Annotated in this window: 212 protein-coding genes and 2 pseudogenes (2 of these 214 running past the window's edge); 101 read left to right on the forward strand and 113 right to left on the reverse strand. The window is 71.3% G+C overall.

Translation table 11 applies throughout. The annotated features are described in order from the left end of the window. The 3 genes from ACQHII_RS04535 to ACQHII_RS04545 form a co-directional block, all read left to right on the forward strand. Window positions 1–109: the 3' end of an RNA polymerase sigma factor gene (locus tag ACQHII_RS04535; protein ID WP_427917974.1), read on the forward strand. The gene continues 1,037 nt to the left of window position 1, outside the view; the window shows 109 of its 1,146 coding nt (coding positions 1,038–1,146); its start codon lies beyond the left edge, outside the window; its stop codon occupies window positions 107–109. 287 nt (window positions 110–396) lie between these two features. Further along, window positions 397–1,926 (forward strand): MFS transporter, encoded by a 1,530-nt coding sequence (locus tag ACQHII_RS04540; RefSeq protein ID WP_427917975.1) that lies wholly within the window; start codon window positions 397–399, stop codon window positions 1,924–1,926. 77 nt (window positions 1,927–2,003) lie between these two features. Then, window positions 2,004–2,390, forward strand: coding sequence for a winged helix-turn-helix transcriptional regulator (locus ACQHII_RS04545; RefSeq protein ID WP_427917976.1), 387 nt, complete (start codon window positions 2,004–2,006; stop codon window positions 2,388–2,390). On the opposite strand, the gene cynS is transcribed toward ACQHII_RS04545, so the two are convergent. Next, window positions 2,350–2,796, reverse strand: a complete 447-nt coding sequence (gene cynS / locus ACQHII_RS04550) for a cyanase (protein ID WP_427917977.1) — start codon at window positions 2,794–2,796, stop codon at window positions 2,350–2,352. The genes ACQHII_RS04545 and cynS overlap by 41 nt on opposite strands. Before the next feature lie 143 nt (window positions 2,797–2,939). On the opposite strand from cynS, the gene ACQHII_RS04555 reads away from it, so the two are divergent. Together ACQHII_RS04555 and ACQHII_RS04560 are read left to right on the forward strand one after the other, a co-directional pair. Further along, window positions 2,940–3,773 carry an alpha/beta hydrolase gene (locus ACQHII_RS04555; RefSeq protein WP_427917978.1) on the forward strand — a complete coding sequence of 278 codons (834 nt, stop codon included), beginning with the start codon at window positions 2,940–2,942 and terminating at the stop codon, window positions 3,771–3,773. A gap of 40 nt (window positions 3,774–3,813) precedes the next feature. Then, a complete protein-coding gene (locus ACQHII_RS04560) occupies window positions 3,814–4,626 on the forward strand; it encodes an alpha/beta fold hydrolase (protein ID WP_427917979.1) in 813 nt (270 codons plus the stop codon). A 15-nt stretch (window positions 4,627–4,641) separates the two neighbouring features. On the opposite strand, the gene ACQHII_RS04565 is transcribed toward ACQHII_RS04560, so the two are convergent. Together ACQHII_RS04565 and ACQHII_RS04570 are read right to left on the reverse strand one after the other, a co-directional pair. Further along, complete coding sequence (locus tag ACQHII_RS04565) at window positions 4,642–5,367, reverse strand: class I SAM-dependent methyltransferase (RefSeq protein WP_427917980.1); 726 nt, start codon at window positions 5,365–5,367, stop codon at window positions 4,642–4,644. 5 nt (window positions 5,368–5,372) lie between these two features. Continuing rightward, window positions 5,373–5,936: a PadR family transcriptional regulator gene (locus ACQHII_RS04570; protein WP_427917981.1), complete on the reverse strand. Its 564-nt coding sequence runs from the start codon at window positions 5,934–5,936 to the stop codon at window positions 5,373–5,375. A gap of 70 nt (window positions 5,937–6,006) precedes the next feature. Between ACQHII_RS04570 and ACQHII_RS04575 the strand changes: the two genes are divergently transcribed. Beyond that, the gene (locus ACQHII_RS04575) at window positions 6,007–6,405 is read left to right on the forward strand and encodes a nuclear transport factor 2 family protein (RefSeq protein ID WP_427917982.1); all 399 of its coding nucleotides are present in this window, start codon (window positions 6,007–6,009) and stop codon (window positions 6,403–6,405) included. Between the two features lie 21 nt (window positions 6,406–6,426). Here the strand turns inward: ACQHII_RS04575 and ACQHII_RS04580 are convergent, their stop codons facing one another. From ACQHII_RS04580 to ACQHII_RS04600, 5 genes are all read right to left on the reverse strand, one after another. Then, window positions 6,427–8,337 (reverse strand): hypothetical protein, encoded by a 1,911-nt coding sequence (locus ACQHII_RS04580; RefSeq protein ID WP_427917983.1) that lies wholly within the window; start codon window positions 8,335–8,337, stop codon window positions 6,427–6,429. 297 nt (window positions 8,338–8,634) lie between these two features. Next, on the reverse strand, window positions 8,635–9,405 hold the full coding sequence (locus ACQHII_RS04585; RefSeq protein ID WP_427917984.1) for an SDR family NAD(P)-dependent oxidoreductase: 771 nt from the start codon (window positions 9,403–9,405) through the stop codon (window positions 8,635–8,637). Beyond that, a complete protein-coding gene (gene hisD, locus ACQHII_RS04590; protein ID WP_427917985.1) occupies window positions 9,402–10,703 on the reverse strand; it encodes a histidinol dehydrogenase in 1,302 nt (433 codons plus the stop codon). The genes ACQHII_RS04585 and hisD overlap by 4 nt, the downstream gene beginning before the upstream one ends. A gap of 36 nt (window positions 10,704–10,739) precedes the next feature. Continuing rightward, the gene (locus tag ACQHII_RS04595; RefSeq protein WP_427917986.1) at window positions 10,740–11,675 is read right to left on the reverse strand and encodes a VOC family protein; all 936 of its coding nucleotides are present in this window, start codon (window positions 11,673–11,675) and stop codon (window positions 10,740–10,742) included. Further along, window positions 11,672–12,637, reverse strand: a complete 966-nt coding sequence (locus ACQHII_RS04600; RefSeq protein ID WP_427917987.1) for a fumarylacetoacetate hydrolase family protein — start codon at window positions 12,635–12,637, stop codon at window positions 11,672–11,674. The genes ACQHII_RS04595 and ACQHII_RS04600 overlap by 4 nt, the downstream gene beginning before the upstream one ends. A gap of 228 nt (window positions 12,638–12,865) precedes the next feature. Between ACQHII_RS04600 and ACQHII_RS04605 the strand changes: the two genes are divergently transcribed. The 8 genes from ACQHII_RS04605 (at window position 12,866) to ACQHII_RS04640 (ending at window position 20,617) form a co-directional block, all read left to right on the forward strand. Next, a complete protein-coding gene (locus ACQHII_RS04605) occupies window positions 12,866–13,171 on the forward strand; it encodes an antibiotic biosynthesis monooxygenase family protein (RefSeq protein ID WP_427917988.1) in 306 nt (101 codons plus the stop codon). Window positions 13,172–13,209: 38 nt separating this feature from the next. Then, window positions 13,210–14,334: an FAD-dependent monooxygenase gene (locus tag ACQHII_RS04610; protein WP_427917989.1), complete on the forward strand. Its 1,125-nt coding sequence runs from the start codon at window positions 13,210–13,212 to the stop codon at window positions 14,332–14,334. Continuing rightward, a complete protein-coding gene (locus tag ACQHII_RS04615) occupies window positions 14,331–15,338 on the forward strand; it encodes an amidohydrolase family protein (protein WP_427917990.1) in 1,008 nt (335 codons plus the stop codon). The genes ACQHII_RS04610 and ACQHII_RS04615 overlap by 4 nt, the downstream gene beginning before the upstream one ends. After that, window positions 15,335–16,315, forward strand: coding sequence for a cyclase family protein (locus tag ACQHII_RS04620; protein ID WP_427917991.1), 981 nt, complete (start codon window positions 15,335–15,337; stop codon window positions 16,313–16,315). Before ACQHII_RS04615 ends, ACQHII_RS04620 begins: the two co-directional genes overlap by 4 nt. 8 nt (window positions 16,316–16,323) lie before the next feature. Continuing rightward, window positions 16,324–17,694, forward strand: coding sequence for an FAD-binding oxidoreductase (locus tag ACQHII_RS04625; protein WP_427917992.1), 1,371 nt, complete (start codon window positions 16,324–16,326; stop codon window positions 17,692–17,694). A 3-nt stretch (window positions 17,695–17,697) separates the two neighbouring features. Further along, window positions 17,698–18,654 (forward strand): fumarylacetoacetate hydrolase family protein, encoded by a 957-nt coding sequence (locus tag ACQHII_RS04630; RefSeq protein WP_427917993.1) that lies wholly within the window; start codon window positions 17,698–17,700, stop codon window positions 18,652–18,654. Window positions 18,655–18,813: 159 nt separating this feature from the next. Continuing rightward, on the forward strand, window positions 18,814–19,806 hold the full coding sequence (locus ACQHII_RS04635) for a LysR family transcriptional regulator (protein WP_427917994.1): 993 nt from the start codon (window positions 18,814–18,816) through the stop codon (window positions 19,804–19,806). A gap of 37 nt (window positions 19,807–19,843) precedes the next feature. Further along, on the forward strand, window positions 19,844–20,617 hold the full coding sequence (locus tag ACQHII_RS04640) for an SDR family NAD(P)-dependent oxidoreductase (RefSeq protein ID WP_427917995.1): 774 nt from the start codon (window positions 19,844–19,846) through the stop codon (window positions 20,615–20,617). Window positions 20,618–20,633: 16 nt separating this feature from the next. Here the strand turns inward: ACQHII_RS04640 and ACQHII_RS04645 are convergent, their stop codons facing one another. Next, window positions 20,634–21,599, reverse strand: a complete 966-nt coding sequence (locus ACQHII_RS04645) for a zinc-binding dehydrogenase (protein ID WP_427917996.1) — start codon at window positions 21,597–21,599, stop codon at window positions 20,634–20,636. Between the two features lie 123 nt (window positions 21,600–21,722). Between ACQHII_RS04645 and ACQHII_RS04650 the strand changes: the two genes are divergently transcribed. Beyond that, window positions 21,723–22,205 carry a MarR family winged helix-turn-helix transcriptional regulator gene (locus tag ACQHII_RS04650; protein WP_427917997.1) on the forward strand — a complete coding sequence of 161 codons (483 nt, stop codon included), beginning with the start codon at window positions 21,723–21,725 and terminating at the stop codon, window positions 22,203–22,205. Here ACQHII_RS04650 and ACQHII_RS04655 read toward each other — a convergent pair. From ACQHII_RS04655 to ACQHII_RS04685, 7 genes are all read right to left on the reverse strand, one after another. Then, on the reverse strand, window positions 22,202–23,452 hold the full coding sequence (locus ACQHII_RS04655) for an RNA polymerase sigma factor (protein ID WP_427917998.1): 1,251 nt from the start codon (window positions 23,450–23,452) through the stop codon (window positions 22,202–22,204). The two genes, ACQHII_RS04650 and ACQHII_RS04655, sit on opposite strands and share 4 nt — an antisense overlap. Continuing rightward, complete coding sequence (locus tag ACQHII_RS04660; RefSeq protein ID WP_427917999.1) at window positions 23,449–23,790, reverse strand: YciI family protein; 342 nt, start codon at window positions 23,788–23,790, stop codon at window positions 23,449–23,451. The genes ACQHII_RS04655 and ACQHII_RS04660 overlap by 4 nt, the downstream gene beginning before the upstream one ends. Next, on the reverse strand, window positions 23,787–24,431 hold the full coding sequence (locus tag ACQHII_RS04665; protein WP_427918000.1) for a YciI family protein: 645 nt from the start codon (window positions 24,429–24,431) through the stop codon (window positions 23,787–23,789). Before ACQHII_RS04665 ends, ACQHII_RS04660 begins: the two co-directional genes overlap by 4 nt. A gap of 142 nt (window positions 24,432–24,573) precedes the next feature. Continuing rightward, window positions 24,574–26,106 (reverse strand): MFS transporter, encoded by a 1,533-nt coding sequence (locus tag ACQHII_RS04670; protein WP_427918001.1) that lies wholly within the window; start codon window positions 26,104–26,106, stop codon window positions 24,574–24,576. A gap of 11 nt (window positions 26,107–26,117) precedes the next feature. Next, window positions 26,118–26,531 (reverse strand): VOC family protein, encoded by a 414-nt coding sequence (locus tag ACQHII_RS04675; RefSeq protein ID WP_427918002.1) that lies wholly within the window; start codon window positions 26,529–26,531, stop codon window positions 26,118–26,120. Window positions 26,532–26,537: 6 nt separating this feature from the next. Then, on the reverse strand, window positions 26,538–27,308 hold the full coding sequence (locus ACQHII_RS04680; protein ID WP_427918003.1) for an SDR family NAD(P)-dependent oxidoreductase: 771 nt from the start codon (window positions 27,306–27,308) through the stop codon (window positions 26,538–26,540). 162 nt (window positions 27,309–27,470) lie between these two features. After that, the gene (locus tag ACQHII_RS04685) at window positions 27,471–28,391 is read right to left on the reverse strand and encodes a zinc-binding dehydrogenase (protein ID WP_427918004.1); all 921 of its coding nucleotides are present in this window, start codon (window positions 28,389–28,391) and stop codon (window positions 27,471–27,473) included. A gap of 99 nt (window positions 28,392–28,490) precedes the next feature. Between ACQHII_RS04685 and ACQHII_RS04690 the strand changes: the two genes are divergently transcribed. The 3 genes and pseudogenes from ACQHII_RS04690 to ACQHII_RS04700 all read left to right on the forward strand — a co-directional run. Further along, the gene (locus ACQHII_RS04690; RefSeq protein WP_427918005.1) at window positions 28,491–29,318 is read left to right on the forward strand and encodes a class I SAM-dependent methyltransferase; all 828 of its coding nucleotides are present in this window, start codon (window positions 28,491–28,493) and stop codon (window positions 29,316–29,318) included. 287 nt (window positions 29,319–29,605) lie between these two features. Beyond that, window positions 29,606–30,745, forward strand: a complete 1,140-nt coding sequence (gene rho, locus ACQHII_RS04695; protein WP_427918006.1) for a transcription termination factor Rho — start codon at window positions 29,606–29,608, stop codon at window positions 30,743–30,745. 179 nt (window positions 30,746–30,924) lie between these two features. Then, window positions 30,925–31,671 (forward strand): annotated as a pseudogene (locus tag ACQHII_RS04700) (D-alanyl-D-alanine carboxypeptidase family protein); the annotation flags it as partial. 59 nt (window positions 31,672–31,730) lie between these two features. On the opposite strand, the gene ACQHII_RS04705 reads toward ACQHII_RS04700, so the two are convergent. The 12 genes from ACQHII_RS04705 to ACQHII_RS04760 form a co-directional block, all read right to left on the reverse strand. Next, on the reverse strand, window positions 31,731–33,110 hold the full coding sequence (locus tag ACQHII_RS04705; RefSeq protein WP_427918007.1) for a glycosyltransferase 87 family protein: 1,380 nt from the start codon (window positions 33,108–33,110) through the stop codon (window positions 31,731–31,733). Further along, window positions 33,107–34,501, reverse strand: coding sequence for a polyprenol phosphomannose-dependent alpha 1,6 mannosyltransferase MptB (gene mptB / locus ACQHII_RS04710; protein WP_427918008.1), 1,395 nt, complete (start codon window positions 34,499–34,501; stop codon window positions 33,107–33,109). The genes ACQHII_RS04705 and mptB overlap by 4 nt, the downstream gene beginning before the upstream one ends. Before the next feature lie 124 nt (window positions 34,502–34,625). Further along, entirely contained in the window at window positions 34,626–35,558 is a 933-nt protein-coding gene (locus ACQHII_RS04715; RefSeq protein ID WP_427918009.1) for a glutaminase, read from the reverse strand. Between the two features lie 35 nt (window positions 35,559–35,593). After that, window positions 35,594–36,994: an aspartate ammonia-lyase gene (gene aspA / locus ACQHII_RS04720; protein WP_427918010.1), complete on the reverse strand. Its 1,401-nt coding sequence runs from the start codon at window positions 36,992–36,994 to the stop codon at window positions 35,594–35,596. Window positions 36,995–37,120: 126 nt separating this feature from the next. Then, complete coding sequence (locus ACQHII_RS04725; RefSeq protein WP_427918011.1) at window positions 37,121–38,140, reverse strand: asparaginase; 1,020 nt, start codon at window positions 38,138–38,140, stop codon at window positions 37,121–37,123. 31 nt (window positions 38,141–38,171) lie between these two features. Continuing rightward, a complete protein-coding gene (locus ACQHII_RS04730; RefSeq protein ID WP_427918012.1) occupies window positions 38,172–39,656 on the reverse strand; it encodes an amino acid permease in 1,485 nt (494 codons plus the stop codon). Next, on the reverse strand, window positions 39,653–40,330 hold the full coding sequence (locus ACQHII_RS04735) for a FadR/GntR family transcriptional regulator (RefSeq protein WP_019068931.1): 678 nt from the start codon (window positions 40,328–40,330) through the stop codon (window positions 39,653–39,655). The genes ACQHII_RS04730 and ACQHII_RS04735 overlap by 4 nt, the downstream gene beginning before the upstream one ends. Before the next feature lie 172 nt (window positions 40,331–40,502). Next, window positions 40,503–41,339 (reverse strand): undecaprenyl-diphosphate phosphatase, encoded by an 837-nt coding sequence (locus tag ACQHII_RS04740; RefSeq protein ID WP_427918013.1) that lies wholly within the window; start codon window positions 41,337–41,339, stop codon window positions 40,503–40,505. Window positions 41,340–41,427: 88 nt separating this feature from the next. Continuing rightward, window positions 41,428–41,802 (reverse strand): fluoride efflux transporter CrcB, encoded by a 375-nt coding sequence (gene crcB / locus ACQHII_RS04745; protein ID WP_200708777.1) that lies wholly within the window; start codon window positions 41,800–41,802, stop codon window positions 41,428–41,430. Further along, entirely contained in the window at window positions 41,799–42,179 is a 381-nt protein-coding gene (locus ACQHII_RS04750; protein ID WP_427918014.1) for a DUF190 domain-containing protein, read from the reverse strand. The genes crcB (ACQHII_RS04745) and ACQHII_RS04750 overlap by 4 nt, the downstream gene beginning before the upstream one ends. Then, window positions 42,176–42,637 (reverse strand): fluoride efflux transporter CrcB, encoded by a 462-nt coding sequence (crcB, locus tag ACQHII_RS04755; RefSeq protein ID WP_200708779.1) that lies wholly within the window; start codon window positions 42,635–42,637, stop codon window positions 42,176–42,178. Before crcB (ACQHII_RS04755) ends, ACQHII_RS04750 begins: the two co-directional genes overlap by 4 nt. Before the next feature lie 164 nt (window positions 42,638–42,801). Then, entirely contained in the window at window positions 42,802–43,764 is a 963-nt protein-coding gene (locus tag ACQHII_RS04760) for an SMP-30/gluconolactonase/LRE family protein (protein WP_427918015.1), read from the reverse strand. Between the two features lie 179 nt (window positions 43,765–43,943). Here ACQHII_RS04760 and ACQHII_RS04765 point away from each other — a divergent pair, with 179 nt between their 5' ends. After that, window positions 43,944–44,774: a ribonuclease BN gene (locus ACQHII_RS04765; protein ID WP_427918016.1), complete on the forward strand. Its 831-nt coding sequence runs from the start codon at window positions 43,944–43,946 to the stop codon at window positions 44,772–44,774. Between the two features lie 21 nt (window positions 44,775–44,795). Here the strand turns inward: ACQHII_RS04765 and ACQHII_RS04770 are convergent, their stop codons facing one another. Beyond that, on the reverse strand, window positions 44,796–45,077 hold the full coding sequence (locus ACQHII_RS04770; protein WP_427918017.1) for an ArsR family transcriptional regulator: 282 nt from the start codon (window positions 45,075–45,077) through the stop codon (window positions 44,796–44,798). A 482-nt stretch (window positions 45,078–45,559) separates the two neighbouring features. After that, window positions 45,560–47,581, reverse strand: a complete 2,022-nt coding sequence (locus ACQHII_RS04775) for a beta-galactosidase (protein WP_427918018.1) — start codon at window positions 47,579–47,581, stop codon at window positions 45,560–45,562. A 177-nt stretch (window positions 47,582–47,758) separates the two neighbouring features. Here ACQHII_RS04775 and ACQHII_RS04780 point away from each other — a divergent pair, with 177 nt between their 5' ends. Next, window positions 47,759–48,790 (forward strand): LacI family DNA-binding transcriptional regulator, encoded by a 1,032-nt coding sequence (locus ACQHII_RS04780; RefSeq protein WP_427918019.1) that lies wholly within the window; start codon window positions 47,759–47,761, stop codon window positions 48,788–48,790. 39 nt (window positions 48,791–48,829) lie between these two features. On the opposite strand, the gene ACQHII_RS04785 is transcribed toward ACQHII_RS04780, so the two are convergent. Together ACQHII_RS04785 and ACQHII_RS04790 are read right to left on the reverse strand one after the other, a co-directional pair. Further along, window positions 48,830–50,122, reverse strand: a complete 1,293-nt coding sequence (locus ACQHII_RS04785; RefSeq protein WP_427918020.1) for a hypothetical protein — start codon at window positions 50,120–50,122, stop codon at window positions 48,830–48,832. Between the two features lie 345 nt (window positions 50,123–50,467). Further along, the gene (locus tag ACQHII_RS04790) at window positions 50,468–52,048 is read right to left on the reverse strand and encodes a nitrilase-related carbon-nitrogen hydrolase (RefSeq protein ID WP_427918021.1); all 1,581 of its coding nucleotides are present in this window, start codon (window positions 52,046–52,048) and stop codon (window positions 50,468–50,470) included. A 236-nt stretch (window positions 52,049–52,284) separates the two neighbouring features. Between ACQHII_RS04790 and ACQHII_RS04795 the strand changes: the two genes are divergently transcribed. The 3 genes from ACQHII_RS04795 to ACQHII_RS04805 all read left to right on the forward strand — a co-directional run bounded on the left by ACQHII_RS04795 (window position 52,285) and on the right by ACQHII_RS04805 (window position 55,253). Beyond that, window positions 52,285–53,496: a sensor histidine kinase gene (locus ACQHII_RS04795; protein WP_427918022.1), complete on the forward strand. Its 1,212-nt coding sequence runs from the start codon at window positions 52,285–52,287 to the stop codon at window positions 53,494–53,496. After that, on the forward strand, window positions 53,493–54,179 hold the full coding sequence (locus ACQHII_RS04800) for a response regulator (protein ID WP_427918023.1): 687 nt from the start codon (window positions 53,493–53,495) through the stop codon (window positions 54,177–54,179). Before ACQHII_RS04795 ends, ACQHII_RS04800 begins: the two co-directional genes overlap by 4 nt. Before the next feature lie 75 nt (window positions 54,180–54,254). Beyond that, window positions 54,255–55,253 (forward strand): NAD-dependent epimerase/dehydratase family protein, encoded by a 999-nt coding sequence (locus ACQHII_RS04805; RefSeq protein ID WP_427918024.1) that lies wholly within the window; start codon window positions 54,255–54,257, stop codon window positions 55,251–55,253. 411 nt (window positions 55,254–55,664) lie between these two features. On the opposite strand, the gene ACQHII_RS04810 is transcribed toward ACQHII_RS04805, so the two are convergent. Both ACQHII_RS04810 and ACQHII_RS04815 read right to left on the reverse strand, forming a co-directional pair. Next, on the reverse strand, window positions 55,665–56,777 hold the full coding sequence (locus tag ACQHII_RS04810) for a sensor histidine kinase (RefSeq protein WP_427918025.1): 1,113 nt from the start codon (window positions 56,775–56,777) through the stop codon (window positions 55,665–55,667). A 2-nt stretch (window positions 56,778–56,779) separates the two neighbouring features. Continuing rightward, the gene (locus tag ACQHII_RS04815) at window positions 56,780–57,535 is read right to left on the reverse strand and encodes a response regulator transcription factor (RefSeq protein WP_427918026.1); all 756 of its coding nucleotides are present in this window, start codon (window positions 57,533–57,535) and stop codon (window positions 56,780–56,782) included. A gap of 105 nt (window positions 57,536–57,640) precedes the next feature. On the opposite strand from ACQHII_RS04815, the gene ACQHII_RS04820 reads away from it, so the two are divergent. The 3 genes from ACQHII_RS04820 to ACQHII_RS04830 are packed head-to-tail and all read left to right on the forward strand — an operon-like array spanning window position 57,641 to window position 59,819. Then, complete coding sequence (locus ACQHII_RS04820) at window positions 57,641–58,384, forward strand: glycosyltransferase family 2 protein (RefSeq protein ID WP_427918027.1); 744 nt, start codon at window positions 57,641–57,643, stop codon at window positions 58,382–58,384. After that, window positions 58,381–58,998 carry a TIGR04282 family arsenosugar biosynthesis glycosyltransferase gene (locus tag ACQHII_RS04825; protein WP_427918028.1) on the forward strand — a complete coding sequence of 206 codons (618 nt, stop codon included), beginning with the start codon at window positions 58,381–58,383 and terminating at the stop codon, window positions 58,996–58,998. Before ACQHII_RS04820 ends, ACQHII_RS04825 begins: the two co-directional genes overlap by 4 nt. A gap of 41 nt (window positions 58,999–59,039) precedes the next feature. Further along, window positions 59,040–59,819, forward strand: a complete 780-nt coding sequence (locus ACQHII_RS04830) for a class I SAM-dependent methyltransferase (RefSeq protein WP_427925228.1) — start codon at window positions 59,040–59,042, stop codon at window positions 59,817–59,819. 322 nt (window positions 59,820–60,141) lie between these two features. Here the strand turns inward: ACQHII_RS04830 and ACQHII_RS04835 are convergent, their stop codons facing one another. Beyond that, window positions 60,142–61,371 (reverse strand): molybdopterin-dependent oxidoreductase, encoded by a 1,230-nt coding sequence (locus ACQHII_RS04835; RefSeq protein ID WP_427918029.1) that lies wholly within the window; start codon window positions 61,369–61,371, stop codon window positions 60,142–60,144. A gap of 113 nt (window positions 61,372–61,484) precedes the next feature. On the opposite strand from ACQHII_RS04835, the gene ACQHII_RS04840 reads away from it, so the two are divergent. Next, a complete protein-coding gene (locus tag ACQHII_RS04840; protein ID WP_427918030.1) occupies window positions 61,485–62,897 on the forward strand; it encodes a hypothetical protein in 1,413 nt (470 codons plus the stop codon). A 15-nt stretch (window positions 62,898–62,912) separates the two neighbouring features. Here ACQHII_RS04840 and ACQHII_RS04845 read toward each other — a convergent pair whose 3' ends face one another. Together ACQHII_RS04845 and ACQHII_RS04850 are read right to left on the reverse strand one after the other, a co-directional pair. Continuing rightward, on the reverse strand, window positions 62,913–64,136 hold the full coding sequence (locus tag ACQHII_RS04845; RefSeq protein WP_427918031.1) for a cation:proton antiporter: 1,224 nt from the start codon (window positions 64,134–64,136) through the stop codon (window positions 62,913–62,915). A gap of 5 nt (window positions 64,137–64,141) precedes the next feature. Continuing rightward, the gene (locus ACQHII_RS04850; protein WP_051106210.1) at window positions 64,142–64,627 is read right to left on the reverse strand and encodes a cation:proton antiporter regulatory subunit; all 486 of its coding nucleotides are present in this window, start codon (window positions 64,625–64,627) and stop codon (window positions 64,142–64,144) included. Between the two features lie 150 nt (window positions 64,628–64,777). Between ACQHII_RS04850 and ACQHII_RS04855 the strand changes: the two genes are divergently transcribed. Further along, on the forward strand, window positions 64,778–65,692 hold the full coding sequence (locus ACQHII_RS04855; protein ID WP_427918032.1) for a YihY/virulence factor BrkB family protein: 915 nt from the start codon (window positions 64,778–64,780) through the stop codon (window positions 65,690–65,692). On the opposite strand, the gene ACQHII_RS04860 is transcribed toward ACQHII_RS04855, so the two are convergent. Then, on the reverse strand, window positions 65,662–66,315 hold the full coding sequence (locus ACQHII_RS04860; protein ID WP_427925229.1) for an alpha/beta hydrolase: 654 nt from the start codon (window positions 66,313–66,315) through the stop codon (window positions 65,662–65,664). The genes ACQHII_RS04855 and ACQHII_RS04860 overlap by 31 nt on opposite strands. Before the next feature lie 233 nt (window positions 66,316–66,548). Here ACQHII_RS04860 and ACQHII_RS04865 point away from each other — a divergent pair, with 233 nt between their 5' ends. Together ACQHII_RS04865 and ACQHII_RS04870 are read left to right on the forward strand one after the other, a co-directional pair. Next, entirely contained in the window at window positions 66,549–66,899 is a 351-nt protein-coding gene (locus tag ACQHII_RS04865) for a VOC family protein (RefSeq protein WP_019075909.1), read from the forward strand. A 97-nt stretch (window positions 66,900–66,996) separates the two neighbouring features. Then, window positions 66,997–67,398 carry a MarR family winged helix-turn-helix transcriptional regulator gene (locus ACQHII_RS04870; protein ID WP_427918033.1) on the forward strand — a complete coding sequence of 134 codons (402 nt, stop codon included), beginning with the start codon at window positions 66,997–66,999 and terminating at the stop codon, window positions 67,396–67,398. Window positions 67,399–67,418: 20 nt separating this feature from the next. On the opposite strand, the gene pqqB is transcribed toward ACQHII_RS04870, so the two are convergent. Further along, on the reverse strand, window positions 67,419–68,306 hold the full coding sequence (gene pqqB / locus ACQHII_RS04875) for a pyrroloquinoline quinone biosynthesis protein PqqB (protein WP_427918034.1): 888 nt from the start codon (window positions 68,304–68,306) through the stop codon (window positions 67,419–67,421). Between the two features lie 141 nt (window positions 68,307–68,447). Next, complete coding sequence (locus tag ACQHII_RS04880; RefSeq protein WP_043260479.1) at window positions 68,448–69,296, reverse strand: LysR family transcriptional regulator; 849 nt, start codon at window positions 69,294–69,296, stop codon at window positions 68,448–68,450. Between the two features lie 337 nt (window positions 69,297–69,633). Between ACQHII_RS04880 and ACQHII_RS04885 the strand changes: the two genes are divergently transcribed. From ACQHII_RS04885 to ACQHII_RS04920, 8 genes are all read left to right on the forward strand, one after another. Beyond that, on the forward strand, window positions 69,634–70,344 hold the full coding sequence (locus ACQHII_RS04885; protein ID WP_427918035.1) for an alpha/beta hydrolase: 711 nt from the start codon (window positions 69,634–69,636) through the stop codon (window positions 70,342–70,344). Next, on the forward strand, window positions 70,341–71,186 hold the full coding sequence (locus ACQHII_RS04890) for a sulfurtransferase (RefSeq protein WP_427918036.1): 846 nt from the start codon (window positions 70,341–70,343) through the stop codon (window positions 71,184–71,186). The genes ACQHII_RS04885 and ACQHII_RS04890 overlap by 4 nt, the downstream gene beginning before the upstream one ends. Beyond that, window positions 71,183–72,058, forward strand: a complete 876-nt coding sequence (locus ACQHII_RS04895; RefSeq protein WP_427918037.1) for an ABC transporter permease — start codon at window positions 71,183–71,185, stop codon at window positions 72,056–72,058. Before ACQHII_RS04890 ends, ACQHII_RS04895 begins: the two co-directional genes overlap by 4 nt. A gap of 2 nt (window positions 72,059–72,060) precedes the next feature. Next, window positions 72,061–72,777: an ABC transporter ATP-binding protein gene (locus ACQHII_RS04900; RefSeq protein ID WP_427918038.1), complete on the forward strand. Its 717-nt coding sequence runs from the start codon at window positions 72,061–72,063 to the stop codon at window positions 72,775–72,777. After that, window positions 72,774–73,742 (forward strand): ABC transporter substrate-binding protein, encoded by a 969-nt coding sequence (locus tag ACQHII_RS04905; RefSeq protein WP_427918039.1) that lies wholly within the window; start codon window positions 72,774–72,776, stop codon window positions 73,740–73,742. Before ACQHII_RS04900 ends, ACQHII_RS04905 begins: the two co-directional genes overlap by 4 nt. 23 nt (window positions 73,743–73,765) lie before the next feature. Continuing rightward, window positions 73,766–74,866, forward strand: a complete 1,101-nt coding sequence (locus ACQHII_RS04910; protein ID WP_427918040.1) for an LLM class flavin-dependent oxidoreductase — start codon at window positions 73,766–73,768, stop codon at window positions 74,864–74,866. 47 nt (window positions 74,867–74,913) lie between these two features. After that, window positions 74,914–76,296 (forward strand): FAD-binding oxidoreductase, encoded by a 1,383-nt coding sequence (locus tag ACQHII_RS04915; protein ID WP_427925230.1) that lies wholly within the window; start codon window positions 74,914–74,916, stop codon window positions 76,294–76,296. A gap of 194 nt (window positions 76,297–76,490) precedes the next feature. Next, on the forward strand, window positions 76,491–77,912 hold the full coding sequence (locus ACQHII_RS04920; protein WP_427918041.1) for a family 2B encapsulin nanocompartment shell protein: 1,422 nt from the start codon (window positions 76,491–76,493) through the stop codon (window positions 77,910–77,912). A gap of 13 nt (window positions 77,913–77,925) precedes the next feature. Here the strand turns inward: ACQHII_RS04920 and ACQHII_RS04925 are convergent, their stop codons facing one another. The 5 genes from ACQHII_RS04925 to ACQHII_RS04945 form a co-directional block, all read right to left on the reverse strand. Beyond that, complete coding sequence (locus tag ACQHII_RS04925; RefSeq protein ID WP_427918042.1) at window positions 77,926–78,846, reverse strand: PfkB family carbohydrate kinase; 921 nt, start codon at window positions 78,844–78,846, stop codon at window positions 77,926–77,928. A gap of 235 nt (window positions 78,847–79,081) precedes the next feature. Continuing rightward, entirely contained in the window at window positions 79,082–80,086 is a 1,005-nt protein-coding gene (locus tag ACQHII_RS04930; RefSeq protein ID WP_427918043.1) for an ADP-ribosylglycohydrolase family protein, read from the reverse strand. 44 nt (window positions 80,087–80,130) lie between these two features. Continuing rightward, a complete protein-coding gene (locus ACQHII_RS04935) occupies window positions 80,131–80,838 on the reverse strand; it encodes a GntR family transcriptional regulator (protein WP_427918044.1) in 708 nt (235 codons plus the stop codon). Next, complete coding sequence (locus tag ACQHII_RS04940; protein ID WP_427918045.1) at window positions 80,835–81,389, reverse strand: cysteine hydrolase family protein; 555 nt, start codon at window positions 81,387–81,389, stop codon at window positions 80,835–80,837. Before ACQHII_RS04940 ends, ACQHII_RS04935 begins: the two co-directional genes overlap by 4 nt. Further along, window positions 81,386–82,867, reverse strand: a complete 1,482-nt coding sequence (locus ACQHII_RS04945) for a purine-cytosine permease family protein (protein WP_427918046.1) — start codon at window positions 82,865–82,867, stop codon at window positions 81,386–81,388. Before ACQHII_RS04945 ends, ACQHII_RS04940 begins: the two co-directional genes overlap by 4 nt. Before the next feature lie 218 nt (window positions 82,868–83,085). Here ACQHII_RS04945 and ACQHII_RS04950 point away from each other — a divergent pair, with 218 nt between their 5' ends. The 4 genes from ACQHII_RS04950 to ACQHII_RS04965 all read left to right on the forward strand — a co-directional run bounded on the left by ACQHII_RS04950 (window position 83,086) and on the right by ACQHII_RS04965 (window position 87,427). Next, window positions 83,086–84,282 carry a cytochrome P450 gene (locus tag ACQHII_RS04950; RefSeq protein WP_427918047.1) on the forward strand — a complete coding sequence of 399 codons (1,197 nt, stop codon included), beginning with the start codon at window positions 83,086–83,088 and terminating at the stop codon, window positions 84,280–84,282. Window positions 84,283–84,438: 156 nt separating this feature from the next. After that, the gene (locus ACQHII_RS04955; RefSeq protein ID WP_427918048.1) at window positions 84,439–85,668 is read left to right on the forward strand and encodes a cytochrome P450; all 1,230 of its coding nucleotides are present in this window, start codon (window positions 84,439–84,441) and stop codon (window positions 85,666–85,668) included. Between the two features lie 127 nt (window positions 85,669–85,795). After that, entirely contained in the window at window positions 85,796–86,575 is a 780-nt protein-coding gene (locus ACQHII_RS04960) for a polysaccharide deacetylase family protein (protein WP_427918049.1), read from the forward strand. Between the two features lie 192 nt (window positions 86,576–86,767). Continuing rightward, window positions 86,768–87,427 (forward strand): YceI family protein, encoded by a 660-nt coding sequence (locus ACQHII_RS04965; protein WP_427918050.1) that lies wholly within the window; start codon window positions 86,768–86,770, stop codon window positions 87,425–87,427. On the opposite strand, the gene ACQHII_RS04970 is transcribed toward ACQHII_RS04965, so the two are convergent. After that, window positions 87,405–89,024 carry an amidohydrolase gene (locus tag ACQHII_RS04970; RefSeq protein ID WP_427918051.1) on the reverse strand — a complete coding sequence of 540 codons (1,620 nt, stop codon included), beginning with the start codon at window positions 89,022–89,024 and terminating at the stop codon, window positions 87,405–87,407. The genes ACQHII_RS04965 and ACQHII_RS04970 overlap by 23 nt on opposite strands. Window positions 89,025–89,294: 270 nt before the next feature. Here ACQHII_RS04970 and ACQHII_RS04975 point away from each other — a divergent pair, with 270 nt between their 5' ends. Next, window positions 89,295–92,180, forward strand: a complete 2,886-nt coding sequence (locus ACQHII_RS04975) for a helix-turn-helix transcriptional regulator (RefSeq protein WP_427918052.1) — start codon at window positions 89,295–89,297, stop codon at window positions 92,178–92,180. 142 nt (window positions 92,181–92,322) lie between these two features. Further along, window positions 92,323–93,945, forward strand: a complete 1,623-nt coding sequence (locus tag ACQHII_RS04980; RefSeq protein ID WP_427918053.1) for a S53 family peptidase — start codon at window positions 92,323–92,325, stop codon at window positions 93,943–93,945. Between the two features lie 48 nt (window positions 93,946–93,993). On the opposite strand, the gene paaE is transcribed toward ACQHII_RS04980, so the two are convergent. The 8 genes from paaE to ACQHII_RS05020 form a co-directional block, all read right to left on the reverse strand. After that, entirely contained in the window at window positions 93,994–95,097 is a 1,104-nt protein-coding gene (gene paaE, locus ACQHII_RS04985; RefSeq protein ID WP_427918054.1) for a 1,2-phenylacetyl-CoA epoxidase subunit PaaE, read from the reverse strand. A 43-nt stretch (window positions 95,098–95,140) separates the two neighbouring features. Continuing rightward, a complete protein-coding gene (gene paaD / locus ACQHII_RS04990) occupies window positions 95,141–95,647 on the reverse strand; it encodes a 1,2-phenylacetyl-CoA epoxidase subunit PaaD (protein WP_427918055.1) in 507 nt (168 codons plus the stop codon). Beyond that, window positions 95,641–96,477 carry a 1,2-phenylacetyl-CoA epoxidase subunit PaaC gene (paaC, locus tag ACQHII_RS04995; protein WP_427918056.1) on the reverse strand — a complete coding sequence of 279 codons (837 nt, stop codon included), beginning with the start codon at window positions 96,475–96,477 and terminating at the stop codon, window positions 95,641–95,643. The genes paaD and paaC overlap by 7 nt, the downstream gene beginning before the upstream one ends. Before the next feature lie 9 nt (window positions 96,478–96,486). Then, complete coding sequence (paaB, locus tag ACQHII_RS05000; protein ID WP_019075091.1) at window positions 96,487–96,771, reverse strand: 1,2-phenylacetyl-CoA epoxidase subunit PaaB; 285 nt, start codon at window positions 96,769–96,771, stop codon at window positions 96,487–96,489. Beyond that, window positions 96,768–97,760, reverse strand: a complete 993-nt coding sequence (paaA, locus tag ACQHII_RS05005) for a 1,2-phenylacetyl-CoA epoxidase subunit PaaA (RefSeq protein ID WP_427918057.1) — start codon at window positions 97,758–97,760, stop codon at window positions 96,768–96,770. Before paaA ends, paaB begins: the two co-directional genes overlap by 4 nt. Before the next feature lie 127 nt (window positions 97,761–97,887). Next, window positions 97,888–98,754, reverse strand: a complete 867-nt coding sequence (locus tag ACQHII_RS05010; protein WP_427918058.1) for a 3-hydroxyacyl-CoA dehydrogenase family protein — start codon at window positions 98,752–98,754, stop codon at window positions 97,888–97,890. After that, a complete protein-coding gene (locus ACQHII_RS05015; protein ID WP_427918059.1) occupies window positions 98,751–99,521 on the reverse strand; it encodes an enoyl-CoA hydratase/isomerase family protein in 771 nt (256 codons plus the stop codon). Before ACQHII_RS05015 ends, ACQHII_RS05010 begins: the two co-directional genes overlap by 4 nt. Further along, window positions 99,518–100,723, reverse strand: a complete 1,206-nt coding sequence (locus ACQHII_RS05020) for a thiolase family protein (RefSeq protein ID WP_427918060.1) — start codon at window positions 100,721–100,723, stop codon at window positions 99,518–99,520. Before ACQHII_RS05020 ends, ACQHII_RS05015 begins: the two co-directional genes overlap by 4 nt. A gap of 94 nt (window positions 100,724–100,817) precedes the next feature. Here ACQHII_RS05020 and paaI point away from each other — a divergent pair, with 94 nt between their 5' ends. The 3 genes from paaI (at window position 100,818) to ACQHII_RS05035 (ending at window position 103,512) form a co-directional block, all read left to right on the forward strand. Beyond that, window positions 100,818–101,249 carry a hydroxyphenylacetyl-CoA thioesterase PaaI gene (paaI, locus tag ACQHII_RS05025; RefSeq protein ID WP_427918061.1) on the forward strand — a complete coding sequence of 144 codons (432 nt, stop codon included), beginning with the start codon at window positions 100,818–100,820 and terminating at the stop codon, window positions 101,247–101,249. Then, window positions 101,246–102,592 (forward strand): phenylacetate--CoA ligase PaaK, encoded by a 1,347-nt coding sequence (gene paaK, locus ACQHII_RS05030; protein WP_427918062.1) that lies wholly within the window; start codon window positions 101,246–101,248, stop codon window positions 102,590–102,592. Before paaI ends, paaK begins: the two co-directional genes overlap by 4 nt. A 131-nt stretch (window positions 102,593–102,723) precedes the next feature. After that, complete coding sequence (locus ACQHII_RS05035) at window positions 102,724–103,512, forward strand: SAM-dependent methyltransferase (RefSeq protein ID WP_427918063.1); 789 nt, start codon at window positions 102,724–102,726, stop codon at window positions 103,510–103,512. Between the two features lie 21 nt (window positions 103,513–103,533). Here ACQHII_RS05035 and ACQHII_RS05040 read toward each other — a convergent pair whose 3' ends face one another. Then, window positions 103,534–105,147, reverse strand: coding sequence for a protein kinase domain-containing protein (locus ACQHII_RS05040; RefSeq protein WP_427918064.1), 1,614 nt, complete (start codon window positions 105,145–105,147; stop codon window positions 103,534–103,536). Between the two features lie 31 nt (window positions 105,148–105,178). After that, on the reverse strand, window positions 105,179–105,766 hold the full coding sequence (locus tag ACQHII_RS05045) for a hypothetical protein (RefSeq protein ID WP_427918065.1): 588 nt from the start codon (window positions 105,764–105,766) through the stop codon (window positions 105,179–105,181). Between the two features lie 97 nt (window positions 105,767–105,863). On the opposite strand from ACQHII_RS05045, the gene ACQHII_RS05050 reads away from it, so the two are divergent. The 6 genes from ACQHII_RS05050 (at window position 105,864) to ACQHII_RS05075 (ending at window position 113,346) form a co-directional block, all read left to right on the forward strand. Next, a complete protein-coding gene (locus ACQHII_RS05050) occupies window positions 105,864–106,058 on the forward strand; it encodes a hypothetical protein (RefSeq protein WP_427918066.1) in 195 nt (64 codons plus the stop codon). A 280-nt stretch (window positions 106,059–106,338) separates the two neighbouring features. Then, window positions 106,339–108,459 carry an NAD-dependent DNA ligase LigA gene (gene ligA / locus ACQHII_RS05055; protein ID WP_427918067.1) on the forward strand — a complete coding sequence of 707 codons (2,121 nt, stop codon included), beginning with the start codon at window positions 106,339–106,341 and terminating at the stop codon, window positions 108,457–108,459. A gap of 160 nt (window positions 108,460–108,619) precedes the next feature. Next, on the forward strand, window positions 108,620–109,168 hold the full coding sequence (locus tag ACQHII_RS05060) for a hypothetical protein (protein ID WP_427918068.1): 549 nt from the start codon (window positions 108,620–108,622) through the stop codon (window positions 109,166–109,168). A gap of 107 nt (window positions 109,169–109,275) precedes the next feature. Next, on the forward strand, window positions 109,276–110,136 hold the full coding sequence (locus tag ACQHII_RS05065; protein WP_427918069.1) for a PaaX family transcriptional regulator: 861 nt from the start codon (window positions 109,276–109,278) through the stop codon (window positions 110,134–110,136). A 229-nt stretch (window positions 110,137–110,365) separates the two neighbouring features. Beyond that, window positions 110,366–111,715: an alpha/beta hydrolase gene (locus ACQHII_RS05070; RefSeq protein ID WP_427918070.1), complete on the forward strand. Its 1,350-nt coding sequence runs from the start codon at window positions 110,366–110,368 to the stop codon at window positions 111,713–111,715. A gap of 71 nt (window positions 111,716–111,786) precedes the next feature. Then, window positions 111,787–113,346, forward strand: a complete 1,560-nt coding sequence (locus tag ACQHII_RS05075; RefSeq protein WP_427918071.1) for an MFS transporter — start codon at window positions 111,787–111,789, stop codon at window positions 113,344–113,346. Here ACQHII_RS05075 and ACQHII_RS05080 read toward each other — a convergent pair. The 4 genes from ACQHII_RS05080 to lnt all read right to left on the reverse strand — a co-directional run bounded on the left by ACQHII_RS05080 (window position 113,250) and on the right by lnt (window position 118,403). Then, on the reverse strand, window positions 113,250–115,301 hold the full coding sequence (locus tag ACQHII_RS05080) for a helix-turn-helix domain-containing protein (protein WP_427918072.1): 2,052 nt from the start codon (window positions 115,299–115,301) through the stop codon (window positions 113,250–113,252). The two genes, ACQHII_RS05075 and ACQHII_RS05080, sit on opposite strands and share 97 nt — an antisense overlap. A 76-nt stretch (window positions 115,302–115,377) precedes the next feature. Continuing rightward, entirely contained in the window at window positions 115,378–116,181 is an 804-nt protein-coding gene (locus ACQHII_RS05085; RefSeq protein ID WP_427918073.1) for a 3-hydroxybutyrate dehydrogenase, read from the reverse strand. A 54-nt stretch (window positions 116,182–116,235) separates the two neighbouring features. Next, the gene (locus ACQHII_RS05090) at window positions 116,236–116,715 is read right to left on the reverse strand and encodes an NUDIX hydrolase (RefSeq protein WP_427918074.1); all 480 of its coding nucleotides are present in this window, start codon (window positions 116,713–116,715) and stop codon (window positions 116,236–116,238) included. A 77-nt stretch (window positions 116,716–116,792) separates the two neighbouring features. After that, a complete protein-coding gene (gene lnt / locus ACQHII_RS05095; RefSeq protein ID WP_427918075.1) occupies window positions 116,793–118,403 on the reverse strand; it encodes an apolipoprotein N-acyltransferase in 1,611 nt (536 codons plus the stop codon). Window positions 118,404–118,635: 232 nt separating this feature from the next. On the opposite strand from lnt, the gene ACQHII_RS05100 reads away from it, so the two are divergent. Then, window positions 118,636–119,703 carry an O-antigen ligase family protein gene (locus ACQHII_RS05100; RefSeq protein ID WP_427925231.1) on the forward strand — a complete coding sequence of 356 codons (1,068 nt, stop codon included), beginning with the start codon at window positions 118,636–118,638 and terminating at the stop codon, window positions 119,701–119,703. 15 nt (window positions 119,704–119,718) lie between these two features. Here the strand turns inward: ACQHII_RS05100 and ACQHII_RS05105 are convergent, their stop codons facing one another. Together ACQHII_RS05105 and ACQHII_RS05110 are read right to left on the reverse strand one after the other, a co-directional pair. Continuing rightward, window positions 119,719–120,264, reverse strand: coding sequence for a hypothetical protein (locus ACQHII_RS05105; protein ID WP_427918076.1), 546 nt, complete (start codon window positions 120,262–120,264; stop codon window positions 119,719–119,721). A gap of 105 nt (window positions 120,265–120,369) precedes the next feature. Then, window positions 120,370–121,155, reverse strand: a complete 786-nt coding sequence (locus ACQHII_RS05110) for a glutamate racemase (protein ID WP_427918077.1) — start codon at window positions 121,153–121,155, stop codon at window positions 120,370–120,372. 57 nt (window positions 121,156–121,212) lie between these two features. Here ACQHII_RS05110 and ACQHII_RS05115 point away from each other — a divergent pair, with 57 nt between their 5' ends. Continuing rightward, complete coding sequence (locus ACQHII_RS05115; RefSeq protein ID WP_427918078.1) at window positions 121,213–122,391, forward strand: glycosyltransferase; 1,179 nt, start codon at window positions 121,213–121,215, stop codon at window positions 122,389–122,391. A 4-nt stretch (window positions 122,392–122,395) separates the two neighbouring features. Here the strand turns inward: ACQHII_RS05115 and ACQHII_RS05120 are convergent, their stop codons facing one another. Beyond that, on the reverse strand, window positions 122,396–123,691 hold the full coding sequence (locus ACQHII_RS05120; protein ID WP_427918079.1) for a TerD family protein: 1,296 nt from the start codon (window positions 123,689–123,691) through the stop codon (window positions 122,396–122,398). Window positions 123,692–123,991: 300 nt separating this feature from the next. Between ACQHII_RS05120 and ACQHII_RS05125 the strand changes: the two genes are divergently transcribed. From ACQHII_RS05125 to ACQHII_RS05140, 4 genes are all read left to right on the forward strand, one after another. After that, complete coding sequence (locus ACQHII_RS05125; protein WP_019075119.1) at window positions 123,992–124,423, forward strand: DUF6643 family protein; 432 nt, start codon at window positions 123,992–123,994, stop codon at window positions 124,421–124,423. Window positions 124,424–124,465: 42 nt separating this feature from the next. Beyond that, on the forward strand, window positions 124,466–125,290 hold the full coding sequence (locus ACQHII_RS05130) for an MOSC domain-containing protein (RefSeq protein WP_427918080.1): 825 nt from the start codon (window positions 124,466–124,468) through the stop codon (window positions 125,288–125,290). Window positions 125,291–125,469: 179 nt separating this feature from the next. After that, complete coding sequence (locus ACQHII_RS05135; RefSeq protein WP_427918081.1) at window positions 125,470–126,075, forward strand: Rv1733c family protein; 606 nt, start codon at window positions 125,470–125,472, stop codon at window positions 126,073–126,075. Between the two features lie 106 nt (window positions 126,076–126,181). Further along, a complete protein-coding gene (locus ACQHII_RS05140; protein ID WP_427918082.1) occupies window positions 126,182–128,617 on the forward strand; it encodes a right-handed parallel beta-helix repeat-containing protein in 2,436 nt (811 codons plus the stop codon). Here the strand turns inward: ACQHII_RS05140 and ACQHII_RS05145 are convergent. Next, window positions 128,587–130,962: a hypothetical protein gene (locus ACQHII_RS05145; RefSeq protein ID WP_427918083.1), complete on the reverse strand. Its 2,376-nt coding sequence runs from the start codon at window positions 130,960–130,962 to the stop codon at window positions 128,587–128,589. The two genes, ACQHII_RS05140 and ACQHII_RS05145, sit on opposite strands and share 31 nt — an antisense overlap. A 290-nt stretch (window positions 130,963–131,252) precedes the next feature. Here ACQHII_RS05145 and ACQHII_RS05150 point away from each other — a divergent pair, with 290 nt between their 5' ends. Together ACQHII_RS05150 and ACQHII_RS05155 are read left to right on the forward strand one after the other, a co-directional pair. Next, window positions 131,253–132,083 (forward strand): DeoR/GlpR family DNA-binding transcription regulator, encoded by an 831-nt coding sequence (locus tag ACQHII_RS05150; RefSeq protein ID WP_427918084.1) that lies wholly within the window; start codon window positions 131,253–131,255, stop codon window positions 132,081–132,083. 70 nt (window positions 132,084–132,153) lie between these two features. Beyond that, the gene (locus ACQHII_RS05155; RefSeq protein WP_427918085.1) at window positions 132,154–132,627 is read left to right on the forward strand and encodes an SRPBCC family protein; all 474 of its coding nucleotides are present in this window, start codon (window positions 132,154–132,156) and stop codon (window positions 132,625–132,627) included. A 6-nt stretch (window positions 132,628–132,633) separates the two neighbouring features. Here ACQHII_RS05155 and ACQHII_RS05160 read toward each other — a convergent pair whose 3' ends face one another. Then, window positions 132,634–133,764, reverse strand: a complete 1,131-nt coding sequence (locus ACQHII_RS05160) for a PLP-dependent cysteine synthase family protein (RefSeq protein WP_427918086.1) — start codon at window positions 133,762–133,764, stop codon at window positions 132,634–132,636. 307 nt (window positions 133,765–134,071) lie between these two features. Between ACQHII_RS05160 and ACQHII_RS05165 the strand changes: the two genes are divergently transcribed. Together ACQHII_RS05165 and ACQHII_RS05170 are read left to right on the forward strand one after the other, a co-directional pair. Further along, window positions 134,072–134,398, forward strand: coding sequence for a hypothetical protein (locus tag ACQHII_RS05165; protein ID WP_019075127.1), 327 nt, complete (start codon window positions 134,072–134,074; stop codon window positions 134,396–134,398). A gap of 496 nt (window positions 134,399–134,894) precedes the next feature. Then, entirely contained in the window at window positions 134,895–135,476 is a 582-nt protein-coding gene (locus tag ACQHII_RS05170; protein WP_427918087.1) for an ATP-binding protein, read from the forward strand. Window positions 135,477–135,857: 381 nt separating this feature from the next. Here the strand turns inward: ACQHII_RS05170 and ACQHII_RS05175 are convergent, their stop codons facing one another. From ACQHII_RS05175 to ACQHII_RS05185, 3 genes are read right to left on the reverse strand one after another with little or no spacing between them, the layout of a single operon-like run. Then, window positions 135,858–138,419 (reverse strand): ABC transporter permease, encoded by a 2,562-nt coding sequence (locus ACQHII_RS05175; protein ID WP_427918088.1) that lies wholly within the window; start codon window positions 138,417–138,419, stop codon window positions 135,858–135,860. After that, window positions 138,416–139,165, reverse strand: a complete 750-nt coding sequence (locus ACQHII_RS05180) for an ABC transporter ATP-binding protein (RefSeq protein WP_427918089.1) — start codon at window positions 139,163–139,165, stop codon at window positions 138,416–138,418. Before ACQHII_RS05180 ends, ACQHII_RS05175 begins: the two co-directional genes overlap by 4 nt. Further along, window positions 139,162–139,458 (reverse strand): SHOCT domain-containing protein, encoded by a 297-nt coding sequence (locus tag ACQHII_RS05185; protein WP_427918090.1) that lies wholly within the window; start codon window positions 139,456–139,458, stop codon window positions 139,162–139,164. Before ACQHII_RS05185 ends, ACQHII_RS05180 begins: the two co-directional genes overlap by 4 nt. A gap of 191 nt (window positions 139,459–139,649) precedes the next feature. On the opposite strand from ACQHII_RS05185, the gene ACQHII_RS05190 reads away from it, so the two are divergent. The 6 genes from ACQHII_RS05190 (at window position 139,650) to ACQHII_RS05215 (ending at window position 144,022) form a co-directional block, all read left to right on the forward strand. After that, complete coding sequence (locus tag ACQHII_RS05190; RefSeq protein ID WP_427918091.1) at window positions 139,650–140,219, forward strand: TetR/AcrR family transcriptional regulator; 570 nt, start codon at window positions 139,650–139,652, stop codon at window positions 140,217–140,219. A gap of 16 nt (window positions 140,220–140,235) precedes the next feature. After that, window positions 140,236–140,631: a (R)-mandelonitrile lyase gene (locus ACQHII_RS05195; protein WP_427918092.1), complete on the forward strand. Its 396-nt coding sequence runs from the start codon at window positions 140,236–140,238 to the stop codon at window positions 140,629–140,631. 11 nt (window positions 140,632–140,642) lie between these two features. After that, complete coding sequence (locus ACQHII_RS05200; RefSeq protein WP_427918093.1) at window positions 140,643–141,230, forward strand: DUF4865 family protein; 588 nt, start codon at window positions 140,643–140,645, stop codon at window positions 141,228–141,230. Then, complete coding sequence (locus ACQHII_RS05205) at window positions 141,224–142,150, forward strand: phosphotriesterase family protein (RefSeq protein WP_427918094.1); 927 nt, start codon at window positions 141,224–141,226, stop codon at window positions 142,148–142,150. The genes ACQHII_RS05200 and ACQHII_RS05205 overlap by 7 nt, the downstream gene beginning before the upstream one ends. Before the next feature lie 97 nt (window positions 142,151–142,247). Beyond that, window positions 142,248–143,261, forward strand: a complete 1,014-nt coding sequence (locus ACQHII_RS05210; protein ID WP_427918095.1) for a permease — start codon at window positions 142,248–142,250, stop codon at window positions 143,259–143,261. Next, entirely contained in the window at window positions 143,258–144,022 is a 765-nt protein-coding gene (locus ACQHII_RS05215; protein ID WP_427918096.1) for a TIGR03943 family putative permease subunit, read from the forward strand. Before ACQHII_RS05210 ends, ACQHII_RS05215 begins: the two co-directional genes overlap by 4 nt. A gap of 7 nt (window positions 144,023–144,029) precedes the next feature. Here the strand turns inward: ACQHII_RS05215 and ACQHII_RS05220 are convergent, their stop codons facing one another. Next, a complete protein-coding gene (locus ACQHII_RS05220) occupies window positions 144,030–145,499 on the reverse strand; it encodes a ketol-acid reductoisomerase (RefSeq protein ID WP_427918097.1) in 1,470 nt (489 codons plus the stop codon). A gap of 88 nt (window positions 145,500–145,587) precedes the next feature. Between ACQHII_RS05220 and ilvY the strand changes: the two genes are divergently transcribed. Further along, window positions 145,588–146,439 carry an HTH-type transcriptional activator IlvY gene (gene ilvY / locus ACQHII_RS05225; RefSeq protein ID WP_427918098.1) on the forward strand — a complete coding sequence of 284 codons (852 nt, stop codon included), beginning with the start codon at window positions 145,588–145,590 and terminating at the stop codon, window positions 146,437–146,439. 27 nt (window positions 146,440–146,466) lie between these two features. On the opposite strand, the gene ACQHII_RS05230 is transcribed toward ilvY, so the two are convergent. From ACQHII_RS05230 to ACQHII_RS05245, 4 genes are all read right to left on the reverse strand, one after another. Next, window positions 146,467–147,648, reverse strand: coding sequence for an SPFH domain-containing protein (locus ACQHII_RS05230; protein ID WP_427918099.1), 1,182 nt, complete (start codon window positions 147,646–147,648; stop codon window positions 146,467–146,469). A gap of 9 nt (window positions 147,649–147,657) precedes the next feature. Next, the gene (locus ACQHII_RS05235) at window positions 147,658–147,909 is read right to left on the reverse strand and encodes a hypothetical protein (protein ID WP_427918100.1); all 252 of its coding nucleotides are present in this window, start codon (window positions 147,907–147,909) and stop codon (window positions 147,658–147,660) included. Between the two features lie 106 nt (window positions 147,910–148,015). Further along, a complete protein-coding gene (locus tag ACQHII_RS05240) occupies window positions 148,016–149,230 on the reverse strand; it encodes an ROK family protein (RefSeq protein WP_427918101.1) in 1,215 nt (404 codons plus the stop codon). Window positions 149,231–149,344: 114 nt separating this feature from the next. Further along, window positions 149,345–149,986: an alpha-ketoglutarate-dependent dioxygenase AlkB family protein gene (locus ACQHII_RS05245; RefSeq protein WP_427918102.1), complete on the reverse strand. Its 642-nt coding sequence runs from the start codon at window positions 149,984–149,986 to the stop codon at window positions 149,345–149,347. 78 nt (window positions 149,987–150,064) lie between these two features. On the opposite strand from ACQHII_RS05245, the gene ACQHII_RS05250 reads away from it, so the two are divergent. Continuing rightward, window positions 150,065–151,198 carry a methyltransferase gene (locus ACQHII_RS05250; protein ID WP_427925232.1) on the forward strand — a complete coding sequence of 378 codons (1,134 nt, stop codon included), beginning with the start codon at window positions 150,065–150,067 and terminating at the stop codon, window positions 151,196–151,198. Here the strand turns inward: ACQHII_RS05250 and ACQHII_RS05255 are convergent. After that, complete coding sequence (locus tag ACQHII_RS05255) at window positions 151,188–152,054, reverse strand: class II fructose-bisphosphate aldolase (RefSeq protein WP_427918103.1); 867 nt, start codon at window positions 152,052–152,054, stop codon at window positions 151,188–151,190. The two genes, ACQHII_RS05250 and ACQHII_RS05255, sit on opposite strands and share 11 nt — an antisense overlap. 17 nt (window positions 152,055–152,071) lie before the next feature. Beyond that, a complete protein-coding gene (locus ACQHII_RS05260; protein WP_427918104.1) occupies window positions 152,072–152,953 on the reverse strand; it encodes an SIS domain-containing protein in 882 nt (293 codons plus the stop codon). Between the two features lie 122 nt (window positions 152,954–153,075). Here ACQHII_RS05260 and ACQHII_RS05265 point away from each other — a divergent pair, with 122 nt between their 5' ends. After that, window positions 153,076–153,873 (forward strand): DeoR/GlpR family DNA-binding transcription regulator, encoded by a 798-nt coding sequence (locus ACQHII_RS05265; protein WP_427918105.1) that lies wholly within the window; start codon window positions 153,076–153,078, stop codon window positions 153,871–153,873. Window positions 153,874–153,948: 75 nt separating this feature from the next. Here the strand turns inward: ACQHII_RS05265 and ACQHII_RS05270 are convergent, their stop codons facing one another. Next, the gene (locus tag ACQHII_RS05270; protein ID WP_427918106.1) at window positions 153,949–154,401 is read right to left on the reverse strand and encodes a phospholipase; all 453 of its coding nucleotides are present in this window, start codon (window positions 154,399–154,401) and stop codon (window positions 153,949–153,951) included. Window positions 154,402–154,642: 241 nt separating this feature from the next. On the opposite strand from ACQHII_RS05270, the gene ACQHII_RS05275 reads away from it, so the two are divergent. Both ACQHII_RS05275 and ACQHII_RS05280 read left to right on the forward strand, forming a co-directional pair. Then, the gene (locus tag ACQHII_RS05275; RefSeq protein WP_427918107.1) at window positions 154,643–155,614 is read left to right on the forward strand and encodes an ATP-binding cassette domain-containing protein; all 972 of its coding nucleotides are present in this window, start codon (window positions 154,643–154,645) and stop codon (window positions 155,612–155,614) included. Continuing rightward, window positions 155,611–156,402, forward strand: coding sequence for an ABC transporter permease (locus ACQHII_RS05280; protein ID WP_427918108.1), 792 nt, complete (start codon window positions 155,611–155,613; stop codon window positions 156,400–156,402). Before ACQHII_RS05275 ends, ACQHII_RS05280 begins: the two co-directional genes overlap by 4 nt. On the opposite strand, the gene ACQHII_RS05285 is transcribed toward ACQHII_RS05280, so the two are convergent. The 3 genes from ACQHII_RS05285 to ACQHII_RS05295 form a co-directional block, all read right to left on the reverse strand. Next, on the reverse strand, window positions 156,383–159,505 hold the full coding sequence (locus tag ACQHII_RS05285) for an ATP-binding protein (RefSeq protein WP_427918109.1): 3,123 nt from the start codon (window positions 159,503–159,505) through the stop codon (window positions 156,383–156,385). The two genes, ACQHII_RS05280 and ACQHII_RS05285, sit on opposite strands and share 20 nt — an antisense overlap. Window positions 159,506–159,580: 75 nt before the next feature. Then, window positions 159,581–160,315: a TIGR03943 family putative permease subunit gene (locus ACQHII_RS05290; protein WP_427918110.1), complete on the reverse strand. Its 735-nt coding sequence runs from the start codon at window positions 160,313–160,315 to the stop codon at window positions 159,581–159,583. Then, entirely contained in the window at window positions 160,312–161,358 is a 1,047-nt protein-coding gene (locus ACQHII_RS05295; protein ID WP_427918111.1) for a permease, read from the reverse strand. The genes ACQHII_RS05290 and ACQHII_RS05295 overlap by 4 nt, the downstream gene beginning before the upstream one ends. A 49-nt stretch (window positions 161,359–161,407) precedes the next feature. Here ACQHII_RS05295 and ACQHII_RS05300 point away from each other — a divergent pair, with 49 nt between their 5' ends. Next, the gene (locus ACQHII_RS05300) at window positions 161,408–162,250 is read left to right on the forward strand and encodes a PhzF family phenazine biosynthesis protein (protein ID WP_427918112.1); all 843 of its coding nucleotides are present in this window, start codon (window positions 161,408–161,410) and stop codon (window positions 162,248–162,250) included. Between the two features lie 122 nt (window positions 162,251–162,372). Here the strand turns inward: ACQHII_RS05300 and ACQHII_RS05305 are convergent, their stop codons facing one another. Then, the gene (locus ACQHII_RS05305; protein WP_427918113.1) at window positions 162,373–163,053 is read right to left on the reverse strand and encodes a FadR/GntR family transcriptional regulator; all 681 of its coding nucleotides are present in this window, start codon (window positions 163,051–163,053) and stop codon (window positions 162,373–162,375) included. A gap of 332 nt (window positions 163,054–163,385) precedes the next feature. Here ACQHII_RS05305 and ACQHII_RS05310 point away from each other — a divergent pair, with 332 nt between their 5' ends. Genes ACQHII_RS05310 through ACQHII_RS05340 form a run of 7 tightly spaced genes read left to right on the forward strand, consistent with a single transcriptional unit; the run spans window position 163,386 to window position 170,681 of the window. Further along, window positions 163,386–164,282: a proline iminopeptidase-family hydrolase gene (locus tag ACQHII_RS05310; protein WP_427918114.1), complete on the forward strand. Its 897-nt coding sequence runs from the start codon at window positions 163,386–163,388 to the stop codon at window positions 164,280–164,282. A gap of 56 nt (window positions 164,283–164,338) precedes the next feature. Further along, a complete protein-coding gene (locus ACQHII_RS05315; RefSeq protein WP_427918115.1) occupies window positions 164,339–166,063 on the forward strand; it encodes an ABC transporter substrate-binding protein in 1,725 nt (574 codons plus the stop codon). Then, window positions 166,051–167,088 (forward strand): ABC transporter permease, encoded by a 1,038-nt coding sequence (locus tag ACQHII_RS05320; protein WP_427918116.1) that lies wholly within the window; start codon window positions 166,051–166,053, stop codon window positions 167,086–167,088. The genes ACQHII_RS05315 and ACQHII_RS05320 overlap by 13 nt, the downstream gene beginning before the upstream one ends. A 7-nt stretch (window positions 167,089–167,095) precedes the next feature. Next, window positions 167,096–168,061, forward strand: a complete 966-nt coding sequence (locus ACQHII_RS05325) for an ABC transporter permease (RefSeq protein WP_427918117.1) — start codon at window positions 167,096–167,098, stop codon at window positions 168,059–168,061. After that, window positions 168,054–169,100 (forward strand): ABC transporter ATP-binding protein, encoded by a 1,047-nt coding sequence (locus ACQHII_RS05330; protein WP_427918118.1) that lies wholly within the window; start codon window positions 168,054–168,056, stop codon window positions 169,098–169,100. Before ACQHII_RS05325 ends, ACQHII_RS05330 begins: the two co-directional genes overlap by 8 nt. 23 nt (window positions 169,101–169,123) lie before the next feature. Next, window positions 169,124–170,104, forward strand: coding sequence for an ABC transporter ATP-binding protein (locus ACQHII_RS05335; protein ID WP_427925233.1), 981 nt, complete (start codon window positions 169,124–169,126; stop codon window positions 170,102–170,104). A gap of 22 nt (window positions 170,105–170,126) precedes the next feature. Beyond that, window positions 170,127–170,681: a DUF5990 family protein gene (locus ACQHII_RS05340; RefSeq protein ID WP_427918119.1), complete on the forward strand. Its 555-nt coding sequence runs from the start codon at window positions 170,127–170,129 to the stop codon at window positions 170,679–170,681. Here the strand turns inward: ACQHII_RS05340 and ACQHII_RS05345 are convergent. The 8 genes from ACQHII_RS05345 to ACQHII_RS05380 all read right to left on the reverse strand — a co-directional run bounded on the left by ACQHII_RS05345 (window position 170,611) and on the right by ACQHII_RS05380 (window position 181,262). Then, a complete protein-coding gene (locus tag ACQHII_RS05345; RefSeq protein WP_427918120.1) occupies window positions 170,611–172,338 on the reverse strand; it encodes an LCP family protein in 1,728 nt (575 codons plus the stop codon). The two genes, ACQHII_RS05340 and ACQHII_RS05345, sit on opposite strands and share 71 nt — an antisense overlap. Window positions 172,339–172,528: 190 nt before the next feature. After that, on the reverse strand, window positions 172,529–174,283 hold the full coding sequence (locus tag ACQHII_RS05350; RefSeq protein WP_427918121.1) for a hypothetical protein: 1,755 nt from the start codon (window positions 174,281–174,283) through the stop codon (window positions 172,529–172,531). Window positions 174,284–174,443: 160 nt separating this feature from the next. Beyond that, window positions 174,444–176,096, reverse strand: a complete 1,653-nt coding sequence (locus tag ACQHII_RS05355; protein WP_427925234.1) for a serine/threonine-protein kinase — start codon at window positions 176,094–176,096, stop codon at window positions 174,444–174,446. 123 nt (window positions 176,097–176,219) lie between these two features. Further along, the gene (locus tag ACQHII_RS05360; RefSeq protein ID WP_427918122.1) at window positions 176,220–177,101 is read right to left on the reverse strand and encodes a PhzF family phenazine biosynthesis protein; all 882 of its coding nucleotides are present in this window, start codon (window positions 177,099–177,101) and stop codon (window positions 176,220–176,222) included. Between the two features lie 71 nt (window positions 177,102–177,172). After that, the gene (locus ACQHII_RS05365) at window positions 177,173–177,613 is read right to left on the reverse strand and encodes a VOC family protein (RefSeq protein ID WP_427918123.1); all 441 of its coding nucleotides are present in this window, start codon (window positions 177,611–177,613) and stop codon (window positions 177,173–177,175) included. A 124-nt stretch (window positions 177,614–177,737) separates the two neighbouring features. After that, window positions 177,738–178,208: a VOC family protein gene (locus ACQHII_RS05370; protein WP_427918124.1), complete on the reverse strand. Its 471-nt coding sequence runs from the start codon at window positions 178,206–178,208 to the stop codon at window positions 177,738–177,740. A 139-nt stretch (window positions 178,209–178,347) separates the two neighbouring features. Further along, on the reverse strand, window positions 178,348–180,093 hold the full coding sequence (locus ACQHII_RS05375; protein ID WP_427918125.1) for an esterase: 1,746 nt from the start codon (window positions 180,091–180,093) through the stop codon (window positions 178,348–178,350). Between the two features lie 185 nt (window positions 180,094–180,278). After that, the gene (locus ACQHII_RS05380) at window positions 180,279–181,262 is read right to left on the reverse strand and encodes a hypothetical protein (protein WP_427918126.1); all 984 of its coding nucleotides are present in this window, start codon (window positions 181,260–181,262) and stop codon (window positions 180,279–180,281) included. A gap of 156 nt (window positions 181,263–181,418) precedes the next feature. Between ACQHII_RS05380 and ACQHII_RS05385 the strand changes: the two genes are divergently transcribed. Both ACQHII_RS05385 and ACQHII_RS05390 read left to right on the forward strand, forming a co-directional pair. Further along, window positions 181,419–182,222 carry an SDR family NAD(P)-dependent oxidoreductase gene (locus ACQHII_RS05385; protein WP_427918127.1) on the forward strand — a complete coding sequence of 268 codons (804 nt, stop codon included), beginning with the start codon at window positions 181,419–181,421 and terminating at the stop codon, window positions 182,220–182,222. A 50-nt stretch (window positions 182,223–182,272) separates the two neighbouring features. Continuing rightward, window positions 182,273–183,022, forward strand: a complete 750-nt coding sequence (locus ACQHII_RS05390) for an SDR family NAD(P)-dependent oxidoreductase (RefSeq protein WP_427918128.1) — start codon at window positions 182,273–182,275, stop codon at window positions 183,020–183,022. A 6-nt stretch (window positions 183,023–183,028) separates the two neighbouring features. On the opposite strand, the gene ACQHII_RS05395 is transcribed toward ACQHII_RS05390, so the two are convergent. From ACQHII_RS05395 to ACQHII_RS05475, 17 genes are all read right to left on the reverse strand, one after another. Further along, window positions 183,029–184,081, reverse strand: a complete 1,053-nt coding sequence (locus ACQHII_RS05395; protein ID WP_427918129.1) for an MBL fold metallo-hydrolase — start codon at window positions 184,079–184,081, stop codon at window positions 183,029–183,031. After that, on the reverse strand, window positions 184,078–185,610 hold the full coding sequence (locus ACQHII_RS05400; protein WP_427918130.1) for a class I adenylate-forming enzyme family protein: 1,533 nt from the start codon (window positions 185,608–185,610) through the stop codon (window positions 184,078–184,080). The genes ACQHII_RS05395 and ACQHII_RS05400 overlap by 4 nt, the downstream gene beginning before the upstream one ends. Before the next feature lie 48 nt (window positions 185,611–185,658). Further along, window positions 185,659–186,009 (reverse strand): EthD family reductase, encoded by a 351-nt coding sequence (locus tag ACQHII_RS05405; protein ID WP_427918131.1) that lies wholly within the window; start codon window positions 186,007–186,009, stop codon window positions 185,659–185,661. A gap of 40 nt (window positions 186,010–186,049) precedes the next feature. Then, the gene (locus ACQHII_RS05410; RefSeq protein WP_427918132.1) at window positions 186,050–186,430 is read right to left on the reverse strand and encodes a nuclear transport factor 2 family protein; all 381 of its coding nucleotides are present in this window, start codon (window positions 186,428–186,430) and stop codon (window positions 186,050–186,052) included. After that, on the reverse strand, window positions 186,427–186,777 hold the full coding sequence (locus ACQHII_RS05415) for a nuclear transport factor 2 family protein (protein ID WP_427918133.1): 351 nt from the start codon (window positions 186,775–186,777) through the stop codon (window positions 186,427–186,429). The genes ACQHII_RS05410 and ACQHII_RS05415 overlap by 4 nt, the downstream gene beginning before the upstream one ends. A gap of 86 nt (window positions 186,778–186,863) precedes the next feature. Further along, window positions 186,864–187,490 carry a TetR/AcrR family transcriptional regulator gene (locus ACQHII_RS05420; protein ID WP_427918134.1) on the reverse strand — a complete coding sequence of 209 codons (627 nt, stop codon included), beginning with the start codon at window positions 187,488–187,490 and terminating at the stop codon, window positions 186,864–186,866. 123 nt (window positions 187,491–187,613) lie between these two features. Beyond that, window positions 187,614–188,429, reverse strand: a complete 816-nt coding sequence (locus ACQHII_RS05425) for an enoyl-CoA hydratase/isomerase family protein (protein ID WP_427918135.1) — start codon at window positions 188,427–188,429, stop codon at window positions 187,614–187,616. Continuing rightward, window positions 188,426–189,202 carry an SDR family NAD(P)-dependent oxidoreductase gene (locus ACQHII_RS05430; protein ID WP_427918136.1) on the reverse strand — a complete coding sequence of 259 codons (777 nt, stop codon included), beginning with the start codon at window positions 189,200–189,202 and terminating at the stop codon, window positions 188,426–188,428. The genes ACQHII_RS05425 and ACQHII_RS05430 overlap by 4 nt, the downstream gene beginning before the upstream one ends. Further along, complete coding sequence (locus ACQHII_RS05435; protein WP_427918137.1) at window positions 189,199–189,975, reverse strand: SDR family oxidoreductase; 777 nt, start codon at window positions 189,973–189,975, stop codon at window positions 189,199–189,201. Before ACQHII_RS05435 ends, ACQHII_RS05430 begins: the two co-directional genes overlap by 4 nt. Continuing rightward, window positions 189,972–191,186, reverse strand: coding sequence for an acyl-CoA dehydrogenase family protein (locus ACQHII_RS05440; protein WP_427918138.1), 1,215 nt, complete (start codon window positions 191,184–191,186; stop codon window positions 189,972–189,974). Before ACQHII_RS05440 ends, ACQHII_RS05435 begins: the two co-directional genes overlap by 4 nt. Window positions 191,187–191,198: 12 nt before the next feature. Continuing rightward, window positions 191,199–192,089 (reverse strand): phosphotransferase family protein, encoded by an 891-nt coding sequence (locus ACQHII_RS05445; protein WP_427918139.1) that lies wholly within the window; start codon window positions 192,087–192,089, stop codon window positions 191,199–191,201. Window positions 192,090–192,166: 77 nt separating this feature from the next. Then, window positions 192,167–193,378 carry an acyl-CoA dehydrogenase family protein gene (locus ACQHII_RS05450; protein WP_427918140.1) on the reverse strand — a complete coding sequence of 404 codons (1,212 nt, stop codon included), beginning with the start codon at window positions 193,376–193,378 and terminating at the stop codon, window positions 192,167–192,169. Window positions 193,379–193,413: 35 nt separating this feature from the next. Further along, window positions 193,414–194,562, reverse strand: coding sequence for a thiolase family protein (locus ACQHII_RS05455; RefSeq protein WP_427918141.1), 1,149 nt, complete (start codon window positions 194,560–194,562; stop codon window positions 193,414–193,416). Next, the gene (locus ACQHII_RS05460) at window positions 194,559–194,933 is read right to left on the reverse strand and encodes a Zn-ribbon domain-containing OB-fold protein (RefSeq protein WP_427918142.1); all 375 of its coding nucleotides are present in this window, start codon (window positions 194,931–194,933) and stop codon (window positions 194,559–194,561) included. The genes ACQHII_RS05455 and ACQHII_RS05460 overlap by 4 nt, the downstream gene beginning before the upstream one ends. Next, a complete protein-coding gene (locus ACQHII_RS05465; protein ID WP_019069529.1) occupies window positions 194,918–195,706 on the reverse strand; it encodes an enoyl-CoA hydratase/isomerase family protein in 789 nt (262 codons plus the stop codon). Before ACQHII_RS05465 ends, ACQHII_RS05460 begins: the two co-directional genes overlap by 16 nt. A gap of 113 nt (window positions 195,707–195,819) precedes the next feature. Then, window positions 195,820–196,905 (reverse strand): acyl-CoA dehydrogenase family protein, encoded by a 1,086-nt coding sequence (locus tag ACQHII_RS05470; protein WP_427918143.1) that lies wholly within the window; start codon window positions 196,903–196,905, stop codon window positions 195,820–195,822. A gap of 117 nt (window positions 196,906–197,022) precedes the next feature. Beyond that, window positions 197,023–197,817 (reverse strand): SDR family NAD(P)-dependent oxidoreductase, encoded by a 795-nt coding sequence (locus ACQHII_RS05475; RefSeq protein ID WP_427918144.1) that lies wholly within the window; start codon window positions 197,815–197,817, stop codon window positions 197,023–197,025. A gap of 61 nt (window positions 197,818–197,878) precedes the next feature. On the opposite strand from ACQHII_RS05475, the gene ACQHII_RS05480 reads away from it, so the two are divergent. From ACQHII_RS05480 to ACQHII_RS05515, 8 genes are all read left to right on the forward strand, one after another. After that, the gene (locus ACQHII_RS05480; RefSeq protein ID WP_427918145.1) at window positions 197,879–198,952 is read left to right on the forward strand and encodes an NAD(P)-dependent alcohol dehydrogenase; all 1,074 of its coding nucleotides are present in this window, start codon (window positions 197,879–197,881) and stop codon (window positions 198,950–198,952) included. 142 nt (window positions 198,953–199,094) lie between these two features. Continuing rightward, window positions 199,095–200,456 carry an FAD-dependent oxidoreductase gene (locus ACQHII_RS05485; RefSeq protein WP_427918146.1) on the forward strand — a complete coding sequence of 454 codons (1,362 nt, stop codon included), beginning with the start codon at window positions 199,095–199,097 and terminating at the stop codon, window positions 200,454–200,456. A 159-nt stretch (window positions 200,457–200,615) separates the two neighbouring features. Continuing rightward, window positions 200,616–201,485: a branched-chain amino acid ABC transporter permease gene (locus ACQHII_RS05490; protein ID WP_427918147.1), complete on the forward strand. Its 870-nt coding sequence runs from the start codon at window positions 200,616–200,618 to the stop codon at window positions 201,483–201,485. 12 nt (window positions 201,486–201,497) lie between these two features. Next, window positions 201,498–204,020, forward strand: coding sequence for an ATP-binding cassette domain-containing protein (locus tag ACQHII_RS05495; protein ID WP_427918148.1), 2,523 nt, complete (start codon window positions 201,498–201,500; stop codon window positions 204,018–204,020). Between the two features lie 48 nt (window positions 204,021–204,068). Continuing rightward, window positions 204,069–205,277: an ABC transporter substrate-binding protein gene (locus tag ACQHII_RS05500; RefSeq protein ID WP_427918149.1), complete on the forward strand. Its 1,209-nt coding sequence runs from the start codon at window positions 204,069–204,071 to the stop codon at window positions 205,275–205,277. A 215-nt stretch (window positions 205,278–205,492) separates the two neighbouring features. Further along, window positions 205,493–207,250: a protein kinase domain-containing protein gene (locus ACQHII_RS05505; RefSeq protein WP_427918150.1), complete on the forward strand. Its 1,758-nt coding sequence runs from the start codon at window positions 205,493–205,495 to the stop codon at window positions 207,248–207,250. A 545-nt stretch (window positions 207,251–207,795) separates the two neighbouring features. Next, window positions 207,796–208,965 carry an MFS transporter gene (locus tag ACQHII_RS05510; protein WP_427925235.1) on the forward strand — a complete coding sequence of 390 codons (1,170 nt, stop codon included), beginning with the start codon at window positions 207,796–207,798 and terminating at the stop codon, window positions 208,963–208,965. Window positions 208,966–209,155: 190 nt separating this feature from the next. Then, entirely contained in the window at window positions 209,156–209,971 is an 816-nt protein-coding gene (locus ACQHII_RS05515; RefSeq protein ID WP_427918151.1) for an SAM-dependent methyltransferase, read from the forward strand. Between the two features lie 28 nt (window positions 209,972–209,999). On the opposite strand, the gene ACQHII_RS05520 is transcribed toward ACQHII_RS05515, so the two are convergent. Further along, window positions 210,000–210,905, reverse strand: a complete 906-nt coding sequence (locus tag ACQHII_RS05520) for a helix-turn-helix domain-containing protein (protein WP_427918152.1) — start codon at window positions 210,903–210,905, stop codon at window positions 210,000–210,002. Between the two features lie 556 nt (window positions 210,906–211,461). Between ACQHII_RS05520 and ACQHII_RS05525 the strand changes: the two genes are divergently transcribed. From ACQHII_RS05525 to ACQHII_RS05540, 4 genes and pseudogenes are all read left to right on the forward strand, one after another. Next, window positions 211,462–211,677, forward strand: a complete 216-nt coding sequence (locus ACQHII_RS05525; protein WP_427918153.1) for a hypothetical protein — start codon at window positions 211,462–211,464, stop codon at window positions 211,675–211,677. A 39-nt stretch (window positions 211,678–211,716) separates the two neighbouring features. Beyond that, the gene (locus ACQHII_RS05530) at window positions 211,717–212,805 is read left to right on the forward strand and encodes a mandelate racemase/muconate lactonizing enzyme family protein (protein ID WP_427918154.1); all 1,089 of its coding nucleotides are present in this window, start codon (window positions 211,717–211,719) and stop codon (window positions 212,803–212,805) included. 329 nt (window positions 212,806–213,134) lie between these two features. Beyond that, window positions 213,135–213,335 (forward strand): annotated as a pseudogene (locus ACQHII_RS05535) (sugar ABC transporter ATP-binding protein); the annotation flags it as partial. Between the two features lie 14 nt (window positions 213,336–213,349). Further along, complete coding sequence (locus tag ACQHII_RS05540; protein WP_427918155.1) at window positions 213,350–213,550, forward strand: L-rhamnose mutarotase; 201 nt, start codon at window positions 213,350–213,352, stop codon at window positions 213,548–213,550. Between the two features lie 39 nt (window positions 213,551–213,589). On the opposite strand, the gene ACQHII_RS05545 is transcribed toward ACQHII_RS05540, so the two are convergent. The 4 genes from ACQHII_RS05545 to ACQHII_RS05560 all read right to left on the reverse strand — a co-directional run bounded on the left by ACQHII_RS05545 (window position 213,590) and on the right by ACQHII_RS05560 (window position 218,108). After that, complete coding sequence (locus ACQHII_RS05545; RefSeq protein ID WP_427918156.1) at window positions 213,590–214,312, reverse strand: GntR family transcriptional regulator; 723 nt, start codon at window positions 214,310–214,312, stop codon at window positions 213,590–213,592. 81 nt (window positions 214,313–214,393) lie between these two features. Then, entirely contained in the window at window positions 214,394–215,953 is a 1,560-nt protein-coding gene (locus tag ACQHII_RS05550) for an MFS transporter (RefSeq protein WP_427918157.1), read from the reverse strand. 82 nt (window positions 215,954–216,035) lie between these two features. Further along, window positions 216,036–216,809, reverse strand: coding sequence for an SDR family NAD(P)-dependent oxidoreductase (locus ACQHII_RS05555; RefSeq protein ID WP_427918158.1), 774 nt, complete (start codon window positions 216,807–216,809; stop codon window positions 216,036–216,038). A gap of 15 nt (window positions 216,810–216,824) precedes the next feature. Further along, entirely contained in the window at window positions 216,825–218,108 is a 1,284-nt protein-coding gene (locus ACQHII_RS05560) for a cytochrome P450 (protein WP_427918159.1), read from the reverse strand. A gap of 141 nt (window positions 218,109–218,249) precedes the next feature. On the opposite strand from ACQHII_RS05560, the gene ACQHII_RS05565 reads away from it, so the two are divergent. Beyond that, the gene (locus ACQHII_RS05565; RefSeq protein ID WP_427918160.1) at window positions 218,250–218,849 is read left to right on the forward strand and encodes a TetR/AcrR family transcriptional regulator; all 600 of its coding nucleotides are present in this window, start codon (window positions 218,250–218,252) and stop codon (window positions 218,847–218,849) included. Window positions 218,850–219,058: 209 nt separating this feature from the next. On the opposite strand, the gene ACQHII_RS05570 is transcribed toward ACQHII_RS05565, so the two are convergent. Further along, entirely contained in the window at window positions 219,059–219,385 is a 327-nt protein-coding gene (locus ACQHII_RS05570; RefSeq protein WP_427918161.1) for an LD-carboxypeptidase, read from the reverse strand. A gap of 305 nt (window positions 219,386–219,690) precedes the next feature. On the opposite strand from ACQHII_RS05570, the gene ACQHII_RS05575 reads away from it, so the two are divergent. The 3 genes from ACQHII_RS05575 to ACQHII_RS05585 all read left to right on the forward strand — a co-directional run bounded on the left by ACQHII_RS05575 (window position 219,691) and on the right by ACQHII_RS05585 (window position 221,818). Next, window positions 219,691–220,533 carry an isocitrate lyase/PEP mutase family protein gene (locus tag ACQHII_RS05575; RefSeq protein ID WP_427918162.1) on the forward strand — a complete coding sequence of 281 codons (843 nt, stop codon included), beginning with the start codon at window positions 219,691–219,693 and terminating at the stop codon, window positions 220,531–220,533. A gap of 299 nt (window positions 220,534–220,832) precedes the next feature. Then, entirely contained in the window at window positions 220,833–221,087 is a 255-nt protein-coding gene (locus ACQHII_RS05580; protein ID WP_427918163.1) for a hypothetical protein, read from the forward strand. Window positions 221,088–221,164: 77 nt separating this feature from the next. Further along, window positions 221,165–221,818: a TetR/AcrR family transcriptional regulator gene (locus ACQHII_RS05585; protein WP_427918164.1), complete on the forward strand. Its 654-nt coding sequence runs from the start codon at window positions 221,165–221,167 to the stop codon at window positions 221,816–221,818. A gap of 77 nt (window positions 221,819–221,895) precedes the next feature. On the opposite strand, the gene ACQHII_RS05590 is transcribed toward ACQHII_RS05585, so the two are convergent. Together ACQHII_RS05590 and ACQHII_RS05595 are read right to left on the reverse strand one after the other, a co-directional pair. Then, a complete protein-coding gene (locus tag ACQHII_RS05590; protein ID WP_427918165.1) occupies window positions 221,896–223,533 on the reverse strand; it encodes an MFS transporter in 1,638 nt (545 codons plus the stop codon). Between the two features lie 299 nt (window positions 223,534–223,832). After that, entirely contained in the window at window positions 223,833–224,288 is a 456-nt protein-coding gene (locus ACQHII_RS05595; RefSeq protein WP_427918166.1) for a MarR family winged helix-turn-helix transcriptional regulator, read from the reverse strand. Between the two features lie 194 nt (window positions 224,289–224,482). Between ACQHII_RS05595 and ACQHII_RS05600 the strand changes: the two genes are divergently transcribed. Further along, window positions 224,483–225,087: the 5' portion of an alpha/beta hydrolase gene (locus ACQHII_RS05600; protein ID WP_427918167.1), read on the forward strand. It continues 364 nt past the right edge of the window; 605 of the gene's 969 nt are visible here — the first part of the coding sequence; the start codon lies at window positions 224,483–224,485; its stop codon lies off the right edge, out of view.

Below are 225,087 nucleotides of genomic sequence, written 5' to 3' on the forward strand. Positions count from 1 at the left end.
GACGGCGGCACGGCTCTACGCGGAGGCGGCACACAAGGCCCCCAATCTCGCCGAACGCGACCATCTGACCCGCCAGGCCGCCCGGCTCAATACCCTCCGGTCCGCCTGAGCGGTTTGCCTTTTCTCGGAAAGTGTGGGCAATTCTCAGGCCGTCTCGAATTCTCCTTGCCCACACCATCACAGAGCTCGTCAAGGGCGATATTGGCAACACCGCAAAGGGAGTTGTCGGGTCACGAACGACGGTGAATCGCTGCTACGGTGAGCACTCGCCCCGAGGTCGAGCGATGCGCCGTGTCGGCGCCCCGACCTCGGATTGCACAGCGAGTGTTCCGCTTCTCACCGGATTCCGTTCACTCACCTTTCCCTGTTCGCGGCACTCCCTGGAGTTCTTGAACCATGTCTGCCGACAGCGTGGCCACCGCCACTTCCACGGCACCGGAGCATTCCGGTCCCGCCCCCAGGGACCGGCATCTCGGTCTCGCCCTTTTCGTCATCGCGGCGGCCCAGTTGATGGTCATCCTCGATGCCACCATCACGAATATCGCCCTGCCCGCCATCCAGACCGACCTCGGCGTCTCCGACGCGAATCTGGCGTGGATCGTCAACTCGTACGCGCTGGCCTTCGGCGGTCTGCTGCTCCTCGGCGGAAAGGCCGGGGACCTGTTCGGCCGCCGCCGGATCTTCCAGGTGGGCATCGCCGTCTTCACCCTCGCGTCCCTGCTCGGTGGACTCGCCCCGAACGAGGGCCTGTTGATCGGCGCGCGGATCCTCCAGGGCGTCGGCGCGGCCCTCGCCGCACCGAGCGCGCTGGCGCTGATCACCACGACGTTCCCGGCGGGCAAGCCGCGCAACCGGGCGATGGGCGTGTACGCCGCGATGGGCGGCCTCGGTGCCACGGTCGGTCTGCTGCTCGGCGGGCTGCTCACCGATGTGCTGGACTGGCGCTGGGTGTTCTTCGTCAACATCCCCATCGGCCTCGCCGTCCTACCCGGCACCCGCAGCCTCGTCGAGGCGGAGCGCCACCCCGGCCGCCTCGACGTCCCGGGCGCCGTCACCGGGACCGGCGGTCTGATCTCCCTGGTCTACGGCATCACGCGCGGCGGCGAGCACGGCTGGACCGACGGCCTCACGCTGGGCTGCTTCGCGGTCGCCGCCGTCCTGTTGGCGGCGTTCCTGTTCCTCCAGGCCCGTACGCCCGACCCGATGATGCCGCTGCGCCTGTTCAACGACCGCAATCGGTGGGGCAGTTACGTCACCATGCTGTTCATCGGCTCGGGCATGTTCGCGTTCTTCTACTTCCTGACCCTCTATATGCAGCTGATCCTCGGCTACAGCCCCATCAAGACCGGCTTCGCGTATCTGCCGTTCAGTTTCGGCATGGCCGCGGCGGCGGGCATCAGCTCCAAGCTCGTCGCCCACATCGCGCCCCGGCTCATCGCCGCACCTGGCCTACTGGTCGCGGCGGTCGGCATGTTCTGGTTCGCCACCCTGAAGCCGGACTCGTCCTACGCCGGACACCTGATGCCCGCCATGTTCGTCACCGCTCTCGGTCTGGGCATGAGCTTCGTCCCGATGACGCTCGGCGCGGTGAGCGGTGTCGCCCACCAGGACACCGGCATCGCCTCGGCCCTGCTCAACACGGCCCAGCAGATCGGCGGCGCCCTGGGCCTCGCCGTCCTGTCGACGATCTCGAACTCGGCGGCCGACGACAGGCTGCCCCACGCGGCCTCCGCGCTCTACCGGGGCCTGGCCACAAAGGACTTGGGGCTCGTATCGAAGGCGGGGGACGCGCTGACACACGGCTACACAATGGCCTTCGTCGCCGCCGGGGTGGTGTTCGTCGCCGGCGCCGCCGTGACCGTGTTCGCCGTGAACGCCGGCCGGCAGCAACACACCGAAGGCGCCGCTCCGGTCCACATGGGCTGAACCCACCCAGTCAGGCACCACGACATCGAACCGGCGCGAGGACCGCGGACGCGGTCTTCGCGCCGCCGGAGCCCAGCATGCCGAACCAGCCCACCTCAGCGGCGCCTCAGCGCCCCCAACTCCCGCCGCCCGTCGACGCGTTGACCAACGCCTTCGCCCTGCTCGGCAAACGCTGGAGCGGCCTGGTCCTCGCCGCGCTGGCCAAGGGCCCCGCAGGCTTCGGCGAGGTGCGCGAGCGGGTGCCCGGCATCAGCGACCGTATGCTCGCCGACCGCCTTCACGAACTGGCCGTCGCCGGCCTCCTCACCCGCACCGTGGACCACGGTCCGCCGCTGCGTTCCTCCTACGCCCTCACCCCGCATGGGAACGCCTTCCTGATCCCGCTCGCCGCGCTGGCCGTCTGGGCGGAGGAGCACCTCGTGGTCACTCCCACTGGTACTGGAGGTACTTCCCGTCGAGGGTGATGACGACCCGGTCACCCGCCGGGTCGGGCACGCGGCTGACGTCGAGGCGGAAGTTGATGGCGCTCATGATGCCGTCGCCGCACTGCTCGTGGATCAGTTCCTTGATGGTCGGGCCGTAGACCTGGATGACCTCGTGGAGCCGGTAGATGGTGGGGTCCACGGGGACGGCCGCGTCCAACGCACCACGGGTCGGCTGGAGTTGGAAGGCGAGGGCGGCGTCCTCGCCGAGTTCGAGGAGGGCGGCGGCGGTCGCCGCCTCGTCCTTGTTCATGGGGTGCTGGCCCAGCAGGGCCGCGGTGGTCCAGGCGAGCGGTCGGCCCACGGCCTCCGCCAACTGGGCCCATGTGACACCGGTCTTGACCTTGGCCTGCCGGACCGCTTCGGCGGCTTCACCCTTGCTGAGCATGCACAACTCCGTTCCCGGACAGCGTGCTTGACCACACGCCGCTCAGCGTAGGAGATCACCCGCAACGCGACAATGGCGTCGCCCTCCACCCGGTGCTGTCATATGCCGGACTCCGGCACACCCGTGGACGCATACTTCCGAACATGACCCACATCGACGTACAACAGATCGAAAAGGCGAACGCCGTCGAACGTACGCCGGTCGTCTTCGTCCACGGTCTGTGGCTGCTGCCCAGCAGTTGGGACCGCTGGGCAGCCCACTTCGAGCAGGCCGGGTACGCGCCGGTCTCCCTGTCCTGGCCCGACGACCCGGAGACGGTCGCCGAGGCCAACGAGCACCCCGAGGTCATGGCGGGCAAGACGGTCGGCCAAGTCGCCGACCATCTGGCGCAGTTGATCGGCACGCTGACGCGGAAACCGGCGATCGTCGGCCACTCCTTCGGCGGACTGCTCACGCAGATCCTCGCCGGGCGTGGGCTGTCCGCCGTGTCCGTGGCCATCGACCCGGCGCCCTTCCGGGGCGTGCTGCCGCTGCCGGTGTCCGCGCTGCGCTCCTCCGCACCGGTCCTCAGCAACCCCGCCAACCGCAATCGCGCGGTCCCTCTGACCTACGACCAGTTCCGCTACGGATTCGCCAACGCCGTCAGCGAGGAGGAGGCACGGGAGCTGTACGAGACGTTCGCGGTGCCCGCGCCCGGCACCCCGCTGTTCCAGGCGGCGACCGCCAATCTCAACCCGTGGACCGAGGCCAAGGTCGACACGGAGAACCCCGAGCGCGGCCCGCTCCTGATCATCTCGGGCGAGAAGGACCACACCGTGCCCTGGTCGATCGCCAACGCCTCGTACAAGAAGCAGCAGCACAACAAGGGCGTCACCGAGATCATCGAGATCAAGGGCCGGGGCCACGCGCTGACCATCGACAGCGGCTGGCGGGAAGTGGCGGACACCGCCCTGTCGTTCGTTCGCCGCTACGCCTGAACTCCGTACCGCCTTCCTCGACTTCACCCGGAGCTGACCCATGTCGATTTCCCGCAGGCCCTTACTTCTCGGGGCGGCTGCCGCGGCCGGCGCCCTCGCGGCCGGCGCTCTCCCCGCCTCTGCGGCACCCGCCACGGGAGGCAAGCACCCCGCACCGAAGCCGACCGTGGTCCTGGTGCACGGCGCGTTCGCCGACGCGTCCAGCTGGTCGGCCGTGACCTCCCGCCTCCAGAAGGCCGGCTACGCCGTCGTGGCTCCCGCCAATCCGCTGCGCGGACTCACCTCGGACGCCGCCTACCTCTCCGCGCTCCTCAAGACAATCGACGGCTCGAAGGTCGTCGTAGGGCACTCCTACGGCGGCGCGGTGATCACCCAGGCGACCGCGGGCGACGCGAGTGTGAAGGCGCTCGTGTACGTCGCGGCCTTCGTGCCCGACAAGGGCGAGCAACTCGGCGAACTCGCCGCGCGGTTCCCCGGGTCGCAGCTGAACGACGCGTTGCAGCCGCTGCCCGACGGCTCGGGCGGTACCGATCTGGCCATCCAGACGGCGAAGTTCCACGCGGTGTTCACCGCGGACCTCCCGGCGTCCACGTCCGCACTGCTGGGGGCCTCTCAACGCCCCATCAGCGCGGCGGCGTTCACGGACGTCACCACGGCGGCGGCCTGGCACGACATTCCGTCGTGGGCGGTCGTGGCGGCGCAGGACCGGGCGATCGCGCCCGACCTGGAACGCTTCGAGGCCAAGCGGGCCGGGTCGCACACGGTCGTGGTGGACGCCTCGCACGTGGTGATGATCTCCCATCCCGACCTGGTCACGAAGGTCATCAAGTCGGCGGCGTCCGCGACGAGTTGACGCCAACGCCGGCCGCTACGGCAGCCGTCGCGCCGCGACCATGCGGACGCGGGGGCTGCCGTCGCCGCGGTCCCCGAACTCAGGCAGGGCGTAGAGGTCGACGCCAAAGCCGATCCGCTCCAACTCCCGCCGCACGAAACCGAGTTGGAAGTCCCGGTAGTACATGACGAAGGGCGGCCGCCAGACGGCGTTGCGGACCTTCATCACCGCGTCGAAGCCGGCCAGCATCCAGTACGCGGGCGAGGTGGGGCGCGGCGGCGCGAGGAGGGGGAACGCGAAGCAGCCGCCGGGCCGCAGCACGGAGTGAACCTGGCCGAACAGGCCCGGCAGTTCGCGGGGCAGGAAGTGGCCGAACGCGCCGAAGCTGACCACCAGATCGAAGTCGGCCCCGAACGGCAGGGCCCGCGCGTCACCGCGCACCCACGAGACGGCGGGATCGTCGCTCTTCACACGCTCACGCGCGACCGCGAGCATGCCCGCGCTGAAGTCGACGCCGGTGACGCTCTTCCGGCACACCGTCGTCAGCGCTTCGGCGCCCGCGCCGGTGCCGCAGCACAGGTCGAGCCCGTCGTCGAAGGGCCCGATGCGCCGCAGCGTCGAGGCGACCGCGTCGAGCACCGGGGCCGGTGTCCGGAAGGGGGTGTGGTCGAACTTGGGCGCGAGGAGGTCGTAGCCGTGCTCGACGGACGACAGCGCCTGGACGGCGAGTTCGCGCAGACTGGGACCTTCGGGGCTGAACATCCGGGTCAGCCTAGGGCAACCCGCTGCTTCAGGATCGCGAGAACGCGTTCGCACCAGCGCAGGTTCTCCTCCTCGAAGGTGATCCCGGCCATCAGGGTGAGGTACGGGCCGACGCGCTCGGCGTCCCGGAGGTACTCCTCCTCGGTCCGCCCGTCGAGGAGCCGGTCACGTACCCGCTCGTAGCGGTCGAGCTTGCCGCGGGCCCACGACCTGCGCTCCTCGACCAGCTCGCGGATCACGGCCGGGTCGGTGCCGTCCATGGCCTGGATCTTGATGAGGAACTCGTCGCGGATGGCGGTGGGGCGCCTGGGCGGCTCGGCGGCGAAGGTGTCGAGGTCGCGCCGGCCGGCCTCGGTGAGCGTGAACATCCTTTTGTTGGGCCTGCGTTCCTGCTGTACGACCCGTGCCTCGATCAGTCCGTCCTGGGCGAGGCGCTCCAGTTCGCGGTAGAGCTGCTGCGGGGTCGCGGGCCAGAAGTTCGCCAGCGACACGTCGAAGGTCTTGGCCAGTTCGTAGCCCGAGGCCTCGCCTTCCAGGAGGGCCGCGAGGACCGCGTACTTGAGGGACATGTGGACACGCTAACAGCGGTTGATTAGTCTCATCCACACCTACTCAACAAATTGACTATGAGGTGAGCCGATGCGTGCGTTCCGTGAGGCGGTCGAGGCGCAGGACATGGACGCCGTCGAGGCGCTGCTGGCGGAGGACGTGGTCTTCACCAGCCCGGTCGTGTTCAAGCCGTATCCCGGGAAGGCGATCACCGCGGCGATCCTGCACGGGGTGGCGCGGGTCTTCGAGGACTTCCGGTACGAGCGGGAGATCGGCGACCCGGACGGCGCCGACCACGCGCTGGTGTTCCGTACGCGGGTCGGCGACCGTGAGCTGACCGGCTGCGACTTCATCCACGTCAACGAGGCAGGTCTGATCGACGAGTTGACGGTCATGGTCCGTCCGCTGTCGGGCGCCCAGGCTCTCCAGGAGGCCATGGCGGCGCAGTTCGAGCAGATCGCCAAGGAGGCGGAGGCGCGGCTCGGGTGAGTACCGCGCCTCCGACGCGGCTTACCCGACGGTCAGCGCGAGCGCGCCGGTGTAGGTCTGGCCGGCCGTGATGGCCGTGGCCGTCCCGTCGACCGTCAGCGTGACCTTCTTTCCCCGGGGCGCCCTGACGGTCGCGTCGGCGGCGAGGGCGAGCCGGGTCAGGTACGAGGTGCCGGTGACCGTCCACGTCGAGCCGCTGTTCAGCTGCACGATCGCGCCGTTGTTCACGGCGGCCTGCGCGGTGTTGGTGACGATGCCCAGCTCGTAGAAGGTCGACGCGTCGATGCTGGACACCCGGTGCTTGGCCGCCGTCGCGGAGATCACGCCCTCGACGCTCGTGTCCTCGAAGGTGAGGACCATGTTCTTGCCCTTGCGCATGCCGTTGTAGAAGTCGCCCTTCAACGCTATGGAGTTGAAGGTGGCGGCTCCGTCGGTGGTGTGCACGGCGGTCGGGTCGAAGGTCGCGTCCTTCGCCGGGTCGCCCGTCGGCTCGGTGTAGACGCCGATGTTCATCATCTTGCCGTTGACCGGGACCGGGCCCGGGTCGTCCAGCTCGATCATCTGGAGGATGATCCCGTCGCGCGGGTTGAGCCGGGCGCCCTGGGAGCCGTCGACGCTGATCGTGGTCTGCTGGCCCTTGTTGAGGAAGGTCGCCCGCTCGGAGTTGATCACCGTGCCGCCGTCGAGGGCGAGTTGGCCGGTCCCGAAGAACATGTAGCCGAAGTGCCCGGAGTTCACGACGGTGTTGCGCACCGGGATCGACGCCAACTCACCCTTGGACAGCCCGAGTTCCAACTCCGTGTTGAGCGCGGAGACGGCCGCCTTGGTGCTGTCGCCGTAGTGCACGATCGCTGCCGGGCCCGCGATGATGGTCGCGTAGCTGCCGACGTCGAGCCGCGACCCGAGCACCCGTACGGTCGCGTCGCCGATGGCATAGGTGCCGTAGCCGTACTCCCCCGTGTTGCCGAAGTGGCTGTTGATCGCGGTCAGTTTGAGTCCGCTGCCGCCCTCGACCGACAGGGCGCCCCACGTCTCCGAGAAGATGGTGGAGTTGAGGTAGGTGGCCTTGCTGTTCGCGCCGATGAGGTTGGTGGCGCGGACGTTGCCGTCGAGGCCGAGCATCCAGGGCACGGACTCCATGTACGGCGTTTCCACGGTGGCTTGGTAGTCGGCGGGGAGTACGCCGTTGCGAGTGCGGAGGACGGAGTCCTTGACGATGACATTGGCGCCGTCGTTGGCGATGACGGCGGTGCGGACGACCCCCTTGTTGTCGATGCGAGCGCCGTCCAGGACCAACGTGGTGGCGGAGCCGTCTCCGACCACTGCGGCACCGTAGCCCGCGAAGTCCGAACGGCCGTTGCCGGTAAGGGAGATGCTGGGCCGGTCGAGCGTGTAGGTGGCGTCCTTGACGTACACGCCGTCGAAGCACTCGCCGGTCGAGGTGATCGACACGTTCCTGGCGTAGGCGTCGGTGAGCTTGCCGCCGAGGACGGCGGCGAGGACGGACTTGTCCTTGACCACGCCGTCGCCGTCGACGTACACCGCCTGCCGGAAGGGGAAGGTGAGCGTCTGGTACGTCACCTCGTTGGCGGCGGCGACGGTCAGGACGACATCGCCCCGGTAGGTGCCGGCCTGGATCAGGGTGGCCGTGGCGCCGGTCGCGGTGAGCAGCTGGCCGGTCTCCACGCCGTCGACGGTCAGGGAGAGGCTGGAGCCGTCCGGGGCGACGATCTTCCCGCCGGACGCGATGGTCAGCTCGCTCACGCGGGTGGTCGCGGAGACCGTGTACGTCTCGCCGGATCCGACCGAGATCCGCGTGCCCGATGCCTTCTTGGCCGTCGGTGCGGCGGTGGCGGAGACCGCCGGCACCAGTACGGCGCCGGCCGTGGCGGTACCGGCGATCAGGACCGAGCGTCGGGTGATCAGCGTCATTGCTTGCCTTCCCAGGGATCGATGCGCCGTTGCGCAGTGTGACCGGCCGACCGTCGAACGCGGGGTGCGGACGGGCCCGGCGGAGGCACCGAAGGTGCGCACGAGGGAGTGAAGCAGCCATGAGAACCAGGCAATAGGCGGTCGGCACACACATATGGGAGCCCGATGCCTCGGATCACGCCGACCATTTCATGGCGGTCACACAGAGTCGTCATAGGAGGTCGGCGCCCGTACGCACGACGGTGAGGCGGGCGGCTCATGGGCCGTCCACCTCACCGTTTCCCGCGCGCTCTTCGGCTATGCCGGGGCGATCATCCCCGCCGACAGGTCGATGTCCGCCCCGCACAGACCGGGCATCGCGAGCATCGCCACCAACGCCTGCGCGACCTCGTGCTCCTCGACGAGCCGGCCGAGGGCGGCCCGGGAGGCGAAGTCGCGTTCGGCCTCGGCGACCGTGCAGCCGGTCAGCTCGGCGGTGAGCCGGAAGTTGCGGTCCATGCGCGGGCCCCGAACCGGGCCAGGAGACAGGGAGTTGACCGCGATCCCCCGCGGCCCGACCTCCCCCGCCAGCGTCCGCGTCAGTCCCAGCAGCGCCATCTTGGAGGCCGTGTACGGGGTGCGGTTGAGCAGCGGGCGTTTGCCGCTGACCGAGGCCACGTTGACGATGTCACCGCGTCCGGCCGCGAGCATCGGCGGCAGGAAGGCCCGGCACATCAGATAGACGCCCCGGACGTTGGCGGCGAACACGTCGTCCCACTCGTCCGGATCGATGTCGACGAGGGGCCGGACAGGGCCCGCGACTCCTGCGTTGTTGACGAGCAACGAGACGTCCTCGTCGGCGAGTTGGGCGGCCAGGGCGCTGACGGCCGACGGGTCGGAGACGTCACAGGAGGCCGTACGGGCCTGTCCGCCGGCCTTGACCACATGTGCCGCCGCCTCCGCGAGCGCCGCCTCGTTGCGCCCGACCAGGAGCACCCGGGCACCGGCGTCCGCGAGGGCGAGCGCGAAGGCACGTCCCAGCGGTCCGCCGCCACCGGTGACGAGCGCGGTACGCCCCTCCAGGGTCACGCGGTGTTCCAGGGCAGCTCGTCGCCCGCGGCCTTCGCGGCGCGTACGTCACCGGAGCGCGCGTGCCCCTCGAACAGCTCGACGCGGGCCGCCCGTCCGCAGAGCCGGCCGAGCAACACCTGGGAGTCGGTGTCGGTGACCTCCTGATAGGTCACCGTCTTGAGGTACTTCCCCACCCACAGGCCGCCGGTGTAGCGCGCGGCACCACGTGTGGGCAGCACATGGTTCGTGCCGATGACCTTGTCGCCGAACGACACACAGGTGCCCTCGCCGAGGAACAGGGCGCCGTACTGGCTCATGCGCTCCAGCGCGAGGCGGGGTTCGGCGGTCAGCACCTCCACGTGCTCGAAGGCGAACTCGTCGGCGAGGGCGTACAGCTCGTCGAGGGTGTCGACGACGTGCACCTGGCCGTGGTCGCGCCAGGCGGGCCCGGCGAAGTCGCGGGTGGGCATGCCGGGCAGGAGGCGTTCCACCTCGGCGATGGTCTGCTCGGCGACCTCGCGGGAGGTGGTGATGAGGACGGCCGGGGAGTCCGGGCCGTGCTCGGCCTGGGAGAGCAGGTCGACGGCGCACACGAACGGGTCGGCCTGCTCGTCGGCGAGGACGAGGATCTCGGTCGGCCCGGCGAACAGGTCGATGCCGATCTCCCCGAAGAGCTGCCGCTTGGCCTCGGCAACATAGGCGTTGCCGGGTCCGGCGATGAGGTTCACCGGCCGCATCGAGTCCGTCCCGACGGCCATGGCGGCCACCGCCTGCACTCCGCCGAGCAGCCAGATCTCGTCCGCGCCCGCGAGATGCATGGCGGCGACGGTAGCGGCCGGGATCTCACCGTGGATGGGCGGCGTACAGGCGACGACCCTGGGCACGCCCGCGACCTTGGCGGTGACGATGGTCATGTGGGCGGAGGCGGTGAGCGGGTAACGGCCACCGGGGATGTAGGCGCCGGCCGCCTGCACCGGGATGTGCTTCTGCCCAAGGCGCACGCCCGGGAGCGTCTCGACCTCGAACTCCCGCAGGGAGTCGAGTTGGTGGCGGGCGAAGGCGCGCACCTGCTCCTGGACGAAGCGGATGTCGTCGATCACCTGCTGCGGCACCGACGCGACGATCTTCTCGACCTCCTCGTCGGACAGCCGGAAGGAATCGGGACTCCACTTGTCGAACTTCTCGGAGTAGGCGCGCACGGCCTCGTCACCGCGCGCACGGATGTCGGCGATGACGCCGGTCACGGTCTCCCGCACCTGGTCGAGGGCGGCGGCGACATCCGCCTTGGGTACGGCGTGCTTCAGGATCGTTGCCACAACTGCGGCCTCTCTCATGCGGGTTGGGTGCTCTGCTCAGACCGGCGGCGCTTCGAAGAGCACGTCCGGGTCGTTGAACTGCTCCTTGGCGACCGACTCGCTCATCGGGTCGGCGGTGCCCCACTGGTCCTGGGTGATCGGGTCGTCTACGTCGTGGCGGCCCGGGTGCCACAAGTCCTCTTCGAGGACCGCGAGTTCGGTCGTGTACTCGACGGTGTTGCCGTGCGGGTCGTGGAAGTAGGAGAAGGTGTTGTCACCGGCGAGATGCCGGCCGGGTCCCCAGGTGAGCCGGGTCCCGGCGCGCAGCGCCCGGCCGGTGCCGCGCATGTACTCCTCGACCCCGCGCATCTCGAACGAGGCGTGGTGCAGGGAGACATGGGGCCCCCGGGCGATGGCGAAGGAGTGGTGGAGCGGGCTGCACCGCAGGAAGTACATGAGGTCGCCCATGTGCGCCGAGTACAGGGTGTCGGTGAGACGGAACCCGAGGTGCTGGACGTAGAAGTCGCGGAGCCCTTCGGGATCCTGGGAGTTGACCACGCAGTGTGAGAGCCGGACAGGGATCGCCTCGCGTTCCTCGATCTTCCGGTGGGTACGGGTGGCGACATCCGCGGAGACCTCGACGACCCGCCCGTCCGGGTCGAAGAACCGGAAGCCGTAGCCACCGCCCGGGGTGTCCAACGCGCTTGGCTCACCGAGGAGTTGGACACCGGACCGGCCCAGTCGCCCGTGCAGCTCGTCGACAGCCTCCGGTGAGACGGCCCCGAAGGCGACCAGGTCCATCCGCTTCCGCTCGTCCTCGCGGATGCGGACGATGTACTGCTCGGGGCTGCCCTCGGCGGCGAAGAAGGCGACACGGCTGTCGTTGGCGACCTCGGTCAGGCCCCAGGTGGTGCCGTAGAAGGCACGCTGCCGGGCGAAGTCCGGTACGGCCAGGTCGACATGGCGCAGATGGGTGATGGGCTGGAAGGTCACTGTCCGCTCCTGACGGTGTTGCGCTGGTGGCCGAGGCCCGTGATCTCCGACTCGACGACGTCGCCGGGCTTCAGGAAGACGCCCCAGTGCGCGCCGTTGCCGGCCGGGGAGCCGGTGAGCAGCAGGTCGCCGGGGCGCAGGGTGGTGGTCGTGGAGATGTAGGCGATGAGCCGTGGGATGTCGAAGATCATGTCCTTCGTCGACTCGTCCTGGCGGACAACTCCGTTGTGGCGCAGGGTGATCCGCAGGTCCCCGGGGTCTCCGACGAAGGCCGCCGGTACGAGGAAGGGGCCGGTCGGCAGGAAGGTGTCGGCATTCTTGGCGGTGAACCAGTCGGTGCCGATGGCCTTGAGGTCGGGCCGGTAGAGGCGGTCGCGGGTGGTGAGGTCGTTCGAGATCGTGTATCCGGCGACGTACTCCATCGCCTCCTCGGCCGGGATGTTCTTGCCCGACTTCCCGATGACCAGGGCGAGTTCGAGTTCCCAGTCGTGCTGTTCGCCGAGCGCGGGGAGCACGATGTCGTCGTAGGGGCCGCTGAGCGCGCGCGGGGAGCCGAGGAAGACGTACGGAACGCCGTTGCGGGCGCGCTCGTCCATCATCGACTCGGCGTCGGCGCGGGCCTCTTCGGGGGTGGCGCCGTGCACGCTCTCCTTCTCGGCGGCGACCAGATCGACCACGTGCTTGCGGTAGTTGGCGCCGCTCTGGAGGATCTGGCCGGGCTCGACCGGGGTCAGGACGCGCAGTGCGGCCAGTTCGTGCCAGGTGCCGTCGGACGACCGGGCGAGGTCAGCCAGCCGGGGAAGCCAGGTCCCCCAGTCCTCGACCAGCGCCCGCACGGACGCCACGAGGTCGGAGAGGTCGCGCACCCGTGAACCGGTGACGAGGCCGGGGAACGCATCCCCTCGATCGGCGAACGTGCCGAGCGCGAAGGGTCCGGCATGGGTGGGCTGTGGATCGGGCACGGCGCTCTCCTCGTACGGGTGGGGGCTCGCCCTCGACGCTAGGCAGCCCGGGCACCCGGCGGAAATGGCGATCCGCGATGCCTGCCATCACCGGCCCGCCGCCCTTTGAACTGCGCCTCCATCGCCGTACGGGATGCATGACGTCCCCCTTGCCGATGCCTCGATCCGTTGACCGTGGATCGACCGCCCACGCAGGCTCGGAGCACCCACTTTCCCGAGGAGAAGAACGTGATAGTCGAGCATGCCGAGCTGACCGTCGAGGCGGGTCGGGAGCGGGAGTTCGCGGAGGTGTTCGGCAAGGCGCGCGAGGTGCTGGCCGAGGCCGACGGGTTCCGCTGGGCCGAGCTGCTGCAAGGCGTCGAACGGCCGGGAGTCTTCCTGCTGTTGGTCGGCTGGGACTCGGTCGAGGCACACATGGTCGGCTTCCGTGAGTCCGAGCCCTTCGCGCGCTGGCGGGCCCTGGTCGGACCGTTCTTCGCCGAGCCGCCGGCCGTCGAGCACTTCCATGAACTCGGCGCCCGCTTCTCCGGCTGACACCCCCACTCCGCTGTCTACGTTCGCAAGGATCGCCCATGCCCGTACAGAAGGTGCTCGTCGTCGGCGGCGGCATCACCGGTAGCGTGCTGTGTCTCGCGCTCGCCCAGCGGGGCGCCGAGGTGGAGCTCGTCGAGATCTCTCCGCAGTGGTTCGGTGTGGGCCATGGCATCACCGTCCAGGGCAACGCGCTCAAGGCGCTGCGTTCCGTGGGCGTGCTCGACCGGGTGCTGGCCCGGGCGGTGCCGTTCGACATCATGCGGCTGCGCACAGCCGACGGCGGGCTCATCACCGAGTTGAACACCCCGCACACCGGCGGGCCCGAACTGCCGTCCACGGCGGGCGCGTTGCGGTCTGATCTACAGGACGCGCTGTGCGACGCGGTGCGCGGGCACGGGGTGCGGGTGCGCCTCGGACTGAGCGTGGTGCGGCTCGACCAGTCGCCCGACCACGTGGACGTCGCTTTCACGGACGGTTCGACCGGCCGCTACGACCTCGTCGTGGGCGCCGACGGCATCAACTCGGCGATGCGCGCACTGATCGGCATCGACGCCAAGCCCCGTCCCGTCGGCATGTCGATCTTCCGGGTCGTCGCGGAGCGCCCGGCCGAGATGGACTGCGCCGAGGTGTACTACGGCGGCCCCCGCTTCAAGGCCGGCTACAGCCCGATCTCGCCGGACCAGTGCTACGCCTATCTCCTCGACGAGAACCTCGACGCCTCGCTCATCGGCCCGCGCGCCCCGCTCTCCCTGCTGCGCGAGCGCGGCGCCGGATACGGCGGGACCTGGGGGAAGATCCTCGCCTCGCTGCCCGACGACACGGCGGTCGACTACCGCTGGATCGAAGCGATCCTCGTCGACGAGCCCTGGCACCGGGGCCGTGCGATGGTCATCGGGGACGCCGCTCACGCCTGTCCCCCGCTGATCGCGCAAGGCGCGGCGATGTGCATGGAGGACGCGGTACTGCTGGCGGAACTGGTGACGGCGGACGAGCCGACGGAGAAGGCCCTGGACCGCTTCATGGCCAGGCGGCTCCCCCGGGTGCGGATGGTTCTGGAGAACTCGCTACGGCTCGCCGACTGGGAAATCCACCCCGGCACGCCCGGCGCCGACCCCGCCCGCATCATGTCGGAGACGCTCGACAATCTGACGGCGGCGGCGTGACCGCCTCGCCCGTGGTCGACTTCCACGGCCACCTCGCCGTCCCCGCCGCCGACGCCCTGGTCGCCGGAACCCCGGGTCTCACCGCCGAGCTGGCCGCCGAGCAGCGCGCCCACTCCCCCGCGTCCCTGGCCGCCAACCGCGCCCAACTCCAGCGCCTGGCAGCCCAGTTGACCGACGTGACAACCCGACTCGGGGACCTCGACGCGATGGGCGTCGACATCCAGGTGGTCGGCCCGATGCCGATGCACCACTACTGGGCGGACCCGGACCTCGCGATCGACCTCGCCCGTACGGTCAACGCGGCCGTGGCCGCCCACTGCTCCACGGCACCGGACCGGCTGTTCGGCCTGGGCACCGTCCCGCTCCAACACCCGGACCTGGCGGTCGCGTTGCTGGACCAGGCGGTCAACGACCATGGCCTGTACGGCATCAGCGTCTCCACGACGGTCGACGGCCGCGAACTGGCCGACCCCGCACACGACACGGTGTGGCAGCGGGCCGAGGACCTGGGCGCGGTCGTGTTCGTCCACCCCTGGGGCTGCTCCCTCGGCGAACGCCTGGCGACCAACTACCTGGGAAACACGGTCGGTCAGCCGGTGGAGACGACGGTCGCTCTCTCCCATCTCATCTTCACCGGTGTTCTCGACCGTTTCCCGCGCCTGAAGCTGGTGGCGGCGCACGGCGGCGGCTATCTGCCGACGTACGTCGGCCGCTCGGACCACGCCTGGCGGGTACGCGAAGACGCGCGCGGCTGCGCCGAGTTGCCCAGTTCCTATCTGCGGCGGATGTGGTTCGACGCCCTGGTGTACACCCCGCGCGGACTGCGCCGGCTCGTCGAGGAGGTGGGTGCGGACCGGGTCGTCCTCGGCACGGACCACCCCTTCGACATGGGGGTCGACGACCCGGTGGCCCGCCTGGACGCGGCCGGTCTGGACCCCGCCGACCGGGCCGCGATCGCCGGGGGCAACGCCCTCGACCTGCTGTTGAAAGGACACACCCGATGACGACCCGCCCCGCTCTCGGCCCGATCGAGGAAGAGCTCGCCAAGGCCCGTTCCGCCTACCGCAATTGGGGCCGCTGGGGTGAGGACGACGTGCTCGGCACCCTGAACTTCATCGATGACGCGATCCGCGCCCACGCGGTCGGCCTGGTGCGGCGCGGGCGGTCCTTCTCGCTCGCCCAGGAGTTCAACGAGTCGGGCCCGCAGCGCGGTTTCCGCGGTCGTATCAACCCGGTCCACTACATGAAGGACACCGGTTCCGACGCGGCGGCCGGCACCCAGGGTTTCCCGCACGGCTTCGGCGGCGCCGACGACCACGTAGTCATGCCCTTGCAGGCCTCCACCCAGTGGGACGGTCTCGGCCACATCTACGACAACAAGCAGGCGTGGAACGGCCGTCCGTGCACCATCGTCAACGGCGACGGCGACTCGGTCACCGGCATCGAGCACATGAAGGACGCCTTCACCAGCCGCGGGGTCCTGCTCGACGTGGGCCGTGCGGTCGGCGACGAGAACGGTGAACTCCCCGACGGATTCCCCATCCTGGAGGAACACCTGCGCGCCACCATCGAGGCCCAGGGCGCGACGAGTTCGGTCCGACGCGGCGACCTCGTCCTGATCCGCACCGGCCAACTCGGCCGCGTACGACGGCTCGGCGCATGGGGCGGCTACGCCGCCGGTGACGCCCCCGGCCTCTCCTTCACCACCCTCGGCTGGCTGCACCGCACCGAGATCGCGGCAATCGCCTCCGACACCTGGGGACTTGAGGTACGGCCCTACGAGTTCCCGCAACCCGCGATGTCCCCGCTGCACCAGATAGCGATCCCCAACATGGGCCTCCCGCTGGGCGAGATGTGGGACCTGGAGGCTCTGGCCGAGGACTGCGCGGCCGACGGCGTCTTCGAGTTCCTGCTGGTCGCCGCGCCCCTGCCGGTCACCGGTGCGGTGGGCGCCCCCGTCAACCCGATCGCGATCAAGTGAGTACGCACGTGAACCTGAACCGATTCTCCGGCACCCTCCACCTCCCGGACGACGAGGACTTCGAGACGGCGTGCTTCGGCCGGGTCTTCAACGCCCGCCGCCCGCCCGACCGTTCACCGGCCGCCGTCCTGATGGCCGAGTCGGAGCAGGACGTCGTAGAGGGGGTACGGCTGGCCCTGGAGCGGGGCTGGCAGGTCGCCGTCCGTTCCGGCGGGCACAGTTGGGCCGCCTGGTCGGTGCGCGAGGACGCGCTGCTGATCGACCTCGGAGGCTTCCGCGAGATGGCGTACGACCCGGAGACCCGCATCGTGACGGCAACCCCGAGCGTCAAGGGCGGCGACGAACTCAACCCGTATCTCGGCGAGTTCGGCCGCTTCTTCAACGGCGGGCACTGCCCCTCCGTCGGCATCGGCGGCTTTCTGCTCCAGGGCGGGCAGGGCTGGAACGCGCGGGGCTGGGGCTGGGCGGCGGAGAACATCGCGGCGATCGATGTCGTCACCGCCGAGGGCGAGTTGGTGCACGCCGACGAGACCCACCACAGCGACCTGTTCTGGGCGGCACGCGGTGCGGGACCCGGCTTCTTCGGCATCGTCACCCGCTTCCACCTCCGCACCCGCCCGCTGCCGCAGCACCTCGGACACACCGTGCACGCCTACCCGCTGGACCTGTTCGACGAGGTCATGACCTGGCTGCACGGCATGCACCACACGGTCTCGGACCTGGTGGAGATCGTCGCGCTCACGCAGACACCGCCCGACCTGGACGAGCCGGTCCTGCTGGTCACGGGCGTGTCGATGACCGACACAGCCGAGCAGGCCGCGGAGGCGCTGACGCCGCTGCACGCCAACCCGTACGCGGACCGGGCCCTGTTCCGCGTGGAGGCCCAACAGACCACCCTGGCCGAGCAGTTGGCGGGCCAGCGCACCGCCAACCCCGAGGGCCACCGCTACCTGGTCGACAACGCCTGGCTGACCGGCCCGGCCGAGGAGGTCGTACCGGCGATCCGCAAGGCGTTCACCGAGCACCCGACCCGGCAGACCTTCACCATCTGGTTCTCCATGGCGCCGTTGCGCCAACTCCCGGAAATGGCCTTCTCGTTGCAGTCGGAGATCTACTGCGCCACGTACGTCGTCCACGACGACCCCGCGCGGGACGCGGAGCTGCGCACCTGGCTGGACGGGGCGATGGCCGACATGCAGCCGGTGACCGCCGGCCAGTACCTCGGCGACTCCGACTTCACCGTGCGGCAGTTGAGGTTCATGGGCGACGAACAGTGGCTGCGGCTGCGGGAGATCAGGACCGCACGTGACCCCAAGGGGCTCTTCGCCGGCTATCTGAGCGCGGGGACCGTCACCAACACCAACCACTGGGAGCAGTGAGCGATGCGTTTCGCGACATACGAGTACGAGGGCGTGGAGCGCGCCGGAGTCGTCCGGGACGGGACCGTCCATCCGCTGCCCGAAGGTGTCACCGTACTGACCCTGCTGGAGCAGGAGGTGCTGCACGCTGCGGGTACCGAGGCCCTTAGGCAGCCCAGCGACTTGACGGTGGATCAGGTGCGGCTGCTGCCGCCGCTGAAGCCGCCGTCCATCCGGGACTTCGTCGGTTTCGAGGCGCACATCGAGGGGGTGTCGAAGTCACTGGACGGTCTTGAGCACGTTCCCGAGGAGTGGTACCGGGCGCCCAACTTCTACTTCACCAACCCCCATGCCGCGTACGGCGCGCACGACGACGTACCGGTGCCCGCGGGCTGCTCGGTGCTCGACTTCGAGCTGGAGGTCGGGGTCGTCATCGGCCGCGGCGGGCGTGACCTCACGCCGGAGCGGGCACGTGAGCACATCGTCGGCTATCTGGTCTTCAACGACTGGTCGGCGCGCGATCTCCAGAAACCGGAGAAGAACCTCGGGCTCGGCTTCTCCAAGGGCAAGGACTTCGCGAACACGCTCGGTCCCTGCCTGGTCACCGCCGACGAAGTCGAGGACCGGCGCGACCCGGACGGCTTCCTCGACCTGGAGATGACCGTCACCCTCAACGGCGAGCTGATCGGCCGCGACACCCTCGCCAACATCTCCTGGACCTTCGAGGAGATGATCGCCTACGCCTCCCGGGACGCCTGGGTGCGCCCCGGGGACATCCTCGGCTCGGGCACCTGCGGCTGGGGCGCGCTGGCGGAGTTCTGGGGCCGGGTCGGCGAGCGCAACCCTCCGCCGCTCCAGCCCGGCGACGAGGTGACCCTCGCGGTGGAGCGCCTCGGCACCCTCTCCAACCGTGTGGTGCCCGGCCGTACGGACGTGTACCTGCCGCGGGCCCGCAAGCGCGGCCGGACCCCGAGGCCGTAAGACCGGACGGTCGAACCCTTCCGACCTGCACACATCCGGGGATCCGATGGCAGCTATCGGATCCCTGTGACTTGTCTCCCGGACTCTTCCTCGGCGGGAGGGCGGTCGTTACGCTCCGGTTTCACCGAGCTTCAACGACGCGGCCGGAAGGACAGGCGCATGGGTCTGGGAGCAATCGACCTGAATCTTCTGGTGGCTCTGGAAGCCCTCCTGGAGGAGAAGAACGTCACCCACGCGGGGGTGCGGCTGTCCACCAGCCAGTCCGCGATGAGCGGTTCCCTGGCCCGGCTGCGGCGGCACTTCAACGACGAGCTGCTGGTGCGGGTGGGCCGCGAGTACGAGCTGACCCCGCTCGCGGAGCGGCTGCTGCCGGTCGTCCAGTCCTCCCTGCACAAGGCGGAGGAGGCGCTGTCGCTGACCAGGCACTTCGATCCCTCGCGCAGCCGGCAGCGGTTCTCGGTCGTGATGTCCGACTACGTGATGACGGTGTTCGTGGAACCGCTGCTGCGGGCCCTCGCGCAGGAGGCGCCCGGCATCCGGATCGACTTCCACCCGATCGTCATCGGGCAGCTGGAGACGGAGACGCATCTGCGCTGTCACGACCTGATGATCGTGCCGCTCGGCTACCAGCTGCCGGGCGTGAGCGAGGCCGTGATGCACGACCGGTTCGTGTGTCTCGTCGATCCGGACAACCCGCGTCTGGTGGACGGGCGGCTCTCGCTGCGCGACCTCGCCGAGATGCCGCACGCGGCCTGCGCCGTCGGCAAACTCACGCCCGCCGACCGGCAGTTGGAGACCCTGGGCATCACACCCCGGGTGCAGGTGAGCACGCCCGGCTTCAACGTGCTGCCGTTCCTGGTCAGCGGTACCGACCTGGTCGCCGTGGTGCCCGAGCGGCTCGCCCGGCGCTACGAGGGCTTCGCGCGCTGCGCCGTCGTACCGACGCCCTTCCCCGACGTACCCCTGGTGGAGGCCATGTACTGGCACCACAACCGGCACGCGGACCCGGCGCACCGCTGGCTGCGGGAGACGGTCCGCAAGGTGGGCGCGTCGCTGGACGACCCGGTGGTGCGCGAGATCACCGACGAGATCGCCGGCGCGGATGCCACCCATGCCGATCGTGCGTTTCCGGAGCTGACCGCGGCTTCCTAGCGTGGACGGGGACAGCCCGCACCCCTTGGAGGCAACCGTGAGCCGCACGCGTCTGGCCGGTCGTACCGTCGTCGTCACCGGGGCCGCGCAGGGCCAGGGAGCCGCCGAGGTGGAGGCTGCGGCCCGCGAGGGGGCGACGGTGGTCGCGACCGACGTCCTCGACGAGGCGGGCGAGAAGCTCGCCGCGTCCCTGCGTGCGGACGGCCTGGACGTCACCTACCGGCACCTGGACGTGTCGTCGGAGAACGACTGGGCGGACCTCGCGGCTTCCCTCACCGAAGTACACGGACTGGTCAACAACGCGGGCATTCCCATGCGGGCGCGGCTCGGTGACGTCCAACTCGCCGACTGGAACCGGGCGTTCGCGGTGAACACCACGGGCGCCCTGCTCGGCATCCAGGCGCTCACCCCACTGATGCCGCCCGGTTCGTCCATCGTGAACGTCGGCTCGGTCGCGGGTCTCACCGCGCATCACGCGGTCGCGTACACGACCAGCAAGTGGGCGTTGCGCGGCCTGTCGAAGGTCGCCGCGCTGGAACTGGCGCCGCGCGGCATCCGTACGAACCTGATCCACCCCGGCTACATCGAGACCCCGCTGATGGCGTCCGCGAACCCGGTGTTCGTACAGGCCCATCTGTCGCTGACGCCCCAGGGCCGGGCCGGGACGGTGGACGAGGTGGCGCCGCTGGTCGTCTATCTGCTGTCCGACGAGGCGTCCTACGTCAACGGCGCGGAGATCACCGTGGACGGCGGATACGCGGCGCACGGCGGGGTGAAGGCGATCACGAACGCGCTCGACGACGCTTCGTGACGACGGCATGGCCCCGTCAGGACACCAGGACGGTGCGTACGCCGGGAGCCTCGGGCGCGTTCCAGGCGCTCTCGACATCGGCGAGGGGTACCGGCGCGGCGGTGACCGCGATGCCACCGTTCTCGATCTCCTCGACGAGGGACGGAAGTTGCTCCAGATACGCCCTGGCGGACACCGCGCCCTGGCCGTTGCCCTGAAGCCGGAAGTTCGCCGAACGCAGTGCCACTGACGGGAGTTCGATGGTCGGGCCCGCCATGGAACCGATCTGGATCCAGTTCAGGGCTCGGCTGCGATCGGCGCGGGCCCGGAGCAGCGCCATGATCGCGTCACCGGCCGGCTTGCCCCACAAGTAGTCGATGACCAGGTCGACTTCGGCGGCCTCCTTGGCCAGTTCCGCCGCGGTGGCGTCGGCGTCGTCGGTGAGCGCGACGGTCGCGTCCGCGCCGATTCCCGGCAGGGCCGCGAGGCGGGTCAGGTCCCGTCCGGCCCCGACGACCCGGCCGGCGCCGAGCCGTTTGGCGACCTGGACGGCCATCTGGCCGGCGTTGCCGGTCGCGCCGAGGATCAGCACCGACTGCCCGGGCTCGATCGGGACGCGGCGGCGCAGCGCCACCCAGGACGACATCGCGGGGTTCATCGCGGCGGCGATCTTCACCACGTCCACGCCGTCGGGGAGCGGAACGCTGCGGCGGCCGTCGATGACGGTCCGGGTGGCCATCGAGCCGGCCAGTCCGTCGTCGGCGACGAAGTACACCAGCCGGCCGTCCGCGCGCCGGCCGACCCCGTCCACTCCGGGCACCATCGGCAGCCTTCCGGTGCTGGTGTAGTGGCTGCCCGAGGCACCGGTGCGCACGCGGGGGTGCAGGCCCACGGCGAGGACGTCGACGAGTTCCTGGTCCTCGTCGGTGGGGGCGGGCAGGTCGAACGGCTCGTAGCGGGGCGGGGCGTCGAACGAGTGGACCACGGCGGCATGGACGTCCATGGGAGTTCTCCTCGGCTTTGGTACACGGTTTGGTACGCGACACAGAAAGTACGTGACAAAGAAAGTACGTCGCACCAATTAAATTAGTAGGTGCCGCGTACCTTTGCAAGTAGAATCCGGTCCATGACCTCACCGCACGACGCGCAGCCCCCGGCGACCGAGGACCTCGGCCTGGTCGACGCCCTCGCCCAGTTGTCGTTCCTGGTGCAGAACGCGCTGGCCGAGATCGCCGGAGAGTACGACCTTTCGCTCACCCAGACCCGGCTGCTCGGGATCCTGCGGGACCGGGAACCGACGATGAACCAGCTCGGCCGCCACCTCGGCCTCGACAAGTCCTCGATCACCGGCCTCGTCGACCGGGCACAGCGCCGAGGGCTGGTCACCCGGACGGTCAGTACCGCCGACCGCCGCTCGTTCCAGGTGTCGATCACCGACGCCGGCCGCGAGCTGGCGACCCAGGTCGCCGAGCGCTTCGCGAAGCAGATCGAGAGATGTGCCGCGCCGCTGCCCGAGGCCGACCGCAGGCGGCTGTCCCGGCTGGCGACCAGGATCGTGACCGCCGACGCCGAGGCCCACGGGGTCGATCTGGGCACGAACCGGGACTAGGACAGGGACCTCAACCGCCGTTCCAGGAAGCGTCGTTCCGCGTCGTTCTCCACCAGCTCCAGCGCCCGCCCGTACGCTTCGGCCGCCTCCGACGTACGACCGCTGCGGCGCAGCAGATCGGCGCGGGTCGCGGGCAGCAGGTGGTAGTCGGCCAGTTCGCCCGAGCGCTCCAGCTCGGCCACCAACTCCAGCCCCACGTCCGGTTGTTGGGCCATGCCGACGGCCACCGCGCGATTGAGGCGCACCACGGCCGAGGGCACGAAGCGCTCCAACTCGCCGTACAGGGCGGCGATATCGGCCCAGTCGGTGTCGGCGGCGGTGGGTGCGGTGGTGTGGCAGGCGGCGATGGCGGCCTGGATCTGGTACGGCCCGGGGCGACCCCGACGCAGCGCGGCCTCCAGGAGGGCGGCGCCCTCATCGATCTCCAACCGGTCCCACGCCGTGCGGTCCTGGTCCTCCAGTGTCACCAACTCGCCGTCCGCGTCCACACGCGTGTCACGGCGGGCGTCGTGCAGCAGCAACAGCGCGAGCAGGCCAAGCACTTCGGGCTCGTCCGGCATCAACCGGGCCAGCACACGGGCCAGTCGGATCGCCTCGGCACAGAGGTTCGTGCGGACCAGGTCGGCGCCGGACGTGGCCGCGTATCCCTCGTTGAAGAGGAGGTAGACCACGCCGAGCACGCCCGTCGTGCGCTCGGGCAGCAGATGCGCGGGCGGCACCCGGTACGGGATACCCGCGTTGCGGATCTTCTTCTTGGCGCGCACCAGCCGCTGCGCCATGGTCGCCTCGGGAACGAGGAAGGCACGGGCGATCTCTGGGGTGGTCAGCCCGGCGAGCGTGCGCAGGGTGAGGGCGACCCGGGCCTCGATGGGCAGTGCGGGATGGCAGCAGGTGAAGAGCAGCCGCAGCCGGTCGTCCTCGACTCCGCTGTCGTCACCGTCGTACTCCGGGTCGTACGGTCCCTCGTCCCGCCCCAGCACCGCGACCTCCCGGAGTTTCGCCGCCCCGACCGCCTCCCGGCGCAGCACGTCGAGGGCGCGGTTGCGGGCGGTGGTGGTCAGCCAGGCGCCGGGGCGGCGCGGGACTCCGTCGCGCCGCCACCGGTCGAGCGCCTGGGCGAAGGCGTCCTGCGCGCACTCCTCGGCGAGGTCCCAGTCGCCGGTCACCCGGATCAGGGTGGCGACGACCTGGCCCCACTCCTCGCGGAAGGCGGCGGCGACCGCCTCCTCGACGTCCGGCACGTTCACTCCCAGACCGGCCGCACCTCGACCGAGCCGCCGGCGAGCGCGGCGGGGTGCCGGGAGGCGAGCGAGATCGCCTCGTCCAGGTCGGCGACCTCGATGATGTCGATGCCGGCGACATACTCCTTCGACTCGACGAACGGGCCGTCGCTGAGCAGGACTTCGTCGCCCTGGACGCGGACGGTGGTGGCGTCGGACGACGGCCGCAGCCGGGCCCCACCGCGCATCAGGTCACGGCTGCGGACCTCCTCGATGTAGGAGGTGAAGCGGGGGTCGTCGGCGATCTCGGCGGGGCCGAGTTCCTCGCCGTCCACGGGGGTGCAGATCAGCAGGACGTACTTCATGGCTGCTCCCCGGTCTTCTCGGTGGCGAGTGAGATGTGCTCGTGGATGATCTCCCAGCGCAGTCCGGTGTCGCGGTAGCCGGTGGTCACGCGCAGTACGTCGTCCAGCGGCCGGCCGTCGGTGCGGGTGCCGCGCAGCCGGACGAGGGCGTGGCCGAAGGCGATGGACTCGTCGACGTGGACGTGGAACTCCAGCACCTCACGCGTCAGTGGCCAGGTCACGCCCCCGAGGACGTCCTCCACGGCCTTGCGGAAGGCGGCGGTCCCGGGCCGTTCGGCGTCGAGCGCGCGGATCTGCGTCTCGCCGTCCTCCTCGCCGTCCATCGGCCAGAAGGGGCGTACCTCCATGGCGCCGATGGTGGCCACGGGGTGCTCGGCGGCGGCCTCGACGGCCTCCTCCAGGGTGTCGCACTCCAGGATGTCGAATCCGGCGACGTACTCCTTGGTCTCGGCGAACGGCCCGTCCGTACGGAGCACCTCGCCGCCGCGCACCCGTACGGTGACGGCGTCGGCGGGCAGGGCGAGCCGGTGGCCGTGCAGCCGTACGCCGCGGTCGCCCAGTTCCTCCACCCAGGGTTCGACGGGTGCCATTCCGGAGGCGTCGGCGGTGTCGTCGCCGCACACGAGCAGCATGTACTTCATGGATCCTCCCGGTCCTCATGAGCTTCCTACACCCCACCGACGAACGCGGCCGTGCCGAATCGACACCCCCTTCGGAAATCTCCTCCGGAAACACGAGGAGGCCGGGGCGACAGGGCCCCGGCCTCCTCCTACGACGTACGGCCTACGCGGTCGCCGCCTGCACCGACGGCTCCCCCGCGTCCACGGTCGAGCGCTCGGTGTTCTTGCGGACCAGCAGCAGGGTGACGACCGCGCCCAGCAGGGAGGCGCAGCCGCAGATCACCACGCCGAGGGCCATGCCGTGGCCGAGGGCGGTCTGCGCGGCGGCCTTGGCCGAGGCGCTGCCCGCGTTGACGACGGCGAGGGGTCCGGCCGCCTTCTCCATGCCCGCGTCGGCACCGCTGAGCTTGCCGACGAGGGCGGAGGAGGCCGCGCTCATCGCGATGGTGCTGATGACAGCCGGGCCGAGGCCCTGGCCGAACTCGCGGACCAGGCTGGTCGCGCCGCTGGCCATGCCGGTCATGTTGATCGGTACGGCGTTCACGGCGGCGGAGGTCAGCGAGGACACCACGCAGATGAAGCCGACGCCGAGCAGCAGCACCGGGCCGAGGAAGGCGGCGAGGGAGGTGGTGGTGATGGGCAGGGCGGCGATCCAGAACTGTCCTGCGGCCATGGGCAGCAGGCCGCCCATGAGGAGCCAGCGGGCGTCGACGCGGGTGAGCATCTTGCTGAGCACCGGCGCGAGCAGCAGCGGGATCAACTGGAGGATCACGAACGGCATTCCGGCCCGCAGCGGGCTCAGGTGCATCACCGCGCCGAGGCGGATCGAGACGCAGTAGGCGGTGCCGATGAAGCCGAACATGCCGGCCAGGGCGACGACGGCCGCCGCCGCGAAGGAGGGGATCTTCAGCAGGCCGAGGTTGAACATCGGGGAGGCCGCGCGGGTCTCCGCGACGACGAATCCGACGAGCGCGACGGCCGCCAGGGTCAGCGAGCCCACGATCGCCGCGCTGCCCCAGCCGCGGTCGCCGCCCTCGATGACGCCCCACAGCAGGGCGGTCAGGCCGATGGCGATGGTGATCTGTCCCGGCCAGTCCAGCGCGCGGCCCTCGGGCGCCTTGGAGTCGGTGACGAGCTTCCAGGAGGTGACCGCGACGATCAGACCGAGGACGACCGGGGGCACGAACGCCCAGCGGAAGTCGGCGACCGTGGCGAGGACCCCGGAGGACAGCGGGCCCAGCGCGGAGGCCAGGGAGATCGACAGCGCCCAGGTGGAGACGGCTTTCGCCCGGTCCTTGCCGTCCGGTGTGGCCGCCGCGATAACCGCGAGGGAGCTGGGGAACAGCGCGGCGGCGCCGATGCCGGCCAGGGCCTGCCCGGTCCACATCATGGTGATGTTCTGCGAGGTGGCGTTGAGGAGTTCACCGAGCGCCAGAACGAGCCCGCCGAGCACCAGCAGCCGCTTGCGGCCGAAGAGATCGCCCACCACACCGAAATTCAGTTCCAGAATCGCGGTGGGGAGAATGAACGCGGAGGTGACCCAGGCGACCTGGGAACCCGAGGCGCCGAATGCGGCCTGGATTTCCCCGTTGATGGGCGAGGGAACGGTAATGCACAACTGTGCCGCCGCGACCGCGAGACAGCACGCTATGAGCGTTCCGGGGTCCAGTCTTTTCAAGGAGATCGAATCCGTCATCGTGCGTGCCCTCACTCTGCGTTTTTCTCTATGAGTTCGATGAGATTTCCCTCGGGGTCGCTGACCCAGGCCATGCGCACTCCGGGCTCGGGGGACGGCCCGGGTGCCATGACCTCGCCCGCGCCACGGGCCACCAACTCCTCGTGGACGGGGTCGAGTTCGGGGGTGGTGACCGCGAAGTGCCCGTATCCCTCGGTGAGTACGGCGGTCATCGGGTCCGGCGCGCGAAGGCCGGGGGCGGAGCCGGGTCTGGCGAGCAGCTCGATGCGCCAGCCCCGCGGATGCTCCAGCACGACGCCTCGGAGACCGGGCCCTTCGAGGTGGAACTCGAAGACGGTCTTGAGGCCGAACGCGCCCTGGTACCAGGCGGTTTGGGCGGTCAGGTCGCGTACGTTGACGCCCACGTGGTCGAGTCGGGTGGTCACGGCGGCTCAGCCCGCCATCGCGGTGTCGCCGCCGTCGACCATGAGGTTGGCGCCGTTGACGAAGGCCGCCTCGTCGGAGCAGAGGAAGGCGGCGGCCCGCGCGATGTCCTCGGGCTGCCCCACCCGCCCGACCGGGATCCGCGCCTCCAACTGGGCCCTGGGGCCGTCCGGATCGTCGAGGAAGGGTGCGGTGGCGGAGGTGCGGGTCATGCCGGGGGCGATGGTGTTGACGCGGATGCGGTGCGGGGCGCCGGCCGCGCACAGATGCATGCTCATCGCCAACACCCCGCCCTTGGCGGCCCCGTGGGGCACCATCGGCATGAACGGCGCCCCGCGCACGGCGGCCACGGAGGCGACGTTGAGCACGGCCCCGCCACCACGGGCGATCAGGTGCGGCCAGGCGGCCTGGGTGCAGAAGTAGGGGATGTCCAGCTCGTTCTTGATGGTGAAGTACCAGTCCTCTGCGGGCATGGTCTCGAACGGGCCGTTCCGCAGCGCGGAGGCGTTGTTGTAGAGGATGTCGATCCCGCCGAAGGCCGCGATCCCGGCCTCGATCCACTCGCGGGCGCCGTCCTGGGTGGACAGGTCCACGGGTGCGAGGGACCGCATGATTCCGCCGGCCTTTTCGACGAGTTCCACGGTTTCCGCGGCACTGTCCTCGTCGATGTCACAGCCGAAAACCTCGGCGCCCTCCGCCGCGAATATCTGCGCCGCGGCCCGCCCTATTCCTGCCCCCGTTCCACTGATGAAAGCGATTTTCCCGGCCAGTCGACCCATGATTGCCAAGTCCCTTGTCCCGTGCCGCCGTGGTGCGGTGGTGGCAGCGTAGGTACGGCCATTGACCAGAACAAGAAATGGGTCAACGAAGGGCCATCGGGGGTTCGTATGGCTGGTATGAGGCGCGGAGCGGAGGACCCGCCCCGGGTTTCACAGGAATCGTCAGCGGACGTCGAGGACGGCCTTCCCGCGCAGGCTGCGACCGCTCAGCGCCTCGACGGCCTCGGTGATCCGGTCCCACGGGCCGCGCCAGCCGACCGGCACCCGCAGCCGGCCGTCGCCGACCAGCGCGAGCAGCCGCCTCAACTGCGGCTGCCGGTCGGTGAGTCCACCGCCGTTGTAGACCGACACGATCGCCTTGGGGGTGCTGCTGCCCAGCGTGACACCCACGGGCAGCACGGCCTCCCGCCCGGCGGCCCAGCCGACGCTCTGCAGACTGCCGCCCGGGGCCAACAGGCCGTAGGCGGAGACCAGTTGGGCCCCGCCCACGGTGTCGATCACGACGTCGAGGGGTTCCTTCACCTCGTCGACCCCGGCCACCACCTCGTGCGCCCCCAGCTCACCGACCCACCGCGCGCCGTCCTCGGAACCGGCCACGCCGATGACGTACGCCCCGCCCAGCGCCGCGAGCTGTACGGCGAACCCGCCGACCCCGCCGGACGCCCCGGTGACCAGGACCCGACGGCCGAGGAGCGGCCCGGCCTGTTCCAGCGCGCGCAGGGCGGTACCGGCCGCGACGGGCAGGGTAGCGGCCTCACCGAGGTCGACCTCGTCCGGCACCACGGCCACATCGGCGACGTCCAGGGCGCGCAGCGCGCCGAATCCACCACTGTCCCCGTAGCCCACGACCCGGCTCCCCACGGCGGGCCCGCTCCCGTCGGCGGCGCCCCGCACGACCACTCCGGCCGAATCGAAGCCGATCACGTCACCGGGCGCGCCCCGCTGCGCGAAGTACAGCTCGGCCGAGTTGAGCGAGGTGTGCCGGACCTCCACCAGCAGCTGCCCCGGACCCGGCGCCGGATCGGCCGCCTCCCCGAGCCGCAGCCCACCGGCGGCCTCCGGATCCACGATCAGTGCGCGCACGACCTGCCCCTCTCGCCTTAGGTCACTCGTCTCGGGACAACCGGCGCGGAACCGGTGTTCTTCCCGCCGTCCGTCGCCCGATCACGGTTGGATGGAACCATGAGCACCGACGAGCACGCACGGCTGATGCGCGCCAACCAGGCCAACTGGGACGCCCGCACCCCCGTCCACCTCGCCAGCCGGTTCTACGGCCTCGACGGGGACCCCGACCCTGACCGCTGGTTCGCCGCCTTCGAGTGGGACGACCTCGGCGAACTCGCGGGCCGTGACGTGCTCCACCTCCAGTGCCACCTCGGCACCGAGACCCTCGCGTTCGCGCGACGCGGGGCACGGGCCGTGGGGCTCGACTTCTCCGAGGCCTCGGTGAAGGCCGCGACGGACATCGCGGCGAAGGCGGGCCTCGACGTCGACTACGTGCGGGCGAATGTGTACGACGCCGTCGAGGCCCTGGGGCAGCGGCAGTTCGACGTCGTGTACACCGGCAAGGGCGCGCTGTGCTACCTGCCCGACCTCCCGCGCTGGGCTGAGGTGATCGCCCAACTCCTGCGCCCCGGCGGCCTGTTGTACATCGTCGAGTTCCACCCCCTGCTCAACTCCCTGGGCCCGAAGCCGAATCCGGGCGAGGGACCGGAACTCCTGCTGCGCCACGACTACCTGGGCGGCGGCGGTCCGGTGCACCGGGACGCGACGTTCACGTACACCGACGGCCCGGCCGTCGCGGACGCGACCGACAGCTATGAGTGGATGCACGGAATAGACGAGGTCATCAACGCGTTGACGACGGCAGGACTGAACATCCGAAGGCTCCGCGAGAGCGACGAGCTCCCGTGGCCGCGCTGGCCCCGGATGGAGCGGACCCCGACCGGCTGGTGGCGCCTGCCAGAGCCGCGGATCCCCCTCCTCTACGGCCTGCTGGCGAGCCGCTGAGCCATACCTCACACCCAGAACCGCACCGGGTGTGCTACGGTGCGGTCAGCACTTGTGTACGCCCCGTTCCGGGCGCCGGTGCCAGCACCACTTCTTCTCCGCCGACCGGCCCGTCGATTCCGACCGGCACACGGCTTCTTCACATCACTTCGTGACCGGCGTTTTTTCCGCCGCACCCGAGGTGATGTTCCCGCCGCCCCGAGGAGCGCTCATGCGCCCTCCCTCCGCGGCTTCTCCCCCTTCCTTCCGCATGACACATGCAACCGTCCTTGAAAGGACCACCCATCATGACCACCACACTCGAACCCCCCGTACAGGAACAGCCCCGCACCCAGACCGCGACCGGTGTCCTCGACATCGACGGCAGCGGGAAGGGGCACCTGCGGGCGCTGAACTGCCAGCCCTCGCCCACCGACCTCCAGGTCTCCCCCGCGCTGATCCGCCGTCACGGCCTGCGCAAGGGCGACCTCGTGGAAGGCGTCCGCGGCGGGCAGCGCGCCCTGACCGAGGTCGCGTTCGTCAACGGGCGGACGCCCGACGAGCTGCGCGGCCGACGCCACTTCCGCGACCTCACCCCGCTGCACCCGCGTGAGCGGCTGCACCTCGAACACCCGGCGGCCGGCCTCACCGGACGCGTCGCCGACCTGATCTCCCCCGTCGGCAAGGGCCAGCGCGGGCTGATCGTGGCCCCGCCCAAGACCGGCAAGACCGTCCTGCTCCAGCAGATCGCGGCAGCCGTCGCCGGCAACCACCCCGAGGCCCGCCTCATGGTGGTCCTGCTCGACGAACGCCCCGAGGAGGTCACCGACATGCGGCGCTCCGTGCGCGGCGAGGTCTACGCCTCCACCTTCGACAAGGCCCCCAAGCAGCACATCGCGCTGGCCGAGCTCGTGATCGAACGGGCCAAGCGGCTCGTCGAGGCGGGCGAGGACGTAGTGATCCTGCTCGACTCCCTGACCCGTCTGTGCCGGGCGCACAACAACGCGGCGGCCTCCGGCGGCCGTACCCTCAGCGGCGGTGTCGACGCGACCGCCCTGATCGGCCCGAAGAAGTTCTTCGGCGCCGCACGCCTCGCCGAGGAGGGCGGCTCGCTCACCATCCTCGCGACGGCCCTGGTGGAGACCGGCTCCCGTGCCGACGACTTCTACTTCGAGGAGCTCAAGAGCACCGGCAACATGGAGCTCCGCCTCAGCCGCGAGCTGGCCTCCCGCCGGGTGTTCCCGGCCGTCGAGATCAACCCGTCCGGCACCCGCCGCGAGGAACTCCTGCTCACTCCCGCCGAGTTGACGGCGGTACGGGGCCTGCGCAGGGCCCTCCAGACGAGGGACGGTCAGGGCAGCACGGAGACTCTGCTGGAGCGCATGCGAGAGACCCCGGACAACGCAACGTTCCTACGCCGCATCCAGCCCACGCTGCCGTCGAACTGACCTGCGCCGTCGTCTTCCAGGGGCGCGGGGAACTGCGCGACCAGCCCCCACCGGGCCCGCAGACGAACCACTAGCGCATCCGGGTACTGACTCACCTCAATCGGCCCGGCCAACGCCCCCTTCGGCCCCTCCGTTCCTACGTTTGCGGTATGACAATCGGATTCTCATCCCGGATCGCCATGTCAGCCTGCGCCCTGTGCCTGACGAGCGTCCTCGCGTTCACCCCCACCGCGGCGACAGCCGACACCGGGCCGGATCCCAGCACCCAGGTCCACACCCACCCGGGCGCCCCCCAACTCCCGGACGTCTCCGCCCTGTCCTGGCTGGTCGCGGACGCCGACACCGGCGACATCCTCGCCGCCCACGACGCCCACCGCAGACTCCCACCCGCCAGCACCCTGAAGACCCTCTTCGCCCTGACCGTCCTGCCCACCCTGCCCGGAGGGCTCCGGCACCGCGTCACCGAGCAGGACCTGGCCGGCATCGGCGAGGGCAGCAGCCTGGTCGGGGTCGAGGCGGGCCACACGTACCGCGTCGCCGACCTGTGGCGCGGGGTCTTCCTCAACTCCGGGAACGACGCCGTGCACGTCCTGGCCGCCCTCGACGGCGGCTGGGACGCCACGGCCGCCCGGATGCAGGCCAAGGCGCGCTCGCTGGGCGCGCTCGACACGCATGTCATCTCGCCGGACGGCTACGACACCGACGGCCAGGTGTCCTCCGCCTTCGACCTCGCGGTGTTCGGCCGGGCAGGACTGCGCAACGCGGACTTCGCGCGGTACTGCTCCACCGCCGAGGCCGAGTTCCCGGGTGACGGATCGTCGTACGCGATCCAGAACACCAACCGGCTGCTGACCGGCAACGACGGTGTCGAGCCATATCCGGGGCTCATCGGTGTGAAGAACGGCTACACCACCCACGCGGGCAACACGCTGGTCGCGGCGGCGCGTCGGGGCGGGCGGTCGCTCGTCGTCACGGTGATGAACCCTCAGGCGGGCGGCGGCTTCACTGTGTACGAGGAGGCGCGCGAGCTGCTCGACTGGGGTTTCGCGGCGGCCGGGCGGGTCGATCCGGTGGGTTCGCTGGACGCGTTGCGGACGAGCCCGAGGCCGGGTCCCGCCGCCGTGCCGGTGGCCGCCGCGGTCGCCGCTGACGACGACGGTCCGGGGTGGGCGGAGACGGCCGCGGTCGCGGGAGCCGCCGTGCTCGGCGCGGGCGCGGTGGTACTGGCGTTGCGGTTGAAGGGCCGACGGCTTCCCGGGGCCTGACCGGTCGGCAGCCACAGCAGCAGGCCGAGCGTGACCCAGGTGTACGTGTTGCTGCCGAGGAAGCCGTCGATGCCCGAGGAGTCGTCGAACCACAGCCATACGACACTCGTGCACATCACCGCGTACAGGGCGCCCGCGATCCGCGCGTGCCCGGCGCGGACCAGCACGGCGAAGGACGGCAGCAGCCACACGAGATGGTGCACCCAGGTGATCGGGCTGATCAGACACGCGGTCAGCCCGGTCAGCGCGAAGGCGGCCGTCCAGTCCCCCGCGACGACCGCACGCCGTACCCGCACCGCCCATACGCACAGCACGAGCAGGACGGCCGCCGCCCACAGCGGGCGGCCGGTCTCGCCGAGGCGGGCCAGGACGCCTTGCAGGGACTGGTTGGAGACGTAGTCGAGGCGGCCCACCCGGGTGGTGTCCCACATGGCCTGGGTCCAGTAGAACTTCGAGGCGCTCGGGACCACCAGGGCCGCGAGTCCGGTCGCCGCGAGCGCCACGGCCGTCGCCACCGCGGCGGCCTTCCAGCGTCTGGCCACCAGCAGCAGGCCGATGAAGAGCGCCGGCGTGAGCTTGATGGCCGCCGCGAGGCCGATGCCGACGCCCGCCCAGCGGCCCCGGCCGGTGGAGAGCAGCCAGCCGTCGCCGAGGACGAGGGCCAGCAGCAGGAGGTTGACCTGCCCGAAGCTGAAGGTGTCGCGCAGCGGCTCGAACAGCGCAAGCCCGCAGGCCACCAGCGCCCACCCGAACCAGCCGTAGCGCCGCCATCCTGGACCGGCCAGGATGCGCAGCACCACGGCGAGGGCCAGCAGGTTGAGGACCAGTGCGGCGGCGATCGCGCCGCCGAGCCCGAGGTAGCCCATCGGGGCCATGCTGACGGCGGCGAACGGCGGGTAGGTGAAGCCGTAGGTCGTGCCGGGCACGTGGTAGTCGTAGATCCGGCCGCCGTGGTGGAGCCAGGTGTGGACGGTGCCGTAGTAGACGCGCAGGTCGAACCAGTCGCGCAGCAGTGGGACGGTCGCGGTGAAGACGGTCACGGTGGTGGCGAGGGCCAGCACCAGGAGGACTCGGCCGCGGTCGGTGGTGGGTGTTCTCATGCCGTACGTCCCAGGGCCGGGGCCTGTGCCGCCTGTTGGGCCTGCCACAGGACGACGATCGCGAGGACACCGCCGGAGACGGCCAGCACGAGTTGTCCGATGTCGGCGGGCCCGCCGCTGGGCAGGACGGCGAGCGCGAGGACGCCGGTCACGGCGGCCACCCGGTGCCGTACGGACGTGCTGGGCGCGGCGGCGGCGATGAGGAAGAGACCCCACAGGGCGTACCAGGGGCGGATCGCCGGGCCGAAGGCGGCCACCACCGCGAGGCTCAGGCCGAGCGCGTAGACCGGGCTGGGCCGCAGGCGGAACCATATGGCGAGGATGGCCGCGCCGGTGACCGCGAGCCCGAGGGCGTGCCAGGCCGGGATCGCGAAGGGTGCCAGACCGCTGCCGAGGTGTTCCAGCAGGGCGCCGGTGGCGCGGCCGAGAAGGCTGGTGAGGGCCCAGTTGTGCGCCGAGACGGGTGTGTCGAGGGCGCCGATCCAGCCGTAGCCCGTGCCCGCGACGGCCGTGGCGGCGACCGTGGTGACCGCGGACGCGACGAGGGTCGTCGTGACGGCCTTGGCCGGGCTGCGGCCCGCGCGGATCTGGAGCAGCACGACCGCGGCGAGCCCCAGCGCGGCGGGCGCCTTGACGAGAGCGGCGAGCGTGACGAGCACGACGCCCAGGATCGGCCACCGGCCACGCGCGGCGACCAGTCCTATGCCGAGCAGTCCGAGCATGATCGCGTCGTTGTGCGCGCCCGCGACCAGGTGGAGCAGCACCAGCGGGTTGAGCGCGCCCAGCCAGAGCGCGGCGGCCGGGTCCGCGCCGCACTGCCGGGCGAGCCGGGGCAGGGCGGCGGCCATCAGACCCACCCCGAGCAGGGCGACGAGCCGCATCCCGAAAAGCCCGGCGGGGAGTTGCCCCCGGGTCAGCCCGGACAGGCCGGAGGCCAGGGCGAGGAACACCGGGCCGTACGGCGCCCCGGTGTGCTGCCACAGGGGGGCGACCTCGTCGGCGAGGGGACCGCCGAGCGCGGCGGGGCCGTGCGCGTAGACGTCCATGTGGGCGTCGACCATGGCGCCCTGCGCGAGATAGCTGTACACGTCCCGGCTGAACAGCGGCGGCGCGAGCAGCAGCGGGGCCGCCCATACCGCGAGCACCAGCAGCAGGGAGCGCGGGCTCGGCGGTTCGGCGCTGCGGATCAGCCTGCCGAGCAGCAGCCAGGCCGCTATCAGCAGGACGACACCGAAGTAGACCCCGACCAGCCCCAGCGCGGCCTGTGCGGAGGCCGGGGAGAAGAGATCGGCGGACGGCAGCGCTCCGGCCGTCTCACCGCCCAGCGCGAGGACGGCGGTACCGGCCAGACCGAGTACCTGGCAGCGGCGGAGATCGACGGGAAAAGCCATGGCCAACACTCGTTCAGCGTGTCAACGCCGGATGGCGGGAAAGCGACGCCCCGCTCTCCGCACGGCGGACTGCGCGTGACCTCCGTGTGATCGGGCCCGGATACCTGTCGGTTCGCCCTGTCCGTCAGAACACCGACACCCCGGTGAGTGTGGTGAAGCGGTCCAGCGCGGCGACGCCCGCCACCGAGTTCCCGCGCTCGTCAAGTCCCGGACTCCACACGGCGATGGTGCAACGACCGGGCACTACGGCGATGATCCCACCGCCCACTCCGCTCTTGCCGGGCAGCCCCACCCGGTAGGCGAACTCGCCCGCCGCGTCGTACGTCCCGCAGGTCAGCATCACCGCGTTGACCTGCTTGGCCTGGGTGAGGGTGAGCAGCCGGGTGCCGTCGGCGCGGCTGCCGTGCCGGGCCAGGAAACCGGCCGCGAGGGCGAGGTCGGCGCAGGACGCCTCGATGGAGCACTGCCGGAAGTACTGGTCCAGGAGGACGGGCACGTCGTTGTCGATGTTCCCGTAGGACTTCATGAAGTGGGCGAGGGCCGCGTTGCGGTCGCCGTGCGCGGACTCGGAGGCGGCGACCTCCTTGTCGAAGTCGAGGCTCGCGTTGCCGCTCTCCGCGCGCAGGAAGGCCAGCAGCTCGCCCGCCGCGTCGCCGGTACGGGTCTGGAGGCGGTCAGTGACGACGAGCGCGCCGGCGTTGATGAACGGGTTGCGAGGGATGCCGTTCTCGTACTCCAGCTGGACAAGGGAGTTGAAGGGGTTGCCGGAGGGCTCGCGGCCCACGTGTTCCCAGAGTTCGTCGCCCTCGCGGGCCAGGTCGAGGGCGAGGGTGAAGGCCTTGGTGATGGACTGCGTGGAGAACGGCTGCCGCCAGTCCCCCACGCCGTAGACCGTGCCGTCCAGTTCCGCGACGGCCATGCCGAAGCTGCGCGGGTCGCAGGCGGCGAGCGCCGGGATGTAGTCGGCGGGCCGGCCGCGGCCGGGGGTCCGCTCGATCTCGCCGGCGATGCGCTCCAGGACCGGCTGGAAGGTCATCGAGGGGGACATGATCACCATTGTGCCTCCGGGCCGGTCCTGGTGCGCGTCCGCCGTCAGCCGGCCACGGGACCGCTGCCGGCCAGGACCTCGGGCCGCAGCAGACCGGCGAGCGTCTCGGCGGGCAACAGGCCCTTCTCCAGGACGAGTTCGGCCACGCCCCGGCCGGAGGCGAGGGCTTCCTTGGCGATGTCGGTGGCGGCCGTGTACCCGATGTGCGGGTTGAGCGCGGTCACCAGGCCGATGGAGTTCTCCACGCTCGCGCGCAGCGCCTCGGTGTTGGCGGTGATGCCGTCCACGCACCGCTCGGCCAGCGTGAGGCACGCGGCCCGCAGATGCGTGATGCTCTCCGACAGCGAGTGCAGGATGATCGGCTCGAACGCGTTGAGCTGGAGCTGTCCTGCCTCGGCGGCCATCGTGATGGTGACGTCGTTGCCGATCACCTCGAAGGCGACCTGGTTGACGACCTCGGGGATCACCGGGTTGACCTTGCCGGGCATGATGCTCGAACCGGCCTGCACGGGCGGCAGGTTGATCTCCCCGAGCCCCGCACGCGGCCCCGAGGACAGCAGCCGCAGATCGTTGCAGCTCTTGGAGAGCTTGACCGCGACCCGCTTCAGCGCACCCGACATCTGCACGAACGCCCCGCAGTCCTGCGTGGCCTCGACCAGGTTGGCTGCCGTCACGAGCGGCAGCCCCGTGATCTCCGAGAGATGCCGTCGAGCCGACTCCGCATACCCGGCCGGCGCATTGAGTCCGGTCCCGATGGCCGTGGCCCCCAGGTTGATCTCATGTATCAACTGGACAGCCTCGTCAAGACGTTGACGATCCTCGTCAATCATGACCGCATACGCGGAGAACTCTTGACCGAGCGTCATCGGTACCGCGTCCTGCAACTGTGTACGGCCCATCTTGAGCACGTCACGGAACTCGACGGCCTTACGGGCGAACGCGTCCTGCAGTACAGACATTGACGCGATCAATCCATGTACGGCAAAGACGGTCGCTATCTTGACCGCGGTCGGATACACGTCATTGGTCGACTGGCCAAGGTTGACGTCCTCATTGGGGTGCAGGTACTGGTACTCGCCCTTGCCGTGCCCCAGCAACTCCAACGCCCGGTTCGCGACCACCTCGTTGGCGTTCATGTTGGTCGAGGTACCGGCCCCACCCTGCACCACGTCCACGACGAACTGGTCGTGCAGCTTCCCGTCCCGGATCTCCCGGCACGCGGCGACAATGGCGGCCGCCTTCTCCGCCGACAACAGCCCCAACTCCTCATTGGCGAGTGCGGCGGCTTCCTTGACGGCGGCAAGAGCGTTGATCAAGTGCGGGTAAGTCGAGATGGGGGTGCCGGTGATGGCGAAGTTCTCGGTGGCCCGCAGGGTGTGAACACCCCAATAGGCATCGGCGGGAACATCACGGTCTCCGAGCAAGTCATGTTCACTGCGGTTCATGAGGGTGCAGATCCTCTTTCATTGGGATGAGTGCAGTCTTTTAGGGGCGCGGGGCAGTATCGATATGCGGCTCTGCCGCGTGGGCGCGACCAGCCACAACGGACCCGCAGCTCCCCGACAACCGCTCTAGGCACACGCAGACAACGGCGACACCGGGTCCAAAGCCCGCACCGGCCGAACACATCCCACCGGCTCCCCACCCCCAAGCAACGACTCCCCCGCGAACTCGGCAAGCAGGGAGCCCGTAACCCCGGCCCGTGCAAGCCCGGCGGCAGCCACCGGCACCCGCGCCCGATCGGCCCCATCCGCGATCTTCACGGCAACGGCCCGCCCATCGGGCAACGCGGCCACCTCAACACCCTCGAACCCGTCCTTGGCCAACAGCCCGGGAACCGCCCGCATCAACGCGGCCACATCCCGCCCGGCCCCGGACGCCAGCTCCGGAAACTCCCGCATCGCATCCGCGACCCGAGCCTCGGGCGTACCGGGCGCGGCGGTAGTAATCCGCGAAACGGCCCGAGCAAGCCCGTGCAACGAGATGGAGAACAGCGGAGCCCCGCACCCGTCCACACTCACCCGGGCGATCCGCTGCCCGGTGAGATCCTCGACGATCTCCGCGATCGCCTGCTGAAGCGGATGCGCGGGGTCGAGATAGTCGTCGAGGGACCAGCCGTTGAGCTTCGACACGTACAGCATGGCCGCGTGCTTCCCGGAACAGTTCTGGGCGAGCCGGGACGGCGACCGTCCCTCGCGCACCCAGGCGTCGCGGACGTCGGGGCCGTAGGGCAGATCGGGGACGTTGCGCAGGTCGTCCTCGGTCAGCCCGGCGAGTTCGAGGATGCGCCGGGTCCCGGCGAGGTGGCGTTCCTCGCCGGAGTGGCTGGCGGCGGCGAGCGAGAGCAGCTCGCCGTCGAGCGGGAGTCCCGCCCGCACCATGGCGACGGCCTGGACGGGCTTGATCGCCGAGCGCGGGTAGAACGCGGCCTCGATGTCGCCGATCTGGAGCTGGACCTGGCCGTCGGTGTCGAGGACGACGACGGAGCCGTAGTGGATGCCCTCGATCATTCCGCCGCGTATGAGGTGGGCGACGGGTGCGTGGAGGGGTTCACGGATGAGGGGTGGGTCCGCGAGGGGACTGCTGTACATCACTGCCTGTCAGGTCAGGACGGCGTGGGTCTCACGCGTCGGGTGCGGTGGTGGACGTGTGCGCGACGCGGCGGCGGACGGCGAACCATCCGGCGACCAGCGCGGCGGCGATCAGCGGGAGGCACAGGACGGTGGTGCGTCCGGCGCCGCCGTCGGCGTACATGAGGACCAGGACGGAGGCGAGGAAAGCCAGCGTCACGAGTTCGGTCCAGGGGGAACCCGGCAACCGGTAGCCGGGCCGCGTCAGTTCGCCCTTCTCCGTCTTCCGCCAGAAGAGGAGGTGACAGAGCATGATCATGCCCCAGGTGGCGAGGATGCCGATCGCGGCGAAGTTGAGGACGATCTCGAACGCGTCCGCCGGGACCACGTAGTTGAGGCCGACGCCGAGGACGCAGATGCCGCTGGTGAGCAGGATGCCGCCGTAGGGGACCTGGCTGCGGCTCATCACCGAGGTGAACTTCGGGGCCGAGCCGGACATGGCCATGGAGCGGAGGATGCGGCCGGTGGAGTACAGGCCGGAGTTGAGCGAGGACATGGCCGCGGTGAGGACGACGAGGTTCATGACGCCGCCGGCCGCCGGGATGCCGATGTTGGAGAGCACGGTCACGAAGGGGCTCTGGCCGGCGCTGTACTTGTTCCAGGGCAGCAGCATCGAGAGCAGGAGCACCGAGCCGACGTAGAAGAGGCCGACGCGCCACATGATCGAGTTGATCGCCTTCGGCATGATCTTCTCGGGGTTCTCGGTCTCGCCCGCGGCGACGCCGACCAGCTCGACGGAGGCGTAGGCGAAGACGACGCCCTGGATGATCAGGAGCATGGGCAGCAGGCCGTTGGGGAAGATGCCGCCGTTGTCGGTGATCAGGGACGGGCCGGGGGTGGTGCCGTCGACCTGGTGCTGGGTGGCCAGCAGGAAGATGCCGATCAGCATGAAGACGACGAGCGCGCTGACCTTGATGATCGCGAACCAGAACTCGAGCTCGCCGAAGAGCCGTACAGAGATCAAGTTGACCGTCAACACGACCGCTAGGGCGATCAATGCGATCAACCATTGAGGGATGTCGGAGAACATGCCCCAGTAGTGGGTGTACACGGCCACGGCGGTGATGTCGGCGATGCCGGTGGTGGCCCAGTTCAGGAAGTACATCCAGCCCGCTACGTAGGCGCCCTTCTCGCCGAGGAACTCCCGGGCGTACGACACGAAGGCGCCGGACGAGGGCCGGTAGAGGACGAGTTCGCCGAGGGCGCGGACGACGAGGAAGGCGAAGAGTCCGCAGACCGCGTACGCGATGAAGAGGGAGGGGCCGGCGTCGGCGAGGCGGCCGCCGGCGCCGAGGAAGAGGCCGGTGCCGATCGCGCCGCCGATGGCGATCATGTTGACGTGCCGGGACTTCAGGGACTTGCTGTAGCCGGCGTCTCCGGCGTCGACATGGCCGGATCGTTTCTGCACGCCGTCGCGGACGGGCCGCTCTCCGTCGCGCAGGGGCTGCTCGCTGTCGTGCAGGGACTGCTCGCTCACGCCTCGGGTCCGCCTTCCGTGGGGGTGTCCGTGCGCGCGGGGCGCACAATGTCGGTGAGGGTCGTCTCGACCCGGTCGAGGTGGTGGGACATGGCCTCGACGGCGTCCGGCTCGCTGCCGTCGATCAGCGCCTCGACGATGGCGCGGTGCTCGCGGTTGGACTGCTCGCGCCGGCCGCCGAGCTCGTTGAGGAACGCGGACTGGCGGGCCAGCGCGTCACGGATCTCCTCGATCACCCGGCGGAACACCGGGTTCTGGGCGGCCTCCGCCACCGCGAGGTGGAAGAGGGTGTCCATCGCGACCCACGCGGTGGTGTCCGTCTCCCGTTCCATGCGGTCCAGGAGGTGGGCCAGGTGGTCCAGGTTCTCCGGGGTGCGGCGCAGTGCCGCGTACCCGGCGACCGGGATCTCGACATGGCGGCGCACTTCCAGCAGGTCGCTGGCCGCGTAGTCGCCGAAGGTGGGGTCCTCCACGGCGTTGGCGACCACGAAGGTGCCCTTGCCGGTCTTGGAGACGGTCAGTCCCATGGTCTGCAGGGCCCGCAGGGCCTCGCGGAGCACGGGTCGGCTGATCTCCAGGGTGCGGCACAGCTCGGCCTCGGAGGGCAGCTTGTCGCCGATGGCGTAGTCGCCGCGCTCGATGGCGCCGCGGAGGTGGACGAGCACCGCTTCCATGGCGCTGACGCGCCGCGGTCCGACTCCACCTGTCTGGCTGTCTGACAGGTTCACGGACGTGATCCTGCGGGTGACGGGACAGTGCTGTCAAGCGGTCGGAAAAGAAAAATACAGAGGGCGTGCAGCCTGAAAATCCGGCTTCACGCCCTCCGTCATGATCGTCCGTGCGGTGTCAGCTGTTGAGCACACCCGCGCCGAGCAGCCCGAACAGCAGGACGCCGATGATGATCCGGTAGATCACGAAGGCGTTGAAGGAGTGCTTCGCGACGAACTTCAGCAGCCAGGCGATGGAGGCGTAGGCCACCACGAAGGACACGATCGTGCCGACGGCGAGCGGGGCGGCGCCGACGCCCGACCCCAGGGCGTCCTTCAGTTCGTAGATGCCGGCGCCGGTCAGGGCCGGGATGCCGAGGAAGAAGGAGAGCCGGGTGGCGGCCAGGCGGTCCAGGTCGAGGATGAGACCGGTGGACATGGTGGCGCCGGAGCGCGAGAAGCCAGGGAAGAGCAGCGCGAGGATCTGTGAACTGCCCACCAGCATCGCATCCTTGAAGGTGGTGTCGTCCTCACCGCGCTTGTGCCGGCCCATCTGGTCGGCGGCCCACATGACACCGCTGCCGACGATCAGCGAGGCGGCGACCACCCACAGCGAGCCGAGCGGCCCGTCGATGAGCGGCTTCGCGGCGAGGCCCACGATCACGATCGGGATGGTCGAGTAGATGACCCACCACGCGAACTTGTAGTCGTGGTGGTAGCGCTCCTCCTTGTTGAACAGACCTCGCCCCCAGGCGCTGACGATCCGCACGATGTCCTTGAAGAAGTACAGGAGCACGGCGGCGATGGCGCCGACCTGGATGACGGCCGAGAACCCGACGACGGAATCGTCGTCCACGGGGATGTTCATCAGCCCCTCGACGATCTTCAAGTGGCCGGTGGAGGAAACGGGCAGGAACTCGGTCACCCCCTCGACGACTCCGAGGACGGCGGCCTGACCGACGCTGATGACGCTCATGAGATCCAGTTCTTCGGGATTGGTCGACAGTGCTGTAGACAATAGCGCTGGAGGCGGTCCTGCACGGGCGCGGGATCCGCCCGATTTCTTACGCCCACAGGGCTTGCGCGATCGACACCCCGACAAATGCCGCACCGAGGCCCGCCATCACGCTGCCGACGACGTTGGCGGCGGCGTAGAGCCCCGCCCCTGTCTCGGTCAGTCGCAGTGTCTCGTACGAGAAGGTCGAGTACGTCGTCAGGGCCCCGCAAAGGCCTGTACCGACGAGGAGTTGGAGATGCGAACCGGCCGCGCCGGCGGACACCGCTCCGGTCAGGGTGCCCAGGATCAGACAGCCGGTGACGTTCACCGCGAAGGTGCCCCAGGGGAAGACGGAGTCGTGTCTTGTCTGCACCGCGCGGTCGGTGAGATAGCGGAGCGGGGCGCCGACGACGGCTCCCGCGACGACCAACAGCCAGTTCACAACGACCTCTTACCCTTCACGCCTGTTTCGTCGGGCTCGTCCGCGCGGCCCACGTACCGGATGACCTCGCAGTCGTCGAGGATCACCAGTCCCTCGGTGACGAGTTCGTCGAGCTGCGGCAGAAAGGCCCGTACGCGCTCCTCGGTGTCCACGATCACGATCGCCACCGGCAGGTCCTCGCTGAGTGACAGCAGCCGGGTGGTGTGGATCAAGGAGGAGGCGCCGAAGCCCTCGATGCCCCGGAAGACGCTGGCGCCGGCCAGTCCGGCGGTGTGCGCGCGGTGGACGATCTCCGTGTAGAGGGGCTTGTGGTGCCAGGTGTCGTTCTCGCCGATGAAGACGGTCACGCGCAGGGCGTTGCCGGTCAGCCTGGTCATCGCTGCCTCCACTTCAGGACGCGCCGGGCCGCCGTCACCGCGAGCCACACCGCCGCGAGAGCCGCGATCAGGGTCGCGGCGAGATAGGCCAGCGCGGTGCGGGGATGGCCCGCGTCGACCAGTTTCTGGATGTCGACGGCGTACGTCGAGAACGTGGTGAAGCCGCCGAGCACTCCGGTGCCGAAGAAGGGCCGGACCAGCCTGTGGGCGGCCCACACATCGGTGATGACCACCATGAACACGCCGATGACGGCGCAGCCGACCACATTGATCCAGAACGTCGTCCAGGGAAACCCGCCGCTCTGCGCGGGCCACCACAGGGAGGCCGCGTACCGTCCTGTGGCCCCGATCGCGCCGCCGAGCGCGACCACCGCGACCACGGGTCCCTGACCGCGCCAGACGGAGGGGCGCGGGGCCTGTGGCCGGGCGCGCACGCTCTCGGCCTCGGGAGCTGTCATGGCCGTACGTCTCCTACTCGTCGGGGGCCCTGGGGGCACACGCCTCTACAAGTAGGGACCGTTGGCGGCACCTCTGCCGCGGTTCGGGTACGGCGGGCCCCACCGCCGCGCCGCGAGGAGTGCTCGCGGCCGGGCATCAGGGTAACGCCGGTGACGTGCCGGGGTCACTTCGGGGCGGGCGGCTCGCACAGCGCGATCCCGCGCTCCCGCACGCTGCCCAGCACCAGGTGCCCGGCCGCCTCGCAGACGCTGGTGGCCATCCGGTAGGGCGAGCCGTGCGCGACGAGATGGTGGACGACGGCTCCGCCGTCGTCGAACGCCATGGCCCCGATCATGCCGGTGGGGCGGAAGGGCACGCGCACGGCGACCCGGGCCGCGGCCTGCCGTACGGCGGGTCGGGCCTGGTGGAGGAGTTCGAGCGGCGGGACGCGCGGGCCGGCCAGCGCCACCCAGATCGGCCCCTCCGGGCCGGCGCGCCAGAGGTTGTCGGGCATCCCGGGGAGGTCCTCGGCGAAGGACTCGCTGTGGCCCTCCTCCGGGCCGGTAAGCCAGTAGCGGGTCAGCCGGCGGGCGCCGGTCTCCGCGACGACCAGGAAGGACTCGTCGGCGCTCGCGGCGAGTCCGTTGGCGAACTGGAGTCCGTCCAGGAGGACTTCGGGGCTGTCGGCGCCGGGCGCAAGCCGCAACAGCCGTCCCGTGCCGGTGTGTTCGACGATGTCGCCGATCCACCGGTCGATCGGGTAACGGAGGCTGAAGACGGTGAAGTACGCGCTGCCGTCCGACAGCGCGACCACGTTGCTGCACCCCACCAGCGGCTCCCCCGCCACCGAGTCGGCGAGGACGCGTACGGTCCCGTCCGCCAGGTCGACGCGCAGCAGCCCGCGTTCCGAGTCGGCCACCAACAGGGCGTCGTCCGGGAGGAGTTCGAGGCCGAGCGGCCGTCCGCCGGTGTCGGCGAGCGTCTCCACCCGCACAGCCTCGGGGTCGAGCAGTCCGTCGAGACGGAGGATGCGGCCGTCCTCGACACCCGTCAGCACCCGGCCGCGGGTGTCGGCGACCACGTCCTCGGGACCCACGCCCCCGATCGCGACATAGCGGCGGGCGAGCAGTGCGCTGGGTCGGTCCACGAACACCTCCACGGTTGGGTCCGGCGCGCGTACGCTTGCTGTTCCTCCCGGTCGTCGCGGCACCCGGGCACGTCTGCCGAGCGTATTCCCGGTGACCCGGATCGCGCTGCCGACAGGCGAGAAGTGAGAAGGGGGCCTCGCATGACGTGGCCGGCCGCCCGCCACGCGGGAACACCCCGGTGAACCGCCTCCGCACCGCGTGGCAGCGCCTCGGTCTGGCCGAACTCAACCGGCGCGGACGGGAGTTGGAGCTGCTGCACCGGGCCATGGGGTTCGCGACCCTCGCACTGGTCACGCTGGCGCCGCTGCTGATCGTGGTGGCCGCCGCCGATCCGATCGGGCACGGCGGGTTCGCGCTGTGGCTGGTCGACGGCATGGACCTGTCCGGTCGCTCGGCCCGCGCGCTCACCGACGTCTTCACCCCGCCCCGCAAGGTCATCGGCACCACCAGCGCCTGGAGCGTGGCGCTGCTCGCGCTGTTCGGACTGTCCTTCGCGTCGAGTGTGCAGAGCGGCTACGAGCATGTGTGGCGCCCGGCCGGCGCGCCCTGGCACCGTATCTGGCGCCAACTCATCTGGCTGGTCATGCTGATGGGCTATCTGTACGCGCAGGTGCAGACCCGCACCGTCCTCGCGAGCACGCCCCGCGTCCTGCTCAGCATGGCGGCCGGCCTGCTGTTCTTCTGGTGGGGCCCGCACTTCCTGCTCAACCGCCAGGTCCACTGGCGGTATCTGCTGCCGGGCGCGCTCGCCACGATGGCGGGCCTGGTCGGCCTGCGCTGGTTCTCGTACCTGGTGTTCACCCCGCTCCTGGTCACCAACGCGGTCAGCTACGGCCCGGTCGGCACGGTGCTGGTGGTGGAGTCCTGGCTGGTCGGCGTGGGCTTCGTGCTCTACGGCGGCGCGCTGGTGGGCAGGCTGCTGTGCGAGCGGTTCGGGGACCCGGACGCGTCGTTCCGCACCGAACCGGAGACACCGGAGGAGGCGGACACAGGGCAGGACACGGTGTGACCCTCCGGCCCTGCGGTCCCGCTACCAGCCCTTCTCGAACATCCGGGCCACCTCGGCGATACGGACCTCGTCGCGCTTGTAGTAGGTGCGCAGCCGGATCCGCCGGGTACGCAACAGGCCCAGGGACGCGAGGAGTTCGAGGTGGTTCTCGGCCACCTGGCGGGGCACGCCCAGCTTGGCCGCCACCGCCTCCGAGCTGACCCCGGCCTCGTCGAGATACCGATGTGCCGGGAAGTGGGCGGCCGGATCTCTCAGCCACTCCAGAATGTCCAGTCGCCGCTGACTTGCCGGAGTCCTCAGCATCGCGTGCCCCTCCGTCCTGCGCGCCGCTTGCCGCGCCCTCCCACTCTCCCGCAGCACGGTCCACCCCGTCCCGGACTCGGTGCCCCTTGTCCGGGACCGACCGTTCCTGTTCGTCACGGCGGTCGCCGCTGGGGCATGGGACAACGGGCGGGACGCGCGGAGACCGTCGGTACCGAACTCCGGTTTCCGCAACCGGAGTTGGCCGAACCACACCGTCGCAGCCGCACAAGAACGCACGCGCGCCGGGCGCCGTCGAACCGCGCACCGACGGCACGTTCACCGGTAAGCAGCTCGGTGCCGGCTGCACTGAGGCGCAGCACAACGGACGGAACGCGGTAACCCGCCAGGGCACGAACTCCCGCCTCCGGAAAGGGAGTTGGCGGACTCACACGGTCGCGTCCGACAGGAACGCACGCGCACCGTTCGTCGGACGTCCCCCTCCGCCCGCGGCTCACGGCTCTCGCGGGCGGAGGGGAGCCGGCTCAGCCGTCGAGTCGTAGGACCCGCACGGCACCGGCGGGAACCGTGAGACCGCCCGCGGCCCGCTCGCCGGTCAGCAGCTCGGTGCCATCGGCGCCCAGCGGCACCTTCACGTCCGAGGCGCTGTGGTTGATCGCGAAGAGGAAACTGCCCGACTCCCCTTCCCTGCGCACGACTTCGACGTCGTACGGCAGCTCGGCGCGCGGCGCGATCCGGGCGTCCTCGGCGGCCCAGCCGAGCAGGGCGTCGAGGCCGTGCGCGTCGAGACGCGTGGACACGTACCAGGCGGTGCCCTCGCCGAGGCGGTGCCGGGTGACGGCCGGGTGGTCGGCGGCGAGGCCCTCGGCGTACGTCCACACGGTCTCGGCGCCGTGCGGGACCACGAACTCGGTCCATACGTCGCCGGTGAGTTCGGAGCCGTCGGGCCCGGTGACCCGCACCCGCTGCCCGGCCAGCAAGGGCGAGAACTCCTCGACGGTCAGGCCGAGTACGTCCCGCAGCGGGCCGGGATACGCGCCCTCGTGGACGGCGTCGTGCTCGTCGACGATGCCGGAGAAGTAGGAGACGACGAGGGTGCCGCCCTGCTCGACGTACCGCTGGAGGTTGCGGCCGGCCGCCTCCGTCGTCAGGTACAGGGCGGGTACGACGACAAGGGGATAGGCCGACAAGTCGGCTTCCGGGTGGGCGAAGTCGACCGTGAGGTGACGGTCGTAGAGGGCCTCGTAGAAGGCGTCCGCGCGCTCGCGGGCGTCGTGGTCCTGGCTGGGGCGCCACTCCAGTTTCTGCGCCCACCACGAGTGCCAGTCCCATACGACGGCCACGTCGGCCTGCGTGCGCGTGCCGCGGATCGGGCTCAACTCCGCGACGGACGCGCCGAGTTCGACGACCTCGCGCCAGACGCGGGTCTCCGTGCCGCCGTGCGGGAGCATCGCGGAGTGGAACTTCTCGGCGCCGCGCCGGGACTGGCGCCACTGGAAGAACATCGCGCCGTCCGAGCCGCGCGCCACGTGGGAGAGGGCGTTGCGGGCCATCTGGCCGGGGGCCTTGGCGGGGTTGCGGGGCTGCCAGTTGACGCCCGAGGTGGAGTGTTCGAGGAGCAGCCAGGGGGCGCCGCCCGCGACAGAGCGGGTGAGGTCGGCGGCCATCGCGAGGTTGACGTGGGTGCGGCGGCCGTCGGTGATCAGGTAGTGGTCGTTGGTGACGAGGTCGACCTCGCGGCCCCAGGCCCAGTAGTCGACGGACTCGCACTGGCTGAGGGCGGCCATGAAGTTGGTGGTGACCGGGATGCCGGGCGCGAGGCGGTGCAGGATGTCCCGTTCCGCGACGAAGTTCTCGCGCATGGTGGCGTCCGCGAAGCGTGTGTAGTCCAGCGCCTGGGCCGGGTTGACGGCGGTCGGGGTGAGGCGGGGTGGATTGATCTGGCTCAGGTCTCCGTAGCGCTGGCCCCAAAAGGCCGTGCCCCAGGCCTCGTTGACGCCGTCGACGCTTCCGTACGTCGTCGTCAGCCAGCGGCGGAAGTGGGCGGCGCAGGAGTCGCAGTAGCAGGCGGAGACGGGGACGCCGTACTCGTTGAAGACGTGCCACAGCGCGAGGGCGGGATGGGTGGCGTAGCGCTCGGCGAGCTGTGTGGTGATGTTCGCGGCGGCGGCGCGGTAGTCGGCGTTGCTGTGGCAGATCGCGCCGCGTGAGCCGAACTCGTACCGGGTGCCGTCGGCGGTGACGGGGAGTGCCTCGGGGTGGGCGCGGTAGAACCAGGCGGGCGGGGCGACCGTGGGGGTGCCGAGGTCGGCGCGGATGCCGCCTGCGTGCAGCAGGTCGAGGAGACGGTCGAGCCAGCCGAAGTCGTAGGCACCGGGTTCGGGTTCCAGCAGGGCCCAGGAGAAGATCCCGACGCTCACCATGGTGACGCCGGCCTCCCGCATCAGCCGGACGTCCTCCTGCCAGACGCTCTCCGGCCACTGCTCGGGGTTGTAGTCCCCACCGAAGGCGAGCCTGGTGAGCCCCTTGGGTGTGGTCTCCGGCATGGATCTCTCCCGTAGTCGATCATTTGGGAACGTGCACACAGCACGCTGTGCGGTGCTGCCTCAACATAACCGCACGTCCGTGACCGCTGACAAGTGTCCCTGATGTTTCTCTGCCATGAATGCTGTGAACGCTCCCATAGCAGTGCTTCAGGCTCCGGGCCCGGGAGCCGTAGAGTCGTGACCATGAGCACTACGGGGGGTCGGCGCAGGCCGCCGACGATCCATGACGTGGCACGCGAGGCGGGTGTCTCGCGGGGCACCGTGTCGCGGGTCCTCAACGGCGGGCACTATGTGAGCCCGGCCGCGCAGGAGGCCGTCAACGCGGCCATCCGCAGGACGGGTTACGTCGTGAACAGGCACGCCCGCTCGCTGATCACCGGGCGCTCGGACTCGGTCGGTTTCCTGCTGACGGAGCCGCAGGAGAAGTTCTTCGAGGATCCGAACTTCAACGTCCTGCTGCGCGGCTGCACCCAGGCGCTGGCCACGCACGACATCCCTCTGCTGCTGATGCTGGCCGGTACCGAGGACGAGCGGCGGCGCATCACGCGGTACATCACCTCGGGGCACGTCGACGGGGTGCTGCTGGTCTCCAGCCACTCCGGGAACCCGGTGGCGGAGGAGCTGAGCGAGGCGGGCGTGCCGCTGGTCGCGTGCGGCAAGCCGATCGGCCTCGGTTCCAAGATCAGTTACGTCGCCGCCGACGACCGGGACGGTGCCCGGGACATGACCAGACATCTGCTCTCGCTCGGCCGCCGCCGCGTCGGTATGGTCACCGGGCCGCTGGACACGCCGGGCGGTGTCGAGCGCCTCGCCGGGTACAAGGAGGTACTCGCCGAGGCGGGCGTCGAGGTGGACGACCGGCTCGTCGTCTCCGGCGACTACAGCCGGCTCAGCGGCGAGCGGGGCGCCGAACGGCTGCTGGCCCAGGTCCCGGACCTGGACGCCGTGTTCGTCGCCTCCGACCTGATGGCGCGGGGCGTGCTGACCACGCTGGAGCGGGCCGGGCGCAGGGTGCCGGAGGACGTGGCGGTCGGCGGCTTCGACGACTCCCCCGCCGCGCTCGCCTCCAGCCCCGAACTCACCACGATGCGGCAGCCGTTCGACCGGATCAGCGCGGAGATGGTGCGCGTGCTGCTGGCGCAGATCGGGGGCGAGGACACGGCGGCGGTGATCCTGCCGACGGAGCTGGTGAAGCGGGAGTCGACGTAGGAGGGGGCGCCCTTTCGGTACGCCCCCTCGTCGTCACCGTCAGGCGGTCGGGTTGACGATCACCTCGGCCGTGTTGTTCGCGGTGTCCGGGTCGAAGGCCGCGGGCCGGTCGGCATGCGGGTGGACGATGACGCGGCCGGTCGCGTCGGGGACGACCTGGTCGATGCGCAGGCGGAACGGGAAGCTCACGTCCGCGCCGGGCCCGGCCCAGATGGGCAGGGAGCAGGCGTAGTGGGCGATGGCCGGGTCGTCGCCCGACGTCCAGGCGCCGTGGCAGTCCGTGGGCACGGTTGTGGCGGTGGTGCCCTCGGGGACGTAGAAGTCGACCGTGGCGACCGGGTCGCCGGAGCCGGCGTTGGCGACCCAGGCAGGGCCGTCGTTGGTGAACCGGATGGCGGCGGTGACGGTGTCGCCGGCCGCGCCGCTCACCTCGGTGCCGTGCGCGGCGAAGTCGGCGGTGTTGTCGGCGTCGATGTTCCAGGCGCGGCTGTTGTCCGAGCTGTCGAGGTCGGTGACGCTGTCGACGGGCTCGATGTCGTAGTCGAACCGCTCGAAGAGCGCGTGGTCGTTGACGGTGAGCCGGAGCGGCGCGGGCAGTTCGACGGTGGCGCCGGGCGCGATGTCGGTGTCGAAGGCACAGGTCGCGTGCGTCATGGGCATGTAGGTGCCGGCGGCGTCCGGCTCGGTGTAGGTGCACTGCGGGTAGCGGGTGACGACGTCGAGGCCGTACGTCGCGTACAGCTGCACGGTGAAGCCGTGGGCGGTCTCGTTGCCGGTGTTGGTGACGGCGAACGGCACGGTGAGGTCGGTGCCGGGCGCGATGCCGGTCGTGTCCTGCTGGGCGGCTACGCCGAGGTCCGGGCCGGAGCGGACGGTGACGGGTGTCTCGTTGCCCTCCGAGGCGGTGAGCGTGCCGTCGGGTCCGCCGGTGGCCTCGGCGGAGTACTCGATCGTGCCCTGCGCCCCCACGGCGGCGCCGGCGACGGCCCGCACCTTGAGCTGCACCTGTGCGCTCCAGCGGGTGGGCACGTCCCCGGTGTCGCAGACCGCGACGGTGCCGGCACCGTTCGGCGTGCAGTTGTCGGGCCAGGCCACCTCGGCGACCCCGGCGAGCCCGGAGGCGTCGACGGTCAGATGGCCGTCCGTCACGGTGAAGTCGTCGTTGTCGTGGTACAGCCCGAGCGTCAGTGTCCGGTACTGGGCCGTGCCGTCGGCCGGGGCGACGGTGACCGACTGGTCGTACGGCGCCTGGATCCACAGCTGGTCGGTCTCGGGCTCGTCGGCGGCGAAGGCGGCCCCGCTGCCGAGACCGGTGAGGACCAGCGCCCCCACGGCTCCGGCGCACGCTCCGCGACGCAAGCGACGCCGGACGGAGACAGATCTCATGACATCCCCCATGTTGGTACGACAGAGACACCGGCAAGTGGTAAGTGCCTGGCGGGAGTTGGACGGTCCACCGATACGAAAGGTTGTAGTGGGAGGCGTGTCTATACCCTTTGGTAGAGACGCCGATCCTCCGTCGCGCCGACGATTCGCCGTGCGGCGGCCGGAATGCTCGTGGCCATGGACATCGCTTCGCTCACCGTCGTACTCAGTGTGATCGTGGTCCTCGCCGCCTCGGTCCTCGTCGTCTCCAACGAACCCCCGCTGTGGGTCTATTTGTTGAGCAGTGCGGGTTCACTCCCCCTGAGCGGTGTCCTGCTCGACACGCCCGCCGTCTCGTCCGTGCTCGTGGACGGTTCCGCCGCCGCCTGGGGTCTGCGGCTCGCCGTCGCCTCGACCGCGACGGTCGTGCTGAGCTTCTTCTCCGGCGGGGACGGTCCCTCGCTCCGGCCGGACCAGGGCGGTGAACGTGAGCGCGAGGACGCAGGCAAGGCAGAGCCAGGCGAAGGTGTCGCCGATCCGGTCGTAGACCGTGGTGACGCCGTGGACGGGCACGTACGCCACCGTGATCTGGCGTTCGGTCGTGAAGTAGTCGCCGGTGGCGAGGACATGGCCCTCGTCGTCGTAGGCGGCGGACACGCCCTCCGCGTCCTGGCGGATCAGTGAGTAGCCGCCCTCGATCGCCCGCAGGCTCGCCTTCTCGGTGTGCGCGGCTCCGTACTCCCGCCAGTCGTGGGAGGGGACGAGCATGATGTCGGCGCGGGTCCGCATCAGGGCGGGGAAGTCGGCGTCGTAGCAGATGACGTTGGCGATCCGGCCGTACGGGGTGTCGGCGACGGGCACCCGGCCGTCGCCCGGCGTGAACTTCTCGGAGCCCGGGATGGGGTGGGCCTTCTGGTAGGTCCACAGCACCTTCCCGCGCGGGTCGATGAGGAGCGCCTCGTCCTTGTCGTGGGCGGGCCCGCTCCTGCTGTAGACGCGGACGCCGATCTCCAGGTAGACGCCGGATCGGCGGGCCTGCTCCTGGGCTGCGGCGACGGCGGCCGACTCGTGCGACTCCTGGACCTTGACGGCCTCTTCGGGCCAGATCACGATCTTCGCTCCGGCGGCGGCCTCCCGCCGGGTGGCGGCCAGCAGGTCGTTCTCGACGGCGGTCATGGCGGGTTCGACCGTCGCGGCGGGGGCGGTGGCGATGTCCGGGACCCGGGCGAAGGCCGCCCGCTGGGCGTCCGTGATGCTCCGGGCGGGACTGATCCCGGCGACACGGACGGTGGGGGCAGTGGAGGGGGCGAGGGCGAGACGGGCGCCGCCGGCGAGTACGACGGTCAGCAGTACGGCCACGTAGACCAGGCCGCCCCGCCAACTGGGCCGTTCCCAGAGGCGGTTGACGGTACTGGCGAAGTAGGCGATCAGGAAACCGATCCCCCACGGGCCGGTGACGGAGACGACCTGGAGGAGCGGAAGGTCGCCGTACTGGGTGACCGCGAGCGAGCCGTAGGCCGTACCGAAAGGGGACACCACGGTGATCAGGAACTCGGTCGCGGCGACGGCGGCCGGGAAGGCGAGGGCCGCCGGGCCGGGGCGCAGCCGGCCGGTCAGCAGTCTGTCGGCCACGAACGGCAGCGTCTGCAAGGCTGCCAGCGCGACGGCTCCCGCGACCACCACCGGGCCGAAGCCGATCGCCGACTCCTGGACCCAGAAGACGGCGGCCACCGCGTGCGCCGCCCAGATCCACAGGGCACCGGACCACGCACGGCTGAGACGCGTGAAGCGCAACAGGAGCACCAGGGAGATCCAGGCGGCGGCCGGGACGTCCCACCGGCCGCCCACCGCGAACAGCGTCGTCCCGGTGCCGAGGAGGAGGGTCCACCTCACGGCCGGACGTGAACTCCCTTTCCTGCCAAGGGACTTGGTCACCACAGCCGTAGCGGGAGAAGGTCGGGGCTGTTCTGTGGAGAGGTTCGTCATGAGGAACGACGCTAGGAGTGCGGCACCCCGTGGCGCCTCCGTCCCGGCGGCGATCTCCTGCCGGACCGCGCAACCTTCGATGCGCGCCCGGCGGAGGATCCCGCCGGACTCCCGCTGCCCTAGCCTGATGAACTGAGATGGTCATGAAGACGAGGGCCCTGCCACGGGCCGCACAGCGCTGGTTCGCCGCCCGGCCGCGACTGACGGACGTCACGCTCGGCGGCGGTCTGACGCTGTTCGACATGGCCACCGTGCTCGGTCGTGGCCCCGCGCCGGGCGGCTGGGCCGTGGCCCTGTGGGGAAGCCAGACCGTCCCACTGCTGTGGCGGCGGACCCGTCCTCGTACCGTGCTGGCCGCGATGACCGTCCTCTACGTCGCCTTCCAGGTGCTCGGCCCGATCCCGGGAAAGATTCCCGGCCCGTTCCTGCTGATGCTCGGGGTGTACGCCCTAGCCCGGTACACACCGGTCACGGCGAGCGTGCCGGGGACTCTGCTGTGCCTCGCCTCCGCCCTGACCGCCGACGCGCTCAGCGGGCACTGGCAGACACCGCATCCGGGGTCGCTCGAGCCGATCAGCGCCACCACGTTCGTCTTCTTCTTCGCCCTCGCCTGGACCCTGGGACACGGCGGACGCAGGATCGGCGCCGACGCCGACCGGCTGCGCGACCTCAACCGGCGGCTGCGGGCCGAGCAGGAGCTCAACGCCCGGCAGGCGGCGGTCGCCGAGCGCGCCCGTATCGCCCGTGACCTGCACGATGTCGTCGCCCATCACGTCAGCGCCATCGCCGTACAGGCACGTGCCGCGCAGGACGTCATGGACGACGATCCACCCCTCGCGGCTCAGGGGGTGGAGCTGATCGCCGTGACCGCCGACACCGCGCTCGTCGAGATGCGGCGCCTGTTGGGGCTGCTGTCGTTCCGGGAGCGGGAACTCGCGCCCGAACCGTCCCTCGACCACCTCGACACCCTCATCGACGCCGCCCGGTCGGCGGGGTGCCGGGTGACGTACGCGCCGCGGATCCGGGCGGGGACGGCGCCGTCGGCGGGGATGCGGGTCTCGGCGTACCGGATCGTCCAGGAGGCGCTGACGAACGTGGTCAGGCACGCGGGGCCCGTGGATGTGCTGGTCAGCGTGCGTGGCGACGACAGCGGTCTGGTCATCGAGGTGCGCAACGACCCGGCCGCGCCGGGCCACCGGTCCGTCGGCGGATCGGGCCGGGGGCTCATCGGCATGCGGGAACGCGTCGCGGCCTTCGACGGTGAACTGGCGGCGGGGCCGCGCCCGGACGGCGGCTGGGGGCTGCGCGCAGTCCTGTGCGGGACGGTGCCACGACCCACGGAGGTGGCCGGATGACCGTACGCGTACTCGTCGTCGACGACCAGGAGATCGTCCGGACCGCGCTGCGGCTGGTCATCGACCGTCGTGCGGGTCTGTCGGTCGTCGGCGAGGCGGCGGACGGGGAGCAGGCCGTGGCCCGGGCGGTCGAACTCCGGCCCGACGTCGTGCTGATGGACGTCCGCATGCCCGGCACGAACGGCGTCGAGGCCACCCGGCGCATCGTCGGCGACTGGCCCGGGCCGGGCCCCGCGCCGCGGGTCGTCGTCCTCACCACGTTCGACCTGGACGAGTACGTGCACGCGGCCCTCCGCGCGGGCGCCGACGGCTTCCTGCTGAAGAACAGCCACCCCGACGACCTCGCCCGCGCCCTGCACGCGGCGGTCGGCGGGGAGCCCGTGCTCGCGCCGAGCGTCACCCGCCGGCTCATGGACGCGGTGACCGCGCTGCCCACCTCGCTCCGCGCCGACCCACCGTCACCGGACGAGCGAGAGCTGACGGAACTGCTCACCGAGCGCGAACTCCAGGTCCTCGTCCTGGTCGCGCGCGGTCTGTCCAACTCCCGGATCGCCTCGGACCTCGGGCTCAGCGAGGCGAACGTGAAGAGCCGCGTCAACCGCATCCTCACCCGCCTCGGCCTCGACAACCGGGTGCAGGCGGCCCTGATCGCGCAGCGCGCGGGCCTCACCGGAACCCCGTGAGCAGGTCTTACGGACCGGTGACACCACGGCCGTGACACTGCCGTGCGCCGGGTCCGCGGCCCTAGCGTCTGACCCATGCGAGTACTGGTCACCGGCGGTGCCGGGTTCATCGGGTCCCATGTCGTCGAGGCGTTGACCGCGCGCGGACACGAGCCGGTCGTGTTCGACCTGCGCGACGGGCCGGACGTGCGCGACGGCGAAGCGGTGGCGCTCGCGCTGCGGGGCGTGGACGCCGTGTGCCATCAGGCGGCGAAGGTCGGCCTGGGCACGGGATTCGGCGACGCGCCCGACTATGTCTCGCACAACGACCTCGGTACGGCGGTGCTGCTCGCCGCGATGGCCGACGCGGGGGTGCGTCGGCTGGTGCTCGCCGGGTCAATGGTCGTCTACGGCGAGGGCGCCTACGCCTGCGAGTGGCACGGGCCGGTGCGGCCGGGGCCCCGGGCCGTGGCAGACCTGGACGCGGGGCGCTTCGAGCCCCGATGTCCGCGCTGCGGCGAGGAGTTGACGCCGGGGCTGGTGGGTGAGGACGCGCCGGTCGACCCCCGCAATGTGTACGCGACGACCAAACTCGCCCAGGAACATCTGGCGGCGAACTGGGCCCGCGCCACGGGTGGTTCGGCCGTCTCGCTGCGCTACCACAACGTGTACGGCCCCAGGATGCCGCGCGACACCCCGTACGCCGGGGTCGCCTCCTTCTTCCGGTCGGCGCTCGCCCGTGGTGAGGCGCCCCGGGTGTTCGAGGACGGCGGGCAGCGGCGGGACTTCGTGCACGTACGGGACGTGGCGGCGGCGAACGCGGCGGCGCTGGAGGCCGAGCCTCGGGAGGGGACGCTGACCGCGTACAACACCGGCAGCGGGGACCCGCACACGGTCGGCGAGATGGCACGGACGCTGGCCGCCGCGTACGGCGGGCCCGAGCCCGTGGTCACCGGGGAGTACCGGCTCGGCGACGTCCGCCACATCACGGCGGACTCGGCACGGCTGCGGGCCGAACTGGGCTGGAAGGCGGAGGTCGCGTTCCCGGAGGGGATGCGCGAGTTCGCGGTGTCGAAGCTGCGCGGGGAGGGGTAACCGGGCGGCCGGGGGGCTCCTTCTGCGTTCGCGGCCCGGGCGGCCGCCCCTCGGCCCGGCCCGGCGGCTGCTTCTCGGCCCGGCCTGGCGGCTGCTTCTCGGCCTGGCCCGGCGGCTGTCCCTCAGTCCGATCCGACGCCTGCTCCCGACCCGACCTGGCGCTGCCCCTCGGCCCGACCAGGCTCCAGCCCCCGGCCCGACCTCGCGCTGCCCCTCGGCCCGACCAGGCTCCAGCCCCCGGCCCGACCTCGCGCTGCCCCTCGGCCCGACCAGGCTCCAGCCCCCGGCCCGACCTCGCGCTGCCCCTCGATCCAACCCGACGCCAGCCCCGACCCGACCTGGCGTTGTCCCTCGATCCGGCCGGGCGGCCCGGCGGCCCAACGGCCCGGCGGCCGAGGAAATTCGCGGTGTTCAGCCCTCGGCCATCGGCAGCGTCACCTCGAAGCGGCAGCCGCCGGACACGTTCCGTACGGCGGCCCGGCCCTGGTGGGCCTCGACGATGCCGCGCACGATCGCCAGGCCCAGGCCCGCCCCCGCCGGAGGCGTCCGCGCGTGGGTGCCGCGCCAACCCGTGTCGAAGACGCGCGGCAGATCCTCCTCCGGGATTCCGCCGCAGCCGTCCGTGACGGACAGGACAACGCCCTCGGCGGACCGCTCGGCGGCGACCGCGACCGTGCCGTCGGCCGGTGTCCGGCGGATCGCGTTGACCAGCAGGTTCCCCAGGACCCGGCTCATCTCGCGGCCGTCCACCTCGACCGGCACCGACACGATCCGGTCGCCCACCAGCCGCACCCCGTGCTCGCGGGCAAGGGGGTCCGCGCCGGCGAGGGCGTCGCCGATCAGGTCGTAGAGGGACATCCGGGACGGGGAGAGCGTGAGGGTCCCGGCGTGTATGCGGGAGAGTTCGAAGAGGTCGCCGACCATGTCGTTGAGGCGTTCGACCTCGGTGCGGATCTGGCGCAGATAGCGGTCGGGATCGGCGGCCACCCCGTCCTCCAGGGCCTCGGACATCGCGCGCAGTCCGGCGAGCGGGGTGCGCAGGTCGTGGGAGATCCAGGCGACGAGCTCGCGGCGCGAGGACTCCAACGCGCGTTCGCGGTCCCGGGATTCGGCGAGCTTGGCACTGGTCGCGGCCAACTCGCGGCTCAGGTCTGCGAGTTCGGCCGTCACGGGGCCCTCGGGCGCGGAGAAGTCGCCGCCGTCGCCGAAGTCCCGCGCGGCGCGGGCGAGTTCACGGCTGCGGGCGACGACCCAGCGGCCGAGCAGCAGTGCCGTGGCCAGGGAGACCACGGCCGCCATGGCGACGACGGTGGTGACGACGGACAGGTCGTGCGAGGAGAGGAACATCGCCTGGGCCACCGCCAGCGTGCCGGCGAACATCGCCGTCACCGCGACCGCGGCGACCACGGACACGGACGCGGTGAGCGACCGCCGGCGCAGCAGCCAGAGCGCGCCCGCGCCGAGCACCCCGGCCCCGGCGGCGCCCAGAAAGGCGAACAGGGCGATGAGCAGCATGTCGCGCATGGTCAGCCCTCCTCGACCGAGCCGGTGCGGGCGGGTTCGAAGCGGTAGCCGACGCCCCACACCGTCTGGATCAGACGGGGCCTGGCGGGATCGTCCTCGACCTTGCCGCGCAGCCGCCGTACGTGCACGGTGACGGTCGACAGGTCGCCGAAGTCCCAGCCCCACACCTCCCGCATCAGGTCCTCCCGGCTGAAGGCGTGCCCGGGGTGCCGCAGGAAGAAGGCGAGGAGGTCGAACTCCCGGAGGGTGAGGGCGAGTTCGGTGCCGTTCTTGGTGGCCCGGCGGGCGGCCGGGTCGGCGGTGAGACCGGCCGCGCGCAGGGGGCGGGTCGTGGCCGGGGGGCCGCTGCGACGCAGCACGGACTCCACGCGGAGGACGAGTTCGCGGGGGCTGAAGGGCTTGGTGACGTAGTCGTCGGCGCCGACCTCCAGGCCGAGGATCCGGTCGTCCTCGTCGCCGCGCGCGGTGAGCATGATGACCGGCACGGGTCCGTGGCCGCGCAGCCGGCGGCACACCTCCAGGCCGTCCATGCCCGGCAGCATCAGGTCGAGGACCACCAGGTCCGGCCAGTGCGCGGCGGCGCGGGCGAGCGCGCCCGGCCCGTCCTCGGCGCGGTCCACTAGGTAGCCGGCGCGGTCGAGGTATCCGGAGACGACCTCGGCGACGGTCGGGTCGTCGTCGACCACGAGGACGCGCAGGGGGTGGGCCTGCCCGCTCTCGACGGGCGCGGCACCTGGGGATTCGTACGGCTGCTGCATGTCATCAAGGGTCCCACCGGCCGCGCCCGCGTTCCGAGTCCGCTGCCCCGACGTCCGTGTTTCGTAAGGAACCGAAGTCCGGTATGCCGGATTCGCGCTCGTAGGGTGAAACCCGTGACGACACCTCCCCCACCAGATCCGGACCCGGCGCCCGTCGACGTGGTCCTCCCCTGTCTGAACGAGGCCGAGGCCCTGCCCTGGGTGCTGGCCCGCATTCCGCGGGGCTGGCGCGCGCTGGTCGTGGACAACGGGTCCACGGACGGTTCCGCGGCACTCGCCCAGGGCCTCGGCGCCACCGTCGTGCGCGAGGAGCGCCGCGGGTTCGGCGCCGCCTGCCATGCCGGGCTGCTGGCCGCCACCGCTGACATCGTGTGCTTCTGCGACTGCGACGCCTCGCTCGACCCGTCCCTGCTGGTGGACTTCGTCCGCGAGGTGCGCGAGGGCGGGGCCGATCTCGTGCTCGGGCGGCGCCGGCCGCGGGGGCGCGGGGCCTGGCCCGCGCACGCCCGGGCGGGCAATCTCGCGCTGGCCCGGATGCTGCGCCGCCGCACCGGACTGCGGCTGCACGACCTCGGCCCGCTGCGGGCCGCCCGCCGTACGGATCTGCTCGCGCTCGGCCTCACGGACCGCCGCAGCGGCTATCCGCTCCAGATGGTGGTGCGTGCCGCCGACACCGGCCTGCGCGTCGCCGAGCGCGACGTGCCGTATCTGCCGCGCACCGGCGCCTCCAAGGTCACCGGGACCTGGCGCGGCACCTGGCAGGCGGTACGGGACATGCGCCGGGTGCTGGCCGAACCCGTGACCGTGCCGACAGTCGTCCCCTCGCCTCAAGGAGCCACTTCCCGGTGACCACCCTTCTCGTCATCGCCAAGGAACCGCGGCCAGGACGGGTGAAGACCCGGCTGACCCCGCCGTTCACGCCCGAGGAGGCCGCCGCGCTCGCCAAGGCCTCGCTCGCCGACACCCTGCACGTGCTGCTGGCGACGCCCGCGCGGCGCCGGGTGCTGGTGCTCGACGGAGCGCCGGGCCCCTGGCTGCCTCCCGGCTTCGACGTCGTACCGCAGTGCGGCGGCGGGCTCGACGAACGACTGGCCGCCGCCTTCGCGGGCTGCGACGGGCCCGCGCTGCTGATCGGCATGGACACCCCGCAGGTGACGCCCGCGCTCCTCACCGTGAACTTCGCCGACTGCGACGCGTACTTCGGCCCGGCCGAGGACGGCGGCTTCTGGGCCCTGGGCCTCGCCGACCCCGACCCGGCGCTCCTGCGCGGCGTGCCGATGTCGACACCGACCACCGGCACCGTACAACGCGCCCGGCTGACCGCCGCGGGCCTGCGCGTCCGCGACCTCCCGTTCCTGCGGGACGTGGACACGGCGTACGACGCCGAACTGGTCGCCGCCGAGGCGCCGGAGGGGCGGTTCGCGAGGGAGCTGGCGCGGCTGAGGACGGGAGTCGGCGGGTGAGTGCGGCGCGTCCGGTGCCGACCGGCGAGGGCACTCGCCCCGTGACCACGCTCATCGACTGCGCGCCCTCGGACTCCCCCGCCCGCCCCTGGTCCGCCGACCCGTACACCGACGCCCTGCGCACCGGTCGCGGCCCGCTCTTCCTCCGCCGTACCGACGGCTGGCTGCTGCCCCTGGAGGTGGAGCGCTGGTGCGCGGAGGCCGACGCGGCGGACCGGGAGGTGCTGCGCCGGTGCGAGGGGGCCGTGCTCGACGTGGGCTGCGGGCCCGGGCGGCTCGTCGCGGCGCTCGCGGCGCAGGGGCGGCCGGTGCTCGGCATCGACGTGAGTGAGGCCGCCGTCGCGCACACCGTCCGGCTGGGCGGTCAGGCACTGCGCCGGTCCGTCTTCGAACCCGTCCCCGGCGAAGGCCGCTGGGACACCGCCCTCCTCATCGACGGCAACGTCGGCATCGGCGGCGACCCGCACGCCCTGCTGCGACGGATGTCCCAACTCCTCTCTCCTGGTGGGCTGTTGGTCGCGGAGACCGCTCCGGCCGACGTCGACGAACGGGTGCGGGTGCGGATCGCGGACGGCCGTGGAGCCTCCGGTACGTCCTTCCCGTGGGCCCGCTTGGGGACCCCGGCCCTGGTGCGCCACGCCGGCTGGGCGGGGTGGCGCACGGAGGGTCAGTGGACGGCCGACGGCCGCTTCTTCCTCGCCCTGCGCAACCGCAGCGACCGCAGGACGAGCAGCACGGCCGAGCCGCCGAACAGCGCCGCCGTGACCAGCAGCCAGCGGGAGAGGAACCCCTCGCCGGAGAGCGTGGTGGCGGACCTGTAGCGGTCCGCGACCTCCCCGCTGATCAGCGGGAACCACACCAGCAGCAGAAGGCCGGAGAGCAGGGCCGGGACCCGGACGTACCCCGTCCCCTCCCGGTGGCCGGCGGCGCCCAGGACCCGGGCGAGTGCCCGGTCCGCGCCCGCGTACAACGGCACCAGCACCAGGTCGTGCAGCACCGCCGCGCCCACGAGCCACAGCGCCACCCCGAACCAGTCGTTCGCGAGCAGCCGTACCCCCGCGTATCCGGCGAGCGCGAACGAGCAGGCCAGCAGCAGGAGTTGGAGTGGGCTGCCGAGGGTCGGCCGCCTGAACCGAACACGCATCAGAGGTCTCCGAAGGTCATGCGGGCCACCCATTTGGTGTTGAGCACGCCGGGCGCCGCCGGGACGATGACGCGTGCCGGGTAGCCGTGGTCGGGGGTGAGGGCCGCGCCGTTGACGAACAGGGCGAGCAGCGAGCGCGGGTCGCGGACCTGGTTGTCGCGCAGGGCGGACCGGCGGAACGCCCCGTGCCGTTGCAGGGATTCGACCAGGACGTCGGGTGCCGCGTCCGGCTCGTAGCCGACGAGTGCCGCGAGATCCCGCAGCCGTACGCCCCGCCACCACTGGTCGGAGGTCGACCAGCCCTCCACGCAGGCAATGGGCAACGCGGCGCTGTGCAGCGGGAGTTGGAGCAGCGCGGCCCGGCCGAGGCGGACCGTGCGGCCGTTGCCCTCGACGACCAGGCGCCACGCGTCCTCGGACGTCTCCCTGGCGTCGATCCCGACCGCCGCAGCCGTCTTGTTGATCTGGAAGGCGCCGGGTCCCGAGCCCGGTTCGGGGCCGCCGTGCGGTGCGAGCAGAGCCGTCTCCCGCAGTGGTCCGTCGAAGCCGCGGCCCACTGTCGTGCCGAACAGCAGCAGCGATCCGCCGCCGACCACACCGAGGGCGCCGCGGCGCGAGACGGTGGGTTCGGCGGGGTTGGGCGACACCAACTCCCCTTTCCTGTCCGGGAGTCCATGGCGCAGGTTGCCCAGGGCCGCCGGTGTCTTCAGGACGGCGTGCGCGAGGAACGCGGCGAAGAAGACCCAGGCGCCGTAGAAGTGCAGGGGGTAGAAGGAGCCGGGGAAGACGTAGTCGAGCTGGACGTTCAGGACGCCCGTGGTGAACTCGAACAGGCCGCCGCCCACGAGGAGCAGCAGCGAGAGCCGTTCCAGCGCGTGGGTGAGGGAGCGGGCCGGCGGCAGGGCGAACAGCTTCGGGACGACCGACCACAGCTTCGCCAGCAGGACGGGGATCAGCGCGATGCCGAGCGTGACGTGCGTGCCCTGGGTGAGGCGGTACAGCCAGGACGGGTCGGTCGGCCAGGCGAAGAGGTAGAAGCCCAGGAGGCCCTTGTCCGGGGTCTGGTCGTTCACCGGCGAGAGGTCCGGGTTGTAGGCCGCGTACGACAGCAGACCCGTCACGAACAGCACGGTGATCCCGACGAGCAGCACGACGCCCAGCACGGAGGTGAACCAGGGGCCGCGCAGCGGGCTGCGCCAGAAGGCGGGCGAGGAGGGGGAGCGTGGCATGCCCCGACCGTAGGCCGGGGACACCCCCCGAACGGGTTCGCAAACCATGACGAAACCCTGACGTCTGCCTCGGCGGCGGCTCCGCCGGACACACCCCGACCTAGCGTGACGGTGTGAACCCCGATCTTCTCGTCGACCGCGAGCGCCGCCACGGCGCCCGCCCCGCCGACCGTCCCCATGACGCTCCTGACGACCGTCCGCGCGACCACGTCCGTGATCTGTCGGCCGCGCTCGCCGCCGCGCTGCTCGTCCTGGCGGCGGTGCTGGTCGGCACCGCGATCCAGGACCGCCACCACTCGCTCTTCGTCGGCTGGCCGCCCGTGTTCGCCCAGTGGGAGCCGCACGTCGGCCCGGGCACCCCGGCGGCGCTCTCCGTCGCGGTCGCTGTGGTGGCGTACGGTCCCGCACTCGCCGCCCAACTGCCTTGGCGCGCGCTGCTGTTCACCGCCTGGGGCACCGCCATGGCGTGGACGTTCTCACTGGCCCTGGTCGACGGCTGGCAGCGGGGCATCGCGGGACGGCTGACGACCACGAACGAGTACCTGACGGTCATCGGCCGCTTCCACGACATCCCCGCGACCCTGCACGACTTCACCCACCACATCCTCAGCCACTCCCCTGCGCCCTGGCCCGCGCACATCGCCGGACATCCCCCGGCGGCCACCGTCACCTTCGTGCTCCTGGACCGGATCGGGCTGGGCGGTGGGGCCTGGGCGGGCGTCTGGTGCATCACCGTCGGGGCGACGGCGGGCGCGGCGGTCCTCGTCGCCGTGCGCGTGCTCGCCGGTGAGCAACTCGCCCGCCGCGCCGCCCCGTTCCTCGTCCTCGCCCCGGCCGCGGTGTGGGTGGGCACCTCGGCGGACGGGTACTTCGCGGCGGTCGCGGCCTGGTCCGTCGCGTTCCTCGCCCTCGCGGTCACCGGACACCGACCGCGCTCGACCGGTTTCGTCGCCGGGCTCCTCTTCGGTCTCACCGCGTATCTGTCGTACGGCCTGACGCTGTTCGCGGTGATCGCGGGCGCCGCCCTCCTGCTCGGCCGGCGGCGGCTCCGCCCGCTCCCGTACATCGTCGCCGGACTCGCCGTCGTACCAGTGGTGTTCACGCTGCTGGGCTTCAACTGGTGGGAGGCGTACCGCCTGTTGATCACCCGCTACTACGAAGGCGTCGGCGGGATCCGGCCGTACGGCTACTGGGTGTGGGCGAATCTGGCCTGCACCGTACTGCTCGTGGGCCCGGCGACGGTGGCGGGGCTGCGGCGGGCGGGCGCCCAACTCCCGCAACTGCGGGGTGGTTTGCGCGCTGCCGTGCCCCAACCCCGGCTCGTCCTGCTGGTGTTCGCCGCGCTGCTCGCCCTGCTCGTCGCGGATCTCTCCGGCATGAGCAAGGCGGAGACGGAGCGCATCTGGCTGCCGTTCGCGATGTGGCTGCTGCCCGCGTGCGCGTTCCTCCCCCGGCCCCGCGCCTGGCTGACCGCGCAGGCCGCGCTGGCCCTGCTCCTCAACCACCTGCTCCTGACGGGCTGGTGAGGCGCCGGTACGGGCCTACGCCACCTCGTGGGGCTCCGGAGCCTTAGTGTTCGCGTCGGCCAGGGGGGCGGCCTTGTCCCGTCGGCGCCCGGTCAGACGCGTGGCCAGCGGCTCGGTGTAGCGGGCGCTGAGCGGGCCGACGACGACCAGGATCAGCACGTACGCCGTCGCCAGCGGGCCGAGCGAGGGTTCGATGCCCGCGGTGACGGCGAGCCCCGCGATGACGATGGAGAACTCGCCGCGGGCGACCAGCGTGCCGCCCGCCCGCCAGCGGCCCTTGGCGGATATGCCCGCGCGGCGGGCCGCCCAGTACCCGGTGGCGATCTTCGTGCCCGCGGTGACGACCGCCAGGGCGAGCGCGGGCAGCAGGACGGGCGGGATGCTCGCCGGGTCGGTGTGCAGGCCGAAGAAGACGAAGAACACGGCGGCGAACAGGTCCCGCAGCGGGGAGAGCAGGCTGTGCGCGCCCTCCGCGGCCTCGCCGGACAGGGCGATGCCGACCAGGAACGCGCCGACGGCGGCGGAGACTTGGAGCTGCTGGGCGAGTCCGGCGACCAGCAGGGTCAGGCCCAGGACGACCAGGAGCAGTTTCTCGGGGTCGTCGCTGGAGACGAAGCGGGAGATGTGGCGGCCGTAGCGGACCGCGACGAGCAGCACCAGGGCCGCGGCGCCGAGGGCGATGACCAGGGTGAGGCTGCCCGAGGCGAGGCCGGTGCCGGCGAGGAGTGCGGTGATGATCGGGAGGTAGACGGCCATCGAGAGGTCTTCGAGGACGAGGATGCTCAGGATGACGGGGGTCTCGCGGTTGCCGAGGCGGCCGAGGTCGCCGAGGACTTTCGCGATGACGCCGGAGGAGGAGATCCAGGTGACCCCGGCCAGCACCACCGCGGCGACCGGTCCCCAGCCGAGCAGCAGGGCCATGGCGGCGCCGGGCAGCGCGTTCAGGGCGGCGTCGACGAGACCCGCGCTGTACTGGGTCTTGAGGTTGGAGACGAGATCGCTGGCCGTGTACTCCAGGCCGAGCATCAACAGCAGCAGGATGACGCCGATCTCGGCGCCGATGGCGACGAACTCCTCGCTGGTGCCCAGCGGCAGCAGCCCGCCCTCGCCGAACGCGAGCCCGGCCAGCAGATAGAGGGGTATCGGGGAGAACTGGAAGCGTGCGGCGAACCGGCCCAGCAGTCCCAGGGCCAGGATGATCGCGCCGAACTCGATCAGGAACCTCGCGGAGGAGTGCATCGCGCTCACTCCCGCCCGAGTATCGCGGCGGCCGACTCGACGCCCTCGCGCGTGCCGATCACGATCAGGGTGTCCCCGCCGGCCAGCCGGAAGTCCGGTGTCGGGGAGGGGACGGCCTCGGCCCGGCGCAGCACGGCCACGATCGAGACACCGGTCTCGGTGCGCATCCTGGTCTCGCCCAGCACCCGGCCGTTCCAGTACGAGAGCGCCGACAGCTGGATGCGCTCGGCGACCAGGCCCAGCTCGGTGGTGGACAGTAGGTTCGGGCTGTGGTGCTCGGGCAGCAGGGCGTCGACGAGCGCTGCCGTCTCCGCCGTGGTGAGCCGTACGGACAGGGCGCAGGCGTCCGGATCGTCCGAGCGGTAGGCGTTCAGGGTCCGCTCGCCGTCCCGGTGTGCGACCACCGACAGGACGCGCTGCTCACGCGTCGTCAGGTCGTAGCGGACTCCGATGCCCGGCAGCGGCGTACTGCTCACGCGTGGAGTGCCCATGACGTGTCCCCCTGTTCCTCGCGGATCTCCGTGAACCTTACACGTTCTTGACCATTCTTTGACAGTTCTTGACTGATCCACCGCTGGACTCGCGTGGAGTAGAGCTGCCCAACACGGGCAGAAGGGGATCCGGGTGAGAGGTGGGTGGGCATGAGCACACCGTTCGCGGGACTGATCGCGGTCCGGCCGCCCGCCGCGTGGTGGCCCGCGCTGCGGCGGACGCCGGTCGCGCTGTGGAACGACGACATCACGGACTACGCGGCGGCGCTGACGTACTACGCGATCCTGACCGTGCTCCCGGCGATGCTGGCGACGGTCCTGGGGTTCGGGATGATCAGCCCGGACACGGCCCAGGAGTTCATCAGCCATGTCGCCGCCTACGCCCCGGCCGACTCGGGCGCCGATCTGCACACCGTCCTGTCCCACGCGCTGGACGCGGACGGCACGGCCTGGCCGCTGCTCGTGACCGGCGCCGGCAGCGCGCTGTGGTCGGCGTCCAGCTATCTCGCCGTGTTCCGCCGCGCCCTGCACCGGATGCACCGCACCGAGGACCGGCGTTCGACCTGGCGCAAGGCGCCCCGCATCGTGCTCACCGCGCTCCTGCTGCTCGGCCTGCTCCTGGTCGGCTCGCTGACCCTCATCCTGACCGGCCCGCTCGCGGAGGTCGTCGGCCGGATGCTCGACATGGGCACCACCGCGGCCTGGGCGTGGAGCCTGCTGCGCTGGCCGGTCCTGCTGTGCCTGGTGGTCCTCCTGGTGGTGGTCGTCTTCCACACCGGCCCGACCCCGGCCCGCCGACGCGGGCACACCCTGCCCGGCGGCGCCCTGGCCGCCGCGCTGTGGCTGGCCGTCTCGGCGGCCTTCTCGTCGTACGCCTCGACACTCGGCGCCTACAGCAGGCTCTACGGCTCGCTCTCCGGCATCGTCGTGTTCCTCGTCTGGCTGTGGCTGTCGAATCTGGCGCTGCTCACGGGAGCCCAGTTCGCGGCGGAGCTGGCCGGGCCGCCGGCTGACGCGGTCCCGCAGTCACCCGGTCACAGCACGGGGAAGTCGGCCGTCCCGTAGCTCTCCTCGGGCAGTGGGTCCGGTGTGCCGGTGGGGTCGAGGAGGTGGGCGACGAGGGCGGCCGCGGTGTCGTGCCAGAGGCGGTGGCGGCGGAGCATGCCGTGGTCGCCGCCGCCAATGAGGGCCATTCCGGTGCGGGCCGCCGTGGTTCGCGCCCTGCGCACGCAGTCCGCCGAGTCGGTGGGTGAGGTGACGCGGTCCTGGTCGCCGTGGAGGCACACGATGTGCCGGCCCGCCGTCTGCTCCACCGGTTCGCCCGGCGGCCACCACGGCGCGAGCGCGACCACTCCGCGCACCTGCGGGTGGCCGGCGGCGCGCAGGGCGGCCCGGCTGCCCATGGAGTGGCCGAGCAGCACGGTCGGTACGGGGCCCGCCAGTTCGGCGAGTTCGTCGAGCGCGCGGTGGGTGTCCCGCACGGGGTCGGCGCGCTCGCCGTTCCAGCCGCGCACGCGGTAGCGGGCCCGGGCGACGAGGACGTCGTCGCCGGACACCGCCCGCACGAACGGATGCATCCGCAGCGCGGCGAGCTGCCAGGGCCGGGCGGGGCGGAGGCTCGTCTCCTGACCGCCGTGCAGGACCAGGACGGCCGCTCGCGGGCGGGCCGGGCGGTGGCGGAGCAGCAGTGCGCCGCCGGGCGCGGGCGACGGAAGGTCGGTCTCGTCCTGCTGCACGTCGGTGTGCCCCCCCCTGTTCCGGTGTGCGGTCACGGAGATGATCCTCCCCCGGCACGCCGACCCGTGACGCACCCACCCCCGCGGCAGCCGGTCAGGATTGGAGAAGCCACCGCCCGCTCCCCCGTCCTAGCCTGAATTCACCGGCGAAATCCGTCGGACCACGCTTCACGGAGGAGCTCGCCATGACCGACGGTCTGAACACGATCATCTACCCCGTCAAGGACCTGGACCGCGCGAAGGCCCTGTTCGGCGCCCTGCTGGGAGTCGAGCCGTACGCGGACGAGCCGTACTACGTCGGCTACAAGGCCGCAGGGCAGGACGTCGGCCTCGACCCGAACGGGCACTCCCGGGGCATGACCGGACCGGTGCCGTACTGGACGGTGGACGACATCCGGACGCGGGTGGCGGCGCTGGTGGAGGCGGGGGCCGAGCTGGTCCAGGACGTCCAGGACGTCGGCGGCGGCAAGCTGATCGCCTTCGTGAAGGACGCGGACGGGAACTTCGTCGGGCTGACCCAGAATCCGGCCGCCTGACACCGCTGCCGCACGGGTCCGGCCACCCGCCTGCGCTACTTGCACACGCACTAGTTGCAGACTCAACGATTGGCCGGATCGGTGTTACCGTGCAGGTATGGCAGTGAAGTCGGCCGGCGCCCGGCAACTAGAGGACCAGTGGCGGGACATCCTGTCCGTGCACGCGCGCACGATGTGCGAGATCGACCGTGTGCTGCACCCGCACGGGCTGGGCGCGAGCGACTTCGAGGTGCTGGACATGCTCGCGTCCGAGGCGCCCCGGGACGGCGACCAGTGCCGGGTGCAGAACCTGGTCGGCCGGGTCCATCTCAGCCAGAGCGCGCTCTCCCGGCTCATCGGCCGGCTGGAGAAGGACGGCCTCGTGGAGCGCTCCGTGTGCGTCGAGGACCGGCGCGGGGTGTGGGTCGCGCTGACCCGCAAGGGCCGCGATCTGCACGCGCGGGTGCTGCCGCTGCAACGGAGCGTGCTGGCAAGGATGTTGGACGGCGGGCAGGAGTAGCCGCCGCCCGGCCGCCCGCCTCACACCACGAACTCGGCTCCGTCCATGAGCACTTCGACGCCCGCGCCGTTCACCTGCGCCCGCGCCGTCGAGCCCGGGTCGAGCAGCGGGTTCGTGTTGCCGAGGTGGGTGTAGATCCGGCGGACACCGGGGTGACGGGCGAGGGCGGTGAGGCTGCCGCCGGGGCCGGTGACGGGCAGTTGCCCGATGCCCACCTCGTCGGCATCGAAGAAGGTGCCGTCCAGCACCGCGCAGTCCGCCGTCTCCAACAGGTCGTCGAGGGCAGCGCTCCAGGCCGCGATGCGCGGTGCGTAGACGAACGCCCCGCCGGTCGCCAGATCCTCGACGCGGTACGCGACCGCCCAGCGGCCGTCCGCCCGGCGGGGCGGCACGTACTCGGGCGGCCTGACGCCCACCGGATGGGCGGTGACGACCAGTCCTCCGGCGAGCACGAACCCGTCCTCGGCGAGGCCGTCGGCCCACTCCCAGGGGGCGTAGCGGTCGAGGAAGGCCCGGGCCGGGGCGAGCACGTTGAGGACGGGCTGCGGGGCGTACACCTTGAGGCCCGCCGCCCCGCGCAGCACGGTCAGGCCGGCCGCGTGGTGGGGCTCGGCGTCGGTGAGGAGCACGCCGCGCACGGGGGTGTCGCGCGGGCCGGGGCCCGGCCAGAGCGCGGAGGTGGCGGCGAGCTGGGTGCGGACGTCGGGTGAGGCGTTGAGCAGCCACCAGTCGCGCGCGTTGCCGGTGACGGCCACGCAGTCCTGGGTGCGCGAGGGAAGTTTCCCGTCGCGGGCGGCGGCGCACAGCGCGCAGGCGCAGTTCCACTGCGGGAAACCGCCACCGGCGGCGGTACCGAGCAGGACGACCCTCACGGCGATCGCGCCCCCTTGCGGAATCGGAATCAGCATCGGATCGGAATCAGCGTCGGATCGGAATCGGCGTCGGAATCGCCTCCCCGAAATCTCCTCGGGGGATCTTTCCTCCGAAACGGGCCGGACTACCCCGTCACAGGGGGCAGTTCCGGCCGATCTGCGTGACCGGGGCGCGCCTCAGCGCAGCAGATCCCGTACGGCGGCGAAGGCCGCGTCGACCGTCGCCGGGTCCGCGCCCGGGCGGGCGAGCGCGCTCATGGGGATCGGGGTGACCGAGGGAAGGCCGTCGTACGGGGTCAGACCGTCCGGGGCCGATCCGACGGCGGCGAGCAGGGCGACGCCCTGTCCGGTGCGGGCGATGTCGAGGACACCGGCGAGATAGCCGGCGTCGCCGACGACCGCGGCCGGCACCCCGTGTGCGGCAAGGGTCGAGATGGCGCGGCGGCGGATCGCGCACGGGTCCTCGATGGCCACGAGCGGGACGGGCGCGGGCGCGGCCGGTGGCCGCCAGCCGGGCGTCGCGTGCCAGGTCAGCGGGAGGCCGCCGACGGGGGTGCCCTCGGTGGCGGCGGCCTCGGTGACGTAGACCGCGACGTCGACGCTGCCGCGTTCCACGGCCTCGACGAGGCGGGCCGAGCGGTCGATGCGGAAGCGGACCCGGCAGCCGGGCCGCACTTCCTGGACGGCCGCGGTCAGCCGTGGCAGAAACTGGTCGGCCGCGTGTTCGGTGGAGCCGATGGTGACGGTGTCGCCGTCCACGTCGAGCAGCGTGCGTACGGCCTCGTCGTGCACGGCGAGGATGCGCCGGGCCTGTTCCAGCAGCAGTCGCCCCTCAGGCGTGAACCGGGTGCCGCGCCCCTCCCGCTCGACGATCGGCAGACCGAGCGTCTTCTCCAGCCTGCGCACATGCTGGCTGACCGCGGACTGGCTCAGGGCGAGGGCCCGGGCCGCGCGATGGAAGCCGCCGCAGTCGGCTATCGCGGTCAGGCTGCGCAGGGCCACGATGTCGAGGACAGGTTGGGGCATGCCGGTGACGGTAGCCGTTCAGGGCATCGATCGCGATGGCTGATCGGTTTCGATGCGGAATCATCGTTGGACGCGATCGGCCGGATCCGGTCATGATGAGCGCATGCTGCACACGACCGCTTTCGCTGCCCTTCTGACGCAGCGCCGAGTCATCGACTTCGGCGTGGCGTGCAGCGCGCGCTGTCGTTGACCAACCGCCTCTCCGCGGCACCCTTCCCGAGTTCTCGCTGATCACGTCCGCCCTGCGCACTGACACGTGACGGCGGCTCCGGCCTGCTCGCTTCCTCCCCCTTGCCGGATTCCCCTCCCCTTTCCCCTCGTTGGGAGTTGCCACCCCATGCCCTCTTTCTCCGTCTCGTCCTGGGACGAACCCGAAGGCCTCGCCGCGCGCGGCACGTTGATCGTGCTGGCCGGACGGGGCGAACACGGCGGTGTCTACGAGCGGTTCGGCCGCCGGCTCGGCTACGACGCCTACCGCGTCCGCGCCCTGGGCGACCCGGCCGCCGATCCCGCCGTACTGGGGCAGGCCGCCAAGCTGCTCGCCGACGAGTCGCTGCCGGGCCCGAAGGTGCTGGTCGGTTCCGACACCGGCACGCGCTACGCCCTCCAGCTCGCCGCCGAGCAGACCGCGGGCATCGACGCGCTGATCCTGGCCGGGCTGCCCACCGACGCCTGGACGGCGGGGAGTTGGGAGGCGGAGGCCGCGGCGCGCACCGCCTGCCCGACCCATCAGGGGCGCCTCACCAACGACCCGGAGTTCCGCCGGGGCGCCATCGACGACAACCCCGAGCTGCCCGAGCCACGCCTCGACCTGGTGCGTGTCCCGGTGCTGGCCCTGCACGGCAGGAACGACACGATCAGCCCGCTCGACCGGGCACTGAACGTCTACGACGGTCATTCGAACGTGCACACCGTGACCTTCGTGGACGGCCGGCACGACGTCCTCAACGACGCCCTGCACCGCACCGTCGCCGCCACGGTGGTCCTCTTCCTCGAACGGTTCCGCCTCTCCCCCGAACTCCCCTTGATCGCCGAGGAGTTGACATGAGCCGCCGCGTCACGACCACCGTCCCCGAACTCGCCGAACTCCTCCGCTCCGAACAGCCCCCGGTGCTCCTCGACGTCCGCTGGGCCCTCGGCGATCCCTACGGCCGCGACCACTACGCCGACGGTCACATCCCCGGCGCGGTCTACGTCGACCTGGACACCGAACTGGCCGCGCCGGCAAGCCCGGAGGGCGGCCGGCATCCGCTGCCGGACCTCGCGGAACTCCAGGAATCGGCGCGCCGTTGGGGCATCGGGAACGGGCGGCCCGTCGTGGTCTACGACGACCTGGGCAACACGGCGGCGGCCCGCGCCTGGTGGCTGCTGCGCTACGCCGGTGTCGGCGAAGTGACGCTGCTGGACGGGGCGTTGGGCGCCTGGCGCACGGCGGGGCTGACGCTGGAGTCCGGGATCCCCGCCGATCCCGAACCGGGTGACGTCGTCCTCCGGGCGGGTGCGCTGCCCATCACTGATGCCGACGGTGCCGCCGAACTCGCCGTGTCCGGGCTGCTGTTGGACGCCCGTGCCGGTGAGCGGTACCGGGGCGAGGTCGAGCCGGTGGACCCGCGCGCGGGACACATTCCGGGGGCGGTGTCCGCGCCGACCGGGGAGAACCTGGCGGCGGACGGGACCTTCCGCTCGCCCGAGGAACTGCGCAAGCGGTTCGAGGAGCGGGGTGCCGGGGCCGCGTCACGCATCGGCGTGTACTGCGGGTCCGGGGTCACCGCCGCCCACCAGATCGCGGCACTGGAGATCGCCGGGTTCGAGGCGACGCTCTTTCCCGGTTCCTGGTCCGCCTGGTCCGCCGACCCCGCCCGCCCGGCGGCGACGGGAGGCAAGCCATGACGACGAAACCACTGGACGCGGCGCTCCTCCCACAGCAGACGGAACGCGCTCCCGAGCAGTCCACCCGCGTCACCATCCGGGGCACGGCGAAGACCGCCCACCGCTTCACGGTCCCCCGTTCCCTGCGGCGGGCGGCGGGCCCGGTCGGCCTCGTGCTGCTCTGGTTCCTGACCTCCGCCACCGGGGTGCTGCCCGAGTCCGTGCTGGCCTCCCCCGTCGACGTCGTCCGGCAGGCCGTCGACCTGACGAAGGACGGCGAACTCCCCCGCGCCATCGCCGCGTCGGGCCGCCGTGCCGCCATCGGGTTCCTCATCGGCGCGAGCGTCGCGCTCGTCCTGTCGCTGACGGCCGGGCTGTTCCGGCTGGGCGAGGACGTCATCGACTCCTCGATGGGCATGTTCCGGGCGATCCCCTGGGTCGGTCTGATCCCGCTGTTCATCGTCTGGTTCGGCATCGAGGAGACCCCGAAGATCGCCCTGGTGGCGCTCGGTGTGACCTACCCGCTCTACTTCAACATCTACGGCGGGATCCGCTCCACCGACGCCCAACTCGTCGAGGCCGCACGGATGATGGGGCTCGGCCGGTTCGGACTGATCAAGTACGTCATCCTGCCGAGCGCGCTGCCCGGGGCACTCGTGGGACTCCGGTACGCGCTGTCCACCGCCTGGCTGGCGCTGGTCTTCGCCGAGCAGATCAACGCGGACGCGGGGCTCGGCTATCTGATGAGCAACGCCCAGCAGTACTTCCGCACGGACGTCATCGTGCTGTGCCTCGTCGTGTACGCACTGCTCGGGCTGGCCTGCGACTTCGCGGTACGGATCCTGTCGCGCCGCCTGCTGACCTGGCGGGCCAACTTCGAGGGCGAGGCGTAGCCATGACCAACTCCGTTGAGATACGGGGCCTTTCGCGGGCCTTCGACGGCAACACCGTGCTGCACGACCTCGATCTGGACATCCGTGAGGGCGAGTTCGTCGCCCTGCTCGGGCACAGCGGCTGCGGCAAGTCGACGCTGCTGCGGATCCTCGCGGGGCTCGACGACGAGATCGGCGGCGAGGTGACCGTGCCGGCCCGGCGCAGCGCGGCCTTCCAATCGCCCCGTCTGCTCCCCTGGTTGAAAGTGTGGCGCAATGTCGTGCTCGGGCTGCCGGGCCACCCGGACCGGGCCCTCGCGCTCAAGGCTCTCGACGAGGTCGGCATCGCGGAGCGCGCGACCGTCTGGCCGAAGACGCTGTCGGGCGGCCAGGCCCAGCGGGTCTCGCTGGCCCGTGCCCTGGTCCGGGAGCCCGAACTCCTGCTCCTGGACGAGCCGTTCGGCGCCCTGGACGCGCTGACCCGGGGCAAGGTGCAGGCGCTCGTCGCCGAGCTGTGGCGGCTGCACGGGTGCGCGATCCTCCTGGTCACCCATGACGTGGAGGAGGCGCTGCTGCTCGCCGACCGTGTGCTGGTGATGGACGAGGGGCGTATCGCCCACGAGTTGACCGTCGACCTGCCCCGCCCCCGTGATCTGACCGCCCCCGAGTTCGTGACCCTGCGCGCCCGCCTCCTGAACTGGCTCGGCGTGACCCGCACCCTGGAAGGAACCCCCTCGTGATCCGCAGACTCGCCGCCGCCTCCCTGAGCCTGACCGCCCTGCTGGCGTTGAGCGCCTGCGGCGCCGACTCCTCGGCGGACACCGCCTCCGGTGGACAGGTCACCCTCACCATCGGCGACCAGGCCAAGACCCTCCAGACGATCATCGCCGCCTCGGACGCGCTCAAGGGCGCCAAGTACAAGGTGAAGTGGGCCGAGTTCCAGGGCGCGGCCCCGCTCTACCAGGCCGTGCAGGCCAACGCCGCCGACACCGGGTTCTCCGCGGACCTGCCCGCGCTCCAGGCGCTCAGCGGCGGCGTCAAGATCAAGAACATCGCCGCTCTCAAGAACGACGGCACGCACGTCGGGATCGTCGTCCGCAAGGACTCCGGGATCGACAGCGTGAAGGACCTCAAGGGCCAGAAGGTCGTGGTGTCCTCGGCGAAGGGCAGCGTCTCGGAGTATCTGCTGGCCAACGTCCTCAAGCAGAACGGGCTCAGCTACAAGGACGTCAAGGTGCAGTACCTGCTGCCGACCGACGCGCAGGCCGCGTTCGCCTCCGGGAAGATCAAGATCTGGGCGACCTTCGGTGTCTACCAGGCCGTCGGTCTGGAGCAGGGCGGCAGGCTGCTCGTCGACGGCGGGGACGGCCGGGTCAGCGGCATCGGCTTCATCAACGCCTCCGAGAAGGCCCTCGCCAACTCCGCGAAGAAGACCGCCCTGAGCGACTTCCTCAACCGCCTGAGCACGGCACTGAAGTGGACCAGCACCCACCAGGACGCGTACGCGAAGGCCATCGAGCAGCGCAACGGCGCCGACGCCTCGGTCGCGAAGACGCTCGCCTCGGCCGCCTACAGCCAGGTCCTGCCGATCACCTCGGACGTGAACACCACCGTCCAGCAGGTCGCCGACCTCATGAACAGCATCGGCGTCCTCGACCCGAACGTGGACGTGGCCAAATCCACCGACGCCTCCCTGATCAAGTGACCCTCACGTCTTAGGAGTTGCTCATGCCTGTCGAGTTCATCAGCGCCGTCCACACCGACTCCGGGGCCTCGGGTCCCGCCGCGTCGAGCCGTACCGGTCTCGACGTCGACCACCTCCGCAAGTACGCCCGTGCGCTGGACGACGGCGGCTTCGACCACACCCTGGTCGCCTACCACTCGGCCTCGCCGGACGCCTTCCAGATCGCCCAGTTCGTCGCCACCCACACCGAGCGGATCCGCCCGATCCTCGCCCACCGGCCCGGCGTGCTCTTCCCGACGCACGCGGCTCGCGCCCTGGCCACCCTGGACCGGATCAGCAACGGACGGCTCACCCTGCACATCATCTCCGGGGGCAGCGACGAGGAGCAGCGCCGGGAGGGCGACTACCTCAACAAGGAGGAGCGGTACGAGCGTTCGGACGAGTACATCCAGATCCTGCGGAAGGTGTGGCGGGCCGAGGGACCCGTCTCGCACGAGGGCAAGTACTTCAGGTTCGAGGGCTACTACTCGGACGTGAAACCGGTGAACGGGCTGGTCCCGATCTCGGTCGGCGGCTCCTCGCAGGACGCGTACCGGGTGGGCGGCCGGCAGGGCGACATCTTCGGGCTGTGGGGCGAGCCGCTGAAGGAGACGGCCGAGCAGATCGCCGCCGTCAACGCGGTCGCGGATGCCGCCGGGCGCCCGCATCCCCGTATCTGGGTGTCGTTCCGCCCGATCATCGCACCCACCGAGGAACTGGCCTGGGAGAAGGCCCACCGCACGCTCGGTGTCCTCAAGGACCAGGCGAGGAACACCGAGTTGCTCCGCCACTACCGCACCACCGGCCGCCCGGCGAACGTCGGCTCGCAGCGTCTCCTCGACATCGCCGAGCGCGGCGAGGTCCAGGACCGCTGCCTGTGGACCGCGCCCGCCGTCGCCACCAACGCGGCCGGCGCCTCAACCGCCCTTGTGGGCACGCCCGAGACGGTCGCGCAGGCACTCCTCGACTACGTCGACATCGGCTGCGACCTGCTCTCGATCCGCGGCTACGACCCGCTCAACGACGCGATCGACTACGCACGTCACGTCCTGCCCCTGGTCCGCCAGGAACTCGCCCACCGGGCGACCGCCTCGCACGCCGCCTGATCCGTCCCTCACCGGCTGATTGCGAACACCCCTATGGAGACTCCGTGTTGTTCCCCCGCGCGCTGCGCGCGTCCACCGCCGACGCCCGGCTCCTCGGTCTGCTCGCCCGGGATCTGCCGCCCGACCAACTGGCCACCGATCCCCGCACGTTGGCCGCGCACGCCACGGACCGTTCGGGTACCCGGCCGGACGGTGTCCCGCTGGCCGTGGTGCACGCCCGGCGCACCGAGGACGTGACCGTCACACTCCGGCACGCGAACGCGCTGCGCGTGCCGGTGGTGCCGCGCGGTGCGGGCACCGGGCTGTCGGGCGGGGCGTCGGCCGGTGAGGGCGCGCTCGTGCTGGACCTGTCCGGGATGAACCGCATCCTGGAACTCTCGGCCGACGACCAGCTCGCCGTGGTCGAACCGGGCGTGATCACCGCCGAGTTGGACCGGGCGGCGGCCGGGCACGGGCTGCGGTACGCGCCCGATCCGGCGAGTGCGGCGATCTCGACGATCGGCGGGAACATCGCGACCAACGCGGGCGGGCTGCGGTGCGCGAAGTACGGGGTGACGCGGGACAGCGTGCTCGGCCTGGAGGCCGTCCTCGCCGACGGGACGGTGGTCACGACCGGCCGCCGTACCGTCAAAGGGGTCACCGGTTACGACCTCACCGCGCTGCTGACCGGCTCCGAGGGCACGCTCGCCGTCATCACCTCGGCGACCTTGCGGCTGCGTCCGGTGCCGGTGGCGACGGCCACGATCGCCGCCTACTTCGACTCGTTCGAGGCGGCGGCCGAGGCGTCGTACGCGATCGGGCGGGCCGGGGTCGTGCCGGCGCTCGCGGAGCTGCTCGACGGGCCGGTGCTGCACGCCGTCGACCCGGCGCTGGGCGCGCGCGGGGCGGCGCTGTTGCTGGTGCAGTGCGACGGGGCGGGCGCGGGCGCCGAGGCGGAGCAGGTCGCGCGGGTGCTCGCGGCGACGGCCACGACCGTGGAGACGACGGCGGACCCGGTGGAGGCGGAGGCGCTGCTCGCGGCCCGCCGGCTCGCCCTGCCCGCGCTGGAGCGGCTGGGCCGGCCGCTGATCGAGGACATCGCGGTGCCGCGCTCCCGGCTCGCGGAGGCGGTCCGCGAGATCCGCGCGATCTCGGCCCGCCACGAGGTACCCGTCTACACGCTCGCGCACGCGGCGGACGGCAACCTGCATCCGATCATCGTGGTCGATCCCGCCCTGGACCGGCTGCCGGACGCGGCCTGGGAGGCGGCCGGCGAGATCTTCGCGCTGGCGCTGCGGCTCGGCGGGACGCTGACCGGCGAGCACGGCGTGGGCGTACTGAAGCGGCAGTGGGTGGCGGACGAACTCGGGCCCACCGCCCACGCGTTGCAGCGGCGGCTGAAGGACGCGTTCGATCCGCACGGGATCCTCAACCCCGGCAAGACGCTCTGATCGGCCCTGGATCGGATACCCCGAAAGGGTGATGCCGGGTCAACCGGGGGTCGTGCGGAGGCACGTGCGATCGGCATGTGCCTCGACCGCCGTCCGGGATCATCACTCGTCGTGACCGATCAGGGGTAGCTGTACGCACGGAACGTGACGGGACGCAGGCATTCCGTCATCCGTGCGACAGGAGAGAAGGCACCATGTCGGTCGAGACCGGTACCGCGCCCGAGGCGGGCGCCGAGGAGCGGGAACAGCAGAGCCTCGGAACCGCGGCGGCACGCACCCTGGCGACCACGACCAAGTCCGAACCCCAGATGCAGGGGATCAGCTCCCGGTGGCTGACGCGCATGCTGCCCTGGGTGAACGTGCCCGGCGGCACCTATCGCGTCAACCGCAGGCTGTCGTACACGCGCGGCGACGGACGGGTGACGTTCGTGCAGACCGGTGCGCAAGTGCGGGTCGTCCCGGCCGAGTTGAGCGAACTCCCGCTGCTGCGCGGCTTCGAGGACGGCGACGCACTCGGCGCGCTGGCCGAGCGGTTCGAGCAACGGGACTATGCGCCGGGGCAGTTGATCGTCCAGTCGGGTCAGCCCGCCGACTCGGTGTACCTCGTCGCGCACGGCAAGGTGGAACGGCTCGGAGAGGGGCCCTACGGCGACGAGGCGGTCGTCGGGCTGCTGGCCGACGGGGACACCTTCGGCGGGCAGGTGCTCGCCGAAACGGACGGTTCCTGGGAGTTCACGGCCCGCGCGGCGACGGCCACCACGGTGCTGGCGCTGCCGCACGCGGCGTACCAGGAGGTCGCGGACCGGCACGCGGAACTGCGCGCGCACGTCGAGGCGCGCGCCACGGACGAACCCGGCCCGCTCAACACCTTCGGCGAGGCGGCGATCGCGCTCAGCGCCGGGCATGTGGGCGAGCCGGACCTGCCGGCCACGTTCGTGGACTATGACCTCGCGCCGCGCGAGTACGAACTGAGCGTCGCCCAGACCGTGTTGAAGGTGCACTCCCGCGTCACCGACCTCTACAACCAGCCGATGAACCAGACCCAGCAGCAACTCCGGCTGACCGTCGAGGCCTTGCGCGAGCGGCAGGAGAACGAACTGGTCAACAACCGGGACTTCGGGCTGCTGCACAACGCCGACTACGACCAGCGGATCTCCACCCACTCCGGGCCGCCGACCCCCGACGACCTGGACGAATTGCTGAGCATGCGGCGCGACACCCGTTTCCTGTTCGCGCATCCACGGGCTATCGCTGCCTTCGGCCGCGAGTGCAACAAGCGGGGCGTCTACTTCAGCGGCATCGACGTCGGCGGCCACCATCTGCCGGCCTGGCGCGGAGTACCACTGTTGCCGTGCGGCAAGATCCCCGTCAGCGCGTCCCGCACGTCGTCCATCATCGCGATGCGCACCGGGGAGGACGACCAGGGCGTGGTCGGCCTCTACCAGACGGGCATCCCCGACGAGCTCGAACCGGGCCTCAACGTACGGTTCATGGGCATCAACGAGCAGGCGGTCATCTCCTACCTCGTGAGCACCTACTTCTCGGCGGCGGTCCTGGTCCCGGACGCGATCGGCATCCTGGAGAACGTCGAGGTCTCCCGCCGGGACGGCAACTGACCTTCATGGACGCCTAGTTCAGGAACGCGTCCAGTCGTGCGGCGTCCGGCGCGGTCGCCGGGCCCGGCGCGGCGACGGCCAGGGCGGCACCCGCGTTGGCCCGGCGGGCGGCGGCCAACGGGTCGAGCCCCCGGGCCAGGGCGGCCATGAAGACACCGGTGTGCGCGTCACCCGCGCCATTGAGATCGACGGCGTCCACGGCGAACCCGGGGACGGGGACGGGACGTCCGCCGCGGTCCACAAGGCAACCGTCGGGGCCGGTACGGACGAGCACCGAGCCGCGCCCCAGACGGGATTGGAGGATGCGGGCGGCTTCGACCACGTCATCGTCCTCGATGCCGGTGAGCAGCGCGGCCTCGCGGGCGTTGCAGCTCCACCAGTCGGCGCGGGCGAGCAGCAACTCCAGGGCGTCGGCCGGGATTTCGGCCGCCAACGGGCCCGGATCGACGACCAACGTGACGGCCGGGTCCAGTCGGGGCAGGAGGTCGAGCAGGGCGGCCCGGTTGCTGTCGTAGAGCAGGCTGTATCCGGTGACGTAGACCAAGTCGCCCGCACCAGGCCGGATTTCGACAAGGTCGGCAGCGACCAGGGTCGCCTCGGCGCCGGGGCTGGTGACGAAGGTGCGCTCGCCGTCCGCATCGACCAGACAGACCACGAAGCCGGTGTCCGGTTCCGGGCGCGGTGCGAGCAAGGCATCGATGCCCTCGGCACGCAGGGCCGCGCGCGCCCGGTCACCGAAGGGCCCGGTGCCGTGCGCTCCGGCGTAGGTCACGGGGAGGCCCTGGCGGGCGGCGGCGGCCATGACGTTGAAGCCGCCGCCGGGGGTGCGTTCGGTGCGGGTGGCGAGGACGTCGCCGCCCCGCTCGGGGAGTGCGGGAACCTCCAGGACCAGATCGACGACGACGTTGCCGAGGTGCCAGAGCCGCGCGCTCATGACCGCTCCCGCAGGCCGAGCGTGGCCATGGCCGAGGCATCCAGGGCGACCATGGCAGTGCCGAGGTGCCGGAGCCCGCCGCTCACGACCGCTCCCGCAGGCCGAGCAGCGCCACCGCCATGGCATCCAGGCCGACGACGGTGCTGAGGGTGCCGCCCCCGCTCACTCATGACCGCACCCGCAGACCGAACAGAACCGCCGCCGACGACATTGCCCAGGCGCCGCACCCACCCACTCACGACCGCTCCCGCAGGCCGAGCAGCGCCACCGCCATGGCATCCAGGTCGAGCCCCGGGTTGACGCGGACCAGCGTCTCCCGCGCGTCCGCCGGAAAGGCGTCCACTCCGTGGCAGGCGCCGCCGACTGCCCCCGTGATCGCGGCGATCGTGTCGCAGTCGCCGCCGACGGATGCCGCGAGCAGTGCGGCCTGCCAGGGGTCGTCGGGGCAGGATGCCAGGACGGCGAAGGCCGCCGGGACCGACTCCTGTGTGGCCAGGCTCGTCCCGACCAACGCGTAGACGCGCTCGCAGACTTGGGCCGGATCGAGGCCCCGCGCCAGGCCCGTCGCCCACACGATCCGTTCGGCGACATCGGCGGCGGCCACCCAGTGGCCCCGCACCGCCGCCAACCGGGCCGCCGACACGGCCACTTCGATCGCCTCGGGAATCGACGCTCCGTCAACTCCCGCGCTCACGGCGGCCGCCACGGCCGCGGCACCGGCGAGGGCGACCCCGGTGTTGTGGGTGAGGCTGCTCGCCTCCACCACCCGGTCCACCAGAGCCGCCGGGTCGGCCACCGGCGTCGCGATGCCCACGGGGGCGATCCGCATCGCCGCGCCGTTGGTCGTGCCGTAGCGGCCCACCTCGTCGACGGGGGTGCCCGCGAGGACCTGCTCCACGGCTCGTTTGGTGGACGGGCCGAGGAGGTCGAGGGAGCCCCGGGCCCGCATGTCGTCCTCCCAGGCGACCAGGCGTCGGGCGAGTTCCGCCGGGTCGATCCGGCCCTTGCCTTCCACCAGCAACTCGGCCAGCAGCAGCGCCTGTTCGGTGTCGTCGGTGACCGCGCCCGCCGGCATGCCCGCGGCCAGCGGATGGTCGGGGTCGGCCGGGTGGAAGCCGGTGAGGAAGGGGCCGTAGCGGGCGGTGATCTGGGGGCGGGACAGCATTTGGGTGGGCATGCCGAGGGCGTCGCCGAGGGCGAGCCCGTACAGGGCTCCAGTAGCGCGGCTCTGGAGGGTCATGGGTGCTTTCCGGGGAGGTTTCAATAGTTCGGCGGCTCGGCGGTTCAGCCGAAGGCGAGGGTGAGTTGGAAGTGGTCGGGGTCCAGGAGGCTCACGACATGTTCGACGAAGGAGCCGTCGGCGGCCCGGCTGGTGCGGCGCGTGTCGAGGAACCAGTCACCCGGTTCGCGGCGCAGCAGCTCCGCCTCCCGGCCGTCGATCCGCCGCCCGCTCATGCGCTGTTCGCCGTGGTCGGGCCGCAGCCCGGCCCGCAGCATCACATCGGTCAGCGACTCCTGCCCAAGGCCGCGCGCCGGCAGGTCCCGCACTCCGGGCACGGGCGGCAGGAAGCTGCGTTCGTACGACACGACGACCGCGTCCGCGACCAGTTCGCGTATCCGCTCCACGCACACGAACTCGGTTGTTTTGAGAGTGAGTTGACTCGCCAGCTCCTCGTCCCGTCGTGCATCCACGGTGAGCGTCCGGACCTGGGTCTCGATGCCCTGGGTGGCGAGCGCGTGGGCCCAGCCGAGGCTGTCGTCGAGCGGGCGGCCGTCGAAGAGGACGTAGGAGCCCTTGCCGGTGCGGGTGGCGATCAGGCCGGCCTCGCTGAGTTCGGCGAGGGCCGCGCGGACGGTCGTACGGCTGACGCCGAAGCGTTGGGCCAGGGCGTGTTCGCCGGGAAGTTGCTCGCCGGCGGGGCGGTGGCCGCTGCGGATCTCCTTGGCGAGGACGTCGGTGATGCGCTGGTGTTTGAGCCGGACGCCGGTCATGACACCTCCCCGACCGCCTCGGCGACCGTGACCACCCGGATCAGGGGGCGGTAGAGGTCCATGACGTGCAGCGCCTTGGCGTGGGAGTCGTCGTCGACGCCCGCGCAGGCGTCGGCGGCCACCAGTACCTCGACTCCCGCGTCGGCTGCGGCCAGTGCCGTGGACAGGACGCAGCAGTCGGTGCTGACGCCCGCGAGGACGAGGCGGCCGGTGGGGGCGACGCGTTCGGCGAGTGCCGGGGTCCACTTGCCGAAGGTGGGCGCGTCCACCAAGTGCCGTGCCCAGGCGGCGAATTCATCGGTCAGCCGCCAGAGCGGGGCGTCCGGCGGCTGGAGGGCGAAGGGCCACTGGTCGTAGTAGGCCTGCCAGGCGCCCTCGGGTTTCTCGGGGGCCAGGAAGCGGGTGAAGGTGACGTCGTCCCCGAAGGCCGGCAGCAGGCGTCGTACACCTGCTGCCGCTTCCTCGAAGCGGGGGGTGGCCCAGGGGCTGTCGGGGTCGGCGAAGACGCGCTGCATATCGATGACGGCGAGGTGGCCGGGTGCGGTGGTCATACGGCGGGCACCGCCTCCGGGCTCGGGGCCTGCTCTTCCTGGCGCTGGACGCGGGCGCGGCCCAGGGCGAGGGTGCCGAGGAAGCCGATCGCGAGGGCGGCCAGGACGCCGAGGTTGGCGTAGGCCCAGGCGCCGGACTTGCCGCCGAGGCCGAGCGGGTCGAGGAGGTAGCCCTGCCAAGTCAGCCAGCTGGCGGCGGTGTTGGTGACCAGGCCCCAGCCGATCGCGGTGGCGGCGAGGGTGAGGAGGAGGGGCGTGAGCGGTACGTCGCCGTAGCGGCCGGTCGGGCGGAAGAGGTCGCCCTCGTCGTAGTCGCGGCGGCGCAGCGCGAGGTCGGCGAGCATGATGCCGCACCAGGCGGCGATGGGGACGCCGAGGGTGGTGAGGAAGCCCATGAACTGGCCGAGGAAGTTGTCGGCGAAGAACACGATGTAGATGGAGCCGGCGATCATCAGGACGCCGTCGACGAGCGCGGCGAGATAGCGCGGCACCGGCAGGCCCGCGGAGAGGAGGGCGAGGCCGGAGGAGTAGATGTCGAGGACCGCGCCGCCGACCAGGCCGAGGACGGCGACGACGGCAAACGGGACCAGGAACCAGGTGGGCAGGATCGTCGTCAGCGCGCCGATCGGGTCGGCGGCGACCGCCTTGTTGAGCGTGCTGGAGGAACCGGCGAGCAGCAGGCCGAAGACCAGCAGGAGCAGCGGGGCGACGGAGGCGCCGAACGTGGTCCAGCCGATCACGCCTCTGCTGGACGAACTCCGGGGCAGATAGCGGGAGTAGTCGGCGGCGGCGTTGACCCAGCCCAGGCCGAAGCCGGTCATCATGAACACCAGCGCGCCGATGAACTCCTGGGCGGAGCCCGCCGGTACGGCACTGACCGTGCTCCAGTGGATGTGGTCGGCGACGAGGGCGATGTAGACGACGGTGAGCACGGCGGTGACCACGGTGATCACCGTCTGGAGCCGCATGATCAGGTCGAAGCCCATGACTCCGCCGACGACGATGAGCGCGCCGACGATGATCAGCGCGACCACCTTGGTCTCGGTGCCGCCGCCCCAGCTGAGCCGGTCGAAGACGGTCGCGGTGGCCATGGTCGCGAGCGCGGTGAGGACGGTCTCCCAGCCGACGGTGAGGATCCAGGAGATCACCGACGGCAGCCGGTTGCCGCGCACTCCGTAGGCGGCGCGGCTGAGCACCATCGTGGGCGCGGAGCCGCGCTTGCCCGCGACCGCGATGAAGCCGCAGAGCAGGAAGGAGAACACGATGCCGATCACACCGGCGATCAGCGCCTGCCAGAAGGAGATCCCGAAGCCGAGCGCGAAGGCGCCGTAGCTGAGTCCCAGGATGGAGACATTGGCCCCGAACCAGGGCCAGAACAGTGTGCGGGGGGTGCCTTTGCGTTCGGCGTCGCCGATCACATCGAGGCCGTGGGTCTCGACCTGAAGCTGCCGGGACTGGGATGTCTGGGAGTCCGCCATCGTCGACCTACCTGTCTAGACGTGTTCAATCGAGGCTAGGTGCGGTGGTGACGGGCGTCAAGAGGAGAGGGCGGTGGAGCGGGGGACGCCCCGCCGTTCCGCTCAACGGCACGGCACGCGACAGGGCGCGGGGCGGTCAGCAGGCTGGTTGCGTCGGTCGGGCGTCGCACGTACCGCACCTGGTGTGCCGCGCTTCCGCGTTCTGCAAGGAGGGCACCATGGAGTCGTCCACGACGCGTCAGGGGCACGGTGAGCCCGCCCGCACTCCCCGCGGCACCGGCCCCCGCGTCCGCGACCCCCTCGCCCTGCTGACGGCGGAGTTCGACGGCGTCCACGACGTGTGGCGCTCGGCCGCGGGCACGGTGTGCGTGGCGGGTCCGGAGCCGGCCCGGGCGGTGCTCGGCAACCGGGACGGTGCCGTCGCCGAGGCGGCCGACTTCTACCGCACCCGGCACGGCGACTTCGGCCCCCGTGCGGCCCAGATCCGGATCGGCCGGGCGGGCCGCGCCCTGATCCGCCGTCATCTGGACGCGCGGCGGCCGGAGTTGCCCGCTCTGGTCGCCGAACACCTCGTCCCCAGCAGCGTCTGGCCGGACGCGGGGAACCTGCTCGTGTTCCGGCATCTGCGGGACGTCCTGCTGCACCGGGACGCCTCGCCCCAACTCCGCGCCACCGTCGGACAGATCGTCCACCGGGCGGTCCTGGCGGGCGCGCGGCGCCGGCACTCGCCGCCGTCGCGGCTGCTCTTCCGGCGGCGCGCGCTGAGCGTGCTGCACGCCGAAATACGGGCCCGGCAACGGGAGTTCTGCAGCCTTCAGGAGCCACGCGATCTCCTCGACGTGGTGGTGCGGGAGAGCGAGCCCGGGTCGGACCCGAAGGACCTCGCCGAGGTCTATCTCTCCTTCCTGTTCGCCGCCGTCGGCTCGGTCGGCTTCGCTCTCGGGTGGGCGGTCCATCTCCTCGGGACCCATCCCGACCGCCTTGCCATGGAGCCGAGTTGGACGGTCCGGGAGGCGCTGCGGCTGTGGCCGGTGGCCTGGCTGTTCGCGCGGACACCGAGCCATGTGCAGGAACTCGGCGGCACGGAGGTCGGCCCGCGTGACCAACTGGCCGTCTGCACCTATCTGGTACACCGGCATCCCGGGTACTGGGAGCGGCCGGACGAGTTCGTACCGGAACGCTGGGCGGCGCCCGTGCCGGACGGGGCGTATCTCCCGTTCGGTCACGGGCCGCACACCTGCGCCGGGGCGACCGTCACCATGCGGCTCCTCGAAGACCTCGTCGGCATCATCACCCGTGACCGGTGGCTGTCGGTCACCCACGACGGCGCCGGTCCCCAGGTGGGCCCGGCGCTCGCTCCACCGCGTTTCACCGCGGTGCTGAGCGACCGCACCGGCTGTCCCGGAAGGAGGTGAACGCGCATGCGCGCCCTGTATCTCAAGGCGAAGTCCGTCCTCAACATCCGAGGCCAGTACGAGTACTTCTGGTACCTGTACCACCACATCTGACCGGCCCGGCGCGGGACGCCGCCGCAGACCGGCGCCCCGCGCCCCACGAGGGGGACGTATCCGATGACCACCCCGCAACACCCCGAGGACTTCCTGCGTTTCATGCGGATGCGCAGCGCGAACGAGGACGGGATCTTCTGGGTCGACGACATCCGGCTCGGTGTGTTCGAGCCGGAGGCGGCGCGCCGGGTCAGTGCCACGAACTGGCGCCGGTTCGTCATGCACGACCGGCTGATCGACATGGTGCGGCGGCGGCACAGCCCCGAGGTGCGGTGGAGCGAGGTCCGTTCGGCGTGGCTCACCCAGCTGCACACGCTGGCCACGGCGGAGCACCACGGCGATCTGATCGACCGCATGCAGCGGATCCTCGACGAGCGGCTCGGTGACGACGTCGACCTGGTGATGCTGACCCAGGACGTGGCACTGCGGTCCATGCTGCCGGTCGCGCTGACGGGGCTCACCTCCGGGGAGGCCGATCTGGTCCGCCGGGACCTGGAGATGAAGCTGCTGCGGCTCATCTCGCCCGATCCGGGCGGCACTTGGCACCATCTGAAGTTCGTCGTCGTACAGCTGCGGTCCGGTCTGGTCGTGCGCCGGGTGCTGCGGCAGCGCGCGCACGGGAAACGGAAACGTGAGCCGGACCTGGCCGATCCCTTCGTCGATCTGCTGCCCCGCATGGGCATGGACCGTGCGCTGGACGTGGTGACCGCCGTCCTGACCGCGATCGGCGGGCCGCCGGGCACCGCGGCGGCGAGTCTGCTGTACGAGTTCGTGCGCAACCCCGAGTGGCAGCGGCGGCTCACCGAGGAACTGTGCGCCGTGGACCCGGTGGAGTTCCGCACGGCACCGACGCACGCGGCCCCGGTGACGCACCGGTTCGTGAAGGAGGTGCTGCGTCTGTGGAGCCCGCCGTTGCTGCTGGTCCGGCGGAACCAGGTCCCCTTCGACTTCGGAAAGACCCGGCTGGAGCCCGGCGACTGGTATCTGCTGAGCCCGCATCTGATCCACCGGGACGAGCGGGTGTGGAAGCAGCCGGACGTCTTCGACCCGGACCGCTTCCTGCCGGGCGCGCCGCACGGACCGGCGGACCGCACCTGCTACGTGCCGTTCGGCTGGGCGCCCAAGAAGTGCGTCGGCGCGAACATCGGCACCGTCCAACTCATGGGCCTGTGCCATCTGTTGTGCACCCGGTACCACCTGAGCGTCGACCGCCCCGAGGACCTCACGATGGCGCTGCGCTTCGCCCCGGTGCCGGAGAACTTCCGCGGCCGACTCGCCCTGCGCCGACCGTGATCGCCCTCCGTCGACCTCGAACTCCCGGAAAATTGTCCGCAATCCGTAACAGCGGGATCCCTTCGCTCGTTTATACCGTCCTGACGAATGCACGGAAGCAGACAACAGGACAGGGAACAGGGCGGACATGGCACGTCATGGCGGGCGGGGTTGGTACGGCCGGGTACTCGCGGCGGCGGTCGGGGTGACGGCGGTGGCGGCGGCCACCTCCGTGTGGACCGCGCAGGCCGGTGTGGTCGACGCACAGCGGGGCGCCAACGCGCGTCCCGGTGCCTCCAGTTCGGCGTCGGCCCGGGTGGCGGCCGTGTCCGCGGAGATCGTGCACGCCTCCGACAAGGGCGCGCGGGGCGTCAACATCACCATCGACGACGGGCCGGACCCGACCTGGACCCCGCAGGTGCTCCAGGTGCTCAAGGAGTACGGGGTGAAGGCCACCTTCTGCATGGTCGGCCCGATGGCCGAGGCCCACCCGGACCTGGTCAAGGCGGTGGTGGCGGCCGGGCACAGGCTGTGCGACCACTCGGTGTCGCACGACACCACCATGGACAAGAAGTCCGAGTCCTACCAGAAGCAGGAGATCCTGAACGCCGCCGCCATGATCACCAAGGCCTCCGGGGGCGTACGGCCGCTGTACTACCGGGCGCCGGGCGGCGCGTTCACGCCGTACAGCCGTCATCTCGCCGCGGCGCAGGGCATGCGCCCGCTGGGGTGGAACGTCGACTCCAAGGACTTCGAACTCCCCGGCACCGGCGCCATCGTCACCACCGTCAAGAGCGAACTGCCCAACGGGCCGACCATCCTGTTCCACGACGCCGGCGGCGACCGCTCCGAGACCGTGGCCGCGCTGCGCGAGATCCTGCCGTGGCTGAAGCAGCAGGGCTATTCGTTCGGTTTCCCGATGCGCTGAACAGTGCGTTGAGCGCGTGTGGAACGACGCGTCGAATTGACGGTCGTCGTTTTTCGGGTGGCGAATATGTGTGGGAAATGTGGAACGGCCGGCGAGGTGGCGGTATTTAACCGTGTCAGTGCCGATTCGCGCTGCTGTCGATTCGCCATGGAGGGTTGCGGCGATATCACCTGTGCAGTAACTACGTGAAGCATGAACCTGTTCAACCGTGCTGCGCCCCTCCGCCGCCCGGCATCCCCCACAGTTCCGCAACGCCCCGCCGCCCCACCGGCGTTCACCCCCTCCGGCCTGCCCGATCCCGCCCTGGCGGCGCTGACCGGAGAGTGGATGATCGACCCCGCGCACAGCCGGATCGGTTTCTCCGTCCGGCACGCCATGGTGACGACCGTGCGCGGGTCGTTCGCCGAATACAAAAGCCGGCTCTACTTCGACGGCCGCAACCCGGCCCGTTCGCGGGCGGAGATCGTGGTGTCCACGGGCAGTGTCGACACCGGCGTGGAACAGCGCGACGCCCACTTGGTCGGCCGGGACTTCCTGGACTCCGCGACCCATCCGCGGATGCGTTTCGCCAGTACCGCGGTGCAGATGTCTGGCAACGATGTCTACCGCATGCTCGGTGACCTCACCATCAAGGACACCACCCGTCCCGTCGTCCTGGAACTCACCTACATCGGACATGTCACCGACCCGTTCGGCGTGGAACGGGTCGGTTTCGACGGCACCACCACCATCGACCGTTCCGACTGGGGCCTGACCTACAACTCCCGGCTGGCCGAGGGCGGTGCGATGGTGAGCGAGAAGGTACGGCTCCAGTTCGACATCGCGGCGATCAGGACGATGCCGGCCGGGTGACGAGACCGCCGCCCACGAACGTGTGCAGCGGGTTCAGGTCGCGCAGGGCGTCGCTCGGGCAGCGGGCGGGGTCCTGCTCCCAGACGGTGAGGTCCGCGAGGCGGCCCGGGCTGAGCGTGCCGCGCAGGTTCTGGTCGCCCATGAGCAGCGCCGCGTTGGCCGTGTGCAGGGTGAGGGCCTCGTCGTAGGTGATGGCGTGCTCGGGGCCCTTGGGGCCCATGACGGTCTGGCGGGTGATCATGCCGTAGACCGACCGCATGGCGCCGAACTGGCCGACGGGGAAGTCCGATCCGGCGCTCACCTGGGCGCCGAGGTCGATCCAGCCGCGGGCGGGGAAGAGGCGGGCGACGCGCTCCGGGCCCCAGAAGCCCTCCTCGACCTCGGCGGTGTCGTGCAGCAGCGGCTGCTGGATGGTGACGGGGATGCCCAACTCCACGGCGCGGGCGCGCTGTTCGGACCCGGCGAGACCGCCGTGCTCCATGACGAGCGCCCCGGCGGGCAGACCGGGGTTGCGGGCCAGGACCCGCTCGTAGACGTCCAGGAGGGTGCGGACCGCGCGGTCGCCGTAGGCGTGGGTGCCGACCCGCCAACCGCGCCGGACCACGGCCTCGACGGCCTCGACCAGGCGGTCGGGCTCCCAGATCAGTGTCCCGGAGAAGGCGTGGTCACAGGCGTACGGCTCCTCGGTCGCCCCGGCCTCCAGGCCGCCGTCGAGCCCGAACTTCACGCCCCACACCCGCAGCCACGGGTCGGAGTCGTCGCGCCACTTCTCCATGGCGTCGAGCAGGTCCTCCACCTGGGCCGCGCCGGTCATGCCGAGCGCGGAGATCAGGGCGCGCACTCGGATGCCGAGCGCCCCCGCCTCACGGGCGGCCAGCAGCACGGCGTAGTCCTCCAGGCCCACCGCGCAGTCGCGGACGGCGCCAATGCCGGTGGCGGCGTACTGGGCGGTGGCCAGCCGCAGCCCGCCAATCCGCTCGGCCCGGTCCTGGGCCGGGACCAGGCGCTCCACCAGACCCAGGGCGTTGTCGATCAGCCGCCCGTCGAGCCGGCCGTCGGCGTCGCGGCCGATGACACCGCCCGGCGGTACCGGAGTGTTCTCGGTGATGCCAGCCAGGCGCAGCGCGTAGCTGTTGACGACGTCATTGTGGCCACCGCGCTTGACCAGGACCGGATGGCGCTCGGTGGCCGTGTCGAGTTCGGCGGCGGTGGGCATGCGCCGCTCGGCCAGGTTCAGCTCCTGCCAGTTGGTGGTGGTACGGATCCACTCCCCCTCAGGAGTCCGCTTCGCCTGCTCCCGGATCAACTCCAGGAACTCGGGGATGTCGCGGGCCTCGTGGACCGGGACGTCGTGCGCGCCGAGCGCCGCGTAGATCAGGTGGGTGTGGGTGTCGTCGAGCGCCGGCAGCACGGTGGCGCCTGGCAGGTCGTGCAGGGTGGTGTGCGGGCGCAGCAGGTGGTCGAGTCCGCCGGGATCGGGCGAGAGGGCCGTGATGCGGTCGCCGCGCACGGCCAGCGCCCGCTGCGGGGCCTGGCCGGGCACCAGTGTGTGGATCGCCCCGGCCCGGATCACCAGATCGGCTCCGTGATCAGTCATCGTTCTCTCCGCTCCTTCTCGGTACTCCGTCGACCAGGCTGTTGTACGAGCGATCAGGTGCTTCATGCGTATTTGTGGGACCCATTCGCAGGAAACACGCCATCACAGGCACAAGAAATGCAGATCATGCGCCAATCCCCGGAGAGGACTCGTCCGCCGCTTCCGATCGTCATTGACAAGGCGATTCCGCAACGGTTGTCATGAACACATGCTGAACTGCCCGGAGATCCGCCGCACACATCGCCCCGCCCGCCCCGCCGTGGCGCGGAAGTGCGGTCGTTGACCGGGCACCGCGAGCTGATCGGCACCGCCCGCACCGAGTTGACGGAACGTCAGGGAGTGCTGCTGCACGGTCCGGCGGGGATCGGCAAGTCCGTGCTGGTGGCCGCCCTGGTGGCGTCCTCGGACGCCCATGTCCGGCCGTCCGGAACGGTGTTGCACTGCTCGCCCGCCGAGGAGGACGCCCGGCTGCCGTTCGCCGGTCTTGTCGATCTCTTCGCACGGGTGCCGGAGAGCTGCCTCGACGCCCTGGCGCCCGAACCCCAATCGGCCCTGCGGGCCGCCCTGTTGCGCGGCGAGGTACCGGCCGGTGACCGTGGACGGCTCGCCGTCCGTGTCGCCGTTCTCGACGTGCTGCGCGTCCTCGCCGCCACCGGCCCGGTGCTGCTGGTCCTCGACGGCCTCCAGTGGCTCGACGAACAGACCGTCGAGGTGCTCGCCTTCGTCGTACGCCGTGTCGAGGGCCTCGACGTGAGGGTGGTGGCAGCCGAGCGGGTGGCGGACGGCGGGCAGCCCGAACGGCCGCGCTGCTGCCCGCCCGGCACCGTCGAACTGCCCGTGCCACCGCTGACGGACGACGAGGTGGCGCGGCTGCTGCCCGCCGACCTGCCGCCGGCGGTGCTGCGGGCCGTCCAGGACACGGCGGCCGGAAACCCTTGGTACGCCCTGGAGTTGGGGCGGGCTGCCCCGCTCGACGCGACCGCCGTCGGCCTCGGCCGGACGCTGCCCGTGCCGCACCGGCTGCGCACCCTGCTGCTGGAGCGGGTGCACACCCTGCCGGAGAGCACGCGGCACACGCTCCTCGTCATGAGCGCCGCCGCCCGCCCGACTCTCACGCTGCTGCGCGCCGCCGGGTTCGACGATCCGGCCGCGGACCTGGCGGAGACCGAACGGCTCGGTGTCGCGACGGCCGACTCCCACGGGACCGTGCGTTTCCGGCATCCGCTGCTCCGGGCCGCCGTCTACGCCGACGCTCCCGAGTACGGCCGCCGCCAGGCGCACACGCTCCTGGCCGACGCGGTCGCCGACCCCGTGGAGCGGGCCCGGCATCTCGCGCTCGCCCGCCCTTACGAGGACGAGACCACCGCCCGCACCCTGCTGGCCGCCGCCGAACACGCCCGCCGCGACGGCGACCCCGACGCGGCCTTCGAACTCGCCGGGCTCGCGGCCCTGCGCACCCCGGGCGACCGCCCGGCCGAGCAAGCCGACCGGCTGCTGGCGGCGGCCGAATACGCCTGTGACGCGGGGCAGTTGGAGGAGGCGGGACAGGCGGCCGAGACCGTCCTCGCCGGTTCGGGCTCGACCCGGCAGCGGGTGCGGGCGCGGCTGGTCCTGCTGCGCAACGCCGGTCAGGCCCTGCACGGTACGCACGCGCTGATCGAGGAAGGGCTGCGGGACGCGGCCGGCGACCCGGAGGCGGAGGCGTGGCTGCACCACTGGGCGGCGGTACGGGGCCTGCTGTGCGGGGAGTTGGCGGACGCCGCCCGGCATGCCCGGCGCGCCGCCCGCCAAGCCGCCGTGGCCGGTGACACCGACACCCGGATCGGGGCGCTCGCGACCCTGGCCCGGGTGCGCTCGCTGGGCGGTGAACCGGTCGCCGCCGACGCCGCGTTGGCGGAGGCGCTCGCGCTGGTCGGCGGCGCCGACGCGGGGCCGGAGAGCTGGGGGCTGATCCGGATGCGGGCGATCCTCGCCCTGGACTCCGACAAGGTCACCGAGGCCCAGCGGCGGGTCACCGAACTCCTCGCGGAAATAGGGGAGTTCGCCGGGGTCGAGGAGGTCATGGCGACCCTGGTCGCGCTGACCCGCATCCAAGTACGGGCCGGGCACTGCCGGGAGGCGCTGCGCACCGCCGCCCGCTGCACCCAGGCCGTTGCCGAGACCGGCGTACAGGCGGCTCCGGCGCTGTACGCGGCGGCGCTCGCGGCGACCGCTGGCGGAAGTGCGGACGAGGCACGGGAGTTGGCCGGACAGGCGGTGCGGGCCTCGGAGGCGGACGGTGACCGGCTGTTCCTGCTGCGGGCCCTCGCGGTGCTGGGACAGGCCGAGTTGCTGACCGGTGATCCGCGCGGGGCCGCCGCGGCGGTCGAGGCACTCCAGCGCGTCAAGGAACTCGGCGAGGCCATGTCGGCCGCCGACCCGCCTCTGCTGCACTGGTACAGCGACCTGGCCGAGGCCCTGGTCGTGCTGGGCGAGACCGACGCGGCCGGGGCGGTGCTCGACGAGGCCCGCGCACGCGTGTCCGGCGACGCGCCCGGCAGCGTACTGGCGGCCCTGGAGCGGGCGGAGGGCCTGCGCGAGGCGGGGCTCGGCCGGGCGAAGGAGGGGGCGGTACGGCTGCGCGCCGCCGTGGAGCGGCTGCGTCAGCTCCCGTTGCCCGTAGAGCTGGTACGCACGCTCATCTCGCTCGGCGCGGTCGAGCGCAGGGCCCGCCACCGCAACGCGGCCCGCACCGCGCTCGGCGAGGCGCTGGATACCGCGACCCGTGTCGGAGCCGCTCCGCTGGCGGCACGGGCGGGCGAGGAACTGGCCCGGCTGGAGGCGGGCGACCGGGACGGCGAAGGGCACCCCGAACTCACCCCCACAGAAGCGCGGGTGGCCGAACTGGTCGGCGGCGGGGCCACCAACAGGGAGGTGGCCGCCGAGCTGTTCATCAGCGTCAAGACGGTCGAGGGCACCCTGTCGCGGGTCTACCGCAAGGTCGGCGTCCGCTCGCGCACCGCGCTCGCCCATGCCATGGCGGTCGCCGTCATCGCGTCCGGGGCGGCCACCGTGAGCATCGGCGACGACGACCAACAGCAGTCCGGCGCACAGGCGGTGACGATCAGTCAGCCGGGCCGGCTGCGGACTCCCCGCACCCTCGACACCCGCCGCTGACCTGTCATCCGCGGTTCATGTGACACCCGCAGTTAACACGTGACGCAAGGGTTCCCCCGCTTATGCGGGTGGGGTTGCTGTTCCTACGGTGAAACCCGTTCCGCTTCCGGGACAGCAACCCCCCACTCCTCGGAGGACTTCCGTGACGTCACGTCTGAAGCTGGTCGGCCTCGTCGCCGTACCGGCCCTGCTCGCCGCCGCCGTCCCCAGCGCCTACGCCGCCGTCCAGCCGCACGCAACTCGCGCCGCCGTGGCGGGAGATGTCCTCAAGGGCCTGAACCACGACGCGTCCCGTACCGGCGCCGTCGCCGCCGGCAAGCGCATATCGGTGGCGATCAGCCTGACGCCCAGAAACGACAAGGCGCTGGACACGTTCGTGGCCAACGTCAGCAATCCGCGGTCGAGTTCGTACGGCCACTATCTGACGAAGGCCCAGTTCGCGGCCCGGTTCGGCCGGACCGACGCCGAGGTGAGGCAGGTCAAGGACTTCCTGCGGGCCCAGGGTCTGACCGTGGGCAAGGTCCACTCGGGGAACCTGCTGGTCGACGCCAGCGGCACCGCCGCCCAGCTGGAGAAGGCGTTCGGCACCAAGCTGTCGACGTGGAAGGACGCCAGGTCGGGCCGCGCGTTCTACGCCAACGAGACCGCGCCGACCCTGCCGACCGGCATCGCGGGCCTCGTCAGCGACGTCACCGGCCTCAACAACCGCGCCCAGCTGCACCACGAGGGGTCCGCCAAGGTCAACCCGCACAACGGCCCCGGCGGCGGCTACACCCCGGCCCAGATCAAGGGCGGCTACAACGTCTCCAGCACGTACACGGGCAGCGGGCAGAAGATCGCGCTGCTGGAGTTCGACGGCTTCCAGCAGTCCAACATCACCAAGTACGACACCAACTACAGCCTCGGCTCCCCCACTCCGACCGTGTCGAAGGTCGACGGCGGCTCCGGCGCGCTCGGTGACGGCCAGGTCGAGGTCGAGCTGGACATCGAGGTCCTGCACGCGATCGCGCCGAAGGCGAACGTCACCGTCTTCGAGGGCCCCAACTCCGACGCCGGTGAGGTCGACACCTACCAGGCCATCGTCGACAGCGGCATCCCGACCACCTCGATCAGCTGGGGTGCCTCCGAGAGCCAGCGCACCACCTCCAACATCAACGCCGTGGACGCCGTCTTCAAGGCGGGCGCGGCCGAGGGCCTCGGCTTCTACGCGGCCTCCGGCGACGACGGCTCCGACGACGCGGGCGACGGCACCACCACCGTCGACTTCCCGGCCAGCGACTCGTACGTCACGGGCGTCGGCGGCACCACGCTGACCGTCACTTCCGCCAACGCGTGGAGCAAGGAGACGGCCTGGTCGGGCGGTGGCGGCGGCAAGTCCTCCGTCTTCAAGATCCCGAGCTGGCAGACCGCGGTGCAGAAGACCGCGGGCGGCGGATACCGCCAGGTGCCCGACGTGTCGGCGCTCGCGAACCCGAGCCCCGGTGTCTCGATCTACTCGCAGGGCAGCTGGGGCTCGGTCGGCGGCACCAGCGCCGCCGCGCCCGAGTGGGCGGCCTTCGGCGCGCTCTACAACCAGCAGGCCGCGGCGGCCGGCAAGGCCAACCTCGGCTTCGCCAACCCCGCGCTCTACACGGCGAAGGGCACCGGCTTCCACGACATCACCAGCGGCAGCAACGGCGCCTACTCCGCCGCCAGCGGCTGGGACTTCACCACCGGCTGGGGTTCGTACAACGCCGCGACCCTGGCGGCCAAGCTGCTCGGCTGACCGTCGGTAACTGAACCAAGAGCGGGCCGGGATCCCTCCCGGCCCGCTTCAGCTGTCGTAGTCGACGGCGAGGGTGTCGGACACCGGGAAGGTCTGGCACGTGAGGACGTAACCCGCGTCGACCTCGGCGGGTTCGAGGGCGTAGTTGCGCCGCATGTCCGCCGTGCCGTCGGTGACCAGCGCCCGGCAGGTGCCGCAGACGCCGCCCTTGCACGCGAAGGGCAGATCGGGCCGGGTCTTCTGGGCGCCGTCGAGGATCGAACTGTCCTTGGGCAGCGCCGAGTTGGTGGTACGACCGTCGAGCGTGACACTCACCTGGCTGACGGGTCCGTCGTAGACCTTGTCGATGTGTTCGTTGGTCCGTACGGGCTCGTCGTCGGCGTAGAACAGCTCCTGGTGGACGCGTTCGGCGGGAACGCCGAGTCCCGACAGCACCTGCTGAGCGTCGCGGACCATGCCGTGCGGGCCGCACAGCCACCAGTCGTCCGCGGTCTCCACGTCCACGAGCGCGCCGACGAGCGTGGTGAGCCGTTCGGCGTCGAGGCGCCCGGAGAGGATCTCCGCCTCGCGCGGCTCGCGGGAGAGGATGTGCGCGAGCTGGAACCGGCCGGGGTGCAGGTCCTTCAGGTCGGCGAGGTCGTCGGCGAACATCACCGTGTCGGAGCGCCGGTTGCCGTAGAAGAGCGTGACGCGGGAGCGGGTGTCGGCGGCGAGGACGGATTCCGCGATGGACAGCATCGGGGTGATGCCCGAGCCGGCGGCGATCAGGACGTGGTGGCCGGGGCGGGTGAGGTCGGGGGTGAAGGCGCCGGTGGGGGCCATCACCTCGACGGTGTCTCCGGGGCGCACCTCGTCGACCAGCCAGGAGGAGAACAGGCCGCCGGGGACGACCCGTACGCCGATGCGCGGGCGCGCTCCCGCCGGTGAGCAGATGGAGTACGAGCGGCGCTCGTCACGTCCCTCGACCTCGCGGCGGAGGGTGAGCGACTGGCCGGGCCGGTACGCGAACTCCTCGGCCAGCTGCTCGGGAATGTCGAAGCTGATCGCGGCGGCGTCCTCGCACAGCGGCTCGACGGCGGCGACCCGCAGGGCATGGAAGGCCGGGCGGCGGCGCGCCGGGCGGGCGGGGGTGGTGGGGGCCGGGGCGGTCACTGGTCCACCGTCCTTTCCGCGAAGGGGAGTTGGGGGCTCGCCATCAGATCTCCTTGACGTACTCGAACGGCTCGCGGCAGGCGCGGCACCGCCACAGGGCTTTGCAGGAGGTCGCGGCGAAGTGCGAGGTCTCCTCGGTGTCCGTCGCCCCGCAGCGGGGGCAGGCCACCGTACGGCGGGTCGGCGACAGCGTGAGCACCAGCGGACCGCGAGGGGCTGGGCCCGGCGGAGCGATGCCGTGTTCGGCGAGCTTGGCGCGGCCGGCCGGGGTGATCCAGTCGCTGCTCCAGGGCGGGGTGAGGACCGTACGGATCTCCACGCGCGCGTACCCGGCGTCCGTGAGCCGCGCGGCCACCTCGGCGCGCATCTCGGCCATGGCCGGGCAGCCGGAGTAGGTCGGCGTGAGGCTCGCGACGACCGTCCCGTCCTCGCGCACCTCGACGTCCCGCAGTACGCCGAGGTCGGCCAGCGTGAGCATGGGCATCTCGGGGTCGGGCACCTGCGCGGCGATGTGCCTTGCGCGCCGCGCGTCGGGCAGGGTGGTCACCATGTCGCCTCCGGGTGGGCGCGGGCCACGCTCTGGAGTTCGGTGAGCAGCGGGGCGAGGTGTTCGGTGTGGTCGCCGTCGCGGCCGTGTCCGGGGACCGGTGCCGCCTCGGGCCAGGCGAGCCCGGCGGCGTCGGTGACCTGGCGGAGCACGGCCAGCACCTCGACCTTCAACTCCCCCTCGCCCGCGAAGAGTTCGTCCACGTAGGGCGCGACGGCTGCCAGCGCGTCCCGCATCCTCCGCTGCGACTCCTCGGTGCCGTCGCCGAGCCGGACGGCCCATTCGGCGGCGTACTGGCGGTGGTACGCCAGCTCCTTGACACCCTTGGCGGCGACGGCGGCGAGCACCGGGTCCGGTGTGGTGACGGCGAGTCGCTCGAAGAGGGCCAGCCGCCAGGAGGACAGCACCAGCAGGCGGGTGATGGAGAACGCGAAGTCCCCGTTGGGGAGTTCGGCCAGCCGTACGTTGCGGAAGGCGTCGGCGTCTCGGAAGTAGGCGTACGCGTCCTCGCCGCGTCCGGTGCCGTCGACCTGGCCGGCACGCGCGTAGAGCAGACGGGTCTGGCCGAGCAGGTCGAGCCCGATGTTGGCCAGCGCGACCTCCTCCTCCAACTCGGGGGCGGCGGTGCACCATTGGGCCAGCCGCTGCGCGCTGACGAGCGCGTCGTCACCAAGTGCCAGGCAGAAGGCGGCCAGTTGAGCGGTGTCCGTCCCCTCCGGCACGCTCTGGTCGACACCGTGCAGCGGGTCCTCGAAGCCGGTGCCGAAGGCCCAGCGGGCATCGCTGTCGTCGTGCCCCTCGGCCAGGGACAGATAGACGTGGTCGTCACTCATTCCCTGCTCCTAGATGTGGGGGACGTCGTCGGGGATGTCGTAGAACGTGGGGTGGCGGTAGACCTTGTCGGCGCTCGGCGCGAAGAACGGGTCCTTCTCGTCGCGGGTCGAGGCGGCGATGTGCTCCGAGCGCACGACCCAGATGGACACGCCCTCGTTGCGCCGCGTGTAGAGGTCGCGGGCGTGGGTGAGGGCCATCGCGTCGTCGGCGGCGTGCAGCGAGCCGACGTGAACGTGGTTCAGGCCGCGCTTGCCACGCACGAACACCTCGTACAGGGGCCAGTCCTGCGTCATGCCGCCGCTCCTTCGGTCTTCTTCGTACGGGCGGCCTGCTTGGCCGCGTGGGCGGTGGCCGCCTCCCGGACCCAGGCGCCCTCCTCGTGGGCGGCCCGGCGGCGGGAGACCCGCTCGGCGTTGCGCGGTCCGTCGCCCTTGATCACGCGCTGCAACTCGGACCAGTCGGGGGTGCCGAAGTCGTGGTGGCCGCGCTCCTCGTTCCACCTCAACTCCGGGTCGGGCAGGGCGACTCCGAGCTTCGCGGCCTGCGGGACGGTCATGTCGACGAAGCGCTGGCGCAGTTCGTCGTTGCTGTACCGCTTGATCTTCCAGGCCATGGAGCGTGCCGAGTTGGGCGAGTCGTCGTCGGGCGGGCCGAACATCATCAGCGACGGCCACCACCAACGGTCCACCGCGTCCTGCACCATGGCCCGCTGCGCGTCCGTGCCGCGCATCATCGTGAGCAGCAGCTCGAAGCCCTGGCGCTGGTGGAAGGACTCCTCCTTGCATACCCGGACCATGGCCCGCGCGTACGGCCCGTACGAGCAGCGGCACAGCGGCACCTGGTTGCAGATGGCCGCGCCGTCCACGAACCAGCCGATCACGCCGACGTCGGCGAAGGTCGGTGTCGGGTAGTTGAAGATCGACGAGTACTTCTGCCGGCCCTCGATCAGCGCCTCGGTCAGCTCGGCGCGGTCCGCGCCCAGGGTCTCGGCGGCCGAGTAGAGATACAGCCCGTGCCCGGCCTCGTCCTGCACCTTCGCGAAGAGGATCGCCTTGCGGCGCAGAGACGGCGCGCGGGTGATCCAGTCGCCCTCCGGCTGCATCCCGATGATCTCGGAGTGCGCGTGCTGCGCGATCTGCCGGATCAGGGTCTTGCGGTAGCCGTCGGGCATCCAGTCGCGGGGCTCGATCCGCTGGTCCTTCGCGATCGTGGCGTCGAACTGCTCCTCGAACCGCGTCTCGTCCCGGTCGGCGGCTGACGCCTCCGTGCCTGTGCTCGTCATCGACACCTCAACTCCCCTACCGACCATTCGTTCGGTTCCCAGTGTGAAGGGTTTCCCCCGGTGAGGCAAGACCTGCCGGGTGAATGGCTGGTCAGCGGCCCGCGAAACGCCATCGGCCTGCCCACGCTCACTCCCACGCGTAGAACCCCTGTCCCGTCTTGCGGCCCAGTTCACCGCGCGCGACCTTGTCGCGCAGCAGCCGCGGCGGGGCGAAGCGCTCGCCAAGGGCGGAGTGCAGGTATTCGGCGATGGCCAGCCGTACGTCGAGGCCGACCAGGTCGGTCAGCCGCAGCGGCCCCATGGGGTGCTTGTAGCCCAGGCTCATCGCGTCGTCGATCGCCTCCGGCTCGGCGACGCCCTCCTCGACCATGCGGATCGCCTCCAGGCCGAGCGCCAGCCCCAGGCGGCTGCTGGCGAAGCCGGGCGAGTCCTTGACGGTCACGTCCTTCTTGCCCAGAGCGTGCGTCCACCCCAGGGCGGCACCGACGGTGGCGGCCTCCGTGCCGGGCGCGACGACGATCTCGACGAGCGCCGACGCGGGCACCGGGTTGAAGAAGTGCATGCCCAGGAAGCGGCCGGGCCGGGTGAGCGCGGCGGCGAGTTCGGTGACCGACAGGGAGCTGGTGTTGGTGGCAAGCACGGTCGTCGCGCCCACCGCCCGCTCGGCCGCGGCGATCACCCGCGCCTTGAGCCCGGCGTCCTCGGGGACGGCCTCGACGACCAGGTCGGCGTCGGCGGGCAGACGGTCGACGGAGTCCGCCATGGCGACCCGAGCAAGAACCTGCTCGGCGGGCTCGCCGAGCAGACCGCGTTCGGCGGCCCGCTTCAGTCCGGTCGCGACCCGGTCCAGCGCGGCGGCCGAGGCCTGCGCACCGCTCTCCACGACGGTCACGGACGACCCGGCGGCGGCGAAGGACTGCGCGATACCGGCGCCCATCCGGCCACCGCCGATGACTCCCACAACTGCGGGCGCGGAACGGGGTGTTGGGCTCATGCGCGGCTACTCCTCTTCTCCGGGCCCCTCTTGTTCAAGAAGAGTGTCATCCGGTCCCTCTTGTCCTGCCCCTCGAAGAGCACGGCTTGCGCAAGGTCGTCGGCGACCGGATGCGCGCCCGGCGAGTCGACCACGAGCTTGGTGAGCCGCAGTGCGGTGGCCGAGGACCGGGCCATCCGGTCGAGCAGCGCGTGCGCCTCGTCCAGCAGCTTCTCCGCCGGTACGACGTCGATGACAAGGCCGGCGGCCAGCGCCGCCGCCGCGTCGAGGTTCCGTCCGGCGAGCAGCACCTGTTTGGCCACTGACTCTCCGACCAACTCGGGCAGCCGCCAGCAGGCACCGGCCGCGGCGAGGATCCCTAGGCCGGGCTCCGGGTTCCCGAAGACGGCGTCCGGACCGGCGATCCTCAGATCACAGGCGTACGACAGCTCCGCGCCGCCGCCCAGCGCCCAGCCGTCCACGGCGGCGAGGGTCGGCATGGGCAGCCGGCGTACCCGCTCGAAGAGCCGACTGTTGATGCCTTGGAGCGCCTCGTCCCGACCGCGTGCCAGCAGCTCCGCGATGTCGGCGCCGCCCGCGAAGACCCCGCCGTGACCGGTGAGCAGCAGCAGCTTCGGATCCCGCTCCAACTGCTCGCAGACGGCGTGCAGTTCGCGGATCATCAGCCCGCTGATGGCGTTGCCGGCGTCGGGTCGGTGCAGGGTGACGACGACCCGGTCCGCGCGCTCTTCTACGAGGAGGGTCTCGTACTCCCCGGGGGCGTTCACACCCGCTCCACGAGCATCGCGACACCCTGGCCGACGCCGACGCACAGCGTGGCCAGCCCCCGGCGGCCGTCCTCGCGCTCCAGTCGGCCGAGCAGCGTGAGCAGGATGCGGGCGCCGGAGCAGCCGAGGGGATGGCCGAGCGCGATGGCGCCGCCGTCGGCGTTGACCTTGTCCTCGTCGAGCTTGAGGCGGCGGGTGACCGCGAGGGCCTGGGCGGCGAAGGCCTCGTTCAGTTCTACGGCGTCCAGGTCGCCGGTCCCCCATCCGGCGCGGGCGAGCGCCTTCTCGGCGGCGGGGACCGGGCCGAGGCCCATGAGGCGGGGCCGCACTCCGGCCGAGGCGGAGGTGACGATGCGGGCCCTGGGGGTGAGCCCGTGGCGCCGGACGGCCGCGCCGCTCGCGACCACCAGGGCGGCGGCACCGTCGGACAGCGGTGAGGAGGAACCGGCGGTGACGATGCCGCCCGCGCGGAAGACGGTGCGCAGGGAGCCGAGCTTCTCCAGCGTGCTGCCGGGGCGCGGACCCTCGTCGCGGGTGACTTCCCCGTCCTTCGCCGCGACCGGCACGATCTCCCGGTCGAAGTGGCCCAATTCCTGTGCCGCGACGGCCCGTTGGTGGCTGCGCAGCGCGAAGGCGTCGGAGTCGGCGCGGGTGATGCCGTCGAGCGCGGCGACCTCCTCGGCCGTCTCGCCCATGGACAGGGTGTCCTGCGCGGCGAACCGCGGGTTGGCGAAGCGCCAGCCGAGCGAGGTGTCGTGCACCTCCCCCGGCTTGGCCCACGGGGTGCCGGGCTTGGCCATCACCCACGGCGCGCGGGTCATCGACTCGACACCGCCGGCGACGACGAGGTCCGCCTCTCCGGCGCGTATCGCCTGGGCGGCCGAGGCCACGGCGGTCAGTCCCGAAGCGCAGAGCCGGTTGACGGTGTAGCCGGGCACGGTGTGCGGCAGCCCGGCCAGCAGGACGGCCATCCGGGCCACGTCGCGGTTGTCCTCGCCGGCCTGGTTGGCGGCGCCGAGGATCACCTCGTCCACCTCGTCGGCCGGAATCCCGGCCCGGCGGACCGCCTCGCCGACAACCAGCGCGGCGAGGTCGTCGGGCCGTACGGAGGCCAGGGCACCGCCGTAGCGGCCCTGCGGGGTGCGCGCCCCGTCGATCAGATAGACCTCGTCGGAGGACGGCTCGGAGCTGGTCCGGGGCATGCGTTCCACCTCTTGACAGGCAGTGGTGATGCTGGATTACTTGGCCGTGCCGCACGCTAACCGAATGTTCGGTCGGTCCACAAGGTGGTGGAAAATGACGCAGGCCATGAACACGGCCTCCGGTCCCACGGAGAAGATGTTCGCCGCGGACGAGGCCTCCCGGGCGCTCGGTATCGAGCTCGTCGAGCACGGCGAGGGGACGGCTGTGCTGCGGATGACCGTGACCCCGGCCATGGTCAACGGATACGGGATGGCTCACGGCGGCTATCTGTTCCTGTTCGCCGACTCCGCCTTCGCGTGTGCCTGCAACAGCCACGGCCCGGTGACCGTGGCCGCCGCGGCCGACATCGACTTCGTGGCCCCGGCGCACGAGGGCGACGTCCTGGTGGCGACCGCGACGGAGCGCACCCGGTTCGGCCGCAGTGGCATCTACGACGTGAGCGTGGTGCGCGGCGACCGGGTGATCGCGGAGTTCCGGGGACGGAGCCGCAGCATCGACAGCACGAGGACGAAGGAGTCTCCATGAGCAGCGACCCGAAGGCCCCGGTGGCCGCGAGCCCGCGCCTGGGCGAACCGCTGCCGGAAGCGCTGCTGGACACCGCCGAGCGCCTCACCCGCGAGGAGCTGCGCGCACACCAACTCGGCCTGCTCCAGGCCACGTTGCGGCACGCCTACGACAACGTGGAGCTGTACCACCGCAAGTTCGACGAGGCCAGGGTCAAACCCGACGACTGCCGCACCCTTGAGGATCTGTCCCGGTTCCCCTTCACCACCAAGGCCGACCTGCGGGAGACGTACCCCTTCGGCATGTTCGCCGTCCCCATGGACCAGGTCCGCCGCGTACACGCCTCCAGCGGCACCACCGGCCGCCCCACGGTCGTCGGCTACACGGAGAACGACCTCTCCATGTGGGCGGACGTGGTGGCCCGTTCGATCCGCGCGGCCGGCGGCCGTCCCGGTCACAAGGTCCATGTGTCGTACGGCTACGGGTTGTTCACCGGCGGTCTGGGCGCCCACTACGGCGCCGAGCGCGCGGGCTGCACGGTGATCCCCGCCTCGGGCGGCATGACCGCCCGCCAGGTGCAGATCATCCAGGACTTCGAGCCCGAGATCATCATGGTCACCCCGTCCTACATGCTGACCCTCCTCGACGAGTTCGAGCGCCAGGGCATCGACCCGCGCACCAGCTCCCTCAAGGTGGGCATCTTCGGCGCCGAGCCGTGGACGGAGGAGATGCGCCGCGAGATCGAGGAGCGCATGGACATCCACGCGGTCGACATCTACGGCCTGTCGGAGGTGATCGGCCCCGGTGTGGCGCAGGAGTGCGTGGAGACCAAGGACGGCCTCCATGTGTGGGAGGACCACTTCTTCCCGGAGGTCGTCGACCCGTTCACCGACGAGGTGCTCCCCGACGGCGACAGCGGCGAGCTCGTCTTCACCTCCCTCACCAAGGAGGCGCTGCCGATCATCCGCTACCGCACCCGCGACCTCACCCGGCTGCTCCCCGGCACCGCCCGCCCTGCGTTCCGGCGGATCGAGAAGATCACCGGCCGCAGCGACGACATGATCATCCTGCGCGGGGTGAACGTCTTCCCCAGCCAGATCGAGGAGATCATCCTGCGCACCCCCGCCGTCGCCCCGCACTTCACGATCCAGCTGACCCGGCGCGGCCGGATGGACCACATGACGGTCCGCGCCGAGGCCCGCCCCGGCGCCGCCCCCGAGCAGCGGACGGCCGCGGCCGCGGCGATCTGCAAGGGCGTCAAGGACGGCGTGGGCGTGACCGTGGACGTGGAGATCGTCGACCCCGAGACGCTGGAGCGCTCGGTGGGCAAGATCCGCCGCGTCAAGGACCTGCGGGAGCGGTGACGTTCGAGGGGCGCCATGCCGGTGACCGGCCCGGCGGGCCCAACTCCCCTCCCCCACAGGCCACATGACCGTCCCGAGTACGATGATCAAGAGCTCGTCCCGATCCGTCCACTCGGCACGATGGAGTCGCCATGACGACCGACCCTCAGTCGGCCCCGCAGATCGACACCGGCAAGGCACACCCCGCGCGGGTCTACGACTGGCTGCTGGGCGGCAAGGACAACTACCCGGTCGACGAGACCGTGGGGGAGAAACTGCCGCCCGAGGCGAAGGACGCGGCCCGGCAGAACCGTCAGTTCATGCACCGCGCGGCGACCTGGCTGGCCGGCCAAGGCATCGACCAGTTCCTGGACATCGGCACCGGCATCCCCACCGCGCCCAACCTGCACCAGATCGTGCAGCGGACCGTACCGGCCGCGAAGGTCGTCTACACCGACAACGATCCGATCGTCCTGCGCCATGCCGAGGCCCTGCTGATCAGCCACCCCGACGGGGTCACCGACTACATCCAGGCCGACGTACGACAGCCCGAGGCGATCGTCGAACACGCCCGCCACGTCCTGGACTTCGACCGCCCGATCGCCCTCTCGCTGATCGCGCTGATGCACTTCATCCCGGACGAGCAGGACGCCCACGGCATCGTCCGCGACCTCGTCGCCACCATGCCGTCCGGCAGCCATCTGGTCCTGTCGCACGCCGCGTCCGACCTCTACCCCGAACTGGCGGCGCAGGTCACCGCCGAGTACGCCAAGGGCGGCATCAAGCTCGGCTTCCGCACCCGCCCGGAGGTCACCCGCTTCTTCGACGGCCTCGACCTGGTGGAGCCCGGCCTGGTGACGGCGACGGAGTGGAATCCTCCGACGCCGGGCGAGACCCCGGAGGGCAGCGGGATCTACGCGGCGGTCGCGCGGATCCCCTGAGCCCTCGGATCAACCGCGCTGTCAATGGGCGGTGTTGGTCTGCCATACGACGCCGCCGTCGGTCGCGATGACCATGTTGCCGTCCTCCAGCACCTTAAGGGTCGCCCCGGCGGTGCCCCCTGTGTTGCTGGCCCACACCGGCTGCGACTGGGCGTTGTAGACCACCAGGTTGCCGTCCGCCTGGAACACCGCCGTGTTCCCCTCGCCCGAGGTCTGACTGGCCCAATGCGCGGTGCCGTCCTGGTCGTAGAGCACCAGATTGCCGTCCGTCTGCATGATCAGCCTGGAGCGGACGGTCTCCACGACCTTCCCGGGGTCGAAGGTGAAGGGCGGCTTCACCACCACGGCGTCGGGCAGGCCGGCCGCACCCGTGCCGGAAGCGGAAGGTGACGCCGACGCTCCGCTCGCCGACGGTGTGGCCGATGCCGATGTGTCGGTGGATCTGCTCGAACTCGCGGACGGTGAGGCGTGACCGGAGGCGGAGTCCTTGTCCTGGAAGGCGTGCGACACCAGCAGTGAGGCGGTGACGGCGACCAGCGAGACCGCGCCGACTGCGGCCCACACCACACGGCGCCCGCGTCGGATCCCGCCACCGTCCGCCTGGGCCGGCGGGTAGGGACCGTAGGTGCCCGGCGCGGGGGTGTCGAGGCCCGCCTCGGGTGCGAGGAGCGTGACGGCGTGGTGCTGCCGGGCACTGTCCAGGGTGGCCGTCAGCGCGTCCGGGGCGACGGAGCCCGCGCCGGCCCCGAGGTCGGCGACGGTCGCGGCACGCTCACGGTCCGTCAACGAGCCGACGGCGAGGGCGCGTTGATAGGCGGGATGGTGGACGAGGTCGGCCTCGGCGCGGGCGAGTTCGATGATGCGCTGCGGGGTGGGGCGCTGCGCGGGATCGCTGCGCACGCAGGCCTCGATCAGTTCGGCGACGCCGGGGTCCACGCCCTTCAGGTCGATCTCCCCGTGCACCGATCGGTAGGACACGGCCGCGAACGGCCCGTCCCCGTAAGGCGGTCGGCCGGTGACGGCGAACGCCAGGGTGGCCCCGAGGGCGAACACGTCCGCCTCCGGACCGGTCCGGCCGCCGGTGAAGGTCTCCGGCGCGATGTAGCCGGGACTGCCCATCGCGCTGCCGGCCTGCGTGAGGTTGGACGCGTCGGTGGACCTGGCGATGCCGAAGTCGATGAGCTGCGGGCCGGTGGCGGAGAGGATGACGTTGTGCGGCTTGAGGTCCCGGTGCCACACACCCCGCACATGGATGGCGTCCAGCCCCTCCGCGAGGGCGGCCAGCATGACCCGGGCCAGGTCCGCGGGGAGCGGTCCGTCGCTCACGACGGCGGCGTGCAGCGTGGGCCCCGGCACGTACTCGGTGGCCAGCCAGTACGGCGGTGTGTCCAGCTCCGCGTCGATGAGCGAGGCGGTGTACGCGCTGCGGACCGTACCCAGGGTCTCCACCTCGCGGCGGAACCGGCTCAGGGCGTGCTCGTCGTGCCGGAGGTGGTCGTTGATCACCTTCACGGCGGTGGGACGGCCACCGGGCGACCGGGCGAGGTACACCTTCCCCATCCCGCCTTCGCCGAGTCTGCCGACCAGACGGTAGCGGCCTATGTGCGAGGGGTCGGAGCCATCGAGCGAAAGCACGGAACATGTCCTCCTTGAGCGGACCCGACGATCACCGCATCCACTGTGAGGTCGACGCGGCCGGGCTCCGACCCGACATCCTAGGGGTGCGATCACCGACGTCAGGCCAACTGGCCGCCATCGGCCGCCAGTTGCCCGTGGATGTCCTCGTGCGGATGCACGAGGAGCCGGCGTCCGTCGGGACCGGTCCGCCGCAGAACCGCGGTGATGCGGGCCAGTTCGTCCGCCGCAGGACCGCCGTGATGCGGGCCATTTCCGGCGGCGGCGCACGGTAGTCGACCCGCAGCCAGTAGCGGGCCAACGCCAAGTCCCCGAAGACGTCAACGACTTGGTCGTAGGCCGTGAGGCCGGTCTCCTCGGGGCCGTCCTCGGAAGTGGGGCGGCCGTCCCGGACCCGGTTCAACTCCGTTCTGCCACGGATGAGTTCGCGGGTCGCCGAGTCCCAGATGGTGGCCTCGGGGTCGAGGAAGGAGTCGATGCGCTCCCGGTCGCCCGCGGTGCAGCCCGCGTACATTCCCCTGAACACCGCCCACACCGCGGCCAGTTCGGCGGGCGCGCCACCCGGGCGGGCACCGCCGTCGGCGGCGGGACGGGCTGAGGGGGGCGGTGGAGCGGGCATGGCGGGTCCTCGGAGTGGGTGGCTGTCGGAGCGGGGCGATCAGGGCAGTACGACCAGGTCGCGCGGTCGGCAGTTGACGGGACCAGCGCGAGAGGAAATGCGTCGGAGAGGCGCGAACCTGGACGAGGTGCTCCGCCGCCCCTACGTCCTGCCGTCCGCGCCCCGCTCCGGCGACACGACGGCCGGCGTGCCCCAGGCCACCTCGGGCACGAGCCAGTTCGGCATGACCCGCTTCATCCGCGCCGCCGAGGGCCGGGCCGACCTCCAGCGCACGTCCGAGCCGGAGGAGTGAGCCGCAATCCGGAGCCCCGGACATCGAAAGGGGGCTTGTCCCGCACACCGTGCGGGACAAGCCCCCTTCTCCTTGAGCGCCGGGCAGGCCTTGCACCTGCATCTCCCCGCAGGAAGCGGGACGTCTTTCCTTGGACCACCAACGCAGCGCCGGACGACCGGAGTTGCGGTGACCAGCTCAAGATCCACCTTAGCCCACCGACCCCCGCCGGGCCAACGCGCGGGCGGCCCGCACGCTCGCGCCCGGGGCATTGTCAGTGGTGGCAGGCAGGATGAACGTCATGACTACACCAGCTGCAGTGATCGTGGATGCCGCCGGCTACGCGCAGGCGGTCGAGGACGCGGTGAAGGCTTCGGCCGCCTACTACACCGGCGGCACCTCGGTGCTGGACGACGACTCCTACGACCGGCTGGTGCGCGGCATCGCCGCGTGGGAGGCCGACCATACCGATCAGGTGCTGCCCGACTCCCCGTCCGGAAAGGTCGCCGGCGGCGCGGTCGAGGGCGACGTCCCGCACACGGTGGCGATGCTGAGCCTGGACAATGTGTTCTCCCCCGAGGAGTTCACCGCGTGGACCGTCTCGCTGGCCCGAAGAACCGACCACGAGGTCACGCGGTTCAGCGTCGAGCCGAAGCTCGACGGCCTGGCGATCGCCGCCCGCTACGTCGACGGCCGCCTCACCAGGCTCATCACGCGCGGCGACGGGACGGCCGGGGAGGACGTGTCCCACGCGATCGGCACCATCGAGGGCCTGCCCGCCGAGCTGACCGAGCCTGTCACCGTCGAGGTGCGCGGCGAAGTCCTCATGACCACCGCCCAGTTCGAGCACGCCAACGAGGTGCGCACGGCGCACGACGGACAGCCGTTCGCCAACCCGCGCGGCGCCTCGGCGGGCACGCTGCGCGCCAAGGAGCGTGCCTACACCGTGCCGATGACGTTCTTCGGCTACGGCCTGCTGCCGCTGGCCGGCACGGAGGCGGGGCTCGCCGAGCGGCTGGGCGAGCTCGCGCACAGCGAACTCATGTCCCGGACGGCCGAGTTGGGCATCAACACCACCGCCACCACCCCCGTGCCCGGCATCACCGCCGACACGGTCGAGGAGGTACTGACCCGGGTGCGGGATATCGCCGCGCTGCGGGCCGGGCTGCCGTTCGGGATCGACGGGATCGTCATCAAGGCCGACCTCGCCGCCGACCAGCGGGCCGCCGGATCGGGCTCGCGGGCCCCGCGCTGGGCGATCGCCTACAAGCTCCCGGCGGTGGAGAAGATCACCCGGCTGCTGGAGGTGGAGTGGAACGTGGGCCGCACCGGCATCATCGCCCCGCGCGCCGTCCTGGAACCGGTGGAGATCGACGGGGCCACCATCACCTACGCCACCCTCCACAACCCCGGCGACATCACCCGCCGCGACCTGCGTCTGGGCGACCACGTCATGGTCCACCGGGCCGGCGATGTCATCCCCCGCGTCGAGGCGCCCGTCGCGCATCTGCGGACCGGTGAGGAACAGCCCATCGTCTTCCCCGAGGTGTGCCCGCGCTGCGGTTCCGGCATCGACACCAGCGAACTGCGCTGGCGCTGCGAACAGGGCCGCAACTGCCATCTGGTCGCCGCCCTGTCCTACGCCGCCGGCCGCGACCAGCTCGACATCGAGGGCCTGGGCCACACCCGCGTGGTCCAGCTCGTCGAAGCGGGCCTGGTAGCCGATCTCGCCGACGTGTTCGCCCTGACCCGCGAGCAACTCCTGGGCCTGGAAAGGATGGGCGAGACCAGCACGGACAACCTCCTCGCCGCGATCGTCACGGCCAAGGGGCAGCCACTGTCCCGGGTGCTGTGCGCGCTCGGGGTGCGCGGCACCGGCCGGTCCATGTCCCGCCGTATCGCCCGGTACTTCGCCACCATGGACAACATCCGCGCCGCCGACGCCGAGTCGATGCAGCGGGTCGAGGGCATCGGCACGGAGAAGGCCCCCTCGATCGTCGCCGAACTCGTCGAACTGGCTCCGCTCATCGACAAGTTGGCCGCCGCCGGGGTCAACATGACCGAACCCGGCGCGACGCCGCCCGCACCCGTGACGGACGATGCCGGGGCCGACGGCGCGCCGGACACTGATGCGGCTGCGGGTACGAGCACGGATGCGGCCACGGCGGACGGTCCGCTGGCCGGGATGGCGGTGGTCGTCACCGGTGCGATGACCGGCCCGCTGGAGAAGCTGAGCCGCAACGAGATGAACGAACTCGTCGAACGTGCCGGTGGCCGCTCCTCCTCCAGCGTCTCCAAGAAGACCACCCTGGTCGTCGCGGGCGCCAACGCGGGGTCGAAGCGCGCCAAGGCCGAATCGCTCGGCATCCGGCTCGCCACCCCCGAGGAGTTCGCGATCCTGATCGCCGACTATCTCGACTGAGGTCGGGAACAACCCGGGCCGGTCGACCGTTCTCCAGGATGTGTGGCCCCGGCTGGTCTCCCCCGTCCAGCCGGGGCCCCTTTCACTCCCAGGAGCGACCTCCCGCACTCCGCGGCAAGGGCAGAATGGACGCCACACAGCCGCTGCGGATGGGGAGTTCATGGACACGCGTACGTTCGACGCGCTGACCAAGTCGATGAAGAGCGCGTACGTCGCGGGTCTCAGTGAGGGTGCCGTGCCCCGCCCGGTCATCATGCCGCTCGTACGGGGCGAGTTGGTCGGGCTGATCTGGCTGCGCCCGGTCGAGCCCGGCCGGGACGCCCTCACCGCGATCGCGTCGCTCTCGAACATCGCTGCGGCGGCCGGCGCCGACGAGATCATCCTCGCCTGGGAGACCCATGACGTGGCGACCGTCTGCGAACTTCCCGCCGACGGCCCGGCGCCCTGCCTCAACATGGTGCACGCCACGAAGGACGGCCACACGCTCCACCAGTTCCCCTACGCCGAGGACCCGGCATCGGCCGCACCGGAGTGGCAGCCGGCCCCGGCTCCCCAACCCGACGCCAAGCTGGTCCCGCCCGTGCAGGCCGCGGTCGACTACGCCTTCACTCCCCTCGATCTGGACCACCCCTCCCCGTTCGGCGTCACGGTGGTCCTGATGGAGGAGGACGGCTACAACCTGCGCCTCACAGAAGCCTTCGCCTTCTGACGGCCTCGGGCCGACAACATCATCGTTCGTCACACCGCAAACTGCCGTTACAGACATGACACAGTTCATGACCCAACGGCACCGCGCACCCACCCCGGGCCTACGCTGTGCCGGTGACCAGTGTCGATGTCGCCGCCGGACCCGCCGCCGAGAGCGGCCCCGAACCGCGCACCCAGTCCCTCATGCTGACCTTCTTCGGCGCCCATGTGCTGGGGCGGCCCGTCGCCGTGTCGTCGGGCAGCGTGATCGCCGCACTCGGCAGGGTCGGCAGCACCGAGGAGGCGGTGCGGACCACCCTGAACCGCATGGTCAAACGCGATCTGCTGGAGCGCAGCCGCCAGGGCCGCAAGACCTATTTCGGACTGACACCGCACGCCGTGCAGGTACTGACGGACGGCCGCGACCGCATCTGGCGCACCGGCGCGGTGAACCGGGACTGGGACGGCCGCTGGACGATGGTCGGTTTCTCGCTGCCCGAGGCGTGGAGCCGCGAACGGCACGATCTGCGCTCCCGGTTGATCTGGGCGGGCTTCGGCCCTCTACAGAACGGCCTGTGGGTGGCCCCGGCGCCCGTCGACGTCCGCGAGATGGTGGCGGGCCTCGGCCTGGAGCCGTATCTGCGGGTGTTCCGGGCGGAGGTGGAGTCGCCGACCGACGTCCGCGAGGTGCTTGAGCAGGCCTTCGACGTGCCCGCCATCGGCGCGCGTTACCGGGCGTTCCTGGAGCGCTGGGACCGCACCGACCCGCTGCCCGCGGCGGCCTCCGGCGACGAACTCGCGGGCCAACTCCTGCTGCACACCGACTGGTTGGACCTCGTACGACGGGACCCGCACCTGCCCGCCGAGCACCTGCCCGCGGACTGGCCGGCCGCCCAGGCGGAGACCGTCTTCCGCGGTCTGGCCAGCCGCTGGGAGCGCCCGGCGGCACGCGCCGCCACGCGTCTGCTGGACACCCTGACGCTGGGCTGATCCCGGCTCGCACGGAATCCGGCGCGTCCCCGTGCGCACCCGTCCGCCTCTTTATTGGTCAGTCTCTTGACGGCAATGAAAAAAGAGCCCTACATTCGCAGCGCTCTTCCCGCTTGGCTCACCCGCCCGCTCCCCCACCAGGTCGTGTCCGCGAAGTCCCGCCGTCCGCCCCAAGGGCGGGCTCCGCGGACACGGCCTGGGTCCCCACTCGACCCGCGGAGCCGCCGTCATGCCCCGACCCCGTTTCTCGACCCTCGCCGCAGCCTGCGCGACCGCCCTCGCAACCGCCCTGATCGGCCCGGTGACCAGCGCCCAGGCCACCACCGCCCACTACTCCGGCACGCTGACCGACGGCGCCACCTGGATCGCGGACACACCCGACCACTGGAACGGCACCCTGCTCCTGTTCAGCCACGGCTTCGGCCCCACGACCGCTGCCGACGCCCCGTCGCCCGCGGTGGCCCAGGCCCTGCTGGCCGCCGGTTACGCCCTCGCCGGCTCCTCCTACGACCCGAACGGCTCGATGTGGGCGCTCGACTCGGCCGAGCGGGACCAGTTCGCCGCGCTCACCGCGTTCCGCCGACAGGTCGGCACCCCGACCCGGGTCATCTCGGTGGGTCAGTCCATGGGCGGCCTGGTCAACGCGGAGATCGCCCGGGACGGCGCCGGACGCGTCGACGGTGCGCTCGGGCTGTGCGGCCTGGTCGCGGGCGGTGTCGACCTGGACAACTACCAGCTGGACGCGGAGTACACCCTGGCCACGTTATTCGACCCGGCCGACGCCGACGCCCTGGTGAACCTGGACAGCCAGGCCGACGGCGGCGCCCTCGCCGACCGGCTCACCGAGGCAGTGGAAGCGGCGCAGCGGACTCCGGCGGGACGCGCCCGGATCGCCCTGGCCGCCGCCTATCTCAACCTGGCCGACTGGGCACCCGGCCAACAGCCGCCCGCGCGCGGGGACTTCGCGGGCCAGGAGCAGCAGCAGTACGCGTGGCTGGCTCAGGGGCTGCTGGGGTTCATCGTCCCGGCGCGCTGGTCGGTGGAGCAGTCGGCCGGCGGCAACACGTCCTGGAACAAGGGCGTCGACTACGCCGGGCTGCTGCGCGGTTCCGCCCACGCGAAGCAGGTCGAGGCGCTCTACCGCGACGCCGGGCTCGACCTGCGCACCGATCTGAACCGCCTCACCCGCGGGGCGGACATCACGGCCGACCCGGTCGCGGTGGCCCGTCTGGAGCGGACCTCGACCGCCGGACAGGGCCTGGCCGTACCGCTGCTGGACATCCACACAACCGCCGACCAACTGGTTCCCGTGGAACAGGAGTCGGCCTTCGCCGGGCGAATCCGCGCGGCCGGTGACTCCGCGCTCCTGCGCCAGGCCTACGTGGCCCGTCAGAGCCACTGCAACTTCACCACCGCCGAATTGGTCGCCGGTCTGCACGCGGTGGAACACCGACTGGACACCGGGCACTGGGACGACGCCGCCTCCGCCGCCCGACTCCAGCGCACCGCCGATGAGTTGGGCCTCGACGGCGCGGCCTTCACCGACTACCGGCCGAGTCGCCTGACCGGCACGCGCTGACACCGAAACCCCCGCCCGCATCTCCCTACCGTCCCCGCCCGTCCTGCACGTATCAGGAGCCCTCCGTGTCAATGACGACCGAACCGACCGAACCCTCCACCAGAACCGCCACCGGCCCCGGCCTGACCACCGGCACCCTGGTCGCCGGTCTCCTCGCCGTCTGCCTCGCGCAGATCGGCCTGGCGATACCGGCCACCCTCAACGGGCTGTTCCAGTCCGACCTGCATCCGGTCGGCTCCCAACTCACCTGGATCTCCGACGCGTTCCTGCTCCCGGTCGCCGTACTGGAACTGACCTTCGGCCTGCTCGGCGACCTCTTCGGCCGCAAGCGGCTGCTGGTCGGCGGCGCCGCGCTGCTGGCCGTGGGCGAGCTGGTCAGCGCCACCTCCTCCGGCGTGCACCAGCTCTGGACCGGACAGGCCCTGGCGGGGCTGGGCGCCGCCGCCCTGTTCCCTACCTCGCTGGCCATCCTGGCCGCCGGCACCACCTCACCCGCGCAACGGGCCCGCGTCATCGCGATGTGGGCGGCCCTGCTCTCCACCGGCGGGTTCATCGCTCCGCTGCTCGGCGGCGTCACGGCGACCTACGGCTCCTGGCGCTGGTCCTTCGTCGTGGTCACCGCCGTCGCCGTGGCGAGCGTCGCGGTCAGCGCCCTGTTCGCCGTCAACTCCAGTGCTCCCGAGGGCCGTTCACTCGACATCGCGGGACAGGTCACCATCGGCCTGGGCCTGTTCGCCCTGCTCTACGCCATCATCCAGGGCCCGACGGACGGTTGGGCCTCGCCCTCGATCGTCATCGCCTTCGTCCTGGCGGCCGTGTTCCTCGCCGCCTTCGTACTGGCCGAGAAGCACGCCAAGTCACCGCTCCTGCGCCTGGACCTGTTCCGCAACCGTGCCTTCGCCGTCGCCTCGGTCGTGGCCGTGGTGGGTATGTTCGCCTTCCTCGGCACCGCCTATTCCGTGAGCATCCGGCTCGGCCCGGTGCAGGACCAGGCACCCATGCGCACGGGCCTGGCGTTCGTCCTCCTCAACGGCATCACCCTGGCGATGCTGCCGCTGACGGAACGCCTGCTGCGAACCGTCGCCCCCGGACTGCTCCTGGGCACCGGGCTGCTGTTGATCGCGGCGGGCGACTACTGGGCAGCCACACTCCCGATCACCGACACCGCCTTCACCTCACTGGTCCTCCCCCTCGGTCTGGTCGGCCTGGGCTTCGCGATCACCGTCTCGTCGATCACGGCGACGGCCGTGAACACCGTGCCGACCCACCTGGCGGGCATGGCGAGCGCCACCACCAACCTGCTGCGCGACTTCGGATTCACCCTCGGCCCGGCCGTCATCGGCGCGGTCGCCCTGAGCCGCGCGGCGAGCAGCTTCACCGACTCCCTCGACAACTCCGCCCTGCCCCAGGCACTGAAGGGCGCGGGCACGGCCGTACTGGAGGAGGGCGGCCCGCTCGCGGTGAACGGCGCCTCGGCGGCTTCCCCGAAACTGGCCGACCTGCACCCCCTCGCCCTGGACGCCCTCGGCCACGGCTACTCGATCGGTTTCGTCGTCTGCGGCAGCGCGGCACTCGTCTCGGCACTGCTGGCCCTCGTCGCGCTCCGGGGCCGCAAGGCCTCCTCCGTGTGACGGTTCCGCCCCGGAGTCGCCGCCAACCGCCTCAGCCTCAGGGCGAGTTGGATCTCCAGGGCGCGGGCGGGGTCCTGCCAGTCCTCGCCGAGCAGTCTGCCCACGCGTTCCAGTCGCTGGGCCACGGTGTTGACGTGGACGTGCAGGTCGTCCTTCGTGCGGGCCGGGCTCATCCCGCAGGCGAAGTACGCGTCGAGGGTGCGCAGCAGATCGGTGCCGCGACGCTCGTCGTACCGCGTGACCGGGCCGATGGTCCGCTCGACGAAGCCGCCGATGTCGCGGTCCCCGGCGAGGAGCAGTCCGAGGAAGCCGAAGTCCTCGGCGGCGGCGCCGTCGCCACAACGGCCCAGGAAACGCAGGGCGTCGAGGCACCGTAGGGCCTCCTGGTAGGCGGCGACCACGGCGTCCGGAGCCGCGGCGGGTTTCTCGACGGGCCCGGAGGCGCCGACGGTGACCTCTTCGTGGACCGCCGCTCCCAGGTGGGCGGCGGTGCGCCGGGCCAGGTCCGTGGCGGTGTCGCCGGAGTCGAGGGGCAGCAGGAGGACGGTGCCGCCGTCGCGTGCGGCGGCCAGGCCGTGCCGGGTTCCGGCGAGATGCGAGGCGGCGGACCACAGCCGTCTGCGGGCGGCGGCCTCCTGGTCGGCGTCGCCCGCCGGGCTGTCGAGGCGGGCGGCGAGAACGACATGGATGGCGTCGAGGTCGGCGCGCAGCCGGGACGCGCGGTCCCGCAGCAGGACCGGGTCGCGGTCCCGGGCGTCGAGCAGGTCGTCCAACAGCTCCCCGCGGACGCGCTGTTCAGCCTCGGCCGCCGACCGCCGGGCGAGCAGGAGCAGGGAGGTGACCATGGCGGCGCGCTCCAGGGTGCGCTGGTCGACGGGGTCGAGTCCAGGGTGGCCGCGCAGCACCAGGGCGCCGAGCAGCTCGTCCCCGGCGGCGACGGCGGCGATCCAGTCGTCCTGGTTCCGGATGGCGTGCCCTTCCGCACGGGATGTCTCCAGTGCTTTCGCGGGCGAGGCGTCGGTTTCGGTGAACTCGACGACCCCGTCGAGGACTTGGGAGACGGCGGCGGCCACGTCGTGGACCCCGCCGCCGCGCAGCACGAGTTCGGCGAGCCGGTCGTGGATGTCCGAGGCGCGCTCGATGACCGCGCTGCGGTCCTGGATGATCTCGTTGGCACGCTCCAGGTCCGCGAGCGCCGAACGGGTCTCCGTGAGGAGGTTCGCGGTGTCGATGGCCGCTGCGGCGAGCGCGGCGAAGGAGCCGAGCAGCGCGATCTGCTCCCGCTCGAAGACCCGCGCCCGCCGGTCCGCCGCGAACAGCACCCCGATCACGCGGTGCCCGAGCATCAGCGGCACGCCGAGGATCGCCACCAGCCCCTCGTCCCGCACTCCCGAGTCGATGGTGAGGGTGTGCTGAAAGCGGTCGTCCTTGAAGTAGTCGTCGGTGACATAGGGCCGTGCCGTCTGGGCCACGAGTCCGCCGAGTCCCTCCCCCATGCCCAGGCGCAGTTGCTGGAAGCGGGCCGCGACCGAACCCTCGGTGACCCGCATGTAGGTGTCGCCCCTGGCCGGGTCGTTCAGGCTGAGGTAGGCGACGTCGGTGCCGAGCAGCGACCGGGCGCGCTGGACGATCGCCCGCAGTACGGCGTCCAGGTCGCGCAGGCCGGCGAGATCGTGGGCGGTCTCGAAGAGCGCGGACAGCTCGGCCTCGCGCCGTCGGCGTCCCTCCAGCTCCGAACGCACGCGCAGCGCGAGGGACTTGGCGTGTTCGAGTCCGGCGATCAGCCCGGCCGGTCTGCCCTCGGCACGGGCGAGCAACACCGGCTGCTCGTAGGCGTCGGCGGACGCGCCCCGGGCCAGCAGCTCCAGGAACGGCGTCTCGGCACTGCTCGGTCGCGCTCCGGCACCGGTGAGGATGGTGGAGCGCTCGGCTGACTGCGCGTGATCGCTGGACATGCTCACAGGATTCCCCATTGCCGGGCCGGCCGGTCGGGCCTGTGGACAACTCGGAATCGCCGGCGCTCCATGCGGTTCAATGCGCGGTCCACCCGCCGTCCAGCACCAGCGAGGTGCCGGTCATGAAGGAGGCCTGGGGGCCGCACAGATGGGCGACGGCCTCGGCGACCTCCTCCGGCTCGATGAGCCGTTTCACCACGCTGTCCCGCAGAAGCACCTCGGTCAGCACCCGCTCCTCGGAGATGCCGTGCGCCTGTGCCTGGTCGGCGAGTTGCCGCTCGACCAGTGGGGTGCGCACATAGGCGGGGTTCACACAGTTGGAGGTGACGCCATGGGGCGCGCCTTCGAGGGCGGCGGTCTTGGAGAGTCCCTCCAGACCGTGTTTGGCGGCCACATACGCGGACTTGAAGGCGGAGGCACGCAGCCCATGAACGGAGGACACATTGACGATCCGGCCCCACCCCTGCGCGTACATGTGGGGCAGGGCCCCACGGATGAGCCGGAAGGGTGCCTCCAGCATCACGGTGAGCACCGTGTGGAAGACGTCGGGCGGGAACTCCTCGATGGGGCGCACCAGTTGCAGCCCCGCGTTGTTCACCAGGACATCCGTGCCGGCTGCGGCAAACTCGGCGGCGTCCAGGTCGGTGAGGTCGAGTACGTGCGGTTCGACGGTGCCCGCCAGGTCCCGCGCCTGCTCGGCGAGGGCCGCGAGTCCCGGGGCGTCCACGTCGACCGCTCTGACCTTCGCCCCGGCGGCGGCCAGCCGCAGGGTGCAGGCACTGCCGATACCGCCGGCGGCACCGGTGACGAGTGCGGTCCGGCCATCGAGGCCGAGGAGCGGCGTGGGGTGGGGCCCCGGGAGGGCACTGGGCGCGGTCATGTGTCGAGCCTAGGCAGCGCCATGGCCCCAACACATATGGGCCGAGCCCATACTTCAGTCAGAAGCCGTGGTGTCGAACCATGTGGGTGCGTCAGCCAGGGTCTGCTTGATCCGGAACAGTTGGTGATCGCTGAGTTCGGGCAGCGCGTCCAGCTCGAACCAGCCGACCTCCAGGGACTCGTCGTCGTTCACGGCCGCCTCGCCGCCGACGGCCCGGCACTGAAGGGTGATGTCCATGAACTGGCAGGCGTCACCGTTCGGGTAACTGATCGGCCCCCCGGCCTTGACCATGACGACCCGCTCGGCCACGCACTCCACGGCCGTCTCCTCGAACACCTCGCGCACCGCGCACACCGCGGGCTGCTCACCGGGCTCGGGAATGCCGGAGGGCAACGCCCACTCGTGGTTGTCCGACCGCTTGCCCAGCAGCACGCGTCCCGCGTCGTCGAAGACCACGGCGCTCACCCCGGGAAGCCACAGCAGTTGGTGCCCGGCGGATTCCCGGATCGTACGAATGAAATCAGGAGTAGCCATGGTCAGACCCTAACGGGACGGTCCATGGCCACTCCACGAACTGCCGCGCGTGCGGCGGATGTACGACAGCCGTACGGCTACGCGTCACCCGTGCGCCGACGGCGCAGACCCGCGCCGATCGCCCAGCCGAGGCCGCCCGCGGCGACGAGGACAAGGGCCATTTCGGGCAGGATGCCGAGCTTGGTGGCCGGTGTCTCCGAGGAGCGCAGCGGCACCTTCTGGACCAGGGAGTCGGCCACGAACATGCCGGTCTTCTGGGTGATCTTCCCGTCCGGCATGATGATCGCGCTGACGCCGCTGGTCACCGGGACCGTGACGGTCCGGCTGTGCTCGACCGCGCGGACCCGGGACATGGCGAGCTGCTGGTAGGTCATCTCGCTGCGGTCGAAGGTCGCGTTGTTGCTGGGCACGGAGATCAGCTGGGCGCCGTCGGTGACCTCGGAGCGCACGGCCCAGTCGAAGGCCGCCTCGTAGCAGGTGACCAGGCCGATCTTGGCGCCGCTCATGGTGAACACGCCCGGCTTGGTGCCCCGGCTGAAGTCCTGGCGGACCATGCTGGTCCAGTTCTTGTTGATGGCCCCGAGGAGCGAGCGCATCGGGAGGTACTCGCCGAACGGCTGGATCTGCCGTTTGTCGTAGGTGCTGGTCGGGCCCTTCACCGGGTCCCAGAGGATCTGCTCGTTGTAGAGCTTGCCGCCCCGTTCGACCACGCCGCCGACCGAGATGGGCGCGCCGATCTCCTTCGCGGCCTCGTCGATGTCGAAATAGGCCTGGGCGTCGGCGAACGGGTCGACGTCGGAGGAGTTCTCCGGCCACAGGACCACGTCGGGCTTCGCGACCTTGCCGGCCTTGACCTTCGCGGCCAGCCGCAGTGTCTCCTTGACGTGGTAGTCGAGGACGGCACGGCGCTGGGCGTTGAACTCCAGTCCCGCGCGCGGGACGTTGCCCTGGATGACCGCGACGGTCGTGGTGCCGTCCTCGGCCTTGTCGCTCACCAGGGACCGCGCGGCCACCGCGCCGACCACCGGTACGGCCACGCTCAGCAGGGCCACGGCCGCGGCGGACCGTCGTACCTCATGGGTGCGCCGGGTCTCCAGGGCCAGCCGCACGATCTCGTACAGGCCGAAGCCGCACAGGACGACGGCGAAGCCGAGGACCGGGGTGCCGCCCACCGCGGCGAGCGGCAGGAAGACGCCGTCCGCCTGGCCGAACGCGATCTTGCCCCAGGGGAAGCCGTGGAAGGGGACACGCGCGCGTACCGCTTCTCCGGCGATCCACAGTGCCGCCGCCCACAGCGGCCAGGCGGGCAGTTTCGACACCGCGGTGATGCCCGCGCCCACCAGCGCGACGAAGATCGCCTCGACCGCGACCAGCGCCAGCCAGGGCCCGGGGCCGACCTCGACGCCGGTCCACACCAGCAGGGGCAGCAGGAATCCGAGGCCGAAGAGGTAGCCGAGGCCGAGGCCCGCCTTCCAGCTGCGGCCTCTCAGCACCCACCCGAAACAGGCGAAGGCGGGCAGCGCCAGCCACCACAGCGTGCGCGGCGGGAAACTGACGTAGAGCAGCACTCCGGAGAGGGCGGCTACGGCGGCCGGGACCAGACGGACGAGCCGGGCGAGGCGCGCTGCGGGCGCGGCCTGGGGCTCCAGCTGGTCCGACTCGTCCACGGAAGTTGCGGTGACGGTCACTCCGGGAGTGTACGGCGGTTGACCTTGGGGCCGACAGCACGGTCCGGATCGCAGCACGGGGCACTGAACAGGCCGGGAGCCGCATCGTTCCTGCGCAACTCGTCCACAAATCGGTCATCAGCCGTTACGGTGTGCCGGAGCCCCTGTCGTGCGGCTGGTCCAGGTCGGCGGCCGGGGTCGGTCACGGGTCGGGGGGCTCGGTTCAGGGGGCGGCGGGGTGGGTTCCACGGGGATGGCGTCGGCGACCGGTCCGGACGCCGACAGCGAAAGACGAAACGTTTCGGACGCGGTGGGTGTCGCGGTACTCGGGGCCTGTGCCGCGTGGTCGCTGATCACCGCCGCGATGCACGACGGCCGGCCCGAGGGGGTACTGCTCGCGGTCCTGGCGGTCTCCGCCGGATACGCGTCCGGGCGGATCTCCGGGGCGCTCGTGCCGGTCGCCGCGCCCTGTGCCGGGGCACTGGCCGGCCTCGGTCTGGCGCTGGCCGAACCGCGTCTCGCCCCTGGCCCCCAGTTCGTCGCCCCGCTCGGCGACGCCGGTGCCACCGCGGCCCTGCTGACCCTGGCCGTCGGCTGCGCGTGCTGCGCTGCCTGGGCAGCCCCGGCCCCGGTCCTGCGGCTCGCGCTGCGGCTGCTGGCCGCCGGGATCACGGTCACCGCGCTCGTCCTGGGCTCGGTCTCGGGGTTCGTCACATGTACGGCGGTGGTGCTGTGCTCGTTCGCCGCAGGCCGGATGCGACTCCGCGGTCTCGGTGTCGTGGGCCTCGGTCTGGCCGCCGCGCTGGCGACCGGAGCGACCTGGGCCATCGCCGGAAACGTACTGCCGGACGGGCTCACCGAGTCCCTGGAGGGCCAGCTGAGCCTCCACCGGGTCCAGCTGTGGCAGGACGCCCTGCACATGGCGCATCAGGATTCCGCCCTGGGGGTGGGCCCGGGGCGCTTCGGGGAGCTGAGCGGCGCGGCGGCCGAGGCCCTGCTGCCGGACGGGAAACCGCACTCGGCGCCGTTCCAGATGGCGGCCGAGCAGGGGGTCGTCGGCGTGCTCCTGCTGGCGGCGGCCTTCTGCTGGGTGCTGCACGCGTTGTGGCGCACTCCGCGCTCCACGCCGATCGCGCTCACCGCGGGCGCCGCGCTGACCGGGCTCGCGATCATCGCCTCGGTGGGCAACGCGCTCAGCTTCACGACGGTCACGGCCGGAGCGGGTTTCCTGGCCGGTCTTGCCACGGCCCACCCGATCACCGACGACGTCTCACGCACCGTCCCGGACGCACGCGCGCGTGGCGACCGCCTTGCCCCGTGAGGGGCGGGGGTGACGTCAGTGCACCGCGCCCGGCGTGGGCGGCACCAGCCGGTCCGTGATGATCCGTACGGCCGCCTCCGCGTTGTCCACGGTGATGGTGAACGTGTGCCCGTCCCACAGCCGCAGCACGATGCCCTCACCCCGCCGTACGACGACGGCGGTGCCCTTCTCGGGCCGCCAGCGGTAGCCCCAGCCGCCCCACTGGCGGGGGGTGACGTGCGGGGCGAACTCGGCGCCCGCGACACTGGCGAGGGGGATGCGGCGGCGCGGCACACCGATGTGACCGCAGCGCACTTCGAGGGTCTCCGTGTCCACCTTCAGGGCGACGTGCACGAAGGCGAGGGTGCCGAACAGCATGAGCAGTCCGGCCGCGATGCACCCGACGACGGACATGGCGAGCGGGGCGATGCCGGACTCCCAGGCGGAGTCCACGGCCAGCTCGATGCCGAGCGCCATGCAGGCGGCACCGGCGAGCGCCAGCAGCCACTGGAACCGGTTGGTCGCGCGTCCGGTCCAGATCTCGGTCTGCGGGAAGGTTTCGTCGCGGGGGTGGTCCCTCATGCCTACGAGACTACTCAGGTTTCGCTGCGCGGGTACCGCGTTGCGGAGGGTGACCGTTTTGCGCGGCGACAGGGTGGACGCAAGCGTCCGCATCTTCGCCGGCGGTCAGTGGGCGGGCGTGACGGCCCGCAGCAGCCGGCCTTCCGCGTAGGCCGCCGCCTCGGCGGGCAGCGCGCCCTCACGGCCGCTCAGCAGCACCGTGAGAGTGCCGTCGGCGGGCGCCTCGGGTGCGGGCTGCGCACCGATCCTGCGCAGCGCCTGGGCGGCGACCGCGTCGGCGGAACCGTGCAGGACGAGCGGCGGGCGGTCCGGGCGCTGGACGGCGGCGCGGATGCGTTCGGCGACCATCTCGTAATGGGTGCAGCCCAGGACGACGGTCGTTACATCGTCGGGGGTGAGCGCGGCGGCCGCGGCGATGGCGGCGTCGATGGCCGTCTCGTCCGCGTGCTCCACGGCCTCGGCCAGTCCCCAGCAGGGGACCTCCGTCACCGGCACTCCTTCGGCGAAGTCCTCGATGAGGCCGCGCTGGTAGGGGCTGCCGGTGGTGGCGGGCGTGGCCCAGATCGCGAAGGGCGTGCCGCCGGCGGCGGCCGGCTTGATCGCCGGGACCGTGCCGATGACCGGGATGCCCGGTTCCAGGAGGTCGCGTAGTGCGGTCAGGGCGTGGACCGTCGCCGTGTTGCAGCCGACGATCAGGGCGTCGGGCCGGTGCGCGGCGGCGGCCTCGGCGACGGCGAGCGCGCGGCGCGTGAGGTCCTCCGGAGTCCTCGGTCCCCAGGGCATGCCGTCGGGGTCCAGGGAGAGCACGAGATCCGCGTCGGGGCGTACGCGTCGTACCGCCGCGGTGGCCGCCAGAAGGCCGATTCCCGAGTCCATGAGCGCGATCTTCACCCGGTCACGATAGACGATGGCCTCTGTGGAGCCGCTCCCTTGGGGCAAACTGCGGCCGTGAGCACCCTCGCGTGGACCGCCGCCGTATCACTCGCCGCCTGGCTGTGGCTGCTGCTCTGTCAGGGCTTCTTCTGGCGCACGGACGTCAGACTGCCGACCCGCAGCGACCCGGAGGACTGGCCGTCGGTCTGCGTGGTCGTCCCGGCCCGCGACGAGGCCGCCGTACTGCCGGAGAGCCTGCCGTCGCTTCTCGCCCAGGAGTATCCGGGGCGGGCGGAGATCTTCCTTGTCGACGACGGGAGTTCGGACGGCACTGGAGAGCTGGCCCGTGAACTCGCGCGGACGCACGGCGGGTTGCCGCTGACCGTGGGCTCCCCCGGTGAACCGCCGGCGAGCTGGACGGGCAAGTTGTGGGCCGTGCGACACGGTGTCGAGCTGGCACGCGCGCGTGGCCCCGAGTATCTGCTGCTGACGGACGCGGACATCGCGCACGCCCCGGACAGTCTGCGGGAGTTGGTGGCGGCGGCGCGCACCGGCGGCTTCGACGCGGTCTCACTGATGGCCCGGCTGCGCGTGGAGAGTCCCTGGGAGCGGCTGGTGGTGCCGGCGTTCGTCTACTTCTTCGCGCAGCTGTATCCGTTCCGCCGGATCGGCCGGAAGGGCGCCCGCACCGCGGCGGCGGCGGGCGGCTGCGTCCTGCTGCGCGCCGATGCGGCGGAGCGGGCGCGGATCCCGGACGCCATCCGGCACGCGGTGATCGACGACGTGGCGCTCGCTCGTGCCGTCAAGGGCGGTGGGGGCCACATCTGGCTGGGGCTAGCCGAGCGGGTGGACAGTGTGCGCCCCTATCCGCGACTGCACGACCTGTGGCGGATGGTCTCGCGCAGCGCGTACGCGCAACTGCGGCACAACCCGCTGCTGCTCCTGGGCACCGTCCTGGGGTTGGCGCTGGTGTATCTCGTGCCCCCGGTGGCCCTGTTCACGGGGCTGGCCGCTGGAAGTGCGGGGGCCGCAGTTCTCGGCGGGCTCGCGTGGGCGGTGATGACGGGCACGTACGTCCCGATGCTCCGCTACTACGGGCAGCCGCTGTGGCTCGCTCCCCTGTTGCCGTTCACCGCGTTTCTGTACCTCCTGATGACGGTCGATTCCGCGGTGCAGCACTACAGGGGGCGCGGTGCGGCCTGGAAGGGCCGCACCTACGCGCGTCCGGATGCCGTCGTCGGCGAGGAGAGCTGAGGGCCTATTTGCGACCTGGGGTCCAGTTCATGCCCCACCCGTAGATACGGTCCACGGTCCGCTGCGGGCTCACCCCTCGGTCCGGGACGAGGTAGCGGGCCTCGCGCTGGACGACGAGGTCGCCCCCGGTGTTGGTGATCAGGGCGAGTGCGCACACCGTGGAGGGGACCGTGCACTCGTCGAGCGAGAAGTCGATCGCGGCGCCGTGCTGCGGCTGGAGGGTGACAGTGGCGTGCAGGTCGGCGAAGGAACGGGCGCCTTCGTAGATGGTCACGAAGACGAGGATGCGCCGGAAGTCCCGGATGTGGTCGAGGTTGATCGTGAGGTTCTCGCCGCTCGCGGAGGCGCCGGTGCGGTCGTCGCCGTCGAGGTGGATGTACGGGGGCTGGTGCAGGGAGCCGTACGCGTTGCCGAGGGCCTGGACGACGCCTTTGCGGCCGTCAGCGAGTTCGTACAGGGCGCACAGGTCGAGGTCGAGGTCCGCATGCATCGCGACCGCGCGGCCGCGTTTGCTGCCCCAGCCCGAGAACTGCTTGCGCACCTCCCAGTTGAGGTTCACGCGCATGGCGCCCGACGTGCCGCCCTGCTTGGTCAGGGAGACCGAGGGGGCCGCCTTGGTGAGCGTCACCTTGGACAGCCGGACGGGGGCGGTGGGCGGCATCGGGGGCGCAGGGGGCGGAGGCGCCATCGGCACGGGCGGAGCCACGGTCACGGGCGGCGGGGGCAGGTTCACCGGCGGCCCCGAGGGCGGCGGCATGGTGACGGCCGGTGCCGCCTGCTGCGGTTCGTCCACGGTGATGCCGAAGTCGGTCGCCAGGCCTTCGAGCCCGGTGCCGTAGCCCTGGCCGACGGCCCGGAACTTCCAGGCGCCCTGGCGGCGGTAGAACTCGCCGAGGACGAAGGCGGTCTCGACCGTCGCGCCCGCGCTGTCGAAGCGGGCGACGACGGTGTTCTGCGCGGCGTCCCGGACCTCGATGTACAGATCGGGGACCTGGCCGAACGTTCCGCCGTCGGCGGAGGCGGCGAGGACGACGCGCTCCACGGCGGGCTCCACGCGCGCGAGGTCGACGAGCAGGGTGTCGGTCATGCGCCCGCCGGCGTTGTTCTTGCCCTCGTGACGGACCGCGCCGGAGGAGTGCGTCGGCTGGTTGTAGAAGACGAAGTCGGCGTCGGTGCGGACCTTCCCGTCGACCAGGAGCAGGGCCGAGGCGTCCGCGTCGGGGACTCCGGGGCCGGGCCGCCACCCCAATTCGACGCGCAGTGCCGTCGTCGGCACCGGAACATTCGATCCTTTCAGCATTGACATGTCCTGCCCCCATCGCGTGTCACCGTGCCAGGACACGCCCCGGCAGCCCATTGGGTGTCTACTCGCACACAACCTATTCCTCAGGGCCGCGAACGCCCATGAGGGGCGCGGCAACACCCGTGGCCAACCGCTGGTAACCCGCCGGGAACTCGGGCTTTACACGATCCGAACACGGATCCATGCCCTTTTTTGACAAGTTCGCTCGCATTGGGGATCCCATGCCACTGCCGACACGGAAAACAACCCTCTAATCGGTCTCCCCAACCACCACATCGTGGGCTTAACTTATGTGCCATGACCTCCCCCCGCTCCACTTATGGCGGCGGCTACTACTCCGCCTCCTTCCCGGACACTCCGATCTACGACTCCCTCGTGGCCGAGCGGGGGACCCCGCAGATCGCCCCGATCCGGGTTCCCGCCGCGTACGACATGCCGGGGAGCAACCTGCCCGCGCTGCCGTCGGCGCTGCCCGCCCTCCCGGCGGGTCCCTCGCAGACCCCCTACGGCTACCCGCAGGCGCAGCAGCCCTCGCCGCTGCAGCAGGCGCCCGCCGCCTACATCCCGCAGCAGGCCCCGCCGCGCGGCTACGGCCAGCAGCAACAGCAGCCGCGTCCGATGGCGGCTCCGGCCGGCTACGAGGCGATGCGCCCGGCGGCTCCCCGCCCGGCCCCCGCTCCTTACCAGCAGGATCCGTACAGCAACAACCAGCAGTACCGCGGTTACTGATCCGCACCCTGCGCTGTCGGTGCCGCCTGGCACGATGGAGTGATGGGGAATGCGGAGCTGCGGTCGATCCACGTTCATCCGGTCAAGGCGCTCCGGGGCTTCTCTCCCCGGGAGGCTCAGGTGGAGCCTTGGGGGCTGGCCGGTGACCGACACTGGGCGCTGATCGACGACGGGGGAAAGGTCGTCACGCAACGCGAGCACCCGCGTCTCGCACTGGCCGCCGCCGAGCTTCTGCCCGGCGGCGGTGTCCGTCTGTCCGCGCCCGGCCTGGACCCGCTGACCGTGCCCGTTCCGGAGCCGGTCACCACCGTGGCGACGGAGATCTTCGGTACCAAGGTGGACGCGGTGCCGGCCCCGGAGGCCGCGCACATGTGGTGCGGCGCGTATCTGGGGTTCGGGGTCCGTCTCGTCCACATGGACGATCCTGCAACGCGCCGCCCCGTCGACCCCGACTACGGACTTCCCGGTGAGACGGTCGGCTTCGCCGACGGCTATCCACTGCTGCTGACCTCCGAGGCTTCTCTCGACGCCCTCAACTCCCTTGTCGCGCAAGGTGATCACCCCGCCGAGGGGCCGCTGCCCATGAACCGGTTCCGGCCCAACGCGGTCGTGGCGGGTACGGCCGCCTGGGCCGAGGACGACTGGTCGCGTCTCGCGATCGGCGAGGTCACTTTCCGGATCGCGAAGCTGTGCGGGCGCTGCGTCGTGACCACCACCGACCAGGACACCGCCGAGCGCGGCAAGGAGCCGCTGCGCACCCTGGCCCGACACCGCCGTATCGGCGGCAGGCTCATCTTCGGGCAGAACCTGGTGCCCCTGTCCACCGGCACGATCCGCGTCGGCGATCCGGTCCGGATTCTCGCGTAGACGAAGATCCACCGTTGGAGGTCCGGGGCGGGAACCCTGCCCGTGGGCCCGGTCGTTGAGATCCCGTGAGAAGTTCATGAGAGGCCCGGGGAGAGGTGATTTCGCTCTCTCTTCGACGCTCCTCTCACGTGAACGGCTCTCCCAGGAGTTATCACGGAGCGGGAAGGGGGTGCGGGACGGTGGGAGCAATCAGGGGCCTGTGGCGCTGGCGGCGCAATCCGCTGCGTCGCGCGACCGATCTGGTCGAGGCCTGGCTGGCCCTCGTGGTCCTGCTGCTGGTCCTGGTCGCCGCGCCCTTGATCGGTTCGCTCGTCGGCGCCGTCGCGCAGGACAGCCTTCAGCGGTCGGTGCGCGAGCAGCGCGCGGACCGGCACGCCGTGACGGCCACGGTGGTCAAGAAGCTCAAGGGTGCCGAGATCGACCCCGACCCCGACTCGGCCACCGCGCGGGACGTCCGCACCCGGGTCCTCGCCGACTGGACCGCGCCGGACGGCACCGTCCAGCACGGCGCGGTGATGGCGAGCCTCAACACCCCGCACACGGGCGACCACTTCAGACTCTGGACGGACCAGCAGGGGCACATAGTGGCCCGCCCGCTGGACTCGGCCACGGCGACGACGCACGCCGTGCTCGCCGGGTTCGGTGCGGCGCTGCTGACCGCCGGGCTCGTCGACAGCGGCCGACGGTTCGTGCTGTGGCGCATGGTCCGCCGCAGGTACGCGCGTTGGGACCGGGCCTGGGAGCGGGCGGGCCCGGACTGGGGCCGGACCGGCACCGGCAGCTGACAGCCTTCCGGCTCTGGTCAACCCACCGCCCGCACGCACGCTACGGTGGACCGGCGAAGGCTTCGGCATCAACCCGCGTACCACGAGGTGGGGGCACAGCAGCGCCATGGCACAGGGCACGGTCCAGGTGACGCACACCGGCACATCGCGGTGGCGGCGCCGCACAGGTGAGTACGCGTCGCTCGCCGCCGCCCTGGAGGCCGCGGCCGAGGGCGACGTACTGACCGTCGCTCCCGGCACCTACCGGGAGAACCTCGTCGTGCAGCGGTCGGTGACCCTGCGCGGCCCTGAGGGTTCCCCCGGCTCGGTGCGCATCGCACCCCTGGACGGCGTGCCGTTGACCGTGCGCGCCTCGGCGATCGTCCAGGACCTGCATGTCGAGGGCCAGGACTCGGCCGCGCCCGCGCTCCTTGTCGAGGACGGGACACCGGAGTTGACGGATCTTCGGATCGTCACGCGCTCCGCGTCCGGCATCGAGGTGCGCGGCGGCGCCCGCCCCACCGTGCGGCGCTGCACGGTCGACAACCCGGCCGGCATCGGGATCGCCGTACTCGACGGCGGTGGCGGGGTGTTCGAGGAGTGCGAGGTCGTCTCGGCCGGCCAGGCGGGCGTCGCGGTCCGCGCCGGCGGCCACCCGCGCCTGGAGCGCTGCCGCGTCCACCACGCCTCGGGAGTGGGGCTGTCCGCCACCGGCGAGAACTCCTCGCTGGAGGCGGTGGGTTGCGAGGTCTACGAGACGCGCGGCAGCGGCGTCCAGATCACCGCCCGCGCCACCGCGCACCTCACCGACTGCGATGTGCACCGTACGGCCGCGGACGGCGTCACGCTCGACACGGACGCGGTGCTGACGCTCGCCGACTGCCGTATCCACGACATCCCGGAGAACGCGGTCGACCTGCGCTCCCGCTCGGTCCTGACGCTGACGCGGACGACGGTGCGTCAGTTCGGGCGCAACGGCCTGTCGGTGTGGGACCCGGGCACGCGCGTGGACGCCAACCAGTGCGAGATCTTCGACAGCACGGGCGACTATCCGGCGGTGTGGGTCAGCGACGGGGCGACGGTGGTCCTCGACTCCTGCCGGGTGCACGACGTGCCGGACGCCCTGTTCGTCCTCGACCGCGGCTCCCGCGCGGACGTCGTCGACAGCGACATCTCCCAGGTCCGCAACACGGCCGTGTCGGTGAGCGACGGCGCGACCGCCCAGCTCGACGACTGCCGGATCCGGGACGCGGCCACCGGCGCGTGGTTCCGCGACCACGGCAGCGGCGGCACCCTGAACAACTGCACGGTGGACGCCACCCAGACCGGCGTCATCGTCACCAAGGGCGCCGACCCCACCATCGAGCGCTGCACGGTCGACTCCCCCGCCGAAGCAGGTTTCTACGTCTCCGCGGGCGGCCGGGGCACCTTCCAGAGCTGCCGGGTGATGAGCAGCGGCGGCTACGGCTTCCACGTCATAGACGGTTGTCGTACGACGCTCAAGAAGTGCCGTACGGAGCGGTGCGCGCGCGGTGGTTACGAGTTCGCGGACGCCGGACCGGACGCGGGGCCCGGCACCGGACCCGTCGTCGAGGACTGCACCAGCGACGAGAGCGGCCTCAAGCAGCCCACCGCCCATGAGACGGCCGTGGAGACGGCGAGTCAGGCGACCAGTGTGCTGGGCGTCATCCCCGGCCAGCGCACCGCCGAGCAGGCACCCCCGGCCACCGCGCCGGAACCCGACAAGGAGTCCCGCACCTCCAAGGCGGTCCTCGGTGAACTCGACGGTCTGGTCGGCCTGGACAGCGTCAAGCGCGAGGTGCGCTCCCTCATCGACATGATCGAGGTGGGGCGCCGTCGCCAGCAGGCCGGCCTCAAGGCGGCCTCCGTCAAACGGCACCTGGTCTTCACCGGCTCTCCCGGCACCGGCAAGACGACGGTCGCCCGGCTCTACGGCGAGATCCTCGCCTCCCTCGGTGTCCTGGAGAAGGGGCATCTCGTCGAGGTGTCCCGGGTCGACCTGGTCGGCGAGCACATCGGCTCGACGGCGATCCGCACCCAGGAGGCCTTCGACAAGGCGCGCGGCGGGGTGCTGTTCATCGACGAGGCGTACGCGCTCTCCCCGGAGGACTCGGGCCGCGACTTCGGTAAAGAAGCCATCGACACGCTGGTGAAACTGATGGAGGACCACCGGGACGCGGTCGTGGTGATCGTCGCGGGCTACACGGCCGAGATGGAGCGGTTCCTGTCCGTCAACCCCGGTGTGGCGTCCCGCTTCTCACGGACCATCACCTTCAGCGACTACAACGCCGAGGAACTGCTGAGGATCGTCGAGCAGCAGGCCGAGGAGCACGAGTACCGGCTGGCCGACGGCGCCTCCGAGGGGCTGACGAAGTACTTCACCGCGATCCCCAAGGGTGCCGCGTTCGGCAACGGCCGTACCGCGCGGCAGACCTTCGAGGCGATGGTGGAGCGGCACGCGAGCCGGGTCGCCCAGGTCGAGGAACCGAGCACGGACGACCTGACCCTGCTCTACGCGGACGACCTGCCCGAGCTGCCCTGAGGCGGCACCTCGGGCCGCAGCCGGGCCAGCAGCCGCTCCCGCTCCACGGCGAACACCGGGTCGGCCTGGTAGTCGGAGTGGCCCAGGATCGGGGCGGGCAGCGGGTGTTGGGCGGTACGGCCGTACTCCAGCGGGTCCTTGAGGGGTCCGTGGTCCACCTCGGGGCCGCAGTCGCCGGTCAGCCGGACCGGGCCGCCGATGGGGTCGGTGAGCCGGTACAGATTGCGCCAGCAGTCGACCTCGTGGTGCAGCCGGCTGAGCGCGGCCGGTCCGAAGTGGGCGGGGAACCAGCGGCCGTAGAGGCGCTCCAGGGGTGAGCCGTAGGTCAGGAGGGCGACTCGTTTGCGCTGGGCCGGTTTGAGCTGCCAGGCCGCGGCTGCCGCCAGGACGCTGCCCTGGGAGTGGCCGGAGAGGACGAGCCGGCCGCCCGTGGCGCGGGTCCAGGTGGCGATGCGCCAGGTCAGGTCGGGGACCGCGCGCTCGGCGTAGCAGGGCGGGGCGAAGGGGTGGGCGGCACGTGGCCAGAAGGTGCCGACGTCCCACAGGATGCCGATCGTGCGCCGCGCGGAGGGGTCCTTGTAGGCGCGCCTGCCCCAGGTGACGAAGAGGATGAAGCCGAGCCCGATCAGCCAGGAGCCGAGGCCCTGTGCGGTCTGGGCTGCGCCGTGCACGAAAGCCTGTCCCTCCTCACCGGCGCGTTCCGGTGTCTTGTCGGTGGTGAAGGCGCCGACGAGCGCTCCGGCGCCCAGGAGGAGGGTCGCGGTGGAGGTGACGGCGACGAGGAGGGGGCCGCGGTCGGTGAGCGCGGCCATCGCGCGCGTGCTCGCGATGCGGGCCGTGCGGGCGTGGTCCCGGCGCTCGCCGGGATAGTCGTGCGTCACCGCGCCCAGTTCGGTGCGGCGCAGCCGCCAGGTGCGGTGGCCGAGTCCGGCGGAGAGGACGAGGACGACGAGGAGCAGCGGCGGGATCACCGAGGCCTGCCAGGTGAGCAGCACGGGCGGGCCCGCGATGGACATGCCGGTGCCGTCCAGCCAGTCGGAGACCCGCTGGGACACCCCGCCGGACATCACACCGCCCAGGGCGCAGGCGAGCATCGCGACGGCCGGGCCGCCCAGGCCCCGCATCGCGGCGCGCGGGTCCGGGTGGGTGCGGTGCAGTTGGTGGGCGACGACCGCGAGGACGATCACCAGCAGGCCCTGGACCAGGGCGATCCCGCCGAAGGCGACGTCTCCGGGCAGCCGCCCCGAGGACTCCCATCCGGGGCGCGGCCAGGCGGCGTACAGCAGGGCGAGGGCGAGCAGCAGGAGTGCGCCCAGCGGCAGCCACCGTACGAGACGGCGGTCGAGTGCCTGGTCGAGGCGGTTCTCGCTGCGGCCCCGGCGGCACACGACATAGACCACGACGAAGCCGAGACCGGCGAGCGCCGTCTCCAGGAGCACTCCGAAGGAGGCGGAGGCGTGGGATCCGTCAGGGCCGCGGTCGAAGGCCGCCGTCGAGACGGTGACGGCCGCGGCGACGGTCAGCAGGCCCGCCGCCGTGTGGGCGGCGCGCAGTCGGGCGACCAGGCGGCGGCCGTACCAGAAGCCGGGGCGGCCCAGCGAGCTCTCGCCGGTCTCGTCGTCGGGCTCGGGTCGGCGCGGAATCGGCCGCTGGGACTCGTACGCGCTCCAGGTGCGGCGGGACAGGTACCAGAGGAGGACGGTCAGCGCGGTCGGCACCAGGGCGGCGAGCGCGAGGCGGCGGCCGGGACGGCTCCACCAGCTGTCGTGCGAGACGGCGGGCGACAGGAAGCCCAGCCAGGAGTGGCGCTCGGCGCACGCGCGCGTGCCCGCGCACTGCCAGGCGGCGAGATCGAGGGCGACCTCGCAGGCCGCCGCCACGAGCAGCACGGTCAGGGTGAGTCCCGCGAGCCGTACCACGAGGCCGTAGAAGCGCACCGTCCGTTTCCGGTCGTGGGCGGTGGGGCGCATCCAGTGCGCGAGGTTGACGACCATGAAGGGCAGCAGCAACAGCCACAGGGCGCGGGTGCCGTTGCCGGAGGTCAGGTTGCACCAGACGTAGGCCTCGCGGATCGCTCCGGTGCGGCCGTCGGCGGTTCTGGACTCGGCGTCGACGTCGGCGGTGCGCCGGAAGACGGCCGCCGTGTCGTCGCCGGTGATCCGCACCGTGCGCGGATCGCCGAGCATCTTCTCCGGTGTGGCGCCGCCGACTCCGTGGACCAGGAGTTCCAGGGCGGGTTCGGTCCGGTCGGGCCGGTCGGTTGGGTCGGTTGGGTTGGTCCGGTCGGGCCGTACGGCGGGCTCGTCGGCCCCGCTCGTGACGGCATGTTCCTGCACACGCTCCACTGTTCGCACATCCCCCGTGACGTACCGTCTGACTGTGTTCGTGTGCACACCAGGATCGCCCCTTTCGGCGCGTCGCACACGCCCTGTCACCGAATCTCCCCGGTCCGTGTGACAACAGGGGGGACATGTGAGGCCCCGATGGCATGTGCGCGTCGGGACAGGCGATGGCGCAGTGCTTGCGGGGGCGTGCGAGGATGGGACGTCCGCGCACCGCAGCCGGGACGAAGGTCCTGCTCCGAGCCGGTGCGCAGGACGGTCGGACGGGTTGAGGCGAAAGGACCGGAGCGTACGTGAGTGAGAATCAGAACCTCCTCGCGGAGCAGCGGCGCGCCCTGATCCTCGACGAGGTCCGGCGCCGCGGTGGCGTCCGCGTCAACGAACTGACCCGCAAGCTCGGCGTGTCCGACATGACCGTCCGCCGCGACCTCGACGCGCTGGCCCGTCAGGGCGTCCTGGAGAAGGTGCACGGCGGTGCGGTGCCGGTCGTCGAGGCGAGCACGCACGAGCCGGGCTTCGAGGCGAAGTCCGGACTTGAGCTCACCGCCAAGGAGGACATCGCGCGGGCCGCGGCGGAACTGGTCGCGCCCGGCACGGCGATCGCGCTCTCTGGCGGTACGACGACGTACGCGCTGGCGCACCATCTCCTCGAGGTCGCCGATCTCACCGTGGTCACCAACTCGGTGCGGGTGGCGGACGTCTTCCACGCGGCGCAGCGCTCCTCGGGGCAGCGGCAGGGCGCGGCGACGGTCGTCCTGACCGGTGGGGTACGGACCCCCTCCGACTCGCTGGTGGGTCCGGTGGCCGACCAGGCGATCGCGGCGCTCCACTTCGACATGCTCTTCCTCGGCGTCCACGGCATATCGGTCGAGGCCGGGCTGTCCACGCCGAACCTCGCCGAGGCCGAGACCAACCGCAGGCTCGTGCAGTCCGCGCGACGGGTCGTGGTGGTCGCCGACCACACCAAGTGGGGGACGGTGGGCCTGAGTTCGTTCGCCGCGCTGGAGCAGGTCGACACACTGGTGACGGACGCGGGGCTGCCGGCCGAGGCGCGTGAGGACATCTCGGAGCATCTGCGGCGGCTCGTGGTGGCGGGCGAACTCGGTGACGAGGAAGACATCTGACGGGTCGTCAGCTATCGTGACGCCGCGCCGCACCCACCTCGAACTACCTTTGCGTAGAGGAGGCTTCACCATGGCTCACGGTCTGCGCCCGGTGGGAATCGACTTCGTCGAGACCGCCCCCGTACGGCTCGTCTTCGCGCGCGAGATCACCGCGGCGCCCGAGGCGGTGTTCCACGCGCTCGCCGAGGACGTGGTCGGCTGGAGCGAGTGGTTCTCGGCGGTGACATCGGCTCGGCCCACCGCGGACGGAACGGGGCGTGAGGTTCGGCTGCTGGGCGGGACGCGGTTCGAGGAGAGCGTGCTGGTGGCCAAGTCGCCGGAGACGTATGCCTATCGCGTCGACGCGACCAATGCGCCGGGCGCTCGCGCGCTGGTCGAGGAGTGGCGGTTGACGCCGGGCGCCGCGGGCGGAACGCGGGTTCAGTGGACGTTCGCCGCGGATGGGAACGCTGTGTTTCGGGGTGGGGTGCGGTTGGCTCGGCCTGGGTTGGGGCGGGCGTTCAAGGGGGCGGTGCTTGCATTGGATCGGCGGTTGGAGAAGTGAGGCTCGTCAGTTGGGGTTGGGCCAAAGTCCCGTCTTCAGCAGCGATGCGATCGCCTCGCTGTACGGCGTGATGTCCAGGCCCTGTTCCGCCAGCCAGGTGTCCGAGTAGTACTTGTCCAGGTAGCGGTCGCCCGGGTCGCACAACAGGGTTACCACACTGCCTTGTCGGCCCGCCGCCACCATCTCGGCGATGATCTTCAGGGCGCTCCAGAGGCCGGTTCCGGTGGAGCCGCCCGCCTTGCGGCCGATGGCTTGTTCCAGGGCTCGTACGGCGGCGACGCTGGCCGCGTCCGGGACCTTCATCATGCGGTCCACGGCGCCCGGCACGAAGCTCGGTTCCATCCGGGGGCGGCCGATGCCCTCGATACGGGAGCCGCAGTCGCAGGTGACGTCCGGATCGCCGGTGGTCCAGCCCTCGAAGAAGCAGGAGTTCTCCGGGTCGGCGACACAGACCAGGGTGTCGCGCTGCGTGTAGTGGACGTAGCGCGCGAGGGTCGCCGACGTGCCGCCGGTGCCGGCCGTGGCGACGATCCACGCGGGTTCCGGGAAACGCTCCAACTCCAGCTGGCGGAAGATGGATTCGGCGATGTTGTTGTTGCCGCGCCAGTCCGTGGCCCGCTCCGCGTAGGTGAACTGGTCCATGTAGTGGCCGCCGGTCTCCACCGCCAGGGCGGCCGACTCCTCGTACATCTTGCGTGAGTCGTCCACAAAGTGGCACCGGCCGCCGTGGAATTCGATGAGGCGGATCTTCTCGGCGCTGGTCGTGCGCGGCATGACCGCGATGAAGGGGACGCCGATCAGCTTGGCGAAGTACGCCTCGGAGACGGCGGTGGAACCGCTGGACGCCTCGATCACCGGACGGGCGGGCCGGATCCAGCCATTGCACAGGCCGTAGAGGAAGAGGGAGCGGGCCAGGCGGTGCTTGAGGCTGCCCGTCGGGTGGGTCGACTCGTCCTTGAGGTAGAGGTCGATGCCCCAGTGTTCGGGCAGCGGGAAACGGAGGAGGTGGGTGTCGGCGGAGCGGTTGGCGTCCGCCTGGACCTTGCGGACGGCTTCTTTCAGCCAGCTCCGGTAGGCGGTGTCGCTGCGGTCGACATCGAGGGTGGCACCGGTCCGGGCCTGTGGGGTGGTGCTCACGGCAGGGCTCCTTACGCTTCGCGCCGACGGCGCGTCGCGCGGCCGACTCCTCGATCATATGCACCTTCCGCACGCTTCTCACCTGCATAAACATCCCTTTGGGGAGGTCAAAGGCTGCCCTGGGGAGCGATCATGGCGGAAGCGGGGGGCGCATTTATGCGAGTGCTCCGGGTACTCACCGTGACCGCGTCGTGCGTACTGGTGCTCGACGCCCGGTGCGGGCAGACTTCACCGGAGCGGGACGAACGTCCTGAACGGGGGCGCACACTGGATCACGAGATGTCCTGGACCAAGGGGGCGGGGAAGCATGGCGGAGCCGGAGTTCACGGCCACGGGCGTGCGGATCGGGAAGCGGCTGCGGTCACTCACCCGGGCCGGACAGGTCCGGATCAATGACGGCAGGCTGGAGTTGCTCACCAGCTACGGCAGCGAGATCGACAGCGCGCCGGTGCAGGCGGTACGCGCGTCGAAGCCCTGGTTCGCCCCGGAGGACCGGGCGCTGGCCGATCTGAACGGGAATCGGTACCTGCTGACGCTCGGCGAGCACGACCCTGCGCCGGGGCAGCCCGGGCCCCCTGCGGCACGGCGGTTCATCGAGGCTGTGCGTAAGGCTGCCGGGCGCGGGGGCGGCTGACTGGCCTGTGCCAGGCGCGGGGGTGGCTGACCGGCCCGTGCTGGGCGCGGGGGTGGCTGACCAGCCCGTGCCGGGCGCGGGGGCATCCAACCGGCCTGTGCCGGGCGCGGGGGCGACCAACCGGCCTGTGCCGGGCGCGGGGGCGACCAACCGGCCTGTGCCGGGCGTGGGGCAGCCGACTGGTCTGTGCCGGGCGACCGGCCCGTGCCGGGCGTCGCGGGCTGGGGGCGTGGGGCACCGAGGGCCGCTGTCGGCCGGTGCAGCGAGCGCGCGACGGAAAGCACCAGCTCATCGGTGCCGCGAGCCGGCGGTGAGCAGCGGCAAGTTGCGGGACCGCCACCCCTGCGTCACTCTGGTCTCACGTCACTCTGGGTTTACCGGCGATAACGCTGCGAACCAGCCGCCGGGCACAACAGCAGGCGGCCTATTTCCCTCGACCAGCCTGCTGGATCCGAACTCCGTGTTCTTCCGGGCCTCTCGTCGGGGAGTCGCAGCCGTGATCACTCACCCAAGCAGGCACTGCGCGGTAGAGCTCCAAGCCCTGCCGTCGCGGATCGGTCAGGTCCGCAGAATCGTATCTGCGCAGTTGCGCTACTGGCATCTCGATCCACTCATAGACCGGGCGGCGCTCGGTGTGACCGAGCTCCTGACCAACGTCCACCGGCACGCCCAGCCCGACAAGACGTGCACCGTCGAGATCGAGCTGCTGCTCGACCACCTCGTCGTCTCCGTGCACGACCACGATCCCCGGCTCCCGGTCGCCGGCGACATCTCCGACGTCGCGGCCACCGCCACTTGTGGGCGGGGGCTTGCGATGGTGGCGGCGGTCAGCGAGAGCTGGGGGGTGCGGGCCGAGGGGGATGCCGGGAAGGTTGTCTGGTTCATGCTTGCCGCGCCTGAGCCTGCGCCTGCGCCTGCGCCGACGGAGGTGGTGGCTATGCCGGCATCGGCTCGGCCCGCGCGTCGGGTGGGGGTTGGATCGGAGAAGCCCGCACACCGGTTCGTCAGCGAGGTCGAACTTCCGGTGGACGAACACCGGTCCCAGCACGCTCCCGCCCGGTCGGCCGTTGCCGGTTGACCGGGCGGTGATTTGGGTTGGGGGGCATCGGGGCTTGAGGGGCTGACTGGGCCGGGGCTGGGGGGGGGCGGGCAGTTGCCCGCGCAGGTGGGCCTGTGTTGGGTAGGCGCCTGCGCGGGTGGGCCGGTGCTGGGTAGGCACCCGCGCAGCTGGACCCGTGCTGGACAGGCACCCCCGCAGCTGGGCCCGTGCCGGACAGGCACCGTGCGCGCACCTCTTTTGGTTCGGTCGCCTTCGGGGCGCCTCAAGCCGGTGTCGAGAGGCCCACCGTGCTCAGCCCTTCGGCCTCCGCGCGCTGGGCCTCTCGACACCGGCGCGCCCCTACGGCTCCCTCTCGGCCGGCGCGTGGGGACAGAACAAGTGGGTGGGCCCTTGCCGGAGTTACTCCGTGGCGATGGCTTGGAGTGGGTCTAGATGTGCGGCTCGGCGGGCTGGGCGGAGGCCTGCCAGGGCTCCTGCTGTCAGGCCCACCAGGGCTACCAGGAGGAGTTGTTGGGGTGGGATGGAGAAGGCGAAGGTGCTGTCGCTTGCGCCGTCCGAGGCCTTGACCAGGACCCAGCCCAGGAAGGCGCCGAGGGTTAGGCCGCCCACCGTACCGAAGGCGGCCACCAGGACCGACTCCCAGCGGATCATGGCCCTCAGTTGGGGGCGGGTCTGGCCCACGGCCCTCAACAGGCCCAGTTCTCGGGTGCGTTCGTGGATCGCCAGGGTCAGGGTGTTGGCGATGCCGAGCAGGGCGATCAGGACTGCGAGGGCGAGCAGGGCGTAGACGAGGGTCAGCATCATGTCTATGCCGCCTGCCGAGGACTGGGCGTATTCGTGGCGGGTCTGGACCTGTGGGGCGCCGTAGTGGTCGGCGACCTTCTGGACGGCGGCCTTGCCCGTCGCCGTGTTCACTCCGTCCTTGAAGGAGACCGCGACGAATGTGTCGGAGTCCTGGGTGCGGTGTGGGGCCCAGGCTGCTCGGGTGATGACGTAGTCGCCCGCGAGTTCGGACTCGCCGTAGACCGCGCGGACCGTGAAGGTCTTCTTCTTGCCGTCGGTGAAGGTGAGTTGGGCCTTGCTGCCGGTGGTGAGGTGTTGGCGGTTCGCTTCTGTACGTGTCATGGCGATGCCGTCGGTGCCCAGGGTCGCCAGGGAGCCCTGGAGCCTTCCCAGGTCGAAGGTGCGGGCCAGGGCCGTGGGATCCGTTACCGTCAACGCCCTTCCCTTGCCGTTGACTTCGGCAACTCCTCGGCCCAGGCCCACTGCTGTGTCCACCTCGGGCAACTTGGCTATGGCTCCGGCCAGTTGAGGGCTCAGTCCGCTGCCGCCCGCGCCGAAGGAGGGGGTGCTGACCGCCACGTCTCCGGCGAAGGACCGGGACACGGTCTGGTCCATCGTGGCCTTCAGTGAGGCGCCGAAGACCGTGAAGAGGGATACGACGGCTACGCCGATCATCAGGGCGCTCGCGGTGGCGGCCGTGCGGCGGGGGTTGCGCAGGGCGTTGCGGCGGGCCAGACCGCCCGTGATGCCACGCAGTCGGTCCAGGGGGGCGCCCAGGACGCGTACCGCCGTGGAGGATGCGACCGGGCCCAGGACCACGAAGGCGATCAGGGCCAGTAGCGCCCCAAGTCCCGCCAGCAGGAGGGACGGTGAGACCAGTACGCCCGTGAGTGTTACTGCTACCGCGAGGGTGGCCAGGGTCATTCCGGTGAGTGCTCGGGTGCGGGATGCGCCGGACTCGTCGACTGCTGTCTCGCGGAGTGCGGCGAGGGGGGCGGTGCGGCCCGCGCGGACGGCCGGCATGAGGGCGGAGGCCAGGCAGACGACTGTGCCTACCAGCAGGGGGAGGGCGAGGGAGAGCGTTCGGATCACCAAGTCGCCGCTCGGGAACGGGAATCCGATTGCCGGGAACAGTGCCTGGAGTCCGGCCGCCATGCCGATGCCACCCGCCAGGCCCGCTGTCGACGCGGCCACGGCTACGGCGCTCGCCTCGGTGACTGTGGCCGCGGTGATCTGGCGGCGGGAGGCGCCCAGGGCTCGCAACAGGGCGTTCTCGCGCGTGCGTTGGGCGATGACGATGGCGAAGGTGTTGTGGATGGAGAAGGTCGCGACCAGGAGGGCTATGCCGGAGAAGACCAGGAGGAACGTGGTGAAGATCGTCAGGAATTGGGAGGAGATCATGTCCGTGTTCTCCTGCGCCGACTCCTGGCCCGTGATGGCCTCAACTCCCTTGGGAAGTACGGGAGTCAGGCGGTCGACCAGTTGGCGCTGGCTTATGCCGGGGCCTGCGCGCACGCTGATGCTGGATGCCTCGCCGGGCTTGGCGGTGAGGTACTTCTCGGCGTCCGACTGGGTCATGCCGGTGAAGGTCACCTGGGCCATGCCGTCCTCGCCTGCGAAGGTCGCGAGGCCGACGATCTTCACCTTGACGGGGTTGGGTGTGCGCAGTGTTGTGGTGTCTCCGATCTTCAAGTGGCCCTTCTCCGCGGCGCCCCGGTTGACCACGACCTCGCCGGTGGCGGTGGGCGTGCGGCCCTCGGCCAGGCGGTACGGGTTGAGTTTCGGGTCGGTGATCCAGTTGCCGGCGAGGGTGGGCGGGCCCTTGCCGCCGATCGGTTTGCCGTTGGCGCCGACCAGTTGACCCGCGCCCTGGATGCTGGGGGCGGCGGCCGCGACGCCGGGTACCCGGGCGAGGGTCTTCGTCAGGGAGGTGCTTACCGGCTGCCGTACGCCCTGACTCTCGCCCGGGGTTGTGATGGCGTCCGCGCTGCGGACCACGGCGTCCGTGCCACTGGTCGCGTCGCCGAACATGGTGTCGAAGTCGGCGCGCAGGGTGTCGCCCATGACGAGGGTCCCGGCGAGGAAGGCGACACCCAGGAACACGGCGAGGAACGTACCTGCGAAGCGCCTCTTGTGGGCCCGCAGGGAGGACATGCTCAGGCGTACGGTCGCGTTCATGACCTCACCTCGAAAGCCTTGAGGCGGTCCAACACCCTGTCGGCCGTGGGGGATTCCATACGGTCCACCAGGCGTCCGTCGGCGAGGAAGACGACCTCGTCGGCGTGGGCGGCGGCGACCGGGTCGTGGGTGACCATGACGACCGTGCGGTCCGTCTGGCGTACGGCGCGGCGGAGCAGGCCGAGGACCTCGCCGCCGGAGCGGGAGTCGAGGTTGCCGGTCGGCTCGTCGGCGAAGACGACCTCGGGGCGGCCCGCGAACGCCCTTGCCACGGCGACGCGTTGCTGCTGGCCGCCGGAGAGTTCGGAGGGGCGGTGGTGGAGGCGGTCGCGCAGGCCCACGACGTCGATGAGCTCGTCGATCCAGTCGCGGTCGCCTCTGGCTCCGGAGAGGTCGAGGGGGAGCGTGATGTTCTCGGCGACGGTCAGGGTCGGGATCAGGTTGAAGGCCTGGAAGACGAAACCGACTCGGTCGCGGCGGAGGAGGGTGAGGCGACGGTCGTCGAGCGCGTCGAGTTGTGTGTCGCCGATGTAGGCGGCTCCGGTGGTGAGTGTGTCGAGTCCGGCGGCGCAGTGCATCAAGGTGGATTTGCCGGAGCCCGAGGGGCCCATGATCGCGGTGAAGCGGCCGGTCGGGAAGTCGACGCTCACCCCGTCCAGGGCACGAACGGCGGTGTCGCCGACGCCGTACACCTTGACGGCGTCGACGACCCGCGCGGCCGTGCGGGTGGTGGTAGCGGTGGTCATGCCGGGCCGCCGCCCTTGCCGACGCGGCCGAACTGCTCGTCCAGGACGGACAGTCGGCGCCAGTACTCGTCCTCGTCGATCTCGCCGGAGGCGAAGCGGCGGCCGAGGACCGCGAGGGGCGAGTCGCCGGTGGGGCGGGGGTCGGACACGGCGCGCCAGGGGGCTCCGCGTCCGCGCCAGGCCGTGCGGCGGAGCACGGTCACCACGCCGATCACCACGGCCGCCCAGATCAGCGGGAAGAACAGGATCCACGGGCCGGGGCCGCCACCGTTCCAGTTCGCCAGAGTCTGCATGTCGATTCATCTCCAAGGAGTCCTGAGCCCTCGACGGGCTTCCTGTGATGCATCGAGACTGGCTCCGGGGAGGGGTCGGGGTCGTCGTACGGCCAGCGGCAGTGTGTGTACCTCCCGGGGAGTACGCGGCTTCGTTCCGGCTGCTTCTTAAGCCCTCGACTTCTGTAACTACTAGTATGTACAGTCCTTGTATGAGCACCCCGGAGCGGTTGATCGAGTCCACCCGCGAGTTGTTGTGGGAGCGCGGCTACGTGGGCACCAGCCCCAAGGCGATCCTGGAGCGCGCGGGCGCCGGGCAGGGCAGCATGTACCACCACTTCAAGGGCAAGCCGGATCTGGCGCTGGCGGCGATCCGGCGGACGGCCGAGGAGTTGCGGGCCACCGCGGCGCGAGTACTCGACGGGCCGGGCACGCCGTACGAGCGGATCGAGGCGTATCTGCGGCGCGAGCGCGATGTGCTGCGCGGGTGTCCGGTCGGGCGGCTGACGATGGACCCGGACGTGATCGCCAGCGCCGAGTTGCGCGAGCCGGTGGACGAGACCCTGGACTGGATCCGTGAGCGGCTCGCCGGAATCGTCGAAGAGGGCAAGGAGCAGGGGCAGTTCGGGGCGGAGCTGGACGGCGAGGAGATCGCCGCGGCGATTCTCGCGACCGTGCAGGGCGGGTATGTCCTGGCCCGTGCGTCCGGTTCGCCTGGCGCGTTCGACGCGGGTGTCCGGGGGCTGCTCTCCCTTCTCGCCCCGCACCGGTCCACTCTCTGAACAGGAGTCCGAGCAAGTGCAGATCACCAGGAAGCGTCCCGACACACGACAGGGTCCGGCGGAGAACTTCACCGGCACGGTGTGGCTCGACGAACTCGCCGCGCCCGAACCGCCGTCCCGGATACGGATGTTCAGCGTTCACTTCACGCCCGGCGCGCACACCGCGTGGCACACCCATCCGCACGGCCAGGTGCTGTACGTGACGGAGGGCGAGGGACTCGTGCAGCGCAGGGGCGGTGCCGTCGAGACGATCCGCGCGGGCGACACCGTATGGATCGAACCGGGCGAATGGCACTGGCACGGTGCCGGACCGCGCACGTTCATGACGCATCTCGCCGTCGTCGAGGCCGCCGAGGACGGCACGACCGCCGACTGGCACGGGCACGTCGACCCCGCGAACTACCCCTCCTGAGGAGGCACTTGATGCACGCCATGCAGTACGAACTCACCCTGCCCGCCGACTACGACATGGGCATCGTCCGGGAGCGGGTGGCGCGGGTCGGGCAGCTGCTCGACGACTGGGACGGGCTCGGCTTCAAGACGTATCTGGTGCGCGAGCGCGGGGTGCACGGTTCGCCGGTCAACCAGTACGCGCCGTTCTATCTGTGGAACACGGTGGAGGGCATGAACCGCTTCCTGTGGGGCGGCGCCTTCCAGCGGCTCGCCGACGATTTCGGGCGGCCGGAGGTTCGGCAGTGGACCGGTCTCGCCTACGAGGAGGGTGGCGCCGCGGGCTCACCCGCCGCCGTCGCCGTGCGCAGCCGGCAGCGGATGGCGGAGGGGGTGGAACTGGCCGCGGCCATGGAGGACGCGGTCGCAGAGACCCGGCGGCTGGCCGAGGAGGACGGCGCCGTGCTCGCTGCGGCGGCCGTCGACCCGCACCGCTGGGAGCTGGTGCACTTCTCGCTCTGGGAGCAGCACGACAGGCCGAAGGCGGAGGGGGACGTGTTCCAGGTGCTGCACGTTTCGGAGCCCGGGCGGAGCGCGTTGCCACGCGGTCGGCAGTGGTAGCGGGGAGCGGCGTCGGCTTCGTCCGTACGGTGCTGGGGGATGTGGACCCCGGGGAGTTGGGGGTGTGCGACGCCCACGACCACCTCTTTCTGCGCAGTCCTCGACTGCCCGGCCAGGAACTGGAGGACGCCTCGGCCGCGCGGGCCGAGTTGGCCGCGTTCCGTTCGGTGGGCGGTGGCGGTGTCGTGCAGTGGACGCCGTACGGGATGGGGCGGCGGGTCGCCGATCTGCCCTCGCTGTCCCGGGACACGGGTGTGCATGTGGTGTGCGCGACCGGGCTGCACCAAGCCGCCCACTACGGCCCGGAGTTGCTGAAGCGCCTGCGCCGCGGACTGGCCGAGGTTTGCGTCGCCGAACTGACGGAGGGCATCGGGCCGTCCGGTGTCCGTGCCGGGATCATCAAGGTCGCGGGCGGATTTCATGGCCTCGACGCGCATGCCCGGTGGACGATGACCGCGGCGGCCGAGGCCCACCGGGCGACGGGTGCGCCGATCGCCGTCCACCTGGAGATGGGCACGGGCGTGCTCGACGTACTCGACCTGCTGTGCGGGGAGTTGGGCGTCGAGCCGCATCGGGTGGTCCTCGGTCATCTCAACCGCTCCCCCGACCTCGTGGTCCAGCGGCAGGCCGCGGAGACGGGAGCGTATCTCGCGTTCGACGGCCCGTCCCGCGCCCATCACGCCACGGACTGGCGGATGCCGGACGCGGTACGGGCGCTGGCCGAGGCCGGTTTCGGTGACCGGCTGCTGCTCGGTGGGGACACGGTGGTCGCGGGCGCCCGCTCGGTGGACGGGGGTCCGGGGATGCCGTATCTGCTGCGGCGAGTCGCGCCGCGACTCGCGCTGGAGCTGGGTGAGGAGCTGGTGGGGCGCGTCCTCCGGGAGAACCCCGCGCAGGCTTTCGCCGTCGACTGGGATTGAGGAGGAGGTTGCGATACGCCTTCGCGCCGGAGGCGGTCGTCGAGGGTTGGCGTGGGCCCGCTATGTTCGACGCGGACATCGAACATGTGGAGCTCGTGTGCAGACGACAGTGGAGCCGCCCAGAGCGGCGGAGGCTGAGGATGTCGCGGCGGCGGGGTGGCCCCGGTCCTGGCCGCTGCTGTTGCTGGGGGCGGCCGTTCTTCCCGGGCTGCTGCTCTTCTCCGTCGGACGGTGGCTGGACTCGCCGGCCGTGCAGGCCTGGCGGACCGTCTGTCTCGCCATCACCACACAGGCGCTGCCCTTCCTGCTGCTGGGCACGGCACTGTCGGGGGCGATCAACGCGTTCGTGCCGGCGCGGGTGTTCACCCGGATCCTGCCGAAGCGGGCCGCGTTCGCGGTGCCGGTCGCCGGGGTCGCGGGGGTCGTCCTGCCAGGGTGCGAGTGCGCGTCGGTGCCGGTCGCGAACAGCCTGATCGGGCGCGGGGTGACCCCGGCCGCCGCGTTCGCGTTCCTGCTGTCGGCGCCCGCGATCAACCCGGTCGTGCTGACCGCCACCGCGATCGCGTTCCCCGCCAGTCCGGTCATGGTGCTGGCCCGGCTGCTCGCCTCGCTCGCCACCGCCGTGGTGATGGGCTGGCTGTGGCTCTGGCTGGGACGGGAGGAGTGGCTGCGGCCGGTCGCGCGGCATACCGGACATCAGCCGGGGCGGAGTCGCTGGACGGAGTTCCGGACCGGGTTCCAGCACGACTTCCTGCACGCGGGTGGGTTCCTGGTCGTCGGGGCCATGGCCGCGGCGACCTTCAATGTCGCCGTACCGCGCTCGGTGCTCGACACCTTCGCCGGTTCGCCCTGGCTGTCGGTGCTGTTCCTGGCCGCGCTCGCGATCATCCTCGCGGTCTGCTCGGAGGCCGACGCGTTCGTGGCGTCCTCGCTCACGGGCTTCTCCCCCACCGCCCGGCTGGCTTTCATGGTGGTCGGCCCCATGGTGGACCTCAAGCTGATCGCCCTCCAGGCCGGCACGTTCGGCCGGGCCTTCGCGGCCCGCTTCTCCGCCGCCACGACGGTCGTCGCGGTCCTGTCCAGCGCGCTGATCGGAGCCGTACTGCTGTGAGACGCCCCCTCCAGGTGGCCCTGCTCGTCCTCAGCGGCCTGGGCCTGCTGCACGCTTCGCTCTTCACCGACCTGTGCCTGCGCTACGTCAAGCCGAGCATGCGCCCGATGCTCGTCGTCTCGGGGTTCCTGCTGATCCTGCTGGGCATCGCGGAGGCGTGGTCACGGCGGAACCCAGACACGGACGGCGACCACACAGGCCACGACCACACCGAACCCGCCGAAGAGCATATGGGCCACAACCACTCCAAGGTGCCCCGCGTCGCCTGGCTGCTCTTCCTCCCCGCGCTCAGCCTGCTCTTCTACGCCCCGCCCGCCCTCGGCGCCTACACGGCCTCCCGCGCCGCACCCAAGGCCGTCCCCCAGCAGGACTCCTTCGATCCGCTGCCCGCGACCTCGCCGCTGCCGATGACGCTCACCGACTTCACCACCCGTGTGCAGCAGGACCGCAAGGGGACCATCAAGGGCCGCACCGTCCAGCTGACCGGCTTCGTCACGCCCGACAGCGGAAGCACCTCCTGGGACCTGACCCGCATCATGATCTCGTGCTGCGCGGCGGACGCCCAGTCCATCAAGGTGCGGGTCTACGGCATCCCGGCCCTGGCCGCCAACACCTGGGTGACGATCACCGGGACCTGGCACGCGGGCGGAACCCTGGGTACGAGTTCCGCCCCGGCCGCGCTCGACGGCGTCACCGTCGAGAAGGTCGCCAAGCCGGTGAACGCCTACCAGGACGCCCTGCCGTTCCCGACCTCCCGGTGACCGGCGCCTAGGCCACGGAGATGTCCACGGACGGCCGCAGTTTCGCCGCCGCGGCCAGTGCCTCGTGCATGGGGTGGGTGTCGAAGGCCGCCAACAGGGCCTCGTTCGGCGGGAGTTCGGACGCCGGGTAGGCGATCTGCTCGTAGGCCGCCTGGAAGCGCGGGCCCCAGCGGCGGGTGCCCAGGCGGGCCGTGCGGGAGCAGTTGTCGACCATGTACGCCACATCGCGGGCGTGCATGTAGGGCAGCAGGGAGTCGACCGCCTCGATGACCGACTCGTTGACGATCTCGGACCAGGGGTGGCCGCGCTCGGCGAACTCGTCGACCTGGGCGGTCATCGTCGCCACGAACACCCCGGCGGTGAACGGCTCGACGGGCAGAGCGCGTTCGGCCCGCCGGGCGCGGACCTCCGGTCCTGCGGCCCACATGGGTGAGCCGCCGATCCCGCTCATCTCCCGTGCGCCGAGCCGCCGTTCGGCGAGGACGACGCTGCGCAGTTCGGTCCCGTCGGCGACCTCGTCGTAGATCTCGGCGACGATCTCGCGGGCGGGGCCGTAGGTCGCCGAGTACGCTCGGTCGAAGACCTCGCGTCCGGCCGGGTCCAACTCCTCGCGGACGGCGCGGAGTCCGGCGTGCGAGATGGTCCGGGCGATGGGTCCGGTGACGTTCTCGCAGGAGCGCTCGTACGCGGTCACCGGGTCGTCGCCGGACAGGCGGTAGCGCGTGTAGAGGCTCTCGACGATGCCGTGGACGGCGCCGAGCAGGATGGCGCGCTCGCCGACGATGTCGGAGCGGTACTCGCTCTCCAGGGTGGTGCGGAAGGTGTACGGCGAGCCGAGCGCGACCGACCAGCCGAGCGCGCGGTCGGTGGCCCTGCCGTCGGGGTCGGCGTGGACGGCGTAACTGCTGTTGATTCCCGCGCCGTTGGTCTCCGCGCCCTGCTCGTAGAGGCGGCGCACGGAGTCGCCCATGCCCTTGGGGCAGACGGCGATGACGCCGTGTCCGGGCGGGAACTCGCCGCCGGTGGCCCGGAGATGGCCGAGGAGGAAGCCGTGGGAGAGGCCGATGGTGGCGCCGGGCTTGAGCGCGGCGAAGATCTCCTCGTGGTGGGCGGCGAGGGCGGCGTCCGCGATGAGGAGGACGACGAGGTCGCTGTCGGCGGTGACGGCGAGCCAGTCGCCGAGTGTGCCGTCCTCCTCGGTGAAGCCGTGGGCGCGGGCGTCGGCGGCCGATGCCGAGCCGGGGCGCAGTCCGACACTCACCCGGATGTCCGTACCGGCGAGGGAGTCGCGCAGGTTGCGGGCCTGGGCGCGGCCCTGCGGGCCCCAGCCGATGACGCCGATGCGGCGGACGCCGGCGAAGGCCTGCGGGAGCACCGGGAAGAGATGCCGGCCGCCGCGCAGGATGGTCTCCGTGCCGCCGGGCACGTCCATCGTTTCGAGGGTGAAGACGGCGGAGGTGTGCGTGGTCGAGGTCATGGTCGAGTTGTAGGCTCCGGGCGAGTGTTGCGGCAAGCGCAATGTGTGCAGCGGACTGTTGCGAGAAGTGAAAGGGACAGGTCACGGCATGCGGGACGAGCGTCGGGAGCTGCGTCTTTTTCTGCATCTGGCGCAGACTCTGAACTTCGGGCGGACGAGTCTCGACTGTCATGTGAGTCCGGCGACGCTGACGCGGACCGTGCAGCGGCTGGAGGCCGACCTCGGGCACCGGTTGTTCGACCGTGGGGCGCGCGGGGTGTCGCTGACGGCGGAGGGGCACCGGTTCCGTGAATACGCCGTCCAGGCACTGGAGTTGTGGCGCGCCTACCGCGAGGAGCATCCCGACCCGGCCGAACTCACGGGCAGCCTCACCCTGTTCGCCACGGTGACCGCCTGCCAGGCCCTGCTGCCTGACCTGTTGGCGCCGTTCCGGGCCGCGCATCCGCAGGTACGGCTGGATCTGCGCACCGGTGACGCGGCGGCGGCGCTGGCCCGCCTCGACGAGGGCGAGGTGGACGTGGCGGTCGCGGGCATCCCGGCGCGGCTGCCGGAGCCGCTGGTGAGCCGGACGGTCGCGGTGACCGAGCTGGTGCTGGTCACCGCGCGGGACCGTGCCGATCCGGATCTCGACGGCCCGTTCGTGCTGCCGTACCGGGGTCTGGTCCGGGAGGCGGCCGACCGCTGGTTCCGGACCCGGGGCACGACACCGGACGTGGCCTGTGAACCGGACGGCCACGAAGGGCTGTTGACGCTGGTCGCGCTGGGCTGCGGAACGGGTGTGGTGCCCCGGCTGGTGCTGGAGTGCAGTGCCGTACGGGAGCGGCTGACGGTCGTCGCGGCGGATCCCGCGCCGGAGCCGCTCCCGATCGGGCTGTGCGTACGGCGGGCGGACCTGCGCCGCCCGCTGGTGGCGACGCTGTGGAGCCTCACGGCTCCCTGACAGGACCGGCCCCGCCTCACGCGTCTGTCAGTCGAGGTCCACCGGACCGTCGTCCTTCTTGTCGTCCTTCTTCGCCGGGAGCTGGAGCAGGTTCTTGACCTCGTCGCCGGGGCGGCGGCCGTCGTTGTCCGCGTTGCCGAGGTTGCCCCGGACCGAGTCGAGGATCGTGAGGCCCTGCGAGACCAGGCCGGCCGCGATCTCGCCGAGGCCGTCGGCGCCGTTGAGGACGTTGACGTTGGCGCCCGCGAGGCCGCCCGCCGCCTCCTTCACGATCTGCGGGAGCTGGTCGATCAGCATGCGGTCGAGCGCGACCCGGTCGTAGGAGGCCGCGGCCTCGGCCTGGATCTTCATGCGGTCGGCCTCGGCGATGGCGAGCAGCTTGATCCGCTGGGCCTCGGCCTCGGCCGGCTTGACGATCTCGGCGACGAGCTGCTGCTGGCGCAACTCGGCCTGGCGCTGGGCCAGTTCGGTCTGCGCGGCGAGCACCTCCTGCTGGGCGTGGGCCTGCGCGAGCGGTCCGGCCTGAGCGGCCTGCGCCTGGGCGCGGTCCACCTCGGCCGAGTACTCGGCCTTGACGATCGCGGTCTGCCGGGCGTACTCGGCCTGGTTGCGGGCCGCCGCCTGCTCCGCCTCGGCCGAGGCCTGGGTGGCCTGGGCCTGGGCGATCTGGGCCTGCCGCTGGATGGCCGCCTTGTGCGGCGCGGACATCGCGTCGATGTAGCCAGTGGCGCCGTCGTCGATCGACTGGATCTGGAGCGAGTCGACGATGAGGCCGATCTTCGCCATCTCGATCTTCGAGGTGTCCAGGACCTCGGCGGCGAGCTTCTGCCGCTCGGTGACGATCTCCTCGACGGTCATCGAGCCGATGATGGCGCGCAGGTGGCCGGCGAAGATGCGGCCGGTCAGCACCGACATCTGGTCCTGGTCGGACAGGAAGCGCTGGCCCGCGTTGATGATGCTCTCGGTGTCGTTGCCGACCTTGAAGGCGATGACGGCGCGGACGTTCAGGGCGATGCCCTGCCGGGTCACGCAGGTCTCGGTGACCTCCGCCTCGCACATCGCCAGGGTGAGGAAACGGGTCTTGCGGAAAACCGGGAGCACGAACTTTCCGTGCCCCGTCACCACTCGGAACGGCGCGCCCCCCAGTCCCCGCCTGCCACCCGAGATCAGCATCGCCTCATCGGGAGCGGGAACGCGGTAACCGAACATTGGTACTCCTCACTCTGCGCCGGCGGGGTCCCCGCCGAGCGCGTCCAATGGATCCACCCATTCGATGACGTGGACCTCACGACCCCCACGCGACTCGATCACGAGCACGGTCGCCCCCGTGGGCAGGGGATCGTCCGACCATGCGAGGAAGGTCTCGGAGCCGCCCCGGACGCGCACCAGGACCTCGCCGGGGCCCGCGTTCCCACGGGTTCCGATGATCACCTGCCCCGTGCATCCGATCACGGGCTCATCCTGCGGCATCACCGGCCGCCTCCATCCTCTGGCCTTAGGTTTCCGACGATAGACCTACTCCGGCCCGGCTCCCAACGGGCTCGTCAATTCCTTGCGTCACGTGCCGTCCACGCGGTCAGGAAAGCGCCGCCAGCGGGTCGTCGAGCACGGGCTGCCACGCCAACTCGGCGGCCCCGACCAGGCTGTTGTGGTCGAGGGTGCAGGCGAGGATCGGCACGCCCCCGCTCTGCCCCCACAGGCTGCGGTCGGCGACGACCGCGCGCAGCCGATCGGGGTCGGCGTCCAGGAGGGTGCGGTGCAGTCCGCCGAGGATGATCCGGTCGGGGTTGAGGATGTTCACCAGCCCGGCGAGCCCCAGGCCGAGCCGGTCGATGAGCGTCTCGGCGGCCCTGCGGACGGACAGGTCGTCGTAGTGCCGGCGGATCAGGTCGTTGGACTGCTGGAGCAGGGACACCTCGGGGCCGGGGTCGCGGCCTGCGGCCGTGAGGAAGGCGAGCGGGTCGGCCTCGACGTCGAGGCAGCCGCGGCTGCCGCAGTAGCAGGGGCGGCCCTCGGGGTTGACGGTGAGGTGTCCGACTTCCAGCGCGAGTCCCGAACTCCCCGTGTGCAGACGCCCGTCGAGCACCAGCGCACCACCTACACCACGGTGCCCGGTCGCCACGCACAGCAGGTCCCGGGCGCCCCGGCCCGCGCCGTGCCGGTGTTCGGCGAGCGCGGCGAGGTTGACGTCGTTGCCCGCGAACGCGGGTCCGGTGAGGCCGGCCGCGCGCACGCACTCGGCGAAGATCCGCCGCACGGGCGCGCCCGCGGGCCAGGCCAGGTGCAGCGGGTTGAGCGCCAGTCCGTCGGGCTCGGCGACGGCGGACGGCACGGCGAGTCCGGCGCCCACGCAGCGTCGGCCCGTCTCGCGCAGCAGCTCCGCACCCGCCTCGACGACCGAGCCGAGCACCTTCGCCGGGTCGGCGTCGACGGCCTCGCAGCCGGGGGCCGTCGCCACGATCTGGCCGCCGAGGCCGACCAGCGCGGCGCGGAAGCCGTCGGCGTGCACCTGGGCGGCGAGCACGACGGGGCCGTCCTCGGCGACCGCGAGCCGGTGCGAGGGGCGGCCCTGCGAGCCTGCCGCCGCGCCGGGCCTCGCGTCGACCCTGATCAGGCCCAGTGCCTCCAGCTCGGCGGCGACCGCGCCGGCCGTCGCGCGGGTCACGCCCAGCTCTGCGGTCAGTACGGCGCGGGTGGGGGCGCGGCCGGTGTGCACGAGCTCCAGTGCGGGGCCGAGGGCTCCGCGTCCTCGGTCCAGCCGCGCTCTTGAGGTTGTCCCTTCGCCGCTCATGAGGGGGAGTCTCCCATGATCCGTATCGAGAGCCGGTGGGGGTTGTGGTCATAGTGCGGGCCGGTGGGGGCTGGTCGCGCAGTTCCCCGCGCCCCTTTCGAAGCGCACCCTCGCCTAGAAGCCACCCACTCTCAGCGTCACGTTAAGCCTTCCCCGTAGCCCCAACTCCCCCGGCCCCGTCCCCTCGTACACCCTCGGCACCCCGTGGTACGCCAGTCTCGACGGGCCGCCGAACACGAACAGGTCGCCGCTCCTCAACTCGACGTCCGTGTACGGCTTCGTACGGGTCTCGGTGTTGCCGAAGCGGAAGACGCAGGTGTCGCCGAGGCTGAGGGAGACGACCGGTGCGTCGGACTTCTCGTCGCTGTCGCGGTGCATGCCCATGCGGGCGTCGCCGTCGTAGAAATTGATCAGTGCGATGTCGTACGAGGCCGTCGGCGCCCCCAGTGTGTCGGCGACCGCGCGCCGCCCCAGTTCGTCGAGCCAGGCGGGGAGCGGCTTCACCGGGGTGCCGTCGCCGTCGACGACCGTCTCGGCGTAGGCATACGGGTACCAGTGCCAGCCCAGGCACACCTGGCGGGCGGTCATCGTGCCGCCGCCGGGGGTGCGGACCGTGCGCAGGCCGGCGGGTGGGCGGGCCCACTCGCGGCAGGCTGTGAGGAGGTCGCGCTGGCGGGCCGGGTCGAGCCAGTCCGGCACGTGCACCGCGCCCGGCGCGATCTCCGTGCGGGCCCGGGGAAACAGCTCGGCGTCCATGCGCTCCATCCTGCCCCGACCGGCCGTGAGCTGGTACTCGGTTAGCCTTGGCGCACGATGGACGACCATATCGACCGCATGACGACTCCGTGGGGCGAGTGCGCCCTGGCCCGCTTCCCCGAGGACCCGCGCGACCGGCTGCGCGCCTGGGACGCCTCCGACGAGTACCTGCTGCGACATCTCGCGGAACAGGACACCCCGCCGTCCGGCACGCTCGTGATCGTGGGCGACCGCTGGGGCGCCCTGGCCACGGCGCTCGCGGAGTACGGCCCGGTGCAGATCACGGACTCGTTCCTCACCCAGGAGGCGACGAAGGCGAACTTCGCGCGCAACGAGGTCGCCGCCGATTCCGTACGGCTGCTCACGACCCAGGATCCGCCGCCCGAGCGCGTCGACGTGCTGCTGGTGCGGGTGCCGAAGAGTCTCGCGCTGCTGGAGGACCAGTTGCTGCGGCTGGCGCCCGGGGTGCACGCCGGCACGGTGGTCGTGGGCACCGGCATGGTCAAGGAGATCCACACCTCGACGCTGAAACTGTTCGAGCGGATCCTCGGGCCGACCCGGACCTCCCTGGCCGAGAAGAAGGCCCGGTTGATCCACTGCTCGCCCCGGTCGTCGGGGGCGCGTGCCATCAATCCGTGGCCGCACAGCTACGCCCTGCCCGACGGCATCGGTGTCGTCTCGGGACGGACCGTGGTCAATCACGCGGGTGTGTTCTGCGCCGAGCGCCTCGACATCGGCACCCGGTTCCTGCTTCAGCACCTGCCCTCAAGTCGCGGGCTGCGCCGGGTCGTTGACCTCGGATGCGGGAACGGTGTCGTCGGTACGGCGGTGTCGCTGGCCGATCCCGAGGCCGAAGTCCTCTTCGTGGACGAGTCGTTCCAGGCGGTCGCGTCGGCGGAGGCCACGTACAAGGCCAACGGGGTGCCGGGGCAGGCCGAGTTCAGGGTCGGGGACGGGCTGACCGGGGTTGCGGCCGAGAGTGTGGACCTCGTGCTGAACAATCCGCCGTTCCACTCCCACCAGGCGACGACCGACGCGACAGCCTGGCGGATGTTCAGCGACGCGAAGCGTGCACTGCGGCCGGGCGGAGAGCTCCACGTGATCGGCAATCGGCATCTCGCCTACCACGTGAAGCTCAAGCGGTTGTTCGGTAACAGTCAACTCGTCGCCAGCGACCCGAAGTTCGTGGTGCTGAAGGCCGTCAAGCGCTAGGGCCCGGTGCGGCGAGCACGCCGATGATGCGGGCCACCGCCCCGGCCATCGCCTGCCGCCCCACGCTCAGGTACTTGCGGGGGTCGACCGCCTCGGGGTGCTCGGCGAGGTAGGCGCGGATCGCGCCGGTCAGCGCGAGGTTGAGGGCCGTGCCCACGTTCACCTTGGTGATGCCGCCGGCGACGGCCGCGGTCAGCTCGTCGTCGGGGACTCCCGAGGAGCCGTGCAGGACGAGGGGGACGTCCAGGGTGGCGGCGAGCCGCTTGAGGAGGTCGTGGTCGAGGGTGGCCGTACGGGTGGTCATGGCGTGCGTGCTGCCGATGGCGACGGCGAGGGCGTCCACACCGGAGTCGGTGACGAAGGCGTGGGCCTGGGCGGGGTCGGTGCGGGTGCCGGGTGCATGGGCGTCGAGCGGCGGCTCGCCGTTCTTGCCGCCGACCTCCCCCAACTCGGCCTCGATCCACAGCCCTTGGGAGTGCGCCCAGTCGGCGGCGGCGCGGGTCGCGGCGAGGTTGTCGGCGTAGGGCAGACGGGCCGCGTCGTACATGACCGAGCTGAAGCCGGCCCCGGGTGCCTGGCGCAGCAGGTCGTCGCTCTGGACGTGGTCAAGGTGCAACGCGACGGGTACGGCGGCCCGTTCGGCGGCGGCGACGGCCGCGCGGGCGAGCGGGAGGAGCTGGCCGTGGCGGAACCTGACGGCGTTCTCGCTGACTTGGAGGACGACGGGCGCCTCGGCGGACTCGGCGCCGGCGATGACGGCCTCGATGTGTTCCAGCGTGATGATGTTGAAGGCGGCCACGGCGGAGCGGGCCTCGGCGGCGCGGGTGACGAGTTCGCCGGTGGTGACGAGGGGCACGGTCTGTCCTGTTCCTTTCAGGGGGCGAGGATCACCGAGCGGGTGAGGTGGCGCGGGCGGTCGGGGTCGAGGTCGCGGTGCCCGGCGACGGCGACCGCGAGGCGCTGGGCGCGGACGAGTTCGGCGAGCGGGTCGAGGCCGCCCTCGATCCACAACCCGCCGGTGGCGCGCACCTGTTGGGCGAGTCCCTCGGGTGCCTCGCCGAGCATCCAGGTGGCGGTGCCGTGGGTGGTGATGCTGATCGGGCCGTGCCGGTACTCCATCGCCGGGTAGGCCTCGGTCCAGGAGAGTGAGGCCTCGCGCATCTTCAGGCCTGCCTCGTTCGCGAGGCCGACCGTCCAGCCGCGACCGAGGAAGGTGAACTGCGTGCAAGCGACGAGCTGCCCGGGCAGTTCGGCGGCGAGCGCGGTGCGGGCGTCGGCGACCACAGCGTCGGTGTGCAGGCCGAGGTGGGCGCGGAGCAGGGTGACCGCGGTGGTCGCGAACCGGGTCTGCACGACGGAGCGTTCGTCGGCGAAATCGAGGACCACGATGTCGTCGGCGGCCGTCATGACGGGGGTGTGCGGGTCGGCGGTGATCGCGGTGGTGCGGGTGCGGCCCTTCAACTGCCCCAGGAGTTCCAGCACTTCGGTGGTCGTGCCGGAGCGGGTGAGGGCCAGGACCCGGTCGTACGGGCGGCCGTACGGGAACTCGGAGGCGGCGAAGGCGTCGGTCTCGCCCTGGCCCGCCCCCTCGCGCAGGGCGGCGACGGCCTGGGCCATGAAGTACGAGGTGCCGCAGCCGACGATCGCGACCCGCTCCCCCGGCACCGGCAGCACGTCCCGGTACCTGGACGCCTCCGACGCGGCGCGTATCCAGCACTCGGGCTGGCTCTTCAGCTCGTCCTCGACATAGGTCATGCCGTACCCCTCCCAGATATGCTCGTTCCTGCAAGATATAGCTAGCTTTCGAGCACAATCAAGCAATTGAACCAAGGGGACGTGCGCTAGGGTCGCGGAGAATCGAGGAACGGAGAGTGCGGATGTCGCGCGACGCCCGCTGGAAGGCGCTGCTGGAGCTGCTCGTGGAGCGCGGGCGGCTCGATGTCGAGGAGGCGGCCGCCGACCTCGCGGTGTCGGCCGCCACGATCCGCCGCGACTTCGACCAGCTCGCCGAGCAGCAGATGCTGGTGCGCACCCGGGGCGGCGCCGTGGTGCACGGGGTGTCGTACGAACTGCCGTTGCGCTACAAGACCGCCCGGCACGCCTCCGAGAAGCAGCGCATCGCCAAGGCGGTCGCCGAACTCGTCGCGCCGGGCGAGGCGGTGGGCCTGACCGGCGGTACGACGACCACGGAGGTGGCCCGCGCCCTGGCCGTGCGCGGCGACCTCACATCCGGAGCCCCCGGAAGCTCCGGATCACCCGCGCTGACCATCGTGACCAACGCGCTCAACATCGCCAACGAGCTTGCCGTAAGGCCCCAGTTCAAGATCGTGCTGACCGGTGGGGTCGCGCGCCCGCAGTCGTACGAACTCGTTGGGCCGCTCGCGGACGGGGTGCTCTCGCAGATCACCGTCGATGTGGCGGTGCTCGGTGTCGTCGCCTTCGACGTAACGCACGGCGCGGCGGCCCACGACGAGGCGGAGGCCGCGATCAACCGGCTGCTGTGCGAGCGCGCCGAGCGTGTCGTTGTCGCGGCCGACTCCAGCAAGCTCGGGCAGCGGGCCTTCGCCCGGATCTGTCCGGCCGAGTCGGTGGACACGCTGGTGACGGACACGGCGGTGTCGCCGGAGACGGCAAGGCGGTTCGAGGAGGCGGGGGTTCGGGTCGTCGCGGTGTGAACCCGCTTGGCGGGAGCCGGAGTTGCGGGACGCCGGACATCGACGTCCCGCACTTTCCGGTCGGTTGACGCTGCGTCAGCCGAACACCTTCACGGCCTGGTAGTACGTCCATGCCGTGCTGTTGCAGGCGGTCGCGGTGGCCCCGCTGTAGGCGGTGCAGACACGCTTGAGGTCCTCGTAGAAGGCGCTGTCGAGCCGCGACTTGTTGGCGTCGAAGCTGCCGGCGGCCTTGTAGTTGCGGTAGCCGAAGTCGTGGCGGGCGCAGGACGTGGCGAAGGGGAAGCCGAAGGGGTTGTCGGGCGAGTCGGAGCAGTAGTCGGTGGACCAGTCGAACTCGTAGGCGGACCAGGCGGTTTGGTTGGCGCGGGCGGCGGCCCAGAGGTTGTAGCTCGACGCGCTGGTCTGCGTCCAGCCGGCGAGGACCTGGGGCTTGTCGGCGGGTACGGCGGTGGCGGCCGTAGCGGTGGCGACGACGGCGACCAGGGCCAGAGTCGAGGCGGCGAGACCGGTGGCGAGTCTGCGGTGCATCCAACACCTCCATGAGACCGCGATCCGCCCGTCGGATCGCAGGTTCATGACAAGATGATTTCCGGCCCGACCCCGCCTTCACACCGCATGTGCCCCAATGACCCGTTAACTCTCGGATGTGCCAGGAGATCGGGACATGAACCCCACGGGAGCGACCGGCGGCGGGCCCGTACGGCCGGTTCCCGGGCAGTGAAACCGTCGTGAAACCGCGTTGAATGCGGCCTGCCGCACGCTCTGCGGCATGACTTCAACGACATCGCACTCACTGGGCATCGCGGCCAAGGGGCTGCGCAAGGCCTACGGGGACAAGACGGTCCTCGACGGCATCGACCTGGCGGTACCGGCCGGCACGGTGTTCGCCCTCCTCGGCCCGAACGGCGCCGGCAAGACCACTGCCGTCAAGATCCTCTCCACCCTCATCGCCGCCGACGCCGGCGAACTGCGCGTCGGCGGCCACGACCTGGCCGCGGACCCGCAGGCCGTACGGGCCGCCATCGGCGTCACCGGGCAGTTCTCCGCCGTCGACGGTCTGATCACCGGCGAGGAGAACATGCTGCTCATGGCCGATCTGCACCACCTGCCCAGGAAGGAGGGACGGCGGGTGGCCGCCGAACTCCTCGCCCGCTTCGACCTCACCGAGGCCGCGAAGAAGCCCGCCTCCACCTACTCCGGCGGCATGAAGCGCCGCCTCGACATCGCCATGACGCTGGTCGGCAGCCCACGGATCATCTTCCTCGACGAGCCGACCACCGGCCTCGACCCGCGCTCCCGCCACACCATGTGGGGCATCATCCGCACGCTGGTCGCCGACGGGGTCACCGTCTTCCTCACCACCCAGTACCTGGACGAGGCCGACGAACTCGCCGACCGCATCGCGGTGTTGAACGACGGCCGGATCGCCGCCGAGGGCAGCGCCGAGGAACTCAAACGGCTCGTCCCCGGCGGACACGTCCGGCTCCGCTTCACCGACCCGGCCGCCTACCAGTCCGCCGCCACCGCCCTGCGCGAGGTCACCCGCGACGACGAGGCGCTGTCGCTCCAGATTCCCAGCGACGGCAGCCAGCGCGAACTGCGCGCCGTACTGGACTGGTTGGACGCCGCCGGTATCGAGGCCGACGAACTGACCGTGCACACCCCCGACCTCGACGACGTGTTCTTCGCCCTCACCGGCGACAGCAAGGTCCCCCACCAGTCGAAGGAGAACGCCCGATGAGCACTCTCGCCCTCGCCGTCCGCGACTCGGCCACGATGCTGCGCCGCAACCTGCTGCACGTCCGGCGCTACCCGTCGATGACCCTGAACCTGCTGCTCACCCCGATCATGCTGCTGCTCCTCTTCGTCTACGTCTTCGGCAACGTGATGAGCGCGGGCATCGGCGGTGGCGGCGCCGACCGCTCCGACTACATCGCCTATCTCGTCCCGGGCCTCCTGGTGATGACCATCGGCAGCACGGTGATCGGCGCCGCGGTCTCCGTCTCCATGGACATGAGCGAGGGGCTCATGGCCCGCTTCCGCACGATGGCGGTCTACCGCGGCTCCGTCCTCATCGGGCACGTCGTCGGCAGTGTGCTCCAGGTCCTCGCCAGTCTGGTCCTCGTCGGTGCCGTCGCGGTGGCCATCGGCTTCCGGTCCACGGACGCCACCGTCCTGGAGTGGCTGGCGGCCTTCGGGCTGCTCGCGCTGTTCGCCCTGGCGCTCACCTGGATCGCGGTCGGGATGGGCATGGCCAGCCCCAACCCCGAGGCGGCAAGCAACATGGCGACCCCGCTGATCCTCCTCCCGCTCATCTCCAGCGCCTTCACCCCGGCCGACACGATGCCGGGCTGGTTCCAGCCGATCGCCGAGTACCAGCCCTTCACCCCGGCCATCGAGACCCTGCGCGGTCTGCTGCTGGGCACCGGGATCGGCAACAACGGGTGGATCGCGCTCGCCTGGTGCGTCGGGCTCACCGTGCTCGGCTACCGCTGGTCGACGGCACAGTTCAACCGCGACCCGAAGTAACCGCCATGACAGCGCGGGCCGCCTCCCGCAGCTCGTCCCGCTCCAGGGCGGCGTACTCCGACACCGCGTCGGCGTACGCCGCCCTGTCGGCGTCCTCGGCCGCCCGGCGGGCACGCTCCGCCGACATGGTCGGCTGGAAGTCGCGCAGCACCCGCAGCCGTTCGGCGAGCGCGATCAGCCGTACGGCGGAGGCGTCGCCGGAGACGATCCCGGCCATGCCGAGGGCGTGCAAACCCGTCCCGAACAAGGGGAGTTCCATGGGCGAGCGGGCGGGCCCCGCGAGCAGGGTGCACAGTCGCTGCCGCATCCGGTCGACCACGTCCGTGACGAGTCCGAGCCGGTCGGCGTGCGCGTGGGCCGTCACCGCCGCCGACTGGACCTGGAGCAGCCACCGGTCGTAGAAGGGGTCGTCGTTCCCCGTCGAGCCGGCCTCGGGGATCGCCTCCACGTTGCGGCGCCACAGGCCGAGTCCGACCTCCGTCAGCCCGCGGGCGAGCGCGATCTCGGCACGGCCGCCGAAGTCGGGGCTGTAGACGTCGTCCTTCTGCGCGGGGTTGCGCTCCTCCGCCTGCCGCAGCCAGTACTCGGCCTCGTCGGGTTCGCCGCGTTGCAGACAGGCGAGGACCAGGCCCCAGCGGACGCCGATCGAGTCGTGCTCGTCACCGAGGCGCGGCAGCGCCGCGAGCGCCGCCCTGAGACTCTCGTACGCGGCCTCGCCCTGTTCTGTCTGGAGGCACAGTTCGCTCAGCCGGGCGTGCCCGAGGACCTGGAGGAAGGGGTGGTCGACCGGTGCCAGTGCCGCGATGCTGCGCCGGGCGGAGGCGAGGGAGCGGTCGATGTCGTGCTCGTACTCCCAGACGTAGGTGGCGACGCACTCGGCGATGCCGGCGAGCAACGGCCGCTCGCTGGCGCAGAGTTCGCGCAGCACGCCGTAGTCCGGGGGCAGCATCTCGGGGACCGCGCCGAGCACGGCCGAGATGGCGCGCAGCAGGGTGTCCGGCGGGGCCGGGGGCAGCCGCCGGAGGGTGACGAGCTGCCGTACGACCTGCGGGCCGAAGCCCATGAACAGGCTCGCCGTGCACAACACCGCGGCGGCGCGGGCGACTTCGACGTATTCGGGCTCCGGGTAGTAGTGCGACAGCGGCGGGCCGGTGTCCGCGGCGAGCGCGGTGAGGCGGGGGTAGCTGGAACCGGTCGACCACAGGGCGGCGAGGACCGCGGTGAGGGCGGCGATGGTGGGGCAGTCCGTACGGGCCAGGGCGTACCGCAGGGCCAGCACGAGGTTGTCCTGCTCACCCCTGATCCGCTCCCAGGCGGCCCGCGGCTCCGAGCCGAAGAACCAGTCGTGGTACGCGACCCCGAAGTCCCGCGCCCAGAGCAGGAATTGGTCTACGGCCGTCTCGTCCTCGCCCGCCTCGGTGCGGCGGGCCGCGCTGAACTCCCGTACGGTCTCCAGCATCCGGAACCGTACGCCCGCCGGGGTGTCGGCGACGGTGAGCAGGGACTGGTCGGCCAGTTGCTCCAGGAGGAACAGCGGGTCCTCGCGGAGGACTTGCTCGGCCGCCTCGGCGAGGAAGCCGCCGGGGAAGACGGAGAGGGTGCGCAGCGCGGCCCGGGCGTCCTCCGCGAGGAGGTTCCAGCTCCACTCCACGACCGCGTGCAGCGTGCGGTGCCGCTCGGGTGCGTCGCGTGCGCCGCCGCGCAGCAGGGCGAACCGGTCGCCGAGGCGCCGGGCGATGTCCGGCACCGAGAGGACCCGCACCCGCGCCGCGGCCAACTCCACTGCGAGCGGCAGCCCGTCGAGGTGGCGGCACAGCTCGGTCACCGCGTCCGACGGCAGTTCGACGCCGGGCCGGGCGGCGCGCGCCCGCTGGGTGAACAGTTCGACGGAGGTGCCGAGGCCCAACTCCGGGAGTGCGTACACCACTTCCGAGGTCAGACCCAGCGGGGCGCGGCTGGTGGCGAGCACCCGCAGGTCCTTCGAGGACGAGACGAGGGCCTGGACGAGGGCTGAAGCACCCCGGACGATCTGTTCGCAGTTGTCGAGGACCAGCAGCGCGGGCCCGCTGCCGAGGATGCCGAGGACGGCGGTCACCGGGTCGCCGGCGGCGGGCCCGCTCATGCCGCCCGCGCCGAGCGCGGCGGCCACCTCGGCGGCCACGTCCGCGTCGGCCGTGACGCCGGCGAGCGGCACGAAGTACACGACGCGCTGTTCGGCCCGGCGGCTCACGGCGTGCGCGAGCCGGGTCTTGCCCAGGCCGCCGGGGCCGACGACGGTGACGGCGCGGGAGGTGTGCAGCGCCCGCTCGACGGCCGCGATGTCCTCGTCCCGGCCGAGAAGGGGGTTCGGCTCGTGCGGCACGCCGTGTCGGACCACGGGTGCCTCGCCGTTCAGCAACTCCTTGTGCACGGCCTTGAGTCCGGCGCCGGGGTCCGTGCCGAGGTCGTCGCGGAGTTCGCGGCGGTACGCCTCGTAGCGCATCAGCGCGGCGGACGGGCCCGCCGACGCGGCCTCGCCGCGCAGGAGTTCGGCGAGCACCTCCTCGTCGCGCGGATGCTCCGCGGCGGCTGCGGCGAGCGGGCCGGCCGCCTCCGCGTGCCGCCCCAGGCGGGCGAGCGCGAGGGCCCGCGCACGGGCGAGCGTGGCGTGGACGGGGGCGCGCTCGGCGCGCAGTACGGCCACCGGGTCGGCGCTGTCGGGGTCGCCGTCGGGGGTGCCCTCCCACAGGGCGAGTCCGGCCTCGGCGGCGGCCAGCGCTCCCGCGTGGTCCCCGGCCCGGGACCGGTCGGCGCTGACCGCCGCGTGCAGGAGCAGGGCGGAGCTGTCGACCTGGTCCTCGGCGAGGGTGAGCCGGTAGCCGGTCGGGGTGCTGGCGATGACGTCGGCGCCCAGCTGGGAACGGGCCCGGGACACCAGGACCTGGACCGCCTTGCCCGGCCGTTCCGGCAGCTCGTCCGGCCACAGCCCCGCCACCAGCCGCTCGGTGCTGCAGCCCGTGCGCAGGTCGCCCGCGAGCAGCGCGAGGAGCCCGCGCAGCCGGGGCGCGGTGACTTCCTGTCCGCGGTGGGCGACACGGGGCAGCAGGGTCAGATCGGTGGTCACCCGTGCAGGTTAACCAAGGTCGGGGCGCCGCGACTCCCGCTGTCCGAACGCCTGTGTCGGCAGCGGCAGTTCGCGTCACCGGGTGGGGGTGAGGGGCAGGTCGTCCGTGAAGGCGTTGACGGGTTGGGCGATGCGCCGGGTGCCATGGACGTCGAGGGCCGCCGCCGCGGATTTCGTACCGAGGGCGCCCTGGGTGTGCCAGGTTCCGGTGACAGCCAGCCAGGTGTTGGCGGGCGGGGCCGGGGTGCCGTACATCCGGATCTTGACGGTCTGGGCGTCCGCCGCGCAGCAGGTGAAGATGATCCGGGTCAGGTCCCAGACACCGCCCTGTCCCGGTGTCACGAAGCCGGTCATCTCGACCGTACGGCCCTTGATGGCCCGTTCCTTGTCCTGCTGGACCCGGGTGGTGAAGTCCGTGAGGGTCATCGGGAGGGGTGAGGTCGCGGGCAGTGCGGCGAACCCCTTCTGCTGTTTGACGGTCTCGCTGCCGGCGTGCGCGGCCGTGTAGGCGCCGAGGGCGGGCGGGGCGTAGAGGAGGAGGCTGAGCGCGGGGAGGAAGAGGAGCCAGGCGATGCGGGGTGCGGTGGAGTGGTCGTGCCCGTGGGCGTGGTCGTGGTCCTTCTTGTCACCGGTGGCGCGGTCGAACGCCCCGTGGGCCAGGCCCAGGAGCAGCAGGAGGACGCCGGAGACGATCAGCAGCGGGTGCAGGCCCTCCTTGACGTAGCGCAGGTAGAGGTCGGTGAAGAGGGCGGTGTGCAGCAGGCCCAGGCCGGTCAGGATCAGGAGGGTGATCTGTGCGGTGCGCTTCACAGCAGGGCGCCTCCGATCAGGACGCTGGCGGCCACGGCCACGACGGTGGTCGCGGTGGAGAAGCGGACCGCGAAGGCCCGGCCGAAGGTGCCGGCCTGAAGGGCGATCAACTTCAGGTCCACCATGGGGCCGACCACCATGAAGGCGAGCCGGGCTGTGGGTGAGAAGCCTGTGAGTGAGGCCGCCACAAAGGCGTCCGCCTCGGAGCAGACCGCGAGGACCACGGCGAGCGCGGCCAGGAACAGCACGGAGAGCCAGGGCGAGCCGGAGAAGGTGTCGAGGACGGAGCGCGGGACGGTCACGTTGAAGGTGGCCGCGGCCATCGCGCCCAGCACGAGGAAGCCGCCCGCGTGCAGGAAGTCGTGCTGGAAGCCGAGCCGGAACTCCGTGAAGCGGCTGTGTCCGTGCTGGTGTCCGGTGTGCCGGACGACCGGGCGCAGCCACTCCGCGCGGCCGAGCCAGAGCCAGAGCCAGCCCATGACGGCGGCGGTGGCGAGCGAGGCGAGCAGCCGGGCCAACACCATGGCGGGGCTGCCGGGGAAGGCGACGGCGGTGGCGGTCAGCACGATCGGGTTGATCGCGGGCGCCGAGAGCAGGAACGCGAAGGCGGCGGCGGGGGTGACGCCCCGGCGGATCAGGCTGTTGGCGACCGGCACGGACGCGCATTCGCAGCCCGGCAGGACGGCTCCGGCGAGGCCTGCCACGGGGACGGCGAGCACGGCACGCTTGGGCAGCACCTTGGTGAACAGGTCCGCCGGCACGAAGGCGTTGATCGCCCCGGACAGGGCGGTGCCGAGGAGGAGGAAGGGCAGTGCCTGCACGGTGATGGCCAGGCAGACGGTGCGCCAGGCGGCCACGGCGGGGCCGTTGAGCCACGGTGTGCCCGACAGCAGGAAGGCGGTGATCGCCAGACCGAGGACGGTGACGACCGCCGTCGTCGGCGGGGGTCTGCGCGGGAGGCGGCGGCGCCGTCGCCCGGGTGGGTGGACGGTGGCCGGGGCCACCGCCTCCGTCACATCAAGCAGCTCATCCGTTTTTGGCATATTTGCTCCGAATGTCTGATGTTGCGACAGAACATAGTACGGTTCTCGCGTGATAAGCCGACTGTCCGTCACGATCGTCCGCGCGTGTCTGCGCGAGGGCGCCGGCGGAAGCCCCACCGCGGTGCTGGACGAGGCGCCGTTGAGCGAGGACGAGCGGCGCCGGGTGCCGGTCCTCGCGGGGACCTCGCACGCCGTCTTCGTCTCGGTGCGCGGGTCCGGGGTGTCGCTCCGCTTCTTCACCGCCGAGGGCGAACTGCCCGCGTGCGGCCACGGTACGGTCGCCGCCCTCGCGTACCTCGCGGCGCGCGCCCGGGGCACGGGGTACCGGGGCGTCCTGCGCACCGCGGGGCGTTCGTTCGCCGGCCGGGCGGTACGGGAGGGGACACGGTTCCGTGCCGTCTTCGAGCCGGGTCCCGTCGAGTTGCGCGAGCCGACCGCCGACGAGCGCGCACTCGTCCTGCCCGCACTGGGCGTCACCTCGGACACACTCGCTCCAGGCGCCCGCGTGGCCTCGGTCGGGCGGGCGCGCCTGCTCGCCCCGGTCGCCTCGCGCACCGAACTCGCCGCGCTGGCACCGGACTTCGAGAGGCTCCGCGCGGCCTGCGACCGGTTCGGACTGCTCGGCTGCTACGTCTACTCGGTGCCGGAGCGCTCCGGGCGGATCGCGGCCCGCATGTTCGCGCCGTCGATCGGCGTCCCGGAGGACATCGCGAACGCCAACAGCACCGCGTGCCTCGCCGCCGACCTGGCCGAACGCGGCATCAACGAGATCGCCGTCGACATGGGCGACTCCCTGGGCAGCCCGGCCACGATCACCGCGAGCGCGCGACCCGTGCTGCGACTGGGCGGCATCGCGGAAGTCGGCGGTTTCGTACGGAAGTTGAGCGTCTGAGCGAACCTGGTGAAGTCGACTACTGGTCGGCAGCGCCGCCAAGGGGCGCGGGGAACTGCGCGACCGGCCACGACGGCGGGGCAGACGAACGACGGCACATCTCGGCATATCCAGCGAAGCGCTTAGCGGGCCCGGACCCGCTCCAGTACGTCACGGATCAGGTCGGCGCTGATGGTGAAGTGGCCGCGGGCGATCTCCTCGGCACGCTCGGGCTCGCCCGCCGCGATGGCCTCGTACAGGGCCTTGTGGTCCTCGCCGCCCTGGTGGAAGTGGGTCTGCTCGCCCCTGCCCCAGGGTTCGACCGGGAAGCCGAGGCTGATGCGGGCCAGCAGGTCCTGGCTGAGCATGACGATCTGGGGGTTGCCCGTGGCGGCGCGGACGGCCTGGTGGAAGGCGCTGTCCGCGGTGTGCGCGTCGCGCGGGGTGCTCGCGGTGAGGTAGGCGGACAGGGCGTCCTTCATGGGGTCGAGGTCCTTGGAGCCCCGGCGCCGGGCGGCCGTCGCGGCGACCATGCCCTCGACCAGGCCGCGCAGGTCGAAGAGCTGCTCGAACTCCTCCCAGCGGGGCAGCAGGGTGTGCCGGACGGCGGCGGCCGTCGCCTCCGTCCAGGTGTCGCGGACGTAGGTGCCACCGTTGCGGCCGCGCCGGATCTCCACCACGCCCACTGCTTGGAGCCGGGCGACGGCCTCGCGCACGGTGGGGCGGCTGACCCGCAGCAGCCCGGTGAGTTCGCGCTCGGCGGGCAGCCGCTCCCCCGGCAGGAAGTCGCCGACGGCGATCGCGGTGAGGAGGCGGTCGGACACCTCGTCGACCGCCGACGCCACCCGGACCGGGCGCAGCGCGGAGGACGGGGAGCCGCCGAGGAGGACACGGTCGAGGACACGTGAGAACTCGTCCCCGGCCTCGGATGCCTCAGGTACGGATGTCAGTTGTCCTCCCCCTTCAATGCCGCTGCTGTAAACGCGGGCGGGCCACGTGAACTCGTCGTTACGTCTTGCCCAGCCCCCGCTAAAAGGTCTTGTGCGCTGACCTTTTACCCAATCACTATCGCAGCCATCCGTCACATCCTTTTCGTTTCAGCCAGAGGCCAGGCCCGAGAACGGCCTGGCGGACGGCCCGCCTGGGAGGCCCTCGCGTGGCGATTCCCGAACCGAATCACACCGGCACCGTCGACTTCAACGGCCACTCCACCTGGTACCGGATCACCGGCACACCCGGCCGGACACCCCTGGTCGTCCTGCACGGCGGCCCCGGCGCCGGTCACAACTACACCCTCAGCATCGCGGGCATCGCCGAGCAGGGACGCCAAGTGGTGCACTACGACCAGCTCGGCACCGGACTGTCCACCCATCTGCCCGACGAGGGCGCCGACTTCTGGACCGTCCAGCTCTTCCTCGACGAACTGGACAATCTCCTCAAGGAGTTGGGCATCGCCGATGCCTATCACCTCCTCGGCCAGTCCTGGGGCGGCATGCTCGCCGCCGAGCACGCGGTACGGCGGCCGGCCGGGCTGCGTGGGCTGGTCATCGCCAACTCCCCCGCCTCCATGGAGCTGTGGCTCGCGGCGGCGGCCGAACTGCGCGGCCAGCTGCCGCCCGAGATCCAGCGCACCCTGCTCGCCCACGAGGCGGCCGGAACCACCGACCACCCCGACTACCTCGCCGCCGAGCAGGTCTTCAACGAACGCCATGTGTGCCGTATGAACCCCAACCCGCCCGAGGTACAGGCCACTTGGGAGAACATCGCGGCCGATCCGACCGTGTACCACACGATGAACGGGCCGAACGAGTTCCATGTCGTCGGCACCATGAAGGACTGGTCCGTGATCGACCGGCTGCATCTGGTCGAGGCACCGACCCTCCTGGTGTCCGGACGGTACGACGAGGCGACCCCCGAGACGCTGCGGCCGTTCGCCGACCACATCCCCGACGTGCGCTGGCACATGTTCGAGCACTCCAGCCACATGCCGCACGTCGAGGAGGAAGAGCTCTACCTCCGGGTCGTGGGCACCTTCCTCGACTCCACCGACTGAGCCTTCGGCCCACCCCGGCCGACCCAACAGCCCTTCCTCCGACGGGAGTTCCCTGGATGTCCCGCACCACGAGACGGAGCGCGTTCGCCGCCGCCACCGTCGCCCTCGCCCTGACGACCGCCGCCTGTTCGTCCTCCGACAGCAGCTCCTCCTCCGACGCGACCACGTCCTCGTCGGCGTCCGGCTCCTCCGCCTTCCTGCCGCAGCACAAGGGCGGCACGCTGAAGCTGGTCGCCCATGCGGCCGCCGGCAGCTTCGATCCGCAGGTCAACTACACGCTCCAGTACTGGCAGTTGTACCAGTCGATGTACGACGGACTGCTGTCGTTCAAGAAGGTCGGCGGCCAGTCGTCGTTCACGGTCGTCCCGGACCTGGCCGCGGCGATGCCGAAGGTCACCAACGGCGGGAAGACGTACACCTTCACGCTCCGCAAGGGCATCACCTTCTCCAACGGCAAGGCGCTGACCACCGACGACGTGGTGGCGTCCTTCCAGCGGATCTTCAAGGTCTCCAGCCCCACCGCGGGCACCTTCTACAACGGCATCGTCGGCGCCACCGCCTGTCTGAAGACACCCGCGTCCTGCACCCTCAAGGGCGGTGTGACCGGCGACGCGACGGCGAACACGGTCACCATCAACCTCACCGCGGCGGACTCGGAGTTCCCGTACAAGCTGGCCGTCCCGCACGCCAGCATCGTGCCGAAGGACTCGCCGACGAAGGACGCGGGCACGAAGCCGCTGCCGACGACCGGCCCGTACATGGCGGCCTCCTACGACCCGAACCGCGAGCTGAAGCTGGTGCGCAACCCGCACTTCAAGGAGTGGTCGCGGGAGGCCGAACCGGAGGGGTACCCGGACGAGATCGACTACACCTTCGGGCAGACCGTCGAGTCCGAGGTCACCGCCGTCGAGAACGGCCAGGCGGACTGGATGTACGACCCGCCGCCCGCCGACCGCCTCAACGAGATCGGCACCAAGTACACCTCGCAGGCGCATGTGAACCCGCTGACCGCGTTCTGGTACGCGACGCTGAACGTCAACATGGCCCCGTTCAACAACAAGTTGGCGCGCCAGGCCATCAACTGGGCCGTCGACCGGTCCGCCGTGGTGCGGCTGTACGGCGGCACCAACCTCGCCTCCCCCGCGTGCACGATCCTGCCGCCAGGCTTCCCCGGGCACGTCGACTCCTGCGACTACACCAAGGGCGGCGGCAAGACGTGGACGGCCGCGGACCTCGCCACGGCCAAGGCGCTGGTGAAGCAGTCCGGTACGGCGGGGCAGGAGGTCGGCATCGTCACCCAGGACGACGACGTCAACAAGTCGATCGGGCAGTACCTCCAGAGCCTGCTCACCCAGCTCGGCTACAAGGCGACGCTCAAGCCGCTGTCGGGGAACATCCAGTTCACCTACATCCAGAACACCAAGAACAAGGTCCAACTCGCCCTGACGTCCTGGTACCAGGACTATCCGGCGGCCTCCGACTTCCTCAACGTGCTGTTCTCCTGTGCCGCGTTCCACCCGGGCAGCGACTCCAGCATCAACATCTCGGGCTTCTGCGACAAGAGCGTCGACGCCAAGATGCAGACCGCGCTGAAGACCGCGCAGACCGATCAGACGGCCGCCAACACCCAGTGGGGCGCGATCGACCAGGCGATCATGCGGCAGTCCCCCGTCGTCCCGCTGATCAACCCGAAGATCATCGACTTCACGTCGAAGCGGCTGGGCAACTACCAGTTCAGCAAGCAGTTCTACATGCTCGTCGGCCAGACATGGGTCAAGTGAGCACCGCCGCACCCGAGTTGGCCACCGCGGAGGCCCGGCGCTCGCCGGGCCCCTGGCGGACCGCCGGCGCCGACCTGCTGCACAACAGGTCGGCGCTGGCCGCGGCCGTCGTCCTCTTCCTCGTCGTCCTGGCGACCCTGTGCGCACCGCTGTACGCGCACCACATCGCCCACACCGACCCCTTCCAGTCCCATGTCTCCGGTACCACGGTCGTCGACGGGAAGACCGTGCCGGTGCTCACCCCGAGCAGCACCGGCCTCGGCCTCGGCGTCACCCCGATCGGCCCGACCTGGGACCCCGCCCATTACTTCCTCGGCGCCGACAACCAGGGCCGCGACGTGATGGCCCGGCTGCTCTACGGCGGCCGGACGAGCCTGTTCATCGGGTTCACGGCGGCGCTCCTCACCTGCGCCCTCGGCACGGTCGTCGGAGTCGTCGCCGGGTACGCGGGCGGTGTCGTCGACGCCGTCATCTCCCGTGTCCTGGACGTCATTTGGGCCTTTCCGGTGTACCTGCTGGCGATCTGCCTCTCGGTCGTCCTGCTCACCGACGGACTGCACCTCGGCCCGCTCACCGTCGAGGCGGGAAGTCTCTGGCTGCCCGTCGCGATCATCGCGGCGATCTATGTCCCGTACATCGCACGCCCGTTGCGCGGCCAGGTGCTGGTGCTGCGCAACAAGGAGTACATCCAGGCGGCCATCGGCTCGGGGGCGCCGACCGTGCGCATCCTGCGCCGCGAGGTGCTGCCGAACGTACTGCCCACGGCCATCGTGTTCGTCCCGCTGATGACCGCGCTCGCGATGCTCACCGAGTCAGCGCTGTCCTTCCTGTCGGTCGGTGTCCAGCCGCCGGACGCCAGTTGGGGCACGATCATCGAGGACGGACTCGGGCTGCTCTACACCCGGCCCGCGGTGACGATCGCGCCCGGCCTGCTCATCGCGCTGACCACGGCGGCGCTCAACGTCCTCGGCGACGGCGTGCGCGACGCGCTCGACCCGGGCGCCCGGCTGCGCGGAGGGGTGTGACGGCGCCATGCTCCAGTTCATCGTCAAGCGCTTGGCGTCCGCCCTGCTCGTGATGTTCGCGATCAGTGTGCTGGTCTTCCTGATCTTCTTCGCCACACCGGGAGTTGATCCCGCGGCGCGTATCGCGGGCCGCAACGCCGACCCGGCGACGCTCGCCCAAGTGCGGCACTCCTTCGGCCTCGACCGGCCCATGCCCGTCCGCTACCTGCTGATGATGCGGCACCTGTTGATCGACCGCGACCTGGAGTCGTTCGTCAACCGCGGCTCGCGCGTGATCCCGCAGATCGTGCAGGCCACCCCGGTGACCCTGTCGCTCGTCGTCGGCGCCGCCCTGATCTGGATGACGGCCGGCATCGTCATGGGCACGGCCGCCGCGGCCCTGCGCGGCAGGGCGGCAGACCCGCTCATCATGCTCGTCGGCGTGGTCGGGGTCTCACTGCCCGCCTACTGGCTCGGCGAGGTCGTCAACCTCATCACCCAGAAGCAGTTGCACGGTTCGGTGTTCTCCTGGGTGCCACCACCGGGCTACGTCGGCCTCGACCACCCCGGCCAGTGGGCCCTGCACCTGCTCTTCCCCTGGCTGACGCTCGCCCTGCTCTACGCCGGGATCTACGCCCGGCTGCTGCGCGGCGAGGTCGTCACCGCCCTGAACGAGGACTACGTCCGCACCGCGCGCGCCAAGGGCCTCTCCGAGCGGCGCATCCTGATCCGCCACGCCCTGCGCTGCTCGCTCATCCCGATCGTGTCGCTGTTCGGCCTGGACTTCGGCGCGCTGGTGGGCGGCGCCGCGCTGCTCACCGAGGTGGTCTTCGGCCTCCCCGGCATCGGCAAGCTCACCTTCGACGCGCTCCAGAACCTGGACCTGCCCGTGATCATGGGCACGGTCCTGTACGCGGCGTTCTTCGTGGTCCTCGCCAACGCGCTGGTGGACATCCTGTACGCCCGACTCGACCCGAGGGCCCGCCATGCCTGACCAACCCCTGCTGGACGTACGCGACTTGAGGGTGTCCTTCCGCACTCGCCGAGGCTCCGTCACCGTCGTCGACGGCTTGTCCTTCTCGGTGGCGCCCGGTGAGATCCTGGGCGTGGTGGGCGAGTCGGGCTCGGGCAAGAGTGTGTCGATGCTGGCCGTGCTCCGCCTGCTGACCAGTCCGAATGTGACCGTCGAGGGCGAAGTCCGCTTCCGTGGGCGGGACTTGCTCACCCTCCCCGACAAGGAGATGCGGGCGGTACGGGGCCGGGAGATCGCCATGGTCTTCCAGGACCCGATGACCGCGCTCACGCCCGTGTACACCGTGGGCTGGCAGATCGCCGAGCAGATCCGGGCGCACGAGAAGGTCTCCCGCAAGGAGGCCCACGCGCGTGCTGTCGGTCTCCTCTCCGACGTGGGCATCCCCGACGCGGCCTCGCGCGCGAACGCCTACCCGCACGAGTTCTCCGGCGGCATGCGGCAGCGCGCGGTCATCGCGATGGCCCTCTCCTGCGGCCCGGCGCTGCTGATCGCCGACGAGCCGACCACAGCGCTGGACGTCACCGTCCAGGCCCAAATACTCGACCTGATGCGGGAGTTGAACACAAAGGGCTCGGCCGTCGTCCTCATCACGCACGACATGGGCGTCATCTCGCAGATCGCCGACCGGGTCCTGGTCATGTACGGCGGCCGGGCGGCCGAGGAGGGCCCGCGCCGCGCGGTGTTCCACGGACCGCGCCACCCGTACACCTGGGGGCTGCTCGACTCGGTGCCCCGCGTGGGCGGGCCCCGGCTGCGGCGGCTGCCCACCATCGCGGGGATGCCGGTGGCGCCCGGGGACCTGCCGGAAGGGTGCGCGTTCGCGCCCCGGTGCCGGTTGCGGCACGAACAGTGCGCGGAGCGACCGGAGTTGAGGGACTTCGGCGACAGCGCGCACCGCGACGCCTGCTGGCTGCCCGACGACGACCGCGGCTCGCTGCGCCTGACCGCACGGGCCGCGGCGACGGACGTACCGGACCTGGAACGAGAGGCGACACCGTGACCGCGCGAACGACACCGTCAGAGGTGCTGCTGCGCGCCTCGGACGTCACCAAGCACTACCCCCTGCGCGCGGACGGGCTCTCCCGGCGCCGCAGGGTGCTGCGGGCCGTGGACGGCGTATCCCTGGAGGTGCGCGGCGGTGAGACGCTCGGCATCGTGGGCGAGTCGGGCTGCGGCAAGTCGACGCTCGGCCGCTGTCTGGTGCGGCTCACCGAACTCACGGGCGGCCGGGTCGAGTTCGACGGCCAGGACATCAGCTCGCTGTCCACGCGGCGGCTGCGTCCCGTACGCCCGGGGATGCAGCTGGTGTTCCAGGACCCGCAGGCCTCCCTCAACCCCCGCCGCCGTGCCGGCGACATCGTGGCGGAGCCACTGCTCGTGCACCGGTACGGCGACACCAGCGCCGTACGTCGTCGGGTCGCCGAGCTCTTCGACGTCGTAGGCCTGGCGGCTGCCCATCTGGACCGCTATCCGCACGAGTTCTCCGGTGGGCAGCGCCAACGCATCGGTATCGCGCGGGCGTTGGCGACCAACCCGAAGCTGATCGTCGCCGACGAGCCGGTGTCCGCGCTCGATGTGTCCATCCAGGCACAGGTGTTGAACCTGTTCGCGGATCTCCAGGAGGAGTTCGCGCTCACCTACGTCTTCATCGCGCACGACCTCGGGGTGGTCCGGCACGTGTCGGACCGGATCGCGGTCATGTATCTCGGGGAGATCGTCGAACTCGGCGAGACGGAGGCCCTGTACAAGGAGCCGGCGCATCCCTACACGCAGGCGTTGTTGTCGGCGGTCCCGGACATCGACGACGGGACGCTCACGGAGTCGGCGCCCCGGGAGCGCATCGTCCTCACCGGCGAGGTGCCCAATCCGGTGGACAAGCCGACGGGGTGCCCGTTCCGTACCCGCTGCCCGTACGCGCGTGAGCTCTGCGCCGCGGAACGGCCCCGGTTGACGGTGGCGGCCTCCGGTCGGCACACCGCCTGCCACTTCCCTCTGATCGACTGAGGGTACGGAGGGCGGGCGCGGCATGATGGCCCGTATGCACCTCCGCATCGACGCCGTCGACCTGCCCGGCCGTACCTTCCCCGCCCCCGCCGACAAGCCCTTCCCGGCGTACGACGACGTCCACGTCGCCGTGCAGCGCCGGGACCGGCCGGCCGAACTCCTCGATCCGCAGCCTGGGGACGCCGCGTCCGCGACCTGGACGCTGGAGTGCGCGGCGGAGGTCACGCCGGACGGCGTCGTGGTCACGGGCCCCTACGTGCAGCACCGGATGGGGCTGCGGTTCGTCTATCTGTCCTGGGGGACGGTCGACGGGGACGGGGTCTTCACGATGTTCCGGCGCGCCAAGCTCATGCTCGACTCCGTGCCCGCCGACGTGCTGGCCGCCGCCGCGCGCGACGGCCTGCTGGTGGGCCGGCTCGGGCTGACCGACGTGAACGGCGGCCCGTTGTGCGCGCGGGTGGATCCCCCGCGCATCACCTGGACCGCCGCCGCGCGCCAGCCGTGGGTCAGGACGCCGAGTCCTTCTTGTTCGTCGCCGCCCGGTAGGCCTGGGTCGGGGTCATCGCGACGCCGTTGAGGCTGACCGTCTTGTAGGTGCTGACCTTGGCGCAGGACTTCGACTCGTCGGCGGTCGAGGCCTGGGCGTTGGAGGTGGCCGCCTTGGTGTCGGCCGGGGCCGGGGACGAGGAGCCGCCAGGGAGCGTCGTGCCGCTGGGCCAGTCCGTGCCGATGACCAGCGTCAGACCGGTGCCGGTGCCCTGCTTGAGGTGCGAGGAGGCCAGGCCGATCGCCTTGGCCACGGTCTGGGCCTCGGCCTTCTGACCGGTGCCGTAGGTGAGGGTGGTCGTGGTCGCGCTGGCAGCGGCGTTGCCGGTGGTGGTGCCGGAGCTGAAGCCGCCGTCTATCAGGCCGGTGGCGACGGTGGAGGCCCGGCCGCTGATGCTGGTGCCGTTCTCCACCGTGACGGCGATCTGCGCGGCCGGTACGGCGGCCGTCGTGGCGGTCGCGGTGGCCGCCGCCGACTTCTTGCCGGACGAGCTGGTCAGCGACTGGTCGTTGGCGATCGTCGCGAACAGGCTCTTCGCGGCGGCTGCGGGGATGACCCGGTTGGCGTTGGCCGGGTCGGCGCCGGTCTGCATCGTGGTGAACGTCATACGCTTCGTCGGCACCTTGTCCAGGTCCGCGGCGAGCCCGATGAGCTTCTTGACGGTGCCGAGGCCCGTGTCGACGGTGAGTGCCTTGGTGGCGGCGTCGGCCAGGTTGTAGACCGCCGAGGGGTTGGTGAGGGTGCCCGCGCTCTTGAACTTGCGGATCATCGCGCTGAGGAACAGGTGCTGGGAGACGGTGCGGCCGAGGTCGCTGCCGTCGCCGAAGCCGTGCCGGGAACGCACGAACTCCAGGGCCGCGGTGCCCTTGAGGGTGTGGGTGCCCTCGGCGAGTTTCAGGTGCGAGTAGGTGTCGTAGACGTCGGCGTCGACGCAGACCGAGACGCCGCCGACCGCGTCGGACATCTTCACCACACCGGAGAAGTCCATCTGCACGAAGTGGTCGATGGTGATGCCGGTGAGCGCGTGCACGGTCTTGACCTGGCATTCCTGCCCGTACTGGAGCGCGCTGTTGATCTGCCCGTAGTAGCCGGACGTCGACTGGCCGCTCTTGGGGTCCTTGCAGGCGGGGACCTGGGTCATGGTGTCGCGCGGGATGCTCATCACGGTGGCGTTGGACCGGTCCGCCGAGATGTGCACCACCATCTCCACGTCCGCGTTGCCGTTCCCCGACTGCACACCGGTCGTCGAACAGCCGCCGCCGAGCTTGCAGTCGGTCGTGCTGGACCGGGCGTCGCTGCCCATCACCAGGAGGTTGATCGGGGTCCGGCCGAAGGCGTCGGCCTTCTCCTTGCCGCCCGCGCCGTCGTCGATCGGGACGCTGTTGATGTTGCCGTTGAGGTGCTCGTAGAACCACCAGCCGGCGCCCGCGGTCACCATGATCAGCACCGACAGGGATATCGCGGTGATCTTCAACACACGCCTGCCGCGCGGAGGCTGCTTGCGGCGCGAGGCGGCACGACCGGCCGCCCGGGATCCACCGCGAGGCGCCTGGCGGGCCGCGGCGCGGGAGGCTGCCCGGCCGCCGGTCGGCAGCGGCTCGTCGGCCTCGCCCGCCCGCGGTCTGGGCACCCCTCGTGTGCGGCTGCGCGTGGCGTGTCCCACGGGGCCGTCCCCGAGGTCGGTCATCTGGCACTCCCACAAAACGGTCGGGCCGTTCAGGCCGTCGGTGCTGCGGCCAGGGGCGCGCGGCCATGTCAGGTCGGACGAGGCGGGGTCCCCGTCTCGCTTGCGTGGTGGTTGCGCAATATAACAATCTCAGATGAGAACACCGCAGGGGCTTTCTCATTTACGGACTTTCATTTTGCGTCAAGGTCGGTCAACTGGTCGGAATGCGGACGGTGGTGATGGTCATCGGAGTACCGGTGACGGCGATGAGATAGAAGCGCGGATGCGAGCCGCCCGGCACCCGCCTCAGACCGCCGGGCGGCGTCACGACGTACGTCGCGGAGGCGTGCGGGGCCAGGGACTGAGGGCCGCCGGAAGCGGTCCACCAGTCGGAGGCGCCCTGTCCGAGGCGGCTGGCGAAGTGGGGGGTGAGCCGGGTGGCGGTCGTGTTGACGACCCGGGCTACGAGCCGCGTGATGTCGCGGTGCCCGGAGCGCTCCACGATGTCCGCCGTGACGTTCATGCGCAGCGGCGGCGGACTGGCCGCGGCGATCGTCACACACACCACGGCGGGCGCGAGGAGCCCCGCGGCGAGCACGACCCGGGCCGGTCGTGCGGTCAGGCGCGGAATGCGGGGCTGCCAGGCGGAGGCCAGCGCGGAGGCGGGGACGGTGGCCGCCGCCGCGAGCCACAGCGGGGTCATCATCAGAAAGTAGCCGTCCTGGGACCTGGTGGCGAGGTAGAAGCTCAGCCAGGGCAGCACGGTGATCGCCGGGCCCAGCCGCCGCGCGAACAGCACCGTGGCGGCGAGCAGACCGAACAGGAGCAGGAGACTGCCGTAGGAGTAGTAGTCGAGGTGCCTGCTGCCCGCGGTGAAGTAGTACGAGATCCCCATCAGGCCCTGGCCGTGCAGGATCGCCTTCTGGGTGAGCGGGAGCAGCAGTCCGTGCAGCCAGCCGGAGAAGTCCTCGGCGGCGAAGTATGCGTTGATCGCGGCCCAGGTCAGTGCGGCGGTGCCCGTGTAGCGGGCGACGACGCCGAGGGCGAGCCGGGGGCCGAGGTCGCCGCGGCGGACGGCGTAGAGGCCGACGAGGAGGAACGGCGTGAGGAACCAGGCGAGCTGCTGGGTGGCGCAGGCCGCGCCGAGGCAGAGGGCCTGGAGCACTCCGGGGAGTCCGAGCCGGCCACCGGCTCCGGTGTCGGGCCACCTGACCACCACCGGAACGAGCAGGACCAGGGCGAGGACCGCCGGGTAGCCGGAGTAGGCGTAGCCGGGGAGGAAGCCGAAGCCGAGGCACACGGCCGTGGCGGCGGACCGCCAGGGGGCCGGGAGCAGCAGCCACAGCAGGACGGCGCCGGCGAGGAGCGCGCCGGTGGTGACGAGGGTGGCGGCGGCCGTCGAGTGGATCACGGCGTGCACGGGGGCGGCGAGCAGCGCGGTCAGCGGCGGGTAGCCGTAGGTGTAGTCGGCGCCGCCCGACATGGTCTTGGTGATGCCGACGGACGAGGAGTCGAAGAGCCAGGGCCAGGGCTGGCCGTAGACGGGGTGGCCGTGCAGGATCTGGTTCGCGGCCTGCGCGGTGAGCACGCCCTCGTCGGTGCCCGCGTGGTTGAGCCAGTAGCCGCAGAGCACCAGGACGACGGCGAGTACCAGCACTCCGGCGTCGACCCTGGTCAGGGCGCGCCGGGTGCGGGTGGTGAGGGCCAGGACTCCGGCGACCAGGATCCCGGCGTAACAGACGGAGATGATCCCGGCGACGGGCGGGCGTGAGGTCATCGCCCTGGTCCAGGCGTCCCGGGTGCCGATGAACAGGCTGATCGTGGCGATCAGCGTCATCCCCCGGTGCAGCTGCTGCGGCGCGGCCGGCCCGGTGGTGAGCGGCCGGGTCAGCGGCGGACCGGCGGTGGCGGGCGCGTCACGGCGCCGCAGTCGCAGACCACCGCCGGCGCGGGGACCGTCATCCATGGCGTCCTTCTCCTCCACGTTCCATCCTCGTCGGCCGGCGGTTCACGCCGGGGCCACCTCTACTACATGTCGTAGAGGTGAAAGGAGCCGTCGAGGTTCATCAAGGGAAGGGAAGAGCTGGGCAAGAACAGCGGATCACATGGGCGGTGACCGGCCCCGGTCAGTTCGTCGGCAGTTCGGACGCGATGAAGCGCTCGAAGCCCGCGTGGAAGGCCGTGCCGCGTGGGTCGGTCGCGCTGTAGTGGAAGGCGGCCAGCCCGCAGCCCCGTGCGTCGAAGGCGACGCCGGTGTAGGAGGCGACCCGGGTGCCGTCGACGGCGAGTTCGACCTTGATCCGGCCCGCGCCGGCCGGGGAACAGGTCATCGACATGTCCACCTCCCGCCCGGTCTCCACCTCCAGGCCCAGGTCCGCGAGGTTGACCTCGACGACCCGATCGTGCTGGAAGGCCCCCTTGTACCTGAACTCGCGCACGATCAGGGCTTCCTGATCCGTCGTCAGATAGGTCGCCCAGCGGGAGCCCTTGCGGAAGTCACCCGACCCGTCGCACCACAGCCCGACCCCGCCCTCGCCGCCGTACCACTCCGTCTGGGTGCTCAGCCGTACCGCGAACGACGACGGCTCGAAGGGCGCCTGCGGCCACACCTCCAGCTCGGACTTGGGATCCACGAGCATGGTCCCGCCCTTGTGGGTGATCGTCGCGAGGGTCGGGTCCTTGTAGGACCAGTCGCCCGAATCGGTCAAGTCGTCGGTGTATGTGAGGGGTTGGGAGCTCGTGGATGCCCCGGAGCCGTGCGTCTGCGGGCCGTTCTCCCGCGCAGATCCTCCCGAGGTGGTGCTGAGCACGATGGCGAGCAGCACGGCCACGGCGGCACTGCCGGCCGCGAAGCCCCAGAGGCGCAGCTGTTTGGCGCTTCGGCCGGGGGCGGGAACGGGGTCGGGCCCGGAGCCGCTGCTTTCGCAGCCGTTTCCGGGCGATGGCGCGCTCGTCTCAGTGCGCGCGCCGTCCGCCCGCTCCACCGCTTCCGCGAGGCGGGTGATGAGTTGGGCGGCGGTGGGGCGTTCCGCCGGGTCCTTGCGGAGGCAGTCGGCGACGGCCGAGCGGACCGGTTCGGGTACGGCCGTGAGATCCGCGTCGCGGGTGGACACGGCGACCAGCACCTCGTAGTCGCTCTCCCCCTCGAAGGGATGTCTCCCCGTGGCGGCGAAGTAGAGCGTGCCGCCGAGGGAGAACACGTCGGTGGCGCTGGTGACGCGGAGCGACTTGACCTGCTCGGGCGACATGTACGCGGGAGAGCCGAGCACACTGCCCGGTGTGGTGAGCGCCGACTCCAGCAGGCGGTCGTCGCGGGCGATGCCGAAGTCGATGATCCGCGGTCCGTCCGGGGAGAGCAGGATGTTGGACGGTTTGATGTCCCGGTGCACGACACCCGCCCGGTGCACCTGTGCCAGCGCGTGGGCGACGGCCAGCGCGAGGGACTGGAGCCGCCCCGAGGACAGCGGGCCGCCCGCGGTCACGTGCTGGTGGATCGTGGGGCCCGGGACGAACTCGCTGACGATGTAAGGGTGTCGGCCGGTGAGGTCCGCGTCGAGGACGCGGGCCGTGGCCAGTTCACCGACCCGGCTCGCGGCGCCGAACTCCCGGCGTACCCGGGCGAGCGCGACCTCGTCGTACTCCTTGCCCGGCAGCAGGAACTTCACCACGACCTGCTGCCCCGCCCGGTCCCGGGCGAGCCACACCACGCCTTGTCCGCCGCGGCCCAACTCGCGCTCGCAGACGTACCCGTCCACCGACAACTGCATCCGCGGATCCATGTCCACGCCCCCAGCCCCGCCCCCGACATGGCTGTCGTTCAGCGTATCGGCTCACCGGTCGCCGAACACCAGGGACGGACGGACACGTGCACCGTCATGGCGGCCGCAGCCGCAGCCGCAGCTTCAGCCGATGTCGATGCGTGCTCCCGCGCCGGCTACGCGGACACGCGGGTCGCCCGCGCGCAGCGTCACGGTGAGTTCGCCGGGGCGGCCCAGGTCCTCGCCCTGGTGCAGGGTGAGGACGGAGTCCTCGGGGACCAGGCCGAGTTCACGCGCGTAGGCACCGAACGCGGCGGCCGCCGCGCCCGTCGCCGGGTCCTCGACGACTCCGCCGACGGGGAAGGGGTCACGCACGTGGAAGACCGTGGCCGACTCCCGCCACACCAACTGGACCGTGGTCAGGTCCAGTTGGTGCATCAGGGCTTCGAGGCGCCCGAAGTCGTAGGCGAGATCCGCGAGTCGGGCGCGGGTCGCCGCCGCGAGCACGAGATGGCGGGCACCGGCGAAGGCGATGCGGGGCGGGAAGGCGGGGTCGAGATCGGCTCGCGGCCAGCCGAGGGCGGCGAGCGCCTCGTCGAGGTCGGCGTCGGCGATCTCCTCGACGTGCGGTGCGACGCTGGTGAGTGTGGCCCTGAGCGTCCCGTTCTCCTCGGTCACCTCCACCGGCACGGTGCCCGCGCGCGTCGCGAACACCAGCTCCCCCGTGCCGATCCGTTCGGCCAGCGCGACGGCGGTCGCGACGGTGGCGTGCCCGCAGAACGGCACCTCGGCCTTGGGGCTGAAGTACCGGATGCGGTACGTCCGCCCGTCCGGACCGGCGAGCCCCTCCGGGGGCGCGGTCAGGAACGCGGACTCCGAGTATCCGAGCTCGGCGGCGACGGCCAGCATGTCGCTGTCGGCCAGAGCGGTGGCGTCCAGCACGACGCCGGCCGGGTTCCCGCCGGACGGATCACTGGAGAAGGCGGTGTAGCGCAACACCTCGGGCCGGGGCACGTTCGTCGTCATGATCGTGGCAACGCGGGGCGGGTTCCCGACCATTCCCGCACACCGCGCCGGTTCACCGTGCGCTCTTCTTCTCAGCCCAGCTGCTCGGCCAGTCCGACGATGACGCCCTCCGGGCCGCGGACGTAGCAGAGGAGGTAGCTGTCCTCGAACCGGGCGATCTCGCCGAGGAGTTCGGCGCCGTGCGGGCGCAGGCGGGCGACGGTGTCCTTGATGTCGTCGACGGCGAACATGACGCGGTGGGTGCCCAGGATGTTGTGCGGCCGGTCGCGCGGCCCGTCGCCGATCGCCTCGGGGCTGCGGTACTTCGCCAGTTCGAGCCGGCTGTGGCCGTCCGGGGTGCGGAGCATCGCGATGTCGCAGTGGACGCCGTCGAGTCCGGTGCACTGGTCCGCGAAGAGGCCCTGGACCTCTCCCCTGCCCTCCAGCTCCATACCGAGTTCCACGAAGAACGCGACGGCCGCGTCCATGTCCTCGACGACGATGCCGACGTTGTCCATCCGCTGAATCGCCATGGCGGTCTCTCCCTCTTCCTCGTCCGGCCGGTGGTGGCCGCTGATGTCCCCGGGACGGAGCCGGTGGCCCGTTCTCGACATCGGCGGACCACCGGACTCCGAAAGAGGGTTACGGCTTCTCGGGTCAGGCCCCGGCGTCGGCGTTCCGCGCGGAGGCCGCGAACTCCTCGGGGCCCTGCTCGACCGCCGCCGGGTCCATCCACATGACCTGCCAGCCGTGGTTGTCGAGGTCGAAGAAGCTGCGTGAGTACATGAAACCGTAGTCCTCGGCACCGTCCGCCTCGGTGGCACCCGCCGCGAGTGCGGCGGCGCTGACCGAGTCGACCTCCTCGCGGGACGACACGCTGAAGGAGTAGAGCGCCAGCGCGTGGGTGGCGGGGTCGGCCAGCGGCAGCTTCGAGAACTCCGCGAACTTCTCGCGGGTGAGCAGCATGACGAAGGCGTGCTCGCCGACCAGCATGCAGGCGGCGGTCTCGTCGGTGAACTTCGGGTTGAAGCCGAACCCGAGCTTGGCGAAGAACGCCTTGCTGCGCTCCAGGTCCACCACGGGGATGTTCACGAACAGCATGCGGCCGGGGTGTGCGGGAGTGGTCATGATGGGTCTCCGGTCAGTGGCTCGATGATGTACGTCCTGGTAGACCGACCCCGTCGGCAGAACTCATCGGCCTGAGCCGAACGGCCGGGTGCCCGGCCGACTCTCGTCGGCCGGGCACCCGGTGTGTCGGAACCGCTCGTCACCTCTTGACTACGGACTCCACCCAGCTGATGAAGTTCGTCGTCGCGTCTCCGGTGCGCTCGGCCATGGTGTGCGCCATGGCCCACACCGTGGCGAAGTCGACATCGCGGATGCCGTAGTTCTTCAGGGCCAGCTGGAGGTTGATCTCGGTCGTGTTGCCCGTGTCGCCCTGCATGATGCCGGTGCGGATGCGCCAGTGCCGCGCCACCTTCGACTGCCGGTAGCCGGCGAAGGCGGGCGAGAGGAAGTACAGCGGGTTGTAGGCGTCGCCCCGCCAGGCCATGTCCTTGCCGACGCTGTCCTTCTTCGCGAAGTCGGTGTCGTACGCGGCGGCGCCGTAGGCGGAGTTCCAGTCGGAGTACGTGGCGTACGTCGTCTCGTTCGCCTTGACGACGTCACGGGTGAGCGGCGCGAAGTGGGACGGGACGCCCAGCCCCATCGCGAAGACGCTGTTCTCGCCCTGCCCGCGGGACACCCCGTCGAACGCGCCGACCGGCTTGTTCGCGTTCTTCTGGCTGTTGACGAAGCCTTCGAGGCCGGACACCGTCGCGGTGTTGGTCGTGGCGTCGTAGGTGACCCATGTGCTGCCGGTGTTGAGGTAGGCGATGTAGTCGTCGACCGTCGCGTACGTCGTCGAGGTCCCCGTCTGGCCCGATCCGGGCGGGCCGCCCTGGGTCGTGATGGTGTACGGGAAGGTGTTGTCCGACAGGAAGTTGTTCAGCGAGGTGGTGATCACCTCGATCAGGTGGTCGTAGTAGCTGCCGGCCAGGTACGTGCCGCTGCCGGACTCGGCCAGCTCCAGGCGCCTGCCGTGCTCGTCGCGCAGCCCGAGGCGGTTGAGGTACTTGGGCCAGGCCTTCGCGAGGTCGGCCGAGTAGGCGCTGGTCCAGGTGGTGGACGCGCGGGTGCCGGTGGAGGCGAACTGGCCCATGTTCCACTCGTAGGACAGGTTGGCCTCGGCCAGGTTGGTGATCGGGCACCAGGCCATGACGCCGGCGACCGCGTCGCTGAGGGGGCGCCCGTGGGCGTCCTCCATCGCCGCGCCGATCGTGCGCAGGTACGGGTGGTACAGGGGGCTGTCGCCGGACGTGCCCGCCACGGTGTCCTGGGCGCCGCCGCCGCTCATGCCGAACAGGACGATGTCGTCCGTGCTGCCGGGCAGGACGCTCTCGTTGTACCGGAGGAACCGGATCGCGGCCTTCAGGTCGGTGACACCCCAGGGCGCCGCGTCGGAGCGGGTGCTGGTCGAGCTGTCCCGGCCGCGCAGGCCCGGCCACACGTAGACGAGCCCGGCCGCGAGGTACTGCGACACGCTGCTGTAGCTGTAGGACGTGGCCGGCGCCTGCTGGGCGTAGCCGGGGGTGTTGACCGGGATCACGATCGGCGCCGTGCCTCCCGAGTACTGGCCGACGGTGCCCTTCCGGTTGAGCTTCGCGGTGTATGTGGTGCCGTCGCTGTTGACGGTGGCCGTCAGATAGGCGCCCGGCACATAGATCGACAGGTTCTCGTAGTCCGTCGCGGCCGGGTTGGCGACGTACACCTTCCCGAGCTGGTAGTACACGTCGTTCGTCGCGTCGTACGACCAGGCGGTGGGATCGAACTCCAGCGAGTACGCCGAGGACGTGGCCGACGAGCTCGTCGACGAACTGCCCGACGACGAAGTGGCGGCGAAGGCCGTGCCCGCCGCGCCCTCGGCGACTCCGAACGCGGTCATGGCCGCGACGCCCGTGGCACTCCGGATCACAGTTCTACGGTTGACGTCCACCCGTGGACCTCCTTGTACAGCTGGTTGCGTGGTCACAGCCGTACGCACCCGGCGCCTCGGCGACATCGCGGGCGGGTCGGACGGCGTGCGGCTCGGTCGCGTCTCAGACTGTCGGTTGGGGCCCAGGATTGTTAACAATTTCGATGATAATTCTGTTAGAAGTGTTACGGCAGTGATTCCTCCGCCTCCGCGACCAGTGCGGTGATCGCCGCGCGCAGGGCGGCCAGTTCGGCCGGGGTGGGGTCGGCCGGTTCGTGCGGCGCCAGCGCGGCGGGGGTCACCACGGGGGTGGTGCCCTCGGGGCCGGGCGCGGCCGCGGCGCGCGCGAGGAGCGGGCCGTTGTCGGGCGGCGGGGTGCCGAGACCGTTACCGAGCCTTCGCAGCGCGGCGGCGAGCGAGGGCCGCGGGAAGGGGAAGTCCGCGGGGAGCAGCCCGGCCTGCAGCGTGTGGTCGTCGCCTCGGAAGTCCAGCGCCCAGCCCTCCCAGCCCGGCAACGGCCAGTCGTGGATCCCGGCCACGGTCTGCACCGCCCAGAGCGAGACGGTGCGGGCCCCCGGGTCGAAATGGACGCCGCCGTACGGCATGTCGGTGAGCACGGGAGTGGCCGGCGACGCGGCGAGATGGCCGATCAGGCCGAGGCCGCCCGCGAGGTGCTCGACGGGCTCCCAGTCGCTGCCCCACGCGCGCACGCTTCCGTCGGGCAGACGCAGGGAGGCGACGGAGTGGGGCTCGCTGTACTCGGCGTGCGCGAACCCGGCCGCTTCGAAGGTTTCGAACCAGCCCGGTGCGCGTGTCAACTCCCGCCCCAGATCCAGGTGTTGAGTCAGATCACCCATGCCGTCGTGCGCGAAGCGGACGTCCCAGCCGGGCCAGGTCCGGGCCAGTACGGCACGGGCGGCGAGGTGGTCGGCCCAGCTGTCCGGGGAGGCGAACCAGAGCAGGGTCCGACGGTCGTGGTCGACGAGCGCGGCGCCCTCGCACCACACGTCGTCGAGCCATTCGTCGATCTCCCGGTTGGCGCGGAAGCAGCGTGTCGCCGCGGCCGGACCGGGCAGCAGATCGTCAGCAACCCTGCTGGCGGCCCAGTGCGAGTAGTACCGCTGCCAGGTGCCGTTCTCGACCACGACGTACTGCGCTCGTGCTCCCATGACCGGCGAGGCTAGCGCCGCCGGGCGACGGTCCATGAGCCCGGGGTCGGCGGCGGACCCGCCCGGAGCCTTGTCGCCCGTGCCTCGCGAATCTAGACTCACAGAAAATGAAGCTAGTTCAGTTCAGGTTCTGTGATGTGCGCTGGGAGCGGATTCATGATGGGTTCCTTGGACGGCAGGACCTGCCTCGTCACCGGGGCGGGGCAGGGCATCGGGCGGGCGATCGCGGTCCAGCTGGCCCGGCAGGGCGCCTCCGCCGTGGCGGTCGCCGACCGGACCGGGGAGACCGCCGCCGAGACCGCGGAACTGGTGCGCGCCGCCGGGGCGCGGGCCGAGGTGATCGTCTGTGATCTGCGGGTCCGCGACAGCATCGCCGACATGGTGACGCGCACGGCGGAGCGCTTCGACGGGCTCGACGTCCTCGTCAACAACGCCGGGGTCATCGAGACCGCGTTCACCGACGCCCCGGACCGTGGCGTCGACACGCTGTCCGAGGCGGTCTGGGACGCGGTCTACGAGGTCAACCTCAAGGCGGTGTGGCTGACGACCAAGTTCGCCGCGCCGTATCTGCGCCGCTCGCGGCACGGGCCCGCCATCGTCAACACGGCGTCCGTGTCCGGCCTCACCGGCTTCCCGAACGCGCCGGCCTACGGCGTCACCAAGGCCGGTGTCATCCATCTGACCAAGGTCACCGCGGTCGACCTCGCACCCGTGCGCTGCAACTGCTTCTGCCCCGGCGTCATCGACACTCCGCTCGCCCAGGACTACTTCGCCGCCGCGGAGGACCGTGACGCCATGGAACGCGAGCTGACCGCACCGCAGTTGGTGCAGCGGCTCGGCGGCCCGGAGGAGGTCGCGAGACTGGCGTGCTTCCTGGCCTCCGACGACGCCGCGTTCATCACGGGATCGTCGTACGTGATCGACGGCGGCGCGCTCGCCTGGCTCGGTGTACGGGACTGAGCCTCCGCGCACGGTATTTGACACACCATCAGCAAGTGAGAGGGGTTCCGATGCAGTCGAGGCTGGCCGGGAAGACGGCGCTGGTGACCGGTGCCACGGGAGGGATCGGTGACGCCGTAGTACGGCGGCTCGCGGCCGAGGGCGCGGCGGTCGTGGTGACCGATCTCGATGCCGAGCGCTGCGAGAAGCTCGCCGCGGAGGTCGGGGGCGGCGCCCTCGGCATGGCCCTGGACGTCTCGGACGAGTCGGCGTGGCGTGATGTGGTCACCGCGGCGACCGCCGCCCGGGGTGAGCTGTCCGTGCTGGTCAACAACGCCGGGATCGCCTCGATGAACACGGTCGAGACCGAGACGATGGAGTCCTGGGAGCGGGTTCTGGGCGTGACCCAGACCGGGGTGTGGCTCGGTATGAAGTACGGCGGCCCGTCCATCGAGCGCTCCGGCGGCGGTTCGATCGTCAACGTGGCGTCGATCTTCGGCACGGTCGGCGGCTTCGGCGCCCAGTTCTCCTACCACGCGGCCAAGGGTGCCGTGCGGCTGATGACGAAGAACGCCGCGCTGCACTGGGCACAGCGCGGTGTCAGGGTGAACTCGCTTCACCCCGGCTTCATCGAGACGCCCCGTTCGCGCGAACTGTGGCGCGACACGCCCCGGTTGACCGCGATGCTGGAGGGGACGCCGCTCGGCCGGCTGGGCAGGCCCGAGGAGGTGGCGGCCGCCGTGGCCTTCCTCGCCTCCGACGACGCCGGCTTCATGACCGGGTCCGAGCTGTACGTCGACGGGGGCTGGACCGCGCGGTGAGCCGCGCTAACCCGCGGTCGCCGTATACCGGTTGACCCCGTCGGACTCCGTGCTCCGGGCCCGGCCGCGGGCCACCAGCACATCCAGGTGGGCCGCGGTCTCGTTGACGGCGAGCATCCGGTCGAAGAGGCCGAGATCCGTGAACGGCACCCTGCGCCGGGTCCAGCCCAGTTCCTGCGCCACCTCGTAGGCGGTGCGCGCGCGGTCGCCGAGGGCGGCCCGCGTCTCGGCGAGCCGGTCGTCGTGGTGGGCCAGCAGCTCTCCGACCCGGGCGTGCACGCTGTCGCCGACCGGGCCGTGCGCGGGCAGGAGTTGGGCGTCCGCCAGGGTGGTCATCAGGCGGAGCGAGTCGAGGTAGTCGCCCAACGGCAGTGCGGGACCGCCGAGTTCGAAGCCTATGGACGGGGTGATGTGCGGCAGGACGTGGTCCCCGGAGAACATCAGTCCCCGTGCCCGGTCGAGGTAGACGACATGGCCCTGGGTGTGGCCGGGCGTCGGAACGACCGTCAACCGGGCGTCCCCGAAGCGGAGTTCCTCCGCGGTCAGCCAGCGGTCGGGGGCTTCCCAGACGGTGGCGTCGAACTCGCCGTGGTACGTGCCGAGGACGCGCTCGGCGAGTTCGCGGGCCCCGGCCCGGCGCAGCGTCTCCAGCGAGCCGACCGGCGCGTCCGTGCGCAGCTCCCCCAGCAACTCAAGTCCGCGCCGCTCCCCCGCGCCGAGGTGGACGCGGGAGCCGAGCAGCCTGCGCAGTTCGACGGCCTGCGTGTAGTGGTCGCGGTGGATGTGGGTGACCAGGATGTGGTCGATCTCGCCGAGGTCGTGGCCGAGTCGGGCCAGGGCGTCCTCAAGTGCCTTGCGGGACTCGGGAATCGACCAGCCCCCGTCGATGAGGACCAGCCCCTCCGTCAGCCCTTCCAACGCGTAGACGTTGACGGCCCGTAGTCCGTCCTCCGGGAGCGGGAGCGGGATGCGGTGGACCCCGGGCCGTACGGTCTCGGGTCCCGGCTGTGCCCAACTGCCGCGGTCGAAGCGGGGAGTGGGGGTCGTGGGGACGGTCATGCGTCTCCTTGCCGGTGCTGCTTGGGGTGCGCGGCGATTCCCGCGTGCAGGTCGTGGGCGAGTCGCCGAGCTCCCGAGCGGTCGAGCTTGCCCACGGTGGTCTGCGGCAACTCGCCGACGGTGAAGGCGAATTCGGGCCACTTTGCCTTGGACAGGCCGGTACGGGCGAGGTGTGCCCTGATCTCGTCGAGGCCGAGTTCGCCGGCGCCGTCCTCGACCACGACGAGCACGGCGGCCCGTTCGCCGAGGAGCGGGTCCGGTACGGGGGCCACACAGGCGCGGGCCACCGCCGGATGGGTGGCGACGGCGCGCTCGATCTCGGTGATGTCGAGGTTGCGCCCGCCCCGGATGATGACGTCCTTCTCCCTCCCCATGACGGTGACGGTGCCGTCCTCGCCGGTCACCAGCAGGTCTCCGGTGGGGAAGTAGCCGTCCGGGGTGAGAGCGGGCGGTTCGACCTTGCCGTCGCGGGCGTAGCCGAGGAAGAGGGAGGGGCCGCGGACCTGCGCGCGGCCGGTCGTCCCGGGGGCGAGCGGGGTGCCGTCCGGGGCGACGGCCCTGAGGTCGGTGCCGGGGAAGGGGCGTCCGTCGCGGCCGAGGCGGATCTCCTCGGGGTCGTCGGGCCGGGGCGAGGTGTGCCCGAGACACTCCGACATGCCGAAGACGCGCAGGATCCGTGTGCCCAGGGAGCGTTCGGCACGGGCGAGGGCCCCGCGGTCCATGGGGCCGCCGCCGACGGTGATCGCGCGGACCCCGTCCAGGACCTTCGAACCGGCCGCGGCGGAGCCCATCTGGAGTGCCATGGTGGGCACGCACATGGTCCACCGGACGTCGTGGGCGGCCATCCGCGCGAGTGCCTCCTCGCGGTCCCAGCGGCCCGAGAGAACGAGCGGCCCGCCCAGCATGAGCGCGAGGCAGACCCCGAAGCAGTAGGCGGCGGTCGAGGAGAGCGGGACGACGGCGGCCACCGCGTCCCCCTCGCGCAGTCCGTTGACGTCGACCGTGCACGAGCACGCGTACCGCAGGGCGCTCTCGGACTGGACGACGCCCTTGGGCCGGCCGGTGGAGCCGGAGGTGAGACCGATGACACTGCCGCCGGACCAGCGGGACACATCGCGCGGGCCGAGCCCGGCGCGGACCGTCCAGCCGTCGAGCGCCTCGGCGGTGCTCGCGTCCGGCAGGGCGGGGACGGCGTCCCACTCCTCGATCGCGGACGGCTCGGCAATGAGGACGTCCGGCCGGATGTCCGCCACCGCGCCGGTGAACTCGGCGCGTGTCGTATGGCGGTTGACGAGGGCCAGGACACCGCCGGTCAACCCCACGGCGAGGGTCGCCGCGACGGTGCGCCAGGAGTTGTCGGCCTGGAGGAGCACAGTGCCGCCGGACGTGCCGTTCGGGGTCATCGCCTCGGCCAACTCCTCTGCCCACCGCAGGAGTTCACGTGCGCCGTGCGGCCCCTGGTCGTCGACGACGGCTGTGAAGTCGGCCTGTTCGGATCGGTCCTGGAACTCCCGTACTGTCTGTCGCATCCGCTTCCTCGCCTCGTTGCGAAGGGGGCGCTCCGGGTAGGCCCCGGGTCATGCCCCGGTCTGCCCGGTCCGCCGCGCCGGGTCCGCGTACAGCTCCGACTCGCCGCCCATGACGGCGATCCGGCGTCCGCGCATGTCGCCGACCTGGGCGACGGCCGCGGCCCACTCCGGGCTGTCCAGCGCCTTGCGCAGATCCTCGGCGGTGTCGAAGCCCAGGACGGAGAGGCCGTCCCAGCCCTCCGAGCGCGGTTCGAGGGCCGCGTCGAGGTCGGTGTGCCGCCAGGACCTCAGTCCGGGCAACCGCCGCGTGAGTTCGGCGTGTTCGCCGCGCCACCAGGCGATGAACCGTTCATGGGTCCACTCGGGCGGCCGGGCGGCCAGCAGGACGAGGTTGTACATCGTGTCCCTCCGTGTCTCCTCAGGTGAACAGGACCATGGGTCAGGTGAACAGGACCGCGGGCGAGCGCCCGATCAGCAGGCGCCGCACCCTGCCCTCGTCGTCCAGCCGGGCCGAGGCGACGAAGGTCGCCTCCGGTACCCCTGCTCTGCGCACCTCGCCGAGGTACAGCTCGTCCCGGCCGACGACGGATCCGGTGAGCAGGTGGTGGGTGCGCGTGCCCACCTCGCGCTGGGCGAGATAGCCCTCCATCTCGGCCCGGCCGCCGTGGAAGTCGGTGCCCGCGTCGCCGCCCGTGGAGAAGAGGATGGAGAAGGAGAAGTCGTCGCTGATCAGGTCGAGGATGCGGTCGGCGTCGTCGCTGTCGAGGATCCCGAACCAGGTGGTCAGGAACGGTGCGGCGGACGCGGTCGGCGCGCTCACGGCCGGTCCACGAGGTCGAAGTCGGGGGTGAAGAAGGACTGGTAGCGCGCCATCAGCCCGGCGGGCGACACCTGTACGGCGGACAGGAAGGCCCCGCTGGTCACACCTTCGTCGACGACGAAGCCGTACGCCGTCTCGACGTCGCCGTCGACCGAGTACCGCACGATCTCGTGCCTGCGGTCCACGGCGTTCCGTCCGGCGATGTAGTCGGCGAAGTCCGCGCGGGACGTGCCGGTGCGCCCGCCGCCCGGGAGCGCGATCAGAAACCGGAAGTCGGGTTCCAGGAGTTCGAGGGCCTTTTCCGGGTCCTGGCCGTCCATTCTGGCCATGTATTCGCGAAGCACCATTGCCGATCGCTCCCTAAACAACCTGAGTTCAGTTCAGTTTGACTGTAGGACGACCGCCCCGCCGCCGACAAGGGGCGGGGCGGAGACTATTCGGCGACCATCCGCACCACGCATCCCTCGATCATCTCGCTGATCTCCGAGAGGGGGATCGCGCCGGTCGGGCGGTACCACCGCCAGACGCTGACGATCATGCCGAGGACGGCGAGGCCGAGGGTGTGCGCGTCCCGGAGCGGGAAGGCGCCCTTCGACATCCCGCGCATCAGCAGGCTCGTCCAGTCCCGCTCGACCATCTGCACCAGCTGGCGGGCCGCGACGCGCTCGGTCTCCTCCCGCTTGGACTTCCGCGGGGTGGCGAGCAAAGACATGTTGGCCTGGAGAATGCGCATCTGGCGGATCTCCTGCTCGGTGACGGCGAACGCGGACCGCACCGCCGCGCGCACCTCCTCCACCGGATCCGTCTCGTCCCTCGTGGCCTCGACGAACTGGTCGTGGGAGCGCTGGAGTTCCAGGCGCATGATGGTGAGCAGGCAGTGGGCCTTGGACTCGAAGTAGTGGTAGAGCGCGGTCTGCCCGATGCCGACCCGGTCGGCCACCTCCGACCACTTGGTGTTCTCGTAACCGTCCTCGCCGAACCGCTCCACGGCTGCCACGAGGATCGCGCCACGCTTCGACCTGGGCCCCTCCTCCGGATCCACGATCCGTGCCCTCGCCATCGTCTCTCCCTCTTCTCCACGGCCGGAACCCGTCGCCGCCCGGTCGTCCGAGAGTAGACCCAAGTTCAGGTCGGCTACGAATCGAAGATCGGCCGGGGATCCAGCGGACTCGGTTCGCGTCGGTCACCGGACTGCGCGGCCCTGAGCTCCCGGACCACGCTCGCACCCCGCGAAATCGGCCGGGCGCCCCTCCAGGAAGGCCGCGACGCCTTCGCGGCCCTCCCCGGACACCGCGGCGGCGGCCAGCCGGCGGGCCTCGTCGTCGAGGTGCTCGTCCAGATCGGTGGAGAGGGCCCGCCCGACCAGCCGCCGTGTCGCCCCGTACGCCGCCGTCGCTCCGCCGGCCAGCGCGCTCGCGGTCCGTACGGCTTCGTCGTACAGCCGCTCCGGTGCGACGACCCGGCCGACCAGGCCCATCCGCAGCGCCTCGGCGGCCGGTACGCGCCGGTTGGTCAGGAGCAGGTCCACGGCCTGCCGTGGGCCGACGAGCCGGGGCAGCGACCAGCTGACACCGGCGTCCGGCGTGTACCCGATCGCGGTGTACGCGGCGGTGAAGACGGCGTCGGTCGCCGCGAGGCCGATGTCGGCCGCCCCCACCAGCCCGAGCCCGGCGCCCGCGACCGCCCCCTGCACGGCGACCACCAGCGGGGCGTCCAGCCCGGAGAGGATCCGCAGCGCCGCGTGGAGCGCGTCGGTGACGTCGGTGAGGTGCGCGGCGAGATGCTCCTCGGGCAGCGCGGCGAACTCCTTCAGATCACCACCGACGCAGAACGACCGCCCGCGCCCGGTGAGCAGCACCGCCCGGACCCGCGCCCGCTCGCACTCCAGGGCGGCGTCCCGCAACTCCCTGGCCGTCGCCAGGTCGATCGCGTTGCCCGACCCGCGGCAGAGCTCGACCCGGGCCAGACCGTCGCCGTCGACCTCCATCGTGACCCTCATCGCGCCGTCCACCCGCCGTCCACGGTGAGCACGTGCCCGGTGCAGTACGAGGATGCGTCGGACGCCAGATAGAGCAACGCCCCGTCCAGTTCGCCCTGTTCACCGCCCCGCCCGAGCATCGTGCCGCGCTCGACCCAGCGCCGGGCGCGCTCGTCGGAGAAGAGTTCGTCGGTCATCTCGGAGCGGAACCAGCCGGGTGCAAGGGAGTTGACCCGTACTCCCAACGGCCCCCACTGTCCGGCCAGTTCACGGGTGAGTCCGACAAGTCCCGCCTTGGAGGCGGCGTAGGCCGCGCCGCCGAGCGGCGCACCCGAGACCAGCCCGAGGACGGACGAGACGTTCACGATCGAGCGGGTCCTACGACCGCGGTCGCGGGCCGGAGCCTCCGCCAGCAGCCGCGCGAGGTGAAAGGGCGCCACCAGGTTCACGGCCAGTACGTCCGTGAAGCCGTCGGCGCTCTCGTCCTCGGCGCGCACAGCGCCGGAGACGCCGGCGTTGTTCACCAGCACGTCGACCCGTCCGGTCTCGTCGAGCGCCGACTCCATCAGCCGTACGCGGTCCGCCTCCCGCGAGACGTCGCAGACGGCGGGATGAATGCGCGGATCCTCGTCGGCGAGGTCCTTGAGCTTCTCCAGGCGGCGGGCGGCCGCGAAGACGGTGGCGCCCGCCGCCGCGAGCACCAGGGCGAACCGGGCCCCGAGTCCGGACGAGGCCCCGGTGACCACGGCGGTCCGGCCGTGCAGCGAGAACAGGTCCGCGGTCGCGTGGCTCACCCCTCCACCCCGATCGGCAGCACGGTCGCCCCGCCGTCCAGCACCAGCGTCTGGCCCGTCATCCACGACGAGGCCCCGGACGCCAGGAAGACGGCCGCGTGCGCCACGTCCTCCACCGTCCCGAGTCTGCGCAGCGGCAGCTTCGCGGTCAGGATCGGCTCCCGCGGCTCCCATACGGCCCGTGCCAGCTCGGTCTTGATCAGTCCCGGTGCGATGGCGTTCACGCGGGCCATCGGGCCGAGTTCGTAGGCGAGTTGGCGGGTCAGGTGCAGCATCGCCGCCTTGGTGGCGTTGTACCAGCCGATGTGTGGGTCGACGACGAGTCCGCCGACGGAGGCGATGTTGACCACCGCTCCCCCGTGCTCCCGCATCCACGCCCGCCAGGCGCATCGGGTCCAGGCGACCATGCCGTACTGGTTGACGCGCACGGTCTTCTCCGCGCGCGGCAGATCGAGGTCGAGGAGATCGCCCATGTAGGGGTTGGTGGCCGCGTTGTTGACCAGGACGTCTAGGCGGCCGAAGCGGGACATGGTCTCCGCGACGCAGCGTTCGGCGTCCTCGGGCTCCCCCGCGTTGGCGACGACTTCGTGGACCTCGCCGTCCCCCTTGACCTGCAGCAACTCCTCGCGCGCCACGGCCAGTCCGTCCGCCTTCCGGGCGGCGATGACCACATGGGCGCCCGCCTCCCGGTACGCCTTGGCGATACCGAGGCCGATGCCCCGGGAGCCGCCCGTGATGACGGCGACCCGGCCGTCCAGAACCTGTCCGTTCACGCCGACTCCTCCTGATACCTGGCCAGTTCACGCCGGGCGACCGTCCGCAGATGCACCTCGTCCGGACCGTCCGCGATCCGCAGCGCCCGGGTGATGGCGTACAGCCGTGCCAGTACGGTGTCGTCGCTGACCCCTGCGGCTCCGTGCGCCTGGACGGCCCGGTCGACCACCCGGTGTGCCACCTCCAGCGCGGCGACCTTGATCGCGGCGACTTCGGTACGGGCCGCCGCGTTGCCCTGGGTGTCCATCAGCCAGGCGGACTTGAGGACCAGCAGCCGCAGCTGCTCGATCTCGATCCGGCTGCGGGCGATCCACTCGCGGACGACGCCCCGTTCGGCGAGCGGTCCTCCGAAGGCGGTGCGGGTCAGCGTCCGGCGGCACATCAACTCCAGTGCGCGTTCGGCGAATCCGACGGCCCGCATGGCGTAGTGCATCCGGCCCGGGCCCAACCTCCCCTGCGCCAGGGCGAATCCGTCGCCCTCGCCGCCGAGCATCGACGACACCGGGACCCGTACGTTCTCGAAGAGCACGTCCCCGTGGCCGCAGCGGTCGGTGTAGCCGAACATCGGCAGATCACGCAGGACGGTGATCCCGGGTGTGTCGCGTGGAATCAGCAGCATGCTCTGCCGCCGGTACGAAGGTGCGTCGGGGTCGGTGACGCCCATCAGGATGATCAGCCGGCAGTCCGGGTCGAGGATGCCGGACGTGTACCACTTGTGGCCGTCGACCACGTACTCGTCGCCGTCGCGGGTGATGCGTGTACGGATGTTGCGGGCGTCGGAACTGGCGACCTCGGGCTCGGTCATGGCGAAGCAGGACCGGATCTCGGCGGCCAGCAACGGGCGCAGCCAGCGGTCCTGTTGCTCGGGTGTGCCGAACAGGGCGAGGAGTTCCATGTTGCCCGTGTCGGGGGCGGAGCAGTTGAACACCTCGGGGCCGATGATCGAGCGTCCGGCGAGTTCGGCCAGCGGTGCGTATTCGAGGTTGGTGAGACCGGCGCCCGTTTCCCCGTGCGCGAGGAACAGGTTCCACAGGCCCTCCGCGCGCGCCTTCTCCTTCAACTCGCGCATGACGGGCGGCAGTTCGTGCGGGTCGTCCGCCTCGGCGAGCTGCCGGTCGTAGACGTCCTCGGCGGGCAGTACGTACTCCGCCATGAACGCGGCCATGCGCGAGCGGAGTTCGTCGGCCTTCGGCGAGAGTCCGAAATCCATGGTTTCGCTCCTTCAGGACCGTCGGGCGAGGAGGTCGCGCGCGGTGCGGATCATCGCCGCGATCGTCGGCGGCAGCCGTTCCTGGTCGGGGTCGTGGTGCTTGCCCTCGCGGTGTCGGCGCAGGTTGTGGCCCATGATCGCGGCCATCTTGGTGCGGGCCAGAGCGCGGAACCAATCCAGGTCGGGGAGTTCGGGCCGGCCGTCTAGGTAGGCGGCGAGCAGTTCGTTCTCGCCGGGCAGACCGGGAACGGCCCGGCCGAGCAGCGGGAAGTTCCGGTGGTCGGCGAAGAGGAGGAACCAGCCGAGGTCGATGCGCGGATCGCCGTATCCCCAGATCTCCCAGTCGACGACCGCGACGGGTCGTGAGCCCCGGCACAGGACGTTGCCGAGGCGGAAGTCGCCGTGGGTGAGGGTGGGTTCGATGCCGGCGGGGATCGCGGTGGCGAGGGCGGCGAGCACGTCCTCGGCGCCTGGGCGGAGTTCCGCCGGTACGGCGCGCATGGTACGGCTCCAGCGCTCCAACTCGCCTGTGGGGTCGAGAGGTTCGGCGCCTTCCGCCGCGGTCCGATGCAGCTCGCTCAGCACGGGTGCCAGGGCCAGCATCCGTTCGCGGCACAGTCCCGGGTCGAGTCGGTGGTCGTCGAGAACGGGCTCGATGGCCTCACCGTCGATGAACTCCATGGCGAACCAGGCCGGTTCGGTCTCGTCGACGGCGACCACGCCCGGGACGGGCACCGGTGATCCTGCCAGGGCACGCAGTACCCGGGCTTGACGCAGCACGTCATTGCGGCCGACGGGCCGCTGCCCCGGCGGTACCGCCTTCACGACGTACGAGACCGGTCCCGCCGCGATGCGGTAGGTGAGGCCCGAGTGGCCGCCGGGCAGTGTGCGCAACTCCCCCACGGGCACACCTGGATGACGCTCAATCAGTCGCTCGCGCACCCTCGCCGCGAGTGCGGCGGTCGTTTCGGCCGTGGTGGTCAACGCCCTGCCCCCTTCGGTTCCTTGGGCAGTCCCAGCACGCGCTCCGCCAGGATGTTGCGCTGGATCTCGTCGCTGCCGCCGGCGATGCGGTAGCCGGGTGCGCCGAGCAGGTGCTCGGTCCAGGCGAAGGTGCCCCACTCCCCGGTGTCCGCGGCCAGGCTCGGGCCGAGGAGTTGCTGGACCAGGTCGGTGGTGGCGCGCATGGTCGCGGTGGCGTGGAGCTTGCCGACCGAGGCCTCGGCGCCGGGTTCGCGGCCGGCGGCCAGGGCGGCCGTGACGCGGAGTGCGATGAGCCGCTGGACCAGGGCGCGGACGAACAGGTCGGCCGCCTGCTGCTGTTCGCCGCCGGTGAGCGGGCGGGGCAGCTGCCGGGCGAGGTCGAGGGCCCGGTCGGCGTTGTCCAGGCCGAGACCGCCGGAGTCGAGGCGCTCGGCGGCAAGCACGGTGAGGGTCACCCGCCAGCCCTCTCCGACGGGACCGAGCCTGTCGGTGTCGGGCACGAACACGCCGTCCAGATAGACCTCGTTGAAGCTGGAGCCGCCGGTCATCTGCCGGATGGGCCGTACCGTCACGCCCGGTGCGTCCATGCGGACGAGGAAGACCGTGATGCCCGCGTGCTTGGGCGCGTCGGGGTCGGTGCGGCAGACGGCCACGCCCCAAGTGGCGACCCTGGCACCGGAGGTCCAGATCTTGTGACCGTCGAGAATCCAGCCGTCGCCGTCCCGCACGGCCCGGGTGCGGACGGCGGCGAGGTCGGAGCCCGCCTCCGTCTCGGAGAACAGCTGGCAGGCGAGTTCGTCGGTACGCAGCATGGGGCGCAGCCAGCGCCGCTTCTGTTCCTCGGTGCCCCAGATCCGGATCGCGGGTGCCACGAGTTGCTGGGTGACCGGGAAGACCTCGGTGCGCCGCGGTACGTCGAAGTCGGCCTCCTCCGCTCGGTACAACTGCTCGTAGTACGGCGGCAGTTCGCGCCCGCCGTACTCCGGGGGCCAGCCGATCGCGCCCCAGCCCTGGTCGTACCGGGTGCGTTCCCAGTCGCGTATCCGGTCGGTGTGGGCGCGTTCCTCGGCCTCGGTCCAGTTCTCGAAGACGGCCACCGAGTCGTCGCCGTGGCCCCATTCCCGGTGTGCGGCGCGCGCTGTCGCCGCACCCTTCAGCCAACTCCGGGCGTCGGCACGGAACTCGTCGGGGTCGGGTGTGCCGTCCATGGCGCTCCTTCCTCCTTTCAGCGGGGCAGTGTGGTTCAGCGGGTCAGCACGGTGCAGGCGCTGACGCCGGGCGCACCGTAGACGTGGGTGAAGCCGGTCGCCGGATCTCCCGGTACCTGCCGTTCACCCGCCCGGCCGCGCAACTGCTGGACGATCTCGTGGACTTGGCGGAGTCCGGAGGCGCCGATGGGCTCGCCGTTGGCGATGCAGCCGCCGTCGGTGTTGACGGGCAACGAACCGCCGATGCCGGTCGCCCCGAACGGGATGAGCGACTCCTGGTCGCCGTGCGCGCAGAACCCGCACTCGGCCATGTGCATCACCTCGGCACCGCTCTCGGTGTCCTGCAACTGACACACGTCGATGTCACCGGGCCCCAACCCGGCCTCCTCGAAGGCGAGTCGCGCCGCATCGGCGGTCACGCTCGTCGGCGTCCCGGCCGGTGCCCAGGGGCTGAACACCTCGAAGGAGCCGAACCGCCGGGTCCGTACGACGGCCGCACGCAACGCCACCGGCGTACCGCCGAGTTGGCGGGCCACCGCCCGGCTGCACAGCACCAGGGCGACCGCACCCTGCCCCGGCGAGCAGAACATGTACCGGGTCAGAGGGTCGTTGACCATGCCCGACGCGAGGATCTCGGCCGCGTCGAGCGGCTTGCGGCGCCAGGCGTGGGGGTTGAGCACCCCGTTCGCGTACGCCTTCTCGGCGACGAGGGCGAGGGTGCGCGAGCTGATGCCGTAGTCGTGCATGTACCGCTGGATCTTCATGGCGAAGAACTGCGTGGTGACCATCAGCCCGTCGTGGCCGTAGGCCTCGTCGAGCCCCCAGTCGGCGGGCCGCGGGTCGAAGGCCCCGCGCGGATGCTTGTCGAAACCGACGGCGAGGGCCACGTCCGCCGCCCCGGACCGGATCGCGTTGACGGCCGAGACGAGCGCGCTGCCGCCGGTGGCGCAGCCGTTGCGCACATTGGTGAACGGGACGCCGGTCAGGCCGAGTTCGGCCACAAGGGTGTCGGCGTTCCCGGCCGCGTCGCTGCCGCCGTAGGCCGCGCGCACCCGGGCCCACGGCAGTCCGGCATCGGCCAGGGCGTCCCGCACGGCCCGCACGGCGAGCTGCCGGCCGCTCTCCTCCGTACGGGCGAAGGAGGTGATCCCGGCCCCGCAGACGAGGACGTCCTCGGCGGTCATACGGCGGCCCCCGTGGCCCTCGGCACCCCGTCCCCCGTCGCGATCGTCATCGGCATGCCGATCTCCGCGTCCTCGGGCCGGATGTCGAGGACCGCCAACACCCTTACGCCTTGCGCCAGTTCGACGTAGCCGACGGTGAACGGCGCGAATCCGGCGCCGGGCGGAACGTACGGCGGTGACTTGGGCGCGTACCGCTGCACGGTCCAGGTCCACAGCGTGCCCGTGCCGGAGAGCACGACCGGCTCGGCCGGTCCCCCGCAGCGCGGGCACGCCGGGTCGGCCGGATAGGTGGCCACCGCGCAGTCGGCGCACCGGGAGCCGCGCAACCGGCTCCCGGCATCCGACGACACGGCGGTCAGCGGCCCTTCCACTGCGGCTCCCGCTTCTCCAGGAAGGCGGCCACGCCCTCCGCCGCGTCCTCGGAGTTGAGCATCACGCCGACCGCGAGGTGCTCCATGACCATCAGCGACTGGATGTCGGCGTCGAGGCTGCGGTCGATGGTCATCTTGGTGATCCACATGGTGAACGGGCTCTTGTCGACGAGCTGGTCGGCGAACTCCTCGACCGTGGCGTCCAACTTGTCGGCGGGCGCGGAGGAGTTGATGAGACCGAACTCGGCGGCCTCGACCCCGGTGAGCAGCTTGCCGGTGAGCATCAGCTCCTTGGTCTTGCGGACACCGATCATGCGCGGCACGCGGTAGATGGGGCCGGCACCGCCGAACAGGGCGCGGCGGATGTGGAAGTCGCCGATCAGGGCGTCGTCCGCGGCGATCGCGAAGTCGCAGGAGATCATCAACTCGAAGCCGCCCGCGGTGACATGACCTTCGAGGACGGCGATGGACGGGGTCTTCATCGAGTAGAGCCGGTCGCAGACCTTCGCCGACAGTACGGCGACGTCGATCGCGTTGGACCGGCCCACGAAGTCGGCCTTGAGGCTGTCCAGGTCGAACCCGGAGCAGAAGGTGTTCCCGCGCCCGCGCAGCACCAGCACACGCAGTTCGGGGTCGGCGTCGACCTCGGTGATGATCTCGTCCAGCCGGTCGAGGATCGGCACGGTCACGCAGTTCTTCTTGTGCGGGCGGTTCAGCCAGACCCGCGCGACCTGTCCGTCGCGCTCGAACTGGATCTCGTCTTCGACTGCCATGAGCTCCTCCAAACTGAACTGAATTGAGTTCGATTCTGTGGGCGGATGGATGCCCCTGTCAATGGGACGGATGCCCCTGCCAATGGATCGGGAAGCGATCGCCCGGGAAGCGATCAGCCGGCGAGACCGAGCAGCCCGGCCAGGCGCAGCCGATGGTCATCGCCCGTGCCGAACAGCGCCTCGTCGGCCCGCGCCCGGCGCAGATACAGATGGGCCGGGTGCTCCCAGGTGAAGCCGATACCGCCGTGGAGCTGCACGTATTCCGTGGTGGCGAGCCGGTAGGCGCCGGTGCACACGACCGCCGCGGCGCTCGCGGCTAACGGGAGTTCCGGCGCTCCCGCGGCAAGGCAGGCGCCGGCGTACGCGGAGGCCGAGCGCGCCCCCTCGATCTCGACGAGCAGATCCGCCAGCCGGTGCTTGACCGCCTGGAACGAGCCGATGGCCCGCCCGAACTGGGTCCGCCGCGAGACATGGTCGAGTACGGCGTCCAGTGCGTGCGCACTGCCCCCGACATGCTCGGCCGCCAGGGCGACGCGGCCGGCGTCGAGCACTGCGTCGACGACCTCCGCCGCCTGCCCCACCTCACCGACGGGCTCGGCCCGCGCTCCCCGGAATCGCACAACTGCCTGTGGCCGCGTGGGATCGAGGACCCTCCGAGCCGTACGGTCACAGGTCGCTCCGTCCGGCTCGCAGGCGAACAGCCGCTCCCCGTCAGGCGCGCGGGCTTTGACCAGCAGCAGGTCCGCGCTCTCTCCGCCGGGCACGAAGTCGGCGTCCCCACGCAGCAGCCAGCCGTCGGGGCCGCGCTCGGCGATGACGTCGGCGGAGTGCATGAACCCGGCGACCGTGGCCGTGAGTTCGCCGGACGCGATACCCGGCAGCCAACGCGCACAGGCCTGTTGATCACCGCTCGCCAACAGGGCGTGCCCGGCGAGAACGACAGTGGTCAGCAGGGGCACGGGACACAGAACCCGCCCCAACTCCTCCAGGGCAACGGCCAGTTCCGCGTACGTATACCCGGCCCCGCCGTACTCCTCGGGCAACGCGAGCCCATGCACCCCGATCTCACGAGCGAGCCGCTCCCGGAGCACCTGGTCGGATCCGCGGGATTCGCCGAGCAAGTCCCTTAGAACCGCACGTAGTTGGCGCTGCTCATCAGTCTCCGCCAGCGCTGCTGGATCAATATCGAGCCGAAACATCCCAACCTCCCTAGCTCGAACCCCCCAAGGGGCGCGGGGCCGTATCGATTTGCGGCTCCGCCGCGTGGGCGCGACCAGTCACAACGAACCCGCAGCCGCCCACAACCGATTGAGCCCTCAAACCGTGAACCGCCCCCCATTCGCGAGCACCACCGCCCCCACCAAGTTCGCCGCCTCCTCACTCACCAGGAACAGAGCGACATCGGCGATCTCCTCCGGCGTGGCATAAGCACGCGCCCCCGGACCGGCGAACCCCTGCCGAAGCGCCGCTGGCGTCCGCGCCGCCATCCCCGTCTCCGTCGGCCCCGGCGCCACCGTGTTGACGCGAACGCCGAACGCGATCGCCTCCTTGGCCACGGACTGGCTCACCGCGTGCGCGCCGGCCTTCGAGGCCGCGTAGTGCGGATAGCCGGCCTGGGTGTCGAAGACCGAGGACGAACCAACCGTGACGACGGCCCCGGACCGGCGAGGCACCATGACCCGCAGAGCCGCGCGCAGCACATGGAACGTGCCGTCCAGATTGACGCGCATCACCCGGCGCCACGCATCGTCGCCGAGCCGCCCCGTAACCTCCGGGGACCGCCCCGCGACCAGCGCCTCGGCGATCCACTCCTTGGCCACGGGATCGTCGACACCGGCCGCGTGCACCAGGACGTCGAGCCGCCCGTGCCGCCGCAGGACCTCGTCGAAAACGCTGTCGACCTGCGCCGGTTCGGCCACGTCGAGCGCCAGCGCGTGTGCTCGTGACAGACCTTTCGCGACGGCCTCGGCCGCCGGGCCGTCGACATCCGTGACGACGACGTTCGCACCCTGCGCGGCGAGTCGCCGGGCGACCGCCGCGCCGATGCCGGATCCCGCGCCGGTGACGAGCGCGATCCGCCCCTCGAACCGCCCCGCATGTTCACCGCCCATGCACAGTCACCACCCCACATCCATCTCCTGAACTGACTTCATTTTTGTTACTGTCGCACGTATGTCAACAGGCGCAGCGAGAGCGGTCCGGCTGACCCGCTGGGGCGGCCCACCGGTCCTCACCGAGGTGGCACACCCCACTCCCACGAACGAGGAGGTCCTGATCGAGGTGGAGGCGGCCGGCCTCTGCGGTTCGGACCTCCATGTCATCGACGCCAGGCCGGGAGGCCTCCCCTACCGGCTCCCGTTCACCCTCGGACACGAGGTCGCGGGCCGGGTGCTGCGACGCGGCCCGCTGGCGACGGGACCGGCGGTCGGCGAGCGGGTGATCGTCTACGGCCCCTGGGGCTGCGGGAGTTGTGCGCGCTGCGCGGCCGGGGCGGAGAACTACTGCGACCGGCGCCCGGCCCTGGACGCCGACCGTGTCGGCACGGGAACGGGGCTCGGGCGCGACGGCGGGATGGCGGACCTGCTGCTCGTCCCGTCCGGGCGACTGCTGGTCCCGGTGGGCGACCTGGACCCCGTGCAGGCGGCACCCCTGTCGGACGCCGGGCTGACCGCGTATCACGCGGTGACCATGGTCCGGCGCGCCCTGGGCGACGGCACGGGCGCCCATGCGGTGGTCGTCGGCATCGGCGGCCTGGGGCACCTGGCCGTGCAGATCCTGCGCGCCACGACGGCCGCGCGGATCCTGGCCGTGGACGTGCGCGAGGAGGCGCTCGCCCTTGCCGTCGAGTGCGGTGCGCACTTCGGGACGCTGTCACGGGCCGACACCGCGCGGGTCCTGCGGGACCGGACGGGCGGCGTCGGGGCGGTGGCGGTGCTCGACTTCGTCGGCAGCCGGTCCAGCCTGGAGCTCGCGGTGGCGGTGCTGCGGGCGGGCGGCGAGCTGGCCGTGGTGGGCAGCGGCGGCGGCGAGCTGGCCGTACGCAAACCCGGCGCGCTCCCGCCCGGAACGCGGATCTCGCTGCCGTTCTGGGGGACGCTGCCCGAGCTGGAAGGGGTCGCCTCACTGGCACGCGAAGGCGCGCTGAGGGTCGGCGTCGAGCGGTTCCCGCTGTCGAGCGCGGCGGAGGCGATCGAGCGGCTTCGGTCCGGCGCCGTCCGGGGGCGTGCGGTCCTGGTACCCGACTGACGCGCTCGCCCCGCCTACCCGACCGACGGCCCCCACGGCCGAAACCCGCACCACCACATCCTCCGCCGTCCGCCCCCTCGACTACAGAAGTGAGTTCAATTAGCGTCACATTCCAGTCGGCGACACAGAGGCGGTGGGACCCGTGACGGACACGGAGACAGTGGATCTGCTGGTGATCGGCGGTGGCATGGCCGGACTCTCGGCCGCCGCCCGAGTGGCCGCGGAGGGCGGCTCGGTGGTGCTGGTGGAGAAGGCGGAACGGACCGGCGGGTCCGCCCGCTTCGCCGGTTTCGTGTGGACGACCCCGACCGTCGAGGAGATGCGCCGGGTCAATCCGGACGGCGACCCGGAGCTGGCCGCCGCCCTGCTGGACGGGTTCTCCGACGGCGTGGCGTGGATCCGGTCGCTCGGCGTGGACTGCCGTCCGCCGGTGCCGGTGCTCGGCTTCGGCCGGGGGCATCAGCTCGACACGAACCACTACCTCGACACGTGCGAGCGACTGATCCGTGACCGGGGCCAGGAGGTGCTGACCGGCACCTGGACCAAGTCCCTCGTGACGGAGGACGGCGTGGTCAAGGGCGCGGACGTCCTGCTCCCGGACGGAACTCGGCGCCGTATCGAGGCCACCTGGACACTGCTCGCGACCGGCGGCTTCCAGGGCGATCCTGACCTGCGCGCCGAACACATCCACCCCCGGGCCGCCGACATCGGACTGCGGGCCAACCCGCACAGCCGGGGCGACGGCCTGACGCTGGGCCGGTCCGCGGGCGCCTCCTTCGGCAAGAAGGACGCGGGGTTCTACGGCCACCTGATGCCGGCCGGCGTCTCGCTGGCCGACCCGGCGCGCTTCGTCGACCTGGCGCTCTACTACAGCGAGCACGCCCTGCTGTTCGACACCACGGGCGAGCGCTTCGTCGACGAGACGGTCGGCGACCATCTCACCGCGATGGCGCTGCTCGAACGACCGGAGGCGCGCGGCCTGTTGGTGGCCGACGCGCGGGTGCACCGGGAGTGGATCAGCGCCTCGTACGTGGAGGGCATCCCCGGCGTGGACAAGTTCCAGCTGTGCCATCGGGCCGGTGCCCGGTGTGCGGTGGCGGACAGCCTGGAGGACTTCGCCTCGATGCCGGAGGAGTGGGGTTATCCCGGTGCGACGATCCGTGACCGGATCGAGGAGTTCAACGACACCGCGAGCGCGAAGAGCAGCCCGACTCCCGGCCGCGCCCTCGACCAACGCCCCCTGGACGAACCGCCGTTCTACGTCGTCGAGGCGGCCCCGGCGATCACGTTCACCTTCGGCGGCCTGCTGATCGACGCCGGGGCGCACGCCCTGTCGGCGGCCTCGGACGGACGGGTGCCGGTCCCGGGCCTGCTGGCGGCCGGCGCCGACGCGGGTGGCTTGTACCGGCGCGCCTACGCGGGCGGTCTCGCCCCCGCGCTGGTCTTCGGTCTGACGGCGGCACGCACCGCGCTCACCGAGTCACCGTCGGCGACCGGGCACTGAGTCCGCCTGGGGCGCCCGGCACAAATCCCGTGCACGAGGCTTGCCCCTCCGGCGCGACAGTGCCTAGCTTACTGAAGTGAGTTCACTTTGACTCTCTTGTGAGGCGATCATGCTTCCCGCACATGTGGCGCGAACGCGCTCTTCCCCGAAGGAGGGACTGTGAGTCAGTTCCTGCTCGTCCTGGTGAGCGGTGTGGCCAGTGGAGCCGTCTACGGCCTCATGGGCCTCGGGCTGGTCATCATCTACCGGGCCACGGACGTCGTGAACTTCGCGATGGCGTCACTCGCGACCCTGGGCCTGTACGTGGCGCTCTCGCTGCACGACCGCGGTGTGGCCACGGTCCTCGGCGTCCTCGCCGCCGTCGTGATCACGGTCGTGGCGGGCCTCCTCGTCCGGGAGACGGTGATCCGGCCGCTGGGACAGGGCCAGTTGTTCTCCGCGCTCGTCGTCACGATGGGCGTCTCCCTGGTCGCGGAGAACGTGGCCGGGTCCGTCTGGGGCGACCAGCCCAAGGCCTTTCCGAGCCTGGTCGACGGGACGGTGCGCTGGTCGGGGGCGGCGGTGCCGGCCCAGAGCCTGCTGACGATCGCCGTGGCCGCCGTGGCGATGGCCCTGGTCGGCTATCTCTTCGCCCGCACGACGCTCGGCTCGGCGATGCGCGCCGCGGCCGAGTCGGCGGAGACCGCCCGAGTGGTCGGCCTGAGTTCGCAGCGGCTGGCCCGGATCTCCTGGGCGCTCGGCCTGGGTCTCGCCGCACTCGCCGCCTGCCTCTACGCACCGCGGTCCGGTCTGGTGCCCACCGCGCTGGTCGCGCCCCTCTTCCGCGCCTTCGCCGGAATCTTCCTGGGCGGCCTGACCAGCATGTACGGCGCCGTCCTCGGCGGGCTGACGATCGGCGTCCTGGACAACCTGGCGGCGAACTACGTCTCCGCCAGCTTCCGGGACACGTTCGTCTTCTCCTTCACCGTGCTGGTGCTGCTGATCCGCCCGCAGGGCATGTTCGGCACCCGCACCTTCCAACGGGTCTGAGGGGTCGCATCCATGGTCTTCAACCGTTCCCTCCTGGCACGGGCCGCCCTCGGCCCGGCGGCCGGCGCGGTACTCATCGCGTTCATGGCCTCCGGCGCGATCCCCGCGTACCAGATGTACTCGGTGGGGCTCGCGGCCGTGTACACGATCGTCATCCTGTCGGTCGGCCTGCTCGCCGGCTGGTCCGGCATCTGGTCGGTGGGCCACCCCGCGTTCTTCGCCATCGGCGCCTACTTCGCCGCGTACGGCAGCGGTCACGGCTGGTCGCTGGAAACGGTGGCGCTCGGCGCGGTCGCCGCCGGTGCCGCGCTCGGCGCCTTCCTCGGATACGCGGGCGCCCGGTTCTCGGTGCTCTACATCGCCCTGCTGACCCTCGCGTTCACCACGGTGACCCTGGAGCTGATCAACCGCTGGAGCAGTGTGACCGGCGGCGACCAGGGAGTCCCGGTGGTCCAGCTGCGCAGCGCCCTCGGCCTCGGCACCCTCGCGGGCGGCGGCACCGAGACCCAGTACCTCGCGGTCGGCGCCGCGTCCGTCGTCCTCGCGCTGGCCGTACCGGCCGCCGCCTCCGGGCTGCGGATGCGCCTGGTGGCCGCCAAGTCGCATCCCCTGGCGGCCCGTACGATCGGCATCGCGCCGGAGGCGCAGTCGGCTCTGTCGTTCGCGGTGAGCGGGGCCTGCACCTGCTTCGCGGGTGTGCTGCTGGGACTGCTCACCGGGTTCGTGAGCCCGGATCCCTTCTCGCTGACGTTCGGCATCTCGCTGATCGCGGCCTGTGTGCTCGGCGGGGTCGGCACGATCGTCGGCGCGGTGGCCGGCGGCATCTACCTGACCTGGAACCCCTCGCTCTCGTCCGCCGTGGGACTGCCCCAGCCGGTCGTGCAGGGCCTCGTGCTGATCGCGGTGCTGCTCTTCCTGCCGGGCGGGGTCGTGCCGTTCCTCGGCGGGCTCGCGGGACGCGTCCTGCGCCGGTCGAGCGCTCAACGCACGTCACCGTCGGAGGAGTTGACGGATCCGACGCCTCCACCGCCGGCGTCCGAGAGCGCCGGCGACGGACCCGAACTGCTGCGCCTGGAGCACGTGTCGGTCTCCTACGGCGGGCTGAAGGCCCTGGAGGACGCCTCTCTGACGCTCCGTCGGAACGAGATCCTGGCGGTCATCGGGCCCAACGGGGCGGGAAAGACCACCCTGTTGAACGTCCTCTCCGGGCTCACCGGCAACGGCCGGGTGAGCGGGAGGGCCGACTTCGGCGGGCAGCCGCTGCTGGGAGCGAGGGCGACCGCGCGGCGGCGGCTGGGGATCGGCCGTACGTTCCAGCACGCGGAGGTGTTCTCCGAACTCACCGTCGCGGAGAACGTGTTGTGCACCCGCCGGCGGATCACCGCCGGGCACCGGGCCGACGTCACGCGGCTGCTGCGCTCCGTCGGTCTCGCGGAGGTGGCCGAACGGCACCCGAAGGAGCTGCCGTTCGGTCTCCAGAAGCGCCTCGACCTGGCGCGTGCGATGGCCGAGCGGCCCGAACTGCTCGTCCTGGACGAACCGTTCGGCGGCCTCGACGCGGGCGAACGCGCGCTGCTGGCAGGGCACATCAGGCGGCTGCACGCCGACGGCACCGCCGTGGTGATCATCGACCACGTCCTCGACGACCTGTTCGCCGTCGCGCACCGTGTGCTCGCGTTCGACTTCGGCCGCACGATCGGCGAGGGCACCCCGGACACCGTGCTGAAGGACCCGAAGGTGCGGTCGTCGTACCTGGGAACGGTCGGCACCAGGACCCGGCCGCCCGAGCACGTGGGTGAACGGAGCATGATCCGCCTGCACGGGGTCGGCCACAGCTACGGCGGGGTGGTCGCGCTGCGGGACGTGGATCTCGATGTCCGCCAGGGGGCGGTGCTGGGCATCGCCGGAGCCAACGGCGCGGGCAAGAGCACGCTGGCCGGGATCCTGCACGGATCGCTCGAACCGGCGCGCGGGGAGCGGCAGTCGGGCGGAGTCGTCAGGACCGGTCTGGCGCCGGAGGGGCGGGCCCTGTTCAGGACGCTCTCCCTGCGCGAGAACCTCGAGGTCGCGGCGTACGCGGCGGGCATCACCGGCGGCGCGTTGCGCGAACGGCTGGAGGAGACCGTCGAGTGGCTGCCGGCCCGGCTGCGGGACCGGATGTCGGCGTCCGCCGGCGGGCTGTCCGGCGGGGAGCAGCAGATGCTCGCCATCGCCCGGGCCCTGATCGGCGCCCCGGACGTCCTGATCGTCGACGAACCGGCCCTCGGACTGGCTCCCGCCCTGGTCGACGAGGTGTACGACCGGCTCACCGGGCTGGCCCACGAGGGGCTGACCGTCGTCCTCCTCGAACAGCTCCTCAGCCGCGCCCTGTCCGTGTGCCACGAGGTGGTCGTCCTGCACGAGGGCGTCGTCGCGGCGCAAGGGCGGCCCGGCGACCCGGAGTTCGCGGCCCTCGCGGAAGCGGCCTACTTCAGCGGCGGCCTCGGAGCCGCACCCACCGCGGCGGACAACGCCCGGACCTCACCCGTGAATTGACAGCCCGTACGAACTCCGTACCGAACTCCGTACCGAACGAGGTGGACCGTGTTCCGGACCAAGAGAAATTCCCGCCGCGCCCTGGGCGCGATGGCCGTCCTGGCCGCGGTGGCGCTCACCGCCAGTGCCTGTGCGGGCCAGGACTCCACGGCTGCCGGAGGCAGCTCCTCCGAGATCCACATCGGCGCGTGGCTCCCGCTCACCGGCGCCACCGCGACCTACGGCATAGGGGAGAAGGCGGGCGCCGACGCGTACTTCAAGATGGTCAACGCCCAAGGGGGCGTCAACGGCCGCAAGATCGACTGGACCGTCAAGGACAACGCGGCCGATCCGCAGCAGACCGTGCAGATCGCTCGCGAACTGGTCGGTCAGGACAAGGTCGTTGCCATCGTCAACGCGAACGGCACCTCGCAGGCCGAGGCGGCCTTCCCCTTCGTCCTCAACCAGTCCAAGGTGCCCGTCGTGAACGAGGTGGGCGGCACCGAGTCCTGGTACAAGCCGCCGCGCGCCGGCCTGTTCGGCACGCAAACCCTCTACGAGGACCAGGCGGCGGCCATCGCCGCGTGGGCCGTGCAGGACGGCGCGAAGAAGATCCTCGTGGTGCACAGTGACCCGGCCGCGTTCGTGAACGTGGCCAAGCAGGTGGAGCCGGTCGCGAAGAAGCTCGACCCCTCCGTCGAGGTCGACCGGCTGCCGGTCAAGTACCAGACCACCGACTACACCCCCGTGATCAGCAAGGTGAAGGCCGCGAAGACCCAGGCCGTGGTCCTGATCCTCACCTCCCCGGAGGCCGCCGCCTTCCTCAAGGAGGCCAAGCTCCAGGGCCTGTCCCTGCCCACCTACGCCTACGCGCCGGTGGCCGCCGAGTCGACGGTCGCCCTGGCCAAGGACGCCGCCGAGGGTCTGAAGGCCGTACAACTGGTGAAGGCGCCGTCCGACGACGACCCCGCGGTGAAGGAGTTCCGGACCGCGATGGCGAAGTACGAGCCCGGTCAGGACGCCGGGTTCCTCGCGCTGTGGGGCTGGAGCAACGCGAAGGTGTTCGCCGAGATCGCGAAGACCATCAAGGGGCCCGTCACGTCCAAGGCCATCACCGCCGCGTACGAGAAGGCGTCCTCGGTGGACCCGGGGGTGTCACCGGTCATGAAGTTCAGCGCGAGCGATCACCTCGGGACGCGCAGTGTGCAGCGCGTGGTCGTGAAGAACGGCGTCTGGACGTCCGTCGGCGACTTCTACACTCCGCCGCCCCGCGACTGACCGCCCTCCGGAGGCCTCCCTCCGTCGGGCGCACTCACGTCCGCCCGACGGAGGGAGGGAGGCCTGATCGAGCCGTCCTCAACAGCCCAGCGAGGGAACGGAAGTACGGGAAACCCAGAACGCGCGCCACCGCTCGGCTAGCCTCGTGATTCCTTGGGGCCGAACTGACGTACGGCGCACATCACTTCGGGGGTTCCTTGTCAGAACAGCGGCCGATGCCACCGGACTTGGCGACGAACGAGGCCGCCGCAGTGCGGCAGACCGGTGCCTCACCCCTGCGCCTCGGCGACCCGGACCACATCGGCCCCTATGTGCCGCTGGCGCTGCTCGGCAGCGGCGGTATGGGACGGGTCTATCTCGCACGTCCGGCGGACGGCGGTCCCGGTCTGGCCGCGGTGAAGGTGATCAGGCCGGAGTACGCGGACGATCCGGACTTCCGGCGCCGGTTCGAGCGGGAAGCCTCGGTGCACGAACGGGTCAGCACCTCGCACACACCGCGACTGTGCGGCACGGGCTTCCAGGACGAGTTGCTGTGGATGGCCACCGAGTACCTCCCGGGGCTCGATCTCGCGCATGCCGTACGTGAGCACGGCGCCCTGGAGACGGCCGCGGTCTGGCGTCTGGTGGCCGAGCTGGGGCAGGCGCTGGCCGACCTCGCGGCCGCGGGGATCGTGCACCGGGATCTGAAGCCGTCCAACGTGCTGTTGTCCGTCGGGGGCGCGCATGTGATCGACTTCGGTATTTCGAAGGCCATGGACGCCAGCACGATCACCGGCACGGGTGTCCGGGTGGGAACTCCGGCCTACATGTCGCCGGAGCACTTGCGGACCGGCAGGTCCGACACGGCGTCGGACGTGTTCTCACTCGCCGGGACCCTGGTGTACGCGGCGGCGGGGCGTGCCCCGTTCGGCGACGGTACGGGAGTGGACGTGATGCACCGGGTCGCGTTCGAAGAGCCGGATCCCGAGCTGATCGCCGGGATCTCGGCCGCGGACGCGGCACTCGCCTCGCTGCTGACCGCCTGCCTGGCCAAGGAGCCCGAACGGCGGCCCACAGGGCAGGACTTGACCGCTGCCGCCGGGGAACGCGCCGGAACGACCGTGTGGCCGGAGCCGCTCGCCGGCCAACTCCTGGCCCGGCAGCGGGCGTACGAGGTGCTGTACCGCGTCCCCGTAGGGTCCCGAGCCCGATTACGGTCTCCGGACGATCGCCCGATGGCGATGCCGTCGGCACCGGCAGGGCAGGGCGCCCGGCCCGGTCCGTCCGTTCCCGAACCACCGGTGGTGGCCGCCGACGCCGCCTCCGGGACACCGTCGGCACGCCCAGAGGAGAGCCGGGTCCGCACCTGGGCACGGCGGAAGTCCGTACGGGCCGTCGTCGTGGGCATCGCCGTCTGCGCGGTGGCCGCGGGGGGCTTCGTGCTCAGTCGCCATGACGCTCCGCCCGCCGCTTCCGCCCCGGGATCCGCCACGACGACCGGCCGCACCGTGCCGGGCGGCACCGTCCTACCACCGACACCCGGGGCCTCGGACGCGAGAGCCGCGTCCGGCAAGAGCGTCGACGGCGCCGCGAACCCGAACGGCGCGACGACGGATACGGGGGATTCCGGCTCCGCCGCACCGGCGGTGCACGCCACTCCCTCAGCTCCCGATCCCGGCGCCCCGGCCGACGCGACTCCCTCGTCGTCTCCGAGCAGTCCGCCCACCACAGAGCCCGCGACCCCGGCCTGGATCTCGGACTGCACGTACTACCGCGGCAACGGACGCACGCGCCTGGGAGACAGCGGCAAGCGTGTGCTCCAGGTCCAGTGCGTACTGACGAAGCGCGGATACGACATCGGGAGCACAGGCGTGGACGGCGACTTCGGCGCCGGAACCGAGTCCGCGGTGCGGAGCTTCCAGAGCGACAGGCTGCTGGACGCCGACGGCGTCGTGGACCGCGAGACCTGGCTCGCCCTGCGCAGCTCGGAGTGACGCACCTGCCGGAGGGATGGTTCAGCGGGGTGTCTTGACGTAGGTGTACGGGGCGGAGACGTATGCGCTCCCTCGACGGGCTCACCGACCTGGTAGTCGTCGTGGACCTCGAAGAGACGGCCGTGGATGCCGACGAGGAAGACGCCCGCCTGTTCCTGCTCGGAGTCCTTGCGGGCCCAGGGTGTGGTGCCTCGAACGCATGGTGCAGAAGCTGGCCCATACGGAACGAGGATGTGAACCCGAGTACGTAGGGACCGTTGGTGAAGACCTTCGGGTCGCGGCGGATCGTGAGCTGCGATCAGCCGGTGCCACCAGGACCGGCGACAGCACCCCCCGGATCATCAACGACAGGGGCAAAGAGTCCTACCGGACCTGGAGGCCACGAACCCAAACCGGGCTCTACAAGAAAGGTAGTGGGCACCGCGCACAAAGCCACCACGTGTCGTGCCGATCCCTCAACGCGCCCCGACTCCCTTGCCCCAGCCACAGCACCCACCTAACCTGCTTTTGTGCCGCAAATAAACAAACCCCGAACGCACAACGCCGTGCCGGGCGCCCCCACCGACCTCACCCGGCTCCGAGCCGTCCTGACCGCCTTCTTCGCCCTCGACGGCTTCATCTTCGCCGGGTGGGTCGTCCGCATCCCCGCCATCAAGGAGCAGACCGGCGCCTCCGCCGGCACCCTCGGCCTCGCGCTCCTCGGCGTCAGCGCCGGCGCCGTCGTCACCATGATGCTCACCGGCCGCCTCTGCCGCCGCTACGGCAACCACCAAGTCACCGTCGTCTGCGCCGTGTTGCTGTCCCTCAGCGTCTCCCTCCCGCCACTCACCCACTCCGCGCCCACCCTCGGCCTCGTGCTGCTGGTCTTCGGCGCCGCCTACGGAGGGATCAATGTCGCGTTCAACAGCGCGGCGGTCGAACTGGTCCGGGCCATGCGGCGGCCGATCATGCCCAGCTTCCACGCCGCGTTCAGCCTCGGCGGCATGGTCGGCGCCGGCCTCGGCGGACTGGTCGCAGGAAGCCTGACCCCCACGCAGCACCTGTTCGGCCTCACGGTGCTCGGCCTCCTCGTCACCGCCCTGATCGGCCGCCCCCTGCTCCGCCTCCAGCCCCCGGCACCGCACGAGGACGCGCCGAAGGAGGAGGCCGCGCCCCGCCGCCTCGACACCCGCACCCGCGGCCTCGTCGTCACCTTCGGCCTGATCGCCCTCTGCACGGCCTTCGGCGAAGGCGCCCTCGCCGACTGGAGCGCCCTGCATCTTCAGCAGGACCTCGACGCCACCGCAGGTGCCGCCGCCATCGGCTACTCCTGTTTCGCGCTGGCCATGACCGCCGGCCGGCTCAGCGGCACCCGGCTGCTCGAACGGCTCGGCCGGACCCGCACTCTCGTGGCCGGCGGCACGACCGCCGCCGCGGGCATGCTGCTGGGCGCGCTCGCGCCCACCCTGTGGGCGGCCGTCCTCGGCTTCGTGATCACCGGGCTCGGCCTGGCCAACCTCTTCCCCGTCGCCGTCGAACGCGCCGGCACCCTCGCGGGTCCCGACGGAGTCGCCATCGCCTCCACCCTCGGCTACGGCGGCATGCTCCTGGGACCGCCCGCAATCGGCTTCATGGCGGACTGGTACTCGCTGCCCGCCGCCCTCACCAGCGTGGCCGTCCTCGCCGCCACGGCCGCGCTCATCGGATTCCTCACACGGCACGCGGCAGAACGTTGACTCCCGTTCGCCCGAGGTGGCAAACAAGCCAACGGGCGGCCGAACCAGGGCGGTTGGGACCGGCGGGGCGCATGTGTCGAGGCGTGGGGGAATAACGTGGGCCTCCACGACCGGTGTTCGACGGTTTCGTGGCTCTCACCACGGTGGCTGTGACCACGGTGGTTCTCACCACGTACACACAGGAGTGACCATGACGGACGAGGCAGCCGGCTCCGAGCAGGAAGCGCTCTCCAAGTTCGACACGACGGTGCCGCAGTCGGCCCGGATCTGGAACTACTGGTTAGGGGGCAAGGACAACTACGAAGTGGACCGCGTCGCCGGAGACGCCTTCCGCGAGATCTTCCCCGGCATCGAGACCGGGGCCCGTGCCGCCCGCTACTTCCTCGCCCGCGCCGTGCGTCACCTGGCCTCCGAGGAGGGCATCCGGCAGTTCCTGGACGTCGGCACCGGGCTGCCCAACGTGGACAACACCCATGAGATCGCCCAGCGGGTGGCCCCCGAGAGCCGCATCGTCTACGTCGACAACGACCCACTGGTGCTGGCACACGCCCGCGCCCTGCTCACCAGCACCCCGGAGGGCGTCACCAACTACGTCGACGCCGACCTGCGCGACCCCGAGACCATCGTGCGGGAGGCGGCGAAGACACTGGACTTTGACCAGCCCGTCGCGCTCATGCTGATGGGCATCCTGGGCCACATCGAGGACTACGACGAGGCCCGCTCGATCGTGCGGCGACTGGTGGCGGCCCTGCCCGCCGGCAGCTATTTCGTGCAGTACGACAGCACCAGCACGAGCGAGGCCTACGTCGACGCCATCCGGCAGTACAACGAGGGCGGTTCGATCCCGTACATCCTTCGCAGCCCCGAGCAGATCGAGGGCTTCTTCGAGGGCCTGGAACTGCTGGAGCCGGGCGTGGCCTCGTGCTCGCGCTGGCGTCCCGACGACAGCGCCTGGGGCCTGCCCGCGGAGGTCCACCAGTACGGCGGCGTCGCCCTCAAACGCTGACGCCGCCCGGCCCGGCCCACATCCCGGCTCAGGTCTCCTGAAGGATGCGATGCAGGATCGTCGGAGTCTCCTCCGGCGATTCCGCCTCGACCACCAGGCGGTTCATGACGTCCCAGTAGCACTCGATCTCGCTGGGCCGGTCGGGATAGAGGGCCGTGACGCGCTGTTCGAGGTAGACCATGTCGGGCAGCCGGCCGCCGGGCAGCCGCAGGATCGTCACCGGGCCGGCCTCCCCGGCGTGGCCGCCGGCGAGGAACGGCATGATCTGGACGGTGACTTGAGGCAGCCGGCAGATCTCGATGAGATGCCTCAGCTGGGCGCGCATCGTACGGATGCCGCCCACCGGCCGGCGCAGCGCCGCCTCGTCGATCACGGCCCACAGCTGCGCCGCCGGCCGCCGGCGCAGGATCCGCTGACGGGTCATCCGCAGCATGACCCGCCGGTCGAGCTCCTCCCCGCGGGCCTCCGAGTGGGCCAGCCGCAGGGAGGCACGCGCGTAGTCCGGGGTCTGCAACAGCTGCGGCACGCGCTGGACTTCGAAGCAGCGGATGAGACTCGCCGCCTGTTCGGCCCCGAGGTAGGACTGCGTCCAGGTCGGCACCACATCGTTGAAGTACTGCCACCAGGCAGGGGCGTTGGCCTCTTCCGCCAGGGTCAGCAGGGTGGCCCGCTCGCCCTCGTCCCGGACGCCGTAGAGCGTGAGCAGGTCGGTCACGTCACGCAGCTTGAATCCGTGCCGGCCCGCCTCCATCCGGCTGATCTTGGACCTTGACGCACGGATGACCTCGCCCGCCGCCGTACGGGAGATCTGCCGCGCTTCCCGCAGTTCGCGCAGCCGCGCGCCCAGGACCAGACGCGGCACCATGGGGCCGGCCGAACGGCCGTCCAGGAGCGCGCTGTCGGGCAGTGTGGTTAAGGCCTCGTCGGAACCCATGGTCGAACTCCCTGCGGTGCACGCGACGTTGTGTGGGGACGAACGCTACGGCCAGTCATCCTAGGCGCTCTTGGCTGTCGACTCGCCGTGCTCAAGAGTTTGCTTTCCTATACGATTTTCTAGGCCTTCGGGCGTTCCAAAGACCAGGGATGCCCCCAACACCGCCTGCCGCTGCCGCAACCCTTGACGCACAAGGGTTACTGCCCCACGATCGCCGCATCCATTTCCTATTTGATTTGGCGAGGTTCGGGCATGCCCTTCCCCACCAGATCCGTCTTGCCCGGCGTTGTCGCCGTCGTACTGCTCGGTGCCGGGACGACGGCCTGCACCTACCGCAACTCGGCTACCCAGTACGGCGGTTCGGCCTCGTCGGCCGCGCGGACGGGCGGCGGCACCGATCTCGTGGACGGTTCCGGGACCAAGGTCGCCCTCGTCCCGGGCGACACCCATCCCTACTTCCAGCCCTGGAGGACCGCGGGCGCCGCCGCAAGGAAGACCTATGGCCTCGGCGCCGTAGCGTTCGACGAGACGGCCGAGTGGCACGGTCACGGCGACCGTGGTGCAGAACCCGGTCGGCCAGGCCGAGATCGGCACCTGGGCCCTGGCGCTCCTCCAGACGAAGCAGCGCACCGTGCGCGATCCCGGCGTGCGGGTGGACTCCGGCTCGTTCGTCGTCGACAAGGCGAACGTCTCGGCCTACGACACCGCCCGGCAGACGAAGACGGCAGAGCTGAAGCAGCGGTTCGCCGACAGGATCCTCAACTGCGGCTGACCGCACCCCAATCCACACGACAGAAATCGGAACCGCCGGATGAGCATCATCACGACCGCGACCGCCAGGCTGGTCGACATCGCCGTGGAGCAGGACCGCACCGACGCCGTGCAGTCGTTCGTCAAACAGGAGACGATCCTGGTCGACGTGGAGACCTGGGACGGCGCCACCGGAACCGGCTACTCCTACACGATCGGCACCGGCGGCACGTCCGTACTGGCGCTGCTGCGCGACCACTTACTGCCCGCCCTCGTCGGGCAGGACGCCCGCAACATCGAGGCGCTGTGGCAGCGGCTGTTCGCGCTGACCCGGGCGACCACCACCGGAGCCATCACCTCGCTCGCCCTCGCCGCCGTGGACACCGCCCTGTGGGACCTGCGCTCCAGGCGGACGGGCGAGCCCCTGTGGCGACTGGCCGGCGGCCACCGCCAGGAGGTGCCGGTCTACGACACCGAGGGCGGCTGGCTCCATCTGAGCACCGAGGAACTGGTCAAAGGCGCCCTGCGCGCCCAGGAGTCGGGCTGGGCGGGCGTCAAGATCAAGGTGGGCAAGCCGCACCCCGCCGAGGACGCGGAACGGCTGCGTGCCGTACGCGAGGCGGTCGGCCCCTCGCTGCACATCATGACCGACGCCAACCAGTCCCAGACGGGCTCCTCGGTGCTGCGGCTCGCGGCGGCGCTGGAGCCGTACGACCCGTACTGGCTGGAGGAGCCGCTGCCCGCGGACGACATCAGCGGGCACGTCCGGCTCGCGGCGGCGACCCGCATCCCCGTCGCCGTGGGCGAGTCCATGTACTCGCTGATGCAGTTCCGCTCCTGTCTGGAGTCCGGCGCCGCCTCCGTCGTGCAGGTCGACGCGGCCCGGATCGGCGGCATCACGCCGTGGCTGAAGGTCGCGCACCTGGCGGAGAGCCACAACGTCATGGTCTGCCCGCACTTCCTGATGGAACTGCACGTCAGTCTGGCCGCGGCGGTGCCCAACGGCCAATACGTCGAGTACATACCGCAGTTGAGGGCGGTGACCCGGACCGGGCTGACCATCCGGGACGGCATGGCGGTGGCCCCGGACGTACCGGGCATCGGCATCGACTGGGACCCGGACGCGCTGGACGACCGGAGGGTGTCGTGACGACCGCCGTCGGCCCGCCGGACACCGTCCCGGAGCAGCGAACGGTCCCGCGCCGCCTGCCGTTCTGGGTCAACCAGCGCCTCGGCCTGCTGCTCCTGGTGATCGCGCTCAGTGTCCTGTTCGGCGCGCTGCGCCCGGCGTTCCTGGACCAACGGCTGGTGCTCTTCCCCCTGTTGCGGGACGTCGCCACCCTGACCGTGGTCGCACTCGCCCAGATGGTCGCCCTGTCGGTGGGCCACATGAACCTCGCGGTCGGCCGCATGGCGGCCTTCGGCGCACTGTTCGCGGGCCTCGGCTACGACCGTCTCGGCGTCCCCATACAGGTGGGCCTGCTCCTGTGCCTGGCCGCCGACGGCCTGCCCATCCTCCTCATCGGCAGCGACCTCGCGGAGATGATCACCCTCGCCGACCGCATCGTCGTCATGACGGACCACCGCGTGCGTGGCGAGATCGACAACGACCGTGACTACGACCGGGTGAGCGGCCGGGTCATCCGCCTGATCCACGACCGCGACGCGGTGCGCTCATAAGGCGGGTGGCCCGGGTGATCACCGTACGCCCGGAACTGCCGGACGAATACCGGGAGTTGCGCCGAGACGATCTCGCGGCGGACCTGGCCGCGATACCCGAGGACGAGGCGACCCGGCGGTGGTGGCAGCTCACCGCTCCCTGCCAGGTGCCCGTGCCGGAGGCGGCGCCCGGTGAGTGGCGGGCCACGGCGAAGCAGGTGTTCCTCATGGAATGACGGGAGCGAGCCCCCAACTCCGTCTGCCGCAAAGGCCGTTCAGGCGACAGGCTCCCCGCCGTCGTCGAGCTGCCGTTCCAGGCTCCGGGTGAGGTGTTCCGTCATGGCCTCGGCGGCCCGCTCGGGGTTACGGCGCAGGATGGCGCGGACGATCCGTTCGTGCTCCGCGACGGTCGGGCCCTCGGCGCCGACCACCTTGCTGAGCCGGAAGATGTGCAGATGGGCGTGGAGCCTCTCCACCGCGTCCGCGAGCAGCGGCCGGTGGGTGGCCTGTCCGATCGCCTCGTGGAACCGCTGGTCGAGAGCGGCGAAGTCGCGGTAGGACGCGTACCGGCCCTTGGGGCTCGGGTGGGCCTGGAGTTCCTCGACGATCCGCTCCAGGCCGTCGAGTTGCGGCTCGGTGGCGTTCACGGCGGCGAGCGCCGCCGCCCTGGGTTCCAACAGCAGCCGCATCTCGAAGAGTTCCTCAAGGCCCCGGCGGGTCAGCAACTGCGTGGCCCGGTATCCGGAGAGCGCGCGCTTGACGACAAGGCCCTCGGACTCCAGCCGGGCGAGCGCCTCGCGGACGGGGGTGGGCGAGACCTTGAGCGTGCGGGCCAGCGAATCGATGCCGACGCGTGCGCCGGGGGCGATCTCGTGGTCCATGACCTTCGCCTTGACGCTCTCGTACACACTGTCCGACAGCGCCTGCCGGACGGGCGCCACGCTCAGCTCGTCGCCCTCGTCCGGAACCCCGGCCACGGAAGGGCTGTGCGGCGGCATCCCCACTCCCCCTCCAGGCTCGCTGTGGCCGCCCAGTTTAGCCAGTGCCGGGTGGACGGAGCGGGACGCCCGGGATCCGGGTCACCCCGCCTCCGCCGGCACCGCCGCTTCCCCGCTCTTTTCGGTCAGGTCGAGGCTGCTGCGCAGGCTGACCGGCTTCAGCAGGATCGCGGCGATCACCGCGAGCAGGGCCGCCCCGGCGGAGAGCAGGAAGATCTGCGCGGTGGCGTCGCCGTAGGCCACGCGGACGATCTCCCGCACGGCGACGGCGTCCGATCCGGTGGCGGTGCTCCGCAGTCCCGCGTCGGCGAGACCGTGCGCGACCTGGTCCTGGACGTGCCGGGCGAGTACGGCGCCGAGCACCGAGACACCGATCGTGCCGCCGAGCGAGCGGAAGAAGGACACCGTGGAGCTGGCCGCGCCGATGTCCTTCAGCGGCACGGTGTTCTGCACGACGAGCACCAGGTTCTGCAGCGTCATCCCGACGCCCATCCCGACGCAGAGCATCTCCACGCTCAGCAGGAGGATCGGCGTCCTGGAGTCGAGGGTGCCGAGACCGGCGAAGCCGACCGTGAGCAGGGCGGCGCCGACGATGATGAACGGCTTGATCTTCCCGGTCCTGCTGATCAGCCGCCCCGCGACGGTGGACGCGACGAGGATGCCCGCCATCATCGGAATCGTCAGCAGCCCGGCCTCGGTCGGGCTGTGCCCACGGCTGAGCTGGAAGTACTGGCTGAGGAAGACGGCAGCGCCGAACATCGCCGTACCCACGGCGAGGCTCCCGACGATCGCCAGGGCCGTCGTCCGCTGTCGCACGATGCCGAGCGGTACGACGGGTTCGGCGGCCCGCGACTCCACCCACACGGCGACGGCGAGGAGCGCCAGCCCGCCGCCCACCATGGCCCCGGTCTGCCAGGAGGCCCAGCCGAAGGAGTTGTCGACGAAGGACACCCACACCAGCAGCACACTGACGCCGACCGCGATCAGGGTCGCGCCCAGGTAGTCGATCCTGACGTTCTCACGGCGGATGACGGGCAGGTTCAGCGTCCGCTGGAGCAGGAACAGGGATACGACGGCGATCGGCACGCCGATGAAGAAGCACCACCGCCACCCCAGCCACGAGGTGTCGACGATGACCCCGCCGAGCAGCGGCCCGCCGATGGTCGAGGTCGCGGTGACACTGCTCAGGTAGCCGCTGTAGCGACCGCGCTCGCGGGGCGGGATCATCGCCGCCAGGGATATCTGGACGAGGGCCTGCACACCTCCCACGCCGACGCCCTGGAGGGCGCGCGAGGCGATGAGCTGACTCGCGGTCTGGCTGACCCCGGAGGCCACGGCGCCCAGCACGAACACCGCGATGGACGCCTGCACGAGGGTCTTCTTGCTGAACAGGTCGGCGAGCTTGCCCCAGATCGGGGTCGTCGCCGTGGTGGTGAGGAGGGTCGCGGTGACGACCCACGTGTACTGGGTCTGCGATCCGTGCACCGCCCCGATGATCTTCGGCAGCGCGCTGGAGACGACCGTACTGCTGAGGGTCGACACGAACAGTGCGAGCAGCAGCCCGCTGAGCGCCTTCAGCACCTTCCGACGGGCCTCGGGGGACGTCTCCGTGGGACCCGCCCCGTTCACTGCCGTGCTCATCCGACGAACCCCCAGCGACCAGCTCGCTATACACCGCGTATAGCGACATCGCTTCACCATACATGGCGTATAGCGGACCCGCTCACATGTACCAGCCGCCATTGACGCCGATCTGCTGGCCGGTGATGAATCCGGCCTGGTCGGAGCAGAGGAAGGCGCAGGCGGCCGCGATGTCGTCCGGCGTTCCGGCGCGACGCACCGGGGTCATGCCGGCGACGGTGTCGACGCCGATGAAGTCCCCGCGCTTCTCGGCCTCGCGGGCCATGGGGGTGTCGACGATCGAGGGCGGGACGGTGTTGGCGGTGATCCCCTCCGCGGCCAGTTCGACGGCGAGCGCCTTGGTCAGGGCGATGACACCCCCCTTGGCGGCGACGTAGTGGGCCATGTTCGGGGCGCCGTGCTGGGCGCTGGAGGACGAGATGGTGACGATCCGTCCCCACTTCTCCGCACGCATGTCGGGGACGACGGCCTGGACACAGGTGAACGTGCCGGTGAGGTTGACCGCCAGCACCCGCTCCCAGGCATCGGGCGTGATGTCGGTGACGGGGGCGAACGTCTCGACGCCCGCGCTCGTCACGATGACGGTGATCGGACCGTACGCCTCGCGGACCGCCTCGATCGCCGAAGCGACCGCGTCGCGGTCGGAGACGTCGCAGGCGTAGGCCGTCGCTTCCGCGCCGGTCTCCCGGAGTCGGGCGGCGGCCGACTCGACGGCCTCGGCCCGCCGGTCGAGCAGGGCCACGCGGTGTCCTGCCGCGGTCAGATGGTGCGCGACCGCGAGCCCGATCCCCGAGGCCGCTCCGGTGACCACGGCAGTCCGGGAGCTCGCCGGGGCGATGTCCGTGCTGGGGTGCATTGGCCCTCCTCGCCGTCAGCCGACCGGGGTGTAGCCGAGGTGCAGGGCCGTTAGGCCGCGCAGGATGTAGGTGGGTTCGTAGTTGAGCCGGCGGTCGGAGGCCGGGCCGTGCTCCGCCTCGTCGAGGTGGATGTCGGCCATGCGGTCCAGCAGCCGTTCGACGCTCACCCTCGCCTCAACTCGCGCCAGCGGGCTGCCCGGACACGCGTGGACGCCGCGGCCGAAAGCAAGGTGCTCGCGTGCGTTCGGCCGGTCGACGCGGAACCGGTCGGGCTCCTCGAAGCGGGCCGGGTCGCGGTTGACGGCGCCGTTGAGCAGCATCACGGTGGTGCCCGCGGGCAGGTCCACGTCGTGCAGGGTGGTGGACCGGCGCACGAGACGGAAGTCGGACTTGACCGGGCTCTCCAGCCGCAGCGTCTCCTCGACGAAGGCCGGGACGAGACTGCGGTCCTCGCGCAACAGGGCTTGCAGATCCGGGCGTTCGGCGAGAACCAGCATCACGGAGCTGAGCAGCCGGGCCGTGGTCTCCTGGCCGGCGGCGAACAGGAACGTGGCCACCCGGACCACGTCGGTGACGTCGGGGGTCGATCCGTCCGGGAACGTGGCGGTGGCCAGCGCGGTCAGCACGTCGGCCCGCGGCTCGCGCCTGCGCTCCCGGACGAACGAGCCGAACTGCTCCTCCAGGAACTCCAGCGCGTTGCCGGACACGGCCTCGTCCGGGACCAGGGATCCCACCTTCTGGAGGCCGAGCCGGACGCGGAACGGCTCGTGGAACTCCTCGGGGACACCCAGCAGATCCGCTATCACGAGCAGGGCGAACGGCTGGGCGTACTCCCTGAGCAGCTCGACGCGTCCGCGGTCGGCGAACTCGTCGATCTGCCGGTCGGCCAGCCGCCACATGAACTCCTCGTTCTCCTTCAGCCGCCGGGGCGTCAGAAGGCGCGCCAGCAGCGCGCGTTGTGCGGTGTGCAGCGGCGGGTCCATCGTCACCATGTGCTCGCTCATGGGTAACTGCTCGCGCACCTGCTCGATCAGCGCCCCGATGTCGTCGCCCTCGGGCTCGACGGGCAGGCCCGGGAAGGGGCCCATCACCGAGTTGCAGGAGGAGAAGGTCTCGTGGTCGCGGTAGACCCGCACGGCCTCGTCGTAGCCGGTGACGGCCACGACGCCGTGGTGGGGCTCCCGGTGCACCGGGCACTGCGCGCGCAGATGCTCGAAGTAGGGATACGGATCGTCCACGACCGATCCGTCCGTGAAGAAGTCGGTCCTGTCGAAGTCGGTCCTGTCGAAGTCGGGCACTGCGTCCTCCCCTGGGGCCGCATCCGTGGCACGGATGCTGGACGGTCGTACAGCAATGCTGGACATATGCTTAGCGCCGGGGTCCCGAGCCGTCAAGGCATGCGGCGCGGGGCAGAGTTACGCCGACGGAACGGAGGCCGTGTGACGTCGTCACCCCGCCGCTACGGTTCGCCCGACGCCAAGAACCGCAGTGTGCTGCTGGACGCCGCCGAGGAACTGCTCCTGGCGGAGGGCTACTCGGCCGTGACCGCGCGGCGCGTCGCCGCGCAGGCCGGGCTCAAGCACCAACTCGTGCACTACTACTTCCACACCATGGACGACCTCTTCCTCGCCCTGTTCCGCCGTCGCGCCGAGCAGGGCCTCGAACAGCAGGCCGCGGCGCTCGCCTCCGACCGGCCGCTGCGAGCGCTCTGGGCCTTCAGCACCGACCCGGCCGGCGCCTCGCTGACCATGGAGTTCATGTCGCTGGCCAACCACCGCGAGGCCATCCGGGCCGAGGTCGCCCACTACGCCGAGCGGCTGCGGGCGGCACAGGCCGAGGCCCTCCCGGGCATCCTGCGACGCTACGGAGTTCCGCCCGAGACCTGTCCCCCGATCGTGCTGGTCTTCCTCACCACCAGCGTCGCCAGGGTCCTGGTCCTGGAGGACCGCCTGGGCATGTCCGCCGGCCACGACGAGACGCGCGCCTACGTGGAAGACCTGATCCAGACCTTGGAGGAGCGTTCACCGCGGTCCGACTGAACGACCGTCGACGTGACCGCGCAACCGGCGGACCCGGTCACCGGTCCAGGTGGGAGAGCAGCAGGTCGGGGTCCTCGGCGGTGAGGTAGGCCGCGCTCAGGACGTCGGCCGTGTCGCCGCGCAGGGCGATGGAGGTGGGTGCCGCAGGCCGTCGGCCCGGGTCAGTACGACGGTGTTGCCGCGGTACGGCTCGCCGAGGACGACCTCGCTCACCACTTGGCGCGCGGCGGACGCTCTCTCCAGTGCCCGCCGAGTCCGGGGGTGGCCAAGTCGGCGTGAAATCCGACCAGTCCGGTGCGGGCGTGGAGCACCAGGTGCAGCAGCGAGATGTCGCCGTGGCCGAGGACCGGCTTGGGGTCGGCGACGACCGCCTCGAAGTCGATCAGGTCGAGGTAGCCGAGCGCCGTCTGACCGCCGTCGTGCGCGACGATCGCCCGCACCTCGGGGGCACGCAGCAGCCCGTTGAACTCCTCGGCGATCTCCGCCGGCCGAGCCGCACTCCACCAGCGCTGCCGCCCCTCTTGCAGAAGGGGCACCCGCCGCCCCCGGAACCCCCATCCGCTCCAGCACGACCACCGCCCGCTCCAGGTCGGGTTCGTAGACGGCGTGCAACGGCCCGGACAGGAGGCGACGACGACGAGATCCCCGGGCACCAGGGCCCGGGGCCTGAGCAGTTGGGGCGGGCCGGTACGGGTCACCGGGGCAGTGTCCCGACGCCCGCGACACCACGCCACTCAGTTACCGCCGGGTCCCCTGTGTACCCGCGCGTAACCCCAAAAACATAACGCTCGTTGCGTAAGCGCACCTCACAACCGCCGCAAGAGACAAGAGGACCCGTTCAATGCCTCACGGCAGCGCACTGCGCAGCGCGATCACCGCTTCCGGCACGACGCCTCTGATCGGCGTGTACGACATGTACTCGGCGTCGATCGCCGCCCAGCACTACGACGGTCTCTTCGTCTCCGGGTTCGGATTCGCGGCGTCCTTCTACGGCCTGCCGGACATCGGTTTCATCGCCTGGCCGGACATCGTGGCCTTCACGGAGCGGCTCCGCTGGGCCTTCCCCCGCCATCACCTGCTGGTGGACATCGACGACGGCTACGGCGACCCGGAGGTGGCCTGTCATGTCGTACGGCGGCTGGAGCGGGCCGGTGCCTCGGGGGTGATCCTGGAGGACCAGAAGCGTCCGCGCCGGTGCGGTCATGTGGCGGGCAAGCAGCTCCTCCCGCTCGACGAGTACCTCGACAAGCTCGAACGCGTACTGGCCTGCCGGACAAGCGACTTGACCGTGGTCGCGCGGACGGACGCGACCGACGAGGCCGAGATCCTCACGCGCGCCAAGGCGCTCGCCGCCACCGACGCCGACGTGGTGCTGGTGGACGGGGTGCGCGACGTCGACGCGATCCGCCGGATCCGCGACTCCGTCGGCGACAAGCCCCTGTTGTTCAACCAGATCGCCGGTGGCCGCTCCCCGCGGTTGTCGCTGGGCGAGTTGGCGGAACTCGGTGTGGACGTCGCGATCTACAGCACCCCCTGTCTCTTCGCCGCGCACGAGGCGATGGACAAGGCGCTGACCGACCTCAAGCTGACGGGCGGACGGCTCCCGGAGACGGGGCACGGTGGAGTCGGCGTGCCCCAGTCCGTCGAACTGCTCACCCGCAATCTCCAGGCCACACCGAGCTGATAACGACGGAGCCCTCTGTCTCCGGTTGGACCGGGTGATCGTCCCGGGGCGCGAGGACGGCACCCGCCCCCACCACAGCCTCGATCACATCGAGAAAGCGCGCGGCCCCTCGACGGAGCCGGCCGCCCGCTCTCCGGAACGCGGCGGCGACGGCAGCACAGCGCGCCGCGGCGATCCCATTCCACGAGAGCGCGGAGGCGTTGTGCCCCTCTCGGATTGCCCTGTGTCCCCGGCCGACGGTCGCGAAATCTCCGTACCGCCACGGCAGTTGTGGTCACCTCGGCCGCCGCGTTCACGCTGTGCACGCCGACGGCGGCCCCGATGCCGACCGGGCACCGGAGCGTCAGGCGGTGGCCGCCGGGGCGGGTACGTCCTTCGCGGACACCTGCACGCCGACGATCGGCCACGACATGTGCCGGCCCCGCGACGCACGGTGGATCGAGTCGCCGACCCCCGCCGCGAACACCATGGCCGCGCACCCCAACTCCGTCGGCCAGTCGGTCATGGCGGCGTCGGCGCTGTGGCAGATCCACCGGCCCTTCCACAGGCCGTAGCGGTCGGCTTCGCCAAAACGCCAGGTCAGGGCGGCATCACCAAACGGACCGCGCCCCAGCCGCCGTATAGTCGCGTCATGCAAGAGACTGGGCGGATGGAGCCGACGCCCCGCAGGAACCTGCGCGAAGAGCAGAAGATCCTCACCCATCGCCGACTGCTCGAAGCGGCCGTCACGGTGTTCACCGAGAAGCCCTTCCTCGAAGCGCGGATGGAGGACATCGCCCAGGCGGCGGGGGTGACCCGGGCGACGGTCTACGCCCACTTCCCCGGCAAGGCCGAGATCGTGGACGCGCTGGTGGAGCGCCTGTACGGGCTGATGGGCGAGGCGTACGCCGACCTGGCCGCGCTGCCCCGGTGGACGCCGGGGGACATCCGGGCGTGGCTGGAGGAGGCGGCGGTCCGCTGGCGGGAGATGGCACCCATCCGCCGTGTCGCCAACGCGGCGGCCCCGACGGCGCTGCGCAGTCTGGGCGACGGGCGGACGCAGTACGTCGAGGCGCACGAGCGGTATGTCGGGATGCTGGTCGGCGACTACGGGCGGTGGCGGGGAGTCGATCCCGCGGAGGCCCGGCAGCGCGCGCTGATGGCCGTACTCCAGACCGAGTCGTTCTTCTCCGCCTGGATCGCCGTCGAGTGGCCGTTGGAAACCGCGGACCCGCTGCGCCTGTTGGCGGACTCGCTCTGCCATCTCCTCGCCCCCGCGCTGGAGAACGACGGCGGCTCGGCCTGAACGGACCGTACGACAGGGGTGGTTGGCCGTCGGTGTCGTAGCCGAGGGTCAACCACCCCTGGAACAGCGGTCGTTGGTCAGCCGGTCTCGCCGACGGCCGTTGCCCCGGCGGCCGGTCGGGGCGTCACCTCGGGCTCCGTCTCCGCGTGCGGGGAGCGGGCGCGGACGCCGATCGTGACGAAGGCCACGGCGGCTGCCACGAGCATGCCGACTCCGCCGACGAGGGCGCAGGTGTGGAGCGCGTCGGTGAAGCTCGCGCCGTAGGCGGCCAGGGCCTGGCCGGTCGCCTCGCCGGAGTTGAGGTGCAGGAAGGCGCCCGCCTGGATGCCGACGCCGTTCACCGTGCCGATGACCTGGCCCTGGTCGGCGGGGCTCAGGCCGGACGCGGCGACGTGGCCGGGCAGGGTGTCCAGGGTGCGGTTGGTGAGGACGACGCCGAAGATGGCCGGGCCCAGGGCGCTGCCGATCTGGCGGAGCGCGCTGTTGGCGGCACCGCCGGTGCTGCCGAGGCGGCGCGGCAGGCTGTTCATGGCGATCGTGGTGATCGGGGCCATCGCCAGCGCGATGCCGATGCCGAACACCGCGATGACCAGGGCCGCTTCACCGGTGCCGGTGGTGGCGTCGAAGAGGTTGACCAGGAGCGCCCCGATGCCGCCGACGAGCAGGCCGGTCACGAGCACGAGACCGGGCGAGAAGCGGTGCATGAGGCGGCCGACGACCGGGCCGAGGACGACGGTGAAGCCGTTGAGGGCGATCAGGCGGACCCCGATGTCCCAGGTCGAGGCGTGGTGGACGAGGCCGAAGTACTCGCTGAGCGAGAAGACCAGGCCGACCTGGGCGAACAGGGTGAGCGCCATGACGAACGCGGCCCCGGAGAACGCCGTGGACTTGAACAGGCGCATGTCCAGCATCGGGCAGGGGGACCGCAGTTCGACGACCACGAAGGCCGGCAGGGCGAGGGCGGCCACGACGAACGCGGTCACGACCTCGGCCGAACCCCAGCCCGGAGCGCCGCCGCCCTCGATGACGCCGTAGACGATGCCGGTGATGGCGACGATCGCGAGGAGCTGGCCGGGGATGTCGAGGTGGCGTTCGCGGTCGGAGCGGGAGTCGACCAGGACGAAGGCGCCGACCAGGACCGTGAGGGCGCCGATGACCAGGGTGGGCAGGAAGATCCAGCGCCAGCTGGCGTGCTCGACGATCAGGCCGTTGAAGAGGGGGCCGAGGGTGAGGCCAAGGCCGAGGGCGGCCGTCCACAGGGCTATCGCGCCGGCCCGCTTGCGGTGGTCGGGGCAGACGTGGCTGATCAGGCCGAGGGTCGCGGGGAGGAGTGCGGCGGTGCCGATTCCGGAGAGCGCCTGGCCGACGCAGACCTGGACGACGCTGTGCGCGGTGAGGGCGACGAGACAGCCGACGCAGGAGAGCGCCAGGCCGATCAGGTACGTCTTCTTGCGGCCGAAGAGATCACCGATGACACCGCAGGTCAGCAGCAGGGCGGCGGTCGGCAGGATGAACGCGTCGGTGATCCACTGGAGTCCGGTGGTGGAGGCGTCCAGCGCCTGCTGGATCACGGGAAGCGCCACCGACACACCGACGACCGGCAGATAGGAGACGAAGACTCCCAGGCAGGCCAGCAGGATGGTGGCGGTGACGGGGCGGGACGGGGAGTCCGGCTGGGGGGACGGAGGCGTGACTTCGGAGACCGGGGTCGGCATGGCACCTCTTCGACGTCGAACGGGGCGGATTGACCAGGTGTGAACTGCGCGTGGCGTTCCGGGCGTGGCTACGGCGGGGGTGACGGTGCCGACTCCGTCAGTCGTGTCCCGGGGCCCGGAGGCTGACGTGGTTGTTCGGCTTGAATCTCCATTGACGTAAGCCATTTCCTTTCGGGAAATCGCTTCGGACCGTATACCGGTGACCCGGTCCTGGAGATGCCGTTGGACCTGCAAACTAAGCTGAACAGCGGCGACGACACACTGCTCCGCGGGGCATGAACGCGCAGGTGGGGGGCCGGTCAGCCGGCGGCGACGCTGGCCGTGATCAGCCGGAGGAGCTGCTTCGCCAGGGCGTCCTGGTCGGGGGTCAGCCCCATCGCGTCACCGATCGACACGGGCACGGCGGCGGCCCGCTCCCGCATCCGCGCGCCGGTGTCGGTGAGCCGGATGGCGACCGAGCGCTCGTCGTCGAGCCGGCGTTCGCGGCGCAGCATTCCGTTCGCCTCCAGCCGCTTCAGCAGCGGGGAGAGCGTGCTGGATTCCAGCTGGAGCGCGACGCCCAACTCCCGTACGGAGATCGAGTCCTGCTCCCAGAGGACGAGCATGACGAGGTACTGCGGGTAGGTCAGGCCCAGTTCGTCGAGCAGCGGCCGGTAGCGGGCGGTCACCGCGCGGGAGGCCGCGTACAGCGCGAAGCACAGCTGGTCGTCGAGGAGCAGCGATCCCTCGGCCGGTTCCGCGGCGGCTGGGCTCATGGTGCGACTCCTCGCTCCGGTGCTCCGGTGCTCTTCAGGGCAATCACCACCTTATCGTTCAGGTCCGGTCGATCCTATCGAGCACGCTTAAGTTGTGCACGACTTAGTCGCACGCTACTCTCATCCGTGTGCCGCACCACCGGCCCGGACCCCACCGGGGCCCGTCCGCGGCACCCGCTTGTGAGGAGACCGTCATGACCGACAGCACCGCAGCCCGCCCCGTCCTCGAACCCGCGGCGCAGGCCTTCGCCGAGGCGACCGCGAACCCGCCCTACCTCTTCGACCTGGCCCCGGCCGAGGGCCGCAAGGCCGTCGACGAGGTCCAGTCCGGGGACATCGCCAAGCCCGCCGTCGACGAGGAGTGGATCACCGTCCCCGGCGGCCCCACCGGCCAGGTCAGGGCCCGTATCGTGCGCCCCGCGGGCGTCACCGGCACACTCCCCGTGATCATCTACATCCACGGCGCCGGCTGGGTCTTCGGCAACGCCCACACCCACGACCGCCTGGTGCGCGAACTCGCCGTCGGTGCCGGTGCCGCCGTCGTCTTCCCGGAGTACGACCTCTCCCCCGAGGCCCGCTACCCGGTCGCCATCGAGCAGAACTACACCGTGGCCAAGTGGGTCGTCGAGCAGGGCGCGTCCAAGGACCTGGACGCCACGCGCATCGCCGCGGTCGGTGACTCGGTGGGCGGCAACATGACCGCCGCGCTGACCCTGATGGCCAAGGAGCGGGGCGACGTCCCCCTGCTCCAGCAGGTCCTGTTCTACCCGGTGACCGACGCGAACTTCGACACCGCCTC

Source organism: Streptomyces sp. cg40, assembly GCF_050320165.1.
GTDB lineage: Bacteria > Actinomycetota > Actinomycetes > Streptomycetales > Streptomycetaceae > Streptomyces > Streptomyces hokutonensis.

What these genes read in the sequence shown, in the direction of transcription:
- ACQHII_RS04740 (WP_427918013.1), bottom strand. Translation starts at nt 41,339, where the DNA reads ATGAGCGTCATCAGCGTCGGTCAGGCCGCCGTCCTCGGAGTCGTCGAG.
- ACQHII_RS05220 (WP_427918097.1), bottom strand. Translation starts at nt 145,499, where the DNA reads ATGACCTCGACCACGCACACCTCCGCCGTCTTCACCCTCGAAACGATG.
- ACQHII_RS04865 (WP_019075909.1), top strand. Translation starts at nt 66,549, where the DNA reads ATGACCGACGGTCTGAACACGATCATCTACCCCGTCAAGGACCTGGAC.
- ACQHII_RS04935 (WP_427918044.1), bottom strand. Translation starts at nt 80,838, where the DNA reads ATGACCGGCGTCCGGCTCAAACACCAGCGCATCACCGACGTCCTCGCC.
- ACQHII_RS05520 (WP_427918152.1), bottom strand. Translation starts at nt 210,905, where the DNA reads ATGGGTTCCGACGAGGCCTTAACCACACTGCCCGACAGCGCGCTCCTG.
- ACQHII_RS05295 (WP_427918111.1), bottom strand. Translation starts at nt 161,358, where the DNA reads ATGCCAAAAACGGATGAGCTGCTTGATGTGACGGAGGCGGTGGCCCCG.
- ACQHII_RS04805 (WP_427918024.1), top strand. Translation starts at nt 54,255, where the DNA reads ATGCGAGTACTGGTCACCGGCGGTGCCGGGTTCATCGGGTCCCATGTC.
- ACQHII_RS05060 (WP_427918068.1), top strand. Translation starts at nt 108,620, where the DNA reads ATGGACACGCGTACGTTCGACGCGCTGACCAAGTCGATGAAGAGCGCG.
- ACQHII_RS05105 (WP_427918076.1), bottom strand. Translation starts at nt 120,264, where the DNA reads ATGAGGGACCACCCCCGCGACGAAACCTTCCCGCAGACCGAGATCTGG.
- ACQHII_RS04900 (WP_427918038.1), top strand. Translation starts at nt 72,061, where the DNA reads ATGACCAACTCCGTTGAGATACGGGGCCTTTCGCGGGCCTTCGACGGC.
- ligA (WP_427918067.1), top strand. Translation starts at nt 106,339, where the DNA reads ATGACTACACCAGCTGCAGTGATCGTGGATGCCGCCGGCTACGCGCAG.
- ACQHII_RS05275 (WP_427918107.1), top strand. Translation starts at nt 154,643, where the DNA reads ATGACTTCAACGACATCGCACTCACTGGGCATCGCGGCCAAGGGGCTG.
- ACQHII_RS05325 (WP_427918117.1), top strand. Translation starts at nt 167,096, where the DNA reads ATGCTCCAGTTCATCGTCAAGCGCTTGGCGTCCGCCCTGCTCGTGATG.
- ACQHII_RS04800 (WP_427918023.1), top strand. Translation starts at nt 53,493, where the DNA reads ATGACCGTACGCGTACTCGTCGTCGACGACCAGGAGATCGTCCGGACC.
- ACQHII_RS04775 (WP_427918018.1), bottom strand. Translation starts at nt 47,581, where the DNA reads ATGCCGGAGACCACACCCAAGGGGCTCACCAGGCTCGCCTTCGGTGGG.
- ACQHII_RS05200 (WP_427918093.1), top strand. Translation starts at nt 140,643, where the DNA reads ATGCACGCCATGCAGTACGAACTCACCCTGCCCGCCGACTACGACATG.
- ACQHII_RS05250 (WP_427925232.1), top strand. Translation starts at nt 150,065, where the DNA reads ATGACGACTCCGTGGGGCGAGTGCGCCCTGGCCCGCTTCCCCGAGGAC.
- ACQHII_RS05070 (WP_427918070.1), top strand. Translation starts at nt 110,366, where the DNA reads ATGCCCCGACCCCGTTTCTCGACCCTCGCCGCAGCCTGCGCGACCGCC.
- ACQHII_RS05240 (WP_427918101.1), bottom strand. Translation starts at nt 149,230, where the DNA reads ATGAGCGGCGAAGGGACAACCTCAAGAGCGCGGCTGGACCGAGGACGC.
- ACQHII_RS05260 (WP_427918104.1), bottom strand. Translation starts at nt 152,953, where the DNA reads ATGACCTATGTCGAGGACGAGCTGAAGAGCCAGCCCGAGTGCTGGATA.
- ACQHII_RS05465 (WP_019069529.1), bottom strand. Translation starts at nt 195,706, where the DNA reads ATGGCAGTCGAAGACGAGATCCAGTTCGAGCGCGACGGACAGGTCGCG.
- ACQHII_RS05315 (WP_427918115.1), top strand. Translation starts at nt 164,339, where the DNA reads ATGTCCCGCACCACGAGACGGAGCGCGTTCGCCGCCGCCACCGTCGCC.
- ACQHII_RS05575 (WP_427918162.1), top strand. Translation starts at nt 219,691, where the DNA reads ATGCCTCACGGCAGCGCACTGCGCAGCGCGATCACCGCTTCCGGCACG.
- ACQHII_RS04555 (WP_427917978.1), top strand. Translation starts at nt 2,940, where the DNA reads ATGACCCACATCGACGTACAACAGATCGAAAAGGCGAACGCCGTCGAA.
- ACQHII_RS04620 (WP_427917991.1), top strand. Translation starts at nt 15,335, where the DNA reads ATGACGACCCGCCCCGCTCTCGGCCCGATCGAGGAAGAGCTCGCCAAG.
- ACQHII_RS04545 (WP_427917976.1), top strand. Translation starts at nt 2,004, where the DNA reads ATGCCGAACCAGCCCACCTCAGCGGCGCCTCAGCGCCCCCAACTCCCG.
- ACQHII_RS05190 (WP_427918091.1), top strand. Translation starts at nt 139,650, where the DNA reads ATGAGCACCCCGGAGCGGTTGATCGAGTCCACCCGCGAGTTGTTGTGG.
- ACQHII_RS05320 (WP_427918116.1), top strand. Translation starts at nt 166,051, where the DNA reads ATGGGTCAAGTGAGCACCGCCGCACCCGAGTTGGCCACCGCGGAGGCC.
- ACQHII_RS04630 (WP_427917993.1), top strand. Translation starts at nt 17,698, where the DNA reads ATGCGTTTCGCGACATACGAGTACGAGGGCGTGGAGCGCGCCGGAGTC.
- ACQHII_RS05130 (WP_427918080.1), top strand. Translation starts at nt 124,466, where the DNA reads ATGGGGAATGCGGAGCTGCGGTCGATCCACGTTCATCCGGTCAAGGCG.
- ACQHII_RS04945 (WP_427918046.1), bottom strand. Translation starts at nt 82,867, where the DNA reads ATGGCGGACTCCCAGACATCCCAGTCCCGGCAGCTTCAGGTCGAGACC.
- ACQHII_RS04910 (WP_427918040.1), top strand. Translation starts at nt 73,766, where the DNA reads ATGCCTGTCGAGTTCATCAGCGCCGTCCACACCGACTCCGGGGCCTCG.
- ACQHII_RS04850 (WP_051106210.1), bottom strand. Translation starts at nt 64,627, where the DNA reads ATGGGCACTCCACGCGTGAGCAGTACGCCGCTGCCGGGCATCGGAGTC.
- ACQHII_RS05475 (WP_427918144.1), bottom strand. Translation starts at nt 197,817, where the DNA reads ATGGGCGGTGAACATGCGGGGCGGTTCGAGGGGCGGATCGCGCTCGTC.
- ACQHII_RS05405 (WP_427918131.1), bottom strand. Translation starts at nt 186,009, where the DNA reads ATGTACAACCTCGTCCTGCTGGCCGCCCGGCCGCCCGAGTGGACCCAT.
- ACQHII_RS05045 (WP_427918065.1), bottom strand. Translation starts at nt 105,766, where the DNA reads ATGCCCGCTCCACCGCCCCCCTCAGCCCGTCCCGCCGCCGACGGCGGT.
- ACQHII_RS05365 (WP_427918123.1), bottom strand. Translation starts at nt 177,613, where the DNA reads ATGGCGATTCAGCGGATGGACAACGTCGGCATCGTCGTCGAGGACATG.
- ACQHII_RS04770 (WP_427918017.1), bottom strand. Translation starts at nt 45,077, where the DNA reads ATGCTGAGGACTCCGGCAAGTCAGCGGCGACTGGACATTCTGGAGTGG.
- ACQHII_RS04735 (WP_019068931.1), bottom strand. Translation starts at nt 40,330, where the DNA reads ATGGAAGCGGTGCTCGTCCACCTCCGCGGCGCCATCGAGCGCGGCGAC.
- ACQHII_RS04665 (WP_427918000.1), bottom strand. Translation starts at nt 24,431, where the DNA reads ATGAAGTACATGCTGCTCGTGTGCGGCGACGACACCGCCGACGCCTCC.
- ACQHII_RS04950 (WP_427918047.1), top strand. Translation starts at nt 83,086, where the DNA reads ATGGAGTCGTCCACGACGCGTCAGGGGCACGGTGAGCCCGCCCGCACT.
- ACQHII_RS05230 (WP_427918099.1), bottom strand. Translation starts at nt 147,648, where the DNA reads ATGTTCGGTTACCGCGTTCCCGCTCCCGATGAGGCGATGCTGATCTCG.
- ACQHII_RS04815 (WP_427918026.1), bottom strand. Translation starts at nt 57,535, where the DNA reads ATGCAGCAGCCGTACGAATCCCCAGGTGCCGCGCCCGTCGAGAGCGGG.
- ACQHII_RS05245 (WP_427918102.1), bottom strand. Translation starts at nt 149,986, where the DNA reads ATGGACGCCGAGCTGTTTCCCCGGGCCCGCACGGAGATCGCGCCGGGC.
- ACQHII_RS04690 (WP_427918005.1), top strand. Translation starts at nt 28,491, where the DNA reads ATGAGCACCGACGAGCACGCACGGCTGATGCGCGCCAACCAGGCCAAC.
- paaI (WP_427918061.1), top strand. Translation starts at nt 100,818, where the DNA reads ATGACGCAGGCCATGAACACGGCCTCCGGTCCCACGGAGAAGATGTTC.
- ACQHII_RS05400 (WP_427918130.1), bottom strand. Translation starts at nt 185,610, where the DNA reads ATGCGACAGACAGTACGGGAGTTCCAGGACCGATCCGAACAGGCCGAC.
- ACQHII_RS04560 (WP_427917979.1), top strand. Translation starts at nt 3,814, where the DNA reads ATGTCGATTTCCCGCAGGCCCTTACTTCTCGGGGCGGCTGCCGCGGCC.
- ACQHII_RS05585 (WP_427918164.1), top strand. Translation starts at nt 221,165, where the DNA reads ATGCAAGAGACTGGGCGGATGGAGCCGACGCCCCGCAGGAACCTGCGC.
- ACQHII_RS05495 (WP_427918148.1), top strand. Translation starts at nt 201,498, where the DNA reads ATGGTCTTCAACCGTTCCCTCCTGGCACGGGCCGCCCTCGGCCCGGCG.
- ACQHII_RS04795 (WP_427918022.1), top strand. Translation starts at nt 52,285, where the DNA reads ATGAAGACGAGGGCCCTGCCACGGGCCGCACAGCGCTGGTTCGCCGCC.
- ACQHII_RS05085 (WP_427918073.1), bottom strand. Translation starts at nt 116,181, where the DNA reads ATGACCGCGCCCAGTGCCCTCCCGGGGCCCCACCCCACGCCGCTCCTC.
- ACQHII_RS04645 (WP_427917996.1), bottom strand. Translation starts at nt 21,599, where the DNA reads ATGGACGTCCATGCCGCCGTGGTCCACTCGTTCGACGCCCCGCCCCGC.
- paaB (WP_019075091.1), bottom strand. Translation starts at nt 96,771, where the DNA reads ATGACGCAGGACTGGCCCCTGTACGAGGTGTTCGTGCGTGGCAAGCGC.
- ACQHII_RS04890 (WP_427918036.1), top strand. Translation starts at nt 70,341, where the DNA reads ATGAGCCGCCGCGTCACGACCACCGTCCCCGAACTCGCCGAACTCCTC.
- cynS (WP_427917977.1), bottom strand. Translation starts at nt 2,796, where the DNA reads ATGCTCAGCAAGGGTGAAGCCGCCGAAGCGGTCCGGCAGGCCAAGGTC.
- ACQHII_RS04670 (WP_427918001.1), bottom strand. Translation starts at nt 26,106, where the DNA reads ATGACGGATTCGATCTCCTTGAAAAGACTGGACCCCGGAACGCTCATA.
- ACQHII_RS05420 (WP_427918134.1), bottom strand. Translation starts at nt 187,490, where the DNA reads ATGGCGAGGGCACGGATCGTGGATCCGGAGGAGGGGCCCAGGTCGAAG.
- ACQHII_RS05330 (WP_427918118.1), top strand. Translation starts at nt 168,054, where the DNA reads ATGCCTGACCAACCCCTGCTGGACGTACGCGACTTGAGGGTGTCCTTC.
- ACQHII_RS04955 (WP_427918048.1), top strand. Translation starts at nt 84,439, where the DNA reads ATGACCACCCCGCAACACCCCGAGGACTTCCTGCGTTTCATGCGGATG.
- ACQHII_RS04725 (WP_427918011.1), bottom strand. Translation starts at nt 38,140, where the DNA reads ATGTACAGCAGTCCCCTCGCGGACCCACCCCTCATCCGTGAACCCCTC.
- ACQHII_RS05470 (WP_427918143.1), bottom strand. Translation starts at nt 196,905, where the DNA reads ATGTTTCGGCTCGATATTGATCCAGCAGCGCTGGCGGAGACTGATGAG.
- ACQHII_RS05075 (WP_427918071.1), top strand. Translation starts at nt 111,787, where the DNA reads ATGACGACCGAACCGACCGAACCCTCCACCAGAACCGCCACCGGCCCC.
- ACQHII_RS04635 (WP_427917994.1), top strand. Translation starts at nt 18,814, where the DNA reads ATGGGTCTGGGAGCAATCGACCTGAATCTTCTGGTGGCTCTGGAAGCC.
- ACQHII_RS05370 (WP_427918124.1), bottom strand. Translation starts at nt 178,208, where the DNA reads ATGACCACTCCCGCACACCCCGGCCGCATGCTGTTCGTGAACATCCCC.
- ACQHII_RS05080 (WP_427918072.1), bottom strand. Translation starts at nt 115,301, where the DNA reads ATGTCCAGCGATCACGCGCAGTCAGCCGAGCGCTCCACCATCCTCACC.
- ACQHII_RS05280 (WP_427918108.1), top strand. Translation starts at nt 155,611, where the DNA reads ATGAGCACTCTCGCCCTCGCCGTCCGCGACTCGGCCACGATGCTGCGC.
- ACQHII_RS04870 (WP_427918033.1), top strand. Translation starts at nt 66,997, where the DNA reads ATGGCAGTGAAGTCGGCCGGCGCCCGGCAACTAGAGGACCAGTGGCGG.
- ACQHII_RS04575 (WP_427917982.1), top strand. Translation starts at nt 6,007, where the DNA reads ATGCGTGCGTTCCGTGAGGCGGTCGAGGCGCAGGACATGGACGCCGTC.
- paaD (WP_427918055.1), bottom strand. Translation starts at nt 95,647, where the DNA reads ATGGTGACCACCCTGCCCGACGCGCGGCGCGCAAGGCACATCGCCGCG.
- ACQHII_RS05155 (WP_427918085.1), top strand. Translation starts at nt 132,154, where the DNA reads ATGGCTCACGGTCTGCGCCCGGTGGGAATCGACTTCGTCGAGACCGCC.
- ACQHII_RS05020 (WP_427918060.1), bottom strand. Translation starts at nt 100,723, where the DNA reads ATGCCCCGGACCAGCTCCGAGCCGTCCTCCGACGAGGTCTATCTGATC.
- ACQHII_RS05390 (WP_427918128.1), top strand. Translation starts at nt 182,273, where the DNA reads ATGCAGTCGAGGCTGGCCGGGAAGACGGCGCTGGTGACCGGTGCCACG.
- ACQHII_RS05010 (WP_427918058.1), bottom strand. Translation starts at nt 98,754, where the DNA reads ATGAGCCCAACACCCCGTTCCGCGCCCGCAGTTGTGGGAGTCATCGGC.
- ACQHII_RS05165 (WP_019075127.1), top strand. Translation starts at nt 134,072, where the DNA reads ATGGCGGAGCCGGAGTTCACGGCCACGGGCGTGCGGATCGGGAAGCGG.
- ACQHII_RS04835 (WP_427918029.1), bottom strand. Translation starts at nt 61,371, where the DNA reads ATGCCACGCTCCCCCTCCTCGCCCGCCTTCTGGCGCAGCCCGCTGCGC.
- ACQHII_RS04565 (WP_427917980.1), bottom strand. Translation starts at nt 5,367, where the DNA reads ATGTTCAGCCCCGAAGGTCCCAGTCTGCGCGAACTCGCCGTCCAGGCG.
- ACQHII_RS05340 (WP_427918119.1), top strand. Translation starts at nt 170,127, where the DNA reads ATGATGGCCCGTATGCACCTCCGCATCGACGCCGTCGACCTGCCCGGC.
- ACQHII_RS05455 (WP_427918141.1), bottom strand. Translation starts at nt 194,562, where the DNA reads ATGACCGCCGAGGACGTCCTCGTCTGCGGGGCCGGGATCACCTCCTTC.
- ACQHII_RS04570 (WP_427917981.1), bottom strand. Translation starts at nt 5,936, where the DNA reads ATGTCCCTCAAGTACGCGGTCCTCGCGGCCCTCCTGGAAGGCGAGGCC.
- ACQHII_RS05265 (WP_427918105.1), top strand. Translation starts at nt 153,076, where the DNA reads ATGTCGCGCGACGCCCGCTGGAAGGCGCTGCTGGAGCTGCTCGTGGAG.
- ACQHII_RS04540 (WP_427917975.1), top strand. Translation starts at nt 397, where the DNA reads ATGTCTGCCGACAGCGTGGCCACCGCCACTTCCACGGCACCGGAGCAT.
- rho (WP_427918006.1), top strand. Translation starts at nt 29,606, where the DNA reads ATGACCACCACACTCGAACCCCCCGTACAGGAACAGCCCCGCACCCAG.
- ACQHII_RS05590 (WP_427918165.1), bottom strand. Translation starts at nt 223,533, where the DNA reads ATGCCGACCCCGGTCTCCGAAGTCACGCCTCCGTCCCCCCAGCCGGAC.
- ACQHII_RS05380 (WP_427918126.1), bottom strand. Translation starts at nt 181,262, where the DNA reads ATGGGAGCACGAGCGCAGTACGTCGTGGTCGAGAACGGCACCTGGCAG.
- ACQHII_RS04705 (WP_427918007.1), bottom strand. Translation starts at nt 33,110, where the DNA reads ATGAGAACACCCACCACCGACCGCGGCCGAGTCCTCCTGGTGCTGGCC.
- ACQHII_RS04810 (WP_427918025.1), bottom strand. Translation starts at nt 56,777, where the DNA reads ATGCGCGACATGCTGCTCATCGCCCTGTTCGCCTTTCTGGGCGCCGCC.
- ACQHII_RS04885 (WP_427918035.1), top strand. Translation starts at nt 69,634, where the DNA reads ATGCCCTCTTTCTCCGTCTCGTCCTGGGACGAACCCGAAGGCCTCGCC.
- aspA (WP_427918010.1), bottom strand. Translation starts at nt 36,994, where the DNA reads ATGAACCGCAGTGAACATGACTTGCTCGGAGACCGTGATGTTCCCGCC.
- ACQHII_RS05550 (WP_427918157.1), bottom strand. Translation starts at nt 215,953, where the DNA reads ATGAGCACGGCAGTGAACGGGGCGGGTCCCACGGAGACGTCCCCCGAG.
- ACQHII_RS04920 (WP_427918041.1), top strand. Translation starts at nt 76,491, where the DNA reads ATGTCGGTCGAGACCGGTACCGCGCCCGAGGCGGGCGCCGAGGAGCGG.
- mptB (WP_427918008.1), bottom strand. Translation starts at nt 34,501, where the DNA reads ATGGCTTTTCCCGTCGATCTCCGCCGCTGCCAGGTACTCGGTCTGGCC.
- ACQHII_RS05100 (WP_427925231.1), top strand. Translation starts at nt 118,636, where the DNA reads ATGGCGTCGGCGACCGGTCCGGACGCCGACAGCGAAAGACGAAACGTT.
- ACQHII_RS05385 (WP_427918127.1), top strand. Translation starts at nt 181,419, where the DNA reads ATGATGGGTTCCTTGGACGGCAGGACCTGCCTCGTCACCGGGGCGGGG.
- ACQHII_RS04750 (WP_427918014.1), bottom strand. Translation starts at nt 42,179, where the DNA reads ATGACCAGGCTGACCGGCAACGCCCTGCGCGTGACCGTCTTCATCGGC.
- paaK (WP_427918062.1), top strand. Translation starts at nt 101,246, where the DNA reads ATGAGCAGCGACCCGAAGGCCCCGGTGGCCGCGAGCCCGCGCCTGGGC.
- ACQHII_RS04845 (WP_427918031.1), bottom strand. Translation starts at nt 64,136, where the DNA reads ATGCACTCCTCCGCGAGGTTCCTGATCGAGTTCGGCGCGATCATCCTG.
- ACQHII_RS04880 (WP_043260479.1), bottom strand. Translation starts at nt 69,296, where the DNA reads ATGCCCCAACCTGTCCTCGACATCGTGGCCCTGCGCAGCCTGACCGCG.
- ilvY (WP_427918098.1), top strand. Translation starts at nt 145,588, where the DNA reads ATGCGGGACGAGCGTCGGGAGCTGCGTCTTTTTCTGCATCTGGCGCAG.
- paaC (WP_427918056.1), bottom strand. Translation starts at nt 96,477, where the DNA reads ATGAGTGACGACCACGTCTATCTGTCCCTGGCCGAGGGGCACGACGAC.
- ACQHII_RS05440 (WP_427918138.1), bottom strand. Translation starts at nt 191,186, where the DNA reads ATGGATTTCGGACTCTCGCCGAAGGCCGACGAACTCCGCTCGCGCATG.
- ACQHII_RS05425 (WP_427918135.1), bottom strand. Translation starts at nt 188,429, where the DNA reads ATGAGGGTCACGATGGAGGTCGACGGCGACGGTCTGGCCCGGGTCGAG.
- ACQHII_RS04960 (WP_427918049.1), top strand. Translation starts at nt 85,796, where the DNA reads ATGGCACGTCATGGCGGGCGGGGTTGGTACGGCCGGGTACTCGCGGCG.
- ACQHII_RS05345 (WP_427918120.1), bottom strand. Translation starts at nt 172,338, where the DNA reads ATGACCGACCTCGGGGACGGCCCCGTGGGACACGCCACGCGCAGCCGC.
- ACQHII_RS05545 (WP_427918156.1), bottom strand. Translation starts at nt 214,312, where the DNA reads ATGCCGCCGCACAGCCCTTCCGTGGCCGGGGTTCCGGACGAGGGCGAC.
- ACQHII_RS05360 (WP_427918122.1), bottom strand. Translation starts at nt 177,101, where the DNA reads ATGACGACGAACGTGCCCCGGCCCGAGGTGTTGCGCTACACCGCCTTC.
- ACQHII_RS05185 (WP_427918090.1), bottom strand. Translation starts at nt 139,458, where the DNA reads ATGCAGACTCTGGCGAACTGGAACGGTGGCGGCCCCGGCCCGTGGATC.
- ACQHII_RS05120 (WP_427918079.1), bottom strand. Translation starts at nt 123,691, where the DNA reads ATGCTGAAAGGATCGAATGTTCCGGTGCCGACGACGGCACTGCGCGTC.
- ACQHII_RS05555 (WP_427918158.1), bottom strand. Translation starts at nt 216,809, where the DNA reads ATGCACCCCAGCACGGACATCGCCCCGGCGAGCTCCCGGACTGCCGTG.
- ACQHII_RS05530 (WP_427918154.1), top strand. Translation starts at nt 211,717, where the DNA reads ATGAGCATCATCACGACCGCGACCGCCAGGCTGGTCGACATCGCCGTG.
- ACQHII_RS04580 (WP_427917983.1), bottom strand. Translation starts at nt 8,337, where the DNA reads ATGACGCTGATCACCCGACGCTCGGTCCTGATCGCCGGTACCGCCACG.
- ACQHII_RS04610 (WP_427917989.1), top strand. Translation starts at nt 13,210, where the DNA reads ATGCCCGTACAGAAGGTGCTCGTCGTCGGCGGCGGCATCACCGGTAGC.
- paaA (WP_427918057.1), bottom strand. Translation starts at nt 97,760, where the DNA reads ATGACGAGCACAGGCACGGAGGCGTCAGCCGCCGACCGGGACGAGACG.
- ACQHII_RS04660 (WP_427917999.1), bottom strand. Translation starts at nt 23,790, where the DNA reads ATGAAGTACGTCCTGCTGATCTGCACCCCCGTGGACGGCGAGGAACTC.
- ACQHII_RS05125 (WP_019075119.1), top strand. Translation starts at nt 123,992, where the DNA reads ATGACCTCCCCCCGCTCCACTTATGGCGGCGGCTACTACTCCGCCTCC.
- ACQHII_RS04680 (WP_427918003.1), bottom strand. Translation starts at nt 27,308, where the DNA reads ATGGGTCGACTGGCCGGGAAAATCGCTTTCATCAGTGGAACGGGGGCA.
- ACQHII_RS05180 (WP_427918089.1), bottom strand. Translation starts at nt 139,165, where the DNA reads ATGACCACCGCTACCACCACCCGCACGGCCGCGCGGGTCGTCGACGCC.
- ACQHII_RS04650 (WP_427917997.1), top strand. Translation starts at nt 21,723, where the DNA reads ATGACCTCACCGCACGACGCGCAGCCCCCGGCGACCGAGGACCTCGGC.
- crcB (WP_200708779.1), bottom strand. Translation starts at nt 42,637, where the DNA reads ATGACAGCTCCCGAGGCCGAGAGCGTGCGCGCCCGGCCACAGGCCCCG.
- ACQHII_RS05505 (WP_427918150.1), top strand. Translation starts at nt 205,493, where the DNA reads ATGCCACCGGACTTGGCGACGAACGAGGCCGCCGCAGTGCGGCAGACC.
- ACQHII_RS05050 (WP_427918066.1), top strand. Translation starts at nt 105,864, where the DNA reads ATGCGTCGGAGAGGCGCGAACCTGGACGAGGTGCTCCGCCGCCCCTAC.
- ACQHII_RS04940 (WP_427918045.1), bottom strand. Translation starts at nt 81,389, where the DNA reads ATGACCACCGCACCCGGCCACCTCGCCGTCATCGATATGCAGCGCGTC.
- ACQHII_RS05515 (WP_427918151.1), top strand. Translation starts at nt 209,156, where the DNA reads ATGACGGACGAGGCAGCCGGCTCCGAGCAGGAAGCGCTCTCCAAGTTC.
- pqqB (WP_427918034.1), bottom strand. Translation starts at nt 68,306, where the DNA reads ATGCTGATTCCGATTCCGCAAGGGGGCGCGATCGCCGTGAGGGTCGTC.
- ACQHII_RS05415 (WP_427918133.1), bottom strand. Translation starts at nt 186,777, where the DNA reads ATGGTGCTTCGCGAATACATGGCCAGAATGGACGGCCAGGACCCGGAA.
- ACQHII_RS05595 (WP_427918166.1), bottom strand. Translation starts at nt 224,288, where the DNA reads ATGAGCCCAGCCGCCGCGGAACCGGCCGAGGGATCGCTGCTCCTCGAC.
- ACQHII_RS05450 (WP_427918140.1), bottom strand. Translation starts at nt 193,378, where the DNA reads ATGGACGGCACACCCGACCCCGACGAGTTCCGTGCCGACGCCCGGAGT.
- ACQHII_RS05035 (WP_427918063.1), top strand. Translation starts at nt 102,724, where the DNA reads ATGACGACCGACCCTCAGTCGGCCCCGCAGATCGACACCGGCAAGGCA.
- ACQHII_RS04965 (WP_427918050.1), top strand. Translation starts at nt 86,768, where the DNA reads ATGAACCTGTTCAACCGTGCTGCGCCCCTCCGCCGCCCGGCATCCCCC.
- ACQHII_RS05395 (WP_427918129.1), bottom strand. Translation starts at nt 184,081, where the DNA reads ATGACCGTCCCCACGACCCCCACTCCCCGCTTCGACCGCGGCAGTTGG.
- ACQHII_RS05355 (WP_427925234.1), bottom strand. Translation starts at nt 176,096, where the DNA reads ATGGATCCGCGGATGCAGTTGTCGGTGGACGGGTACGTCTGCGAGCGC.
- ACQHII_RS05480 (WP_427918145.1), top strand. Translation starts at nt 197,879, where the DNA reads ATGTCAACAGGCGCAGCGAGAGCGGTCCGGCTGACCCGCTGGGGCGGC.
- ACQHII_RS04715 (WP_427918009.1), bottom strand. Translation starts at nt 35,558, where the DNA reads ATGGTGATCATGTCCCCCTCGATGACCTTCCAGCCGGTCCTGGAGCGC.
- ACQHII_RS04855 (WP_427918032.1), top strand. Translation starts at nt 64,778, where the DNA reads ATGAGCACACCGTTCGCGGGACTGATCGCGGTCCGGCCGCCCGCCGCG.
- ACQHII_RS05140 (WP_427918082.1), top strand. Translation starts at nt 126,182, where the DNA reads ATGGCACAGGGCACGGTCCAGGTGACGCACACCGGCACATCGCGGTGG.
- ACQHII_RS05175 (WP_427918088.1), bottom strand. Translation starts at nt 138,419, where the DNA reads ATGAACGCGACCGTACGCCTGAGCATGTCCTCCCTGCGGGCCCACAAG.
- ACQHII_RS05350 (WP_427918121.1), bottom strand. Translation starts at nt 174,283, where the DNA reads ATGGATGACGGTCCCCGCGCCGGCGGTGGTCTGCGACTGCGGCGCCGT.
- ACQHII_RS04895 (WP_427918037.1), top strand. Translation starts at nt 71,183, where the DNA reads ATGACGACGAAACCACTGGACGCGGCGCTCCTCCCACAGCAGACGGAA.
- ACQHII_RS04925 (WP_427918042.1), bottom strand. Translation starts at nt 78,846, where the DNA reads ATGAGCGCGCGGCTCTGGCACCTCGGCAACGTCGTCGTCGATCTGGTC.
- ACQHII_RS05235 (WP_427918100.1), bottom strand. Translation starts at nt 147,909, where the DNA reads ATGCCGCAGGATGAGCCCGTGATCGGATGCACGGGGCAGGTGATCATC.
- ACQHII_RS05090 (WP_427918074.1), bottom strand. Translation starts at nt 116,715, where the DNA reads ATGGCTACTCCTGATTTCATTCGTACGATCCGGGAATCCGCCGGGCAC.
- ACQHII_RS04930 (WP_427918043.1), bottom strand. Translation starts at nt 80,086, where the DNA reads ATGACCCTCCAGAGCCGCGCTACTGGAGCCCTGTACGGGCTCGCCCTC.
- ACQHII_RS05270 (WP_427918106.1), bottom strand. Translation starts at nt 154,401, where the DNA reads ATGCACCGCAGACTCGCCACCGGTCTCGCCGCCTCGACTCTGGCCCTG.
- ACQHII_RS04970 (WP_427918051.1), bottom strand. Translation starts at nt 89,024, where the DNA reads ATGACTGATCACGGAGCCGATCTGGTGATCCGGGCCGGGGCGATCCAC.